Source organism: Halovivax ruber XH-70 (genome assembly GCF_000328525.1).
Lineage (GTDB): Archaea > Halobacteriota > Halobacteria > Halobacteriales > Natrialbaceae > Halovivax > Halovivax ruber.
In genome coordinates, this window is sequence record NC_019964.1 from 1,078,851 (window position 1) to 1,305,760 (window position 226,910).

A 226,910-nucleotide genomic window follows, 5' to 3' on the forward strand; every position below is an offset into this window, starting at 1 on the left:
TGGAGAATCAGCACGGGCCGATGAGCGGGAGCCCGGTTCCGTTCGCGACGCGTGAGCGCGCGGTCGCGTACGTCGATGACGCGGATCACCTGGGCGAGGACGCGATCATCACCATGGACGACGTGGATTTCGAACTCGCCGACTTCTATCGGGGCAATCGGATGCCCGACACCCCGACCGCTACGGACGACTGAACTTGCTCACGAAGCGACTGCCGCGGTCGAAAGGAATTGGGTCCTGGCCCGGCTGGGAACGAACGTGCTCTCGTCGACGGACCGTTGCGTCACGCCGCTGGCTGCCCTCGCGGTCGCCGTGTTCGCGGCGAGTACGAGCGCGATTCTCGTTCGCTGGAGTGGCGCTCCGTCGACGGTCGCCGCGTTCTACCGCGTGCTCTTTACGACACTGCTAGTGGCGCCGATCGCCGTCTGGTTCCATCGCGAAGAGTTCGCCCTCCTCTCACGGCGCGACCTCGGCTTCGCCACGCTTGCCGGTGTCGCGCTTGCGATTCACTTCGGAACGTGGTTCGAGAGTCTGAATCACACGAGTGTGGCGGCGAGCGTGACGCTCGTTCAGTTGCAACCGGTCTTCGTGGCCATCGGCGCGGGGCTCGTCCTCGGCGAGCGGATCACCCGGCGGACGGTCGGGGCTATCGGCGTGGCGATCGCCGGGGCCGCGGTCATGTCGTTCGGCGACGCCGGGCGGGCGCCGCTCGCTGATTCGTCAGCGTTCGGTAACGCCCTCGCACTCGTCGGGGCGATGACGCTGGCCGGGTACGTCCTCGCCGGGCGGTCGATCCGTCAGCGCGTCTCGCTCTTTCCGTACGTCACCGTGGTCTACGCCGCGTGTGCGATCACCCTGTTCGCCGTCGTCGGCGTCCAGGGCCACGACTACGTGGCCTATTCACCCACCGAGTGGCTGCTCTTTCTCGCGATGGCGCTCGTCCCGGGTATTCTGGGTCACACGCTGATCAACTGGACGCTCGAACACGTCGAATCGGTCGTCGTCAGCGTCGCCTGGCTGGGCGAACCGCTCGGCGCGACGCTGCTCGCCCTCGGTCTCCTTGGCGAGGTACCGGACGCGATCACGCTCGTCGGCGGGGTGATCGTCCTCGGGGGTATTTTCGCCACTACTCGGACTCGGGGACGCGGTTCGTAACGTGTTCGCTTTTGTGGACGTGTCCAGACCGTTGCTGTATCTTACCCCTGAACTGGTCGACAACTCCGTTGCGTAGTCCGAGTCGGTAGCACTCGAACCGTCGTCTGGATAGGAAACCCGTCTCCGTTTCCCGAATTGCGTTTAATCCGCCAGGGAAGGCAATACCAATCACGAAAGCAGTCCATGGAAACAACTATATTATACAAAATTGAAGTGACCACATATGATGGCTCTAAGCGATCGTCGTCGATCGAGAAGCCCCCAGAGGCGGACGGAGGACGGCTAAATGGGACGGAAGAGAAAACGTCGAAGACAGCACAAGGACGGCGAGCGGCGGTCACGTGAGCGGGACGATCGCCGCAAAGAAAGTGGTGAGGACGACCAGCAAGTGTTCACTCCCATGGGAATGCCCGATGCGCCGATTCCCGACGCGCCCATTCCGGACGCGACGCCGCCCGATGCCACGCCGTCGGTCGGCTTGCCGGCGATGGAGAACGTGAATCCGATCCCGCAGACAGACCGGGTGTCGATGGCCAGTCGCGGCTACGGCCACGAGGCACAGGAGCACATCATGCGCGCGACGGAGGGGACGGAGACGAATCCGCACGACGTCCCCGATCCGGTGCTGGACGTGCTCGCAATTGGCACTGGGAAGTCGCTCGACGCTTCGCTCCAGCGGGCGCTCGAAGCGCGGATGGATGCCGACTTCTCGAACGTCCAGGTTCACACCGGGCCGGAGGCGGCGAAAGCTACAGATGCGATTGACGCGCGGGCGTTCACTTGCGGCAACGCGATCGTGTTCAACGATGGCGAGTACGATCCCGAGAGCGCGGAGGGACAGTATCTCTTAGCGCACGAGTTGGCTCACGTCAAACAGCAGACGGGCGCGGCGATCTCGATGATGCCGCAGTCGGACGCCGATCTTGAGATCGATCCGGATCCGCAGCTAGAGCGTGAAGCGGATCGGGCGGCCGAAGAAGCGCTGTCCGGAGAGGAACCGCTGATCGTGAACCGGCTGGGAACCGACGTCCATATCCAGCGGAAGGACTGGAACGCCGGTCTCGCGAACGCCGAGCGACTCTCGACGGCCGAGGGCCCTGGCCCCGTCGGCGGGACAGTCGACGATCTGACCACCAAGACCTACCGGCTGACGCAGGACGAGCTCGTCGACCTCGTCGAATCGGTCGACGCACCTGACGAACTCCCGGCCTACGTCGAGGCGAACGATATCGACGTCTCCAGCCGCCTGCAGGACACGATGGGCGGCGGCTTCAAGGGCGCGACGTCGGGTTGGAAGGCCGGTTCGATGGCGGGCTCGCTCGCCGGTCCCGCCGGGGCACTGGCGGGTGGCCTCGCGGCGATGCCGGTCGGCTACTTCATCGCCCAGCAGTACGGGAACGGAACGGCCGACACAATACAGAAGCGCCTTCGGTCACTACTCGGACTCACTACCGAACAGGAGTTCGAGAACGAGCAGGAGAAACAGGACAAGAGTGTTTGGTTCAGCAGCCTGAGGGGATAATGAACGCGAATATCATTGGTCAGGACGATACTGGAGTAGGACTTGTTCTCTCCGATAATGAGAACAGAGAGCATGAACTAGGGATCGATGGTGAAGGAGACATCATTCACCATCAGGTGGATGGGATACCTAATGACCCGTCTACTAGAACACAAACTGAAAAGGAGCAGTTCTCCCAAGCCCGTCGCTACGCGAAATACTACGTGGCTCAGGAGACCGAGTACGACACGATCCCGTGGAACCTGAACCCCAAGCGGTTCGAGACCGTCCGCGAGGCACTGGCCGACCTCACCGTCGACGAACTTGACGACTCCTTCGGCGACCTGTTCGCCCAGAGTCTGAGTCACTACGCGGACGATCCCGACGTCGACACGGGTGGCATCGAGCGCCCCTACGAGCTTCCAGCGGACAAGATCGGTCCCGAGGGCGCCGTACTGTACGAACAGGAGCTCTACCTCGACGATGAAGGTGCAATCGAAGGGGTCTCGGGCGTCATCGTCGAGTACTACGTCGCGAAGGGCGAGCGGACGACCGTTCGTCACGACGAAGCGCCGGTTCCTGATCGCGACCCGGACGCCCGCGTCGAGATTTCCCCCGCCCCGTTCGTCGACCTGAAACCCTTCCGGGACTATCTCGTCTACAATCTGCGCTGTCAGATCCGCGATTGCTACGTCGGGATGGGCCTCGAACCGCCGGCCGAGTACAAAGTCCTCGGTCCTGGTCAGTATCGCTTCACGGGCAAGTACCAGCACTTCGAGTGCTACCTGGCGTACTTCGACGTCGACGCGGACATTCCCGGCTACAGCCACGAGTTCGCGCCGGAGCTGCCGATTTCGGACGCCGAACTCGGTGGGTTGGTGGACCCGGGAAGCGAGCGTTCGCTGTACAGTCAGCTCAAAGGCGCGCTGTTCAGCCGGTAGGGCTCGAACGGGGTTCAGCTGGCGAATTGCGGTGTTGATCGAGGGATCGGTCGCCGTTTCCGTCTCCGCATCTGATTCCGTCGGCGACTCACTCCAGCCGCTGGTCCTGGAGCCGATTCTTCGCTTCCGTGCGTCGTTTCTCCGTAAATCTGGGGGAGTCGTCGCTGAAGTCGATCTCGACTTCGTCGATCGTCCGGCGGTAGATGTTCGTCCGCCGGCCCTCCTCGGAGAGCTGACGGCCCTCGCGTTCTAACAGCCCGGCCTCGACGAGGTCCTCGATGCGTCGATAACAGGTCGCGATCGGTATCTCGATGTCGTCGCTGAGTGTCTGTGCAGATTTCGGTGTTCCCGCCGCACACAAGATTTCCGCGCTATATTTGCTCCCGAGGGCGCCGAGAACCGTCCCGGGGTCCGGCTTCCCTGCCTGGGGACTCTGTGACATCCTACTGCACGATAGCAAATTATCAGAGTTGAATCTTGTGGTTGTCGATACTATCACCGATTACTGATAGTCTGGATTGGGTGAAATGGGAGGAGTACCTCAGTTTCTGAACAGGGGGAGGCGGATTCGTCGGTACGTCTCGAAGCGATCGGCGCCCGGGTGCGGATTCGCTGTCCCGACTATCTGGAGGATTCACCAATCCCCGTCCGCACGACACATCACCCAACGCGCCTACGGGGACAGCCCGCCGTCCACGGGTCCCGTCGTCGCCCGTCACCAGTTCGTCCTGTTGGTGTCGCTCACCGGTAGACGTAGGCGAGCCAGATCCCTGTCACGACCAGACTGAGTGCGAGGACGCCCCAGCCCACGGCGTCGATCGGGAGGTCGGATCCGGTCTCGAGGACGATCTGCGAGTGTTCGAACATACCCGGTACTGTTGGTGCCGGCCCCTTAACCGTTCAGATCTTCGCGACGGTCGGTCTTCGTCGCGCCGATGTGGCGTCCCGTCTCCGCTGATCGCCGCCGGAGCCGCGTGTCTTTTGCCGATGCCGGTCCAACCCAGTTGCATGACAACACTGGGGTTCGTCGCGAACCCGATCGCGGGGATGGGTGGGCGAGTCGGGTTGAAGGGGACCGACGGGATGCTCGCGGAGGCTCGCGACCGAGGAGCCGAGCCGCGGGCACCCGAGCGGGCCCGCGAGGCCATCGAGGCGTACGTTCAGCGCGACCCGGACGCGGCGATTTTCACTGCGGGGTCACCGATGGGTGCGGACGCCGTTCGTGACGCCGGTGTCGAACCGACCGTCGTGTACGAACCGCCGGAGACACTGTCCGAGACGAGTGCCAGCGATACCCGCGAGACGGTCAGTGCACTTCTCGACCACGACGTGGACCTCGTTCTGTTCGTCGGCGGCGACGGGACTGCCGTCGACGTCGCTTCCGTCCTCGAAGAGCGAGACGCCGAAACCCCGATGCTGGGTGTCCCAGCCGGCGTGAAGATCTACTCCGCGGTGTTCGGGGTCACGCCGGCGGACGCTGGCCGCGTCGCCGCGACGTACGACGACGTCGCGGCTCGCGAGGTGAACGACATCGACGAAGCCGCCTATCGGGAGGGAACGGTCCAGACCGAACTCAAGGCCGTCGTTCCCGTGCCCGTGACGCGAGGGGTCCAGTCTGGCAAACAACTCGCGAGCGGGAGCACCGAGACGCTCGCCGCCGGATTCGCCCGCGAGATCGATCCGGAGCGGACGTACGTCTTCGGCCCTGGCGGTACCGTCGGCGCGATTCAGGAGGAGCTGGGTGCTGACGCCTCTCCACTCGGGGTCGACGTCTGGCGCGACGGGGAGATCCTCGCACGCGACGCCGCCGAAGCGGACATCCTCGAGACGATGACCGATCCGACGACCGTCGTCGTCTCGCCGATCGGCGGTCAAGGCTTCGTCTTCGGGCGCGGCAATCACCAGCTCTCGCCCGCCGTCCTGCGGCGGGCCGACGACATCGAGGTGGTCGCGTCGGGGGCGAAACTCGACGGGATCGACGTCCTCCGGGTCGACACGGACGATGCGACGCTCGACGAGTCGCTCCGCGGCTGGATGGACGTTCGAACCGGACGGTTCACCACGCGAATGGTCAAAGTGGTCTGAGCGGTCGGTTTCCTGGATCGATCGATAGCTGTCTCTCGCCGATTCCGCGGTACGCTGGGGAGCGCGTCGGGTCCGATGGAACACCCCTAGGGATGCAGTACTTTTCGCTCGTGTTTGACATCCTCCTCCGGCTTCAGCCGGAGGAATCCCGAGCGTTGGGATATTAGGGTTTACAGTCTCCCTATTCTCTCGGTGTGAACCGTCCGCTCTCGCGGTCGAACAGGAAGCCTCCGGGCTGTGCCAACCAGCCGTTACTCATATCTCCCGTCGGGGGACTCTGAGTTATCCTTCTGCGAATGTTCACCGCACCGTTCACATCTGCGTTCATCGTCGTTTCGCACGAAGAACAGACGTACAGACCACGCTCCACACGGTTGCTATCACGAACCTGTCCACAACACGAACACGTCTTGCTCGTGTTCTCTTCGTCCATACGGTAAACAAGGATACCGTGTTCTTCGGCCTTGTATTCGAGCAAATTTGTGAAGCGGTTAAACTCCCACCCGTGGAGTTTCTTGTTCCCCGACGCACCCCAGTTCCGAGGCTCGCCGTCTTTGTCTTCACGGATGTCGCTGAGGTCGCCAACCGCTATCTTTCCCACACCTTCCTTGACACACCGTTGCACGATGTGATTGCTGAGGGTATGGAGGAAATGGTTTTTACGTCGGGAAAGTTTCTGTCGAGCCTTCAACGCACGCTTGGACGGCCCGTTTTCACCTTCGGTCTGGTACTCGTCGCGGGTGAAGTAGTGCTTGTCCTCTTTCAACACGTTTCCCGGATACAGCTCACTCGCACCATCTTCGTAGTCGATGGCGAGATAGTTACTGATCCCGAGATCGATACCCGCCGTCTTATCGCCGGGTGCGTCTTCGACTGGAATTCCTTTCTTGCAGACGATGTGGAGTTCCCACTCGTCGCCATTCCAGACGGCACGCACCTGCTGGATGTTCTCGACGTCTACGTCGGGGCGGGTTTCGTACTCCGCGAGGATGAAGTCTGACCGACCTTCTTTCAGGTTGAAGCCTTTCGAGAGGCGGAGTTGGCCGTGTTTGTCGTCGTGTTTGATGCCTTTCTGTTTCCACGTGACGGTGGAGCGCGGGTGTCGGTCGCCACGTTTCCTGTAGCCCGGTGGGTTGTTGCCGTCGTCGGAGTTGTACCAACCAGTGAACGCTTCAGCAAGTTCTTCGAGAACTCGCTGACTTGACTGAGAATGTAAGTCATTGTAGCATTCGTGGTCTTTCAACGCTGATTTCAGCTCGGCTTCATCGGGTATCTCACCGTCTTCATCCCACCGGTCTTGGATGTAGTAGCGTCCGACGTTCCACAGTTTCGAGGCGGAGAACCCACACTGGTCGAGGTCGTCACGAACCTGTCCGTGGTTCGTGATGCAGGCGACGTAGGTGCGGGTTGTATCCAGCATTAACTGTGTTAATAACTCGTAATGGAATTTTGAGTATTAAAGGCTATGTTTGGCGTGAAATATCTGGGCCAGTCGGTATCGGTTGAACGGGTCACTGAGTGGTGGCGCGTATTCACGGCCTAAAGGCCGTGGTATTGCGCCCGTCCAGTGTATAAGGCACTATAGATAGGATTAAACACACCCTCGTGCAACCCCCTCCTATGAAGACGCGAAAGGTCCAGCGACTCGGACCGTCCACGCTCGCGATGACGCTGCCCGCGGAGTGGGCGAGCGCACAGGACGTCGAGAAGGGTGACGAGGTGTCGCTGCGGATGGGGTCGAATGGAACGCTGACGGTACTACCGGAGTCGGCCCACGCCGAGGAGACGGAAGCGGTAGTTCACTCCGACGAACTCGATGCCAACGCCGTCGAGCGGGCCATCGTCGCACAGTACGCCCTCGGTCGGCGTGTGATCCACGTCGAACGCGAGGACGGGGCGCTCGACTCGGACATCATCAACGCGGTCTATCGCGCGGAGACGCAACTGATGGGGCTCGGGGTCATCGAAGAGACGCCCGAGAGCATCGCCATCCGGTGTTCCGTCGATCCGGCGGATTTCACGCTCGATAACTTGCTCACCCGGCTCGAACGCACCGGCCGGACGATGCGTGGCGAGGCGATCAAAGCACTCGCCCACGGGAACCCGGATCTCGCAGAGCGTGCGCTCAACCGCGAACGCCAGGCGAACAAGATCTTCGTGCTCATTCTCCGGCTCATCTTCAGCGCACACGGCAACCCGGCGGTCGCACAGGCCGTCGGCCTCGACGGCGGCGTCTCGTTGATCGGCTACCGATCCATCGCGAAGAACCTCGAACTCACGGCCGACAACGCAGAAGACATCGCCGACATCGTCATGGAAACCGACGGCCACACGTTGGACGTCGAAAACGCCGTCATGGCCGACGTCCGAGCGTTGAACGACGAGGTCGACGAGATCACGACCCTGGCCGTGGAAGCTGCCGTGAATCGCGAGTACGATCTCGCGATCGACGCCCGGACGAGTTTTGGCGAGATCTCCGCCCACGAACGCGAGATCCTGACGTCGTTACCCGAGATGCCGAACGAGGACCTCCTCCAGATCAGGGAAGTCCTCGTCAGTCTGGAGCAGACGGCCCAGTACGCCGTCAGAAATGCAGAAATCGCGGCGAACCTGTCCCTGAACGAGGAATCGGCCCATACGACGATCTCCTGAGGCCTTCCGGCGATCGACGCCGCTCTTTCGGTCGGCCCGTCGGCGGTCGACTCGGATGCGATGACCACAGTTAAGACCGTGCCGTCACGAGGGCGTAACATGGCTACGTCAACGAATTCGACGGATCGCGGCATCGGACTTTCGGTGCTCTTCGGCGCGCTGGCCGTGCTGGGTGCGATCGTGATGGCAGTCGGTGCGCCGGAGCAGCTGGCGGCCTGGGGATTCGCCGCAGCCGTCATCTTCGGCTGTCTGGCAGTCGTCGCCGCCCACAAGCTCTGGTGAGCGCCCTCCCTCCTGCCAACAGTTAAGGCCCGCGAGTGCGTACTTTCGGTGAACGAATGAGCGACTACTCCGACGAAGACCGGCGGATTCTCTCGTATCTTCGTGAGAGTGCAGCCCGGGGTGAACAGTACTTCCGGGCGAAGAACATCGCCAGTGCGATCGGCCTCTCTTCGAAGCAGGTCGGTGCCCGACTTCCGGAACTCTCCGAGAAGTCAGAGGATGTCGACATCGAGAAGTGGGGACGTGCGCGCTCGACCACCTGGCGCGTCACGATCAGTTGATCGACCTGACTGCCCTGCAGTTGCCGGTCGCCGACTTTTTAGCTACCGCGTGCCCAGTGAGGCCATGACCGTACGGGTCGAACGGACCGACGAGTTCGACGTCGAACCCGCACAGCTCTGGGCGTTCATCGCCGATCCGGCGAACCGGGCTCGGGCGATCAGCGTCGTCGAATCGTTTTCGGTCGATTCCGCGGACGGCCGGCGCTGTACCTGGGAGGTCGCACTGCCGATTCCGTTTCTCGATCGGACGACCACCGTGGAGACGTACGATCGGGTTCGTGACCCGCCGACGAACGTGGAGTTTGTCGGCCAGTCCTCGGTCCTAGACGTCACCGGCCGCCACGAAATTGGCGACCGAAACGGTGGATCACAGCTTCGAAGCGAGTTCGTCGTCGAGGGGCGGCTCCCCGGCGTCGAACGCTACTTCACTCGAAAGCTAGACGACGAACTCGAGAACCTTCGCCAGGCGGCCGACCGGGCGTTCGAACGGGAGTCGACGGAGGGATCGGCGTGACCGACGGCTCGTTCCGGCTCGCGCTGGCACAGACACACCCCGACGCGGGGGCCGTCGCCGACAATCGAGCGCAAGCGATCGAACTGATCGAGCAGGCAGCGGCTCGCGGTGCCGACCTCGTCGCGCTCCCCGAACTGTTCTCGGTCGGCTACTTCGCCTTCGACGCCTACGAGCGGGCGAGCGAGCCGGTGGAGGGCGAAACGGCCCGACTCGTCGCCGACGCTGCAGCCACCAACGACGTCGCCGTCCTGGCAGGAACGATCGTCGAGGATCTCGCGGCGACAGAGAGCGTGCAGACGCCTGCACCGTCGGGTCTGGCAAACACGGCGATGCTGTTCGATGCCGACGGCCAGCGTCGTCTCGTCTACCGAAAGCACCACCTCTTCGGATACGAGTCGGCGGAGAGCGACCTGCTCGTTCCCGGCGATGCCGTCGATGTCGCCGAGATCGGCCCGTTTACCATCGGCGTGACCACGTGCTACGACCTCAGATTTCCCGAACTCTACCGCCAACTGGTCGATCAGGGGGCGACGCTCGTCCTCGTTCCCAGTGCCTGGCCGTATCCCCGCGTCGAACACTGGCAGACGCTCACTCGATCACGTGCCATCGAGAACCAGCTGTACCTCGGTGCGGTCAACGGCGCCGGGTCGATCGAGGGATCGACGTTACTCGGCCGGTCGACGGTCTACGACCCCTGGGGGACACCGATCGCGTCGACCGGGGACGATTCCGGACTCGTCGTCGCCGACCTCGATCCGACTGCGGTTTCTACCGTTCGTGAGAACTTCCCGGCGCTCGCTGATCGACGGGACACGGTGTGAATCGACGACTACGAATCGGTGAGGCGCGTAGTGGTCCGCGCCCAAGGCGAGACCTCTTCTCTGGTCGTTTGTCAGATTCCCTGTGTACCGTCATCCAACGACACAGGCGGTGATATCGCCGAACGGGTACCGACCGGGACACTTTTGGTGATAGCTAACGTTGGGTTACCTGCCGGTATCCGGCGCTTTTCACGTCGATATCGGTACATCCGCTCGGTCGCCACCGCCAGGACCCACGCCTGCCCCACGACCCGGCCACGCCGGCAGCCGGGTCGTCTCTCCGGCGTGGCGTGGTTCGTGAGGTCGGGTACACCCGCTCGTTCGTCGACGTAATTCTCGATTATCTAGTGACGTCCAGGGTTGCTTGTGCCGCACTCTTCTTGGACACCGGCGCTCACCGAGGCGAGAAAACGCACGACGAGTCGAAAAAACGCGTGAAAACGGCGTGTTCGTGAGTTAGTCGTCTTCGGTCTTGATGTCCGCGGAGAGACCTTGGGCCATCTCGATCTCCTTCGAGTTGTTCAGCGTCCAGGCGGTGCGCTCCGTGACGGCCTCGATGGCCTCGCGGGCGCTCGGGTAGCCGTTTCCGGACTTCTTGACGCCGCCGAAAGGCAACTGGATCTCGGCACCGATACACGGCAGGTTGGCGTAGGCGAGGCCGAGGTCGGCGTGGTCGCGGAAGTAGTTGATTTGGCGGTAGTCCTCGGAGATGATGGCGCCGGCCAGGCCGTAGGGCGTGTCGTTGTGGATCTCGAGGGCACGCTCGATATCACCCGAGTACTTCATCAGGGCGACGTGCGGGCCGAAACACTCCTCTTTGATGCAGCGAAGGTCGGGATCGTAGTCGATCTCGTAGACGAACGGGCCGACCCAGTTGCCGTCCTCGTGACCCTCGGGAATCTCGTCGTCCTCGAGTTCGAAGCGGTCGACGAGCACTTCGGCGCCTTCCTCGACGGCGAGTTCGTTGTGGCGCTGAATCTTCTCGACGTGTCCCGGCTCGATCGCCGGGCCCATGAAGGTGTTCTCGTCGAGCGGGTCGTCGACGGAGACCTGCTTCGCCGTCTCGACGTAGCGTTCCTTGAACTCGTCGTAGACGTCCTCGTGGACGATGAGGCGCTCGGATGAGACACAGCGCTGGCCGGTCGTCTTGAACGAGGACATGATCGCGGCGTGAACGGCGATGTCGAGATCGGCCTCTTCGGTGATCACGATGCCGTTCTTTCCGCCCATCTCACAGGCAGCGAGCTTGCCGGGTTCGCCGCCGACCTTGCCGGCGATCTCGTGGCCGACCTCGGCGGAGCCGGTGAAGAGCACGGTGTCGACGCGCTCGTCGTCGGTGATCGCCGCGCCGGCGTCGCCGTAGCCCTGGACCATGTTGAAGACGCCCTCGGGGAGGCCGGCGTCTTCCATCATCTCGGCGATGACCTGGCCGCACCACGGGGTCTGCTCGGCGGGCTTCCAGACGACGGTGTTACCCTCGACCAGCGCGAGGGCCATGTGCCAGAACGGGATGGCGACCGGGAAGTTCCACGGGGTGATGCAGCCGATCACGCCGCGGGGCTTGCGGCGCATGTAGGCGTCCTTCGCGCCGACCTCCGAGGGGACGACGTCGCCGTGTGGGTGGCGGGCGTTCGCGGCGGCCCACTCGACCATGTGGTAGGCCTCGACGACGTCGGCTTTGCCCTCGCTGATCTCCTTGCCACACTCTTTGGTGACGATCTCTCCGAGTTCGTCGGTTCGATCGCGCATCTCGTGGTAGATGTCCCAGAGGTACTCGGCGCGGTCGATGTAGGAGAGTTCGCGCCACTCGTCGAACGCGTCGTCGGCCGCGGCGAGCGCGGCGTCGACGTCGTCCTCGGTCCCGCGGTGGAACGTGGCGATCGATTCGCCTGTCGCCGGGTTCTGACTGTCGAACGTTTCACTGCCTGTGCCTTCGGTCCACTCGCCACCGATGTAGTGGCCGTAGGCGTCTGTATCGGCCTGTTGACTCATGTTCAGGCAAAATTTCGCCAAGCGGCATGAAAAACCCTGCTATCCGGCCGGCGGACCGAGGCCGAGGTCGAAGTCGGCTCGCCCGTCGACACGGGCCGTCACGTTCCGTCCAGGTCGGCGACTTTCTCGAGTTCACCGCGAAGGACCGTGCTGTCGAATTCGTGGTCGGGACGCAGCCGGACGAAATCGAGGAACTCACGTGCGGCAAGCAGGTCTTCGCCACCGTAGTGACTGGCCGCGATTGCCACGGCGTCACGGGCCCCGAGTCGAGGTTCGAGGACGGCGAGGGCACAGGCGAGATCGTAGCCGCGGGTCACCCGCTCGCGCCCCTCCCTGACGCGCGTCGCATCGATGACGTAGAGGTCGCCGTCGGCCACGAGGAGGTTCTCCGCGCGGAGGTCGCCGTGGGCGAGTCCGTGCTGGTGCATCGTCGCGAGCGTCTCGAACAGGTCGGGAGCGATATCGCGAACGGACTCGTCCGTGAGCTCGTCGAGTGATTCGAACGACGGGAGATACTCGAGGACGAGCACGCCGAGCCCGTTCACCTCGAACGCGTCCATCGGTTCCGGCGCGTGACAGCCGATCTCTCGGATACGATTTGTCGCCTCGTACTCGTGTTCGACCATCTCGAGCGGCGAGTCGAACCGGTCGAAGAAGCCGCTGGTTCCGGTGGTGATCGCCCCGGCGTTTCGCCCGGCCGTCAGTAGCGAGTGGACCCGCGTGTTCTGGGTGGAGACGATCTTCACGAACCACTCGTCGTCGATCACGCACGGGGTCGAGAGCCAGTTGTCGGCCGCCAGAAACTCGACGCGAACTTCCTCGCGGCCGTATCGCTCGGCGATGGAACTGGCGACGCGCTCCAGTCGATCCCAGGCGACAGTGCCACGAGCCAGCTGGCGGATGTCCATCCGCTGGCACGTTGGCGCTCCGATGGTATAATCGTCCCGGCGCGACGCTGCTGCATAGGTGAGTGGCCATCCGAAGGCATGCAATGGTCCTCATGCCGACAAAATATACTCGCTACGCGTTTCGGTCGATCCACGAACAGAACGCGTCGAACTCATTGGCGCCGGCACTGTCCGCGATCTCTCTGAGTGTCCCGGTGCGAAGTTCGTCGTGTAGCGGAACCGTTACCCACCGTCGGTCAGCGTCGTTGGTCGGATGCTCGTAGTACAATTGCGCATGGTCGCCCGTCGTCCGGCGCCACTCGAATCCACCGGTATTGACCAGGACTGTCACAACTTCTCGACCGGAAAACGTGCGACGGCCCATCCTACTCGAGGACGTCTGGCGGTGTCTGGTTGCCAGTTTCGTTCGCTGTGGGATCGATTCCGAGTTCCCGCAGCTCGTCATCGGTCGGTTTTCGGCCGCGATCCCCGTCGTGGAGTGCAACCGCATCGTCTAAGTTATCGAGTGCAATCCGGCGGGACGAACCCTGTGTCGTGACGCCCGTTTCGACGTCCTTTGCTATCCACCACTCCTCTTCGGGCCACAACCTGATTTCTGCCTCGTGGACGGGTCCATTACTCGAGGAACTCGCCATTTCACCTGCTACTATGGGCACTGTTCGTATAAGGATTCGGCCGCGATCGAATCGGGTACGAGTGGTTGCAGTTGCGACGACTCAACGTTGTCGCGTGATCGCCCGGGTGTGGGGCCCAAAGCAGCGTCTTATCATGCAAATATTCGGACTGTGTTCGAACGTATTTACAAAGGTGACGTGACAACCGCCGCGATGGTTTTCGACCATCTCACACTTCCTGGGAGGTCGGTGGCTCAACTTTCGCGGCCACGTTCGAGACTGGTTTGACTTGTACCCGAACGGGAGACCAGATGCTGACGCATGGGTTACCGTTGCGAGTCTTTTAGGTCTCCGGGATGAAACGATCGGGTACATGCACGCTGTATCGGCTCTCGGCGACGCGATCGCCGTGACGCGAGACTATCTCACACCTGTCGACGCCAGACAGTGGCTCAAACTCGCCGTCGTGGTCGTGTTCGTCTCGGGTCTGATGGTGACGCCGCCGACGACGCCGGCCGCCGAACCGTCACCGGCGCCAGTCGTGGACGGGTCGACCGAGCCGATGCCGTTCGAGAACCCGTTTTCCGACGGTGAACTGGTTACGCTCGCCATCGCTGTGGCGGCGCTGCTCCTCGGTGTGTGGCTGGTCTTCACGCTGATCGGGTCGTTGCTGGAATTCGTGTTGATCGAGGCACTCCGATCGGGCCCCGTCGAGATCCGGGCTGGCGTTCGGGCACACGGGAGGAAAGGCCTCTCGCTGTTCGCGTTCAGGATCGCGCTGACTGTACTGGCGCTTGCGATTGTTGCGATCCCTGCTGCCCTCCAGTTGCGTCCCATCGACCCGAGTCAGCCGATCGACCCGATCCAGCGAGCGTCGCTTTCGACGCTCGGTGGCCTGATCGTACTGGCGCTCGTCGTCGGGCTCGTCTACTGGATCGTGATGCGGCTGACGACGGAGTTCGTCGTCCCGGTCATGCTGCGGACTGACAGCGGTGTTCGGGCCGGGTGGGGCCGGTTCTTGCAACCGCTTCGTTCGAACGTCGGCGAGTACGTCGTCTACCTCGTCCTGGTGACGCTGGTGGACTTCGTCGGCGCGATCGCCGTGGGGATCGTCACTGCCGCCGTCGGGTTCGTCGTCGCGATCCCGTTCGTGGTTCTCGTCGTCGTCGCGTTCTTCCTCGGCCCGCTCGCGATCCCGTCGTTGATCGTCCTCGCTATCGTGGGCCTCGTCACGTTTTTACTCCTCACTGCCGCGATTCGGATGCCGCTCGTCGTCTACGTCCGCTACTACGCCCTCCTCGTACTGGGGGCGACGGACTCGACGCTGGATCTGATCCCGGACCGGCGCGACACCACTCGATCAGACTCCGGATGGGAGGAGTGGGACGACGGCGAGGACTGGGCTGGGCCGTCGTCCCGCGACTCGTCCGACTCGTGGTCGGCTACAAGCGACGAAACCGAGCCGGATCGAACTGACGAGTCCGACGAGAGCTGGGACACGTCCGACGACTGGGGGTATCGCGGCGACGAATCGGGCCGCACCGACGAACGGGATCGCGACGACGGATGGGGCTATCGTGACGACGACCGAGAGCGGGACGACGGTTAGTGATCTGTGCCCGAACCGGACTGCGACGACGAGTGTTGATTTCGTAACGACGGACCGCACTCGGCTCGTCCCAATCACAGTTAGTGAGTCACGAACCTGGTCCGTCGTCGATACAACGCCCAGCCGCGTTCGGAGCGTTTATCTCAGGGGTCGGCAATTGTTGCAATATGAACTTCGAGCTGCCCGAGGAGCACCGGATGATCCGCAAGACGGTGCGGGACTTCTGTGAGGCCGAACTCGAACCGATCGCCCAGGAGATCGAGGACGAACACCGTTTCCCCGCCGAAATCTTCGACCAGCTGGCAGACCTGGACGTGATGGGCGTGCCGATCACCGACGAGTACGGCGGACTCGGCGGCGATACGCTCATGTACGCCGTCGTCGCGGAGGAACTCGGCCGCGTCTCGGGCTCGGTGGGACTCTCATACGTCGCACACACCTCGCTGGCCTCCAAGCCGCTCGAACTCTTCGGTACCGCCGAACAGAAAGAACGCTGGCTCCGTCCGCTCGCGGAGGGCGAGTACCTCGGGGGCTGGGCACTGACCGAACCCGGCAGCGGCTCCGACGCCTCCGACATGAACACGACCGCCGAGAAGGACGGTGACGAGTGGGTCATCGACGGCACGAAGCAGTTCATCACGAACGCCTCCGAGGCGGGCTCCGTCCTCGTGAAAGCAGTCACTGACCCTGGCGCCGGCTACGACGGCATCTCGACGTTCATCGTCGACCCTGAGGCGGACGACGGTTTCGAAGTGACCACCGTCTGGGACAAGATGGGCCTGAACGCCTCGCCGACGTGTGAACTTTCACTGGACTCGGTCCGCGTCCCGGAGGACCGCCTGCTCGGGGAGGAAGGCGACGGCTGGGACCAGACGAAGAAGACCTTAGACGGCGGCCGGATCTCCATCGCCGCCCTCTCGACCGGCCTCGCACAGGGCGCGTACGGACACGCGAAGGAGTACGCCGGCCAGCGCGAGCAGTTCGGGCAGCCGATCAGCGATTTCGACGCGATTCGCGACAAGTTAGTCGATATGTACCGAAAGACCGAGCGAGCCCGCTTGCTGACCCACAAGGCGGCTCACCGCTACGACGAGGGCAAACCGGTCACCAAAGCGTCCGCACTCGCGAAGCTCGACGCCTCGGAGGCGGCCCGCGAGGTCGCCGAGGAGGCCGTCCAGGTGCTCGGCGGCTACGGCTACACCACCGACTTCGCCCCACAGCGGTTCTACCGCGACGCCAAGCTCATGGAGATCGGCGAGGGAACGAGCGAGATCCAGCATCTGGTCATCGGCCGCGAACTCGGCCTGTAAGCAGTCCATCTCCGTCGGCTGTCGACCGACGATCGCAGTTCTGTATTGGGGCGGTATGGCGCGACACTCGTCGTGATCGGTGTGGCGACCTCTGTATTTTCGGCCGGGTAGCTCGCCGGCAAGGTATCACCACCCGCGCTGTTCGGCCGCGGTGGCGACGCGTTCGAGCGCGACGACGTACGCGGCCGTCCGCGGATCGTCGAGCTCGTGTTCCGCCATCGTCGCGGTGAGTTCGTCGAAGGCGTCGACGATATGCGTTTCGAGCGATTCGTTCACCCGCGACTCGCTCCAGGAAGTGCGCTGTCGGTTCTGGACCCACTCGTAGTACGAGACGACGACCCCGCCCGCGTTGGCGAGGATGTCCGGCACGACAAAGACGTCGTTTTCGACCAGCACGTCGTTGGCCGCCGGCGTGATCGGCCCGTTCGCTGCCTCGGAAATGACGTCGGCCGCGACGTCGCCGGCCAGGTCCGCGTCGATGGCGTTTTCGAGCCCGGCGGGGATCAGGAGATCGACGTCGAGGGTGAGCAGCTCGTCGTTCGTTCGCGTATCTGCACCGGGGTAGTGACAGACGCTACCGGTCTCGTCTTTGTGCCGTTTTACGTCGATTGGATCGAGGCCGTCACGGTCGACGACCGCCCCGTCGGAGTCGCTCACGGCCACGACGGTTGCGCCGCGTTCGTCGAGTAGCCGGGCCGCGATCCAGCCAGCGTTGCCGTAGCCCTGCACTGCGACGGTCGCGTCGGCGAGCGATCGCCCGAGGTGAGAAAATGCCTCGCGCGCGGCCAGCACCGTCGAGCGGCCGGTCGCCGCAACCCGGCCGGCGCTGCCGCCGCTCTCGATCGATTTGCCAGTGACGACGCCGGGTGCGGTCGTGCCCTCGAGCGTCTCGTAAGTGTCTTTGAACCAGTTCATCTCGCGCGGGCCGGTGTTGACGTCCGGTGCCGGGACGTCTCGATCTTCACCGACGAGCGGGCGCAGTTCCGTCGCATACGCTCGGGTCAGGCGTTCGCGTTCGGCCGTCGAGTAGTCGGCCGGGTCGAGCTCGATCCCACCTTTACCGCCGCCGAACGGAATGTCGACGATCGCGCACTTGTAGGTCATCCAGCCCGAGAGCGCGATCACCTCGTCGCGATCCACGTCCGGGTGGTATCTGATCCCGCCCTTGTACGGGCCGCGGTCGCCGTTGAACTGCGAGCGATACGCCCGGAATCGATCGAGCGTCCCGTCGTCGCGTTCGATCGTCAGGTTCGTCTCGAGGACGCGCTCCGGGTGTGACAGCCGATCGAACAACCCGTCGTCGACCTCGACGTGGGCCACAGCGCTCCGAAGCTGGGATCGGAAGTTCTCGTACGGCGTGGTCGGGCTCATACTGGCACTACTGTGCCAACGAGTATCAAACGAAGCAACGGCGTAATTCTTGCACAGTCACGGAACACGGCTCGACCGATCAGGAGCGGATGTAGGTGGCTGTCGTCGAACTGCCCATCGTCGGCGTCTGCCTGCGAACTCAGTCCCAGACTCCGGCTGCGTTCGACTGGTCGGCGATGCGCTCTGCCTTCGCGATCAGCGGCGCGTCGATCATTTCGCCGTCGACCTCGAACACCCCGCGTCCCGCCGCCTCGGCCTCGACTTTCGCGTCGAGAACGGCTCGCGCCCACTCCCGCTGGGCCTCGTCCGGGGTGAACGCCTCGTTGATGGGGTCGACCTGCGACGGGTGTATGGCCAGTTTTCCGTCGAAGCCGTACTGGACGGCCGTTTCCGCCGACGCGATCAGTTGCTCCTCGTCGGAAAAGTCGGTCACCATCGTGTCGATGGCGTCTGTCTGGTGGGCTGCAGCGGCGAGGACCACACGCTGGCGGGCGTACGTGAGTTCCGAGAGCGACGGGGTCGTCGTCGCGCCCAGGTCGGCCGCGAGGTCTTCCGACCCGAATACCAGTGCGTCGACGGTCTCGACGCCGGCAATCTCGGCCGCGTTGAGGATGCCCCGTGCGCTTTCGAGCAGCGCGAGTAGCGGGAGTGACTCGCCGTACTCCGAGATCGCTCCCGCGATCGAGCGAAGCGTTGCCGGCGAGTCGGCCTTGGGAACCATGATGGAATCCGGTGTGTCGGCGTCCCCGTCGAGGAGGGCCTCCAGATCGGCCTGCCACGCCGTCTGTGTGCTGTTTACCCGGACGCACACTTCGGCGTCGGGGTCGAACGACGGGTCGTCGAGGACGGCTGCGATCGCGTCGCGCGCCTCGGCTTTCCGGGCCGGGGCGACCGCGTCCTCGAGATCGAAGACGATCACGTCGGCGCCCGCGTCGGGCGCCTTGCGCAGCATTTCAGGGCGGTCTCCCGGGGTGAACATGATCGAACGTCGAACCATGTCCGGTCGTTGTCCGACCGTGGTGTTGAACGTGTGGATTCGTCCAGTGGATCACCCGCCGACATCCGTGGCGAGTCGGTCACCAATCGATCGAGGCGACAAGTCGTTTTCGTGTGATCGCGCTTTAGCTCCCGGTCGTCGGCGGTCGTGATGCGTTCCGCGAGGCGAACGGGAACTGACGCGACGGCGCTTCGGTTCGTTTTTGCCCCGGCGGAAACGATCGATCACGTATGACAGGTCTGTACTACGAGGAGTTCGAGGAGGGTGAGACCATCGAACACGAGCGTCGTCGGACGATCTCGGAAAGTGACAACCAGCGCTTTTGCGATATGACGATGAATCAGCAACCGTTGCACCTGGACGCCGAGTTTGCCGCCGAGACGGATTTCGGCGAGCGACTCGTCAACGGACTCTACACGATGGCGCTCGCCGTCGGCATCACGATTCCGGAGACCACCGACGGGACGATCGTCGCGAACCTCTCCTACGACAACGTCGAACATCCGAAGCCGGTGTTCCACGGCGATACGATCTCCGTCTCGTCGACGGTGACCGACAAACGAGAGACGTCCGATGGTGAGCGCGGCGTCGTTACGATGCACGTCACCGTCTCCAATCAGGACGACGAGGTCGTCTGCGAGTTCGATCGGACGGTCCTCTCTCGCAAGCGACCGACCGAGTGATCCGTGAGTGAGACGCATTCGCCGGATCGACTGACCGCCTTCCCGTCGAATCTGCGTCTCTCCGGTGGATCACCGATCTTTTTGCGTCTCCCCTCGCATGGGCTGGTATGGTCGACGTCCTCGACAACAAACGGGTCGCCACCCGCCTTCGTATCCTCGTCGAGATCGCCGAGCGCCAGCCGGCCGTGAGCCAGAGCGAGATCGCCGACGAGGTGGGTGTGACGAGCCAGGCCGTCAGCGAGTACATCCGTGAACTCGTCGACGAGGGCTTCGTCGAGAAGGAAGCGCGATCGCGCTATCGCGTGACGAACGAAGGCGTCGACTGGCTCTTCCGGACGGCAGAAGGCGTCCGCCGATTCGCCGACCACGTCACCGAGGATCTTCTTGGGGCGATGAACGAAGCGGCGGCGATCGCGACTGACGACGTCACGGAAGGCGAGACCGTCTCACTCACGATGCGTGAGGGCTACATTCACGCAACTCCGACCGACGATGGCGACGCGACTGCCGTCGCGACGACCGACGCCGCTGCCGGTGGCGATGTCGGCGTCGCCGAGTGGGAGGGCGTCATCGATCTCGAACCCGGCACGGTGACAGTCATCCAGATCCCGCCTGTCCGTGCTGGCGGCGCTGACGCGGCCGATCTCTCGTCGAGGGAGGCCGCCATCGAAGCCGCAGATCTCGTCGTCGCCAGCGGTGTCGAGGCAGTGGTCGCACTGGAATCGAACGGGGTCGAACCTGCCGTCTCCGTCGGTGCCGGCTCGGTCGCGAGTGCGGGGGCAGAGCGCGGCCTCGACGTGATCGTGGCGGCGACGACGGACGTGGTCGGGCGCGTCACCGACGAACTTCGTGATGGCGACGTCCCGTACGAAGTGAAAGAAGCGTAGGTGGCGAGCGAATCGGTGCGCCGGAGTATAGTGGTTCTTTGCTCGACTAGCCGATGTATCGCAGGTCGTCGTCGCTCGGGACGTCCATCGACGCCTGTGACTCCATCTCCCGAATCTTGCCCATGACGGCTTCCATCTCCTCGGCACGCTCGTCGAGCGAGTCGTACTCGACGTCGAATCCGAGGCGGGTTTCGAGCACCGATAGGACGGCTCTTGCACTCTTCGGATCGACGAGGTAGCCACTCGTCTCTCCCATCAGACACGCTGCATCGACCCCGCGTCGGACACCCAACCCGAGAAGCAGGCCGGACACGCCGACGATGCCGCCGGCGGGCTCGTCCTCGCGGAACTCGACGCCGGCGTCTTCGAGGTCGTCGATCATCGACTCGTCCGTGACTGCACCGATGACGTCGTACGATTCGATGAGTTCGCCGGTCGGAACGCCGCCGAGGGCGTAGCACTGGCTCACGTCGAACGACTCAGCGACGTCGAGGAACGCTTCGGCGAGCGCGTAGTGACCGTCACCGTGTTGCGCCTGGTGGTCGCCGGTGAACACGAGCAGATCTTCGCCGCCGGTTCCCGTGACGGCGTAGACTTCCGTGCAGGTAAGCGAGGCGACACCGTCCTCGACGGCAACCTGCGGTGGAAACGCCGTGGAGTAGATGCGACGGACGAGTGTCGATTCGGCCTCGAACTCTTCGAGCAGATGTTCGGCAACGAGGGATCCGACGTGGCCGACGCCGGGAAGCCCTTCGATCAGTACCGGGTCGTCGAGTTCGACGTCTGCGACGACGTCGATATCGAGTTCGTCCATACCCTACGACCGGTGGCGCCGCTTAAGTGCGCGTCGGTACTTGCCGGATGGATCGTCGGGGGAGAAGGGTGCTGGGGCGGAGTTGACGGTGTCGGCACCACAACTGGGACACGTCTCTGTCAGTGAGTAGACTGGCCGATCGTGCGTCGAGCGATGACAGATACGGATGTCGGATTTCACGGGTAAAAGGGGGCGATTTCGGGGGTTATTCGTCGTCGGTGTGACGCTCTCGGTGGAACGATCCGGTGCCGCCTTCGTTCTCGATGGCGGTGATCGCTCGCTGGGCGCTCGCTTCGAGCTCTGCTTCGGCGGTCTTGTAGTTCGGCGCCTGCACCTGAATCCGGTACTCGGGCGCACCGACGTAGGTGACGTCGAGGTCGACTTCGTCCGGTACCTCGCCGTTTCCTTCGCCGGCGGAAAGCGCCGACCTGACGCCGTCGACGCCGGAGGCGGTTGGGTTCTCGAGGTCGACGTAGCCGGTGACGTTGACGTAGGGGACGGAGACGTTCTCGCGTGCGGTGTCGACGATCGCTTCGATATCGTCGTCGTTCAGCCCGCTGCCGTCGATCGCCTCGGCGCCGTGGATCGCCGACTCCTTGAACGCCTCGTAGAGCGTCGGGTGGACCGACAGGAGGTCGTTCGCGATGGCGGTGTAGGCGTCGCCGTCGATGTCCTCACCGAAGGCGAGTTCCATCCAGTTGTCCGCCTTCTGTTCGTTCTTCCACTCTTGGATCTTCTCGGAGCGCTGGTGGTCGTTGACGTCCTTGATCGAGAGGTCGATCTGCTGGGCGTCTTCGTCGACGTCGAGTACCTTACAGACGGCGATCTGGCCTTCGCTGACGTGGTCGCGGACGTTCTTGATCCAGCCGCTCGCGACCTCGGAGATGTGAGCGAGGCCACGTTTGTCCTCGTACTCCTGCAGGTCGACGAACACGCCGAAGTCTTCGATCTCGTCGATCTTCCCGACGACGAGCTCTCCCGATTCGGGCCAGCCGCTGTACTTCATCGTGACTCGACTGGTTCGACGATCTCGTGGTCGATCGAGGCCTTGCCCCCGGTCGGCCGAGCGAGCGTCGTTCCGCAGACGGCGCAGGCGACGTCGGTCGAGGCCTTGCCGAAGACGATCTGTTCGTTCTCACAATCCTCACATCGGACACGGTAGAATGTTCCTGCCATGGAAATCACTCCTGGAATTCGAGTCGGCCGGCGCGCCATCCCTCTCGGAGGTGGGCCTTGCCGCACTCGCCACAGCGGTATTTGAGGTCGGTCTTCTTCGTGGGCTTGTTCCCACTGGGGACCTTCGAGAACTTCCCGGAGTTCCCGATCGTGGAGGTCTGGCGACGACGCTGTCGGTCGGCGACCTTCTTCATTCCCGTCGAGCGGCCGGTCCGGACCTTCTCGACTTCGTGTTCGTGGTGTTCGTTGCAGTGCGGACAATAGGTGTTGAATCTGCGTGGCATCTGCATAGCGGTCTCACTTACCGGCAGTTGGACACCCCCGCTTAAAACCCGTTTGGTTCGCCGTGCGACTCGCGACGCCATCGGGGGACCGGTGCTCCCTCACTCCGAAGCGCTTACGGTTTGTCACTGTGACGGATCGACTATGAAGCAACTCATCATCCACGGCGACCCCGAGATCAGGAAGGACGCCGTGCTCTCGATCGACGGCGAGGAGGTGGTCTGTTTCGGGATCAACCGCATGGGTGAGTGGCACGGCCCCGACCGCGTCCAGCTCTGGTGTACTGTCGGGACCGAAGACGAGCGCGAGGCGTACGAACTGAGATCGTACATTCCGCACTTTCTGGACGTCGAACACTACGACGCCGACGAGATTGCGGTCGTCGAAGCTGCTGCCTGACCCGCCGTTCTCTTCAGCCAACGATCGAGTCGTTTTCCTTGCTGGGTGTGAGCAGTCGTCGAGGCTCTGTGCAATTCACCGTGAGTATCTGTTAGTACTTTCTCAAACAGCCCTGCTCCACTTTTATTGACGGCCCGTCCGTACACGCGGAGCGATCGAGACACAAACCCACATACGGCACCCGAATCACAACCCTTAACTGTCGTACTCGGGTACCATGAGTCAGCGGGATGGGATAGCCAGGAGATTCCGGCGGGCTCATAACCCGCAGATCGGTAGTTCAAATCTACCTCCCGCTACTTCTTGACTGCGAGCAAACTCGCGAGCAGTCAGATTCAGCCGTGGTAGTTTGAACGATATCGAGGTTCTGCGAGCGAAGCGAGCGGGCTTTTGGGGGTGTTCAATTCGATCGTGACATTCCGGCGAGATACTGCTGAAAGTCGAACGGTGGCGCAGTTTTACCCACGAGATGGTGTTGCATAGCGACGACCGAACGCAATGGGGAAAAGTGATTGCCAGACTGGTATGGTGACGTATTTTGTCGTAACCCTTAGTTAGCAGGCTCGACACGATCCATTACTGGTCGTTCGGCTGTTACATTTGTGCCGTCCTCGACAGCTATAGGAATGTTGATGAATTCGCCGATAATCGACGAGTGAGGGTTTAAACGGGTGATTCGGCCGGGGGTTGTGCAATGTGGCTATGTATCGTGTCTTCGTCCCACAAGGTTTAAGACGTGTCATTGAATCTGGTAGGCCATGCCACGAGGAAGTATGGCAAGCAATGGTGCTAATCCACGAATTAATCGACGGCAATGGCTCGCTGCACTCGGCGTTGGTGGCGCCGCAGCGTTGGCCGGCTGTTCGATGGGTGGTGGAGGGGACGGTGATGGCGACAAAAGTTCGAACCTGGGTGACCTCGAGGAACCGCCCGAGGTTTCGGGGACGTACTCGGCCATCAACGCCTCATCGTTTACGACGCTAAACCCGATCTACAACACTGAGTCAAACGCCGGGACGGCGATCGGCTACGCGCTCGATCAGGGATACACGTTCGATCACAACAACGAACTGGTTCCACTGCTGTACGACATGTCGTCGGAAGACGGTGAGGTGTGGACCTTCGACGTCCGTGAGGACCTCGAATTCAGTGATCCGTACGGATCGGTTACGGCCGAAGATTTCGTCTACCTCATTCAGGAGATTCACCAGAGTAGCTGGGCGAACTCGGCCGCCGCGACGTCCTGGACTGGCGTCGAGGTCGAACAGACCGGCGAGTACCAGTTCCAGGCGACGCTCGAAACCTCCCAGATCCTTTGGCCAGAGTCCTACGACCCGCTGCTGTATCCGATTCCCAAGGATCTCCTCCAGCCGTACGTCGAGGAGGAGGACACGGAGGGACTCCAGCAGGACGAGGAACTCATCGAGTTGCAATTTACGGGTAACCTCGGTGCGTTCACCATGGACGAGTGGGAACGCAGCGCGGGGACGCGGTACAGTCGCAACGAGGACTACTATCTCCAGAACGTCGAGTTCGAAAACAGGTTGATGGAAAACGCGCCGTACTTCGAGGGCGCCGAAATCGACATCATCGAGGAGGAGTCGTCGCGCCTCAATGCACTCGAGACCGGAGAGTCGGACGTCGCCGCGATTCCCCCGACCCGCGTACAGAAGTTCCGGAGTGAGGTGGACAACGTTACCGTCTACGAAGTGCCGACCCCGTACAACAGTATCATCTCGGTGAACATGCGGGACAACGGCTGGCAGACCGGCCCTGGCAATCTCTTCCGGTACAAAGAGTTCCGCCAGGCGCTCACCACCGCACTCAACAAGAACGAACTCATCGAGGGCGTCTACCGCGGCTTCGCCGAACCCCACTACACCTGGCAGCCAGAATGGTCGAACTTCTACCCGGGTGAGGAGGGCATCACGAAGCTTGGAACCGAGGACACATCGACGGCGGAGTACGCGCGTGGTCTCATCGAGGAGGCGCTCCCGCAGTCGGAGTACGACTACGCCTATCAGGACGACAGACTCGTCGACCCGGACGGTAATCAGGTCGTCATCGAACTCTGTATCAACGCCTCCAGTGAGACCCAACAGGTCCTGGGCGAGTACATGCAGGGCGAATACGACGAGAAACTCGGGATCGACCTCGAACTGAACCCGATGGACGCGATGCGGTTCGACACGGACCTCTGGAGCGCCGAACCGCCGGCGGACCCGAGCGAGGAGGAGATGACCGACACCGTCAACGGCGAGGAGGTTACGTGGGAGAACCAGTTCCCGACTAACCCCGGGCCGCGTTCGTTCACGAGTTCGGAGAGCTGGGACATGTCGTCGATCTACGGCCTCAACACCTATCCGATGAACCCGCTCACCAACCAGGTCTTCTTCGATGGGGCTGACACCATGTACAACCCGGTTGGGTACTACCCCGAGTTCGACGTCGAGTCGATCTTCGAGCAGGCCCGGCAGGCTACGAGCACTGAAGAGATTCAGGAGGCGATGAACGAACTGTTCGTCAACCTCGCCGAGGAACAGCCCTACCTAATGCTGACGTTCGGGGACGACACGATGGGGTACAACGCCTCGCTCGAGGGGCCGGCCGAGAACTTCATGAATGGGTGGGACTTCCCCGCCTGGTACTTCGACGAGTAACGGTCACGGAGACACACAGCATATTTGAGTAATTTATGGGACTTGGGTCATACATAACCGCGCGTGTGTTCTGGGCGGGCATCGTTTCGTGGATCATCGTGACGATTACGTTTCTGTTGCTATCCGCATCGCCGGACCCGACGGTTCAACAGGCTGCCACGCAAGCAGCGCTCGAGGGTGGCAATCCGGCGGAAGCGGCGGAACGAGCACGGGAACTACGAGGACTCGATCAGCCGTTGCACGTCCGGTACATGGACTTCGTGGAGAACGTCTTTACGCTGGATTGGGGTTGGTCCGACTCGCGGAGCCAGCCAGTGACGGAGGCCGTCATGGATTCGCTGTACTACACAGCGCAGTACTCGATTCCGTGGACGATCCTGACGCTGGTGCTGGGGCCGCTCGTCGGCGTCTACTCGGCGGCGAACATGTACAGCTGGAAGGACCACTTAGCAACCGGCTTCGCCTTCTTCGGGTACGCGATCCCGAACTTCTTCTTCGGGATCGTGCTGCTCCTGATCTTCGGGGTGTGGTTCCGGGTCGTCCCCGTCACCTACGACACGACGGTGGCTGTCTTCAGCTTAGAGAACGCAAGACAGCTCATCTTACCTGTGTTCGTGCTCGTGACGGGCTCCATCGGGGGAATCATGCGCGTCTCGAGAAACGAATCCGCAGAGTTCCAGAATTCGGACTTCATGAAGACCGCGAAGGCGAAGGGCGTCTCGCCGTTTCGGGCGTACGCCTATCACGTCATGCGGCCGACGCTCGTGCCGCTCTCGACGACGGTCGTCGGGCAGTTGCTGGCACTGTTCCTGGGCGCGTCGCTACTCGTCGAGGTCGTGTTCTCCATCCCAGGGCTCGGGAGGCTGACCTGGCAGGCGCTCATCGCCCAGGACACGAACCTCCTGCTCGGGACCACGTTGATCTTCACGTTCATCGCCGTGGTTGGGAACCTGCTCGAGGACCTCGTCTTCACCATCGTCGATCCGCGAATCAGCTTCGATGACAGATAACAAGACAATATTACAGAGATACTATGGAACTAGAACGTAACGAACGATTCGATCAGGTCGACTGGGATGCCGTCTCCGACTCGGAGAGCATCGTTCCGTCGATCAATACGATCGGGATGGTCATCTCGTCGATTGTGTTGACCATGCTCTACGTGTACGATATGGAGATCCAGCCCGAACGAACGCCAACGTTCGATGCGATTGGATGGGACGTGACGTTCGAGATGATCGATTACTTCTTCATCTTCACGATCCTCCTCTTTCTGTTCTACATCGTCCTGCCGCTGTTTCAGAACCTGCGCATGACGATGTACTACTGGCGCGAATTCAGGCGAAACCGGCCGGCCGTGGTCAGCCTGATCTGGCTCGGGATCGTCTTCCTCGGGGGGATATTTGGTCCGCTCCTCATGAAAGCACCCGAGGCCAGTATTATGCACGGCCACCAGCCGCCGGTCTTCGCCACGATGGCCGAGGGAAACGTCCCGAGCTGTGTCGGCGAGGTCTCCGGGGGGATGTGTCACGGTACCTGGGAGTATCCGCTCGGAACGACTCGCAGCGGCAAGGGCGTGTTCACCATGATCGTCTACGGGATGACGATCAGTATGAAGATCGCGTTCATCACGACGACGATCGTCGCCGCGATCGGTATCTCGGTCGGCACCGTCAGCGCCTACGCGGGTGGCTGGGTCGACGAGATCCTCATGCGTGTCGTCGATATCGTCCTGTCGTTCCCGACGCTGTTATTCTTCTTGTTGATCTTGTACGCGTTCGGCGCAAACCTGACGACATTCATCATCGTCTTCTCGATCTTCGCCTGGGGCGGAACGGCCCGGTACGTGCGGAGTAAGGCGTTGTCGATCTCCGAAGAGGAGTACATCGACGCTGTCAGGATCAGCGGGGCGAACACGTTTCAGGTGGTCAGGCGACACGTCGTCCCGAATACGGCGAGCAGCATCATCACCAACCTGACGCTGCTCATCCCCGGTTTCCTCCTCGCGGAAGCCCAGTTGTCGTACCTGGGTCTCGGCGATCCGAGTATTGCCTCCTGGGGGCAACTCATCGCGTCCGGCCGATCGGAACTGGACTTCGCGCCGTGGATCGTCCTCGCGCCAGGTATCGTCCTCTTCCTGACGATATTGGCGTTCAACTTCCTCGGTGACGCACTGCTAGACGCACTCAATCCGCAGGCGGAGGCCGAGTCAGAATAATGACGGCAGAGACGCCACTTCTCGAGGTCGAAGGCCTCGAAACGACGTTCAGCACAGAACAAGGCGAAGTCGTCGCCGTCGACGGAATCGACTTCAGCGTCGACGCGGGTGAAACCGTCTGTATCGTCGGCGAGTCGGGGTCCGGAAAGACGGTCGCCACCGAATCGGTCACCCGCCTCATCAGTACGCCGCCCGGCCACGTCGACGGCTCGGTGCGGTTCCAGGGTGAGGAACTGCTCGAAATGACCGAAGAGCAGCTGCGCTCGATCAGAGGAAACAACATCTCGCACATCTTCCAGAACCCGCAGGATGCGATGAACCATTGTTACACGGTGGGCTGGCAGATCGTCGAGGCGTTGCAGGTTCACACGGACCTTTCGAAGGCAGACGCTCGATCGAAGGCTGTCGACCTCCTCGATCGCGTCGGGATCGCGAACGCCAGTTCGCGGTTCGACGACTATCCCCACGAGTTCTCGGGCGGACAGAAACAGCGCGTCATGATCGCCATGGCACTGGTCGCGGATCCGGATCTCTTGATCGCTGACGAGCCGACGACGGCATTAGACGTCACCGTCCAGAGTGAGATCCTCAACCTGCTGGACGAACTCCAGGACGAGTTCGGCATGGGGATTCTGTTCGTGACGCACGACCTCGGCGTCGTCGCCCAGATCGCCGATCGGGTCGTCGTGATGTACGCGGGAAAGGTAATGGAGCGCGGCGATGTTTACGACATCTTCGACAATCCATCACACCCGTACACGCAGAAACTACTCGATTGTCTCCCGGGACGAAACGCGACTGGGGGTGGGATTCCCGGCTCACTCCCGTCGGTCATCGACCCACCGAACGGCTGTCGGTTCGCCGACCGGTGCGAGCACGCCATGGACGCCTGTCGCGTTGGTGAGCAGCCGAGAGAGGTCGACATCGGTTCCGGTCACGCCGTCTCGTGTCTTTACTATCAGGAGGGGTACGATCGAGCGGTGGTCGAGTACGACATACCGGAGACTGGTACTTCTTCAGGCGAGGTGAGTCCAAGCGATGACTGAGCAACCACTGCTGTCCGTCAAGAATCTCAAAAAGCACTACCCGATCCGAAAGGGTTTCTTCAACCGGCAAGTCGGTGCCGCGCGGGCTGTCGACGGGATTAGCTTCGATATCCGACGTGGGGAGACCGTCGGTCTCGTCGGAGAATCGGGCTGTGGGAAGTCGACTGCTGCACGGTCGATTATCCGGCTCGAAGAGCCGACCGACGGTGAGGTCATTTACAACGGCTCACTCGGGGCGGGCCACGATGGGTCTGCCTCTAGAACGACCGACGTCACCGAGTTCGATCGTGGCGAACTGAAGTCGTTCCGGCGGAAGGCCCAGATGATCTTCCAGGACCCGTCGTCGAGTTTCGATCCGCGGATGCCAGTCGGCGACGCCATCGGTGAGATGTTGCAGGTTCACGGGATGGCTGATCGCGAACGTCGTCGTCGCATCGTCGAGAACTTGATCGATCGAGTCGGCCTCGAACGAGACGATTACGATCGCTATCCGCACGAGTTTTCGGGCGGCCAGAAGCAGCGTTTGGGGCTCGCTCGCGCGCTCGTGTTGAATCCGGACCTGATCATCGCAGACGAACCTGTCTCGGCGCTCGACGTGTCGATCAAAGCGGAGATTCTGTCGTTGCTCGACGAACTGCAGACGGAGTTCGACCTTTCGCTCCTGTTCATCAGCCACGACATGTCTGTCATCCAGGAGGTGAGTGACCGCGTCGCGGTCATGTACCTCGGCGAGATCGTCGAGCTGGGACCGACCGAGACGGTGTTCGAGAATCCGCAACATCCCTACACCGAGGCGTTGCTCTCGTCGATTCCGCAGCCGGATCCCCGAGCGGCGATGGACAAGATCGAGCTACACGGGACGGTCCCGGATCCGTCGAATCCCCCATCCGGCTGTCGATTCCACACGCGGTGTCATCGCGTGCTACAGCCGGCGGACCTCGACCTGGAGCAATCGAGCTGGCGGAACCTAATTACCTTCCGTGAGCAGGTGCTGTCGGACGCGATCGATATAGAGACGGTTCGAAAACAACTCGCTGCCGAGGGTGAGACGGAGGCAGTGGCAGACGCCGACCTGAAGGCTCGTCTCCGAACCGAGTTCGATCTCGATGCACCGCTGGCATCCGAACGGGCCGAAGAACAGTTCGAGACGGTCCTCTCACACCTCGTCTCGGAAGAGCCGGAGGCGGCGCGCGAGTTGCTCGAGACGACGTTTATCTCGCCGTGTGCAAAGAAGCAACCGGCAACGACCGAGCATGCTGGGGACCATCAGTCCGCGTGCCATCTCCACGAAGAACGTGACGCCGCGACCGAGTCGACCGAACTGCTGCAGTGACTCCTTCCCGCCGTAACTGGCGGGATAGTCCCCTCGCGGAACAGGGTGTCAGTCGTCGCCGTTCGCGTCGACGATGACGACTTCGCCGTCGACCACGTCGACGTTGACGAGCGTCTTGACGTGGTGGCCGCTGTCTTCGACCTCGTTCGCTCCGCCGACTTTCTTGATGACGGCGACGGAGTCGACGACCTCGGCGCCGATTTCGTTCAGCGCGTCGATGACGGACGCCAGCGTCCCGCCGGTCGAAAGGACGTCGTCCAGAACGAGGACTCGCTCGCCTTCGTGGACGTCGTTGATGTACATCTCGTTCTCGGAGTACCCAGTCTGTTGGGCGATGGCGACCTCTCCTTCGAGGCCGTACTCACGCTTTCTGATGACCGTGAGTGGTATGTCCGTCATGAGTGAGACGGCGGTCGAGATGTGGATTCCCATCGCAGCGGGGGTGACGATGCGGTCGACTTCTTCGAGATGTGCTTTCCGGATGATCCTGATGACGATCTCTCGAAGGAGTCCGGGGTCGAGTTTTGGGACGCCGTCACTGATCGGGTGGACGAAGTACTGGTAGCCGTCGTCTTTCTCGACGATCGGCGCCTCACGAAGCGACCGTTCCAGTTGATCCATGTCGCTGGTGGGGCCGACGCGGAGTAAAACCTGACGAATGTCGAATGCCTCGGATAGAGTGAATATACATCAAAATATTGTTGGGAATTCTCTCGGCTCAAAGGATTGGCTTCCCGGTCGACCGTCCGTCGGATCGCTTATCGGCTCGCGCTCACGTCTCGTCCCGATAGGAGAGCTCGGGCGGGTGGTTCCCGTAGCCCAGGCGCATCGTCCGTTCGTGGTAGATGTGGACGGCTGCAGTCGCCGTAAAGACGAGCGCGAGTAATGCTGTCCAGCCCAGTGTCGGGACGATCGTGAAGGGGTAGACGCCACCCCACAGCGCCGCGACCAGTGCGCAACTGATGGCTCCGAGTGAGAGGTACAGTTCTCGCCAGGCGAACTCGTGTCCCGGGACGATTTCCAGATAGACGCTGATATCTCGGGTTCGATCGGTGGCCTCGATCACCCCCGCGTCGGAGTCGAATAGGAGAATTCCCGACTCGTCCATCTTCGGCAAGTGCGTCTGCTGGAGCGTGGTGTAGACGCGCTTTCGTTGTTCGGGCGTGACGCCGTCGAGCGTCGTTTCGTACTCCCAGGCGGCAACCTGCTGAGCCAGGTCTCCGAGTTCGACCGGTCGGTCGTCCTGTTTTAAATACTGGAGGACGAATCGCCGTCGCTGGTTACGCAACACCTCGAATACCTCGCCTTTCGATAGATGGTCTGTGGGTGCGTGATCGGGCAGCATACTGGAATTGGTAGGCGTACTGGATCCCTGTCGGCCATGGATCCGGTCACTCGTTGGCACGAACGCGTTCTATTTAACCTTCCTGACTGATCGCTGGCGCCGGCGCAGTTTAGACGACTTGCCCGAGTGAGCGTGCAATCTCCTCGGCCAGATCGGCCTTCGTTCCGGTAAACGAGGCGACGTCGCCTGCGTGAACGAGCAACGCGCTGGTTTCGTCTTCGCCCATCACGCTGGCGTCGTTCGCGACGACGAAGGCGAGGCCGACCCGGTCGAGCACGTCTCGCGCGGCGTCGATCATGGCTTGCTCGTCGCCACTCGTCTCGGTCTTGAAGCCGACGATGGGCAGATCCGGCCGATCTGCCCTGACTGTATCGATGAGTTTGGCCGTCGGTTCGAGCGTCAGTTCGCGCTCGGTGCCCGATCGGATCTTCCCGTCCCGTTCGTCGGTCGTGTAATCTGCCAGCGCCGCTGCGGAGACGAGGACGCTCGCCGTCTCGCAGGCCGATCGGGTTGCCTCGATCATCTCGGCAGTCGTTTCGACACTGATCACGTCGGCGTCGGGTAGCGTCTCGTCGTGCGAGTTCGCTGGCTTTTCGACCGAGTGGGGGCCGATCGGTCCGTGGATCAGCGTGACGTCCGCGCCGCGAACGTAACAGGCGCGAGCGACAGCCCGCCCCATCCGTCCGGACGAGCGGTTCGTGAGAACTCTGACGGGGTCGATCGCCTCGGCAGTCGCCCCGGCCGTGACGACGACGTGCTCCCCTGCGAGCGGTGTCTCGCCCGTCGCCCGTGCGACGGCCGTACAGATCGCGTCCTCGGTCGCGATCTTCGCTTTCTCCTCCTCGATCCGGGGATCGACGAGATCGACGCCCCACGATTCGATCCGCTCTAAGGACGCGAGCACGCCCGGGTGGTCGTACATCGGTTCGTGCATCGCCGGTGCGACGACGACCGGAACGTCGGCGCCGAGCGCCGTCGTCGCCGTCGTCGTGACGGGTGTGTCGTCGATGGCGGCGGCAAGCTTCCCGACGGTGTTGGCCGTCGCCGGGGCAATCAGGAGGACGTCGGCCCACCCGTCGCGACCGCACAGTTCGACGTGCTCGACCCGCCAGGAAAGCTCGGTGACAGCCTCGTTTCCGGTTGCGTAGCCGACAGCGTTGGGATGGACGATCCCACTCGCACTCTCGCTCATCACTGCCTTGACAGAAGCGCCACGGCGGCGTAGCTCGTGGGCCAGTTCGACCGTCTTCACGGCCGCGATCGACCCAGTCACCCCGAGTACGACGTTCACGTCTTCGAGCTGCGGCATGTGGTATCCGACGAATGCGGCCGTGGCGGGTTAAACGTTGACCACTGACTCCCGTGTCGTGGCCTCCTGGGATCTACTCCTGTTCAGTCGATGTCCCACTGTCGAGAACCTGCCTTGCATTGTCCCGCGGTCGATAGCCGAGCTCCGTCTGGGCCTCGACGATCGAGAAGTATCGTTCGTCGTTCGCGGAGACGACGTGACAGGTCAGCGGCGACTCCTCGATGCTGTGAGTGACGGATTTACGAAGGGCATCGCGGCAGTCTCGCGGACTGAGGTACATCGCGCGGGCGAACCTGGCGTGGTCGTCGTCCTCGGACTGGGTCTCACGAAGCGACTCGTCGTTCAGCAACCAGCCGATGCGCAGGTTGACGACCGTCAGGCCGTGGCGATCCGCGAAGTACGTCCCGATGGCTTCGCCCGCGACCTTGCTGATGCCGTACGGTGAGTCGGGGCGTGGGGGGTCGTCGGGAAACACGGGGCGAGGCTGTTCGACGAGCGACTCGGGCTCGGCCGTGTCGGCGGCGTTGTACATGTGCATCGTGTGGTTCGTACTCGCGAAGACGACGCGGTCGAGGTCGTTCTCGACGGCGGCGTGATAGGCGTTGTACGTTCCGTCGACGTTCGCGTCGAGCACCTCGTCCCACGAGGCCCACGGTGACGGGTTCGCCGCCAGATGTACGAGCGTGTCGTGCCCGTCGAGGACGTCGACGAACCGGTCCCGATCGGTTACGTCGAGGGTGACGACGTCGATGTCGTCGGCATCGCTGCGGGCCAGTATCGTCGTCTCGTGCTCGTCGAGTGCACCGAGTGCCTGTCGCCCGACGTTGCCGGTGCCACCGGTGATCGCAACGATTGCCATGCACCGTAGACGGCGCCCGGCAGGAAGAAACGCCACCCGTCGTGTGCGCTTCGCGACTGGCAACGAAACGGTGACCATCACACGTCGACGGAGCGTGAGTGATTGGCCAGGTATTCGCCCACGACGCGTGCGGGTTTTACTCAGTTATTCGTCGGCGACGCGTGGATGTTGTGTCGGTTCGTCGTCGAACGGTTCCTCGAGATCCTGGGCTAACCGTGTCCGCGCTCGCTCGTCGTGAGCCAGCCGTTCGTCGGCCTCGATCTCGTCACAGGCGGGCGGCACGTTGCGGTCCCGTCCGGTAAAGTATCCCTGTGGTGCGACCCAGTCGTGATAGAACGGTGTGTCGCTGTCCTGGACCACCGCCAGGCCGACTGTGGCGCCGTGGCCGGCGGCGACGATCGCCTGATGGGGCGTGTCGGCGATTCGGCCCGCCGCGTAGATTCCGTCGACGGCCGTCCGCCCGGCTCGACCGACCGACACGACGTACTTGCTCCCGCGCTGGATTCGCTCGACCTCGGTCCCGACGAGGTACTCGCTGTCTGGCCAGGAAGCCGCGACGACCCGACGGGCTTCGTAGTCGTCGTCGACCCCCGCGAGCCGAACGACTCGATCCTGGTCGCCGGCGGTTTCGCCTGTGAGGCCCACACTCTCGATCCGATCGTCGACGACTGTACAGCCCGTCGCTTCTGCCTGGTCGCGAACGATCGACAGGTAGCGTCGCGCGTCGAACCCGGCCGGCAGTCCGGGGTAGTTCTCCAGACTCGCGTTCCGGGCGAGGATCGACTCTCCGGCCGAGACGACGAGCGTATCGAGCTCGGCGCGGGCGGTGAACAGGCCGGCCGACAACCCGGCGACGCCGCCACCGACGACGATGCAATCGTACATGGGTGTCACTCCGTCGGTGACCCCACAACGGTTCCGATTCGACTCGAGGCGGATCCGCGTCCGCGCGGACGAGTAACGCTTACCCTCCCCGCCCGCGATGAGCGAGTGTGGATCGGATCGTCCTCAGCACGCTCGTTCACCGGGAGCCGGAAACCGTCTTCGAGACGGTCAGGGACTTTCGGACGTACCCGAACTACGCCTCCGTCCTCGATGCGGTCTCGGCCGACGGCGACGGCGGGGTCGGGACGCGCTACGATCTCGACTTCTCGTGGTGGAAACTCACCTACACCGCTCGCTCCGAAGTGACCGCGATCGACGCACCCGAACGGCTCGCGTGGCGCCTCCGCGAAGACGTCGACGCTGCCGGCGAGTGGCGGATCGAACCGGCCCCCGACGCTGCCCCACCCGACGTGGAGACGGCGAGTCGCCTGTTCTTCGACGTCGCGTACGACCCGCACACGGCCGATTCGAACGCGATCAGCCTGCCCCGATTCGTCTCGCTCGACCGGGTCATCGGACTCGTCCGGCCGCGGCTGTACGACGAGGCCGAGAAGGTCGTCCGTCGACTGGTCGCGGATATCGAGGGTGAGACTCGCGACGTCGAACTCACGGTTCACGAACAGCCCGGGTCGTCGGTGTTGTGAGGCGCCCGTGGGGGGAGACGGTTCGTGACTACGAAGTGAAGGACGGCACTACAGTTCGTCGACGACCTCGATCTCGCCTTCCATCCCCGAGTGGGGCACGCACCGGTAGGTAGCCAGTTCGTCTGTCGCGGTGACGGTGAGAATCTGGCTCTCGTCTGGTTCCATCGTCACCTCGGTCGCGTAGTCGTCGACGACCTCGTCGTCGGCGTTTCGCAGTTCCAGATTGTGCCCCGCCCCATTCCCCTCGTCCCAGCCGATGCGATACTCGCGGCCCCGTTCGAGGATCAAGGTCGGATTGTCCACGCCTGCGATGTGGGCAGGTTGTTTGCCAACCCACGACGTCGTCATCGCCCGGAAGACGATTTCCTCGACGTCGGCCCAACTTTCCCGCCTTCCGAGCGAGAACTGGGAGACGACTTCCGTCTGGCCGTTCCATCCCTCCCCAACCACGTCGAATCGCCCTGCTCCAACTTCGTCGGTAGAGAGGGTCAGCGACTCTTCCTCGCGTATCAACTGGTAATCGGTCGGTGATTCGATCGACTCTCCCTGGACGTAGATTCGCTTGGCAGCGCCTCGGTCGGCAAACGTGATCGTCACAGCGTTGGTTCCGTTACCCTCGGTGCGGACGTCGGGATTCACCTGCGTCACCAGCCCATCGGAAATCCAGGTGTACCACTCGCCGTCGATTTCGATGGCCGTTACCTCGACGGTGAGGTCGACGGATTCGTCGGCAATCGATGTCGTGAGCGCGTACTCGACGGAGGCAGCGTCTGCTACGTCGGCATCGAGCTCCCGATCGTACTCTCTGATTGTCTCGTCTGTCGTCCCCGCGCACTCGATCTGCTCGATCGATGGCAACTCCGCCCGCTTGTACAGTTCTCCAATGGCCGACAGCCGTTGGGAGGAATCGAACTCGATCGGTGCGTATTCTGCTGCCTGCTCGTACTCCTCGTCCGCGATCGCTTCGATGAGCTTCCGTCCGCTCTCGCACGGGTCCGATTCCGTCGAACCGTCCGTCTCGGGCTCTGTGTCGTCGCCAATGTCGGTCAGACAGCCTGCCAGACCGACGCCGATGGCACCGGTGACGCCAGTGAGGGCCGTTCTCCGTTTCATACTAACACGTCTCCAAAGGAAGTTAATATGGGTTGTGGTTCCGAAAAATAGCGTTTCGTCCAGACCGTCACCCGAGCGCGTCTGGGTGGCTGTTGGCGCCTACAACGTGTAGTCGACCGTTCCGTCCTCGCGTTCGAGGAAGGCCGTCAGCAGGTCGACCGTCGCTGCCACGTCGTCGCGGTGGACGGCTTCGGTGACGGTGTGCATGTACCGGTTCGGAATCGAGAGCGCGCCAACCGGTTTTGCGCCGTGGGTGTGCTGGAAGCCGGCCGTGTCCGTCCCGCCGGCGGGAAGCACTTCGAGCTGGTAGTCGATCTCCTCGTCCTCGGCGATGGATTTGAATCGCCGGTGTACTTTCGGGCTGGTGATGACGCTGCCGTCCTTGAGCTTGATCGCGGTTCCGTCGCCGAGTCGGGTGACGTGCTCGCCCTCGTCGAACTCCGGAACGTCGTTCGCGACCGTCACGTCCATCGCGATCGCCAGGTCCGGATCGACGTCGACACCGAGTGCCCGTGCGCCGCGGAGGCCGACCTCCTCCTGGACGGTCGCACAGAAGTGGATCGTGGCGTCGGGGTCTTCGATCGCTGCGGCCGTCTGAAGCATGGCGTAGAGACAGATCCGGTCGTCCATCGCCTTCCCGGTGAGCAACTCGCCGACGGTCTCCGTCGATTGATCCATCGTGACGAGGTCGCCGACTGCGACGCGATCTTCGACGTCTTCGGCGGGGAGTCCGAGATCGATGTAGACGTCGTCGACGTCCGGGGTGGCCTCGCGCTCCTCGGCGTCCATCGTGTGCGGTGGTGGTGAGCCGATGACGCCCGGAAGGTCGCCGTCTTCGGTGTGGACCGTCACGCGCTGGGCTTTGAGAACACGAGGGTCCCAGCCGCCCAGGGGATCGAGTTCGAGAAATCCACTGCCATCCTCGTCACTCTCGATGTGGCTGACCATGAACCCGATCTCGTCCATGTGGGCCGCGACGGCGACCTCGTGGTCGCCCGAACCGTCGATCGTGCCGACGACGTTTCCCATCGCGTCCGTTCGGACCCGGTCGACCGACTCGTCGAACGCATCCTGGACGAGTGTCCGTACGCGATCTTCGTAGCCAGGGACGCCGCTGGTCTCGGTGAGCTCGGTGATCATCGCCTCGTCGAGAGAATGCGTTGGCATGTACTCGCTAGTCGGCTGCCCGGGTAAAAAGACGCGGTGTACCGGCAGTTCGGGCGGTCCGGGAGCCGATTACTCGGCTACGCCGGGCTCTTCCGGCTCGCCGATCAGGGGGCCGTACGTCTCGTGCTCGAAGCTTCCAACGACAGTTCCGTTAATCTTCTGCACGTGTGTGTAGAGGACACCTTCTTCGTTGGCATCGCTAATCATCCCGTCTGCGTACATTCTGTTGTATCGGCCAGCGATGAGGACTGCGCGCTCGTTCACTGGATCGATCAACTCGGTAACGAGGTACAGGTACGCTTCGATCGGACGCCCGTACACGAGATACTCGGTGAACGATTCCTCGTCGTAAAACTCCGCAAACGCGTCGGCATCACTATCTGGGACGATATGACAAATGCCGAATTGCTCGTCCGCGTCACCGTCTCGGCTGACTGTATTCGTATGCCCTGCGCTCATAGTCAGGACCTCCCAGCCGTCGTCTCGGCGCTCTTGGGCGATTTGTTCCATCTCTTCGAGTTCCTGTTTCCAGGCTTCGGTCTCTGCAGCGGTTGCATCTTTCACCCGCTCGCTGTGTGGGTCTGCAGGTTGATTCTCGCTCATGAAACCCACTGGGAAGAGCATCCGGATAACTCTTTTCGAGAGAGCCCACGTCGACCTGTCCTGTTGAACGGAGTTTCCCGGTAATTAGGCCACTCCGAGTGCCGTTTCTATGAAGAAGGAGACAGCCAGGGTTGCGACGGCGGCGAGAAACTGCTTTCCAGCCATCGAGACGCGCTCCGGTGGCGGTGGTCGTCTGACCCACCGTGCTGGCGGGATGGCGTTGGCGATTCGTTGCATTCGACCATCTGGCGCCACCGTTTCGACCGCTTCGTCGTACGAGTCAACCGGTTCGTCCTCCGATCCCCGCTGTGGCCAGAGTTGGGCCGTGGCAATGGCCAGCAAAATCCATCCTCCGAAAAAGAGGAAGAGTTTGGCTCTGACCAGGTCACCGCCGGTCAGGAGGGTGAACAAGAGCGCCACACAGGTGAGTGCCACTACGACGACGAACGCGTACGTACACGCGTAAATCCAGGCAGGGACGTGCTGGCGCAGCCATTCTGCAACTGTATCCCGGGCTCCCATATCAGACGTCGCGGGCCTTGATCACTGCCTCGGGATCGTCGAACTCGGCTTTGTGTCTGTGACAGTAGCTCTGATGGTTCGGGCCGGATATCTCGGAGCCGGCCGTTCTTTCTCCCTGCGTCCCCTCGTCAGCGGCATCTTCCTCCTCGACGAAGTGCGGATCCTGCTGATCACAGATGCTGCCGAAGACGGTCCCGTATCGCTCTAGTGCAGCGGCCTCTCCATCGGACTGGGCGAGATGCGCGATCTGATGGATCTCGGTCTCGACATCTGTTGGAAGGTCGAACTCGCCAAACAGCTCGTTCACCGTCTCTTCCATCGTTCCGAATCGCGTCTCCTTGCCGAGTCGCTCACGAATTCGCTCACGGACGGATCGGTCAGCCCGCAGTCTCTCGCCGAGTACCTCTCGGAGTTGGACGATGCGGGTCCACAGGTTGGGGTCGAGATCGCTGAACTCCTCTGGTTTGATGGCCACCGGACAGCGGGTGCTGAATGGACAGCCAGACGGGGGATATCGCGGGTTCGGCGGGGTCCCGTGGAGCGTGATCCGGTCTCTCTCTGCGGTCGGATCGGGTTCAGGGATTGCCGACAACAGCGAGTGTGTGTATGGATTCGCCGGATCGGTGAACAACTCCTCCGTCGGCCCGATCTCCATGATGTTCCCGAGGTACATCACCGCGACGCGGTCGCAGATGTGGCGGACGACGGAGAGGTCGTGAGCGATGAAGAGATAGGTGAGTCCAAACTCCTCCTGGAGATCTTCGAGGAGGTTGATAATCTCGGCCTGGACGGAGACGTCGAGTGCCGAGACGGGTTCGTCGAGGACGATGAAGTCCGGTTCGAGTGCGAGTGTTCGCGCGATCCCGATCCGCTGGCGCTGCCCGCCCGAGAACTGGTGCGGGTATCGGAAGTAGTGCTCGCGCTGGAGCCCGACGGTGTCGAGCAACTCTTTCACCTTCTGTCGACGTTCACGCGGTGTCCCGATCTCGTGAACGTCGAGTGGCTCCCGGACGATCTCTCCGATCGTCATCCGATCGTTGAGGCTGGAGTCCGGGTCCTGAAACACCATCTGGGCGTTCTTCCGCCACTGGTGGAGTTCGTCGCGGCTGAGCGTCGTGATGTCCTTTCCATCGAAGCGGATCTCTCCACCGGTTGCCTCTTCGAGCTGGATCAGTGTCCGACCGAGTGTCGTCTTTCCACACCCGGACTCACCGACCAGGCCGAGCGTCTCACCTTGCTGGATGTCGAACGTGACACCGTCGACGGCTTTGACGGGCGTCCCACCGAACAGACTGTTGCCCTCGTAGTAGGTCTTCAGCTCGTCGACTTCGATCATCGTCTCTGCTGTCTGGGGCGTCCGAGTGGAATCAGACGATACGACGTTTTGACTCATTCGTCACCACCTGTTGACTGTGATTTTGGAACCTGTGTGGCATATCCTTGCTCTTGATGCTGCTCAACGGCGGCCACCGTCGACTTGTCTTCGGGATACAGCAGGCACGCGGCTTTGTGGTCGTCCGCGTTCGCGTTCACCGGGACTGGCTCCGGGTGGACTGCCGAGCACTCGTCGAACGATTTGGGGCAACGTGGTTCGAACCGGCAGTACGTCGCCTTCTCGTTCGGTGTCGGAACAGTGCCATCGATCGTCGCCAGTCGATCTCCTTGCTGTTGGCCAGGGATCGACCGAAGGAGCCCATTCGTGTATGGATGCTTCGGGTTCTTGAAGAGTTCTGTGACAGTAGCCGATTCGACAACTTCACCGGCGTACATGACGTTGACTCGATCCGTGATCTCCGCGATCACGCCCATGTCGTGGGTGATGAACATGATCCCGACGTCCCGTTCGTTCTGAATCTCTTCCAGTAACTCGAGAATCTGCGCCTGGATCGTGACGTCGAGCGCCGTCGTTGGCTCGTCACAGATGAGCATGTCGGGCTCGCAGGCCAGCGCCATGGCGATCACCGCACGCTGGCGCATCCCACCGGAGAACTGGTGTGGGTACTCGGTTACGCGTCGGCGCGCGTCGGGAATTCCGACAGCCTCGAGCAGATCGGCTGCCTCCTGAGTCGCTTCTTCGCCTTTCAGGCCCTGGTGGAGTGCCAGTGCTTCCTTGATCTGGTTGCCGACCGTGTAAACAGGGTTGAGGCTGGTCAGGGGGTCCTGGAATATCATGGCGATACGCCCACCGCGAATGAGGCGCTGGGACTCCCCCGAGAGGTTGGTGAGTTCGATGAAGCCGTCGGTGATCTGTTCGGGGACGGCTGGATCACCGCCGGTCACGAACACGAAGTCGTCGTCGGATACTCGGTCGAACGGCTCCGTAAAGCCGGCTGCAACGATCACTTCGATGGGAACGTCTTCGGCCTGATCGTACCCCAGCTCTGCCGGTCCGACATCGACCGAGGGGTGATCGAGAATCTCTCCCGAATCGTACTGTGACTCGTATGCCCCGATGTCGACGGTATGTTCGGGGAACCGTTCTGCATACTCCTGAACGGCATCCAGGTGATTGAATCTGATCGAACTCCCCGGGAGGACACGACCCGGTGAGTCGACGAGCCCCATGATCGAGCGTGCCGTCACACTTTTTCCTGAGCCCGACTCGCCGACGATACCAACCGTTTCCCCCGGGTGGATGTCGAACGAGATGCCGTCGACCGCGCGAATCGTCTCTTTCTCGGTGAAAAACGCCGTCTGCAGGTTACTCACCGAGATGATCGGTTCCGCCCTGGTTTTCGATTTGCCGACTGTAGATTGCATAGACATTATCCACCACCTCCTGCAGCCGCACCACCATCACCGCCAACGTCTGCTTCGGGATCGATTGCATCCCGAATCCCGTCGCCCAGTGCGTTGAACGCGGTGACGACGAGGACGATCATGATCCCCGAAACCGTCGCGATGTGCCACGACGGTCCCGAGACGTACTGACGTCCGTCTGCGATGAGTCGCCCCCACTCGGGGGTCGGTGGATTGATCCCGAGACCGAGGAACGAGAGAGCCGACGTGGCGATGATGACGCCACCGACGATCAGCGACGCGTAGATCATGATATAGCCGGCGATGTAGGGTGCCATGTGCTTTCGCATGGTTTTCAACGGCGTCTGGCCGTAACTCTTCGCGGCGTCGACCCACTCCTCTTCGGACACCTGTAGCGACGGGCCACGAATCGAGCGCCAGAGTCCTGGCCAGTACGCGAAGGCGAAGATGAGGGCCAGTAACAGCCCACCGTCCATCGGTTCCGCCAACCAGTGATCACCCTCGTTGAAGATCACCGAGAGCATCATCACGAGCAGGAACAACGGGATGGAGATGATCGTGTCGCTGGCGATCACCGTGATGACGTCGGCGACTCCCTTGTAGTAGGCCGTTACGAGGGAGAGTAGCACCGCGATCAAGCCACCGAGGCCAATCGCGAGGACCCCGATGATGAGGGAGGTTTGCGCGCCATACGCGAGGTGTGTCATGAGATTCTGGCCGTGTGGTGTCGTTCCGAATGGTTGCCAGCGACCGTAATCGTCGTAACTCCAGATTCCGACGTTCTCGTTCCCGCGGGACTGACTGTCCAGATTTGCCACCCCATGGGTAACCGTCTCGAGTGTCCCGTCGTCTCCCAAGTAGGTTACCTCGTGTTCGTACGTCGAGTAGATGTTCGCCTCGGCGGTGACGGGACTGATTGTGGGTGCCCAGACCGCGAGCACCAGGAACATGATGACGACCACGAGTCCGAAGAGTCCCCACGTGTGGTTACGGAATCGTCGGAGGGTGTCGTCACGGGGGGTCCAATCTGCCGCACGGTAGTGGTCGCGGAAGACGTTGTACCCCTTCCAGAGCCACCCCAAGAAGGCAAACGCATAGGCGTATACGACGCCGACCCGAATCATCCAGGCCAGCTTGGGTTCGAGTCCGAGGAATGTCCCTTCCCATCCGCTCCCATCGGGTGATCGATAGCCCTGATTGGAGATGAGTTCTCGGTCCGTGAGTGAGGGGAGTTCCGTAAGCGAATCAAGAATGGAGCTCCAGAGGCTGAGTTCGTTCGAGAGGAGCGCGCCGATCGGGGTGAACGCGAGAATGCCCGCGATGGCGGCGAGGATGCCGGTGGCGACGGCCCGATCGAGATAGATGCTTCCACGTCGTGTGACGTCGAGGTCGAATCGCTCTGCGACGTGCCAGGGGAGAATGTACCCACTGACGAATATCGAGGCGACGAACAACAACCCGATAGCCACCAGGTCGTGGACCACAAACGAGATAGCGCCGCCGCCAACGTTCCCCCCGATCCAGTCGGGGACCATCAGGGCGATATCCAGAACGAATGCGAAGACGCCGCCGATCGCAGAAATCCCCGCGATAACCTTCGGGAACTCGAGCAGGATCAGGAGCGCCAGCCCGGCGAACCAGATGGTCGCGGGTCGTGGGTTTTGGCGTATCCGCTCTCGAAGCGTCGTATCCTCTTCCCTCGTCGATGCGTTTGCGGCCGTATTGTCAGTTTGTACACTCATCGTTCGTACCCCACGCGCGGATCAATGATCGTGTAGAGGAAGTCCTGGAACACGTTTAGTCCGATGATGATCACCGTGTAGAAGAACAACAGCCCGCCCGCAAGCGGGAGGTCTCCCTGTGTCATCGCACGGAAGAAGATGTTACCCAGTCCGTTGATGTTGAAGATATACTCGATGATGACTGATCCACCGATCAACACGTATGCTTCGCTCGTGATGACTGGGACGAGTGGAATCAGTGCGTTTCTGAAGATGTGTTTCCAGACGATTGTCCGTTCCTTGAGCCCCTTGGCGCGGGCTGTTTCGACGTAGTTCGAGTTGATGTTCTCGAGGACGGCCGTCCGGCCAATTCGTGCCTCAGCCGCCATCGAAGCGGACCCGAGGACGAGCGCGGCCGGAAGGATGAACTTGATATCGACCATTATCGCCCCCCAGTTGATTGCCATTGGAGAGGGGAGCACGCCGAATATCTGTGCCCCACCTTCCGCGATGAAATTGAGGTCGGGCGTTCCCGTCATACTCTGCAGTTCTGGGCCGAACGTATACCAGTCGAAGCCCAGCCACCCACCACCGTGTGTCTGCCGGAGGACCGCGACGATCATGATTGCGAGCCAGAAGTTTGGCATCGACTGCCAGAGGATCGCGCTGATCGTCGCGAAGTAGTCACCTTTCGTGTTCGGGTTGAGTCCGGAATAGAGTCCGAGCGGAATCCCGATGAAGAGCGGCAGGAGGACCGCCCAGAATCCGAGCCAGAGCGTCGGTGGGCCCGACACGACGATAATGTCCGTGACGGTTTGCCCTGGCCTGACGACCCACGATTGGCCGAGGTCCATCGACAGGAAGCTACCGATGAATTCGGTATATTGCTCCCAGAGTGGGTCAGTGAGCCCGAGATTTTCTCGCATTCGTTGGGCGTCTGCGCCGGTTGCTTCCGGTCCGAGTCGAGCGGCAACGGGGTCGATCGGTCCCATTCGAAGCATGACGAAGATGAACGTCAACACGAGGAATACGACCGGAACTGACAACAGTAACCGCTTGAGGAAGTAGCTCCAGCGGCTCATCGTTGCTCACCTGGTAATCGGAGAGGCGTGCCCTGTCCTTTGTACATTCGTCTCACTTCGCTACTTCGATGCAATCGTTGTAAACGTTCTGTTATCGCTTCCCACAACCCGCGGTTGGCTGGTGATATGACGCCGAACTCCTGATCTCTTTTAGAGATTACTGTATGCTATTTCATTTTCGTCGCTTGGTCAGTTCGCGGTGACGAGGTCGGAGAAGTAGACGATTGTAGTAGCTACCGCTCAGCGCAGTTCGCCACAAATACTGCAAAAAACGGGTCGTCGACGATGCGACTGTCGTTACGCTTCGTCCTCGAGGTTGGTCTGCCAGTCGAGGTAGTATCCGTTGTTGTCACCGGGCATGCCGGAGGTGTCGGTGTTCTTCGGCTCGAATCCGAAGTGACCGTACGACGCGGACGGCCAACTCCAGGCCCAGCCGAGCGAGTACATCTGCAGGTCGCCGTCCTCACCCCGCGACTGAAGCGTACTGAACTGGGTCTCTTCGAGGGTCATCTCGACGCCCAGTCCAGAGAGCTTCTCGTTGATGTTCTGTGCCATGTCCTGGAAGAGCTGGCTCTCGTAGGTCGTGCAGGTGACCTGGAACGGATCGTCTTCGGTGAAGCCTGCCGCTTCGAGTACCGAACCCGCACTGTCTCGGTCGGTCTCGTTGGGACCAAAGGCCCAACCAGAGACGTAGTCTTCGTAGCCGTCCGCTCCCGTCGGCCAGATGCTGGGTGGTGTAAAGCTGAAGGCTTCGAAGCCACGCCCGTCGAGGAAGTTGTTGACGAGTTCTTCGTGATCCGTCACGTAGGCGATCGCCTGTCGGACTTCCACAGGGACGTTCTGGGCGTTGTACGCGAAGTAGTATACGCCCAGTCCGGCGAAACTGAGGTAATTAACTTCTTCGCCGTTTTCGACCGGGCCGTACGTACCGACTTCACGACCTCTGTCGTCCGTCCCCTCGACGTCGATGAGTGACGGATCGTACTGCGCCTGTGGGACGCCGATAATGTCGGCGTTCTGCTCCATCGAGTACGTCCAGATCGCCGTATCGTCTTCGATGATCTCCCAGTGGACGGAATCGAGTGCCGGGGCACCGTCGTGATAGTTGTCGAACGCCGTCAGACGGACGTCCTCCCCAACGGTGAAGTAATCGAGCTCGAAGGGGCCGGTCCCGTTCGCGTACGATTGGGTGAATTCTTCGTGACTGACTTCGCCGTCGTAGCCCTCGATGTCACCAACGGTCCCTTCGGGAACGATCCCGAAGCCACCGTACGAGAGGATGTCGAGGACGGCCGGGTTCGGTTCGCGGATGGTGAACTCGAACGTGTAGTCGTCGACGACTTCCATCTCGAGTCCGTCGGGAACCGGATCGTACGCTCCCTCTTCCTCTTCGTCGGAGGCTTCGTATGCCATCCCGAGGCCGGCTGGAGCGTCGAGCACGAAGCTCGCCCGGACGCTGTTACCGGACTCGGCAAGCCGACGCATCGAGTAGTAGACGTCGTCCGCTGTCAGTTCCGTTCCGTCGTGGAACTGAACCCCCTGTTTGAGGGTGAACGTCCAGGTCAGGTCGTCCTCGGAGGTTTCGTAGCCCTCGACGAGTTTGTCTTCGAGTTCTGGGACGCCGTCTGGGAAGTGCGTCAGTGTCTCGTAAATATTGACCTGAACCTCACTCGAGGCCGTATCGTCCGACATCACTGGGTCGAGCGTGTCGAACGTCGCATTGATCAGGGAGAGTTCGGTATCGCCTTCGACGTTCGTATTGTGGTGTTGCTGGAAGTGGCCACCGAGGGGACCGATCTTTGGCACGTCGACGTAGTCGTACCAGAACCGCTCTTCCTTGGGGTGGAAGAGCGGGATCATGATCTGCGAATCCCGCACGGCCTCTTCGATCTCGACGTAGGATTCGTTCCGGATGTCGGCTCCCTCAGGTCCGGCGTTGTCGACGACCGTGTTCCATGCGGCCTGTGCTTTGTCTGCGTGGGTGGCGTAATCGTCCGGCGCGCCGACGAAGGCGTCACTGTCGCCGTCGTTGCCATCGTTACCGCCGTCTTCGTCGTCCTCTTCGTCGTCTCCCAACAGCGCAGAACAGCCGGCCAGGCCGACTGTTGCACTCCCTCCCATGAGGGCGAGCATCTTCCGTCGCTTGCTATCCACGTTCTGCCGATCAGCAGTATCGGGCATGAGAGTGGCATTGTCACACGGTTCGTATATATCTACCGAACACTTTTGGACAGGGGTTATAGTCATTTGTAATGGAAATCGATGTAGTTAGCCTCGATGGGCCCGGTTGCAGGCAGCGGTAGTGAGACTCTTTCATGCCTGAAAGCGCGTCACGGTAAGTACCCAACGTGGGTCGCTGGCACCCTGTGGCAGGGTGTCGACGGATACATGCGGTGCATAAACCACGAGGTATTAACCGGACCGTCTCGTAGATGGCTACATATGAGTGAGGTGCGCGTCGCGGGTGTCGGACTGACGTCGTTCGGAGCCAGCCCGAACCGAACGGGTCGCGACCTGTTCGCGGAGGCTGCCGATATTGCGTTCGACGACGCCGACGTTTCGCGATCGGACGTCGAGATGGTGAGGTACGGAAATTTCATGGGCGAACTCGCCGAGCACCAGGGCCACCAGGGACCGCTGATGGCCGAAGCGGCGGGGGTCTCTGCTCCGGCAACCCGGTACGAGTCCGCCTGTGCCTCGAGTGCAACGGCGATTCGAGACGCCGTCGTCAGCATCCGGAACGGTGAATCGGACGTCTGTCTGGTCGGTGGGGCCGAACGGATGACGCACCTCGGGACGGCAGGAGCGACAGAGGCTCTCGCGATCGCTGCAGACGACCTCTGGGAGGTCCGTGCCGGCGTGACGTTCCCCGGTGCGTACGGCCTGATGGCCACGGCTTACTTCGATCAGTACGGGGGTGGGAAGGAGGACCTCGCCCACGTCGCCGTGAAGAACCACGAGAACGCCCTCGATAACGAGAAGGCCCAGTACCAACGGGAGATTTCGGTCGAGGAGGTCCTCGAGGCACCCGCCGTCTCCGAACCGCTCGGGCTCTACGACTCCTGTCCGATCTCCGACGGCGCCGCGGCCCTCGTCCTCGTCAGCGACGAGTACGCCGAGACACACGACCTCGCTGCCCCCGTCGCCATCACTGGTTCCGGGCAGGGAGGCGATCGGATGGCACTTCACGACCGTGAGCACCTCGCACGTTCGCCCGCTGCCGACGAGGCCGCGGTCCAGGCGTACGAAGACGCCGGTGTCACGGCCGACGACGTCGCTGCGGCCGAAGTCCACGACTGCTTCACTATCGCCGAAGTGCTGGCGATCGAGTCGCTCGGCATCGTCGACCGTGGTGAGGGAATCACCGCGGCTCGGGACGGGTACACGACCGTCGACGGCCCCGTTCCGGTGAACCTCTCCGGCGGACTGAAGGCCAAGGGCCATCCGGTCGGCGCGACTGGCGCGTCCCAGCTCGTCGAACTGACTCACCTGCTCGAGGGTCATCACCCACATAGTGACGCGATCGACGGCGACACCGTCGTCGCCCACAACGCCGGTGGCACGGTGGCCTCCTGTGTGGTCCACGTTCTGGAGGTGGTCGCATGAACGAGCGCAGTGAGTTCCTGCGAGGACGCCAGCGCGACGCGCTGGAGGTGGTCGCATGAGCGACGACGTTCGCCACGACGGCTACGACGACTGGCTCGACCCCCTGGAGACCGACCAGGCGTTCTATCTCGAGTGTTCGGCGGGACACGGCTCACTTCCACCGCGACGGGTCTGTCCCGAGTGTGGGTCCGGGGACCTTTCGAAGACGGCGCTCCCCACGGCCGGGGAACTCGACACGTTCACGGTCACTCACGTTCCGACCCCGGCGTTCGCGGACGACGCACCCTACGCCACCGGGATCGTCGACTTCGGCCCCATCCGAGTAACCGGTCGCGTCCTCGAACTCGATCCGGACGAGATCGAACCCGGACTCACCGTCGAGGCGACGGTCATCGAGACGGACACGACTGGCGAACGGCTCGTTGGGTTTCGGCCGCGGTAGAAATGGAAACGCAGCGGTTGGAACCTCGGTTGCTACCCGCTCGGTGCTATCCTCACTCGACGTCGAGCTCCTCGAGACAGCCTTCGACGGGATCGAGTACGTCGCTGGCGATGGTGTACGGATCGGTCTCGCCGCGCTGGACGGCCTCGGCGAGTCCGTCGACACCGCCGTGGCGCTCCAGTTCGGTTTCGAGCATCTCGTGGACATCCTCGCGGAGGAGCGTCCGAATCTCTTCGGCGTGGCGACGGTGGCTCCGAGCGGCGAGTTCGCCCGACTCGGTCAGGTACTGTCGGTGATCGGCGAAGGCGTCGAGCAGCGCGTCGATTCCGTCTCCGTCGGTCGCGATCGTTTCGACGATCGGTGGCTGCCAGGAGGCGCCGACGTCGCCTCCGTCGGTCTCCTCGTGGTCGCCCTGTGTTTCGTTCTCGGCATCCCCGTCGTGGGTGGCCCCCGGACCGTGGTGGCCGGCGCTTGCCCCGAAACGCGGGCCGTCGCCGAGTTCGATCATCTCCATGAGTTCCTGGACGGTGCGGTCGGCGCCGTCGCGGTCGGCCTTGTTGACGACGAAGACGTCGGCGATTTCGAGAATCCCGGCTTTGAGCGTCTGCACGGAGTCGCCCGATCCCGGTGGGACGAGGACGGCGACGGTGTCCGCGGTGCGGACGATGTCGATCTCGTTCTGGCCGGCACCGACGGTCTCGATGATGATCTTGTCCTTGCCGAAGGCGTCCATGGCGGTGACGGCGTCCGTCGTCGCCGTCGAGAGGCCGCCGAGGGTGCCACGGGCGCTCATCGAGCGGACGAAGACGTCCATGTCGCCGATCGTCGAGGCCATTCGGATACGGTCGCCGAGGACGGCCCCGCCGGTAAAGGGCGAGGAGGGATCGATCGCGATGATGCCGACTGTCTCGCCGCGCTCGCGGTAGGTCTCGGCCAATTTGTCGACGAGCGTCGACTTACCGGCACCGGGAGAGCCGGTCACCCCGATGACGTCTGCGGTTCCGGTGTGATCGTAGAGGTCCGAGACCAGTTCGCGGTAGCCGGGCTGGCGGTTCTCGATCGTCGAGATGGTGCGAGCCAGCGCCCGGTGGTCGCCCGCGAGCAATCGGTCGACGAGCGACGGTTCGTGAGCGGCCTCACCGCCATCGGGGAGCCTGTCTTCGGGAGCGGCGTTCCCGCCTGCGTGCTCGTCGCTCATCGCTCGGGGGCGTTCTCGCGGACGAACTCGATCGTCTCCTCGATCGAGGTGCCGGGGCCGAAGATCGCGGAGACGCCTTCGTCGGCGAGTCCCTCGCGGTCTTCTTCGGGAATGACGCCCCCGACGAGTACGAGCGTATCCTCGGCGGCCCCGTACTCTTCGAGGCCGTCCATGACCTTGGGGACGAGCGTGTTGTGTGCGCCGGAGAGGATCGAGATCCCGAGCACGTCGACGTCCTCCTGGACGGCCGCCTGAACGATTTCTTCGGGCGCCTTGTGCAGACCCGAGTAGATGACTTCGAAGCCAGCGTCGCGGAAGGCCCGGGCGATGACGTGGGCCCCACGATCGTGTCCGTCGAGGCCGACCTTCGCGACGAGACAGCGAATCGATCGACCCGCCTGTTCGGTACTCATGGGCGGGGATTCGACCCCGGCGCGTTTGACTCTAACGGACTTTCGCCGCTGACGGTCGGAACGACACCGTCTGCGGCCACATGCGGACACCGATTCGTCAGCCGATTACAGATTTGCACCCGAACCAAAGGCTAAAGACCCAATCTGCCCAATATCCACGTAATGAACGACGGACGTGTCTACTATCGGAGGGATCTATCGTGGGCGTCGAAATAACCGAACCGGACGTCAGCGACGCGGAGTACGAGGCTATGAAGCGATTCGTCTTCGAGTACCTCGCCGCGAGCGTCGAGAAAGAGGACGATGGCGGCCGTATGCGCTGGTATCCGTGGCACTCCGCGGAGTACCGCCACAATCACATTCTGAACGTGACCGATCTCGCCGCCGACATCGCCGAGGCGGAGGGGGCAGCGGTCGACGTGACGAAGACTGCGGCGGTCTTTCACGACGTTGCGAAGCTGGAGACTGCCCAGGATCGCCACGCCGAAGCGGGTGCCCGGATCGCACGCGAGTACCTGCAGTCACAGGGAGAATACCCCGAGTCGTTCGTCGATCAGGTCGCTCGTGCCGTGGAGAACCACTCCTATCAGGGATCGGTGAGCGATCTGCCACTCGAGACGCAGTGTCTCATCGAGGCCGACCTGCTCGATAAGGTCGGTGCGAACGGGACGGCACTGATGCTCCTCAGGATGGGATACGAGTCTCGCGTGCACATGGACGCCGACGAGATGGTCGAACGCGTCCTCGAACGAGGCGTCGATGCCGTCAGCCGGGTCGAGAGCGAGACGGCCCAGAGTCTGGCACACCAGCGACTCAAACGAGTCAAGTGGTTCCGGGAGTGGCTCGAAGACGAGATTGCCGGGATGGGCGAGTAACTCCGGAGCGGGATCACGTACTACGCTCAGGTGTTTTCCGGTGCGATGACTCCCGCCTGCTGAGAGCCGTTCTTCGGCGGTGGGAACGGCCGTCCTCTTATAGGTGATGTTGGCACCTTGGTGTATCTGTAGAGGTGACCGACGATGTCAACGACCAACGCAAACCGGCTCGAGGCCCAGTACGGAGGAATTTCCCTTTCGGGATCACCCCACGCACTCAGCGCGTGGACGGTAGTCGCGTTACGAATCGTGATGGGTGGTGTGATGCTGTTCGCCGGCCTCGGTAAGGTGAGCGAGTGGCCGTTCGACGCGAGCGGCTTCCTCGTCCACGGTGTCGATGCCGCGAGTCCCGTGAGTGGACTCTACGCGGCGATGGCCGAGACGCCGATCGTCCTGGAGACGATCAACGTGGTCGTCCCGGCGACCCAACTCCTGATCGGGATCGCCCTGATTACGGGTGCGTTCGTTCGACTGGCGGCGCTCGGCGGGGCGATGCAGATGACCCTGTTCTACCTCGGCGGCTGGGCGGGGGACTGGCTGGCCCTGTTCGACTCGACGCTGGTCTACGCGTTCGTCTTCCTCGCGATCGGGGCGTTCGCGGCGGGACGGATGGCCGGCCTCGACAGCCGCATCGAACGGCTCCGCGTGGGCGGTCGACCACTCCTCGAGCGCTACCCACGGCTCAGGTACGTCCTGGGCTAAAATGGTGAGCGCCGAACGCCCTCGTTTTTCGACGCCGTTCTTCTAGAGCAGTCCCGTCGCGCCCATCGTCAGGAAGAGCACGCCGAATCCGGCGAGGACGAGGCCACTCGCACTGGCGATGACGGGCGCGAGTTCGTCGACCCGGTTTTCCGCCTCGACGAGCGTCGCCGGGAACGTGACGACCCAGAGTCCGATCCCGGCGAAGAAGCCGAGCAAGAGCGTCGGTGACCCGGTCTCGACGACGAGCGACCCGGCGAGGTCGGCGCCGACGTACGGGACGTGCGAGAAGACGTCGAGCGTCCCCTCCTCGAGGAGGCCGACGCCTACCGTGAGCCAGAACCCGATCTGGTAGGGGTTCGTGGCGGCCAGGACGAACGTCTTCCGGAATCCGGCGGCCGGATCGTCGCTATCGACGCGCGAGGCGAAGGCGTCTTTCGCACTTCGGAACGCGTCGACGGCGAAGTAACACATCAGGACACCGCCGAACAGGTAGAGGAGGGGTCGAATCGCCGGCTGGGCGTCGATCACCGCGACGACGCCGACCAGCGTGAGGACGAAGAAGAGTGCGTCTGCCGTGAACGCGCCGAGCCCTGCTTTGACTCCCGGATACCAGCCCCGGAGCACACTCTCTTCGGCGATGATGGCGTTCATGGGGCCGGGCGGCGCGGCGAGAGCCAGGCCGAAGACGGCGCCAACAGCGAGCGTTCCGACGGATTCGAACACGCTCACACATCGGCGCGAATCTCACAAAAGCTTCCCGGTGGCGGCTATCGCAACAGAACGTGTTCCAGCCGGATCATCTCGGAGTGGATCCGCCGTTCAGGCCTTTGCTTGCCAGCTTCGGACTCGGTCCGCACTGACGCCGTCGACGTCGCTGGCGATCGCGTCGGGATCGGCGTCCGAGAGATCGTCGACGCTCTCGATGCCGGCCGCCGCGAGTTTCTCCGCGGTCTTCGCCCCGATGCCGTCGAGGGCCTCTAGGTCGGAGCCGCTCTCGGCCTCGCGTGCCTGGTACTCCCGATAGTTGCAGATGGGACAGCCGAGTTCCCAGGGTTCGTCGTCATCGTCGCCGTGCACCCGTAACTCGGGCAGGTCGTGTTCGTCACAGCGCTCGTCGGTCACCTCGATCTCGCCGCGACGTGGCAGCGGGAGCGAGTACTCGCAGTCGGGGTAGCGCGTACACCCGACGAGCCGTGAGCCGCTCTGGAGGGTCTTGATCGCGAGCTCGCCGCCGTGCTCAGCACCGCATTCCGGACAGTCGCCGATCACCGGCCCCTCGCCCGCGTCGTCGGCCGCACACTGTGGACAGCCGTGGACGAACGTCTGGCGCCCGGCGAGCATCTTGATCTCTTTCAGGTCGTGTTCGTCACAGGTGTCGTCCAGAATGTGTGGTTTCCCCGTCGAGGGGAGCTGGAGGGTGTACTCGCAGTCTGGATAGCCGTCACAGCCGACGAAGTACGAGCCGTAGCGGCTGCGTCGAACGAGGAGGTCCTCGCCGCACTCGGGGCAGGGGCCGAGGCGCTTGTCGTCCTTGAGCGACTTGCGGAGGTGGTCGCCGATCTCGTCGCGCGAGTCGGCGAGTTCGTCGAAGATCTCGTCTAACATCTCGCGGGACTCCGCCGTGACGTCGTCGAGACTGGCTTCGCCGGAGGCGATGGCGTCCATGTCGGCCTCTAACTGGGCGGTCATCTCTTCGCTGACCACTTCGTCGGCGAACTGCTCGGCGGCATCGACGACGGCCATCGCGAGCCGCGTCGGCCGTGGCGGATCGTCTTCGACGTAACCCCGGTCGTAGAGCTTCTCGATGATGTTGTGTCGGGTCGACTTCGTCCCGACACCCATCTCCTCCATGGTCTCGATCAGGCGGGACTGGCCGTACCGCCGTGGCGGCTGGGTCTGCTTTTCCTCGATCTCGGCATCGGACAGCGCGAGCGTCTCGCCCTCGGTGACGTCGGGGACGAAGTTCTCGCTCGTGTTGAAGTACGGATAGACGGCGTGGTAGCCCGGTTCGACGAGTCGTTTACCGTTCGCCTTGAGCGAGTGGTCGGCGACGTCGGCGACGACCTTGAGGTGTTCCCAGCGAGCGGCATCGGCGAGCGTCGCGTAGAATCGGCGGACGACGAGCTCGAAGATCTCCCACTCGTCGTCGCTCACCTCGCCGCGGGCGGGGATCTCGCCCGTCGGGTGGATCGGCGGGTGGTCGGTCGTCTCCTCGTCGCCCTCGGTGGCGACAAGGTCGTCGTCGGTCTCGAGTAAGTCCTCAGCGCTCTCGCCGAGCGTCGGATGGCCGACGAAGTCGTCGAGCAGCGCCTCCGGATCCAGATCGTCCGGGTAGACCGTGTTGTCCGTTCGCGGGTAGGTCATGTACCCCGCAGTGTAGAGATCCTCGGCGATCGACATCGCGCGCTTGGCCGAGTAACCGATCGCGCTGGCCGCCCGAATGAATTGCGTGGTGTTGAACGGGGCGGGCGGCGTGTCCGTGCGCGTTCGTCGGTTGACGTCGACGACCGTCGCCTCGCTCGCCGACGAGAGCGTCTCGAAGACCGACTCGGCAATCGACTCGTCCCAGACCCGCTCGGCCTCGTTGTCGTCCTCGTCGCGATAGAAGTACTGGGCTTCGAACGCGTCTCCCTCGTCTTCGTCTTTTGCGAGCTCTGCGAACAGCTCCCAGTAGTCGTCCGGATCGAACGCTTCGATCTCGCGTTCGCGATCGACCAGGAGTTTCAGCGTGGGGCTCTGGACTCTCCCGACCGAAATGAAGTCGTTGCCGAGCTGGCCGGCCGACAGCGAGAGGAATCGGGTCAGCGACGCGCCCCAGACGAGGTCGATGATCTGGCGGGCCTCGCCCGCGGCCGCCAGGTCGAAGTCGAGCGATTCGGGCTGGTCGAACGCCCGCGTGACCTCGTTCTCCGTGATCGAGGAGAATCGCACGCGGCGGATTGGCACGTCTTCGTCGACGTCGCGGACGATCTCGTAGGCCTCCTTCCCGATGAGTTCCCCTTCGCGATCGTAGTCGGTCGCGATCGTGACCTGTTCGGCTCGCCGGGAGAGGAGTCGGAGCGTGGCGACGATATTCTCCTTCGTCGGCCGTTTCTCGACGCTAGCGTCGATCAACTCGACCGGTTCGACGTCGCGCCAGTCGCCGTACTCCGGCGGGAAGTCGACGCCGACGACGTGACCGGAGAGCCCGACGCAGCGTGTGCCGCCCCACTCGTAGACGTTGACGCCGTTCTCGCGCGTCGACTGCATGGACTCGCCGCTCAGGATGTCGGCGATCCGTCTCGCCGCGTTGTCCTTCTCCGTAATTATCAGTTCCACGCTGGCGCACCTCCCACGGGGTTCGTGCCGGTCGTCATTGGGGGCGGCTACGCCGGTTGCCCCCATAACCGTTTCGGCGCTAATCGCAAGACAGCGCGGGTGTGCGCGTCGTACGCGGGCGTTGCGCGCACGTGAGGTCCACGCGGATAGGCTGACGTCGCGGAGAGAGTCTGACGTGACGGTGTTCGGCTCCGTCGGCTGTCAAACCGAGGTCGGTGCGACGGTATCGAATCGATCGCGACTCGCCTCGCCTCAGCACTGGTGGAGACGCCAGCGATCGATGAAGCAACTCAGGTCTCCGCCTTTGCGAACGAACCGGACGGGTATCCGGTCACCGGCTGCCGAGACCGCGTCGAACCGGCCGGCCTCGACGTCGGTCGGAACGAGCGGTTGCCACTCCCCATCGCCGTCGATCGGCCCACCGATCCTGAGTCGGAGGGTTCCACCCGCCGGTTCCACTGCGGCTCGCTTGATTCCGCGGTAGGACTCGTACTCGCCACTGAGCTCCTCGAATCGGGCTCGTCGGCTGAAGAACGGTAGCGTCTCCGGGTCAGTTCCGGTCAGAGCCGCGAAGACCCCTTTCCCGAGCTCGGCGAGGCCGTAGCCTGGCGACGTGTTGGCCAGGAGGGCAATCGCGACGTCGTGGTCTGGACTGAATCCCGCGTAGGCCGTAGAGATGGCTATCGAGCCGCCGTGACCGATCAGCGACTCGCCGCCGACGTCGCGGGTTCGCCAGCCGTAGCCGTACGGCCCGGCCGGTGTTTCGGCGTGCGCCTCGTACGCTCGTTGCAGCGTCTCCTCGTCGCAGAGTCGTGTGCCGTCGAGCTCCCCGCCTCGCAGGTGCATCCGAAGGTATCGGACGAGGTCCGTCACCGGTGCGAGCAGTCCGCCCGCGGCCGCGCTGTGTTCGCGGATGGGAAGCGGATACGGCGTTAGCTCGTCGTCCTCGGCGAAGTAGGGCGTCATCCGATCCTCGAACGAGTCGAACCGGTCGCCGTCGAACGTGGAGCGGTCCATCGCTAACGGGCCGAGAATTTTCCGACTGACGTGGTCGGTGTAGGCGGTTCCGGTGACTGTTTCGATGACTTCGCCGACGAGTGTGTACCCCGAATTGTAGTACTGCCAGTGTTCGCCGGGGTCGTCCGTGATTTCGTCCGTTGCGCTCTCGACGTGTGCGAGGACGTCTTCACGCGATCCGAGTGGGACGCCGGCTTCGCCGATTCCCAGTTGCCTGCCAAGGAGCGCTTCGCTCACGGCGAGCGAGGGAAAGCCAGACGTGTGCGAGAGGAGGTGGTGGAGCGTGATTTCGTCCGGAATATCGACGTCGAGGTAGTGGGTGACCGGATCGTCGAGCGCCAGCTCGTCCGACGCGACGAGCTGGAGCGTCGCGAGCGAGGCGAACGACTTCGAGACGGAGCCGATGCCGTAGACGGTCTCGGACGTCGCCGGGTCGTTGGACTCTATGTCTCGCGACCCGTATCCCGTCGCGTACAGGACGCCGTCCCGGTCGGAGATCGCGAGGCTCAGGCCGGGGATGTCGTCCTCGGCCAGTCGGTTCCGGAGCAGTTCGTCGATCGTATCGACGGTTTCTGGGTCGAGCGATGCGTGCTCCCGCGCTCGAGACCGTTCCCGATCGTGTGACATACCCACACCGTCTCGGTCGGCCGCCATCAACGTTCAGATGCCGGCACGGCCGTCGTCTACGCCGCTGATTGCAACTCTTGACGCCGAGCGCGGATCCGTACCGGCAACGGCACCGTGGAGTGCCACCATTTAACTACCGACTCCACGAGTCCCCACGCGAGAGTTACTCGTGTCACAGCCAGACCGCAAGGGGATCGACATGACGACGGGCGCGATCACGCCCAAACTCTTTCACCTCTCCTGGCCGCTCGTCCTCGGAAACCTGCTGCAGACGGTCTACAACCTCGCGGATATGTTCTGGGTCGGGCAGATTCCGGGCGATCAGGACGTCGGCGTCGCCGCGGTCTCGCTCATGTTTCCGCTCTCGTGGATGTTCGTCTCGACGGCGATGGGGCTGACCGCGGCGACGATCTCGCTGGTCTCCCAGTACGTCGGCGCCGATCGGCGACGGACGGCCGATCACGCTGTCGCGCAGTCGATCCTACTGGCGATCGCCGCGTCGAGCGTGCTCGCGGCGGTCGGCCTGTACTTCAGACGACCGATCCTTCGGTTGATGGGCGCACAGGGGCCGGTGTTTGCCGATTCGCTCGCCTACATCGAGGTGATCTTCCTCACGCTCCCGCTCACGTTCTGTTTCTTCGTGTTTCGATCGGCCCTCCAGGGCGCTGGCGACACCCGAACCGCGATGTGGCTGGTGCTCATCTCGGCCGGGATCAACGTCGTCATCGACCCGTTCTTCATTCTTGGGTGGGGTCCGTTCCCCGCGCTGGGGACGCGCGGGGCCGGGATCGCCACGTTCATCTCACGCGGCGTGGCGACGGCGGCCGGCATCTACATTTTACTCCAGGGGACGTACGGCGTCGAACTCCATCTCGGGGATCTCCGACCCGATCCGGCCATGCTCTACCGGTTGCTCGACGTCGGATACCCGGCGACGCTCGATGGCTGGGTTCGCAGTTTTGCGTCGGTGGCCATGGCGGGCTTCGTCGCCCGGTTCGGTGGCGCGGCGATCGCGGCGTACGGCATCGGTGTTCGACTGATGTCGGTGACGTGGTCGGTCTCGGGGGCGGTCGGCCAGGCGACCGCGTCCGGAGTCGGGCAGAACCTGGGTGCCGGCTTGCCCGAGCGAGCGCGGACAGTGGCCCGAACCGCGACGCTGGGAACGATGGGATTCATCGCCGTCTGTGCGGCGCTGGCGTTCGGCTTCCCCCACGAGGCAATGGGCGTGTTCGTCGACAGACGGGCGACGATCCGAGAGGGGGTTGTCTTCCTCCGGATCGTCGCCCCCTTCTGGGCGCTCTTCTCGGCCGTGATGGTCATCCAGGGCGCGTTCCGCGGGGCGGGCAACACTCGCGAAGCGATGGTCCTCTCCCTCCTGTCACGCTGGGTGTTTCGCGTGCCTGTCGCGCTCGTCCTCGCGTTCACGGCCGTGACGGTTCCATACACGTCGATTACGATCCCAACCGTCCCCTCGATCGACTACGGCGTTGCGGGTATCTGGATCGCCTACGCCGTCGGCATGGCCGCCACGTTCGTCGTCGCCGTCGTCTGGTTCCGCGTCGGGAACTGGACGGAGGCTGTCATCGAAGACGAGGGCCCACCCGGTCACGCGGCCCCCGGTGAGCCGATCGAGGAGGGCGACGAAGCGCCCGAGTATACTGACGACTGACCGAACGATCCTCGGCCGGGATGCCAACCGACGCCGGTTGGGACCGGTGCGGCCCTCTCTCGACTGCAGTTGAACCCGTGTCGATACGACCATGCTATCGGCATCCGGTGCTGGGCGACCCGGAGGTACCCGATACAGACGCCGGAACAAGTGTAACCTGTGTTACTGCAATCGAGTGTGGTCGCCGACGCTACAATAATCAATTTTCGGACACGTTTACGGGTCTTGCGGCCGGTTCACTCGATACGATGAGCGAGACGACGAACGAGACGAATGCAACGGTGTGGCGATTCTACGCCTACCGGATCACCGTCTCGAACGGCTTCTATCTCCCGGTGAGCGTCGTGTATTTACAGCAGGTTCGCGGCTTCGGACTCGACGAAATCGGCCTCGTTCTGGGGGCGTTCTCCGTCGCGATGGTCCTCGCGGAGATTCCGACGGGGTACGTCGGTGATCGGCTCAGTCGACCGAATAGCCTCCTGCTCGGAAACGTGATTATCGCGACGTTCATGGTCGGCTACACCGTCGTCGAGACGCCGCTCGGCTACGTCGCGCTCCACGCGTTCTGGGCGATCGGCTGGGCGTTTCGTTCGGGCACGGCGGACGCCTGGCTCTACGAACTCCTCGCGAGAGAGGGCGAGGCGGACGAGTTCACTCGCGTTCGCGGTCGAGCGACGACGGTCAAACTGGGATTCGAGGCGGTGATGGCCGCGTCGGCGGGTTTCCTCGTCGGATACGGCTGGGAGGTTCCCTTTCTCGCTAATGCACTCGTCGCGGTGGTCGGGATTCCGCTATTGATCACCGCGCCGCGGTCGCGACCGACGTCGCCTGCGGCGGCGGACCGGGATGCGCCCGACGCGGAGCCGTTCACCGTTCACGAGGCTATCCGTTCACTGCGAGTGTCGTTCGCCCGGACGGATATCAGATGGTTCGTCGCGTACGTGACGCTGATTTCGATGCTGTATCAGGTCATCAGGGTGTTCGAGCAACCCGGACTCGAATCGGTCGGGCTCCCGGTCGCCGGTTTCGGATTGCTCTACGCCGCGTTCAAACTCGTCTCCGGGGGTGCGGCGGCGACCGCCGGCTGGGTTCGAGACCGGCTTGGCGTTCGCCTGACCTACACGCTGGTTCTTCCGGTTTACGGCGTCGCCTCGATCGCCATCGCGCTGGTTCCGTTCGCACTCGTCCCACTGTTCTTCACCAACCGGGGGATCAGAACCATCCTCAACCCGATTCGGAATCAGTACCTGAACGATCGGATCGACGACGTCGGCCGGGCGACGGTTCTCTCGGGGGTCTCGATGAGCAGTATGCTGGCCGGTGCCGGTGGGAAATTCGTCGTCGGCGCGCTGGCCGACGTGATGGGGCTGGTCACCGTGCTCTCTGCGACCGGCCTGATCATCGTCGTCGCGGCCGCCGGACTGGTCTTCGTCACCACGCCATTCGGCGACCGTGAACCGAACCGTGCAGGGACTGCGGTCGATGTCGATCCGGGCGACTGACCCGGCTTCGGTCCGGGTTGATCGAACCGAATAGGCGGTTCCGTTCCAGCGCCCGAATCGATGCCGCAACGATTAGGGTGCCGTCCGACGACGTCTCTGGCGTGACTCGCGAGGATTCGTCCAACCCGGGCCCGGCGCCCTCGGATCCGTTCGCGCTCGTCGGCAACGAAATCAGAGCCGCTATCGTTCGAGCCCTCGGCGATCCCGACGTCCGCGGCGGGCCGCCAGTCGCGTTCTCCGCCCTCCGGGATCGAGTCGATGTCGACGTCCGGAGTAGCCAGTTCAACTATCACCTCGGCCAGCTCGTCGGCCACTTCGTCGAGCGAACCGACGACGGCTATCGTATCCGTCCCGAGGGACGCGTCCTCTACCAGGCGCTCTCTGCCGGCTCGTTCGACCGCCGGGTCACCGAATCGACGACGCCCGCCGGCTTCGCCTGCCACTACTGCGAGGCGCCCGTCGATGCCGTCGTTCACGAGGGTGAACTCCGGATCCAGTGTCCCGACTGCGACTATCGGTACGACGTCACGACCGTTCCACCGGGAATCGACGCGGCGGCGGACCTCGATCTCGACGGAATCGCCCGCTTCACCCACCAGAACCACCTCGCGTTCGCCCGCCGCGTCTGTCCCACCTGCGGACAGGAGCCGACCGCGACGGTGCTCGAACCCGACGAGACGCCGTTTCCCACCGACGATCGCCGGGTCGTCTCCGCGTTCGTTCACTGTCGAAACTGCAACGACGCGCGCTACCTGTCGATCGGTGAGGCCGTCCTTGCCGACCCGGCGCTACGCGCGTTCTGTCACGACCACGGCCTCGACCTCCTGACGACACCGCTGTGGGAACTGGAGTTCGCCGCGACCGACCGAACCGTCACGGTCGAATCACGCGACCCGTGGCGGATTTCACTCGTGGTCTCACTGGAGGGGGAGCGCCTCGAACTGATCGTCGACGGTGACCTGACGGTGCTGGACCGTCACTGCGAAGGGATCGAGGACGCGTAATTACGTCTCCACCCGGGACCGTTTTGGGCATCCGATCCGATTTACGGACGTGAAACGCGCCTCGTTGGCGGACGAATTCGAATCGACAAACGACCCTGGCTCTCCTGCGGACTCGTTGACGGGAAGCCCGTCGTTCGTGCGGCGTTCGCTCTCGTCCTCGCTCGAGACGTCGGCCCTCGCGATAAACCACTACCGGATAGCTCCCGGTGAACGCTTCCCCGCCGGGTTACACGCCCACCGCGATCAGGCGGAGGTCTTCGTCGTCCTGTCCGGAGAAGCGGCCTTCGCGACGCTCGATGGCCAGGTCGCTGTCGGCTCGCACGAAGCGATACGCTTCGCTCCGGGCGAGTACCAGGCCGGCCGGAACGACGGCGAAGACTCGCTGTCAGTACTGGCGCTCGGCGCCCCGCGGGATAGCGACGACGTGCGCATCCCGATCGCGTGTCCGCCCTGTCGCGGCGACGACCTCCGTCTGGATTTGGCTGGTAATTCGCTCACGTTCGCGTGTACCGAGTGCGACGATCACTGGGAACCTGCAGCGTGTCCCGCCTGTGGAGGCGAGGATCTGCGAGTCGTTCTCGGACAGTCGGACGAACCGGTCGTCGCCTGTCAGACCTGCACCGCGACGTTCGAGCGGCCGCCGATCGAGGGCGAGTGGGAGGCGCGTGGACGGGGAGGAAAGCGGATCGACTGAGTCTCGAGTTCGTTGGCGTCCGAGCGCGTCTGAATGGGTGTGGTGCGTTGGCGGATGGCGTGAAAAACGAAGGAACGCCGTGGTGTCCGAGTGGACGTCTCGGTCCGGTCCTACTCTTCGAGTTCGGCACGCAGGAGCTGGTTGACGGTCCCCGGATCGGCGCTGCCGCCGGTGGCCTGCATGACCTGGCCGACGAGGAAGTTGATCGCGCCGTCGTCACCCTCGGCGTAGTCGGCGACTGCATCGGGGTTGTCGGCGATCGCGGCTTCGACGGCGGCCTCGACTTCACCCTCGTCGGTCTTGCCGAGCCCTTCGGCTTCGACGATCGCGTCCGGAGCTGCTCCCTCGTCGAGCATCGTCCGCAGGACGATCTCCTTCGCGTTCTTGGCGGTGATCTCGTCGGTGGCGACGAGTTCGACCAGCCGGGCGACCTCGTCGAGGCGATCCTCGAGTTCCGTGATCGCCATGTCGCGGTAGTTGAGTTCACCGAGCAGTTCGTCGGCGACCCAGGTCGCGGCGAGGTCGGGATCGAACTCGCTCGCCAGATCCTCGTAGAAGTCGGCGACCTGCTTGGTCGAGGTGAGTTTCGAGGCGGCTTCCTCGCCGAGGGCGTACTCCTCGCGGAAGCGCTCGCGGCGGGCCCGTGGGAGCTCCGGAATCTCGATCTCCTCGCGCCAGTGGGCGACCTGCAGCGGCGGAATGTCGGCTTCTTCGAAGTAGCGGTAGTCCTTCTCCTCGGCTTTCGATCGCATCGAGACCGTAATGCCGCGACTCTCGTCCCAGTGGCGCGTCTCCTGTTCGACGACGCGCCCGCGCTGGATGGCGTTTTTCTGCCGCGTCTCCTCGTAGGCCAGCGCCTTTTCTGCACCCTTGTGACTCGAGATGTTCTTGACTTCGGTCCGGTTCGCCGATTCGAGCGCCTCCGTCGAGAGTTCGCCGTTCTCGTCGGCTTCCGCGGCCTCGACGATCGAGAGGTTTGCGTCGACGCGGAGACTCCCGTCGCGTTCGGCGTCGAAGACACCCAGGTACTCGAGTACCTCCTCGAGTTCGGCCAGGAAGGCCCGGACTTCGGCTGGGCTGCGGAAGTCGGGCGCCGTCACGATCTCCATCAGCGGCGTCCCGGCGCGATTGTAGTCGATCAGGGTGTACTCCGCGGAGTCGATGCCTCCGCCGCCTCCGACGTGCTGGAGGCTGCCCGGATCCTCTTCAAGGTGGGCGCGTTCGATCTCGATGGGGCGTCGCTCGCCCTCGACGCGCACCTCGAGTTCGCCCGACTGGCAGATCGGCTCGTCGTACTGGGTGATCTGGAAGTTCTTCGGCAGGTCGGGGTAGTAGTAGTTCTTCCGGTGAAAACGGGTCTCCTGGGGGATCTCCGCGTCGATCGCCTTCCCGATCTTCACTGCAGCTTCGACGGCGGCCTCGTTGACGACCGGCAACGCTCCCGGCAGGCCGAGGCAGACGGGACAGACGTGTTCGTTCGGTTCGTCCGCGTCGCCCGTCGAACACCCACAGAAGATCTTCGTCTCGGTCTCCAGCTGGACGTGGACCTCGAGCCCGATGACGGTCACGAGCTCACCCTGCTGGACGGTCTGGGCGGTCATTGGACGCGTTTCGGACCCTGTGGCTTAAAGGATAACGGAGCGACGCTCGCGGGCCGGTGAAGCGACTGCCGGTCTCCCGCCCAGCACCATCGTCTCGGTGTCTCTGGACGCTTTCGAGGTAGTGTCAAAATCAAAGACTGTGTCTGACACACGTTTATGTGGCCCGAGCAACCCCTAGCTGGTATGCCGAGAAATCGCGTCGAGGAACTCGAGTCGACGGTTCGTGAACTCGAGTCGACGGTCGAGGGCCTCACCGAAGAACTGGTCGAATCGAAGGAGCGAATTCGCGTCCTCGAGGATCTGCTCGATGCCGAACAGCAGACGCGAGTGCCGGAGCGACGGGCGACCGAGGCTCGCGAAGCCGGCCCCGACGACGTCGCGGCCGCGACCGCCGAAGCCGACGCCGACCCGGCCGACCTCGGACTCGAGGCGGACCCCGAAGCCGAGGCGGTCGAGGAACAGGACGAACCACAAGAGTCAGGTACCGACGAAATCATCGTCGCGTAAAGGATCCGCGCTTGCGGGTGCGCGGAGGTTCGTACGGAAATGCACATCAAAGCCCTCGTCCTCGACAACTTCAAGAGCTTCGGACGCAAGACTCGAATCCCCTTCTACGAGGACTTCACCGTCATCACGGGGCCGAACGGCTCCGGCAAGTCGAACATCATCGACGCCGTCCTGTTCGCCCTGGGGCTCGCCCGGACGCGGGGCATTCGCGCGGAGAAACTCACCGATCTCATCTACAACCCCGGGTACGACGACGGTGAGCGCCCCGCGAGCACACGCGAGGCCGAGGTCGAAGTCATCCTCGACAACGCCGACCGCACGCTGGAGCGCTCCCAGGTGGCCACAGCCGCTGGCTCCGACGACGTCGGCGACTGCGACGAGATACGCATTCGCCGCCGGGTCAAACAGACCGAGGACAACTACTACTCCTACTACTACCTGAACGGTCGCTCGGTCAACCTCACGGACATCAAGGACCTGCTCGCTCAGGCCGGCGTTACGCCGGAGGGGTACAACGTCGTCATGCAGGGCGACGTCACCGAGATCATCAACACGACGCCCCACAGTCGTCGTGAGATCATCGACGAGATCGCCGGCGTCGCGGAGTTCGACGCGAAAAAGGAAGATGCGTTCGAGGAACTAGAGGTCGTCGAAGAGCGGATCGACGAAGCCCAACTGCGCATCGAGGAGAAACAGACCCGGCTCGACCAGTTAGAAGACGAGCGCCAGACGGCGCTTCGCTATCGCCGCCTCCGTCGCGAAAAGGCCGAGTACGAGGGGTATCTCAAGGCCAGTGAACTCGAGGACAAGCGCGAAGAACGCGACGACGTCGAAGCTCGCGTGGACGATCTCGAGGACGAACTCGAATCGTTACAGCGAAGCCTCGACGAGAAGCAGGGCGCCGTCGTTCGTCTTCAGGAAGATCTCGAGGACTTAAACGACGAGATCGAGCAGAAAGGCGAAGACGAGCAGTTGAAGATCAAAGGCGAGATCGAGGAGGTCAAAGGCGAGATCGCTCGGCTCGAAGACAAGATCGAGACCGCCGAGGAGCGTATCGAGGCAGCCGAAGCCGATCGGCGGGATGCGTTCGTCCAGATCGACCGCAAACAGGAGCGCGTCGACGACCTCGCCGACGAGATGCGCGAGTGCAAACTCGAGAAGGCCTCCGTCACCTCGGAGATCCAAGAGCGCGAAGCCGAGATCGAGTCGCTGGAGACGGAACTCGAGAACGTCGACACCGAGTACGACGAGGTGAAAGCCGAACTCGCCGAGTGCAAGGACGCCGTCGAAGAGGCAAAGACCGAGAAGAACGACCTCCAGCGCGAGCAGGACCGATTGCTCGACGAGGCCAGGCGACGCTCGAACCAGATCGCCGAACTCGAATCCTCGATCGAGGAGACCGAGGAACTGCTCCCCGAACTCGAAGACGAACGATCGGAACTCGAACGCGAACTCGACAAGGCCGAGACCAACCGCGAGAACATCGACTCGGTCGTCACCGACCTCAAACGCGAACGCTTCTCGCTGCAGGACGACGTCGACGAACTCGAGGACGAACTCCAGGCCAAACAGCAGGAGTACGCAGAGCTCGAGGCGAAGGCCGGCGAGAGTGGGGACTCCTCGTTCGGTCGTGCGGTGACGACGATTCTCAATACCGGGTTCGACGGCGTCCACGGCGCGGTCGCCCAGCTCGGGAGCGTCGACGGTGCGTACGCCACGGCGTGTGAAACTGCGGCGGGTGGGCGACTCGCGAACGTCGTCGTCGACGACGACGGTGTCGGCCAGCGCTGTATCGATCACCTCAAATCGAAGAACGCCGGGCGGGCCACGTTCCTCCCGATGACGGAGATGTACTCCCGGAGTCTCCCCTCCGCGCCGTCGGATCCGGGTGTCGTCGACTTCGCGTACAACCTCGTCGACTTCGACGACCAATACGACGGGATCTTCTCGTACGTCCTCGGGGATACCCTCGTCGTCGAGGATATCGAGACGGCCCGGTCGTACATGGGCGACTACCGGATGGTGACGCTGGACGGCGACCTCGTCGAGAAGAGCGGTGCGATGACCGGTGGGTCGCGAAAGGGCTCGCGCTATTCGTTCTCGACGGACGGCCGCGGCAAACTCGAACGCGTCGCGACCCAGATCACCGAGTTGCAAGACCAGCGCGACGACCTGCGTGACGAACTCCGCGACGTCGAATCCAGGCTCGACGACGCGCGTGATCGCCAGACCGATGCAGCCGACGAGGTCCGTTCGATCGAGAACGAGATCGAGAAGCTAGACGAACAGCGCGATCGACTCGAGGCGGAGATCGAATCCGACGAGGCCGAACTGGAAGACCTCGAAGCCGAACGTGAAGAGGTCGACGAGGAGATGACGGACATCTCCGCCCAGATCGAGGCCAAACAGGACGAGATCGACGAGATCGAGGGGACGATCGCCGATCTCGAGGCGGAACTGGCCGACTCGAAGATCCCCGAACTCACGGGCCAGATCGAAGACTTAGAAGCCGAGATCGACGAGCGAACCGAGCGGATCGACGAACTCGACTCGAAACTCAACGAACTCGAACTCGAGAAATCCTACGCCGAGGAGGCGATCGACGACCTCCACGACGAGATCGAAGCGGCCCAGAATCAAAAGGCCGACTACGAGGAACGAATCGAGACCTTCGAGGACGAGATCGAGTCCCAGGAAGCGGTTCTAGAAGAAAAGCGGGCCGCGGTCGCCCAACTCGAAGACGAACTCGCGGAACTCAAAGAGGAACGGACTGGTCTCAGGGACGACCTCGACGAGGCCCGTCAGGAACGCGACGAGGTCCAGGACGAGGTCAACGACGTCGAAGCGGACCTCTCGAACGCTCGGGAGCGCCTCGACGCGCTGGAGTGGGAGATCGACTCCTTAGAGGAGGAAGTCGGCGAGTACGATCCCGAGGAGGTGCCGGACCACGACACCGTCGTGGAGATGGTCGACCTCCTCGAAACGGACATGCAAGCCCTCGAACCGGTCAACATGCTCGCCATCGACGAGTACGCCGAGGTTCGAGACGAACTCGACGAACTCGAAGCGAACCGCGAGACGCTCGTCGAGGAGGCCGAGGGCATTCGTGAGCGCATCGAACGCTACGAGAGCCTGAAGAAAGAGACGTTCATGGAGGCCTACGAGGCCATCAACGAACAATTCACGGAGATCTTCGAACAGCTCTCGGAGGGAACCGGGTCGCTCCACCTGGAGAACGAGGAGGACCCGTTCGATGGCGGCCTCACGATGAAGGCCCAGCCGGGCGACAAGCCCATCCAGCGTCTCGACGCGATGTCGGGCGGCGAGAAGTCCCTGACTGCACTCGCCTTTATTTTCGCTATCCAGCGGCACAACCCCGCACCGTTCTACGCACTCGACGAGGTCGACGCCTTCCTCGACGCGGTCAACGCCGAACGCGTCGGTCGGATGGTCGACCAACTGGCGGGCGACGCGCAGTTCGTCGTCGTCTCGCACCGCCAGGCCATGCTCGACCGGTCCGAGCGGGCGATCGGTGTGACGATGCAACAGGACAACGTGAGTGCGGTGACCGGCATCGACCTGAGTGAAGAGGGGGTTGTGGCTGATGACTAGCGATGCTCCCGAGGAACCGCAGGTGACGACGGAACCCTCGGAAGATGCGAACGGGGAGCGTGAGCGACCCGTGAGTGAGGATGGCGAGGAGCCGCAGGCGACGAATGCAGCCGATGGGACGGCCGCAGGAACGGACACCGAGACAGAAACGGACGAAGCGGCCGACGACGAGATCCCGCTGTCGATCGCTGGGCACGAAGACCGCGACCCGCCGGACGGCGCGTCGTCGATGCTCGACTTCGGTGACGAGTCGGCAGTTTCGGACGATCCGTTTCCGGCGGAGGTTCCCGAGGCGGCGGACGATGACGACGAGGACGTTCAGCCGGTCGAGTTGCTGGTACAACTCGCGAAGGACGGCGAGATCGATCCCTGGGACATCGACATCGTCCACGTGACGGATACGTTTCTCGACGCCCTCGACGAGGCGGATCTGCGGACCTCCGGCCGGGCATTGTTCTACGCGAGTGTCCTCTTGCGGATGAAGAGTGACGTGCTCTTCAGCCCCGACGAGCCTGACGAGGAGGAGTTACCGCCCTGGGAAGCGGCGTTCGTCGACGACGAGGGGCCGGTCGACGATGGCGGTGACGCACCCGGGTTCGATCCCGTCGAGCGGCTCGAAGCCGAGATGGATCGGCGGCTCGAACGCCAGCACGCCCGCGGCAAACCCGAGACGCTCGACGAACTCGTTCGCGAACTTCGCGACGCCGAACGCGGGTCCTGGTGGAAGCGCTCCAGAGAGTACGACACCTCGAACTCGCCGTCGGGGTTCAATCGTGGTGTCCAGGAACTCAGCTACCACTCCGAGGACGCCTATCGTGGCGTGGACGAACCGACGGCGGACGACGTCACCCACACCCAGCACGACGAAGAGATCGACGCCGTCATCGCCGACGTCGAGGCGGCACTCGCGCCACACTACGAAGGTGGTCGTGAGGAGGTACTCTTCGCCGAGATCGAGGACGCCGGTGGGTCACGCGTGATGACCTATCTCGCCTTGCTGTTTCTGGCACACCGAGGGCAACTCCGCCTCGAACAGGACGAGCTGTTCGGCGATCTCTGGATACAGCAGGTGCCAGTCGAAGTCGAAGCGAGCGAAGCGGTGGCGGATTGACGGCGGAGGAGACGCGCGATTACGGCCGTGGCGCGGTCGGACTTCGGTAGTTATTGCTTGTTAGTCCGTGAGGCGCCACTCGTCGCCGCGGACGGTTTCGATGACGTCGCGTCGTTCCATCTCGGAGAGGACCTCTTGCAGTCGATCGGGCTGGGCGATCTCCATCTCGATGCGCTGGATGTCGTGCGTATTCGCGAGGAAGTGACGGATCTCCTCTTCGGTAAACGTCTCCTGGTCGGTCGACTCCATGACGCCCGAGATCAGGTCGATCATATCCTCGATGAAGTTCCACGGATAGACGATCCAGGCCCACTCTTCTAGGCGTTCGCCGACGTACTCGGGTTCGAACTCGCTGGTTCCGAGCAACTGGAGGGTGGCGGTGCGGACGGTTCCCGCGCCGCGGTCGGTGACGTACTCGTGGGCGTGTTCGATCGACCCGCCGGTGTCGGCGATGTCGTCGATGATCAGGACGTCCTTGCCCTCGACGCTTCCTTCGGGCATCGGGTACCTGACCGTGGGCTCGTCGGCCTTCTCGGCGGCGCCGACGTAGTGTTCCATCTTCAGGCTCGTCAGGTCGTCGAGGCCGAGGAAGTCACAGAGACATCGGCCGGCGAACCAGCCGCCGCGCGCGAGCGCGACGATCACGTCCGGTTCGAACGTGTCTCGTCTAACTTGCTCGCTCACGTCCCGACAGAGGCTGTAGATGTACTCCCAGTTGGTGATCGTACAGCTGAAGTCCTCCGGTAGCTCGGACATCGTGTGCTCTGCCGGGAGATGGGCGTACCACCGGTTAAGTCATCCGTTGTCGGTTCGCGTGACCGACGGTACAACTGGCCTACTCATAAACGGCTGTGCCTCGAACGACCCGTATGCTCGACGAACTCGCCTGGCTCGGTCTGGAGGTGAAGTACCTCGACGCGGCGCGATCGTTCTACGAGGAGACGTTTTCCCTGTCGATCGTGACTGCAACCGAGACGGAGATCCGGTTCGAGACCGGTCCGTCGGAACTCGTGATTCGACGGCCGATCGATCTCCCGCGTGGCGGTCTCCACACGCACTTCGCCTGTTCGATCCCAGCAGCGGAGTTCGACGCGTGGTGGGACCACCTCGAACCGGCGTTCGACCTCGAGGAGGTCCAGTTCGGTGACGCCAGATCGCTCTACTGTTACGATCCCGACGGCAACTGCGTCGAACTCGGGCAGCGCGATGTCGACGGTCCGGGTATCGACGGCATCTTCGAGGTGGCACTCGAGGTGGCGTCGATCGATCGGTCGCGATCGTTCTACGAACGGCTCGGTTTCGAGACGGTCGATACCGGGGCCGACCGCCGACGAATCAGGATGGACGGCCCCGTCGCACTGGAGCTCTGGGAGCCCCAACTCGGTATCGCCGACGCCCGGGGCGGCGTCCACGTCGACCTCGGATTTTCCTGTGCCGATCCAGGGACAGTGGTGGAGCTGGTCGAAGACGATGCGTGCGAGACGACGGCGCGTGGCTCCGACCGGGTAGTCATCGATCCAGACGGCCACGTGCTGACGTTCACCGACTCGGCTGCCTAACGGCTTGTGGACCGGGCGGCGCTCGTCGGTTCCTTACAGTCGGCTGTTGTCGACGGAGACGCCGGGCGGTGTGACGACGAGGAACCCGCGGAAGTGAACCAGGTTGCCACCGGCTTCCGAAACCTCACGAGCGAATCCGGACGCGAGTTCGTTGACGTCACCGTCGACGTCGAGCAAGAGGACGCTGCCGTCGCTCACGGTTTCGATCCGTTCTTCGTCCGGTGTCGTCCCGTCGAGCACGTCGAGAACCACGTCGGCATCGACGACGTCGGTGTCACCGTCCTCGATGTGTTCTTCCATCGCCCGCAGGTCGAGGTCGAAGTCGCTCATGTACCCGCAGTTCGCGTGTGACGGCAAAAGCGTTCCCCACCCGTGGGCACAGACCGGTGCGATCAGCCGTCGTACACGAGAAGTTGATCGGCCTTGTCGGCGAGCGAGACGGCGTCGGAGCCGAAGGATTCGGCGTGGCTGACGACCAGAAGCAGCACGGTTTCTGGTCGGACGAGCGAGTAGCCGTCCTCGCGCGAAAGTAATCCGTGGGTCTCGAGTTCGCCAGCATACTTGCTGATCGTCGGTGGGGAGACGTCCAGTGCGGTTGCGAGGTCGTTCGCACCCGCATCCGGCGATCGGAGCAGTTCGAGTATCATGCCACGAGGGGTCTCCCGACGGAGGTACCCGAGCGCTCGTTTCTCGAACTCGTCGAAGCGCCCTGTCTGGACGTACCGGCGGTAGTCCCCGTCGCGGAACTGCTCGATCGATCCGGCCGATTCGAGCGTTCGCAGGTGGTGCTGGGTCTCGCCGGTGCCGAGTTTGAGGTCGTCCCGGATCTTCGAAAAGTGTGCGCCCGGTGTCGTCGACAGGTAGCCGGTGATCGCGTCACGTGGCTCGCTGTCGCCGGTCGCGGTCGCGGTGCTCGCCGATCCGACGAGCGATGCGCTGGCGCCAACGGTGGCGAACCGGCGTAACGTGGCCCGTTTGTCTTCGTCGACGCGATCGTCACCGGTCATGCGACTCTACTGTCTCCTCGGTCTCCTCCGTAAAACCGGTTTCGTTCGATTTTCGTTTCGCGAACAGAACGTTCACGGCAACTGACCGGTCCGATTACTGCCCGGAGCCGCCGTCGATCTCCTGGTCCATCTCCTCGATGACCTCGTCTGGGTCCGTAATCGTCGCCGGGTCTTTGCCCTCTTTGATCGCCTGGGCCTCTTGCTCCATGGCTTCGACGTCCATGTCGGCTTCCTTGTCGATCTCGCCGATGATCTCGGCGATGTCGTCGAGGCCGATCAGTTCACGGGTCTCCTCGTCGAACTCGAGACTCTCCAGGGATTCCTCTCCCTCGGAGACGTCGCTCCCGCTTAGGTGCTTGCCGTAGCGACCGACGAGCGAGGACAGTTCCTGCGGGAGGACGAACGTCGTGGACTCGCCCTGGCCGATCTCCGAGAGCGTCTCCATCCCCTTGTCGATGACCGCGCGTTCGCCCATCGATTCGGCGGACTTGGCCCGAAGGACCGTCGAAATCGAGTCACCCTGTGCCTCCAGGATCTGGCTCTGTTTTTCACCCTGTGCGCGGATGATGTCGCTTTGCTTGTCACCTTCGGCCTTTTCGACGGCGCTGCGGCGTTCACCCTGGGCCTCCAGGATCATGGCACGGCGTTTTCGCTCGGCGGAGGTCTGCTGTTCCATCGCCTGCTGGACGTCCTTCGAGGGGTTGACCTCGCGGACCTCGACGCTCTCGACGCGGATCCCCCACTCGTCGGTGGGTTCGTCGAGTTCTTCGCGAATGTGGGCGTTGATCTGCTGGCGTTTGTTGAGCGTATCGTCGAGCTCCATGTCGCCGAGCACCGCCCGCAGTGTCGTCTGGGCGAGGTTCGAGACGGCCTTCTTGTAGTTGTCGACCTCGAGGAAGGCCTTCTTCGCGTCCATGACCTTGATGTAGACGACCGCGTCGGCGGTCACGGGCGAGTTGTCCCGGGTGATCGCTTCCTGCCGCGGGACGTCGAGCGTCTGTGTTCGCATGTCGAACGTGTACGTCTTCGAGACGAACGGCGGAACGATGTTGATGCCCGGCTCCAGGAGTTTGCGGTACTCACCGAAGACGGTCAGCGCACGCTTTTCGTACGCGTTGACGATCTCGATGGCACTGAGTAGCGACGCGACGACGACGACCAGTGCGAGTGCACCGATGATCAATAGCGAGGTAGTTGCCATACCGGATTGTACAAGCGGCCGTCTCAAAAGTGTTGCCGTTCGTGAATGTGACTGATCGGAATAATGGGATGTGCGGTTCGGGGAGAACTGCTGCCCCCTGACCTGGGTGAACGCGGCCGATTACCCGGAACGTTCGGTTTCGACGTCTGTATCCACCGAGTCCGCTGCGTCGTCGTCTGCTTCCAGCTCTCCCGTGTCGACTGTCTCCCCATTCGATTCGGCCTCGCGGCCCCGTTCGAGCGCACGATCGATCTCGTCACGCTCCACCGACTCGAGCGGCTCGACGGTGAGGACGTTGCCGCCGCCGGGATCCAGGACGATGACCTCGGTCCCCTCCTCGATGTCGCCGGTTCTCGACCGGGCGCTGTAGAAGGGGGCAAACCCACCGCTCTCGAGTTTCACCTCGCCCTGACGTGACGTGACGGTGTCGGTGACGTAGCCGGTCGCCCCCGCGAGACTGCTCGAACTACTCGTCTGGGCGCGTCCCTTGCCACCGTAGAAGTCGAACTCGCGGTAGACCCACGTCGCCGCGACGCCCACCACGAGCGTCAGCGCGGCGAGTGCGAAGATACCCAGGCCGCCGAATACGACGCCGATCAACCCGGCGCCGGCGAGCGCGACGCCGATGACGATCAGGTACGCCCCTGGAGACATCGCCTCCAGCACCATCAGTACGAGGCCAGTGGCGAGCAACACGAGCGCAGTGTTCGACGCCAGCGTCTCGAGCATACGAGGTCCTAGGGCGTCACCGTAATTAACTGTTTACGAGGTGATTTTTCGTCAGCGCCTCGCCTAGAGGGCGACGCCGGCCAGGCGGACGAAGAGCGCGACGGTCGCCAACGCACCGAGAACGACGAACGCGGCGTTTTCGGCGTCGATCGACCCGGACCGGACGGGCGTCGAGAGCGGTTCGGGAACGCCCGGCTTCGACCGGGCGGCTTCGTCGTCCGAATCCGTCTCTTCGAACTCGCTCGTCGATCCGCCGGGTGTCGTCGGCCGCAACTCGTCCCGGGCATTCGCGGATTCGTCTTCCGGCTCCTCGGTTCCTGGGGCGTCTGGTTCGTTTGCTTCGTCGACGGCTCCTGAGTCCGTCCGTCGCTCGGTCATTGCTCCGTATACGGGAGCCCGCTTCAAAAGTGCGCGGGCGGCTTATCGCTCCGATCCGTCGGTGCCCACGTCACCGTCGTAGACGACGCCCCGATCGCCGTCGATGGTGACGATCCGGCCAGCCTCGACGGTGGTACAGTCCGCGTCGCTGAGCATCGGGATCCCCAGTTCGCGAGCGACGAGTGCGGCGTATCCGGTCATCCCGGGCCGAGTGTCGACGATTCCAGCCAGTTTGGAGACGTCGCCGGTAAACTCGTCGATGGCGTCGATCGCGACGATGGCGCCGTCCGGAACGTCGGTCAGGTCGCCTTCGGGTGCGTGGGCGATCGGCCCGGATGCGCGCCCTTCGACGACGACGCGGCCGGTCTCGATCGTGTCGGCGGCGACGTGTACCTTCAGCATGTTCGTCGTGTTCGCCCCTTCCAGTTCGGTCATCATGCCACAGAGGACGACGACGGTGTCCCCGGATTCGGCGACCCCGGCGTCGAGCGCCGACTGGACGGCCCGCTCGATGACGGCGTCGACACCCTGGTTGCCGACCGGTGCGTATACCGGCGTGACGCCCCAGCTGAGGGCGAGCTCACGCCGGACGTCCTCGTGCGGGGTCGAGGCGACGATGGGGATCGCGGGACGATACTTGGCCGCTTTCCGGGCGGTGTAGCCCGACTCGGTCGCGGCCACGATGGCGTCTGCGTCGACGTCGCGGGCCAGATACCGGGCCGCCCTCGCGAGCGCGTCGGTCCGCGTCGAGCCGGATTTCGGCACGCGTCCCTCGAGGACGGTGTCGTACTCGCCGGAGCGCTCGACCTCGCGGACGATCCGGTCCATCGTCTCGACGACGCGCACCGGGTGGTCGCCGACGGCCGTCTCCGCCGAGAGCATGACGGCGTCGGTCCCGTCGAGGACGGCGTTCGCCACGTCCGAGGCCTCCGCGCGGGTTGGTCGCCGCGAATGGACCATCGAGTCGAGCATCTCGGTGGCCGTGATCACCGGCACGCCGCCCTCGTGTCCGCGGCGGATGATCCGTTTCTGAATCATCGGGACGTCTTCCATGGGGAGCTCGACGCCCAGATCCCCGCGGGCGACCATGATGCCCGCAGACGCGTCGACCAGTTCGTCCAGATTGTCCACCGCGTCGGCGCGCTCGATCTTCGAGATGATCGGCACGTCGGCGTCCAGTCCCTCGAGGACCTCGTTGACCGCGTAGACGTCGTCGGCGTCGCGAACGAAGCTCGCGGCCACGAAGTCGACGTCGTACTCGGCGGCCAGCTCAAGTTCGGCGCGGTCGCCGGCCGTGATCGTCTCGAGGTCGAGGTCGACGCCCGGGACGTTTACGCCCTTTCGACTCCCGAGTTCGCCGCCACTCTCGACTCGCGTCTCGACGCCCTCGCCTGCGACGTCGATCACGTCGAGCTCGATCAACCCGTCGTCGAGCAGGATCCGGTCGCCGGCCGAGACGCCGTCGAGCGGTTCCGAAACCCCGATCCGATCCGTCGTCACGGCGGTTCCTTCCGCCAGCTGAACCGTCTGTCCCGTCTCGAGGGTGATCGTCTCGCCCTCGTCGAGCGGCGCCGTCCGAATCTCCGGTCCTTGCAGGTCGAGCATGATCGCGATCGGGCGGTCGCGTTCCTCGTCGACCGTCCGGAGTCGCTCGATCAGTGCGGCCCGATCCTCGGTGTCGCCGTGACTCGCGTTCAATCGGGCGACGGACATCCCCGCCTCGGCGAGCCGATGGATCGTCTCGCGGTCGCTCGAGGCCGGTCCGAGCGTACAGACGATTTTGGCGTTTCTCATGTGCCCCGCTACGCGTGAGTCAGGGAAAAATCTGCGCAGTTACGACGGGTGCGATCGAGATGGCTGATAGAATTGGTGTGTGTGTGTGTGTGTGTGTGTGTGTGTGTGACTTCGCCGACTACCGAGGGGCGACGGTCACTTGATCTTCTCGCCCAGCGCGGCGTCACCGTGCGTGGTGAGCAGGTCCGCTTCCTCGCCCGCGGCCAGGATCATGCCGTTGGATTCGACACCGAAGAGTTCGGCGGGTTCCATGTTCGCCAGCAGGATACACCGCGTGCCGGGAAGCTCGTCGAGGTCGTGGAGCTGTTTGATCCCGGCGACGACCTGACGCGTCTCGAAGCCGATATCGACTTCGAGTCGGGCGAGGTCGTCGGCACCGTCGATGCCCTCGGCCGTTTCGATCCGGCCGACGCGGATGTCCACGTCCTGGAAGTCTTCGAAGCCGATGCGATCCTCCGTCAACGGTTCGAGGTCGTCTGTGTCGGTCATGCTCGTGGATTGCTCGCCGGCAGTGTCGTCGCTTTCGGTTTCGCCGTCTGCTGGCGCTCCGTCGCCGTCTTCCGTCTCGTCGTCGCTCGCCGCTTCCTCGATTCGTGCTTCGAGTTTCTCGTTCAGTTCGGCGACGCGGTCGTCTTCGATTTTGGCGAATAGTTCGCCGGGTTCGTCGAACGTGTCTTGCGGAGCCGCCAGTGCGTCCTCGAGGTGTGCGTCCGCGATCTCGCCGTCTTCACCGATCTGCTCCCAGAGCGCCTGAGCCTTGCCGGGGGCGATCGGGGAGAGCAGGACGGCGGTGGCCTTCGCGAGCTGGACGCAGTCGCGGATGACCTGTGCCGCCCGGTCGGGCTCCTCGTCGGTGAGCTTCCAGGGTTCGTTGCGCTGGATGTACTCGTTGCCGAACTGGGCGAGTCGCGTCGCGGCGTGGCCGACGTCGCGCAGCGAGTAGTCGTTCACACCGTCGGTGAACGCGTCGATCGCCTCCTCGATGCGCGCTTCGACCTCGTCGGAGACGGCCGAATCGGGCGTTCCGTCGTAGTTCCGGTAGGCAAAGAGCAGGCTGCGGTACCAGAAGTTACCGACGGTACCGACGAGCTCGCCGTTTACCTTCTCCTGGAAGGCGTCCCAGGAGAAGTCGACGTCCTGCTGGAAGCCGCCGGTCGTCGTCAGGTAGTACCGCAGGAGGTCCGGGTGGAACCCTTCGTCGAGGTACTCCCTGGCCCAGATGGCCCGGTTGCGACTGGTCGAGAGCCCCTTGCCGTTGATGGTGATGAAGCCGGTGGCAGCCACTGCACGCGGCGCGTTGTACGCCGCGGCCTCGAGCATCGCCGGCCAGAAGATCGTGTGGTGCTGGATGATGTCCCGGCCGATCACGTGGACGATCTCGCCTTCGTCCGTCCAGACCTGTTCCCAGTCGTATTCGTCGGGGCCGACCCGCTCGGTGTACTGTTTGGTACTCGAGATGTACTCGATCGGTGCGTCGACCCAGACGTAGAGGACGACGTCTTCGGCGGCGCCGTCGTCCCCGGGGTAGTCGATCCCCCAGTCCATATCGCGGGTGAGACACCAGTCCTGGAGTCCCTCTTCGATCCACTGCCGTGGCTGGTTCCGGGCGTTCGACGTGCCTTCGAGGCCGTCCAGGAACTCCGTCAGGTAGTCGGCGAACTCGGAGACGCGGAAGAACTTGTGTGTCCGTTCTCGGTACTCCGCCGGGTTGCCGGTCCGGACGCTCCGTGGGTCCTCGATCTCGCCGGGCTCCAGGTGGCGCTGACAGCCCTCGTCGCACTCGTCGCCGCGGGCCTTCGCACCGCAGTACGGACAGGTCCCCTCGACGTATCGGTCGGGCAGGTAGTCGTCGGCCTTCGGGTCGTAGGCGACGAGGATCTCGTCCTCGTAGACGTAGCCTTCCTCGTCTAACGTCCGGACGATCTCCTGGGTCAGTTCGGTGTTCGTCTCGTCGTGCGTGTGCCCGTAGTTGTCGAAATCGACGTCGAACTTCGGGAACGTTTCCTGATACTGTTCGTGCCAGCGCAGTGCGAATTCCTCGGGGTCGATACCTTCCTGCTCGGCGTTGACGGCGACGGGCGTCCCGTGCATGTCCGAACCCGAGACGTACGCCGTTTCCTGGCCGAGCGTTTCGAGCGCGCGGGCGAACGCGTCCGCGCCGATGTAGCCGCGGAGGTGGCCGATGTGGAGGTCTCCGTTTGCGTACGGGAGCCCACAGGTCACCACCGCCGGTCGGTCCGTCGGAAAGTCTTCGGTACTCATTGTATTTTCTTAGCGTGTCGTTGTCGCGGCGGGCGTAAAACCCGCCGGTTTTCGGTCGTGCGTCGCGCTACTCGTCCACAGGTGGGGTAGAAATCGGGTTTCCCCGCCGCGGGTGCGTGCCGTATGACCGGCGCCGCGACGATCCACCCGTTCGCTATCGTCGCTGACGCATCGTCGCGATCGCCGTGCGTCCAGCGCCCATGATGGCCTCACGTTACCTACCCTCGTACAAAACGTTTCTGAACGGAGTCGTCCGATTTCTGCGCTCCTCGTCGAATCTCCCTCTCCCGGTCGCGAACTCCACCCCGTCGTGATCTCTCCGGTCAATCGTCGGTCGTCGCCGCCGTCGGTGTACACTCGTCGATCGCGGCGAGGTCGTCGACGAACGATTCGAGCATCGATCGGCTCACGTGGGGCATACAGACGACTCGAAGTTCGCCCGTCCCGGTTCGCGAGATTCGCCAGCCGTCTGCACGCAGCGCCTCGAACGTGGGCGTCGGGACGTCCGCGGCAACCAGCGGGAGCGTCGGCCTGACGACGTCGTAGCCGAGTTCGGCGAGCTGCGTCGCCAGCCAGTCGGCGTTTGCCTGTGAGCGATCTGCCTGTGCGGCGTAGCCCTCCGGCCACAGTTCTTCCATCGCGGCGACGGCACTCGCCACGCCGGCACCGGAGCGCGTCCCCGTCAGTGTCGCCTGCGAGGTCGTCTCCAGGTAGGGCGTATCGACGGCCAGTTCGTCGAGTAACGCCTCGTCCCGAACGAGCAAGCCACCGGCGGGGATCGCGGCTTGCCCCATCTTGTGTGGGTCGATGGTCATCGTGTCGACCGGGACGTCGGCGAAGGTCCACTCGGTGTCGGTGAACGGGAGGACGAACCCACCCCAGGCGGCGTCGACGTGGAACAGCGCGCCGACGTCGTGCGCGATCTCACCGAGTGGCCCGAGCGGATCGACTCGGCCGTACTCGGTACTTCCAGCGACGCCGACGATCAGCGCCGTCTCCTCGTTCGCCCGGTCGCGAACCGCGTCGAGACGCACCCGGTGGTCGTCGTCCGTTGGAACGATCGTGAGGTCGACGTCGAGAACGTCCGCGGCCTTCCTGAAACTGAAGTGGCCCGATTCGGGCATGATGACGGACGGTGACTCGATGTCGTTCTTCCGTGCGCGCTCGCGTGCGATTCGAACTGCCTGAATGTTCGCCTCCGTGCCACCGCTGGCGACGTACCCTGCTGGGTCGTCCAGGGCGGCGATGTCGCCGAGCATCGAGATCGCCCGACCCTCGAGATCGGCGACGGTCGGATACGTCCCCGGATCGCCGGGGTTCGTCGCGAGAAACCGTTCGGCGGCCTCCCGGGCGACCGGATGCGGCTCCGTACACATCGAGGAGAGAACCCGGTCGAACCCTTGTGGCTCGGCCTGCATGCGTCAGAACAGGAGAGTGACGGCTTTATCTGTTGTGTTCTCGGGCAGGGTATAACTGCCTTCAGGGGACGAACGCACAAACGTTGGCATCATTGACAGCTGGATACATCGGTTACATAGGTTACGTCGGAAACGCTTACGACAGTCGCTCCCGTATAGCCATCATGGTCATCGATATCGATACGTTCGAAGAAACTCCGGAGCCGGAACTGGGGGACCTGAGCAATCCGGAAAAAGTCCTCCAGTTTCTCCTCTCGAACGACGACAAAGCGTTCAAAGCCGCCGAAATTGCAGACGAAACTGGCATCCCGCAGAACTCGATTGCGACCGTTCTCGGCCGCCTCGAAGACCGAGGGCTCGTTCGCCACAAGGCGGCGTACTGGGCGATCGGAGAACCGGAGCGCATCGCGTCGTTCGGTCGATACCGCCGCGTCACCGAGCGTTTGAACGAGCGATTCGGGACAGAGGATCGAGAGGCCTGGCAAGAACATGCAGCCGGGACACCATCGACCGACGAAGACGAATGACGCGGGAACGAACTGACGTCGTGTACGGTGCGGACCCGTTCAAAGGTGACCAGTATTCGAGACCGTGGTGTATTCTGAACGACGAACAGTATCCGTTCCACGGCGACCAGTTTCTCGTCGTGCCATTGACGACGAAGAACTGGTACGACGGGCTCGTCCCGATCCCTGAACGCGCGTGGATCAACGGTGGGACGCCAGAACCGAGCAATCTCGTTCCGTGGACCGTCCACACGCTCGACGAGGCCGATATCGAGTTCTGGCAGGGAACGCTCGAAGCGTCACTCGTCGACCAGGTAACGTCGACGCTCACGTCGTATCTCGCCGGTCGGTCGGACTGAGAGCAACGATCCGACGAGCGCGGAAATAGGACGAACCCGAGCGCTCTCTCTTACCGAACCGAATCGAGCAGCAACTTCTGTTCGACGCGCTTGACCTCGTGCTGGACGTCGCGGACGGCGTCGATGTTCGCCGAGATGGAGCTGATTCCCTCGTTGACGAGGAAGCGGACCATTTCGGGTTTCGAGCCGGCCTGCCCGCAGATTGAGGTGTCGACGCCGTGTTCGCGACAGCGCTCGATGACGTCGCCGATCAGTCTGAGGACCGCTGGGTGGAGCTCGTCGAAGCGGTCGGCGACGTGCTCGTTGTTCCGGTCGACGGCGAGGGTGTACTGGGTGAGGTCGTTCGTCCCGAAGGAGGCGAAGTCGATGCCCGCGTCGGCCATCTCCTCGACGCCGAGCGCCGAGGCCGGCGTCTCGATCATCACGCCCCAGGTTCGTTTCTCGGGATCGATCCCGGCCTCTTCCATGAGCCGCTTCGATCGGTAGACGTCCTCGGCGTCGTTGACCAGCGGCAGCATGATCTCGACGTTGTCGTAGCCGAGGTCGTAGAGTCGCCGGAACGCCTCGAGTTCGTGGGCGAAGACGTCGGGCCGGTCGAGGCTCCGACGAATCCCGCGGTAGCCGAGCATCGGATTGTGCTCGCTCGGCTCGTCCTCGCCGCCCTCGAGCTGGCGGAACTCGTCGGTCGGCGCGTCGAGCGTTCGGACGCGGACCGGGCGCGGGTAGAACTCGTCCGCGACGCCGCGGATGCCCTGGACGAGTTCGTCGACGTAGGCGTCGACGCCCTCGTCTTCGATGAACTTCGCCGGTGTCCGGTTCAGCGAGAGGATCATGTGCTCGGTGCGCAGGAGGCCGACGCCGTCGGCCCCAGTCGCGGCGGCGCGCTCGGCCGCCTCCGGGATGGAGACGTTGACTTTGACCTCCGTGGCCGTCATCGGCTTGACCGGCGACTGCGGCCGGACGTCTTCGACCGGCTCGGTCTCCTCTTCCGTCTCGACCGTCTTCCCGGCGAGTACCTGCCCTCTGTCGCCGTCCAAAGTGATCTGCTGGTCGTCATCGAGGACAGTCGTCGCGTTCGTCGTGCCGACGATCGCCGGGACGCCGAGTTCACGTGAGACGATCGCGGCGTGACTGGTCATGCCGCCTTCGTCGGTGACGATGCCAGCGGCCCGCTTCATCGCGGGGACCATGTCCGGCGTGGTCATCTCGGTGACGATGATATCGCCCTGGCGGACCTTGTCGAGGTCGTCGAGTTTCGTCACGAGTCGGGCCGGGCCGGCGACGCGGCCCGGGCTCGACCCGAGCCCGTCGACGAGCAACTCTCCTTCGGGGGCGACGGTTTCGCCTGAGAGTTCGCCACCGGCGGACTCCACCCCGCCGCTGCCGTCGGTGACACTCGTGACGCCCTCGGATCCGGTGGCGTCGGTGATATCGTCCGGACCCGAGATCGTGGTGATCGGTCGGGACTGGAGCATGTAGTCCTCCCCGTCGGCCATCGCCCACTCGACGTCCTGTGGGGTGTCGTAGTGGGATTCGACCCGTTCGCCGAGTTCGACGAGTCGTTCGACGTCGGCGTCCGACAGGACGCGCTTTTCGCGGTCCTCGGGATCGACGTCGACTTCGACGGTTTCGCCTGTCTCGGGGTCTTTGACGTGTTTGACCTTCTTGTCGGCGATCGTCACGTCGATCTCGCCGTCAGCACGATCGACGACGTAGTTGTCCGGTGAGACCGCACCCGAGACGACGGCTTCGCCCAGGCCCCAGGCTGCCTCGACGATCATGGTCGGGTCGCCGGTCGAGGGGTGGCTGGTGAACATGACGCCGGACTTCTCGGCGTCGACCATCTGCTGGACGACCACGGCGATGTTGACTGCCGAGTGATCGAAGCCCTGTTCCTGTCGATAGTAGATCGCCCGCTGGGTAAATAGCGAGGCCCAGCACCGGCGGACGCGGTCGAGCAAATCGTCCTCTGTGACGTTCAGGAACGTCTCCTGCTGACCGGCGAACGAGGCGTCGGGCAGGTCCTCCGCGGTGGCCGACGAGCGGACCGCGACGAACGCCTCCTCGTCGGCCGTCCCGACGTCGTGGTAGGCGGCGAGTATCTCTTCGCGCAACTCCTCGGGGAACGGCGTCTCCTCGATGAGTTCCTGTGCGTGGTCGGCAGCGTCGGCGAGGGCGGCCGAATCCTCGACGTCGACCTCGACGGCATCGAACAACTCCTCGTCGATGCCGGCGTTCTCGATGAACTCCCGGTAGGTGCCAGCGGTGACGACGAAGCCAGGCGGGACCGGCAGCCCTGCTCCCGTAAGCTCGCCCAGGGACGCGCCTTTGCCCCCGACGGACTCCAGGTCGTCGGCGCCGATCTCGTCCAGCCAGAGTACAGCCATCTGTGTCTGTGTGCTTGACGGACTGGATAAAGAAGCTTCCGAAGCCATCACCCCGGTGAGTCATTCACGCGCCTGAGTCTCCCGAATAGCGCAATATTTGCGCCAGTGGCTGGTGAATTATTCTGCGGATACCGGGTCGTACCGAGGCGGTCGTTTGCCTTCGTTCGTCCACGTTGAGCGGCCCACCTCGTGATGTGATCGTTTCCACATTCCCACTCGGATGTACGCGACCGCCCTCGTCAGCTGTGAAGCACCCACCGCCGTCCTCCTCCTATCGTCCAACCCTCCTCCTATCGTCCAGTCCAACCCCTCCTATCTTCCGAGGTCTTCGTGCGCGCTTGCGAGGTGCCGCGAGGAGAGGGCGGCGAGCAGGGAGAGTTCGCCCGCCAGCGCGCCGACGGCGATGACCTCGGCCAGCGCGTTCGCATTCTCACCGGCGGGCTCTCCACTGCCACGCAGGTCGAGGACGTCGAGCGCTTCGGCCTGGGTCGGCAGTTTCGTGCCGCCGCCGACGGTGCCGACCTGGAGGGAGGCCAGCGAGATGCTGGCGTAGAGGTCTTCGGACCCGTCTTCGTCACGCTCACGGGTCTCCATCGTCGTGATCGCGTTCGAGCCCTCGACCACGTGAGCCTCGTCCTGGCCCGTCGCGAGGAAGGCCGCGGCGACGACGTTCGCCGCGTGTGCGTTGAACCCGAGGCTGCCGGCCTTCGCGCTACCGATCAGGTTCTTGCGAGTGTTGGCCTCGACGATCCCCTCGGCCGTGGTTCCCAGCCGATCCTCGACGAGTTCTCCGGGGATGACGACGTCTGCGGTGACCGACCGGCCGCGTCCTTCCACCGCGTTGATCGCTGCAGGCTTCTTGTCCGAACAGAGGTTGCCCGACACCGCGACGAGCGAGGCTGGCGTCTCGGCCTCCACGACGTCGCAGGCTTCGCGGGTCGCGATCGTGACCATGTTCATCCCCATCGCGTCTTTCGTGTCGTAGGCGAAGCGGAGGTAGACGGAGTCGCCGACGACGTAGGGCTCGACGCCGAGCAGTTCGCCGTGGCTGGTCGTCGACTCGGCCGCCTCGCGGAGGTCGGCTTCGTGCGACTCGACCCACTCGACGGTCTCGGCCGCTTCGGCGACGCCGTCGACCCGGAAAACCGGCGCGCGCGTCATTCCGTTCTTCGTCACGCGGGCGGTCGAGCCACCTGCGTCGTCGATGACGGAGAGGCCGCGGTTGACGGAGGCGACTAGCGCGCCCTCGGTCGTCGCGAGCGGGAGATAGTACTCGCCGCTGGCCGCCCCACCGTCGACGGCGACCGGACCGGCGACGCCCATGGGGATCTGGGCAGCACCGATCATGTTCTCGATGGCCGTGTCGGCTGCCTCGGCGGCCGGGAACGAGTAGTCGCCGATCGTCTCGAGGGTCGTGTCGGTTTCGGCCTCCAGCAATCGGCGACGGGCCTCGGCTGCGGTGTCTGAGTCCGCGTGGTCGTCCAGTTCGTACAGTCGAAGCTCGCCGTCGCGGACGCGGTCGGCCAGGGTCTCGGCGTCGCTCATGCGTCAGTCGAGACGGGGCCCGGTCCTAACAGTTGCTGATTCCGTTCGATCCTGTGCTCCCCGCGACGCCACGGATAACCATCGGCGATCGTGACGCGGTGGCGATCCCCGCCGCGATTCGCCGGAGGCGCAATCGTTTTGGGACTGCCACGCACCGGTCAGGTCATGACCGAGGCTGCAGATCTCGTCTTGCTCGACGGGGACGTCCACACCCTGGCGGGGGCGACCGACGGCACTGGCACAGTCACGATAGCCGACGAAGGGGAGTCAGCGGACGTTCAGGAGGCGATCGCGATTCGCGACGGCGAGATCGTCCGCGTCGGACGAACCGTCGAGATCGAACACCTCAAGGGCGTCGAGACGACCGTGATCGATTGTGCGGGACGAACGGTCGTACCGGGATTTATCGACGCACACACGCACATGGAAACGCAGGGCCTGTACCTTGTCCACGCGGATCTCTCCGACGCCGCGAGTCTCGACGACGCGCTCGACGAACTAGACCGTCAGGCCGAGACCGGCCGTGAGTGGATCCTCGGATTCGGCTACGACGAGAGCGAGTGGCCCGAATCGCGCTACCCGACACGGGAGGATCTGGACGCGATCAGCGAGGAACGGCCCGTCGTCGCGATGCGCGTCGATATGCACACCGCGTCGCTCAACTCCGTCGCGCTCGACCGATTGCTCCCCGACCTCCCGGCCGACGACGTCCGGACGGCAGACGGTGAGCCGACCGGTGTGGTCGTCGAGGACGCCGCAACTCAGGTCTGGGGTGGCTCGGACGACTCTGACGCGGAGACGCGTGAACTCGTGACGGCGGCGATCGACCACGCCACCTCGCTCGGGGTCACCGGCGTCCACGAGAAAGTTCGCCACTCCCGCGCGCCGCGAATCTACCGCGAACTGGATCGCGACGGCGACCTCGACTGTCGGGTCCGGCTCGATTACTGGAGCGATCATCTGGAGACGGCGATCGACGTCGGCCTCGCGACGAACGCGGGGAGTGACTTCGTCCGAACCGGCGGGATCAAGTCCTTCACCGACGGGAGTATCGGCGCCCGGACGGCGAAGCTCTTCGAACCGTACGAGGACCTCGACGGCACGGGATCCGACGCCAGCGAGGAGGGCCCCGACGACGGCCGCGGCCAGTGGGTCGTCGAGCCCGACGAACTCCGCGAGGTCGCTACCCGGGCCGTCGACTACGACTTCCAGCTGACCGTCCACGCGATCGGCGACGAGGCGATCGGGGCGGCGGTCGACGTCCTCGCCGACACGGAGACCGCACCGACCGCTCGTCACCGCATCGAACACGTCGAACTCGCGACCGACGAACAACTCGCCTCGATGGCCGACGCGGGGATCGTCGCGTCGATGCAGCCGAACTTCCACCAGTGGGCCCAGCCGGGCGGGCTGTACGACCAGCGCCTCGGCGAAGGGCGGCGAAAACGATCCAATCGGCTCCGAGCAGTCCTCGACGCGGGTGCCCCGCTCGCGTTCGGCTCCGATAGCATGCCGCTCGACCCGCTGCTCGGGATCCACCACGCCGTCAACGCACCGACGGCGTCCCAGCGACTCTCGGTGACTGAAGCCATTCGCGCGTACACCATCGGTGCGGCGTATGCCGGATTCGACGAGGACCGACTCGGGACGATCGAGGTGGGGAAGCGAGCCGATCTCGCCGTGCTCTCGGAGTCGCCCTGGGACGAACCGGATGGGATCGACGAGATCGATGTCGTGGCGACGCTCGTCGACGGCTCACTCGTCTTCGACGATCGCTGAATCGGGTGCCGGCTCGACTCGCCTGTGGCGATCGCACGGACTGGGACGAATCCTTCGCTTTTAACTGCTCGCCCGGACGAATTCGTCTCGATGAGTACTCGTTCCTCTGGCCACGTCGGTCTCAGTCTGTTACTCGCCGGCTTCGGTCTCTATCTCCCGCTCAGCTACGGCTACTCGCTGTGGGTGGCGCCGACCGGGAAAGCGGGGGCCGCCGGTCGCCTGTGGCTGGGTGCGTTCGTCGTTCTCGTGGTGCTCGCTTCTGTGCTCGGGATCGTTTCGGGTCTGCTTGTGTGGGCTCGCTCGCAGCGGGGGCGCACGCTCGGCTATCTGTTCGTTCTCACCTGGGTCCTTCTCGAAGCGCTCGCACTCTGGGGTTGGATCGAGGGCCCGCTGATCGCACCCGTCGTCGTCCGTGACCCGATGGCTCCCGCGGTTCGACTCTGGGTCGCCCTCTCGATCGGCCTCTTCATCTGGGGGTGGGCTAGCGAGTACCTTACCAGCCCCTCCACGCAGGACCCGGCGTAGTCGTCGTGTCGCGTCGGCCCGATTTCAGCCGGTTCCGACTCCGGCATCGTTATTGTCCGCAGGGGTGATCCGATTCGTATGGACCATGCGCTCGTTATCGGCGGCACGCGCTTTATCGGTCGCCACCTGGTCGAGGAGTTGCTCGAACACGACTACGACGTGACGCTGTTCAACCGTGGGAATCACGAGAACCCGTTCGCCGACACCGACGGCGTCGACCACGTGCAGGGGGACCGGACCGACGACGGCGACCTCGTCGAGGCCGCTGCGGTCGAGCCGGACGCCGTCTTCGATTGCGTCGCGTACTTCCCGCGGGACGTCCGCCAGGCGACGACGGTGTTCGACGACGTCGACGCCTACGTCTACATCTCGAGCGGCGCTGCCTACGGCCGGGAGGACCTTCCGAAGCGCGAGGGGTTCACGCCACTTTGTGAGTGCACCGACGAGCAGGCCATCGCTGACGAGTCGGACACCTACGGACCGCGAAAGGCCGAGGGTGATCGCGCGGTCTTCGAGGCGGCCGCCGACGGCGTCAACGCGATGAGCGTTCGCCCGCCGATCGTCTACGGCCCCCACGACTACACCGAACGCCTCGACTACTGGATCGACCGCATTCACCGCTTCGACCGCGTGGTCCTCCCCGGCGACGGGACGAACCTCTGGCACCGCGTCTACGTCGAAGACGTCGCGAGCGGGATGCGGATCGTCGCCGAGGAGGGCGAACCCGGCGAGTCGTACAACGTCGGCGACCAGCGCGCCGTAACCCTACGTGGCATGCTCGAACTGATCGACGAGTCGCTCGCCGCCGTCGACCCCGACCACGAAGCGGGGGTCGAACTCGTCACCGCGGGCGCCCGCGAACTCGCTGCAGCCGACCTCGCGCTCGAGGACTTCGTCCTCTACCGAGACCCGCCCCACATGCTCACCACGGAGAAGGTCGCCCAGCTCGGCTGGGAGTCGACACCACTGTCTGAGGCGATGGAGCGAACGGTCGACGACCACCTCGCGTCGGATCGAACCGGCCGGGAAAACGGTCCCGACCGAGCTGACGAAGAGCGAATTCTCGGCGTCCTCGATACGCTGACGGAGTAAGCCGACACCCGTCCGCGTCCGTCAGCGTCGCCGGACGATCCCTCTTGCCAGATCCTCTAGCACCCACAGTAACACGATAGCCGTGAGTGGGAATATCCACCAGTATACGTAGATCGCGTCCAACCGAATCGTCAACAGGGGTTCCACTCCCGAATCGAGGGCGCTTTGAATGTCTCTCCAGCTCGTATACGTCGCACCGACGTAGAACGTCACAGCCGCGAGCAACGGTGTGTATCGCCGGTGGGCGACGGCTACGTGAACCATCACGTAACCGATCGTGAACAGTCCGATCGCGACGTATACACTTTCCGCGACGGTGCCGACGGAAATCGGGGTAAGCAGATCGGTGACTGGCTGTCGGCGGATGGCATGATAGAGGTAGAGAACGGCCGCAGCGTGGCACACGCCACCGATTGTAGGCAAGTGTTTGGCCTCCGGAACCTTACCCACTGGCCGAGCCATGTGTTTGTCGTAGCTACGATCGGCATTGTTTTTACCGATTTCACTGTCCTTCCCAGGTGCTGCGTCTGTCCGGTGGACCGTACCGCGTCGTCGGGTGAGAACGCCTTTAGTCCGTCCTGCGCGTGTACCGACTATGTGCACGTTCATCCTCGCGTGGCAGGTGTTCGCGGAGGCACCCGTCGTCGCGGCTGCCACGCGCGACGAAGCGCTCGATCGACCCGCCGAGCCGCCGGGTCGGTATCGTGGGGATCCGGTCGTCGTCGCGCCGCGCGACGCCGAGGCCGGTGGCACCTGGATCGGCGTCAACGAACACGGGGTACTCGTCGCGCTCACGAACCGCTGGACCGACGCTGAACTGGCAGGTGAGCGATCACGCGGGAAGCTGGTCGCGGATGCACTCGCGAGCGAGTCGGCGACGGCGGCCGGCCGCCTCGTCGAGGAATCCGTCGCAGACGCCGAGTACGATGGGTTCTACCTGGCGATTGCGGACGCCGAGACGGCGACGATACACGCCTGGGACGGGACGCTCGATCGAGTCGAGCTCGACCCTGGTGTACACGTGCTGGTCAACGTCGGACGGTCGGTCGAGCCCCAGATCCCGTCGGCCCGTGAGGAACTGGGGCGGGAACAGGCGGAGAGCGCCGTCGCCGTCCGGACCGCACTCGCGCCAGCCACCGACGAGACTGCCGAAGCGTGGCTCGATCGTGCCAGCGGCGTGATGGCCGATCACGACTACGGCGTCTGCAAACACGGCGACTCCTACGGCACGCGTTCGGCCTCACTCGTCTCGATCGGGCGGTCCATTACGTACGAATACGCCGATGGCCCGCCCTGCGAGACGCCATTCGAGTCGATCGACGTCGAAAGCCACATTTAAGCGGATTGGAACCCGTTGTTGGGGTATGGAGACAGGGTTCCGGGTACGACGTCACTGCGCCGAGGTGGTATCGTGAGTCTCGCCGAGGTCGAAGCCGACCTGTCGGAGGACGAACGGGCCGGCCTCGAACTCGTCCGCCAGTCCGGCGGCATCCACCAGAGCGACTTCTGGAAAGAACTCGGCGTCTCCTCGCGCAAGGGGAGTCGGATCGTCGAGAACCTCGTCGAGAAGGAACTCGTCGACCGTGAGGACGCGGTCTACGATGGACACAACACCTACTACATCACGCCGACCGCGCGGGACCTCGACTTCCGCCTGCTGATGGCCGGCGACATGCTCTCGCCGTTCATCGGCGAGGAGGAAGTCGACGCTAACAGCGACGCCTTCTCGCAGTGGATCATGAACCTCGCGTACGAGGATTGAGGCGCCGATCGGTGGTCCGGTGACGATCGCTTTCTTTCGTCGAACGCTCGACGGCCTCCTCGTCGCACTCGACTGGGAACCGTTCGGTACACCCGTGGATGATCTACACGTTCGTGCCGGAGATTCTCGCACGTTGAGGACTACTGGGACCGGTCAGGACGTGAACGAGACGATAGCAACTCTGTCTCAGGCCCGGGACAGTTGCCGTTCGATGAGGACGTACGGGTCACGTTCGCGGTTGTAGTAGGGGACGTCGCCCGCGATCGCTTCGACGATCCGTCGGTGGACTTCCCGTGCCGCGCGAGATTCGTCGGGGGTGAGGTTGTGGCGGCCGCGAATGTCGTCCCAGAAGCCGTCGTCGAGCCAGTAGACGCCCTCGTCGTTCGACTGGTGAACCGCCCGCTCGACGGTGAGCGGTTCGGTGCCGGCGAGCTCGCGTCCGACGAGCTGTGCCCGCGCGAGGATGGCCACGAGCTGTCGGCGGGAGACGGGAGCGTGCAGGGCGACGTCGTCGATCGTCGTTCCGAAGTACTCCTCGACGATATCGCAGGCTCGGGAGAACTCGTCGAACGCGACGTCGGTAGTAGCGTCGTGAATCATCGGCGACTGGTTCGTCTTGGTGACAGTGTACATGGACGGCCGATAAAAACTTATCCCTCGACTGTCCCGGTTCGGTACTCCCCCTCGTCTCGACGCGCTTATTCGAGGGCGCTGGCGACCGAGATGATCGTTCGTTCGCCGAACGCGGGGCCGACGAACTGGATGCCGACGGGGAGGCCGTCCGTCTCACCGGCGGGGACAGAGATGGCCGGCAGGTCGGCCAGATTGACCGGGACCGTGTTCGCGTCGGCGAGGTAGAGCGCGAGCGGATCGTCGAGGCTCTCGCCGAGTTCGAACGGCGGGACCGGCATCGTCGGCGAGGCGAGGACGTCGACGTCGTCTAGCACGCGATCGAAATCCTGTTTGATCCAGTCACGTGCCTGCTGGGCTTTCGCGTAGTACTTGTCGTGGTAGCCTGCCGAGAGGGCGTACGTACCCAGCAGGATTCGTCGTTTCACCTCTTCGCCGAAGCCTTCCGATCGCGTCTGGGCGAACGACTCGTTCCAGTTGCCGTCGGTGTCGCTCTTGTGGCCGTATCTGACGCCGTCGTATCGAGCCAGGTTCGACGAGGCTTCGGACATGGCGATCACGTAGTAGGCCTCGACGGCCTGTTCGACCGAGGGGAGGTCGACTTCGGTCGTCGTCGCCCCCTGTGCTTCGAGGGATTCGAGGGCGCTCTCGAACGTCTCCCGGACCCCCTCGTCGGCCCCTTCGACGAGCTGCGTCGGGACGCCGATCGTCATCCCGTCGACCGACCCGTCAGCCGCGTCGGCGTAGGAACCCTCACCCGGATCCGATCGCGTGGTCGCGTCGCAGTCGTCGGGACCGGCGATCACGTCGAGCAGCGACGCCGCCTCGGAGACGGTCGGTGCCAGCGGCCCGATCTGTTCTAAGCTGTTCGCGTACGCGATCAACCCGTAGCGAGAGACGAGGCCGTAGGTCGGCTTGATGCCGACGACGCCGCAGAACGCCGCCGGACACCGGATCGATCCGCCGGTGTCACTCCCGAGTGCGAGATCGGCGTCGCCGGCCGCGACGGCGGCCGCGGAGCCACCGGAGGAGCCGCCGGGGACGTGTCCCGGTGCGGCCGGGTTGTCGGTCGGTCCGACGAACGAGGTCTCGGTCGTCGTCCCCATCCCGAACTCGTCCATGTTGGCTTTCCCGACGATCGTCGCCCCCGCATCGTGGACGCGTTCGACCACGGTCGCGTCGTACGGTGGCACGTAGTCTTCGAGCATGGCCGACCCGCAGGTCGTTCTGACGCCCTCCGTGGAGATGTTGTCCTTGATTGCGATCGTCTTCCCTGCGAGCACACCGTCTTCGGCGCCGCCGAGTTCGGTTTCGGTGATGAATGCGTCGGACATGATCAGGAGACGTTCGGCCCTTTGAAGCGGCCATCTTCGGTTTCCGGGGCGTTCTCGAGTGCTTGTGCCGACGAGAGCGAGTCACGTCTCTCGTCCGGCCGCAGGACGTTCGTTAGTTCGGCCGACCGTTCGACCGAGGGGACGTCTTCGAGCGTCTCGAAGGCGTCGAGGATCTCCTCGAACTGCGTGGTGAACCGATCGACTTCGTCGTCCGCGAGTGCGACCCGTGCCAGGGACGCGACGTGGCGGACGTCCTTTTCGGTGACGGCGTCCTCGCTCATGCGCGATGTGACTCCCCTGCCGGGAGTAAGGGTTTCGATACGTGGGTACAGACCGCGGGTACAGACACCTGGTATTGGTGGGAGAGTGCCACAAGTACACGCCTCGCGATTCGTCGGTCAGTGTCGATGGCCAGCTGCGCCACGCCCCCGGGCCGAGCGAATACGATACGGCTGCAAACCGAAACTCGTGACAGATCCGACAGTGGTCTGAGCCGGATTGTGTGCGTTGCCATTCCCAGCCGGTGGGAATGGGGGAAGGATTAACCGAGACGGAGTGGGGTCGTCTGAACCAATGTGCGGGAATAGAGACGACGGACTGTGGCGGAATGGACCGATTTCGGACCGGGGGACTGGGGACAAGGGGGCCAGCGGCGGACGCCGAAGCCGAGTCAGTTCGGCCCGATCTAGTGCCGCCCGGAAGTCGACACCTTTTCAATGGCACCACGACGAGCCTAGTCCAGTGAGGCCGGCACAATGAGCACGAATACAGAGGACGAATCGTTCCATCCACTCGGTGCTGAGTGGGAGTCAGAGCTCACGTCGATGCTCGACGATACCGAGCACGACACGGAGCTCGGACTCGCCATGGCCGAAGATGCCCAGCGACTCGTCGCTGGTGAACTGACGGAAGCCGAGTTTCAGGAAAAGTACCACGAACAGGTACTCGACGAGTTCGGCGAAGACGAGCGTCCGACGGCGGACGCGATCGAGGAGCTCGAAGACGAGGACGGCGGGCTCGTCGACGCTCTCACGTCGCTCGCTGATGGCGACCAGAGCCGACGTGACGTGATGAAGAAGATGGGCGTCGGCGGTGCCGCACTCGGCGTGGGTGCACTCGCTGACGGCCGAGACCGAGACGCCAACGCTCCCTCCTCCGGCGGTGACACCTCCGGAACGCAGTGGGGCATGACGATCGACCTCGAGGTCTGTGACGGCTGTCTCTCCTGCATGCAGGCGTGCGGCGAGGAGAACAACCTCGACGAGGGCGTCAACTGGATGTACGTCATGGCCTACGAGGACGACACCGTCGGGGCGCCGGAGAATCCCGACGAGGCCAGCGTCAAGGACTGGCCGTATCTCGTCCGGCCGTGTCAGCACTGTACTGACGCACCGTGTGAGAAGGTCTGCCCGACGACGGCTCGCCACACTCGAAGTAAGGACGGCATCGTCCTGACCGACTACGACGTCTGTATCGGCTGTCGCTACTGTCAGGTCGCCTGCCCGTACGGGGTCAATTACTTCCAGTGGGACGAACCCGACGTTAGTCAGGATGCGATCGCGGAACAGCACTCAGACATGACGGGCGATCACATCCACGACTACCGCGACCGACCGGTCGACAGCCGGTCCCCACGTGGCGTCATGAGCAAGTGTACGTTCTGCCCGAGTCGCCAGGACGGCTACGGTGGCGAAGACAAGGTCGGGACGACAGCCTGTATGGACGCCTGTCCGCCAGGCGCGATCCAGTTCGGTGACGTCAACGAGGACGGAAGCGATCCGAGCGTCTACGCCGACTACCCCGCGTTCGGTCGTGCCGTCGAGAACTTCTTCAACGGTCCGGGCGGCGCTGCACCAGCATCGCCCCTCCCGTCGATCGACGAGATCGAGTCGGAACTTGGAACGACCGGGGAGGCGACGCTCGACGAGGCGTTCGATCTCTTCCAGATCGACTTCGTCCAGTCGTCGTACTTCTCGGTGAACGGCTACGAACTGATCGGGACGATTCGAGCGATCACCATCATCGCCGACGACATCGAACTCTCCAACGATCTCGACCGGAATCGGTCGATGGCGGCTGCAGTCGAGGAAGCCCGCGCCTACAACGATGCGCTCGTCGCGGCCGGCATCGACTTCGAGTCGACCGAGGTCAGGCGTACGCTCAACCTCGGCGAGGAGACGTTCGGCGACGCTCGTAGCACCCTCAAATCCGTCTTTGGCGACGAGGCCTCGGCGTTCAACCTCCTGGAGGAGGTCGGAACGAGTCCGAACGTCACATACATCGGTAACGAACCGGGTCCACACGCCCAGCAGATCCCGGCGGAAGAGATCCCCGAGGGCAAAAACGTGACACAGTACTCGGACATTACGTACTCCCGGGCCGACGGCTCGGATGCTTCGGTCGTCGACAATCGTATGGACGTGATCGAAGAAGAAACCGTCCGGGGGCTCTAAATGAGCGCCGAAACCCCATCCGAGGCGGACATCCTCCGCCCGGTCAACACGCTGACGAAGAAGTGGGTCGCTCTCGTTGCCATCGCTGGGCTGGCGTTCGCTCTCTTCCTGGTTGGCTGGGCCTACCAGCTGCAGAAGGGGCTCGTCGTCACCGGTCTCGGCGACTGGGGCAGCGGTGGCGGTGTCACCTGGGGCGTCTACATCGGCGCCTTCATCTGGTGGGTCGGGATCGCCCACGGCGGGATCATCCTCTCCGCAGCCGTCCGACTGCTCGGCATGGAGCGATACATGCCGGTCGCGCGGATGGCCGAACTCCTGACCCTCGGTGGCCTCTCCGCAGCCGGATTCTACATCCTCGTGCACATGGGACGTCCGGACCGCATGGTCACGAGTGTCATCAGCCACTATCACATCACGGTCCACAACTCACCGCTTGTGTGGGACGTGACGGTCATCACGGCGTACTTCGTCCTGACGGCGACGTACCTCGGGCTGACGATTCGCTACGACATCGTCCGTCTCCGTGATGACCTCCCGGACATCCTAGAACCCGTCTACAAGATTCTGACCTTCGGCTACTCGGAAGCCGAGGACGAGATCATCGAGCGGATGGTCTGGTGGATCGCCGCGGCGATCATCATCATGGCTCCGCTCTTGCTCCACGGCGGCGTTATCCCGTGGCTGTTCTCGCTCCTCGCGACCTACCCGATCTGGGACGGCGGCATTCAGGGGCCGATGTTCCTCGCGATCGCCCTCACGTCGGCGATCAGCGGTGTGACCATCGCCGCTGCCGCGTTCACGCGCGCGTACGATTGGCATCACATCATCACCCGTGACATCTTCCGCGGGCTCTTGCTCTGGCTCGGGTTCTTCAGCCTGATGCTGCTGTGGTTCCAGCTCCAGACGATCATCAACGGCGTCTACTTCCCTGGCGTGGCGGCACTCGAAGCCGCCCACGGCAAACTTCACGCGCCGCTGTACATGGTCTCGATGGGGCTGGTGGCCGGCAGTCTGATGTACATCTTCGCCCAGGCGCTTCGACCCGAACTCTTCACCAAGACGCGAGCGATCATCACCGCGTTCGCCGTGCTGTCGGCGACGCTGATCGAGAAGGTCCTGTTCGTCGTCGAGGGATTCCTCTACGTGCAGTTCAGTATGTACAGCGGGGTCCCCGGGACGTACGTGCCGAGCCTGATCGAGATCGCGTCGATCCTCGGCACGATCGGGATGGTCGCACTGATCTTCCTGTTCGTCTCGAAGATGATTCCGATCGTCGAACTCCACTCGATCGAGCACCTTCGTGGCGATCACGATGAGCACGGCTCGACGGAGGTGGAAGCATGAGCCTCCTCGCTGGTGCACTCGATGTGACGGCGTCCGCGGTCGCGAACCTGCCGCTGTACCACGGCTACGAGCCCACGAGCGGGACGACCGGGTTCTCCGGACCGGGGACGTGGATCATCTTCGGACTGATCCTGATGCCGGTCTACGTAATGACCATCTCGTGGTTCGTCGGGAACCCGAGCGACGAGAAGACGGGCCTGCTCGGCGTCGTCTACCTCGTCGGGATCACCGCGAACATGTGGGTCGGGATGTTGATCCTCACCGTCCTGATCGGCCTGGTCTTCTACGGCGGCGCACCGTCGCCGCTCGGCTGAACCCACTCGCCGAATTCGCCACCGGCGGCGTCCGTTTCGACACGCCGGCCGTTCGATCGGTCTCGCGAATCGTTGATTCTCCGCTCTGTGCGTTCGTACACACTGCCTTCTCGCGGTTCGGATCACCCGATTAGCAAACATACAAGAGTCGTGACGGCCTAGTTCGGTCACGACGACTTTATGAGTTCACCAACCACCGAAGACGTCTACGACGCGTTAGCTACCGTCGAGGATCCCACGCTCGGCGACGACGTCGTCTCACTCGGCCTCATCAACGATATCGAGATCGACGACGAGACGGTGACCGTCTCACTCGCGCTCAACACGCCGTACGACGAGGCGGAAGCGCACGTCGGTACCGCCATCCGCGACGCGATCGAGGAGCTTGGTGCCGAACCGGATATCAGGGCGCGCGTCGGGGCGGACATCGGATTCGACGCCGAAGTGCTCCCCCGCGTGAAGAACGTCATCGCCGTCTCCTCGGGCAAAGGCGGCGTCGGCAAGACCACCGTCGCGGCCAACCTCGCTGCCGGCCTCGAAAAGCGTGGCGCGATGGTCGGACTGCTCGACGCAGACATCCACGGCCCCAACGTCCCGCGAATCCTCCCGGTCGAGAGCGAACCTGGAGTCACTCCGGACGACGAACTCGTCCCGCCTCGGTCCGACGGCGTTCGTGTCATCAGTACCGGCTTCTTGCTCGAGAACGACGACGATCCGGCCATGCTCCGTGGCCCGATGGTCAACAAGTTCATGATGAAATTCTTCGAGGGTGTCGAGTGGGGTCGCCTCGACTACCTCGTCGTCGACCTGCCGCCAGGCACCGGTGACGCCACGCTCAACCTCCTGCAGGCGATGCCCGTCACGGGGACGGTTATCGTCACGACGCCCCAGGACATGGCACTCGACGACACCCGAAAGGGGATCGAGATGTACAACGAACACGACACGCCGGTCATCGGCGTCGTCGAGAACATGAGTTCGTTCGTCTGTCCGAGTTGTGGTGACGAACACCGGTTGCTCGGTGACCGACAGGGTGTCGAACAGACGCTCTCTGATTACGAGATCCCACTCGTCGGGTCCTTCCCAATGCATCCGGACTTCGGAAAGACCGATGGTCACGGGCCGATCGTCAAAAACGACGACAGCGAGGTCCAATCGCGTGTCGACGAGACGGTCGAGTCGATCCTCGGCCGGATCGGCGAGATCAACCGACAGCGGGTGGCCGACCATCGCGGCGAGGGCGAAAACGCCGACGAAGACGCCGAGTCCAGCCCGGTAAAGAGCGAGTACGACGTGTTCGACTGATCGACGGGCCCTCACTCACCTACTCTCTTCGGCGTTCTCACTTCCTGGATTCGTTGTGCAACCTGTCTGGCCGCCTGGGTCATCGCTGAGAACGTTCTCACAGCTATAGTGGCGTGGCTGAACGTCAAAATCGCTCTCAAACAGTCTAGTTCTCACTGGTACCGTCGATCCGCGAGTCGATGTACTGTCCGACGTGGTCGTCCATCCGTCGCTTGAACCCGGCCTGCCGGGCGAGGCGGTCGAGTTCCCGTGAGACGAGGCTGCCGTACTGGAATGCCTTCTTCTCACGGGTGGCGATCGACTCGGGAAGGGACTCGTGAGCGAGCCGTCTGAGTGCCTGCTTTCTGGCGGATTCCGTGCCGTACAGGTCCGTCGGCATGGAGAGTGCTGGGCCGACGACCTCGTCTGAGAGGTACGGGACGACCGGATCGACGCCGGCGGCAGTTACCGCGAGGACGTCACGGGCCAGCTGGTCGGGGAGCGACGAGAGCAGTTCTCGGACGGCCCCGGCCACCGTGTTCGCCTCGACGCGATGGTCGAGTCGGTGTACCTTCTCGTAGCCGCCGAACAGTTCGTCTGCGCCCTGACCGAGCACGAGCGACTGGACGCCCTCGGCCGCGGCGGCGCTGGCGACGAGGTAGACGGCCGTCGCGATCGAGACGTCCATCGCGTTCGTGCGCCCGATCGCGGCTGCGACCGTGGGGACCGCCCGTTCGACGTCGTCGAGCGTGAGCTCGGTCACGTGGAGGTCGTCGGTGCGGCCGAGTGCCTCGGCCGCGGCTTCGGCCGCCTCGATGTCGTGGCTGTCGGGGAAGCCGACGACGTACAGTGGCGCGTCGACGTGTGCGGCCAGCAGTGCGGAGTCGACGCCGCCAGAGAACGCCACGCCCACGTTGTCGCCACTGTGTTGGCGCGTTCGCTGACGGATGGCGCAGTCGAGCTCCGTCAGGACCTGATCGGCGTCGGCAACAGGGTCGGGATCGGGAAGCGACCAGGTCGGTCGCCCGTCCACGGTGCCGGCCGGGACGGGGACCGGTTCCGAGAGCGAGGCTGGACGGTGACTCCAATCGGACTGTTCGACGGGGTGCTCGGACAGGTGCCACGAGCGCTCGCCCGCGTCGCTCGTGTCGTCGGACTCGACTGCACTCGACTCGACGAAGAGAGGTACCCGACCGAGCACGTCGCGGACGAGTCGCCCGTCGACGACGCCGGCAAAGCCGCCGGTTCCCGGGAGCGCCTCGCCGGTTTCGATGGCCCGTCGGACGACCTGTGACGTCCCGTGGTCGGAGCCGAACGTGAGGTCGGTCGGGCCCGTCATGGACCGAGCTGCGTGAGCATCGCGATGATTCGGCGTTTGACTGCCCCCGCAGCCTGTTGAAAGCTGATCCGCCAGGGGGTGCGCTTGCCCTCGACGGCGGTTCGGCCGTCGGCGATCGCCTGGACGATTGCCTCGGCCGAGTGTTCGTCGGCGTCGACGTGCGTGACCGCCTGGCCGACCATCTCGCTGATGTGGGCGTCGCTCCCGGCTGTCATCGGGAGGCCGCGTTCGATAGCGAAGCGCTCGGCCTGTCGGTTCGCCCGACCGGTGAGCAGTCGCGAGTTGTACACTTCGATCGCGTCGGCCGCGGCGAGTTCGTCGCGCGTGATCCTGGCCATGACGCCGTGGCGCGACTCCTGATAGGGGTGCGGAACGATGGCGATCCCGCCGCGGTCGTGGATGCGGTCGAGCGTCTCGCCGAACGAGAGTCCGGGTGGCACGGCGCGCTCGATGCCGATGCCGAGGACGTGGCCCGCTTTGCTCGAAATCTCGATGCCGGGGATGGCGACGAGCCCGTACTCCGGCGCGAGCTCGACGGCTTCGAGGCTGGCGTCGATCTCGTCGTGGTCCGTGATCGCAATGGCGTCGAGGCCGATCGCTGCGGCCTGCTCGAGAATGAGTTCCACCGGATCGCGACCGTCGTACGAGCGCGACGAGTGGGTGTGAAGCTCGACCGTCTGCACACCAGCCCTTTCGAGCGGGTGAAGAAAAGTACCCCGATCCACCCGCCACGCCGTCGGCGAGGGAGAGTCCACTGTGCCGGCAGCTCTCGCCGAATATCGGGCGCCCGAGGCCGCAGTTCGTGACTCTCAGTACGCCTGTGGTCTCTCGAGAACGGTGCCCCGTACGCCCGTGATCTGTGAACGGTTCCCCGTACGCCGGTGATCTGAGAACGGTGCCAGTTTCGAGCGTCGCGGTGATTTGATTGTCGACCGGCGTTTAGAAACCCCTTTACTCCGTCACTCGCACCACTCGGGTAATGAGTCTTCCCGAGTCCGATCGCGAACTCATCGTCGACGCGCTTGGGCGCGAGCCCACGGCGGCGGAGTCCGCGCTGTTCGAAAACCTCTGGAGCGAACACTGTGCGTACCGCTCGTCCCGGCCACTGTTGTCCGCGTTCGAGAGCGAGGGCGAGTCGGTCGTGGTCGGCCCGGGAGACGACGCGGCGGTCGTCGAGGTGCCGACGGCCGACGAGAGTGACGATCTGTACCTCACGCTGGGGATCGAGAGCCACAATCACCCCTCGTACGTCGACCCGTTCGACGGTGCGGCGACCGGGGTCGGTGGCATCGTTCGGGACACGCTCTCGATGGGCGCCTATCCCATCGCACTCGCCGACAGCCTCTACTTCGGCTCGTTCGAGGACGAACACTCGAAGTACCTCATGGATGGCGTCGTCGAGGGCATCAGTCACTACGGCAACTGCATCGGCGTCCCGACGGTCACCGGCAGCGCCGACTTCCACGCCGACTACGAGGGTAACCCGCTCGTCAACGTCGCCTGTGTCGGCCGCCTCCCGCCGGAAAACCTGATCACGGCTGTGGCACAGGAGCCGGGTAACAAGCTCGTGCTCGTCGGCAACGCGACCGGGCGCGACGGACTCGGGGGCGCCAGTTTCGCGAGCGAGGATCTGGACGAGGACGCAGAGACCGAAGATCGCCCGGCCGTCCAGGTCGGCGACCCCTACGCCGAAAAGCTCCTCATCGAGGCGAACGAGGTCCTCGTCGACGAGGACCTCGTCGAATCCGCCCGCGACCTGGGTGCGGCGGGCCTCGGCGGCGCCTCCAGTGAACTCGTCGCGAAGGGTGGACTCGGTGCAGCGATCGACCTGGATCGCGTCCACCAGCGCGAACCCAACATGTCGCCGCTCGAGATCCTCCTGGCCGAATCTCAGGAGCGGATGTGCTACGAGGTCCGCCCCGAACACGTCGACCGGGTAGCCGAGGTCGCCGACCGGTTCGATCTGGGCTGTTCGGTCATCGGCGAGGTGACCGAGGGGAACTACGTCTGTACGTACACCGACGACGCAGGCGAGCGAGAGATCGTCGTGGACGTCGACGCGGAGTTCCTGGGCGAGGGCGCCCCGATGAACGATCTCGAGTCGGTCACGCCGGAGACGCCATCCACCACGTTGCCAGATCCAGCTCCGGCCCTCTCCGAGGCGTTCGAGGCCGTCGTCGCGAGCCCCAACACCGCGTCGAAGCGGTGGATCTATCGCCAGTACGATCACGAAGTCGGCGTTCGAACGAGTCTGGGTCCCGGCGACGACGCGGCGGTCCTCGCGCTCCCCGAGGTCAGCCCGCCCGGGGTGGACGCGGCGGGCGACGTCGCTGACGAGCCGGTGGGCCTCGCCATCTCCGCCGGTGCCGCGCCACACTGGACGGCGTCGGACCCGGTGGCCGGCGCGAAAGCCGTCGCCCTGGAGAACGCGACGAACCTCGCAGCGAAGGGGGCGACCCCGATCGCGGCTGTCGACTGTCTGAACGGTGGAAACCCGGAGAAACCCGACGTCTACGGCGGCTTCTCCGGTATCGTCGACGGGCTGGCCTCGATGTGTGAGACGCTCTCGGTGCCGGTCGTCGGCGGGAACGTCTCCCTCTACAACGATTCGGTGAGTGGTCCGATCCCGCCGACGCCGACGCTCGCGATGATCGGCTCACGCCCGGGCGTCGACGTGCCGACGGCGTCGGTCGACACCGAGGGCGAACTCCTGTTGATCGATGCGGACGACTCCGGGCCAGCCGAGTCACTCGGCGGCTCCGAATACCTGGCGCAGTTCGGTGGAACGGCTCCCGGCCCGGATCTGCCCACGGATCCGAGCGCGCGCCTCGACGCCATTACGGCGGTCGCCCGAGAGCCGACCACGCGTGCCGTTCACGATATCAGTCAGGGTGGCCTGGCGGTGGCGCTTGCAGAACTGTGTACGCCTCATGTGGGACTGTCAGTCTCGCTGCCGGAGCCAACGACGGACGCGGGTGCCGCCGGCGTCCTGTTCGCCGAGGGGCCGGGTCGCGTTCTGGTACAGACGACAGATCCGACCGCGGTCCGCAAGATCGTCGGTGACGCCGGACGTGTCCGGTCGCTCGGACACCCGACCGACGACGGGACCCTCTCGATCACGGTCGACGACACGTCGTTCGAGTACACGATGGCCGAGATTCGGTCGCTACGGTCCACGATTGTCGACGCACTCGAGTAGCACTCGCGCCAGTTCCTCCGGTGGGCCGACAGTCGTCCGGAGGACCTCCAGTGGGCCAACAGTCGTCCGGCGGACCTCTCGTCTGTTACGGCGTGTCACGATCGAACGCCCCACAGCCGGCTGTTGCCCGATATCTTCTTGGTGGTTCGACGTGACGTCTCTGCTATCTGTGGGGAACACGGACATGCCACGTAATCCGCACGTACTGGTCGTCGAAGACGAGCCGGACCTCGCGGATCTGTACGGCGCCTGGCTCGACGACGACTACTCCGTCGAGACGGTCTACGACGGCGCCGACGGACTCGAGGCGATCGACGAATCGGTCGACGTCGTCTTGCTCGACCGACGGATGCCAGGGCTCTCCGGTGATACGGTTCTCGACACGATCAGAGAGCGCTCGCTCGATTGCCGGGTTGCGATGGTCACCGCCGTCGAACCCGACTTCGACATCATCGAGATGGGGTTCGACGATTACCTCGTCAAACCAGTCTCAAGCGGCGATCTGACGTCGGTCGTCGACCAACTCCTGCTTCGGTCGACCTACGACGATCAGTTACAGGAGTACTTCTCGCTCGCGGCGAAGAAAGCGTTACTCGACGCTCAGAAGACCGAGGCCGAACGGTCGGCGAGTCAGGAGTACGACCAGTTGACCGACGAACTCGCAGTCGTTCGGACGAAAGTCGACGATACGATGGAAGCGCTGTTCGATCAGGACGTCTACCACCGCCTCTGCCAGGATATTTCACGAAACGCGACCTGAAGGTCGCCCCTGACCACCGCTGTCGGCTTTCTTCTCACACCCAGTTGCTGGGGTATCAGTCTGTTCGGGCTCGGCTCCACTCCTCCCGAGGTCCGGCGAACGCTGCGTCGAGAGGTCGGTGTCGGAAGCTCAGTTTACGTGTCTAGGCCGGATCGAGCGTCGTCACGTCGCGGACCTCGAACCGGGTGCCGCCGTTCTCCCCAACGCCGATCGAGACCGACCAGTCGTGGGCCTCGGCGATGGCCTGTGCGACCGCCAGTCCGAGTCCGTCGCTGGTCTCGTCGCCGTCGATCGAGAAGTCCGGGAGTCCGTCGGTGGCCGTCGGTGGGTTCTTCGAGGCGTCGTCGAGAATGTAGAATCCGCGGGGCCCGTCGGTTCGCGTCTCGACGCCGACCGTGCCGATCTGTATCGTGACGTCCCCGCTCGACCGGGCGGCGGCGTCGTCGAACACCGTTTCTAGCAGGTACCTGAACCGGTCCGGATCCGCACGGAGCGTCGCACCGTCGTCGATGACGATCGCCGCACTCTCGAGTCGTGACTGCTCGACGGCGTCCTCGATCGCCGATTCCAGGTCGACCGGGGCGCGCCGGCCCACGGACGTCGTGTTTCGGGCGTACTCGCGGATGTCGTCGACGAGGCGCTCGGTCCGATCGAGGGTGACGGCGACGTCGTCCTCGGCGAAGGGAAACTCCCAGTCCGACTGGGTGGCCCCGCCCGAGTCCAGTGCGTCGCCTACGGCCGTGAGTTGCTCCTTCAGGTCCTCCGAGAGCACCGTGGCGACGGCTTCGAGCCGTTCGGACTGTCGCTCGAGGCGCTCGGTTCGGTCGCGGAGCGTCCGTTCGCGATCGGATCGGTCGAGGGCCGCGCTCGTGTTCTCGGTGAGCGTCGAGAGCAACTGGAGGTCGGTTTCGTCGAATCGATTCGCTTCGAGCGAGCCCGTCATCAACACGCCGTGGGTCCCGATCGGTGCGATAATCTCGCTTTCGAGCGGCGTGTCCGGGTTGTAGAGTCCCGATACCTGTTGTAGATCGTCGAAGAGGGCCGGTTCACCCGATTCGAAGATGTCCCAGACGAGTCCCTCGCCGGGGTAGAACGTCGGCAACCCGCCGAACTGCTCGTGCGCACCAGCCGTGCCCGCGATCGGATCCAGATACCCCTGCTCGTCGTCGAGCAACCAGACGCCGCTGATCGGCAAGTCGAGCAGGTCGCTCCCCGCGTGAACGGCGATCGCACAGATCTCTTCCGGATCGGTCGCCTCTAACAGCCACCGGGTGAGCTCGTGCAGCGAGTGGACGAGTTGTTCGTAGTCGTGCTGATCCGTGACGTCGCGAAAGACGAGCGCGAGGCTCGCAGCTGCCGTGTCGACGGTCGCGATCCTGACCTCACAGCGGCGATCGAGACCGGCTCCCGATCGATACGGGATCTCGAGCGTTCGCCGGCCGGCAATGCCGGTCGAAACTTCGTCTATCGCGCGTCCGATGCGGACGACGTGGTCGTCGGGAATCGACGCCAGGTCGGTTAGTCGTTCGAGATGGTTGTCGACGATGACGTCGGTGTCGACGTCGAGCGTGTTCGTCACCGCGTCGTTGACGGAGACAGCACGGTAGTTCTCGTCGAGCAGGACGACGCCGTCGTCCATCGCCTCGACGGCGGCGGCCTTCTGGGCGAGCTCGTTCGTTCGACGCTTCCTCGCGGTCACGTCGATCATGTAAACCGAGAGCCCATCCGGCGTGGGGTACGCGCGTGTCTCGAACCAGACGTCGCTCCCGTCGTGGTACCACTCGGAGACGGCCCGACTCTCCGTCTGTCGGGCTTCGTACAGCGTTTCAGCGACGGACTCGTCGATCGACTGGGGGAAGACGTCCCAGCACACTCTGCCGACGAGTTCGTCCCGCGATCCCTCGAACAGCCACTCGGTCGATCGGTTGAGATAGGTCAGACACCAGTCGCTGTCGACGGCGAAGAAGAGGTCCGTTACTCGATCCAGGATCGGGCCGGTTCGGTCACCCACTGTCTGCCCCCTCCGCCCGATTTCGACGCCGGATCGGGCCCCACGTCCCACGACGGAAACTCTGGCTCATCGGCTCGGTATCGTGATATTCGCCCGGAGCTATTTGAGTGTCGTGGCCAGTCGATCCGACGCGCGTCGACGGGGCAAGTCGTGTCACGCCCGATGGGTTCGCCCGCTCACCGATACTGCTTGAAGAGAATCGCCCGGACGTCGTCTTTCGTCTGCGCACTCTTCGTCCCGCCGTCCGGGAGGTCGACCTGGTATCGGTAATCTCCCGAGGAGGATTCGTCCCACTTGTCGTCGTGGGTATCGAGCAGGTTCATCATCTCGTTTAACATGTCGTCATCGTCGGCCGCGTCGGTTCCACTGGTGTCGTCCGATTCACTGGAGCTGTTGTCACCCTCGTCGTCGCTGTCGTCGTCTGTTGCAGCGCGGTCCGTATCCGCGTCGTCGGATGGCGAATCGGCATCGTCCGTGTCGGCTTCGTCAGCCAGGTCCTCGTCGTAGTGTAGTTCGTCACCGCCGGGGAGTGCGTCGGTGTCGAACGTATCCGAGAGGTCGAGATCGTCGTCGATGTTGTCGATGAGAAACTGCACTGCATCACAGTCTCGACAGGTCCCGTAGCGCCCGACCACCTGTTCCTGTAACTCCGACCGGAGTTGCTCGATGTAGGCGTACTGACTGTCCGTCACTTCGATCGTGTGCATAGCCGACCGAAGACACGGGAGCTACATAATAGTTCGATTCAGCGATGGCTCGACGCGAGCGATTCGGAGCAGTTTGCGGGCGAACGTCTGTTCGGGGTCGGTGGTTCTCCGACCGTCGGTTCTATAGAACGCGAGGCGAATGGAGTACCATGGTCGAGATGGAATCGTCGCCCGAACTCGAGGCGGGCGATACGATCCCCTGGTTCGAACTGCCCGGAACGGACGGCGAGACGTACACGCCGGATTCGTTCGCGGATGCACGAGCGCTCGTCGTCGTCTTCACGTGTAACCACTGCCCGTACGCGAAAGCGAAGTTCGAGCTGTTGAACGAGCTTTCGGCGGAGTACGACGACGCGGCGATCGTCGGTATCAATCCGAACGACGCGGCTGCCTATCCGGACGACTCTCACGAACGCATGGTCGAACTCGTCGAGGCGGGAACGATCGACTGGGACGCGTACCTGAGAGACGAGCCCCAGTCGGTGGCCGCGTCGTTCGGTGCGGTCTGTACGCCCGACCCGTTCCTGTTCGCGCGTCGCGACGACGAGTGGCGGCTAGTGTACCAGGGTCGACTCGACGACGCCCTCGACCCCGACGCGACGCCAGAGCGGTACCACAGTCGCGAGGCGATCGAAGCGATTCTCGCAGACGACCCGATCGATCTCGAGTGGCGCCCCTCTCGCGGGTGTTCGATAAAGTGGAAAGACGAGGCCTAACGCCGGTCAGTCTACAGGTCTCCCTCGACGACAGACTCCGTCCCGAGCGTGTGATGGGCGGCCCCGTACTCCCGGAATCCGAGATACAGCGACGTCACCGCAGCGAGTAGTGAGACCGTCCACAGAACGGTCCGTTCGCCGCCAACGAATCGAGCCACGTCTGCGCCCGCGGGAACGAATACGAGTCCTGCGACGACGAGGACGAGGCCCCACAGCCCGAGTCCGGTTCCGGCGTGTGTCCGACGCCCGACGCGCCGTGCCCACAGTCCGGTGAGGCCTCCGCCAAGCACGGCCAGTCCCGTCCCAGCGACGAGGTGGCCGAGTGACGCTGGGTCGGTCGAGACGAGGCTGCCCGCGTGAAAGCAGATCGCTGCGCCGCCCAGCGCGATCCAGGGCCGCTGCGTCGCGTGTCGCGGATCGATTCGCACGATTGTGCGGTGAGGGGGTCCGGCCGGTGAAAAACCTGTTGGCTTCTTCGGGTGTGCCTGTTCACCGGACGGGCTGTCCGTGTCTGTGTCTGTATCGGTCTCTGTATGTCTGTCTGTAAGTGTCTGTATGCGTACGAGCGTATCCGCGGAGACGGAGTCGGCGCCGTCGGTCGCGCTAGCGGAGTGTCTCCACGGCGTCGGCGAGCGACGTGCGCGTATCGACGAGTTTTGCTGGCTCGCCCGCTCGTTCGAGCGTGACAGTCGTCGGCAGGTCGAGTTCTCGCCGATCGGTTCCATCCGCGATCACGAGTGCCGTCTCGGGGCCGTCTATGCTGACGGTGATCGTGGCCTCGTCCCTGACGACGATGGCCGGGGTACGGCGTCGGTCGCTCATCGGCGTGAGGCAGATTGCATCGACGACCGGGTCGACGATCGGCCCGCCGTCGCTCAGGTTGTAGGCGGTCGATCCGGTCGGTGTCGCGACGATGACTCCCTCGGCGGTCGTCTCCGTACACGTGGCCCCGTCGACGTCGACGGCCAGTTCGACCCCTCCCGCTGGGCCGCGTCGCGGACCCTGCAGGAGGACCTCGTTCAGTGCCGGGCCGAGCGCCCAGCCCTCGCCACGCGCGACGAGTCGACTTCGGGTCGTCGGTTCGAGTGTGCCGCGCCGACACTGGCGAACCAGGCGCTGGATCGTCGATCGCGCGTCGATCGGTTCGACGGCTGCGAGGTGACCGACGGCTCCGAAGTCGACGCCGACGACGGGCGTCGAGCCCACGGCGCCGACGACGTGGAGGACCGTGCCGTCACCGCCGAGGCAGACCACGAGGTCGCACTCGTCGAGTTGCTCGATCGGTCGACCCGATCGGTCGATCGCCGCCGCCGTCCGCTCGTCGAACGAGACGACCGCCTCCCCGTCGATGTCGCTCGCGAGATCGACAGCGAGGGCGTGGGCACGCTCCGAATCTGGTCTGGCGACGATGCCGACGGCGACCGGCGGTGTCATACCCGTCGACTCTCCCGGAACGGCCAAAAAGCCGGGTGCCTCGAGGCAGCGGCAACAACGTATAACTTCGTCGGCCCCTTCGGATGGCGTGAACGACCCCCGATCGCCCCTGGCCTCGATTCGTTCGAGTGCCGGTGACGCACTGCCGATCGCCCTGCTAGCACGATGACCGAGGAGGAACTCGACGACGACTGGTTCGAACGCGCGCTCGAAGAGCGGGATGCGTCGGCAGCATCGGACGCTGCGGACGCACCGAGTGACGAGTCGGCGGGCACCGACCCGACAGTTGACGAGGCGAAAGCGGAGGGCGGTGTCGATGAATCGGCCGACTCCGCGGTCTCCCAGTCCGACTCCGCAGTCTCCCAGCCCGACTCCGCTGGGTCCTCGTCCGACTCGCTCTTCGATCAGGGGTTCGGAGATGCGCTCGAAGACGTTCCCACTCCCGACGTCGGGGCCGGCGACGGCGGCCCCGCCGGTTTTACGGACGTCGACTTCGACCTCGGTCCAGAGGAACCGGATTTCGACGAGGAGGTCGACTCGGCGCTCCCACGGCTCGAACTCGGAATCGACGGCCTCGATCGGATGATTCAGGGCGGGATTCCCGAGCGGTCGCTGATGGTCGCGATCGGCAGCGCCGGGACGGGGAAAACGACGCTCGGGTTACAGTTCCTGAATCATGGGCTCGAAAACGGCGAACGTGCCGTCTACATCACGCTCGAAGAGACCCGTGAGCGCGTCATAAACAGCGCGACCGAGAAGGGCTGGCGATTCGACGAGTTCGCCGATCGCGGCGACCTCGCCGTCGTCGACGTCGATCCGATCGAGATGGCAACCCACCTCGAAGCGATTCAGGACGAACTCCCGTCGCTGATCGAGGACTTTGGCGCGAGTCGCCTCGTACTCGACTCGGTCTCGTTGCTCGAGATGATGTACGACGAAAAGGCGAAGCGCCGCAACGAAATCTACGAGTTCACCGCCAGCCTCAAAGACGCAGGCGTGACGGCGTTGCTCACCAGTGAAGCGGCACAGAACACGGCGTACGCCTCCCGACACGGCATCGTCGAGTACCTCACCGACGCGGTCTTCGTCCTCCAGTACGTCCGCCCGGACGACTTCAGGGAGACGCGGCTGGCCGTCGAAATACAGAAGATTCGTGACGCCAATCACTCACGGGAGAAAAAGCCCTACGAGATTACGAACGCCGGCATCTCCGTCCACCAGCAGGCGAACCTCTTCTGAGTCCTCGGCCTGCTGCTGACCGATCTGTGAGCGCTGGCGGTGGTGTGTTCGCCGTCGCTCACCGATAGCGCGCAGCGTGTTCCGAACAGAATTGCGTTCCCTGTAGCTGTGCGGTGACGAGTTCCTCGTGTTGGTGGGCGTTGTAGAGTCGACAGCCATCGTCGTCACAGAACGCCGACCCAGTTTCGAGGTAGTGGAGCGCTTGCAGGACGTACCCTTTGAGAGCGTCCGTCGTCCGCGGGTCGTTTTCGACCAGAAAGTCACCCTCAACCTGATTCTCGAGGACTTCTCGGGGTGGCGCGTCGCCGGCGAGCATAGCGTGTTTTTGCTTGGCTTTGTAGTAGGCTTCGGGCTTGGCCGGCGCTTCGTACAGTCCCGGCACCGAAATTAGGGCGGGCTGGCCGAGTACGTTCACGCGTTTGTGCCAGCGACCGTCGTGGCGTCCCCACGTCCCCAGCGCGCGATCGAGCACGATTACGTGCGCCGTCGAGAGGTCGGTCTCCTCGGTGGGGAGTGCAGCGTTCAGGGCTCGCTGGATCTTCTCGCCGTCGTAGAGCACGCCGCCTTCGCGTTCGGGTTCCTCGAGTGCCCGCTCCTCGTATCTGACGGTCCCCACCATCGTATTGCCTGTCTCTCTGTCGTACGGTGAACGGACGCGAGCAGCGGCGAATCGTTCGGCGAGGGCTGGCGTTCGGTGGGTCTCGAGAAACCGCGTTTCGACGGTGACCTCCGGTGTCCGGTCGTCGCTCGTGCTGGCGAGTCGTTCTGTGACCCAGTCGGCAATCTCGTCGACGTCGGCGACGGTCGACGGAGCCCGGTAGAGCCGGACGCGTTCGAGCATACCGACCGTTCGTGAACTGTCATCGAAACCGTTGCGATTTATAGACAGGATATGGTCGGTGCCATCCCGGCGTTGGTGGGTCGTCCACCGTGATCACCGCTGGTGCCTTCACGAGAGTCTGATTCTCGGCTCGGTCGTTCTGCCCCGTCGAAACCCTTCACGCATTCGAGACCGCAAGACGCAGCCACCGATGTCTCTATTGGAACTCTCTATTGGTTACTATATTTGTATATTTGTGTTTAAAATAGATTAATGACTGTCTATGAAATAACGTGGGATGCATGTCTTATGAAGGCTGTTCACCGAACAGACGAACCGTGCTACGAACCGCTGGGAGCCTGGCTGGCGCCGGGGTGATCGGATCGACGGGCACACTCGCCGACCGTGGTGGCGCAACTACAACCGACGCCGACGCGGCGGCCGACCCGATCGGGTACGTCGACATCCCCGGGACGGTCGCCGAAGGTGTCGTCGGCGATAGCGGTGACGTTGCGTACGTCGCTATCGATCAGGGATTCGTCAGCGTGGACATCTCGGATCCACAAAACCCGACAGAGATCGCACGCCGGACAGATACCGGTATGAGCGAAATTCTCGACGTCAAGGAGGCGGGTGACCGCCTTATCGCCGTCGGGCCTGGCAACGTGGGCAGTCCGAGCGGGATGGGCTACTACGACGTGTCTGACCCCGCGAACCCCGAACTGATCGAGTGGTACGAGACCAGCTATACGATCCACAACTCCTTCCTGACCGAGGATATCGCGTTCCTCATCAACAACGGAACGGCAGATATCCACCTCATCGACGTCTCGACGGATAGCCCGTCGGAGATCACCAGCTGGGGAATTCAGGCGTCGATCCTCCACGACATCTGGTATCAGGACGATATCCTCTACATGTCGTACTGGGACGACGGGACGGTGATGCTAGACGTCTCGTCTCCCTCGAGCCCGTCGATGATCGGGAAGGTACGTGACGGCAGCTCCCGCTCACCGAACAACGACCACTACGTCACGCTCAACGACGACGCGACGATTCTCGCGATCGGTAAAGAACAGTTGAACTACAACCCACTCGGTGTCGAACTCTGGGACGTCTCCGACAAGACTGACACGCAGTTCCTGGCGGAGATCGAACCGCCATCGGTCGGAAACGAGCGAACATCGCACAACCTCGACATCCAGAACGGACACATGTACACGTCGTTCTACGACGCGGGCGTGTACGTCCACGACATCAGCGACCCGTCGTCGCCGGAGGAGGTCTACTCCTGGCGCGGTGACGGTGCTTCCTTCTGGACCGCGGAAGTCGCCGTTCCCGGCGAGTTCTTCATCGGTACCGACGAGGCTGTCTCGGGCGGGAACGGCCGACTGTACACGTTCCCCGATCCAGCGGACGGCGGTGGAAACGAATCGCCGAGTGCCGATTTCGACGTCTCACCCTCGGCGCCCGCCGTCGGCGAAACCGTCTCGTTCGACGGGAGCGCGTCGACCGATCCGGACGGGTCGATCACCGGATACGAGTGGAACCTCGGCGATGGCACGACGATGTCCGGTGAAACTGTCGAACACAGCTACGACACCGCAGGCGAGTATACGGTCGAACTCACGGTCACCGACGACAGTGGCAGTTCGGACTCGACGGCTGACACTGTCACCGTCGGCGATGCCGGTGGCGGTGAGTGTGTCGACGCCTCGAACTGGCCGGCCGGCAGCGGCTACAGTGGCTACGAGTACATCGAGGAAATCGACGTCGACGGTCAGGTCGTCGAATCCTCCGACACCGACGGCTACTACGATTTCACCTGTCCGGACGTGGTGACCGTCCAGTCGGGCGGCTCGTTCGAACTCACCCTGGCGTGGAACGACAACGGCTACGACGGCCACTACGCCAACGTCTACGTCGACTGGGAGCAGAACCAGGACTTCTCGAGTGCCGAGGAGACGGTCATCTTCGAGAACGTCGACGACGACAGTAGCGCCGCGACGGCGACGGTGTCCGTTCCCGACGATGCACCGACGGGCTCGACGCTCGCTCGGATCCGTTTGAGTTTCAATGGCTTCAACGGACCGACCGCGACCGGCGAGTACGGCGAAGTCAACGACGTCACGATCGTCGTCGAGTGATCCCGTCGACGCCGGGGTGAGTACTGACTCGCAGACATCCGTTTTTGGGTCGATTCGGACGTGGGACGACGGCGACCCTCGTCGGTTCGCTTCGCTTCGATAGCTCTCGAAAAACCAGTCGTTTGCGTCTCGCTCCGTCAGTCGTCGGCGGGCGTCGCGCGGCTAGTGATGTCGACGGGGTCGGCGTCGACGCCGAGTTCGTCGAGGGCTTCCTGGGCGGCGCGTTTGCCGGAGACGAGCATGGCGCCGAACGTCGGCCCCATCCGTGGGAGGCCGTAGGTCGTCGCGACGGCCATGCCGGTGGCGATCAGGCCGTCGTGGACGAGGCCGGTGTGTTCGACGACGGCGTCCTCGCTCTTGCCGACCCACATCGAGTCGTGTCCGGGCGAGTCGTGACCGGGGGCACCGTAGGACTCGGAGCCAGTCTGGTCCATGACCTGGCCGCGGTCTCGTGCATCTTGCACGCCAGGGGCGTCGAGGACACCACGTTCGTCGAGTTTCGTGATGGCCATCGCGTCGTGGCCCGTCGCGTCGATGACCAGATCGGCTTCGACGGCGATTGGGTCGACGCAGGTGATCTCGCGCGGGAGTGCGTGGACGGGCGTCCAGTTCATGACGATCCCGCCGACGCGGTGGTCCTCGCGGATGACGATGTCGGTGAACTCCGTCATGTTCTGCATCTTCGCGCCCGCGTCACAGGCGGCCTTGATGAGGCCGGAACACGCCTCGGGCCCGTTGGCGACGTAGAGGTCCTTGCTGTCCTGGGACTCCTTGTGGTCGACGTCGAGCTCGGTGAGGATTCGCTGGGCGGGGTCACGAACGGTGACCTTGTTCATGAGGAAGCCGCCGAGCCAGAAGCCACCGCCGAGGTAGTTGTTCTTCTCGACGACCATCGTCTTCACGCCACGTTCCGACAGCTCCTTCGCGGCCATCAGTCCCGACGGCCCGCCGCCGATGATGATCACGTCCGAGTCCGAGAAGTCCATGAACTCCTCGGTCCACTCCTGCCCGATTGCGCGTGTTACGTCCGCCTCGCCAACGTCACTGAACTGTTCGAAGTCGCTCATACAACTCGGTGTTATTCGTTGGTGGTGAAAAAGGTGTCGTGACGACGATTCCTCGCTTTCCGGGACCGATCGGCCAATACAGGGCCTCTACGTGGAATCGACCCACCATCGTCTCGGCCAGTCAAACCGGCCTCTGCCGCAGTCACTCCTCCGCGGTGGCAGCGATCGCCTCGGCGCGAGCGAGCGCTTTCGCGATCACCGATGGTCGCCCGTCGACCGTTATCACGACCGTCTTGCCCGTGTACTCGACGGAGTCGACTGTCACGTGGTCGTACAGCCACGACAGCAGGCTCATCGCTTCGTCCCCGTTCGGCAGGGTGATCGTCTCGCGACGGGACGGGAGCCGGGCAGCAATCGCGTCCACCAGTCGATCGAAATTCGTCCCCTCGCTGGCGCTCATCGTGACGACGGAATCGGCGCGTTCGGCGGCGATCCGGCGACGGCGCTCCACGTCGGCCGACGATTGGCAGTCGATCTTGTTCACGGTCACCACGACGTCGTCACGGGCCACGTCCTGTTCGTCGAGGACCGACAGCGAGACGTCGAGTTTCGCTTCGAACTCCCCGACTGGATCGGCCCCATCTGCGACGAGCACGACGACGTCGGCGCTCGCCGCCTCGGAGAGCGTCTCACTGAACGACTGGACGAGCCAGTGTGGCAGGTCCTGGACGAACCCGACCGTATCGGTGACCAGCGTCGGTCTCTCGTCGAGCGTCGCGCGGCGAGTCGTCGTTTCGAGGGTCTTGAACAGCCGATCCTCGATCTCGGCGACGCCCGTCTCGTCAGGGTGCGCCGGCGATGCGTCCGTCACCGACAGGTCGTCAGCCAGTCGGTGCAGCAGCGTCGATTTCCCCGCGTTCGTATAGCCTGCGAGCGTCACGAGGTCGAATCCCTCCTGCCGTCGACGCTCGCGAAACTGTTCGGCCGGGGTGGGCAACTCCTCGAGTTTCCGTTCGAGCCGATCGATGCGGTCTCGAACGTCGTAGTACGGCGTTCCCCGCTCGGTTCGGCGATTCAGGAGTCCCTCGTCGGCCGCCTCCTTGATCCGCGGCAGGTCGTAGCGCAGCCGAGCGAGTTCGACCTGCAGTTGAGCTCGCCGGTGTCGTGCCTGTTCGGCGAAGATGGCGAGGATCAATCGGTATCGGTCGAACACGCGGGTTTCGTCCGGCATGCGTGCTGCCAGTGTCGTCGTCTGTGTGGGCGTCAACTCGCCGTCGACGACGAGGGCCATGGCCTCAGTCACCTCCGCGCGACGAGCGATCTCGGCTACCTTCCCGTCGCCGAGGTTCGTCCCGGGATCGCGCGGCCGGACCTGCGTGAATTCGTCGACGACCCTGTATCCGGCTGCCTCGGTCAACTGGCGGATTTCCGTCGTCTCGACGGGCGCCTGGTTGCCCCTGGCGGCCACGATCGCCGTCCCCTTCTTGGCGATTGAGCCAGAGTCGTCCCTGTTCGTCGTCTCTTCTCCCGTGGCGCTGCCCGAGGTGGCCGCTTCGTCCGTCTGGCTCCCCGTCGTGGGTTCTTCACTCGTCGATGCCGTCTGCCGATCTGCGTTCCGTTGCATGTGTCTGTCGGAGTCTCGTCGTTCGTCGTCCGGTACGGGCCGCGAGCGAGTGCTGCGGCTCGGGGGTTCGGTGAGAGAATCGAGCCTCCTCACCCGTCGGCGTTGGTGTCGAGTACCGGTCTCGCTGCGTGGACTATCGGCTAGCTGACGCGAGCGTCACGATATCGACTCCTAGGCCGACCGGAGGCGTCGATTCCGACTCAGGGAAGAAGTGAGGTCTCCATCGTCCTCTCTCGAAACTGTCGAGTACCAGTGATAAAAGGGTTCGGGTGAGGGGTGTAGGTATCGGCCGATTCTGGCCGGCTTACGTGATCAGTTCACTCGCCGGCGAGGTCGCCAGAGCGAATCCGATCTTCCGCCGCTGCCAGCGCCTCCGCTCGATCGAACGAGTCGACGATCTCGCGCAGCGTCGCGTCGTCCGCATCGGCGAGCGCCCGGGCGTGCTCGGTCGTGTTCGGAAATGCTCGAATGATGTTGTCCACGATCGGGATCGCCGCGACCTGTGGGGAGCGAGACAGCGGGTTGAGGTCGACGACGATTTCCGTTTTCCCCATCTCCGAGAGCGCTTCTGCGCGATCGCCGTCCTCTAGTGGGACGACGACGACGTCTGCCTCGTAGATTCCCTCGGCGTCGACCTTGCTCCGTTCGTGGTCGAGCTCCGGAATGCGCGCGTCGGCGTCGAGACCCAGGACGTCCTCGGCACCGTGGTCGCGGAGGTGATCGGCGATGCGCTCCATTCGTTCGGGTGTCCGATTGAACAGGTTGATCTCGATCGCCGCGTTCACGGTCGACGCCAGGTCGACGACCTCGCCAGGGACGAGCGCGGCGACGTTGCCGTTGACGGAGATGACGGGGTGGTCGGCCAGCAGTAACTGCGCCGCCGCGGCTCGTTCGGCGTCGTCGGCACTCGGAATCGTCTCCTCGCCGAGGAGGTAATCGAACGCGCTGCCACGACCCTCGGCGTGCATTCCCTGCAGGTGTGTGATACCCTTCTCGACGCCCGCTTCGATCCGATGGCGGGTGAGCAGGTCCTGATACCGGGGGTGGTCCGTCGGTATTTCGGTCTCGTCGTCGACGGCCGACGGGACGCTCTCGTACTCGGTCACGGCTACACTGAGCGACCGGACAGCAAAAAATACCCCGTTTGTTAGTTGGCGGTTCTCGTCGCGCTGCTGGGTCGAGCGGTGCGGTGTGACCCTACTCGGTGAACTCGATCCAGCCGTCCGGGGCGTGGACCTTGACGTTGGTCATCGCATCTCGGGCTTCGGTCCGGCTCTCGTAGGTCTTCGTGCTCTCGGACATCGGTTCGCCGTGCTCGTCGACCAGTTGCCAGATCCAGCCGTCGTCGTCGTAGTGCAACTCGAACGAGACGCCGTCGATCTCCAGGATACTCGCCTTGGGGATCACGTCCCGGATCTGTTCCACCGACGTCTCGGCCCCGTCCATCGTCTCGAAGGACTCGATGCACTTCGCGACGACCTGGCCGTCTTCGTCGATGAGTCGCCAGCTCCAGCCCTCCTCGTCGGAGATGAATTCGTAGGAGGCGACGTCGAAGTCGACCTGGCCTGCGGCCGGTGCGAGCCGACGGATCTCGTCGACCACGTCCCTCGCGTCCGACTCGTCGTCGACCGTCGTTCCGGAAGTCGCGAGCACGTCTCGATCCTGGTCGACGAGGTCCCACGTCCAGCCGTCGCCGTTGGTGAGCCTGATGAGGGCGGTTTCGACGTGGAAGATCGGCGCGTCGGGGGCCTTCGAAACCAGTTCGTGGATCGCCGTCTCGACTGCCTGGCGCGAATCGTAGGTGACCTGGGAGGACGCGATGAGCTCTCGATCCCGGTCGAGGAGACGCCAGTGCCAGGAGCCAGACCCGGCGAGCTGGACGAACAGTTCACCGATTCGGGAGCGGTCGGCGTTCGAGGCGACGTCGCGAATCCGGTCGATCCCTTCGACGATCTCGTCCTGTGTCGGGGCCGACTCTTCGCTCTCGGCCACCACGGTTCCGTCCGGCATGACGAAGCGCCAGAACCACTCGTCCTCGTCGACGTAGGTCTGGAACGCGGCGTGTTCCATCGTCTGGCTCGCCGTGTCGATGTTCTCGACGAGCTGATCCATCGCCTGCTTCGCTGCCTGCCGGTTGGGGTGGGAGTTCGGATCCTCGGCGATGAGTTTCCCACCGTCGTCGATGAGCCGCCAGCCCCACTCGCCGTCGTCGACGAACAGCTCGAACGCTGCCCTCTCGATCTCGAGCAGTTCCGCGTCGGGGGCCTGCTCTTTGAGCGTCATCATCGCTTCTGCGGCCTCGCCCTTCGAGCCGTGCTCGGCGCCGCTGTCGGCGAGGACGTTGCCGTCCTCGTCGATGAGTCGCCAGCGCCACTCCCCCGTGTCGGCTTCGTAGACCTGGAACGCGGAGTTCTCGAACTCGATGAGCTCCGCTTCGCTCGCCTGATTCTGCATCCGCTCGATGGCGTCGGCGGCGTCCTCCGCGCTGTCGTGAGGCTCGGTGCTCGCGGCGACGATGTTTCGGTCCTCGTCGACCAGCCGCCAGCGCCAGTGCCCGTCGGTCTTGTAGCGTTCGTAGAGCGCGCCGTCGATCTCGAAGACGTCCGCATCTTCGACGTTGTTCGCGAACAGGTCGGTCGTGCGCGCCATCTCGTCGTAGCCTGGCGCACTGTTCGGGTTCCGGGCGACGATCTGTTCGTCGTACCCGACCAGCCGCCAGCGCCACTCCTCACCGGAGCTGTAGAGTTCGTAGGTCGGCTCGCCGGAGACCGTGACGGCCATCTCGCCAAACGATTCGAGGAGGGCCTCGACGGCTTCCTCGGCGTCGCGTCGCGTCTCGTAGGCGCGCTCCGACCGGCCGATCTCTTCGTCGTCGGTACCGACGAAGCGCCAGTACCAGCCACCGTCCTCGTCGATGAGTTCGATGGCGACGTGCTCCATCGCGAGCAGGCGCGCGTTCTCGAAGTGGTCGACGAACGCAGACGATCCGGCCTTCGCGTCGGCCTTGCTCGTGTAACCCGTCGGGGAGACGGCCAGCGGTTCACGGTTCCCGTCGAGCAGTTGCCAGTGCCACCGATCGCGACTCTCGTAGTAGTTGAACGCGGCGTCGTCGATCTCGATGACGCCGGCGACCGGGCCGCGGTCCTTGAGGAAGCTGACCGATTCCTCGGCCCCGTCGCGCGTCTCGAACTGATCGCCACACCGGGCGACGACGCTGCCGTCGTCGCGCACGAGTGTCCACTCCCACTGCCCATCACGTGTTTCGTAGAGCCTGAACGCGGATGTCGTCAGTTCCATCAGGCCCGCGGAGCCGATCTGGGACTTGACCTCCTCGATGTCCGCTTGCGCATCAGGTCGTGTCAGTGCACTCTCCTGACTCGCGGCGAGTGCCTCCAGGTGGAGGACGTGCCAGGACCAGTCGTCGTTCTCGTCACGGAAGACGGCGAACTGCGCACCCTCCATCGCATCGCCCGTCAGTACCGGTGGGTCTTCCGTGGCACCCTCCTCAGAGACGTATTTCCCCTTTCGGCCAGTGATGACGGGGACGAGTGCGGTCACACCGGCGATGATTCCAAGCCCGACGGCGTACAGCCCGAGTACCTGCAGCGTGTAGTCGGGTCCGTCGCCGAGTCCACGCCAGTGGTCGGGATAGGCGATGCCGAACGTCGCGGTCCCGACGAGCGCGATGACGAGTCCAACGGCGCTCGCCTGGATCGCCCGCTTTCGGACCGGCAGCATGAGTACGAGTCCGAACAGGCCCAGAATGGCCCCGAACGAACCGACGATTCCGACGACCCTGTTGACCAGGAACTCCGCGTCCGAGCGCGGTTCGGTCGCGCCGAAGTTCACGATGTAGAGGACAACGGCGATGCCACCCAGAATGAAGCCTGCAACGAATAGCCAGTAGCCGTACGCGTCTTTTACTGATTCCGGTTCCCCCACGTAATGTTCGTACAATCGAAGTAATTTATCGCTGAAATTCCGTATCGAAGACATGGGATTCGAACGGATAACTCAAACGGAGCATAATAAAGCATCGGCTAGGTGTAGAATGGTGGACAGAATGTCCCGGTGGGTGACACCCGTTCAAGCAAAGCTATCCGTGTTGTTCGGCCCGGTCCGCGCAATGATCTGAAGATATCCGACGAATTGATCTACTTCGCTAAATCATCTCTCGCTGATCCGACACCAGCTGGGTGCTGCCCTGGTCGGCGGCGGTCCCACAATTCGTGATCGATCTGTCGGCCTTGTGGGTATTCTCGGTTAGCGTGGGCCGATCACTCGAGCGTCGCGCCGGCTGGGTGGGTGACGCACCACTCCGGATCGTATCCCGCGTCGCTGAGTCCAGTACCGAGTGCGAAGACCGTCTCGCCGAGCATCGCCATCGACGCCTGCCCACCCGCTTCGCTGACTGCCCTGATCGCTTCGGTTACCGTCGGCGTCAACAGGTCGGTCTCCCGGGCGAACTCCCGGGAGGCGTAGATGAAGGATCCGAGTGTCGGTTCCGAGACGACGCGTGACAGGGCGGTCTGGCCGGCCTGCGTGATGTGATCTGTCTCTCCGGTGAGCACGTCCGCCGTCGACAGTTCGCCGAACGAGACGTATTCGACTCGGGCGCGATCGGGAATCCCATCGAGGGTGCCGTGTGGGGGGCTGCCAGGTTCGAGGCGGATCGGGATCCCCCCGCGGGCCTGTGCGACGACGTCCCCGAGGCCGGTTCCAGACTGCACTTCGGCCCCGTGTGCGATCGTCACGAGTTCGTTCGTCGAGAGGCCGCGCTCGAAGACTCGGTTCGCAGCGAGCGCTGCACCGAGTGAAAGCCCGCCGGACACCCCGAACCCTGCTCCGAGTGGGACTGCCGCGGTCGCTTCGACTGTGGCGGTGACCTCGAGTGCATCGAGCACTCGCTCGACGGGTGCCATTTCGACCGCCTCATCGTTCAGTACGATCGAGGTCGCATCGTCCGGCCGGACGGTTACCGAAACGCCGTCCGACAGTGTGAGTCCGGCGCCGCGAGACCCGGCTTTGGTCGGGTCGGGATCCGGCTGTGTCGTGAAAAATCCCGTAATGTGTCCCGGAACGAATGCGGATACCGCTTCACCCATTGGCGAACCCTTCGCGTGAACGGGGATAAGGGTGAAGATTCTCATTTTGAACCCGGTCTGGCTAGTCGACCACTCGCTGCGTCGGCACGTTGGGTGCGCTTCGGCCACTCTTGCGCCCCATCCCTCCGTGTCCGTCGTCTCGTCGTGCGGAATCTGGTCGGCCCGACTGTCCGCGATCGGTATTGGGGCTGCTCGATGCCTTATCTCTCGCAATTCTGAGGGTTCTAACCGGGGCGGAAATCACCGCTTGTCAGCGTGGTGGCTGTTATTTCGATTACTATATCTGTGATGCGATGAATAACAGGATAGCATAGGTATGGCGGGATTCAATCCGATAACAGGGGTACGTCGACGATACGCGGTGAAGCTGGTGCTGTTACTGCTGGCGGTGGCAGTCCTCGTGGGTGGATTTGGGGGATTGATTTACGCACAGACGGGCGCGACGCTACAGGACGACACCGAGGCAGATCTGGAACACGTCACCGAACTACAGGCGTCGTCGATCGAAGAGCGTCTCGCGGCGAACCAGCGCCAGACGGTGATGCTATCCCAGACCTCGGTCCTGCAGAGCGGTGAGCAGGCCCAGATCCAGCAGTTCATCGACGGCCAGGTCCGCACGATGGATGAGGCCGTTCTGGGAATCCACTACGTCGATGCGAGTGCTGGAACCATCGAAGCCAGCACGATCGATGGAGCGACCGGCTCGGCCGGGGACGTGTCGTGGATCACGGACGGCTACGGCGACGGCGAACCCGTGCTGGCAGGGCCGTACGAGGACCCGGACACGAACACCCACACCGGCGTCATCGTGATGGACGTCGACGAATCGCATCGGGTCGCCGTTCTCTTCGACATGGCGGCGATCTCGGCGGATATCTCGACCGGCAGCGATGTCGGTGCCTCCACGCTCGTCATCACCGAAAGCGAGAACAAGGTCGTCATTAGCGATACCGAGGACTCCCTCGGCAAGATCGATCCCCGATTCGAAGAGGTCTCGTTCGACGACGGCTCCGGGTACGCGGAACTCGACCTGAACGATGCCGACTCGACGGATGCGGCCGGCCAGGAGACCGTCGAATTCGATCAGACGGAGGGGACCATGGCGATCGGCTACTCGGTCATTCCGGGCACGGACTGGGTCGTCATGACGCACGAACCCAAATCACAGGCATTCGCACTCCGGTCTGATATCACGCAGTCGCTCGCAGGCCTCGTCGCGGTCGCCGTCCTCGGACTCGGGCTGATCGGCCTCGTCGTCGGCCGCAACACCAGCGGATCGCTTCGGACGCTCGCCTCGAAAGCCCGGGAGCTCGAATCGGGCAATCTGGAGACGGAACTCGAGTCCGATCGGATCGACGAGATCGGTCAGCTCTACGACGCGTTCGACAGCATGCGCCACTCGCTCGTCGACTCGATCGAACAGGCCGAGTCGGCACGCGAGCGAGCCGAGAATCGCGGTGAGGAACTCGCAGAACTGGCGACACACCTCCAGACGAAGGCCGAGTCGTTCCACGACGTCATGGAAGACGCGGCCGACGGCGACATGACGGCGCGGATGGACACGGCGAGCCAGCACGAAGCGATGGAGGCCATCGCCAGCGAGTACAACCAGATGATGGACGAGATCGCCGCGACGACGGACGAACTCAAACACTTCGCCGAGGAGGTGGCCGCCCACAGCCAGCAGGTCACGGCGAGTGCTCAGGAGGTCCAGACGGCCAGCAGCAAGGTGACTGACTCCGTCCAGGAGATCTCGACCAGCACGGACGAGCAGTACGAGACGTTCCAGACCGTCGCCACCGAGATGGACGACCTCGCGGCGACGACCGAGGAGATCGCGTCTCTCTCCGACGACGTGAGTCGGATCGCCGAGCAGACGGCCGAGGCCGGCGACCACGGTCAGTCCGCAGCCGAGTCGGCGATCGAGGCGATCGACGACATCGACGACGACGCGGCGAACGCGGTCGCGGAGATCGAACACCTCCAGGACCAGATCGACGAGATCGAGGAGATCACGGAGTTCATCCAGGAAGTGGCCAAGCAGACCAACATGCTGGCGCTGAACGCGAACATCGAGGCCTCGCGGAGCGGAGACGAGACCGACGAAGGGTTCTCCGCAGTCGCCGAGGAGGTCAAGGATCTGGCGCTCGACGTGCAGGACTCCGCCGAGGAGATCGACAGCCTCGTCCAGAAGATCCAGACGCAGGGATCGCGAACCGCATCGGAGGTCCGAGAGACGCGGGACGCGGTCGCTCGCAATGCCGATGCGGTCTCCGAGGCCGTGGAGGCGCTGGACGACATCGCCGAGTACGCGGCGGAGACCCACGACGGGACCGAGGAGATCAGCGCTGCCAGCCAGCAACAGGCCAGCTCGATCCAGGACGTCGTCTCACTGGTGGCCGAAGCCGAGGCGGAGAGCGAACGGGTCAGTGCCGAGGCGAGTACGGCCGCCGCGGCTGCGGAGGAACAGACGACGGCCCTCTCCGAAGTGACCGAGAGCGCGTCCGACCTCGCACAGCGCTCCGGCACGCTCCAGGAGCGTCTCGACGAGTTCGACACGCCAGGGGACACTGCCACCCCGCAGCAGGTCGACGCCGACGACTGATCCCCGCAACTGCTGATCCCGCCTATTTTCGCGGCCGTCTCGACACGTAGAGTGACTATCGAACCCGCACTCTCCCAAACGACGCTGATCGTATCTCGACCGCGCTGCTCGTTGTGACGTGGATTGAACAGATTGTCGGGCGACGGGACACGGAGGCCAACTGCCAGACGCGTTCGACTCTCCCCCTCGTGGCGATGGCCCATCCCTCTACTCGACGTACGTTTGGGATCGAACGTCCCGCCGGACTGGACACTGACCCTGCTGGCCAAGAAAACGCGGGTCGACGACGGGCGGGCGTTCACCGCCTGCTCGCTCACTAATTGCTGACCGCACGGTTCGCATATCGAGGTCGCCTAGCGAACTCGCACCTTACGGACTCAGCCGTTGACGATCTCGCGGGAACAACGCGGGATCAAAGATCCCGCGAGCTCCCCCTCGACGGGCCGCGACCAGTCCTACGGACTGAGTCGCTGCCGGTCCTGCAAGTCCCTCACTTCGTTCGCGCCTTGCCGGCTCCCAGGTTTGTCGCCTAGGGCGACAAACGCTGGCGATCTCGCGGGAAGAGAACAGCTTCGCGAATGTTATCGAGGCCGAGCAGCGTCATGATGAGGCGCTCACCGCCGAGGCCGAAGCCGGCGTGGGGTGGCATGCCGTACTTGAACATCTTGGTGTAGTACTCGAACTGGTCGGGGTCGAGTCCCTGCTGTTCGAAGCCGGCGACGAGTTCGTCGTGGCGGTGTTCGCGCTGGCCACCGGAGACGAGTTCCATGCGCGGGTGCATGAGGTCGAAGCCGGTCGAGAGCTGTTCGTCCTCGTCGTGGTCCATGATGTAGAACGGCTTGATCTCGCTTGGCCAGTCGGTGATGAAGTAGTGGCCGCCGACGTCGTCGCCGAGGGCCTTCTCGCCCTCGGTGGGGAGGTCGTCGCCCCAGACGAGTTGCTCGTCGAGTTCGCCCGTCGCGTTGATGCGCTCGATGGCTTCTTCGTAGGACAGTCGCGGGAAGCCCTCGTCGGGTGCCTCGAACTCCTCGGCGAGGCCGAGCGTCTCGAGTTCGTCGGCGCAGTTTTCGGCGACGGCTTCGTAGGCGGCGACGACGACCTCTTCGGCGACGTCCATCGCGTCGGACTGGTCGCAGAAGGCGCCCTCGAAGTCGATCGAGGTCGCCTCGTTAAGATGCCGCGGCGTGTTGTGCTCTTCCGCGCGGAAGATCGGCCCAATCTCGAAGACGCGCTCGACGTTCGAGCCTGCGATCAGCTGCTTGAACAGCTGGGGCGACTGGTTCATGAACGCCTCCTCGCCGAAGTAGGTGATCGGGAACAGCTCCGTGCCACCCTCGGTGCCGGTGGCGACGATCTTCGGCGTCGTGATCTCCGTAGCGCGCAGGTCGCGGAAGCGCTCACGGACGGCCCGGAGAATCTCCGCGCGGATGGTGAAGACCGCCTGTACCTCGGGTTTCCGGAGATCGAGCGTCCGGTTGTCGAGTCGTGTCGAAAGCTCGGCGTCGACCTTTCCGGACGGATCGAGCGGGAGCTCCGGATCGGCGTCGGAGATGATCTCGACCGATTCGGGTGTCACTTCGACGCCCGTGGGAGCGCGTGGCTCCTCTTCGACGTCGCCGGTGACCGAGATGACGCTCTCGCGAGACACGCCGAGACCGGTCTCGACGAGGTCGTCGTCCATCTCGTCCTTCTCGAACTTGATCTGAATCTTCCCCGAGACGTCTCGGAGGATGATGAAGGCGATACCGCCGAGGTCACGAATCTCGTGCACCCAGCCGGCGACGGTCGCCGACTCGCCGGGCTCGGCGTCTGCCGTGTACGTTCGGTCCTGCATACCAGCCGATTACCCAAGCGGCGACTTAAACGCCGTTATTTGCACCGGCCACCGCTCCCGCAGTGACACTGTTCGCACGCATTCGAGGCGTTTCACCCGTCCGGCTCGCCGACGATCCCGCCCGTCAGGCGGACGAGCCCCATCGCGTGTCGCGAATCGACCGTGGCCCGCGATTCGTCGTGAAGCCGTTCGTGTGCGGCCGCGACGCGCGTTTCGAGCTGGGCGACGAGATCCACGTCGTACCTGAGCTGCGTCGTCGGTGGCGTGGAGCCGACGACGAACCCTCGAAAAGCGCGGTTGAGAACAGGACCGCTCCAGTGATCGGTCGTCGTCGCGTTTGCCAGCACGACGCGTCCGCCCGGCCCGACGAGGTCACACCACGTCGAGACGGCAGCGGCGGGGTCCGGAAGCATGCCGACGAGAAACGTCGCGACCACTGCGTCGATGTCTGGCCCCGCCGCATCGAGGGGCGGCTGGGCCGCATCCCCGTGTACGACGGAGACGTTTTCCAGATCCCTCGTTCGGTCCGCAGCCAGCGCGAGCACCTCGGGCGTGATGTCCACCCCGATCACTCTGCCCTCGTCGCCGACGCGTTCGCTGAGGTAGTCGAGGTTCGACCCGGTTCCACAGCCGAGTTCCACGACGGTATCGCCTGCCGAGAGGCCGCAGGCTGCGGCGACGGAACGCCGGACGTCTCGAACGCCGGGCAGCCAGGTCGCGAGCAGGTCGTACAGCCGTGCCCACCGACCGTAAAATTTCGTCGTGGCGTGTGATCCTGTGGTGGTCGGTCGGCTTCGCGCGGATGGATCTACCGCTGGAACACGCTCGGTCTGCCTATCGTGACCCTCGGAACCGGACCGGACCATCGACTCCCTCTACACTGGCTGGCTCCTTGAAATGCCCAGTCCGAACCGACTCGAGTTAGAGTCCGGTCGAGACGACCTGCCGGACGTCGTCCGCGACCGTCTCGGCGTCTGGACCGAGGACGTACGTGATTGGCTCGATCCCGTCACCGCCGGTCTGGTAGAGGACGGTCGCCTCCGGCGCACTCGCGATGGCAGCACCGACGCTCGATTGCAGTTCCTCGGTTTCGTCGAATTCGACGGCCGTGTGGCCGTCGGCCGTCAACGCGTCCAGAATGTCGGGGTCGTATCTGACGTTCAGGGCTGCGCTGGCGTCGCTTCCACGCTCCCTGGCGGCGAGCAGGATCGACGCGACGTGTTCGGAGACGCCGAACGCCGGATCGGCAGGTATCGTCGCTTGTCCTTTCACGTCGACGATTCGACCGGGAACGCCCGCGACGTCGTCGATCGTGCTCGCGTCCGGAGTACAGGCGACGAGGTTCGTACCGACCGCGGGGATGAGCGAGGCGAATCCGCTCGTGTTCTCGATGATGCGCAGCCCACGCCTGAGCGAGGACCGGACTCGTTCGGCGGTCCGCAGTTCGCTCGTCGGATCGTGGACGCGGAACGACGGGTGATCGGCGAGTTCGGGTTCCTCGTACTCGTGGAGCCGTGCGAGGACGTCGCCGCCGGCTTCGAGTTCACGGATGAGTACTTCGAGATCCACCAGCGCCTGGACGGACGTCACGGACCCGTCGGCGAGCCCGGTCGCGAGGTCGTCGACGTGCTCGCGGACGCGCTCGTCGTCGGCGATCTCGTCGTTGATCGTCACCTCGCCGTGGGCGTACTTCGAGACCGCGCTCTGACTGATGCCGAGGACCGACGCGACCTCGCGCTGGGTGAACCCCCGCTCGCGCAACTCGGCGGCGAGCATCGACCTGACGGTCGGCAGAAACTCTTCGACGACGAGTTCCTCGACGAATTTCATCCCGTGTCAGTAGACGGCCCCGGGAAATAACTCTGGGGTTTACGCCGTTCAGTTCTCGGACCGCTGGTCGCCACCGAATTCGTGGTCGCCGCCGATCTTCGAGGCCTGCGGACCGGACTGATCCTGATACTTCGAACCACGGTCTGCGCCGTACGGCCGGTCGGCGGGCGAGGATAGTTCGGTGAATGTCAGCTGTGAGACGCGCATCCCCGGCGTCAGCGAGACGGGGGCGCTCCCGAGGTTCGAGAGTTCGAGGGTGATCTGACCACGATAGCCCGGATCGCATAGGCCTGCCGTGGCGTGGACGACGACGGCGAGCCGACCGAGCGAGGACCGGCCCTCGACGTGAGCGATCAGGTCCGCGGGGATCTCGACGCGCTCGTGAGTCGTCCCGAGGACGAAGTCGCCAGGATGGAGGATGAAATCGTCGCCTTCGTCGACGACCGTCTCGGTCACGTACTCGCCGACTTCCTGCTCGGAGTTGGGGTGGATGCAGGGGATGTTCGTCCGGCGAAACTCGAGGAACTCGTTGCCGAGCCGGAGATCGACGCTGGCCGGCTGAATTTGCAACTCGAGGTCGTCGAGCGGCTCGATAACGAGGTCGCCAGCTTCGAGCCGGTCGAGGATGTCCGTATCCGAGAGGATCATGCTCGGAGACTGGCGCGGTCGCTGTTAAATGGTGCGGATCGACGTGACCGTGGGAGCCAAACTGGCGTGGCCGGCAGGGGCGGTCGCGTTGCTCCCGTCGACGGATCGTGGCGCCTATACTGGCGGGCAGCGAGACTGAGCTATGAAGCAGGCGATCGTCGCTCGGACGGACATCGGAATGGGGACCGGAAAGCTGGCTGCACAGGTGGCGCACGCCTCGCTCTCGGCCTACGAGAAGGCCGGCTCGAGCCGGCGCCGGGAGTGGAAGTCGGGCGGCCAGAAGAAGGTCGTTCTGAAGGCCGCGAGCGAACGCGAACTCCACGAACTGTCCGAGATCGCCGATCGCGAGGGACTCCCCAACGCCATCGTCCGCGACGCCGGCCACACGCAACTGGAGCCCGGCACCGTCACGACGCTGGCCGTCGGCCCCGCGGCGGACGATGCGGTCGATCGGGTGACGGGAGAGCTGTCGCTCTTTTGAGTCGATCTGTCCGTCTCGCCGGGGTTGACAGCCTGGAACGTTCCGCCCGCTGGCATCGATCTACGGGATCGCCGCCACGCGAAGGGATTTGAGGCCAGCACTCGTTTGACGCCTATGACCGAGGATCCGCACGCAGAGACGGCCGTCGAGCGACGAGGGCCACCACTTTCGGATGCGGCGGCGGCAGTCCTGCTCGTCCACGGGCGGGGAGCGCGCGCCCGTGGAATGCTCGACTTCGCGTCCGAGATCGACCAGGAGGGCGTGGCGTACCTGGCGCCGCAGGCGGCACGTGGCACCTGGTATCCCCAGTCGTTCATGGCGCCGATCGACGCGAACGAACCGCACCTGACCTCGGCGCTCGACAAGCTCGACACCGTTCGATCGACCATCGAAGACGCCGGAATCGACGCCGAACGGACGATTCTGCTCGGGTTCTCCCAGGGTGCCTGTCTGGCGACGGAGTTCGGCGCGCGGACCGCCCGGTCCTACGGCGGCGTCGTGGCACTGAGCGGCGGGCTGATCGGCCCGGAGGGAACCACGTTCGAGTACGACGGCGACCTGTCCAGCACGCGAGCGTTCTTCGGCTGCGGCGATCAGGACCCACACATCCCCGTCGAACGGGTTCACGACACCACCGCTGCGTACGAGGACCTCGGTGCGACCGTGGACGAACGAATCTACGAGGGGATGGGCCACGGCGTCATCGAAGACGAGATGGACGCAGTCCGTGACCTCGTCGATGAGGTCGTCTCCCCCCGCTCGTGACTGACAGATCTGCCTTCGGGAACAGACGGCCTGCTTGGGACTGACCATCGGCCCGAGTCGAACGGGTTTAGCACCTCCACAGCGAACCGGAAGTCGTCAATGCGTCCCGCCCACCCGACCGAACGATCCGTCGGCATCGAGTACTACGTGAGCGACGGCGACGGCACCGGCGGTCGGCTCCGCGCACAGGACGACCACTTCCGCGTGCGTGAGCGCGAACAGTTCGCGACGGAACCGGTCGATGCCTCGCCGGACGCGTACCCGGAACTCGTCGTTCGGGTGACGCTCACCGGCTGGGACACGAACGACTTCGCCGCCGCCCTCTCGGATTCCGTGGGAATCAGCCGGGAGCGGGTCTCGTGGGCCGGGACGAAGGACAAACGGGCCGTCACAACGCAACTGTTCTCGATCCGTGACGTCGAGCCGGCCGACCTCCCGACCCTCTCGAACGCCGACATCGAGGTCGTCGGGCGGGCTGGCCGGTCGCTGACGTTCGGCGATCTCGCGGGAAACGAGTTCGAGATTGTCGTCTCCGATCCGGACGATCCCACCGCGGCGAACTCCGTTCGAGACGCGCTCGTCGACTTCGGAGGCGCCCAGTCGACGCCGGCTGACGCCGACTCCGTGCCGTCCGACTCGACGACCGTCGGCGTTCCGAACTTCTTCGGCCAGCAGCGATTCGGGAGTTATCGCCCGATAACGCACGAAGTCGGGCTCGCGATCCTCCGTGGCGACTGGGAGGGCGCCGTGATGGCCTATCTCGGCAATCCCCACGAGGCGGAACCGGCGTCGACGCGCGAGGCGCGGGAGTTCTTGCTCGAGACGCGCGACTGGGACGAAGCGCTCGATCGGTACCCTGGCCACCTTCGATACGAACGCTCGCTGCTGCACGTCCTCACCGAGTCCGACGGTGACCCGGACGAGACGACGTTCCGTGAGGCACTCGGTCGATTCCCGTCGAACCTCCAGCGACTGTTTGTCCACGCGGCCCAGTCCTACGCATTCAACCTGATGCTCAGCGAACGGCTGGATCGAGGACTGCCGTTCGACCGACCCGTGGCGGGCGACGTCGTCTGTTTCACCGATACCGACGCACCGGATGGACTCGTCGTCCCGGATCCCGATCGCACGCAGCGCGTCACCGATCGCCGGGTCGATTCGGTGACCAGACACTGCGACCGCGGCCGCGCGTTCGTCACGGCCCCACTCGTCGGGACCGACACCGACTTGGCCGACGGGGAACAGGGCGAGATCGAACGCGCCGTCCTCCAGGAATTATCCCTGGAACCCGACGATTTCGACCTGCCCGATCCGTACCGGTCGTCGGGGACGCGTCGTGCGATCCTCGTCCGGACCGACCTCTCGATTCGATCGGAGCCGCTCACGCTCTCCTTTGCTCTCCCCAGCGGGGCGTACGCCACCGTCGTGCTTCGGGAATTCCTGAAGACCGACCCGGTCTCGCTCGGCTGAGGGAGCGATCGAGCGGCGATGGTGACTCGACCAGGCGTGATGACTGAGCTGCGGTGATGGGTCCTCACCTCCCGCGACCGGAAGCGCGGGCGTTTTGGGCGCCGAGTTGGTAGCCGAGGTATGCAGTGCCGTCAGTGTGGCTCGGCGCTCGAGAAACCGGGCGACTACTGTCTGGTCTGTCGCGAGGAGAACACCGACGCGGTGGTCCTCGAGTGCGACCGCGACCGGGCGACGCTGACGCTTCTCCGTGGGGAGACCGTCCTCGGCGAGACGACCGTCACCACGACACCCGAGGACGGCGAGCACGAGCGCGCCGAACTGCGAAACTACGCCGGCCGCCTGGCGGACGAGATCCGGCGCAAACGCCCGGAAGCCGTCTACGCGACGGGTGATCGAACCGTGATTCGGTCGGTCCGGAGTCACCTCCACCACGACTTCTATCGGATCGACGATCCGGATCCAGTCGAGTACGTCAGAACCCACCGCGGCGAGCAGACGCTCGCGGTCGTCGAGACGCCGCCGTCCGAGAAACTCGGCGGCAGTCACTCGACGCTCATCGGTGGACGAACGGGACGGGCGGTGATCCAGACCGTCGCCCGCCATCCACACGTCAAGAAACTCATTCCGGGACCGATCGACGCCGGCGGGACAGGGTCCCGATCGGGACTCCGAGCGAAGGTCACCCGCGCCGGCGACGACGGCAACGTCCGCCTGCTCCTGCGCGATGGATCGAGCGTCCAGGAAAACCGGGTGGTGACGACCGCCTGGAATCGCGAGACGGGCGAACGCGTCCGTGACGATCTGAACGACGTGCTGGTCGAAGAGGGATACGACGACGGCTGAGGTCGTCTTTCGTCGGTGTGTGTGTGTGTGTGTGTGTGTGTGTGTGTTGCTACCGGCTCCGTTTGGTGGGTGGGTGCACCGATACGGTGCTAACCGAGTGGACGACTGTGAGGCGGAGCGGGGGACGGGTCGGACTCAACAGGTTTATTGCTGGGCTAGGGCTAGAGTCGGGCACTATGGCCGAGAACACCAAAGGGACTGTCGGCAGTGCTGGCCGCTTCGGCGCTCGATACGGCCGCGTCGCCCGCCGACGCATCGCAGACATCGAGTCGGACATGGAGCACGCGACGGTCGACGGCGACGACGTCAAGCGCGTCGGGACCGGCATCTGGAAGAACGAAGAGACCGGCGAGACGTTCACCGGCGGTGCCTACCGCCCGGAGACGCCGGCCGGCAAGACCGTCACCCGATCGATCCGCGCGGCACTCGCAACCGACGGCGACGACGAGGAGTAACACGATGGCGTACAAGTGCTCTCGTTGCAAGCGCGACGTCACGCTCGACGAGTACGGCGGCGTCCGCTGTCCGTACTGCGGCCACCGCGTGCTGCTGAAAGAGCGCAGCCGCGACGTCAAAGAAGTCTCCGTCGAGTGACCGAGCGCGTTCACGAGACGACGCTCTCGTTTTCCTATTCGTCGGCGAGTCGCGCTCGACTCGTCGCCCGGAGTGTCGAGCAGGAAGTCGGTGCAATCGACGACGAGCGTTCAGCAACGCGGCTCACCAGGGACGGACCTACGGTCGAACTCACGATCGATGCCGCGGATCTCACGGCCCTGCGTGCGGCCGCGAACACCTGGCTCACGCTCGTCGACGTCGCCGAACAGACCCAGTCGATCGCAGCGGCCGACTGATGGGCCGCTCAGCGTTTTGCTTTCGTATTGCTCGCCGCTCCACTCGCCAGTTCTGATCGGCGGCAAAGCTTGGGTTTATCAGTCCGGGTGGCGTCACGGCGAGTATGCAGGGTAACTTGCCGCCGGAAGCACAGGAGAAAATCGAAGAGCTGCAGGGCCTGCAGGAGACGGCCCAGACCGTCGCCGTCCAGAAGCAGGAAGCCGAGTCGGGTCTGCAGGAGGCCGAGACTGCCCTCGACGAACTCGACGAGATCGACGAGGACACGACGATGTACCGCCAGATCGGTGACCTCTTCGTCGAGACCGAGTTCGACGAGGCCGAATCCGAGCTCGAAGAGAAGGTTTCCAACCTCGAGATTCGACTGGAGACACTCGAGAAACAGGAAGACCGCGTCCAGCAGCAGTTCGAGAGCCTGCAGGAGGAACTCGAAGGACTGCTCGGCGGCGGCATGGGCGGCCCGGCCGGTCCGGGCGGCCCGGGCGCTGGCGGCGCGTAAATGCCCACCGCAGATCCGGACGCGGCCGGCGAACCGACCGACGAAACCGTCGTCGAGACAGCAGCCGACGCCGCAGAGGGGATCATCTTCGACCGGTACAAGCAGTCTTCGGTCAGTGATATGGACGTGACGGTCACCTTCGAGGAGGGCGTCCTCGAGGTTGACGTCTATCTGAATGCACCCGACGACGAAGCCGATCCGGACGTCGTCGCCGACGAGGCGGCGCGCACGGCGCAGTCGGCCGTCGACGATCTGTTCGCGGACGCGTCGTAGGCAGTCCGACTGCCCTCCGGTACGTTTATCTGGCAGTCGACGAACGCACAGGTATGACCGACGCGCTTCAGCAGTTCGACCATCCTGCCTGGCTGACCGGCCTCGGAACCGTCGTCGGCTATGGCATCATCCTCGCGCTCATGACCATCGTCATGTTCGGCCTGCCGTACCTCGTCTTTCTGGCAGTGTGATCGATCGGACAGTGACGGTCGGTCCTCTGGATTCGCTACCGATCCGACGACTGGCCACCTCGAATCGCGCCTTCTACCGACCTCCTGTCGAACCGAGTACTCCCGTTAGAACTGTGTTTGTACTGTCTCGAAGCGAGTCCCGTTACTGCGATTCGCAGACGTCGACGAAGTTCTCGAAGACGACGTCTCCCGCTTCGGTGTGAGCGACTTCGGGGTGCCACTGGACGCCGAAGAGTTCTCGATCGGGATCGCTCATCGCCTCGATGGCGCATACGTCGCTGGTCGCCGTTCGGACGAAGCCGTCCGGGAGGCCCGTCACCTCGTCGGCGTGGCTCGCCCAGACGCGGGTTTCCGGGGCGAGCGAGCCGACGAGCGGATCCTCGTCGTCGACGATGTCGACCGTGACGTCGGCGTAGCCGCCGTACTCGCCGCTGCCGACGGTACCGCCGAGCTCGGTGGCCATGAGCTGCATGCCGAGGCAGATACCGAGGACCGGAACGTCGCCGTCGAGATAGGCCGGACTCTGTCCGATGCGGTCCATGTCGGGGCCGCCGGAGAGGACGACGCCGTCGGCGTCGATCTCGCCCGGTGGGGTGTCGTTGTCGATCAACTCGGATTCGACGCCGAGATCTCGTAGTGCGCGTTGCTCGAGATGTGTGAACTGGCCGTGGTTGTCGACGACCACGATCTTCGTCATTGGAGTCCGGTAGCGACGCAGGAGGTAAAAACGGTCCGAAACGGCGGTCGAATAGGAAATGACGTCGGTGGACGGGCCCCCAGGTGCGTTGACCCGATTCCTCAGGCGAAGGTCTTCGAGACGTCGGCCACGCCGTCGGATTCTGCGTTGACCTTCTCCCAGGCGCTGCGGAAGTCTTCCATCCGAATCTCGGTGCGGTCGTCCCGGATGGCGAACATCCCGGCCTCGGTACAGATGGCCTTGACGTCGGCCCCGGAGGCTTCCTCGGCGAGTGTGGCCAGCTCCGCGAAGTCGACGTCGTCGGCGACGTTCATGTCGCGCGTGTGGATCTCGAAGATCAGTTCGCGTCCCTCGGCGTCGGGCTTTGGCACCTCGATGAGACGATCGAAGCGCCCGGGGCGCAGGATCGCGCGATCGAGCATGTCGAAGCGATTCGTCGCGGCGATGATGCGGATGTCGCCACGATCTTCGAAGCCGTCCATCTCCGAGAGCAGTTGCATCATCGTCCGCTGGACCTCGGCGTCGCCCGAGGTCTTCGACTCCGTTCGTTTGGCGGCGATGGCGTCGATCTCGTCGATGAAGAGGACGGCGGGTTCGTGTTCGCGGGCCACTTCGAAGAGGTCGCGGACGAGTTTGGCTCCTTCGCCGATGAACTTGTGGACGAGTTCGGAGCCGGCCATCTTGATGAACGTCGCGTCGGTCTTGTTCGCGACGGCTTTGGCGAGCATCGTCTTGCCGGTACCCGGCGGGCCGTACAGCAGTACGCCTGACGGTGGCTGGATGCCGACGTCGTCGAACATCTCTGGTCGGTCGAGGGGCATCTCGACCGTCTCGCGGACCTCCTGGAGCTGGTCTTCGAGGCCGCCGATATCCTCGTAGCCGACCTCCGGACTCTCGGTCACTTCCATCACGCGGGCGCGGACGTCGGTCTCGCTCGAGAGCGATTTGACGATCGAGAGCGAGTTGTTGACCGCGACCCGGTCGTCCGGCGTGAGTTCCTCACGCATCTCTTCCGTGACTTCTGTGAGCGCCTCTTGATTGTTGCCGTGCTGTTTGATGACGACGCCTTCGTCGGTGATCTCCTGGACGGTCGCGACGAACAGCGGCGACTGTTTGAGCTTCTTGTTCTCGTGGCTGAGTCGCTCCAGTTTCTGCTGGTACTTGTTGTTCTCTGCGTTCGCGTCGAGGAGTTTGTCCCGCATCTCCTCGTTCTGGGATTCGAGAATCTCCAGGCGTTCCTCGAGTGTTTGTATCTTCTCTTGTTTGGACGTCTCGTCTTCGTATGGAAGATCGACGTCGTCCACCGTGTCGGTCATCACACCTGCGTAGGGTATTCCTTCTTAAGAGGTTTCGGGTGGGTGCTACCGAAGTCGTGATCTCTCTCAGTTCCTCTCTCCTGCGGAATCGGTGGTCCGCTCTCGTGTTCTTCGTTGTCTGTCTCGACGCGCTCAGCACCGATGCGAACCGGTATGCATTCCTCAATTCACTCTCAATTGGATTACTATGGTGCATATATTGAAACAGGAAATATTATTACGCAGAATCCCCAAGCGGTAGCTGATGAGTGCATCAGAGGCTGTCCAGGCCGACACTGACCCGCATGGAAGCTGGGACGACGTCCGAGAGTTACCACCGAGCGCGAAGCTCGTCGCGAAGGTGCTCGAGTACAACGACACGATGTCCCAGCAGCAACTCGCTGAGGAAACCCTCCTGCCCGCACGGACCGTTCGATACGCGATCAGCCGACTCGAAGAGGCGAACGTGGTCGACTCGCGGTTCTCGTTCACTGACGCCCGAAAACGTCTCTACACGCTGGCTATCGACGCCTGAGTGCGGACTGTTCGCAGTTCGACGCCACGGCGAGTCACTTTCACCCCGGTCGCGCAACGTCTTTAGGGCCACTTCCCGAAGCCCCGGCAATGACACGGGTGATTCACACGGGCGACACCCACATCGGGTATCAACAGTACAATTCGCCCGAGCGCCGGACGGACTTTCTCTCCGCGTTCAGGGCCGTCACCGAGGATGCGAGCGACGACGATGTCGACGCCGTGATTCACGCCGGGGACCTCTTTCACGACCGCCGTCCCGGCCTCGTCGATCTGCAGGGAACCATCGATGTGCTCAGGTCACTCGACCAGTCGGGGATTCCATTTCTCGCTATCGTCGGCAACCACGAGACCAAGCGTGACGCCCAGTGGCTCGACCTCTTCGCCGATCTCGGCCTGGCGACGCGCCTCGGACGGGACCCGGTCGTCGTCGACGACGTCGCGTTCTACGGACTCGATTACGTCCCGGAATCCCGCCGAGACGCCCTCACGTACGATTTTGCTCCCGTTCCGGACGAGGCGTCTTCGACCGCCCTCGTCGCACACGGCCTCTTCGAACCGTTCGCGCACGCGACGTGGGACACCGAAGCCGTCCTCGACGAATCGTCCGTCGACTTCGATGCGGTTTTGCTCGGCGACAATCACGCCCCCGGAACCGAGACGGTCACGGACACCTGGGTGACCTACTGTGGCTCGACCGAACGGGCGAGCGCCGCCGAGCGAGACGCCCGTGGCTACAACCTCGTCTCGTTCGAGGACGACGTCTCAATCCGTCGACGAGCGATCTCCGGCACCCGTGAGTTCGTCTTCGTCGACGTCGAACTGGCCGCCGACGAGGGGGCCGACCGCGTCCGCGAACGCCTCTCCCAGCACGACGTCGACGGCGCCGTCGTCATCGTGACGATCGAGGGCGACGGCGAACCGATCTCGCCGGCACCGATCGAGGAGTACGCCCTGGACCGGGGCGCGCTCGTGGCCAGGGCGAACGATCGTCGTGATTTGCCGGACGAGGCGGACGAACTCCAGGTGTCGTTCGCCGACCCGGACGCCGCCGTCACGGACCGCCTCCGCGACCTCGACCTCTCCCCGGGCGCACTCACGATCGATGCGACCGTCCGCGACGACACCGTCGCCGACTCCACCGTTCGGGAGACCGTCGAACGACGCGTTCGGGACGCCCTGCACGCAGATGGCCTCGACTTCACCGAGCACCCGTCGATCGGTGGCGCCGACGTCGAAGACAGTTCCTCCCCGACGGAGGGCGACGACACCGAAGGCGATTCACCGCAAGAACCGACGCCAGCTGCGACGTCTGAGCACGCTGACTCACCGAACGAGCGTGACCACGACGGAGATAACCCGTCGACGTCGGCCGAGACACCAGCGGCTGCCGAGAGCGATGATGGGGTGGAAACTGCAGATGATTCCGTTGATGGCGAGAGGGCTGACGAGACTGCTGTGAGCAGCGACATCGAACCTGCCGGTGGCATCTCCGAGGATCGTGACGCCGCTCCCGAGAGGGAGCCGGATAGCGACGTCGATACCGACGGGGAACCGGATCGCGTGGCCGCTGCCGAGGAAGAGGTGGATAGCGACGACGGTGGCTCCGGAGACGACAGCCAGGTCTCGATCGGTGATTTCGCATGAGGGTGACCGACGTTCGGCTCGAGAACTTCAAGTGTTACGAGGAGGCCGATCTGGACCTCTCGTCCGGCATCACCGTCGTCCACGGTGTCAACGGCAGCGGCAAGTCGACGTTGCTGGAGGCCATCTTCTTCGCCCTCTACGGGTCGAAGGCCCTCGACGACCGGACGCTGGACGACGTGGTGACGACCGGTGCCGAGACGACTGCGGTCGAACTCGGATTCACACACGAAGGGGAGGCGTATCGAATCGAACGCCGGCTCAAACGCCGGGACGAACGGACGAGCACCACGAAGTGTGTCCTCGACGGGCCCGACGGAACTGTCGACGGTGCTCGTGACGTTCGAGGTTACGTCACGTCGCTCCTCCGGATGGACGCGACGGCGTTCGTCAACTGCGCGTACGTCCGCCAGGGTGAGGTGAACAAGCTCATCCACGCGTCGCCGGCCGAGCGCCAGGACATGATCGACGACCTCCTCCAGCTCGGGGCGCTCGAAGCCTATCGCGAACGGGCGAACGAGGCTCGACTCGGTGTCTCGGACGTTCTGGACGAGGTCCGCGGCGAGGCGGCGACGCTCGACGAGCAGATCGAGGACAAGCGCGATGCGGACCTCCACGACCGCCTCAACGAACTCGAGACGAAGCGAGGCGACGTCGAGGAAGACATCGAGCACTTCGAGGCCCAGCGCGAGCGCGCCGTCGAGACCAGAGACGACGCACGCGAGGTCCTCGAAACGCACGAAGAACGCCGAGCGGAGATCGAGTCACTCGACGAGGAGATCGAATCGCTGCAGGCGAAGATCGAGGCGACCGAATCCGACCGGACGGACGCCTCGGAGCGAATCGCCGATCTCGACTCGACTCGATCGGACCTCGAAACGCGTCGCACATCGATCCTCTCCGACCTGTCGATCGAGGACGTGACGGCGATCGAGGACCGCCTGGACGAACTCGACGAACGGGACGATGACCTCGGCGACGAACTGGCGGACGTTCGCGTCTCCATCTCCGAGACGAGTGGCGCGGTCGACCAGCACGAGGAGAAAGCGGAGGCACTCGCGGACGACGCGACCGAGGCTCGCGAGCAGGCCGCTGAACTGGAGGCGGACATCGAGGCGGCACGGGAGACGATCGAGGAACGTGAGTCGGCACTTGCGGATCTGGACGACGAGATCGAGGACGAACGGGCCGCGTTCGAGGACGTCCCGATCGAGTTCGGCGACGCGGCGACGCACCGTGATGAGCTTCGAGAGTGTGCGGACGAACTCGCCGCGGAGATCGCGGACCTCGTCGCCGAGCGAACGGCTCTCGAAAGCGCAATCGAGGATGCCGAGGCGCTCCTCGAAGCGTGCAAGTGTCCCGAGTGTGGCCAGCCCGTGGAGGGCGCGCCACACGTCTCAGATCTCTCGGATCGACGGGCGAAATTGGAGTCACTGGAGTCGGAACTCGCCGAGTTGCGCGAGGAACAGTCCGATCTCGAGGAACGGATCGAGCGTGCGGAATCGTTACGCGAGTCGGAGCAGGCGGTCGAACGCCTTCGGGACAACCGCGAGACGACCGAACAGCTGCTGTCCGAGAAACGCGAGTCGGTCGCGGAGAAAGTTGATCAGTGTGAGCAACTTCGGGCGGACGCCGAGGAGGCCGAACGCGAGGCCGAACGCCATCGTGAGCAGGCGACCGAACGAGCGGCCGACGTCGAGGAACACCGGAGTCGACTCGGCGAGATCAATGCGAAGCGAGCCGACCTCCGCTCCGAGCGCGAGTCGCTCGAGACGGCACAGGAACTATCGGCGCAGATCGAGGACTGCGAGGAGACGATCGAGCGACTTCGGGAACGGCGCGCCGACTGGGAGACGATGAACGACGAGCGTCGCGAGCAGCTGTCGACCGCACGCGATCGTCGCGCGGAACTCGAGGCCGCCCTCGACGAGGAGCGACTGGAGACGGCGACCGAGGACCTAGAACGGGCCGAGGAGTACATCGAGCAGGTCGACGAGAAACTCGAGACGCTACGCGAGCGCCGCTCCGAGCTGCAGAGTGCGATCGGGGCGGTCGAGAACGAACTCGAGGAACTCGAATCACTCGTCGATCGCCGGGAAGCGGTCGAGCAGCGGCTCGAATCGCTGGCGGAAGTGTACGACGAGGCCGAAACCCTCCAGGAGACCTACGCGACGCTGCGGAGCGAGCTGCGCCAGCGCAACGTCGAGACGCTCGACCGGCTCCTGAACGAGACGTTCGATCTCGTCTACCAGAACGATACGTACGCGGGAATCGATCTCGACGGCTCCTACCAGTTGACCGTCTACCAGAAAGACGGCGCTGCGCTCGATCCCGAGCAACTCTCCGGTGGCGAACGAGCCCTCTTCAACCTCAGTCTGCGATGTGCGATCTACCGGCTCCTCGCGGAAGGTGTCGAGGGAGCTGGCCCGTTGCCGCCACTCATCCTCGACGAACCGACCGTCTTCCTGGACGCCGGGCACGTCGGCCAACTCATCACGCTCGTCGAGACGATGCGCGATCTCGGTGTCGAACAGATTCTCCTCGTCAGCCACGACGAAGAACTCGTCGGCGCGGCCGACGAACTCGTCCACGTGGAGACGGACCCGACGACGAACCGGTCGTCACTGTCGAAGCGCGCTCACCTCGATCAACTACCGATGGGCGCAGATTGACCCTCGACGGTGAGTGGGTCGCGATCGGCGAGGGCGAGCGTACTGTTAGGGTAATTTCGTTCAGGTCGTGGAGGAAGCCGTCTGGGACTCACTTCCCGACGGCCGTCAGTAATCGGTGTCTGGACTATCGACCCTCGCTCTTAGAGTATTGGCCGTCGGACCTGGACTATCGGCCGTCGGTATCGGGATCGACTGCCGTTCGAAGCGTCGAGAGGGCGTCCGCCGTTTCGGTTGGGACGTCGTAGGCAGGTTCGCCAGCGACGTCGGTGTCGGTGATGACGTCGGCTGCCGTGAGCGACGCCAGCACGCCGGCGAGGTCGCTCTCGCAGTACGTCGTCTCGTCGACGAGGGTCCGGACGGAGAGTGGGCCGCGATCGGCGAGGGTGACGACCAGTCCGAGGGACCGATCGTCGTGCACTGCCCGGACGAGTCGCCGGAGTGGCGCTGGAACTGCGCGGGCGGCCGTCTCGAGCGCACTCGTCTCGTCGGCTGCCTCCAGCCGATCGTTTCTGACGTAACACTCGTTGCCAGTGACGGGATCACGAACGAGACTCGCCTCGTCGGAGCGTTTTACGAGGAGATAGTGGGTGCCGTCGTCGGATCGAACGGGTTTCATGGTCGTTCTGTGTCCGTGGTCGTCGGTGTCTCGTCGTCTGCCCGTTCGTCGGCCGGTCCGTCACCGCTTGCCGATGTCCTGTCAGGGTCAACTGCTCCCGACTCGTCGCTTGCCCGTGTTTCGGACGAATGCTGTTTTACTGTATTGTCTCCGTCTGTGTCATCGTTCTGGTCCGGTGCGTTCGCCATGAACCGACGGTAGCGATAGTAGGCGAGTCCGAAGAGCGCTACCCCGCCGACGACGAGTGTGATACCCTCCTGTACCCAGCCCAGGAAGAACCACAGCATCGGGCCGAGCGAGACGAACAGGAGCGCGGCGTTGACGACGAGGACGATGGTCCAGAACGCCCGAGAGATTTCGGGATCGACTTCGGAGGGGTCGGTCGAAACCTGTGGGATGGTGATCCCGTCGGCGTCTGGGTCGTAGAGGTCCGCCTCCGGGTCCCACTCCTCGGGTTCGGCCGAACTCGGCTCGAAGTTGAAGTCGTCCAGACCCACGGGTGTTAGTCGACGCGACGCGCGAAAAAGGGTATCGGTGCGGTGCCCGACCCACCGCACAATCTGGTGGCCAAGTGACCGAAGACGGACGCAGGTTTTCCTAGACGAGCTCGTCGAGGTACAGTGTCCGGTCCGTCTCTACCCAGGCGAGAGGATTCTCCGCGTCGTAGAAGACGATCCCGTCTTCGGTCTCGTAGGACTCGATGCTGGGCGCGGTCGATCGCAGTTCGAGCGACGTCTCGTCGTCCGTCGTGTCGTCGTTCGCACGGGTGGACACAGTTGATTCCTCGTTCTATGCTATGTGTTATCACGTTAAAGCTCTTGTTGCCGGTCACTGTGCGTGTCGACGGGGCACGTTCTTCGAGTAACTGGGTTTATACCGCAGGCACGCAAAGCGCCGGCAATGAGTGACGAGGCCCAGCAGGTCCTCGGTGCGTTCTCCGAGACCGAGGAGACGCGGCCGGATGCGGAAGCAGCTCACGTCGCTGGCACGAGCGGATCGGGCGAGACGACGATCGTCGATCCCCGGCGGGAGACGCTTCCAGAACCGCAGGGCGAACTCGACATCGCCGTCATGCAGGTCGATTACACGATCGTCGGCGCCGGTGACGACGAACAGCCGATCGTTCACGTGTTCGGCCGGACCGCCGAATCGACGCTCGAACACGTTCAGATCGTCGGCTTCCGGCCGTACTTCTACGCACCGGTCGACAGCGTCGACGAGGAACGCCTCGCCAGCTACGGCCGTCTCACCGGCTGGGAAGAATTCGACGAGGACGGCGACCCTTACGAGAGTATCCGCGGCGAACGACTGGTGAAGATCTTCGGTCAGACGCCACGGGACGTCGGGCAGATTCGTGACGAGTTCGACCACTACGAGGCCGACATTCTCTTCCCGAATCGGTTCCTGATCGACAAGGACGTTCGCAGCGGCATTCGCGTCCCCGAACGGCGAACCGACGACGGGACCCTCGTCGTGCCCCACGACGAGGTCGAACCGGTCGACGCCGATGCGACCCCCCGCGTTCAGACGTTCGACATCGAGGTCGACGACAGGTCTGGCTTCCCGGAGGACGGCGAAGAGCCGATCATCTGTCTGGCGAGCCACGACTCCTACCGCGACGAGTACGTCCTCTGGATCTGGGAGGCCGACGAGGGCGATGGCACCCCGCCGTCGACCCTGGCGGAGTACGACCCCATCGAGGGTGAGATCGACCACGACGTCCGCTCGTTCGACTCCGAGGAGGCGATGCTCGAGGCGTTCCTCGCGTACATCGACGAGACCGACCCCGACGTCCTGACGGGCTGGAACTTCGACGACTTCGACGCACCGTACCTCCTGGATCGCCTCGAAGATCGAAACGGCCCACAGCACGACTTTGACCTCGATCCCGATCGGCTCTCCCGACTGGGTGAGGTCTGGCGGAGTAACTGGGGTGGTCCAGACGTCAAGGGCCGCGTCGTCTTCGACCTGCTCTATGGCTACCAGCGCCGCATCTTCACGGAACTCGACTCCTACCGACTGGACGCCGTCGGTGAGAGCGAACTCGGCGTCGGGAAGGAGCGATATCCGGGGAAGATCGGCGACCTCTGGGAGGACGATCCGACGCGGCTGCTCGAGTACAACCTCCGCGACGTGGAGATCTGTGTCGAACTGGATCGCCAGCAGGAACTCATCGCGTTCTGGCGCGAGATGGCCACGTTCGTCGGGTGTAAACTCGAAGACGCGCCGACGCCCGGCGACGCCGTCGACATGTACGTCCTGCACAAGGCCAACGACCGCTGGGCCCTGCCGTCGAAGGGCCAGCAGGAAGCGGGCGACGAGTACGAGGGTGGCGCCGTCTTCGACCCCATCACGGGCGTGCGCGAGAACGTGACGGTCCTCGACCTGAAGAGCCTGTACCCGATGTGCATGGTGACGATCAACGCCTCCCCCGAGACGCGGGTCGATCCCGACGAGTACGACGGGGACACGTACGTCGCCCCCTCGGGCACACACTTCAGAACCGAGCCGGACGGCGTCATGCGCGAGATGATCACCGAACTGCTCGCCGAGCGTGAGGAGAAGAAATCGCTGCGGAACGATCACGACCCCGGGACGCGGGCGTACGAACAGTACGACCGCCAACAGGGGGCGGTGAAGGTCATCATGAACTCGCTGTACGGCGTCTCCGGGTGGGAACAGTTCCGCCTCTACGACAAGGACGCCGCCTCGGCGATCACGGCGACCGGCCGGGAGGTCATCGAGTTCACCGAGACGGCCGCGACCGAACTCGACTACACCGTCGCCTACGGGGATACGGACTCGGTCATGCTGGAACTGGGTCCCGACGTTGGCGACGAGGAGGCGCTCGAACAGTCCTTCGAGATCGAGGAGTACATCAACGGTCGCTACGACGATTTCGCCGCCGAGGAACTGAACGCCGACGAGCACCGCTTCCAGATCGAGTTCGAGAAACTCTACCGCCGCTTCTTCCAGGCGGGCAAGAAGAAGCGCTACGCGGGTCACATCGTCTGGAAGGAGGGGAAGGACGTCGACAACATCGACATCACCGGTTTCGAGTACCAGCGCTCGGACATCGCCCCGATCACCAAGGAGGTCCAGCACCAGGTCATCGAGATGATCGTCCGTGACGGTGATGTCGAGGCGGTCAAGACCTACGTCAACGAGATCATCGAGAACTTCCTCGCCGGCGACGTCTCGCTCGACGACATCTCGATCCCCGGCGGGATCGGAAAGCGCCTCACCGAGTACGAGACCGACACCGCCCACGTCCGCGGCGCCAAGTACGCGAATCTCCTGCTCGGGACCAACTTCCAGCGCGGAAGCAAGCCCAAACGCGTCTATCTGGATCGCGTCCACGACGATTTCTTCCAGCGGATCGAATCCGAGAACGGTCTCGACCCGGCCGAAGACGCCGTCTACGAGGAGTTCAAGCGCAACCAGGACGTCATCTGCTTCGAGTACGACGACCAGATTCCGGCGGAGTTCGAGGTCGACTACGAGAAGATGCTCGACAAGACGCTCAAGGGGCCGATCGAACGCATTCTGGAAGCGCTGGATATTTCTTGGGAGGAGGTCAAGGCCGGCCAGGAACAGACGGGGCTCGATAGCTTCGTGTGAAGTGAGCGCCTGTTCCGATTGTCAAGGCCAGGCGCTTGATTGTGGTATCTGCGACTTCGAATTTGGTTGGTCTGGAAATCTTTCTCGGAAACGAAGTTCCTCTTTTGGTTCTCTGAAAAAGATCTCCTTTCTCCGGGTGTGCAACCACCCAAAGACGAAACCGTTATGGGTGCGTCGACCCTTCGATTAGCCGACAGAGTCCTATGGCACGTCTCGAACTACGTAACTTGCACGCAGAGGTAGCAGAGGGCGGTGAGACAATCCTCGAGGGTGTCGATCTCGAGGTCGAGTCGGGCGAGATCCACGCCCTGATGGGTCCGAACGGCAGTGGGAAATCGACGACGGCGAAGGTCATCGCCGGCCACCCCGCCTACGAGGTCACCGACGGTGAGGTGCTGATCCACCTCTCCGAAGACGAGTTCGGTGACGCGATCGACATCGACGAGGACCAGCGGACCTGGAACCTTCTCGAGCTCGAACCCAACGAGCGCGCCGCGCTCGGCATTTTCCTCGGCTTCCAGTACCCCGCCGAGATCGAGGGCGTGACGATGACGAACTTCCTCCGGACCGCGCTCAATGCGAAAATCGAGGAACGCGAGGAACTCTTCGCGGACGAGGACGATGCCGACGCTGACGAAGATGACGACGCCGGCTTCGAGACCTCGCCGATGGAGGGGCCTGCAGACGAGGGCGATATCGGCGTCGCCGAGTTCCAGGAGATCCTCTCGGCAAAGATGGACGAGTTGGACATGGACGAGACGTTCGCCCACCGCTACCTCAACGCCGGCTTCTCCGGCGGTGAGAAGAAGCAGAACGAAGTCCTGCAGGCCGCGATCCTCGAGCCGTCGGTCGCCGTCCTCGACGAGATCGACTCCGGACTCGACATCGATCGCCTCCAGGATGTCGCCAACGGGATCAACGCACTTCGGGACGAGCAGGGAACAGGCATCCTCCAGATCACCCACTACCAGCGCATCCTCGACTACGTCGAACCCGACCACGTCCACGTGATGCTCGACGGCCAGATCGCAAAGAGTGGCGGCCCGGAACTCGCCGAGAAACTCGAAGACGAGGGCTACGACTGGGTCCGCGAGGACGTCTACGAGACGGCATAATCGATCTCGACTAGACGAAGGGTCTTACCGCTACAGACACAATCACTACCCAACAACATGAGTTCAGATCAAGACCACCTACAGACGACGAACACCGAGGATCGCTTCGCGTTCAAGAACGAACACGAGGCGGCCCTCGTCTCCGAACAGGGCCTGAACGAAGAGACGATCAGGCTCATGTCGGAAGACAAGGACGAACCGGAGTGGATGCTCGAGCGCCGCCTGCGCGCGCTCAAGCTGTTTCAGGAGATGCCGATGCCGACCGATTGGCCCGGGCAGCCGGACCTCTCGGAGGTCGACATCGACAAGATCGTGCCGTACATTCGACCGGACGTCGAGATCCGTGAGGGGACCGACGACTGGGAGAACCTCCCGGACGAGATCAAGGATACCTTCGACCAGCTCGGGATTCCCGACGCCGAACGCGAGTCGCTCTCGGGCGTCGGCGCCCAGTACGAGTCGGAGGTCGTCTACCAGAACATGCGCGACCAGTGGGAGGACAAGGGTGTCATCTTCATGAATATGGACCGCGCGGTCCAGGAACACCCCGAGATCGTCAAGGAGCACTTCATGACCTCCTGCGTGCCGCCGAGCGACAACAAGTTCGCCGCGTTGCACGGTGCGGTCTGGTCTGGCGGCTCGTTCGTCTACGTTCCGGAGGGTGTCGAGGTCGAGATGCCGGTACAGGCGTACTTCCGCATGAACACCGAAGGCATGGGCCAGTTCGAGCACACGCTCATCGTCGCCGAGGAGGGCGCCGAAGTTCACTACATCGAGGGCTGTTCCGCCCCGAAGTACTCCGCGTTCAACCTGCACTCCGGCGGCGTCGAGGTCTTCGTCGGCGAGGACGCTCACGTGCAGTACTCCACGGTGCAGAACTGGTCGCGTAACACCTACAACCTGAACACCAAGCGCGCCATCGTCGAGGAAAACGGCACGATGGAGTGGGTCTCGGGCTCGATGGGTTCGAAGGCCACGATGCTCTACCCGTGTACGATCCTCAAGGGTCGCGGCGCGACGGACACACACATCACGATCGCGTTCGCTGGCGAGGGTCAGGACATCGACACCGGCGCGAAGGTCTACCACAACGCACCGGACACGAAGTCGACGATCGAGTCGAAGTCGATCTCGAAGGACGGCGGCCGCACCAACTACCGTGGCCTCGTCCACATCGCCGACGGCGCCGAGAACTCGAGCACCGCGGTCGAGTGTGACGCACTGATGTTCGACAACGAGTCCACCTCGGACACCATGCCGTACATGGAGATCGAGGAGTCGAAGGTCGACGTCGCTCACGAGGCGACCGTCGGCAAGATCGGCGACGAGGACATCTTCTACCTCCAGTCGCGCGGACTGGACGACGACGACGCCAAGAAGATGATCGTCGCCGGCTTCATCGAGCCGATCACGGAGGAACTGCCGATCGAGTACGCCGTCGAGCTCAACCGACTCATCGAGCTCGAGATGGAGGGGAGCCTCGGGTAATCATGAGCACGCAGGTACACGCAACGATCTCGGAGGAGACGGTTCGGGAGATCAGCGACGCAAACGACGAGCCCGAGTGGCTCACGGAGACGCGTCTCGACGCGCTCACGAGCCTCTCGGAACTCGACATGCCGCCGGTCATCCGCACGCCCGGCCGCGACTGGACGAACCTCGACGCGCTCGACTTCGACTCCCTCGTCGACCCGCTGAACGCCGCCGAGGAGAAAGACCTCGTCGGGGAGGGTGACGTCGTCGTGACGACACTCGCCGAAGCCGCTGGTAACGACGAGTACGCGGACGTCGTCCGCGAGCACTTCGGGAGCGTCATCGACCCGCAGGAGAACTACCTCACTGCGCTCTCGACCGCGCTGTTCACGTCGGGCACGTTCGTCTACGTCCCCGAGGGCGTCGACGCCGAGGACGTCACGATCCGGACCGAGATGAACTCCCGGTCGCTGTTCAATTACACGCTCGTCGTCGCCGAGGATTCCTCGTCGGCGACGATTCTGGAGCGACAGTTTACCGGTGAGGACGCCGCTGCGAGCGAGGACCGCTACTACAGCGCCGTCGTCGAGGTCGTCGCCAACGAGAACAGTCACGTTCAGTACGGCTGGCTGCAGAATCTCGACGAGGACACGTACAACTACTCGCTCAAACGCGGCTCGGCCGACACGTACGCCACGATCAACTGGATCGAGGGCAACCTCGGCTCGCGCCTGACGAAGTCCGCCGTCGAGACGACTCTCGACGGCAGCGGCGCCGAGAGCCAGATCGTCGGCGCGTTCTTCGGTCACGAGGAACAGCACTTCGACGTCAACGCCCGCGTCTGGCACAAGAACGAGCACACGACGGCCGACCTCGTCACGCGCGGTGTCCTCGACGACGAGGCCCGCTCGGTCTACGAGGGTGTCCAGGACGTCGGCACCGAGGCCTGGGACACGAGTTCCTACCAGCGCGAAAACACGCTGATGCTCTCGGACGACTCCGAGGCCGACGCGAGCCCGAAGCTGATCATCAACAACCACGACACCGAGGCCAGCCACTCCGCGACCGTCGGCCAGGTCGACGCCGAGGAGCTGCTGTACATGACCTCGCGTGGCATCCCGGAGGACGAGGCCACCGACATGCTCGTCGAGGGCTTCTTCGTCCCGGTCTTCGAGGAGATCGAGATCGACGAGTTCCGTGACGACCTCGAAGCGCTCGTCCAAGCACGACTCGACGAGTAACGTTCGATCCGATCGCCGGACGGCTTTCCGTTGGCTCGCTCGTTTTTCCGAATCCATCGTCGAACAGGTCACCGAACTGGACTACACAGATCGCATATCGTTACGACCCGTCTGACGGGTATTTTAATAGGGACCGGACCAAGTGGCGAACGATGCAGACACTCTCGGTCGAACTCGACGAGGAGACCCTCCAGGCGCTCGAAGTGGAGCGCTCACTCATCGGCTTCGAGAGTCGCGACGCGTACGTTCGCTGGATCATCGCCCACCGCGCGGCGATCGAACACGAGACCGAGATGGGAGATGTCCTGGACGCCTACAGCGACCGGATCGCGAACCTGGAGTCACGGCTCGAATCGATCGAGTCGGGGACGTCGAGTTCCGAGGGGGCGGCGACCGCCGAGTCGGGATCGGCTGGATCCCCCGAGACGACCCAACGCCGGCCAGCGTCGTCCGACGGTGGGTGGACCGAGACAGCAACCGATGACACGACCGCGACGGTCAGCCCCGACGAACCGGAGACGGGAGACACCGCAACGGAAACGGCGGGAGCCGAACCGGGGACGCAGGCCACCGTCTCCCGTCCCGACGAATCAGGCCAGATCGATTCTGGCAATCGGTCTGACGAGTCGGAATCGAGTGGCACGACGACCTCGTCCGACGCGGCTATCGATTCGATGAACCTCCGGCCGGAACGGGTCGAGCGTATTCGGGACGACGAACTCTCGGACGACGCGGGCGTACTCGGATCGGTCGAGGTCGACCGCCTCGACGAACTCTCTCGACGGGCGGTCGCGAAGACCCGAAAGCAACTGGATCGTGACGTCGAAACCGGACTGGAGTACGATTCTGCGACTTCGCTCGCGGAGACGAGCGACGACGTGCGACCCGGCGAGGACATCACTGGCCTGACGTCGATCGACGTTCCCGGTCGATCGCACGACCTCGTCGAGCAACGCCAGGAGTTGATCGGTGTCGCCCTCGCCCACCTGCGTGACGCCGGTGCGGCGAAGAAGGGTGACTTCGTCGATTCGTTGTACGACGAGTACCCCGCGGGCTACGGCTCCCCGGGTGGCTGGTGGCGATGTCTCAAGAAGGGGCTCAAGCAGGTCGAGTGCGTGTCGGGCGGTGACGGCAGTCGTATCTGGCGGCTCGACGATTGAACTCGTCGAGTCGGTCGGTCCCCGTTCGACTTACTCGATGGCGTCGTGTGACCGCTGGACGACCAGGACCGGCCCCAGAAAGCGTTCGGCCACCTGTTTCGACGGCATGCCGAAGACGAACGTCACGACCGACGGGTCACTCTCCCCCATCACGACGGCGTCGTACTCCTCTGCGACCGTCGCGATTCGGTCGACGCCGCCGTCCGCCTCGTCGACCAACTGTTCGATCGAGTCCAGCGCGACGCCACGGTCGACCAGCCGATCGGCGATGCCGTCGAGGAACGTTTCGGCGTCCTCGATCGTCTCGGTCGATTCAAGTCCGTGATAGAGTGTCACCGTGACGCCGGTACCGGCGAAGAGGCCGGCGACCAGTCTCCCGATACGATCCACGCCGACGGTTCCGCGAACGGCGACGAGAACGTCCTCGGGCGGTTCGCACGCGTTCGGCACCAGGACGGCGTGACAATCGTGTTCGGCGAGGATTCGATTCAGGGTCTGCTGTTCCGAGTGGGTGAACACGAGTCGTCGTTCGACGGTTGCGCCGACATCCGTGAGCGTTTTCTCGAACTCCCGGAGCTTTCGCTGGGCGCGATCTTCGAACTGCAGTCGGGCCTGCTCCGGCGGCGTCTGGTCGGGGAGCACGTGATATCCCAGCAGGATCACGTGGGCGTTCTCGAGCAGTTCTCCCACGCCGTCGGGCAGGGTCTCTCCTTCGAGTACCTCGAGCGGGACGAGGACGGACGGTCTGTCGTCGGTTACATTCGGTGTGTCGGTCATCGGTCGTCAGTGGCTCCTTCGGTGGTGTTTCACGGTCAAAACGCCCCTCGCAGGTCGATGTCCGCGGCGTAGTATCGGTACCAGCTGTAGGCGACGATCATGATCGCGGTTCCGACCGCGATCGATTCCGGTTGCATGAATCCGATCAGTACGAAGCTCGCGACCGCCCCAGCGATGGGGACCACCGGATACCCCGGTGTGACGAACGAGGGATCGTACCACGCCGGTGATCGTCGGCGCAGCGCGACCAGCGCGACGCACATCAGCCCGTACATGACGAGGTGGAGAAACGAGGCGACCTCGGCGAGCAGTCTGACCTGCCCGGTCGCCGTGAGCACGAGGATCGGCCCGCCGGCCAGTGCCAGCGCGACGTGGGGCGTTCCGTACTTCAAGTTGATGGTGCCAGCCCGTCGGGGGAGCAACGCGTCGCGGCTCAGCGCGAAGACGGTGCGTGAGGAACTAAGAATCGACGCGTTCGCGCTCGAAAACGTCGCCAGCAACCCGCCGACGAGGATCAGGACCGCACCCGGCAGCCCGGCGAGTTCCCGTGCGACCTCGACGACGGCTGTTTCACCCGCTGCCTCGAGTGTCTCGGTGGTGACGACGCTGGTCGCGACGAATATCGTCAGGACGTAGAAGAGCCCGACCAGGAGCACCGAGCCGACCATCGCTCGCGACAGGTTTCGACTCGGTTCTTTGATCTCGCCGGCGACGGTCGCGACCTGGGCGAATCCGAGGTACGACGTAAAGACCAGCGCGGCCGTGCTCAGCACCGGAGCGTATCCCCGGGCGAAGAACGTCTCCGGTGGGCTTTGCTGGCCGACGACACCGACCGCGTCGAGCGAACCCAGGGTCAGAAACCCCGTCAGGATCACCAGTAGGACGATCACGACTGCGTTCTGGATCTTGGCCGTGTTTTCCGTGCCGGTAACACTGATCGCCGTCAGCCCGATGCCGAACAGCAATCCAATCACGCCGGGGTCGACGCCCAGCCCGAGCCCGAGCTCCGCCAGCACGGCCGCGACGTACTCGCCCAATCCGACGAGGTAGAACGCGGAGGCGAAGACGAGCCCGAGCCAGAGTCCGAGGCCGACGATAGCCCCAAACCCCGTATCCAGACATCGGGAGATGAAGAAGTACCCGCCGCCGGATCGGGGCATCGCCGTCGCCAGTTCCGACGTCGGGAGCGCGACGAGCATGGCGATGGCGGCGCCGATCCCGAACGACAGCGCCGCAGCGGGCCCGGCTTCCGCCACGGCGAGCCCCGGAAAGACGAAGATCCCGGCGCCGATCATGGTGCCGATACCGATCGCCAGGCCGCCGGTCAGGCCGATCGTCCGCTCTAATTGCGTCCCCTCGTCGTGGACGGTGACCTCTGCCTTGGTATCAGCGTCCTCTCGGACCGGTTGCTCGCCGGCGACGTTCGTCGACGGGGCCGAGTCGTCTGGGCCATCCGCCATACGGGTCCCATTGATAGACAGGGTGAAATGTGTACCGCCGCCGGTGTGTGTGTGTGTGTGTGTGTGTTGGTTACGGTTACCCTCGTCCAGCTGTCGATCGAGCCCTGCGGAAGCCGTGGACGGGGGAAGTTAAGTAGACCGCACACTGAGCCACGTGCATGAGTCTGGGACAGCGCGTCGCGACCGATCACCAGCTCGCCCGGCTCCTTCAGATCGGGGTCGTGCTGGAGGAGGTCGTCGAGTCGCGCGCCGCCCACCACCTGGAGAGTCTCCCGGAGGCAGAACGGGAGGCGATCGACCCCGACGTCGAGGCGCTGCTCGACGAGGCCGCCGACGAATCCGCCGAGCACCGCGATCGGCTGGCGGCGCTGGTCGACGAACTCGAGGCCGAGACGGTTCCCTACGAGGAGATCAACGCGCTCGTCGACGCGCGCTACGGCCCGCCTGAGGGGACCGACGGCGTGCTCTACGACCAGTTGTGTAACGAGGAGACGGCATACAAGTTCTACGACGATCTCATCGGTGCCATCGAATCTTCCGACGCCGAGTACGCGATCGACCGCGAGGAGGTTCTCGAAACCTTACGCGCCATTCGTGAGGAAGAACGCGAGGGGGTCGAAGACGTGACCGAGATCATGGAGCGACGAGCATGACAGGACCGACACCACGTTCGCAGACGGCACGGACGGAGGGGAAGCGATGAACACGGCCGACCAGTATCTGAAGGCGGTCTACCTCGCCCAGCGGATGGAAGACGGGCCCGCCGCGACGGGGACGCTCGCGGATATGCTGGACGTCAGCCCCGCCAGCGTCAACGAGATGGTCGGCAAACTGGAGGAGCGCGGCCTGCTCGAACACGAGAAGTACAAGGGTGCGACGCTGACCGACGAGGGGATCGAGCGCGCCCACGACGCACTGACGACCTACTGCATCATCGAGCGCTTCCTCACGAACGTCCTCGAAGTCGAGGAGTTCCGCGACGAGGCCCGCGCCCTGGAGGCCGTCATCGACGATACGGTCGCCGAGCGCCTGGACACCATCATCGATCGCCCGGCGGAGTGCCCGGAGTGTTTCGACCCCGAAGCCGACTGCTGTTCCTATCTCGAACCGAGTCTGGACTAAGGCGGTTAGTCGCACGGACGGTCCGGTTGCAGTGTACCCTTTTATCGGAACTTCCCGGGTCACGGAAACCGATCGCGGGTCGCTCCCGCGGTCGGCGGCCGACACGGCTGGAAGTGTTCGCACACGAGATCCGGTCTGGCCGTGCCATGCCACCCCGATCGGCATCGCGTCGCGCTCCGGCTGGCCGCCCTCGACGGTCGACACCCAGCGGTGACGGATTCCCCAATCCAACGGTCGACGGTGATTGCCCCGCCGAGAACGGCGTCGAAACGCGAGGCTACCGAGAGCGAGCGCGTGAGGGCTCGTGCGAGAGGTTTATATCTCGCGGGGGATATCGAATCATGGCTTCGGCCTTCGCGGGTTGGAAGCCACCGTCTCGGGTGTTATGGCACCTGGGACATTTTTAAGCGGGAACGAAGTTCCCGCGATGCTCGAAAGAGTCTGAGACTCTTTCGTTGTCGCGCACGTCCCCCAGCGGCAATCGATGGAGACGACAGTTTCCGGATTGGGATACGCCGGATAGTGACTCATATCCAACTGTAGTGGGGCGGATTTTGCATGGTTGGGTGTGTTAGCGCTACCTTCTAGGATAGAAGCGAGAGGACGGGATATGAATCGGATTTTCGATCGTGATCTGCCTTCATCGTAGATGATCGCTTCGGTGGCTGAAGACGATCGTTGCTGCAGGCCGAAAATTCCCGGCCGAAAAGTAACACTATTAGTCCGTCGGAGGATATCCAAGTGATGCGTACGGAGTCCCGTGGTGTAGTGGCCAATCATAGCGGCCTTTGGAGCCGCTGACGGCGGTTCGAATCCGCCCGGGACTACTAAAAATTATTACATATCTCTGACGGGCGAGCGAGTGGGTTCTATCGCCCGTTTATATATCCTTCACAACGGCTTCGTGAACTGCGGGTCCGTCGAACGAGATTCGGTTGGTTCTAGTGCCTGTTCGATACGAGTTCGGAGGAAGCGACGCCATCATTGTACAGCGACATATCAAGGTATATTTTCTAACATATGACCGCTGACGACAGTCAAATTATCGAGAATATCTGCTCTATCGCCTCGGAGACGCCTTTCGGGAGATGATTAGTTCAACCCTGACCTATCCAGAAGACTTAATTATAATTATTACCGAATTGACTGTGATGCTGTCACACAGCGGTCGCTCGATGATGAGTACAGGAGGAATACCAGGTGCACATCGGTCCGAACTGGGAGGGGGGCGGTGATGTTGGACCTTTCGAGACGCCGATTGCTGAAGGCCGGTGCCGCACTCGGATTGGTCGGGTCAGTTCCCGCTAGTTCGACTGCGATGGAAGGGGACGACGAGGGGCCGTCGTACTTCACCTCGCCCGACGTCGTTCACGAGAACAAGTACGTCCAGCCGCTTCCGATTCCGGACGAGCGCGAGCCCGACGGGACCCGCAAGGGCAAGGAGTATCACGAACTCGAGATGCTGGAGGCCGAACATAGCTTCCACCCTGACCTCCCTGACACGACGATCTGGGGCTTCGACGGGCAGTTCCCCGGCCCCATCATCGCTGGACGGCGCAACGACAAACTCGCGATCGACTTCGACAACAGCAACCTGCCTGACGAGCACCTGTTCACGGTCGACGAGAACGTGGAGGGAACGACCACGGAGAACTACCACGGCTACGACGGCTCCGTCCCCGAGGTGCGCAATTCGACGCACGTCCACGGGCTCAACATCGATCCGGAAAACGACGGACAGGCCGATATGTGGAAATCGCCGGGCGGTGTGACGGGCCCGCGATTCTCGAACGACGTCCAGCAGCTTCCGAACCGCCAGCCTCGGCTCACGTCCATGTACCACGACCACACCCGGGGGCTCACGCGGCTCAACAACTACGCCGGACTGGTCGGTCCGTACTACATCCGGAGCAACAAGGAGGACAAACTCGACCTCCCCGAGGGCGACTACGACATCCCGCTGGTTCTGGCGGACCGCTCGTTCACCGAAGACGGCGAGCTCCACTACCCGAAGATGTTCATGGCGAACGTCGCCGGCGACGTCGCGACGGTCAACGGTGCCGCGTTCCCGTCCCTCGAAGTCGAGCCGCGCCGGTACCGGTTCCGCCTCGTCAACGTCTCGAACGGTCGGACCTACGATCTCGGGCTGGACAACGACGATCCACACGGCCACGGCGCGCCGGCGCTCCACCAGATCTCGTCCGGCCACGGCTTCTTAGAGGAGGTCGTCGAGATCGGCCACCACGGCGACATGGACTCGCTGGTCGTGGCGCCGTTCGAGCGCGCCGAGATCATCGTGGACTTCTCCGAGTACGCCGGCGAGACGTTCACCGTGACCAACGACGCCACGTTCCCCTACGAGGGACCGATGGACCACGGCGGTGGCGGTCACGATGACGGTGGTCACGGCGGCATGAGCAGCATGGACATGGACGATGGCATGGACCACGGTGGCGATCAGCCGCCGCTTCCGGAGATCATGCAGATCCAGGTGGCCGACGAGGTGACGGAGACCGATACGAGCACACCACCGACCCAACTCGACCTTCCGAGCCCGAAACGGGTGAACCCGAACGCAGCGAAGAAGACGCGGCAGGTAACCATGCAGATGGGGATGGACGACGAGGGCCTGATGATCCACACGCTCAACAACAAGCGGTGGAGCGACCCGATCGAGTTCACGCCCCAGCTCGGGTCGACGGAGATCTGGGAGCTGAAGAACGACGACGACCACACGCACCCGATCCACCTACACCTCGTCGCGTTCGACGTCATCGAACGCGAATGGCACAACACCGACGAGGGACCGCGCCCGCCGCTGCCAAACGAACGCGGCGGCAAGGACGTCGTCAAGGTAAACCCCGGCGAGACCGTCCGCATCGCCGTCGAGTTCAAGAACTTCGCCGGCAAGTACCCGTTCCACTGTCACATCTTAGAACACGAGGAACACGACATGATGCGGATGTTCGAGGTCGTCAAGGGAAATAGCGGCGATAACGGCCACGGTTCCGGTTCCGACGGAGAAGGGAAGCAGGGCCGAGGTCACGGTCGTGGTAATGGACGAGGTCACGGCCGACTCCGGTAACTTCGTACGTCGCTTCGTCACCGGTTCGACCGTCTAGACGAAACCTCGTCTGACTATCGATCACGTCAGCTCGATCGAAAAACCGTCTGTATCGGGAAATTCGATCTGTAATCAGCTGTGCCGACGTATCGTTCTCTCTCTCTCTCTGCGCTCGATCCGATTCAACCTCAGAATCGACCGGTTTGAACGTACTGAAAAGGATGCGAACCGATCGCCGTCGGTCGATGAGTTACCGTTCCCGGTCGTTCACGTCGGCGGTCCGCGGTTCTTCATCTTCGTCGTCAGACTCGGACGACGTCTCGCCGTGTTCGGCGAACGAAAATTCGTCCGCATCGTCCGATTTCGATCCCTGGTCGGCATGGTGTCCGGTCTCGAATTCGTCGAGCTTCGACGAGAGTTCGGCGGCCTGTTGTGAGAGGTCGCTCGCGGAACGGGAGACCTCCGTGATCGCCGTCGTCTGTTCTTCGGCTGCCGCAGCGACGGTTTCGGCCTCCGTCGTCGTCTCTTCGGAGATCGTCGCTGCCTGATCGACCATGGAGACGACTTCCTGTGTCGTCGCTGCTTGCTGTTCGGTAGCCGCGGAAATCTCCTGGATTCCATCGCTCGTTTCACTCGCGTACTCGGCGATTTCTTCCAGCGCATCGACAGTATCCTCGACCGCCTGGCGGTGACGGGCAATTCGCTCACTGGTCTGCCTGACCTCCCCTGCCGCGTAATTGGTTTCCTCTTCGATCTCCTCGATTCGTTCCTCGATGTCTCTGGCCGCTTTTTGCGTGTCCTCTGAGAGTTCCTTGACCTGATCGGCGACCGCCGAGAATCCATCGTTGGATTGCGTCGCTCGACTGGCCTCGATGTTGGCGTTCAGGGCCAACATGTTCGTCTGTTCGGCGACTTCGGTGATGAATTCGACCAGTTCGTCGATCTGGGCGACCTCCTCCTCGAGGGATTCGATCGCGTCGACGGCCCCTTCAGATTCGGTCTCGATCTCGTTCATTCCGTCGATAGCGCTGCGTGCGACGTCACGACCCTCGTTGCCGGTTTTTGCGGTCCGCTCGGCGAGATCGGCGACGGTGTGGGACGACGAAGCGATCTCTTCGGTCGTCGTCGAGAGCTCGTTCATCTCTCCGTTGACGGCCTGCAGACTCTCGTTCTGGCGTTCCGCGCCGTCGGAGATCTCCTGGACCGACTCCGTGACCTGGGTGCTCGCCGTGTGAACTTCCTCCGTGCTCGCGGTCACTTCCTCACTCGCCGCCGCGACCTCGTCAGCGAACTGGGAGACCCGTTCGACGGTCTCTTCGAGGTTAGAGAGCATCTGATTGAACTCGAGTGCGATTTCTGTCATCGCATCGTTCTGGCTCTCGGGATCCATTCGCCGACTGAGATCGCCCTCTCCACACGCTCGCATCACACTCGAATACTCGTCGGCTTTCGCCTCGAGATGGGTGTTGATGCGATCGGTTCGGCTGCGTTCTTCCTCTGCTTCCTGGCGTGCCTCCTCCGCTTCCTGGATTTGACCGCGTAGCGAGGCGCGCATACTGTCGAACGCGTTGTACAGTTGACCGATCTCGTCGGGCCGGTTCGACGATAGTTCCGCTTCGAGGTTTCCAGCTTCGAGTTCCGATGCCCGATCGGCCAGCCGCGTGATCGGACGGGACGTGTTTCGCACGATTACGACTCCGACAGCACCGAGACTGAGCATCGAGAGTACTACAAGCGCCAGCACGGATCGGGTGATGTCGTCTTGCAGTGCGAACGCCGTGTCGACCGGCGTGTGAGTCATGATAACCCAGTCGGTCCCGGGAATCGGCGCGTAGCCCATTGCCATCTCGGCGTGGTCTCCGTGCGCCATCTCCATTTCGGTGTATCCCGATTTGCCGTCGATTCCGCGTTTGACGGCCTCCGATTCGGCTACATACTCGTTTTCGGGCCCCATGTTCTGCGTGTTGATGTCCATCGCGTGGTGACTCATCACGACCGTCCCGCGGGAATCGACGATGTGCGTGAAGGACTCGTCGGTGGCGGTCGGTCGTTCGAGCTGTTGAACCTGCGATTCGAGATCGACGATCACGACGATCGCCCGATCGGGATTTTCCGGGACCTGACTGACGAAGGCGACCGCGTTTGTCTCCGTCGTCGGATCGAGATACGGATGTGTTACCCGTGTCTGATCTGGGGTTTCGAGGGCGAGTCCCTCGAGTGCCCATTCGATGTCGGCGTCTCGGTAATTCACGCCGTCCGCGCTCGCTTCCGTACTGGTAAGGACCTCTTGTTCGCCCGTATCGTAGTAGTGAATACCCGCGATGGATGCGGAGCTATCTTGTTGTTCGCTTCTCAGATAGTCAGCTATCTCTGCGCTATCGCCGCCAGCGACTTGACCTGATGCCGAGAGATATTGCGTTTTTTCTCGCGTACGGTCTACCCATTCACTGATGGTATTCGCCTGCAGCGTCGTCGATTGCGTCATCTCCTGCTCGGTACTGTCCTGGAGTGAAGATTCCGTCTGGAGGTAGATGGCTCCCCCGACCGCTGCAACGAGCAGCAGGACGAGCAAAAACAGCAACGAAAGTTTTCGCAAAAAGCTACTCCGGAGTGCTCTGATCGGTGATGCTGAAAGGCGCTTACTCATGTTTAGTAGGCAGAAACGTTAGTGGGTCAAATAATTACTGCTTTGATGACAACTCATCGTGATCTGTAGGCGCGACCCCCGACGCAGAGGGTATTTTATCCATCTTCTATATGACTAGATTGTTACTATTACGGTCGGTTCCGACCGATCCAATACGGGATCGTCGAGGTCCATTCGGCGTCGTTAAGAGATGTGTTCGAGTTCCGCTGTGGATCGGTTAGCCGCTTCTTCCGGTACTCCCCAGTCATCGACGATCGCTCGAGCAGCATTTCGAAGTCCTGGCGATCGACGCAAATAGACTGATCGATCAGATCACCATCAGCGGCAACATCGCGAGCGTGCCAATCCCGAACCCGGCGGCGAGTTCCTTGTATCCGTTGCCCGGCAGCTCCTCACCGGTTTCGAGCGCTTCGGGGATGAACTCTGTCGCGACGAGGTAGACCATCGCGCCGGCGGCGAAGCCGAAGCCGAAGGGGAGGAAGTCCCGAGCCCAGGAGACGAACCCGTAGGCGATGACCGCGCCGATGGGTTGGGGGAGGCTGGAAAAGACTGCGGCGCCGACCATCCGCCACTTCGAGAGGCCCATCGCGCGCATCGGGATCGCGATGGCGGTTCCCTCCGGGATGTTGTGGATCGAGATCGCGACGGTCATGAAGACGGCGAGTAGGGGAATCGAGAAGCCGAGGACGGAGAGCCCGCCGTCGAACCCGAGTTCGGCGAACGAGACCCCGACGGCGACACCCTCGGGGAAGCTGTGGATCGTGAGAATGCCGAGGATGAGCAAGAGCGTCTTGGGGTTGCCCTCGGCGATGGCCTTCGCTTCGACGGCGTGGTCGTCGTGGCCGTGGCCAGCACCGTCGGTCTGGATGTCTTCCGTCTCCGGAACGTCGGCGTCGTGCTCGTGATCGTGTGAGCTCCCGGTGCCGTCGTCGATGTCGACCCAGTTGAGTACCAGATCACCGATTTCGACGAGGGCGACGCCGGCCAGCAGCCCGAGGATGAGCATCGTCGGGATGCCACTCGAGGCGTAGGCGAGCCCCTCGTCCGCGAGCCCGAAGACGGAGACCGTGACCATGATCCCCGACGCGGTTCCCCACAGGCCGACGTTCCATCGATCGCTGAAATCCTCGACGAAGAAGAACGGAATCGCACCGAGCCCTGTCGCGAGCGCGGTGATGAGGCCGGCGACGAAGACGAGGACGAGGTTCTCGATCGCTACCATGCCCGTCTCTATGGACAGCTGTGCAAAAACACTTTCCAATTCGGAAACCAGATTTTGGCAATCCTAAAACGTAGTCGGGGGTTTGGCGGTAGCGTGTCCACTGGTGGGAAGGAACGAGGAGGGTATCTACCCGTGCGCGAGTCCCACGTGCGTTCTGTGGCCGACCCGAGTCTATCGAGGTGCGTTCCGACCGGCACGGTGAGCAAACGCCTTGAAGGCCCCGTTCGAAGCGTGACCAATGACCGCGTCCCAGCCGACGTTCGACTACGAAGCACGAACGCGAGCGTGCCAGGAGGCGCTCGCAGACCGCGCCATCGAGTGTGTCGTCCTCTCTCCGGGGCCGAACATGACCTATCTCTCCGGGTTCGTCGACGAACCGATGGAACGCCATCTCCTACTGTTCGTCCCGCAGTCCGGCGAGCCGATCTTCCTCGCACCGACGATGTACGACGAACAGCTTCAGGCGGACTCGTGGGTTTCACGGCGTCGGCTCTGGGACGACGGTGACGATCCGACGGACGCGCTGGCCGAGATCGTCGCCGACCTCGATCTCGCTGGCGGGCGTGTCCTCGTCGACGATCGAATGTGGGCGCTCTTCACGCAGGACCTCCGCGACGCCATGCCTGACGCCACGTTCGGCCTCGCGAGCGAGGTTCTGACCGAGCTCCGTCTGACCAAGAGCGAGGCGGAACTCGAAGTGATGGCACGAGCGGCCACTGTCGCGGACGACGTGAGCGTCGAAATTCGCGAACTCGGCTCGTCGGCGGTGGGGATGACCGAGGCCGAACTGGCTCGGGAGATCGAGACGCGACTCGCCGATCACGGTGGCGACGGTCCCTCGTTCGAGACCATCGTCGGTGCCGGGCCGAACGGAGCGAAGCCCCACCACCGGCATGGCGATCGAGCGATCCGAGCCGGCGACCCGGTCGTCCTCGATTTCGGAACGCGCGTCGACGGCTATCCGAGCGACCAGACGCGAACGGTCGTCTTCGGTGAGGACGATTCGACGGCAACGGGGGACAGCACTGGGCCGGAGACGGTCCCCGACGAATTCAGCCGAGTCTTCGAGACCGTCCGCGAGGCCCAGGAAACGGCTGTCGCCGCTGTCGAACCCGGGATCCCAGCGGAAGCCGTCGACCGGGCCGCCAGAGACGTCATCGAGGCGGCCGGCTACGGCGAGCAGTTCGTCCACCGAACGGGTCACGGCGTCGGCCTCGAAGTTCACGAACCACCGTACATCGTCGCCGGGAACGAGCGCACGCTCGAACCGGGCATGGTCTTCAGCATCGAGCCGGGTATTTACGTACAGGATTCGTTCGGCGTTCGGATCGAGGATCTCGTCGTGGTCACCGAGGACGGCTGCCGGCGTCTGAACGACTCGCCGCACGGATACACGGTGCGCTAACTCACCCGCCTGTCATCGGCTCTGTTCGTCGCTGGACAGCGTTCGTTCCGCGTTCGACGTTGCTCGTTCCGAAAGGCCTAATCGCGCATCGTCCCTGGGTACACCTAATGAGCCAGCAACTGCCGGACGTCCAGGCGAGTGCTCCCGACGTGACTGTCGGCTTGAGTCAGGTGGGCGTCACCGGCGTGGAGAAACTCGTCAAGATCGCACGACCCGGCAAGCGACCGATCGTGTTGATGGCCGAATTCGAAGTCTTCGTCGACCTACCGTCCTGGCGAAAGGGCGCCGACATGAGCCGGAACATGGAGGTCGTCGACGAAATTTTAGAGGAGGCGACCCGCGAGGAGGCCTACCGCGCAGAAGAGGTCTGTGGGGACGCTGCCGAACGGCTCCTCGAGAAACACGACTACACCTCGCGCGCCGAGGTTTCCATGGAAGCTGCGTTCATGAAACGCGAGCAAACCCCCGAGAGCGACCGTGAAACCCAACACACGGTCGATATCATTGCCGCCGCCACGGCGACGGACGAGGGGACCCGCGAGGAGATCGGCGCTCGCGTCGACGGCATGACCGTCTGTCCGTGTTCGCAGGGCATGTCCGAGGCCCGCGCGCGAACTGCCATGGAGGACCTCGGTGTCGACGACGAGACGATCGACGCGTTCCTCGAGGAGGTCCCACAGCCGGGTCACTCACAGCGCGGGCACGCGACGCTCACGGTGGAAGCAGACGGCGATCCGCAGGTCGATCTCGACGACGTCATCGACATCGCTCGCGACGCCATGAGTGCGCGTATCTACAATCTGGCGAAACGCCCGGACGAAGACCACATGACCTACGAGTCCCACGCCGACGCCAAGTTCGTCGAGGACTGCGTCCGCTCGATGGCCGAGGGCGTCGTCGACGAGTTCCACCACCTTCCGGACGACGCCGTCGTCACGATGAAACAGTCGAACGACGAGTCGATTCACCAGCACAACGCTCACGCCGAACGCGTCGTCGACGTCGGCACGCTTCGCTCCGAGGTTCGGACTGACCAGTAATCGTTACGATCGGTTTTGGGTCCTTGCTCTTCTCTCTCTCTCTCTCTCTCTCTCTCTCGATGCGCTCACAGTTCGAGCGGCGTCGCCTGTCGCCACTGCGGGAGGAACTCGTCGTACACTTCGGAGACGAAGTCCGGGTCCTTCAGGTCGATCATGCCGAAGATTTCGCCCGTCGAGAGCGGGTTCGGGACCTGAATACACACCTCTGTCCCGTCGATGACGTTGAACGAACCGGTCACCAGCTCCGAGGTTCTGACGTCGAACGCATCTCGATTCTGGAGCGTTCGCCGATACCGCTTCCCGACGTTGGGTGAGAGTTCGTCGACGAGCGTTCGACTCATGAGGACGTCGACGGAGACATCGCGGTCGAGTGCCGCCTCGAGTTCGTCGAGGACCGACTCGCCCACCGTCCGGATGTCGATCTGTGGTGACGGATCGGCTGCGACCATGACGATCGTGTCGTCCGCGGCGGTCAACCGTTCGAGCAGGAGGTCGAAGGTGTCTGACGGCCCGATCGCGGCCGTCCAGAACTGCTCCTCGACGGGTTCGCTCGCCACGAGTTCGTTCGAGAGCTCGTCGACGATCGACTGGTACTGGTCGGCCTTCTCTGCCAGTTCTCGTTTCTTGTCCTCCAGCAATCGATCGAGGGCTGTCGATGGCTCGACAGCGACGTACTTCTTCGGTCGACTCGCCGTCTGCGTTCTGACCAGATTGTACTGTTCGATCGAGTTGAGAACGTCGTAGATGCGGCCCATCGGGACGTCGCTCGCCCGTGACAACTCTTTTGCCGTTGTTGGCCCGGTCTTGAGCAGAGACCTGTATGCGCGTGCCTCGTACTCTGACAGCCCGAGGTCCCTGAGGTTCGCCATACCGCTGTCAACCCGCCCGCCCGACTTAAACAATTCGGTAGTTTGATGGCGTTTCGAGTTGTTCGTCTCAGTGATCGGTTCTACAGCCGCCACCCGGTTCGAGAGCCTCGATTCGACGATTCGATTTCGTTGTCCGTCGGCATACGCAAGAAGCAGTATCGAACCGTCTCGGATCGTCAGCTCAGTCGCTCCCGTCCCCTTCCAGCACCGCTGTGACACGAGTCCCGAGCGATTCGGGATCGGTGGCCGGCTCCGCCGTGGTGGTCCCTCTGCTGACGACGGCTGTGCCGGGTTCGGCGTCGGTCGCGTTCGGGACGACGAGTTTTTCGTGATCGGCGATTCGCATCGCCGCCCGGTGCAGATCCGAACCTGGATCGGTCCCGACACGGATGGCGAGGGGTCCATCGAGATATCTCGCGACGGCGGTCCCGTACGCTGCAGCACCGACGCCGAGGCGATCGCTTGCCCCGGCGAAGGCTTCGAGCGCTGATCGGCCAATCGTTCGATAGCGATCCTCCCCGGTGAGGATAGCGAGGTCGAGCAGTGCGTCGGCGAACTCCGCCGTCACGGAGAGCGGCCGGAGCGGCCGCGAGAGCAAGCCGGGTCCCTCCGTCGGTCCATCGACGAACGAGTCGCCGTCTCGCAAGCGGGCGATCGTTTCGTCGGCGACAGCCTGTGCGTCGGCGACTGTGTCGGTGCCGACGACGCTGCGAGCAGTCACGAGCGCCCGGAGCACGCGCGTCTGATCGACGAGCGTGCACGTCGGGCCGGTGCCAGCCGTGTCGTCGATGACGTGGTCGACGACACCGTCGGTAATCCCCCTGGATCGGATCGTTTGCAGGGCCCGATCGGCGTATCGCGTGGCTCGCTCGTCGTCCGTGTAGGCCGCGTACGTGAGCAGGGCGTCGATTGCGAGGGCGTTCTTTCCGGTGTAGATGGTCGGGTCGACCGGCGGATCGTCGGCCCGTTCGCGACCGGTGGCGTCCTGCACGTACTGTGCCGGATCGCCAGGTGCTTGACTTCCGGCGAACGCGCCGGCCGCGTCGCTCGTCCCGTCGGCTGGGGCGGCGCTCGTATCGGCTTGTGGCCGCCACAGGGTCGTCGTCAGATACTCGATGCCTCGCTCGGCGATCGTTCGATAGGAGTCTTCGCCCGTGTGGAGGTAGGCGTTGGCGAACGCCCGGACGAGCGCGGCGTTTTCGTCGAGCAGTTTCTCGTGCTGGAGCCCGGACCAGTCGCGTTCGGTCGCGAAACGGTAGAAGCCACCGTCGTAGTCGTCGAGGAGGTTCGTTCCGACGGCGTCGAAGGCTCGTCGTGCCTGGTCGATGTCGCGTTTGAGCGCGAACTCGAGCGCGGCCGGGTAGGGAAACTTCGGCGCGTCACCCCAGCCGCCCGCCCGATCGTCGGCCGCAGTCTGGAGGGCACCCGTCATTTGCGAGACGATCGTCGAATCGAGCGCTCCCGCCGGTGTGTCGGTCGTTTCGAGCGCTCGGGGGATCCGGCCGGCGTCGCGTCCGTCCGCGTCCCACCGCTCGCGGACCCGTGTCAGGACCTGGCGCATTCCGTCCGAATCGAGGTACCCAGCGCCGGCGATCACCTCCCCGTCGGGCGTGAGGACGACCGTCGATGGGAACCCACCGGAGTTGTATCGGTCGCGCACGCGTGGGTGGCGGTCGGCGTCGACCCGGATCGGGACGAAGTCGTCACGGATCGCGGCGGCGATCCGGGGATCGGCGTAGGTCTCCGAGTCCATCTCGTCGCACGGACGACACCAGCTGGCGGTGATCGAGAGCAAGATCGGTGCGTCGTTCGCTCGTGCAGTGGTGAAGGCGTCGGCCCCCCAGTCGTTCCACTCGACGAGCATCTCGTCGGCCATGTCGGTTTCGAGGCCGGTGAGGCGGGTAAGTCCATCGTTCGCCAGCAGTGCGGCTCCCTGTTCGTCCGCCGTCGACGTCGGAACCCGGTGAAACAAAGGGTTTTGAGCGTGCAGGTTCAAGTACGCCCAATGCTTCGGTGGATACTCGCGTTGCTCTCGATTCCGTTTCTCGACGCCATCCTGCTCGGTGCGGTCGTCGTCTACGTCGACGCCATCGGCTTTCTCGAGATGGTGGCGCTCGTCGTTCTCACGGGCTTCGTGGGGCTCTTGCTCGTCCGCGCGGAGGGCAGGCGGACCCTGCGAAAGATGCAGCGGCGACTCGCCGCTGGTGAACCCCCGACCGACGAACTGCTGGACGGCGGGCTCCTTATCGCCGCAGGGGCGTTCTTGCTTACGCCCGGGCTCGTGACCGACGCCATCGGCTTCCTGATCGCCATTCCGGTCACTCGGATTCCCATTCGGCTGTTCGTCAAGCGAGTGGTCGTCACGCCCTACCTCGATCGGAAGACGGGCGGCTTCGCCACTGGCCAGGTCTGGACGGCCGGCTTCCCCGACGGATCGACCCGGCAGGACGCCAGCTCTTCCGATTCGGGCACCGTCAATCTGGGCGCGGATTCGTACCGGATCGACCCCGACGACGTGACCCAGAACGAGGACGGCTCCTACACGATCGACGAGTCGGGTGACACGGATTCGCGCCCCGATGACGGCGATGACCGCGACGCCGTAGGGCGATGATCGCTCGGACAGAAAGAAACGTTTAAAGGTCCCTCCCCGCTACCATGGAATGCGGAGCGGGCCAATAGCTCAATTAGGTTGAGCGCCACTCTGATAAGGTGGAGGCTCTCGGTTCAAATCCGAGTTGGCCCATTTCTTGCTGACGAACAATCTCGTGAGTCAGCACGACGTGACGGTGATCGGATTTGAGCCCTATCAGTCGCGCACAGCGAACGAAGTGAGCGAGCACGTCTGATTTCGGTTCAAATCCGAGTTGGCCCATCTTCCTGCGGCGAGCAAAGACGCGAGCGACGGCTTTTCATTCAGGGTTTGTGTGCGTTCCATGGGGACGTAATGGGGGGAATCCGCAATAATTGGAATTCTAGTAGGCCTCCGTCGACGTCCCGGTGTCGAGCCGCCCGATTATCGGTCGCCAGTCGGGAGTCGGTGGCTGTCGGTCGTGAGATCGATTCGGCCGGTCCAGACAAGTGCGCCGACGAGGGCGCCCGTGAGACAGACGGGGATCCAGTTACCGTAGAGCGCGTTGATGCCTCCCCAGAGCACGACGAAGCTGACGAGGTCGTCGAGGGCGAACTCGCACGATCGCAGACGCGTCCGGAGGTGGTCGGTCCGGAGTCCGTATTCGAGGGCGACGACGGCGATCGTTCCGCTCAGGAGCCAGCCGAGATAGTTCGAGAGTGGCACGCCGTAGTACGGGCCGGCACCATCGTAGGCCCAGAAGCCGATCGAAACGGCGGCCGGATCGAGGACGAGGTCGATGGTGAGGACGGCGAGGACGGCTCCGCCGAGCCGGACCGGCCAGTTGGTCGATTTCGAGTCCGTCAGGAGCGTCGAGAGCAACGTGGCGTTCAGGACGAGCGGGAGGAAGAACAGCGGGAGCGCCACCGGTACCCCGCCAAGCATCGGTCCGAGAGCCACGGCGTACTGAAACTCCCCGTAGGGCCAGCCGGTGGTCAGCCCGATGTACTCGATGGCGTAGGTGTAGCCGGTCAGTCCGAGGAGGACGCCGACGAGGCGCCTATCTACGACCGGGAGAAGCCCTGCGATGAGCGGCAATCGCATGACGGCGGTCCCGACGAGGACGAGGAGGGGGTTGAACGCGAGCGGTTCCCACAGCAGCCCCTCCGCGCTGGCGACGAGCAGGGCCGCTCCGACGAGGGGGAAGACGACGGCGATCGTCATCCGGTTGTCGCGGACGAACCGATCCAGGCGCTCGGTGCGCGTCCGGCGGTTACGATCCATAGATCACCCGCCAGAGACCGCCCAGGGTCAGCACCATCCCGACGGTCGAGTTGACCGCTGGGAACCACCAGTACGCGCGCGAGATGGTCACGTTCGCCGTGGCGATGGCGCCGACGATGAGCGGGTAGACGAGCAGGAGCGCCCCGATACGGAGGTCCAGGATTCCGAACGTTACCGCGGCGAGCGCCCAGCACACGACGCAGTAGCCGAGGGCTGCGGGCTGGCCGAGGACGGTCGCCGTCGTCCGGATCTCGGCCCGGCGGTCTGGATCGATATCCGGGATCGCCGAGAACGTGTGCATACCCATCGCCCAGAACCAGCCACCGAGGACCGCGAGTGCTGGCGGGTGCGTACCAGCGATAGTGGCGTAGGTGACACCTGCCGGAAGCACGTAGAGTCCGTTCGAGACCGAGTCGAGCAGCGGTCTGGTCTTGAATCGGACCGGCGGAACGCTGTAGGCCGCACCGAGGAGCAGGAAGCCGATCAGATAGTACGTCGCCGGCGGTGAGAGGACGGGAATCAGTGCGAGCCCGACGACGGCACTCGCGACGACCGCGATGATCGTGAGTCGTTCGCCCTCGTAGCGCGCTTCGATGCCCTCCTTCTTGGGGTTCTCGGCATCGACGTCGGCATCGAAGACGTCGTTGACGCCGTAGAGGAAGAGGTTCGCCGGCAACAGGAAGTAGCCGACGATCCCGATCACGACTGGCGACGTGAGCGTCGATGGTGAGTCTGCCGCGTACACAGCCCCGACGAGCGCTGGCCCCGCCAGGTAGAGCCAGAACAGCGGTCGGGATCGGGTGAGCAATCGGCGGACGTGACTCATACGACGTGGGGTTTTCGAGCGCGCTCGTCTTCAATGACCGCGGCAGCCGTGTGTTCGCCGCTGATGAGACACATCGGTACCCCGATCCCTGGCGTCGTGTACGACCCGGTGAAGTAGAGACCGTCGAGCGCGCTGGAGCGATGCCCAGGACGGAGCGGTCCCGTCTGCCGGAGCGTGTGAGCGAGGCCGAGTGCCGTCCCTTCCCGGCTGTTGTACCGGGCGGCGAAGTCCGAGACGGAAAACGTCTCTTCGACGACGATCCGGTCCCGGAGATCTTCGCCCGTGTTGGCCGCGACGTCCGCGAGAATCTGGTCGCGATAGCTGTCGCGAACGGCCGGTCCATCGGGGAGCCCGGGTGCGATGGGAACGAGGAGGAAGCAGCTGCTGTGGCCGTCCGGGGCGACGGTATCGTCGGTCTTCGAGGGTGCACACAGGTAGTAGGCGGGATCGTCCGGCCACGCCGGCTGGTCGAAAATCTGCTGGAAGTGGCCGTCCCATGCCGTCGGGAGGACGAGCGTGTGGTGGGCTAACTCGTCGAGGTCACCTTCGACGCCCAGATAACAGAGAAACGCCGACGGGGCGTACGTTCGTTCGTGCCAGTACTCGGCGTCGTACTGGCGGTCGTCGACCGCGAGAAGTTGCTGTTCCGTGTGTGCGTAATCGGCGTCGCTCACCACGAGCTCGGCCTCGATGGAGTCGGCGTGGTCGTGGACGGTGAACGAACCGCGGCCGCCGTCGATCGCACTCACTTCGAAGCCAGTCCGGTAGTCGACCCCCAGCTCCGTGCCGAGTTCGACGAGCGCGTCGACGACGGTGCCCATGCCGCCGTCCGGATAGTGAACGCCGAGGCCGAAGTCGACGTGGCTCATGAGGTTGTACAGCGCCGGTGTGTTCGTCGGACTGCCACCGAGGAAGACCAGCGAGTACTGGACGACCTGCCTGAGCTTCGGGTGTTCGAAGTACTCGGCGACGTGGTCCTCCATGGACCCGAGGAAGGAGAGCCCGTTCGCGTTCCGGAGGACGTCCACGTCGACGTAGTCCCGGAACCGCGGCCGATCCGTGTAGACGAAGTGTTCCATCCCGATCTCGTACGTCTCGGCCGCCTTCGCGAGGTATCGTTCGAGCGCGTCCCCGGCACCCGTCTCGTACCGTTCGAACGTGCGTTTCGTCGCTTCGACGTCTTCGGTGACGTCCATCCGCTCGCCATCCTTCCAGAAGATGCGGTAGTGTGGGTCCAGGTGCGTCAGGTCGTAGTAGTCCGTCGGCGTCCGGTCGAACGCCGCGAAGAATCGCTCGAACACGTCGGGCATGAGGTACCACGACGGTCCCATGTCGAACGTGAAGCCGTCTCGTTCGAGCGTGCTCGCACGACCTCCGAGCTGGTCGGTCTTCTCGACGACCGTCACGTCGAAACCGGCGTCGGCCAGGTAACACGCCGTCGCCAGCCCACCGAATCCGCCACCGACCACGCAGACCGACCGATTCTGCACGCTGGTCGGTGCGGTCATTCGGACTCCCCCGGGAAAATTGCTGCGCGCACACGCGAAACGACCCGTCGCATTGTCGGTCGACCCACGGAATCGTCGCCGGTGGACCGGGGTGGGTGGTCGGTTTCGTTCGGACCAGCAGCCGCGGAGCGGTGTTCGGATGCTATCGGCCGGTCTCCCCCGTCACGGGTTGGTATCGAACTCGCCGCGTCGAACGCGGTGCGAGGGTCGTCGGTTCGTCGCCAGTGCCACCAGGTCTTCGCGGCGAGGAACAGCCGTCGCGGCATGCTGAGTGAGGGCCGTTCGGAGAGGACGTCACACCCCTGCGCACGGATCGCTCGATGGTGATCCGCGTAGAGCACGGCTGCCAGTAACACGGCGAACTGGCACCCCTCCGGGAGGTAGGCGATCCCGTCGACGCCGGTCTCGTATCGCCGTTCCGTTCGCGCCAGTTCGTCCCGTATCAACGCCTCGAACTCTGGAGAACACTCCAGGTTGGCAATCTGTGTCTCGCTGACCCCGAATCCCTCGCGGCGCGCACGCGGGAGGTAGATCCGATCGTACTCGTAGACGTCCTCGCGAACGTCCCGGAGAAAGTTGGTCAACTGCAGGGCCTCGGCGAGTGCTTTCGCGTGTGGGCGGGCCGCCTCGCTGTCGTCCGGATCCATCACGCACAGCATCATGTTCGCCACGGCGACGGACGACCCCCTGAGGTAGCCCGACAGTTCGTCGTGAGTCTCGTACCGGTCCGTCGAGACGTCACGCGCCATCGCGTCGACGAACTCGTCGATCTCCTGGTCGGGAATGTCGTACCGGTCACGGACCGTCAGGAACGCTTCCAGGACGGGATCGTTCGTCTGGCGCGTACCGAGTGCACTCTCGCGAATTCGCTCGAGTTCGGCGAGCTGTCGCTCGGCTGGCGGTGGATCCGGATCGTCCACCACGTCGTCCGCGATGCGGAAGAACGCGTACAGGACGTACGTCGCGTGCCTGATCCGCTGGGGGAGCAGGCGCGTCGCGAGGTGGAACGTCCGTCCGGTCCGTTGCTGGATGGCCTTGCTTCGCTCTAGGTTGTCGGCGTCGATCATGCGGATACGCGGGGTACTGCCCCACTACGTACCACGGCCCGCGGGATAAACAGGGGTGTACCTAACTAGTCCGTGAGTGTCTTATTGCGAAGACTGTTGGAACGCTCGATCCGGTCCGCCGGTCCGGACTGCCGTCGTAAGTCGCGTCGACGTTGGGTTCGACGTGATGCTACCGATCGAGGAACGCCGAAACCAGTTTGCGCTCGGCGGCCCGTCGGTGTTGGTGGTACGTCGACCGGGCGACACCCATCGCGCTCGCGAGTTCGTCGCCCGAGACCGATCGGTTCCACTCGTAGTACCCGCTCGCGTGGGCGATTCGGAGCGCGAGGTGTTGTCTGTCGGTCAGCGCGTTCTCGAGCTCGGCGAGGTACTCCTGGCGAGTCGTGGGTGGCCGGTCGCGATCTCGTCGGCCACGCAGTTCGACGCCGTCGTACTGCGCTCGTATGTCGTCGACGAGTTCGCGTACGTCGCGATCGCTCGAGATTTCGACCGTTAGACGGGTTGCCCCGTCTGCAGCGGAAATCGATCGCGTCGTCGCTCCCCGGGCCGCGAGCGCGGAAACGATCGAGGTTTCGGTCATCACCAGTTCGTAGAGGTTACCCTCGTCGTATTCGTGAATCAGCGTCGCCTCGGCGACGGCCGACAGGTCGTCCACGGCGGCCGAGACGGCGGCGGGTTCGGCGTCGATAGTGAGAAACAACCGGACACGGCCGTCGTCCGAACTGACGGCTCCGTCGTAGGACACCGTCGGTCCGGCGCGCTCGGCGAGCGTGACGAACGGGAACGAGGGATCGGTGATCTCGATGTCGAGTTCGACGATTTCGTCGGCGAGCAGGAGTCGTCCGCGCTCGATCGCGTCTATCGTCGTCGCCGTGGCTCTCGCCAGCGCTTCGAGGACGACCGCTTCTCGTTTGGTGACCGCTCCCCCCTCGCCGGCGTACACACAGAGGACGCCGTGCGCCGTCTCGCCATTCGACAGGGGGAGGGCCGCAATCCCTTCGAGCCCGCCACCGTCGTACCAGTCGGCCGTCTCGATTCGGTCGAGCGCTGCCGGCTCGGTCACGAGTTGCGTTCGGCCCGTTTCCTCGGCCCGTGTCACGGCCGCGACGATCGGGTCGTCGTCGCCCGCTACGGGAGCACTTTCGTCCGATGGACTCCCCCAGTCGGTCGAGACGGTGGCAGCCGTAATTTCGCCGGTCGCGAGGTCCGGGTGCCCGATCCAGGCTGCCTGATAGGTGTCGATCTCGACGAGTCGGTCGCAGACGGCTCGTTCGGCGGCGTCGCGGTCAGCAGCTTCGACGAGGTCGCTCGTCACGTCGTTGAGGAGGCCGTTGATCCGGTCGAGAACGGTTTCGAGTGTTTCGCGTTCGCGCGCGAGTCGAATTTCTGTTTCCTTCCGTGCCGTCACGTCCGTCTGATAGCCGACGAAGTGCGTGACCTGTCCGTGCTCGGTGACGGGCGCAATCTCGACACGGTTCCAGAACACTTCGCCGTCCGCCCGATAGTTCTGCAACTCGACGGCGACCGGCTCTGCCGCGTCGATTGCGGCCCGGAGCTTCGCTACTGCGTCGGGATCCGTCTCCGGTCCCTGGAGGAAGCGACAGTTCCGTCCGATCGTCTCCGACGGGCCGTAGCCGGTCAGCGCTTCGAACGAGTCGTTGACGTATACCAGTGGATTATCGGGCCGATCCGGATCGGTGATCGCGATCCCAACCGGGGCCTCGTCCATCGCCCGTTCTTTGACGCGTCGTTCTTCTCGATCGTCGAGCTGTTCGAGTGGCATTCGTGGCGTCTGCTGGCCGACCGCCGAGCGATTCGGGGCGGAAACTCGTTCGATCTCGGCGTGGACCCTGGCTGGTGCGTCGTCGGCGGATCGGGCGACGTACCCGGCGATGTCGGCCGCAATTGCGCGGCTGAGACTGTCCCCGTCGGGGTCGTCCGTGAGGAGGACGATCGGCAGTGCTGGTAGCGTTTCTCGGAGCTGTTCGAGGTGATCGATCCAGTTCGAGCAGGAGTCGGGTGCATATACCACACAGTCGAGCCGATCGCACTGATCCGGCGGCATTTCTTCTCCGACGGAGGTAGTCGTGAGGGATATGTCGGGCGTATTCTCCAGGTGGTCTCGAACCGGATCAGAATCCCGAGCGCTGTCCGTCCAGAACGTGACGTAAGTCGGTCGCGCTCCGTCCTCCATGGCGGGTGCTGGTACTCGACCCGTAAATAGCGCCCGTCCGGACCGTTGGATCGAGCCCGCGGGCGAATCCACATGTAGGAGAACGCGAACACGTTCGTGACGTTCTCGGCGAGAAGGAATCGGTTGGACCCGCTATACGTGGGGTCTTCGTAGGACGAGATGTAACAATGGCTGATCTTATCGGTGCACCCGGAACGGGCCTGTCTCGACGCGAGTTTCTCGCAGCAACCGGCGGTGCTGGGACCGTCGCCGCTGCAGGGTGTATGTCGCAGTCTACCACGCCGGCGGCCCAGCCGTCCGCGGGCGACTCGTCGAGTGACTTGCCCCTGACGAGTCCACCCGAGGTCGTCCAGGTCGACGAACAGGGCGGTCGCGTGACGATCGGCTCTGAGACGGCTCGTCACGCGGTCCACCCGCTCGACTCGATGGGCGGCCCCGTCGAACTCCCGCGCGTGTGGGCCTTCAAAGCCGACGACGGTGAGCCGAGCGTGCCCGGCCCGATCCTGCGGACGACCGAGGGCAACGACATGGAGGTAACGCTCGACAACACGAACGCCGACATGCCCCACACGCTGCACTTCCACGGCGTGCGAAAGACCTGGGCGAACGACGGCGTGCCGACGACCACCGGGATCACGGTCCAGCCGGGCGAGAAACACACCTACACCATCCCGGCGAACGTCCCCGGGACGCACTTCTATCACTGTCACTTCCAAACTCATCGCCACATCGACATGGGGATGTACGGTATCTTCCGCGTCGATCCGAAGGGGTACGAACCAGCCGACAAGGAGTACTTCTTCACCATCAAGGACTGGGACTCCCGTCTGAACCGCCAGATAGCTGGCGAAGACGTCAGCTACAGCCCTCGAAACCGCAATCCCGATGTCTTCACCATCAACGGGAAGAGTCTCCCGCGTACGCTTCACCCCGAAGACGGCTCGCCGATCATCGTCGATCAGGGTGATACCGTTCGCCTCCACATGGTCAACGCCGGCTACATGTCTCACCCGATGCACACGCACAACCACCGGTTCCGGGTCGTCGAGCGCGACGGTGGGGTGGTTCCCGAGGCGGCCCGGTACGAACAGGACGTGACGAACGTCGCCCCGGCACAGCGACACACGGTGGAGTTCGAGGCGGACGCCGATCCGGGCATCTACCTGATGCACTGTCACAAGGTCGATCACGCGATGAACGGGAACGTCTACCCTGGCGGGATGGTCTCCGGCATCGTCTACCGTGAGGCGATGGACACCGACATCTTCGCCGAGATCATGGGATACGCCGGCTACGAAGGGTAACTCGAACTGTCCTTGATCGACGAACGGGCCCATTCGACCGATTGACCGCGACGGTCGCTCGTCACTTCAGTTCCTATTGTACGGATTGTCCCGATACTGTCGATTGTATCGATACTGTCTGGGTAGATCATAATACCCCACCACGCCTGGGTTCGGGTATGTCACAAAGTGGGCTCTCCACGGATGACGACGAGGGGTCGATCGACCAGGTGGCAGCGGCGCTCGACGCGACCTGGTTGCTCGAGCCCGCCCGTGCCGTCCGAGCGTGCTGTGGGTCGATACCCGCGCGCCGCTACGGAAACGAGACGGCGGCAGTCGCGGCGGTGATCGTGGCGAGTCGCCGGTCCGACCGTCGATCGATCGACCGTCGGTCAGCCTGCGACACCCTTGGCCTCGATCCGAGCGAGGTTGCCCACGCAGTCGAGCTGCTCGAGGCGAAGCTCGCCGAGCCAGCACCGGCAGCCGAACGGCGACGCCTCCGGCAAACGCTCGTGGCGATCGACGAGTTACTCGCCGCGATCGAAGCGGGTCGGACGAACCCGCCGCGGCTCGCCGGTCCGGGATTCGCGGCGATCGATCCCCGAATTCGGGCACTGGCTGCACAGCCCCTGTCGGCCGTCGACGAGGAGGCCCTTCGACGGGACCGTCGCCGGTTCGCGGCTGACCTGTCGCTCGCCAGGTTGGGGGCCGACATCTACGTCCATTTACACGTCGACCCCGCGGACTGAGCGATTGCGGAACAGTTGTATCGGCGATACGGGAAGGCAGTGAGACTCGCCGATCTATGCACGTCGAACTGGATCACCGTTCGTCGAGCTCGATCATCGGCCGTCGAACCGGATCATTGTTTGTCGAGCTCGATCCCCGGCCGCCGAACTGAATCTTCGTTCGTCGAATTGAATCAGCGTACGTCGAACTTGTGGTGGAACGCGCGGTAGGCGTTCTCGCCGCGCTCGGTCAGCTCGACCAGCCGGCGTCGACCGACCTGTTCGACGGTGACGTAGCCGTCTTCGAGGAGGGGCTCGACGATGTGCGTATCCAGCAACCTGAACGCGCCCTTATCCGTCGACGGATTTCTGTCGGCGATGAACGAGAGGCCGAGCTCTCTCGCGTACTCGATCAGGTCGCTCTTGTTCGGCCGCGTCGTCTCGAATCGGTCGTCGATGGCGGCCGGATCGGCCAGCAGTTCCATGATCGCGATCTGGTCGGGCGTCGGCGAGTCGATCGGGTACGTCGGAACGGGCGTCGTCGATTCCATGCCGGACGTGATCGGGTGATCGTCCGCGTCGTGGGCGTAGGACTCCGGCGTGACGTAGTACGCCGTCGCGTCGGTGGAGACGTCCATACAGGCGATGGTTGCACCGATCGCCGGGATCGTTCCCGCACCGGAGACGTTGACGTAGACGTCGTCACCGTCGTGGCGGGCTGCGAGCGTCGTGACGTCGCCGAGCACGCTGTATACGTCCGCAAAGTCGGTTTCTGTGACCGTCAGTTCCTGTACGAACTCAGCAATCTCGTCGCAGAGGTCCTCGACGTAGGCTGGCACCTCGGCTGGATTCTCGTGGACGAGGATGTGGGCGACGTCGGCCCGCTGCTCTTCGATCGGGTGGAGTACCCGATCGTACTCCGAACTCACTGGAGCGATGTGAACGCGCTGCGTGACGTCCATACTGATCCAGTGGTCGGTTTCCTGTTAACTCTGCTGAAAGACGACGCCCGGATCGTCGATGGGTACCCGTCTTCGTTCGACTGGTCGCTCATTTTCACTTTCACTCTGGTCTGGTCGACTTCATGTGCTCGGAGTGCCTTTGATTGAGTAACCAATGATGGACGACGAGGGTGATCGACTTGCAGCGCGTCGATCGGTCGGTGACTGTCCGCGATGTGGGGCGTCGATCGACGAGACAGCCGTCATCATCGAATACGAAGTGAGTGACCGTGAAACGGCGTACGCGGAGTGCCCGACGTGTGAGGACGTAGTCAGTCCACGATAGCGCTGGTTCCGATCGGTTCGGGCTACACTGTTCGATCCGACTCGCTTACACTCAGTCTGAACGCTAGCCGAGTGAATCGGATAGTGCTCGCTTCACAAAACTGCGTTGTCGCCGTTATTCCTCGGCCATCGACCCGAAGACCGCTTCGGCGTCGGCTGGCACGTCGAAGTCGTGGTAGTGTTCGCCCCGTTCGCCGGAGAGGATGTTCAGGGCAGCGGCGGCGCCGTCGCCGGCGGAGATCACTGCCTGCCACTCCTCGGCGCGGACCATCGCGCCGGTCGCGTAGACGCCGTCGATCGACGTCTCCATTGTGACGTCGACGTCGACGATGTCCCCATCGAAGTCACAGCCGAGCGCTTCGGCGAGATCGCGGTTCGCGCCGGTCGCGAGCACGACGTAGTCGGCCGTCTCCTGGCCGTCGTCCGTCTCGATCGTAAAGCCGTCGTCGGTCCCCTCGATGCGCTCGACGTGTGCTCCCTGGCGACGGTCGACGCCGAGGTGGTCGACCTGATTCCGCATCGTCTCCAGCAGGCCCGACCCGTCGACGGAGCCGATACCGGGGTAGTTGAACAGGTGTGCCTTGTGCATCCAGGTCTCGTCCGAGTCGTAGACGGTCGTTTCGAGTCCGTTCTTCTCGGTGAACAGTGCGGCCGACAGGCCGGCTGGCCCGCCGCCGACGACGTGTACTGTGGACATACGGTGATTACTGTCCGGTCGCTCGGCAAAAACCTGTTGCGGATACCCCCCTCGATGCCCGGAACCGTCTTGCTAGGGGACCTGTCTGGGACCGTCTCGGTGGCTGACCACGGTGGCACGACGAAAGCAGGTTCGGATCCGAACCCATATATCGGATCGGAGACAATGGTGGGTACGCGACCAATGTCCCAGCACGCCCAGCAGTCCGATGCGACCGTCGAACAGGTGAACGAAGCGGCCTGTCCGACGGTGGAGGCGATCGATCAGATCGGATCGAAGTGGCGATTGCTCGTCCTCTACGACCTCCGTGAGGCAGACGAGAAGCGATTCAACGAGATCAAGCGATCCACGCAGGCGAACTCGCGGACCCTCTCGCGCGTGCTCGACGATCTCGCCGATGCCTCGCTCGTCACCCGTCGCGTCGAGGATCAGCCGATCGCGACCTACTACAGTCTCACACAGAAAGGCGAGGCACTGTGCCCCGTTCTCTCCGATCTCGAAGACTGGGCGACCGAGTGGATCAACGGCTGATGCTCTCACCCGTCGGACCCTGACGTCGGTAGCACACAGCGTGTGTCGCCGTCGTCGAGGACGACGATGACACGCTCTCCTTCGGCGAGCGGTGGCAGTTTCTCGCGTCGCTCGACGATCTCGTCGACGACTCGACCGTCCGACTCGAGGAGAATAACGACCCACGTGTCGTCGACGATTCGATCGACGACGCCCGGATAGACCGCGAATCGCTCTTCTGGATCGGTTGGCTTCGTTTGGTCGTCGGAGGCGCTCGGTCGGTTCTGGTCGTTGTGGTCTCCGTGGCGGTTTGCTGCGCCACGTACGACCGTCGTTGGAACGAGTGTTCCCGCGGCGATGGCGAGTCCCTGGCAGACGGTCCGGCGGGTCCACGTTGGCTCGGTGGCCATGACCCGGGCTGGCCGCGCCTTCGGATATAAACCGTCGGGCGTGCCTCGTCGCTGGTGACACTCGGATTGACGCTGATCCGCGTCAGGGCTGTTAAGTGACCGCACGGCCAGTCGTCGGACATGGCGACCGAGCGCGGGCCGGCGGCCGACTGGCGGGCGACCTACGACTATCGGAGCGAGACGGTCGAGCGTCCGGCGCTCGCCGACGCGATCGCGAGACGGATCGACGGCGAGGTGCGAATGGACAACTACTCGCGTTCGCTGTACGCGACCGACGCGAGCGCCTACGAGGTGACGCCGATCGGGGTCGTCTTCCCGCGATCGACTGCGGACGTCGCCGCCGTGATGGACTACTGTGCCGAGCAGACGATTCCCGTCCTCCCCCGCGGCGGGGGGACGAGTCTGGCAGGCCAGACGGTCAATCGAGCGGTCGTTCTGGATTTCACGCGGTATATGGACGAGATCGTTGCTATCGACGCTGACCGGCAACTGGCCACCGTTCAGCCTGGTGCGATCCTCGGACGGCTGAACGAGGCCGTCGAACCCGACGGACTCACGTTCGCACCGGATCCGGCCTGGGGCGACAAGAGCGCGATCGGCGGCGCGATCGGCAACAACTCGACCGGCTCGCACTCCCTCCTGTACGGCAAGACGGACGCCTACGTCGAATCGTGTGAGGTCGTGCTCGCCGATGGGACGGTGACCGAGTTCGGCGAGGTGACGATCGAGACGCTCGAACACCGGGGCGATCTTGACGGCACGCTCGAAGAACGGATCTACGCCACGGTCGCCCGGATCGTCGACGAGGAAGCCGACGCGATCGACGACGCCTACCCCGCCCTCAAACGGAACGTCTCCGGATACAACCTCGACAGGCTGGTAGCAGAAGCGCGTGGTTCGACGCTGCCCGGCAGTGAGGAGACCGGCGATCCGGGTACCGTCAACCTCGCTCGACTTCTGGCTGGCAGCGAAGGGACGCTCGCGATCGTCACCGAAGCGACCGTCTCGCTCGAACCGCTCCCGGAGACGAAGTCGGTCGCGATGCTGTGCTACCGCGATCTTCACCACGCGATGGCCGACGTCTCGGCGATCCTGGAACACGATCCCGCCGCCGTCGAAGTGCTCGACGACGTGCTCATCGATCTCGCCCGCGAGACGGCGGAGTTCGGCCCCGTCGCCGACCGGCTCCCCGACGGGACGAACGCGACGCTACTCGTCGAGTTTTACGCAGACTCGGGCGTCGACGGCGAGAACGCGGTCGCGACCCTCCTCGCCGATCGCTGTCCCGGCGTCGAACCGATCGGTACAGTCTCGGACGCAGTCATTTCGTCGGCCGGCGAGGGGGCAACGACAGGGGAACCTGCCCGTGCGTTCGACGCCCTCGAAGCACACGAGCCGGATGAGCGCGCGACGCTGTGGGACCTGCGAAAGTCGGGCCTCCCGATCTTGCTCTCGCGGACGACCGACGCGAAACACATCTCGTTCATCGAGGACACGGCGGTGCCACCGGCCCGTCTCCCCGAGTTCGTCGACGGCTTCGAGGCGATTCTCGAATCGCACGATACGTACGCGTCGTTCTACGCCCACGCCGGTCCCGGCGTGTTACACGTCAGGCCGCTCGTCAACACCAAGACCGAGATGGGCGTCGACCAGTTCCACGATATCGCCGACGACGTGACGGAACTGGTGGTCGAACTGGGTGGGTCGGTCTCAGGCGAACACGGTGACGGCCGGGCCCGAACCCAGTGGAACCGCCGCCTCTACGGCGACCGCGTCTGGGACACGTTCCGCGAGCTGAAGGCGGCGTTCGATCCCGACTGGCTGCTCAACCCCGGGACCGTCTGTGGCTACGCCGAGGGAGAGATTGAGAGCGATGGCGACGGCTTATCGGCATCTTCCGGGGCCGAATCGGCCCCGCCGTCTCGCGCGAGGACCGCGGACATGCGTGAGCACCTTCGATTCGACCCCGACTACGAGTTCGAAGCGGGCTTCGAACCCACACTCGAGTGGGACGACGACAACGGATTCCAGGGGATGGTCGAACTCTGTCACGGCTGCGGCGGCTGTCGGGGCGACCAGTCGACGACCGGCGGGGTGATGTGTCCGACCTATCGTGCGAGTCAGGAGGAGATCACCAGTACGCGCGGGCGGGCGAACGCGCTCCGACAGGCCATGAGCGGCGAACTGCCCGACGGTGAGCAGTTCGAAGACGAGTTCGTCGAGGAGGTGCTGGACCTCTGTATCGGCTGCAAGGGCTGTGCCGTCGACTGCCCGAGCGGGGTCGACATGGCCAAGCTCAAAGCCGAGGTGACCAACGAGTACCACGAGCGACACGGTGTCTCCCTTCGCGACCGGCTCTTCGCGAACGTCCACACCCTGTCGGCGGTGGGGAGTCGGCTCGCGCCCCTGTCGAACTGGGCGTCGGCCGTTCCCGGGGCTCGCTGGCTCCTCGAGCGAACGCTGGGCATCGACGCCGACCGGGAACTCCCCACGTTCCGTCGGGAGACGTTCACCGATCGGTTCGAGCGACGACCGACGGTCGAGTCGACATCTTCCTCGGAAGGCGGGCGGAAAGCCCTCGTTTTCCCGGATACGTACACGAACTTCACGAACCCTGAGCCGGGTGTCGCAACCGTGTCCGTTCTCGAAGCTGCCGGTGTCGAAGTCGCCCTCGCGCCGGTGTCGGGCGACAGCGGCCGACCGGCCTACTCGAAGGGATTCCTCGAACAGGCCCGGTCGCGTGCAGCCGACACCGTCGACGCGCTGGCGCCGTTCGTCGACGATGGGTGGGACGTGGTCGTGATCGAACCGTCGGACGCCGTCATGTTGCAGTCGGATTACCTGGACCTCCACCCGGGTGAGCGGACCAGGGCCGTCGCGGCCGCCACCTACGGTGTCTGTGAGTACATAGATCGATTCGACCTCGTCGACGAGCTTTCCGTCGATCCGGCAGCCACCTCCTCGATCACGTACCACGGCCACTGCCACCAAAAAGCGACGAAAACGGCCGCCCACGCCAGCGCCGTCCTCGATCGGGCTGGCTTCGACGTCGATCACCTTGACTCGGGATGCTGTGGTATGGCCGGAAGCTTCGGGTACGAGGCCGAACACGCCTCGATGAGTGACGCGATCGGCTCGATCCTCTTCGAGCAGGTGGCCGATAGCGACGGCGATCGGGTCGTGGCACCGGGCGCTTCCTGTCGGACTCAGCTGGCGTCGCGCGAACCCAATGGCGAGGAACCACCGACACCGATCGAAGTACTGGCGGACGCCCTCACCGTCGAATCATCGGGGGCGTGACGTGGTGCCACCGGTTGTTATACTTTCACACGCTAAGGGCGGCTACGCCGACGGATCTCAAGGGTAACTGTCTTATCAGGCCCCGCTGAATCGGGAGGTATGAAGGCCGTCGTCCTTGCCGGTGGCTACGCGACACGACTGTGGCCGATCACGAAGAATCGACCCAAGATGTTTCTCCCGATCGGCGAGACGACCGTCGTCGACAGAATCTTCGACGATCTCGAGGCGGACGACCGGATCGACACCGTCTACGTCAGTACGAACGAGCGGTTCGCAGCGGAGTTCGAGACGCACTTGGCCGAGGCCGACTACGAGAAACCGCAGCTCTCCGTCGAGGAGACGACCGAGGAAGACGAGAAGTTCGGCGTGATGGGGGCGCTGGCTCAGCTCATCGATCGAGAGAACGTCGACGACGACCTGCTCGTTATCGCAGGGGACAATCTCCTCTCGTTCTCGGTCGGCGACTTCCTCGATTACTTCGAAGCACGCGAGGCGCCGACGATCGCGGCCTACGACGTTGGGTCGCTCGACCGGGCCAGCGAGTACGGCCTCGTCGAACTGGAGGACGACCGGGTCGTCGATTTTCAGGAGAAACCGGAGGATCCGAACAGCACGCTGGTCTCGATCGCCTGCTACGGCTTCCCGCGTGAAGCCGTCGGACTGATCTCGACGTATCTCGAAGACGGCAACAACCCCGACGAACCGGGCTGGTTCATCCAGTGGCTCCAGGCGCGCCGGCCGACCTACGCCTACACCTTCGAGGAAGCCTGGTTCGATATCGGCACCCCGGAGAGTTACCTCGACGCCGTCGCGTGGTATCTGGACGGCGACTCGCTCATTTCCGAGACGGCGACGCTCGACGACGCGACCATCGGAAACGACGTTCACGTCATGGCCGACGCCGAGATCGTCGATACGCACCTAGAAAATACCGTCGTCTTCCCGAACGTCACGCTGAAGAACGCGGACATCCGCGGGTCGATCATCGACGAGGACACGCTCCTCGAAGACGTCGATCTGGCGACTGCGCTCATCGGCGCCCACACGCAGATTTCGAACGATCGGTAGCTCCTGCCTGGTCGGTCTCGCCTTCTGTTCTTCCTATTCTACCCGCGTCGTCACTCCAGCGACGCGTCAGTGACAGTTATCGAACCGCGCGTGCCGTCCCACGTCGTCTCGTACTCGATGTCGAGCCGGCGGTCCATGTGGGGCGCGTCGAGTACCATCGTCTCGAACTCGCCGCCCTCGCCGAGGAGGTGGACACCGTGGGAGTCGGCGAGTGTTTCCAGTTCGTCGATCGCTGCGTGGTCGAGGGGTCTGCCGAGCCAGGATTCGTCGAGACCGTGGGCTGCCACCTGAACGATCACGATCTCGAAGTCGGCCGCGAGCATGTCCGTGGCAAGCGCGCGGGGATCGGCCTGCCAGAGCGGTGCGAAGAGTTCACAGTCGAACTCCGTACAGAGGCGTTCCACCCGTTCGCGTTGATACTCGCTTTCGACGGCGCCGACGACGAGGCCGGCGATGCCGCCGGCTGTGTCGGCTGCGAGCGAGCGGAGTGCCGTCTCGAGTGGCTCGACTTCCCGATCGCCCTGCGTGCCCGAATCCGTCGCCTCCTCGGTCTCGAACGAGTCGGGATGGACGTCGAGTGATCGGATTCCGATGCTGTCGGCCGCGAGTGTCGCCAGCTCGGTCGCCGGGACGTGGTACATGTACGAGTCACCCTCGGGGTGAATCGTGAGCAACCGATCGACGTCGATGCCGCGTTCGAGCGCCAGATAGAGTGCGTACGAGGAATCCTTCCCGCCGGAGAAGAGTGACACCCAGGCGCCGGAGGCCTCCGTCATACGAGCACCTGGCGACGCCCGGCTAAATTGGTGACGATTTTCACTATCACGCTGTCGAACCCACGAGTCAGCCGTGCCAATCACTTGCTGGTTCACCAGTCCGTCGCTCGATGTGACCCGATCGCCGGAACGATACCAGTCGCTCGCGACACGTCACTGTCGTTCCGCTCAATCTGAGTCCGTGTGCTCGGTGAACTCGGAATCATCGATCGCAGCCGTCGCGAGCCGTGAGGTCAGTCGGACCCCGACGATGCTCAGGGCGAACGCGACGGAGACGTAGAGGGCGAGACGCTGGCTGGCGGAGAGTGAGATGGCCTCGATGGTCGTCGTCCCGATCGAGATCGGTGGGACAATGATCGGATCGATGAGATCCTGCTGTTCGAGAAAGTACGCGGAGAAGCCTCGCACTACGAGACCGACCGAGACGACGACAAAGGGCAAGTTGAGGTACGACCGGCGGAGCGGTTCGTCCTCGATGGTCTCGTCTAACAGCCGTCCCGCGCTGGCGACGAGGGCGGCCATCGCGATCCAGGGGACGCTGTCGTTGACGAACTGCATCGTGGGGAGCAACACCCCGGCGGTGTCGTCCAGTCCCGAGACACCGAGCCCGCCGACGAAGAGCCCGATCAGCGTCAAGCCGGCCGCGACGACGTACGTGACGACCGACACCTGGCCCGAGTAGATCGACTCGCGTGCTTTGATCGCCAGCGCCGTGACGATCTCGTCGATGTTGAACCCCTTGTAGAGCAAGAAGAGGCCGATGACGGTGGTGATGGCCGCGGCTCCCTGTGCGAGCGTGGTGACCGACGCGAGGATCGGGAAGACCAGCAGCGTCAACCCGACGGGGACCAGGATCGTCTGTCGAAGCTCCTCGTCGCCGAGAAACTGCTTCAGCAGGTAGTACGTGGACTCGATGTCCCTGGCCTGCCTGACGACGACCCGATCGACCGAGTCGACGCGGAGTCGACTCTCGACGACGGGAACGAGTTGCTCGTCTTCGGTGCTGTCGAGGACGACGACGGCCGAGTCGAGGTCGTACTCGGCGGCGAGGTCGTCGAGTTGCCGAGCGACCGCACGATCGGCGCTCACCATGGATTCGCGTTCGCCAGAGACGACGGCGACGACGACGTCCTCGTTGTCGTCTCGGAGTTGCTGGGCGACGGAAAGCGTCTCGAGGAGGGCGTTGACTCCGGAGTCCTCTGGGTCGGCGAGTCCGACGTCGGTGACGAGCGCTCTGACTGCTTCCCAGCCGACGATCGGCGTGGAGAGCCCGGTCTTCCGACCGACGTCGTCGTTCCGGTCCAGGCAGACGACCAGCGAAGTCACAGTGTCTGGTCCTCCTCGCTCCCGGGTAAAATCCTTTGTCCTCTTTCGGCCGAGTTTCGTCCGGTGGACGCCGTCCTCGTCGTCAGTTTCGGGGGTGGTCTGCGCCACGGCGACGTCACTGGTGCCAGGTGACGTATCGGTCAACTGGTGTATGACAGCGACCGAGCGAAACCGAGTGCCGGGTGTCACCCGTCTTCGTTTTGTACGACAAATCGCTGAATATTGTCTGACAGGGTTTTATCCTCTCCCCTGGCATACCCCGTTATTCCCTGGGTCCGCCGCCCGCTCGGCGGACGGGGAGGTAACAATGAACGCAATCGACGACGCCACCATCGCCCCTGATCTCGACCCGACGACGTCGACCACCGTCCAGCACGACTGGGCGTCCGACGAGTCGATCACCGTTTCGATCGTCACCGCAATCGCCCAGCGCGCCGGTGTCGACCCCGAAGACGTCTCGCACCTGTACGAGCGCCTCGATCCCGACTCGCTGGAGTCGCTCTTTTCCCCGACGACGCAGTCGGGTGCTCGAAACAGCGGCCACCTCTGGATCCCCGTCGACGACTACGGCGTGACCGTCTACGCGGACGGGCGGATCGTCGTTCAGTCGTTGACGTGAGCTGTCGTTTGTGTCGTGACTGTCTGTGCGTTGCAGTATCGCTCACCGACGACTCCGTGGCATCGTTCGTTCTCGGCGGCGCCGCTCGTTCGTCGGTGAGCGCGCGGAGAAACCGTCGCTTCGACGCCGATTACAGCAGGCCGGTCTTCTGGAGCTTCATCAGGTCCTCGGTCTCTAGGGTCTCGCCTTCCTTGAACTTCTGATAAATCTCCTCGGCTTCCTCTTTGGCCTCCTCTTTCTTCTTGTCGCGAGCGGACTTGCGCTCTTCTTCTTCCTCCTTGTCCATCTCGCGCAGGCGCTTCTGGACGCGGACGAAGTCCTCGTGGTGGCGGTCGGCCGCCTCCTGGGCCTCCACGAAGGAGTCGTGCATGTCGTCGGCCTCGTCACGGATGTCGTCGGCCTCTCGGTAGGCCTCGATCATCTGGTTGTGGTGCTCCTGGGCCTTGTCGGCGAGCTCCGTCACCTTCTGGTGGTGCTGGGAGGCTTCCGATCGGACCTCTTCGGCCTCTGCTCGGAGGCCTTCGAGCTCCTCACTGCCGTCGAGTTTGTCCTTGCGCTCGGCGTACTCCTCGCGCTTGCCTTCGATCTTCTCGATGAGCTCGCGCTCTTCGTCCGTCGAGAGCACTTCCGTCTGCTGTTTGAACTCGAGATCTTCGATCTCCGATTCGAGTTCCTCCAGGTCCTTGCCTTCGTCGAGTTCGAGGTCGGACTTCAGCTCGTCGACCTTGTCGAAGAGCTCGTTCGCCTCGGCGTTGAGCTCGTTTCGGCTCTCTTTGTGTTCCTGGACCTGTTCGTTCAACTCGTCTCGTTTTTCGCGATGCTCCTGGGCCTCGTCGACCTTCTCACGCGTCTTTGCGTTGAGATCGTCACGCTTCGACGCGCGTTCAGAAGCCATCTGGTTCAGCTCGTTTCGCCGGTCGCGGAGTTGACCGGCCTTCTTGATGAGCTGTCCCTTCGATTTGTTTGCGAGATCGTCCTCTGTCAGTTCGATGTTCTTCGATTCGTCTACCATGTGTTCAAACCTCTGTGCCATACCCGCACCGGCTGGCGCAACCGCTCAAAAGCAGCGAAATCTCGGTCAGTAAGATTCCCTGTCATCGGTTATCGAGCGATACGCGCCACGCCGGTGGCGCTCTGGTACCTCCAACTACCGTCGCCCAGTAGTTAAAGGTACCGGAAAATCGCCCTGTGGAAATCGTTAACACGGGCCGTCTGGAGCGTATACGTGGCCAGCAACCGTATTAAGCTGATGGTCATAACCGATACACATTCTCACTCGATCCCCCGTCCGTCTCGACGACGAGGGAGAGGGTCGAAGCGCCCGATGGAATGGTGAACGGCCCGAGTTCGGCCACGGAGGTTGCGTCGAGCGTTGACGACAGCTGCTCAGCGGCATCGGCTGCACGGCAGGTGACCGTCGCGTCCACGCGGTCGCTCGTCTCGTTTACGAGCCAGATCGTCGTCGTTTCACCGGCTGACGGACTCCCCTCGACGACAGCCCGTACCGGTTCGAAGATACCGGCGATATCGTCACCTTCGAGCCACGCTTCGACGCGGTGGGCTTCTTCTGCAATGGCACTGTTCGAGACTCCTTCCCGCCCGGGTTCGACGAGGACGAGTCCCGACCCACGGCGGCGAAGCGCCTCGACGGTGGTCCGGAGCGCCGTCGATCGCTGCTCGTCGAGTGCCGTCGAAGCGCCGCCGTCCGTCGAGACGGCTGCACTAGACTCGTTCGGCTCGACCGAATCGGACTGGACAGCGTTCGAGGTGGGGCGGCCGGATGTGGATGCGGGCAGCGGTGAACTGACGATGGCACCCATCGTGTCGTCGCCGTCGTAGCGATCGAGCAGCCACTCGACGGACGCCTCGTCTACGTATCGCCAGCCCGGGGCGAGTCGGACGACGTCCGAATCGGTCCCCGGCGGTCCGACGAGCGGAATCGGGACCAGGTCGGCTGGGAGCGCCGCCGCGATGTCGTCGACCGTCCCTCGATCGTCGTCGGCGCGCCAGGCACGCCAGCGGACGCGCGCTCTCGCGAGCAGTCCGGTCCCGAGGGCGTCGTCGAACGGCGCGGATCCGCCGTCCCTGATCCCGACCATCGACAGACTCGGATTGCCGTACCGGTGGCCGTAGAGCCGATCGGCCACGGTCGTCGCCTGGTCGGTATCGGTAGACGGGGCGATCGGGAGGTCCTGCCAGACCAGCAGTCCCGCCTCGTCGCAGGCCTCGTAGAGCGACCGGGAGGGGACGTGACCGCTGAACCGAATCAGCGTCGCGTCCGCCGCGGCTGCTGCCTCGATCGTGGCTGCGGATGCCGTACCGGGCGGAAGGCTAACGCCGCGGGCGGGGACTGGCCGACCGTTGACCCGCAGCCCCGACTCGTCGCGGTCGATCGTTCGTAGTCCGATAGACCGCTCCAGCGATCGGTCGCCCACCTTGGCTCTGAGCGTATACCGATGCTGGGGACCGAGGCCACGTGGCCACCACAGGACTGGATCGCGAACGTCGATGACGGTTTCGACGGTCACTCGCTCTCCAGGGCCGGCCTCGATGGGCGTTCTGTCCATCGAGCCGCCGCCCCGGAAGCCGTTCGGGCGCAGGGAGAACGTGACCACGTCGTCGACCGGCTCGACGGTCTGGACGGTCGCCGTCACCGCGAGCGACGCTCGATCGTCGTCGACCGTCGGTTGCACCTGCAACGACCGAACGCCGGTGGTGGGAATCCGATGGACCGAGACCCCATCACGGATGCCAGGCACGGCAAACTCGGCTGGAACGTCGTCTCGCTCGGCAACGGCGGCCGTACTCGCGGATGGTTCGCACGCGATCAACAATTCGTTCGTCGACTCCGGCTCGAACGAGAACCGTCCCGGTTCGATCGGTCCGTCGTGGGTTCCGTGGAATCGATCGTTGATCCACACGTGCGCACGCCCGTAGACGCCCGTCAGTTCGAGTTCGGCCCGTTCGTCGCCCCCAGTTCTGGGGTCGGGGAACGTTCGCCTGTAGGCGATCGGGCCCGACTCGTCGGTAAACACCGTCGAGACGCCCGGAACCGACACGTCCTGCCACGATCGTACCGTCGGTGGCGACTCGCCGTTCATCGACGCGACCACGCCACCGCTCCACGTATCGGCCATCACCACAGCAACTGAACGCCGGCGTCAAAGCTGTTGCGACGATCGTGTCAACGCTGTCGGGTTCGTCGGGACCACCCACGACTGACAGTTGTGGACACTCTCGGTCAGATTGCAGCCCGTCCCGCCGGGTCCGAACGGCGATCGTCCGTCGGCCACGAACGGGAGCCGTCGATGCGGATAACAACGGCTTTCCGGGGCCGTCACCTGCCACCACGTATGTTTGCCGAACTCCGTACGGAGGTCCCAGCGTCGCCGGCGGCGCTCCGGGCCGAGTACGACAGAGAGCTCGCGGCCATCGTCGAATCCGTCGGTCTCGATCAGGCCGTCGCGGAGACGGATGTGAACCGAGACGATTTGCAGACGCTGCTCGATGGGGATTCACCTCCGATTTCGCTCACGGACGCCACCGCCATCGCTGCCCTCGATCCCGACCAGCCGGATGCGGAGTCGATCGAGATCGAAGCCTGTGAACACCTTCTGCTCGGCATGACGACTGCGGTGCTCGACGTTGAGCGACTCGCAATCGAACTCGACCTCGATCTCGATCCGACGGAGATTCAACAGAAGATCGAACGTCGTGCGCCCATGTCGTTCGCGGAGTTCGTCCACATCCAGCACACGATCGCGGAACAGTCTCCATAGGGCTCTCCCCGTCGCAGCCTCCACAGGGCGCCATCGCGTCGTAGTCGGCGTACCCGTTGTGATTCCGGTCTGACCGGTTTCGATCGTATTTGTCACTCTCTCACTCCCGTGCTATCGAAGATCCCGCAATATTTGGGGTGCTGGTCGGTCCTACGGCCGGTCTCGGAGGATTGAAATGTGTTCGCCTTCTAGCTGACCCAATGTCATTCGACGACGTTTCGGACGCGATACGAACGTTCGAACACGACGGCTCGTCATACAAGATGGCCGACCTCACGGTTTTAGAGGAGGAAGGCCTCGTTGATCTCGACTCGCTCCCAGTGAGCATCCGCGTCATGCTCGAATCGGTGCTGCGCAACGCCGATGGCGACACCATCGACGTCCAGGACGTGAAAAACGCCGCGAGCTGGCGTCCCGACGTCCCGAACGTAGAGGTTCCGTTCACGGTGTCGCGTGTGGTCCTGCAGGACCTGACCGGCGTCCCGGCGGTCGTGGACCTCGCGGCACTGCGGTCGTCGGCCGACCGCAAAGGCGTCGACCCGTCGGTCGTGGAACCGGAGGTTCCCTGTGACCTCGTCATCGACCACAGCGTCCAGGTCGACCACTTCGGCAGCGACGAGGCCTACGAGAAGAACGTCGAACTCGAGTACGAACGAAACGAAGAGCGCTACCGCGCGATCAAGTGGGCCGAGCAGGCGTTCGACGAGTTCAACGTCGTCCCGCCGGGGACGGGCATCGTTCACCAGGTCAACTTAGAGCACCTGGGCCGCGTCGTCCACGAACGAGAACAGGACGGCGAACAGTGGCTCTACCCAGACACGCTCGTCGGCACCGACAGCCACACGCCGATGATCGGTGGAATCGGCGTCGTCGGCTGGGGCGTCGGCGGGATCGAGGCCGAGGCCGCGCTGCTCGGCCAGCCCATCACGATGCAACTGCCCGAGGTCGTCGGCGTTCGCCTCTCGGGCGAACTCCCCGAGGGCGCGACCGCGACCGACCTCGTGCTCCACATCACGGAGAAGCTCCGACAGGTCGGCGTCGTCGACCGGTTCGTCGAGTTCTACGGTCCCGGCGTCTCCCAGCTGTCGGTCGCCGACCGCGCGACCATCTCGAACATGGCGCCCGAGCAGGGCTCGACGATCAGCATGTTCCCGGTCGACGAGAAGACCCTGGAGTACCTCGAACTCACCGGTCGCGATCCCGAACACATCGACCTCGTCGAATCCTACCTCGAAGAGCAGGGCCTCTTCGGCGAGCAGAACCCCGAGTACACCGAAACCGTCGAGTTCAATCTCGGCGACGTGGAACCGAGCCTCGCCGGCCACAAGAAGCCCCACGCCCGGATCCCGATGGGTGACCTGGACGAGCACTTCCCGACGCTGCTCGAAGAGGAGGGTGTGATCGACTCAGGTACGGCCGAGAGCGACGGCGGACTCGTCTCGAAGAACCCGCCCGAACTCGACGAGAACGTCCCCGTCACGCTGGACGATGGCACCGAGATCGAGATCGGTCACGGCGACGTCCTCGTCAGCGCGATCACGAGCTGTACGAACACCTCGAACCCGTCGGTGATGGTCGCCGCTGGGCTCCTCGCGCGCAACGCGGCCGAAGCCGGACTCGAAGTCCCCGACTACGTCAAGACGAGCCTTGCACCCGGCAGCCGCGTCGTCACGGAGTATCTCGAACAGGCCGACCTGCTCGACGATCTCGAAGAACTGGGCTACCACGTCGTCGGCTACGGCTGTACGACCTGCATCGGCAACGCGGGTCCCCTCGCGGAGCCGATCGAGGCGGCGATCGACGAACACGACCTCTGGACGACGAGCGTCCTCTCGGGTAACCGCAACTTCGAGGCGCGCATCCACCCGAAGATCCGCGCGAACTACCTGGCCAGCCCGCCGCTGGTCGTCGCCTACGGCCTCGCCGGGAAGATGGACATCGACCTGGAGGAAGAGCCGATCGGCACGAACGACGCGGGCGAAGAGATCTATCTGGAGGACGTCTGGCCGGACCCGGAAGAGGTTCGCCAGACCATCCACGAGAGCGTCTCGCCGGAGCTCTTCGAGGAGAAGTACGCGAGCGTGTTCGAGGGTGACGACCGCTGGGAGTCGCTCGACGCGCCGACCGGCGACGTCTACGACTGGGATCCCGAGTCGACGTACATCCGCGAGCCGCCGTTCTTCAAGGACTTCCCGCTCGAGAAACCCGGCGTCTCGAACGTCGAGGACGCCCGCACGCTGCTCACGCTCGGTGACACCGTCACGACCGACCACATCAGCCCCGCCGGGCCGTTCGGCGAGGACCTGCCCGCTGGCCAGTGGCTGAAAGAGCGCGGCGTCGAACCCTACGAGTTCAACACCTACGGCTCCCGACGCGGGAACCACGAGGTTATGATGCGTGGGACGTTCGCGAACGTCCGCATCGAGAACCAGCTGCTGGACGGCAAAGAGGGCGGCTACACCGTGCATCACCCGACGGGTGAGGAGACGACCGTCTTCGAGGCCTCCGAGCGCTATCGCGAGGACGACACCCCGTTGGTCGTCACCGCCGGCATCGAGTTCGGGACCGGCTCCAGCCGCGACTGGGCGGCGAAGGGGACGGACCTGCTCGGCGTCCGCGCCACCATCGCGAAGAGCTACGAGCGCATCTACCGCGACAACCTCATCGGCATGGGCGTCCTGCCGCTGCAGTTCGACGACGGCGAGGGCTGGGAGGAACTCGGCCTCGATGGCACGGAGTCCTTCACGATCGAAGGACTCGAAGACGGCCTCGAACCGAGCGAACGACTCACCGTCACCGCCGAATCCGAAGACGGCGACACCACGACCTTCGACGTCACGGCTCAGGTCGCGACGCCGTCCGCCGTCGACTACGTCGAACACGGCGGCGTCCTCCACATGGTGCTTCGCCAGCTCCTGACCGAGGAACTCGACGCCTGAACGGGACCGTCCCATCCCGACCGTCTAGCGCGACTCCCCGATCTCGTTTTTCGACGGTTCGCCGTCGCTGTCGACGGATCTACACCGGCAGTAGTGAGCGATGATCGCCGGTAGCCTCGTCGCACGTCGTGGCGATTTCGCACCTCCCTGTTTCGCCGCGGGGTTGGAGCCGATTCGTCTAGCTGAGACGCGCGTCGATGTGGAACGGGGAGCGCTGCCATTTTCCCGCCTGACGCCCAAGCCGACTGTATGCGCGTGGCGATCCTCGGCTGTGGGTACGTTGGACTCGAACTCGGGCGACAGCTGACCGAGGCGGGGCACGATGTCGTCGGCGTTCGACGGAGCGAGGCCGGCATCGCGGCGATCGAGGACGCCGGATTCGACGCCGTGCGGGCCGATGTGACCGACGCCAGTTCGCTGTCCGCAGTCCCGGACGTCGACGCGGTCGTCTTCGCCGCGAGCAGCGGTGGCGGAGACGCCGAGCAGGCACGGGCCGTGTACGTCGACGGGCTCCGGACCGTAATCGATCACTTCGGCGGGCGAGCGTCGGTTCCCGATCGACTGGTCTACACCTCTTCGACCGGCGTCCACGGCGACCACGACGGTGACTGGGTCGACTCGACGACGCCTGTCGAGCCAGCGACGCCCAAGGCGGCCGTACTGGCCGAGGCCGAACGGGTCGCACTCGACGCGCCGCGAACGTACGGTATGGATGGGACCGTCGCCAGACTGGCCGGCCTGTACGGCCCCGATCGCTACCGACTGTCGCGATATCTGGACGGGCCGGTGACCGAGGGGTACCTGAACCTGCTTCACCGCGACGACGCGGCGGGAGCGATTCGGTGGCTCCTGACTGCCGACGCGTGTCGCGAGCAGGTGGTCCAGCTCGTCGACGACGAGCCCGTCTCAAAGTGGGCATTCGCCGACTGGCTCGCCGACCAGTGCGGTCGGGACCCGCCGCCCAAGCGCACGACTGCGGAACGCCTCGCCGACGACGACCTGTCCGAGCGGGCTCGCCGGCGGCTCCTGACGAGCAAACGGTGTGCCAACGACCGACTCGTCACCACGGGGTACGAATTCACCTATCCGACGTATCGCGACGGCTACCGAGCGGCGATCGAATCGCGGCTGGCGTGAGCGGGCCAGCTGTCGGCTGTGTCCCCATCCCGACCCGCTACATTGCGGTGAAACCGTCTTGTAGGGCATCTGTGGGCCAATTTCTCCTCTCCGCCCATGAGGGGAACTTTCATGGTGGCCGACTTGGAGACTGACGTATGATCGATCGGTTCACCGCGGGACCCGTCGGTGATCCGTCTGGTGGGGTGGCCACGGTGGGTGGCCTGGAGGTGGAGACGATAACCGCCACGGATCCGCTCGTCGTCTCGGCGGTCGTCCTCGTGATCGTCCTCCTCGCTGCGGGGCTCTGGGTTCTCTACCGGTGGCTCAACAGACCGCCCGGTGACAGACTTCGCCGACTGCTCGCCACGGAGGACGAGGTCGCCATCCTGATGCATCCGAACCCGGATCCGGACGCGATGGCCTGTGCGATGGGTGTCGCGCGGCTGGCGGAGACGGTCGGCACGGAGTATTCCATGCAGTATCCGGGTCAGATTCGCCATCAGGAGAACCGGGCGTTCAGGACGCTGCTGGAACTCGAACTGGAACAGATCGAAGCGGCGTCCGAACTCGCGTCCGATGCCATCGTCCTCGTCGACCACAACACGGCCCGCGGCTTTACCGGTGCACAGAAGATCGAACCCATCGCCGTCGTCGACCACCATCCCGGAAACGGTGCTGGGACGCAGTTTACCGACGTTCGGCCCGGATACGGCGCCGCCTCGACGATCATCGTCGAGTACCTGACCGAGATCGGCGCGACGCTCGAAGCCGAAGCCGAGGACGAGTCGTCGGGGCCGCTCATCTCCGAATCGCTCGCGACCGGCCTGCTCTACGGCATCCAGTCCGACACGAACCACCTGACGAAAGGCTGTACGAAAGCGGAGTTCGACGCCAGCGCGACGCTCTTTCCGGGCATCGACGAGGACCTGCTCGATCGGATCGCCAACCCGCAGGTCGCCGACGAGGTCCTCGAGATCAAGGCGGACGCGATCAGAAATCGTCACGTCGAGGGCTCGTTCGCGATCTGTGACGTCGGCGAGATCGACATCGTCGACGCGATTCCGCAGGCCGCAGACGAGCTCATGCACCTCGAAGGGGTGACAGCCGTGGTCGTCTTTGGCGAACACGACGGGACATTGCATCTCTCCGGCCGGTCGCGCGACGATCGCGTTCACATGGGTGAGACGCTCAGACACGTCGTCAGCGACATCCCCATGGCCTCGGCGGGTGGACACGCACGTATGGGCGGCGGCGAAATATCGATCGACCACATGGCCGGTCTCGGCCCGTCAGACGGCGTCAGTAAAGCGGAGTTCGGCGAACGGCTCTTTACGGCCCTCTCCGGCGAACGGTGAGAAGTGGCGCTGTGGACCTAGCGAATCTCCTTCCACTCGGATCCACACTCCGGACACGTTCTGATGGTGGTGATCGTGTCCGGGTCGTTCTCCGTCTTCAGCGTCTTCTCACAGGTCGCACACGTGACCCGTTCGTAGGTGTCCTTGACGAGTTCCCCCTCCCGGAGTGCCTTTCGGATGGATTTCATGTCTCGGTCATACGAACGTGGGGGAGAAAAAGACCCGGGTCGGTGGACAGACATTTCGGTTCGAAATCTTTGAATCGGAGCCGTCCCTCGATTCGACCGTGTTCTCAGCCAACGGCCGGTCGATCGGGGCCAGAACGGGCGTCTTCGGGTCGCTCTGCGTACTGGTTTTCCTCGTCAATTTCGCCCGGGTGGTGTACGCGCCCCTGCTCGAACCGTTCCGGGCGGCCTTCGGCGTCAGCGAGGCGGCCGTCGGGTTACTCGCGACGCTGGTCTGGATCGGGAGCGCGGCACCGCGATTCCCGACCGGGTATCTGCTGACCAGGTACCCACGCCACCGGATCGTCCTCGGCTCGGGACTCGTCCTCGCGGGCGCGTCCGCAATCGCTGCGGCGGCCCCATCGTTTGCGACCCTCGCGGCAGCCACAGTGCTGGTCGGGGTCGGCAGCGGGGTCTACTTCGTCGCCGCGAGCCCACTCATCGGCCAGCTCTACCCGGGGCAGGTCGGCCGGGCGATCGGCATCCACGGGACCGCGAGCCAGGTGGCCGCCGTCGTGGCGCCCGGCTTCGTCGGCGTCGCCCTCGCCGTTCGGTTCTGGCCCTTCGCCGCCTGGCGGGGGATATTCGTCCTCCTTTCGCTCGCCGCGCTGGGGTCGGCCATCCTGTTCTGGCTCGCCGCCCGTCGCTCGACGATTACGGGCCCGCAGGAACTGGACCTCGACATGCGCGTGGCGCTCGTCGCACACTGGCGACTCATCCTCTCTGGGATCGCGGTCGTCGGACTCGCCGGCCTCGTCTGGAACGGCGTCTTCAACTTCTACGTCACGTACCTGATCGAGGCGAAGGGGCTCTCCAGCGGGAACGCACGAACCGCGTTGACCGTGGTCTTCGCGGCCGGTGTCCCCGCGTTCTGGGCCGCAGGTGTCCTGGCTGATCGGCTTCGGTTCGTGCCGCTCATGCTCGCTATCCTGGCAGTCTTCGTCGGATCGATGCTCTCGCTCGTCGCCGTCCAGTCGTTCGTCCCGGTGCTGTTGGTCTCTGCGATCCTCGGGTTCGTCATCCACTCACTGTTTCCGGCCACCGACACGTACATCCTGGCGTCACTCCCCGACGAGCACAGCGGCAGCGGCTACGCCGTCTTCAGCGGCGCGATGATGCCGATCCAGGCGATCGGCAGTGTCGTCGTCGGCGTTCTCGTCGACAGCGGCCTCTCGTACGACGCCGTCTTCACAGCGCTCTCACTGGGCGTTGCCGTTCTCACGGCTGGTCTCTTCGGTCTGGCACTGCTCGGGCGCGTCCCGTCAGGAACGAACGTGTGAGACTGGGGATGGGTCGGGGGATGGCTCGAGTCTGGAGTACCTGGCGAGTCGTGAACTCATCGTCGAATCGACCCTGAGCCGTGGCTGTTTTCACGGACGGCGCCAAGACACGAGCGATGGAGTACGTCCAGGAACGGATTACGACCCTGCACGATTTCGGTCGGGGCGGGCTCCCCGACGTCGACAGGGCCCTCGAAGAAACCGCCGTCGTCGTTCCGATGACGGCTCGCGAACACGCGAGCCTGGCCGCAGAACGCGTCCTCTCGGAACTCGAACGGCTCGACCCGGCAGCCGTGTTCGTTCCCGTCAGGGCGCCGGCCCAGCGAATCGAGGCGGTCCGGACCTGGCTCGAATCGTTCGACCTCTCGCTGTCCGTCATGTGGTGTAACGCGCCGGCCGTCGAACGAACGCTCGAATCGGCCGGCCTCGACGGCGGCTCCGGCAAGGGCCACGACGTCTGGCTCGCTCTCGGGCCGGCCGCCGCCCGTGGCGAAACCGTGGTGGTGCACGACGCCGACGCCAGTAGTTTCGACGGCGACCACGTGGCGCGGCTGCTCGCCCCCATTATGCTGGAACACTCCTTCGTCAAGGGGTACTACGCGCGCGTCGAGAACGATCGACTGTACGGCCGACTCGTTCGGCTGTTCTACGAACCGCTCGTGCGCTCGCTCGCGGATCGCCACGACGCGCCGATCGTCTCGTACCTCTCCTCGTTTCGGTACGCGCTCGCTGGCGAGTTCGCGATGACCGCCGACCTGGCGACGCAAGTCCGCGCGCCTCGATCGTGGGGGCTCGAAGTCGGGGTCCTCGGTGACGCGTTCGAACAGGCCGGGTTCGAGGGTTCGGCACAGGTCGACCTCGGCCACCACGAGCACGACCATCGGGCGGTCGCCGGCGAGACCGGCCTCGAGGGGATGAGCCGACGCGTCGGGGAGACCCTGTTTCACGTCCTCGCCGACCACGGTGTCCGGCCGACCTACGACGAACTGACGGATGCGTACAGGGCGGTCGGTCGGACGCTCGTCTCGCAGTACCGCGCGGACGCCCTGTTCAATGGCCTCGAGTACGACGCCGCCGACGAGAGTGCGCAAGTGGACCGGTACGCGACGGCGATCGAAGCCCCCGGTCCGGACCGTCGCCTCCCATCCTGGTCGAGCGTCGATCTCTCCCCCGACGACGTTCTGCGGGCGGCGACCGAGTGGGAGCAGTGATCGATTGGAACCAGTGAGCGTGGGGTGATGACGGCTCGGTTACCGGTCACATTCACGGCTCGGTCATCGATCTCCCTCGCAGGTCGGTCACCGGTCCTGGCGCGCGAACGAGTCAGAAAGCGCTAACTGTCCGCCGTGACTCCCACCGGTATGGACCCGACGGCGGACGAGCTAGCAGGGATCGTCGATCTCTTCGGCGCGGTCACCGACGACGAACTCGGGCGGGCGCTCGACGAACTCGCCGCCCGAACCGGCGAGTCGGCGCTCGCCGACGACGCGGCGGCCGCGGCGATCGAGACTGCGCTCGAGTCGTTCACGTTGCTCGCGTACGAGGTCGACGGCGCACCTGGGTACGCGGTCGGCCCGACGGCCTTTCCGGAACTGCCGGCCCACGCGGAGGACCTCCCACACATCCTCGACGTGACACACCGTTCGCCCGACGCAGCCGAACTCGGTCGCGTGGCCGGCGAGCGATTCGCCGACGAGGTCGCCGACGCGATCGCGGCGGACGATACCGAGCGGGCGCGCGAGCTCCTCGACCTGAGTTACGACGTCGAGGCGTGGGCACCGGTCGAGCTGGCGGACGAACGAGCCCGGCTCGACGAGCTCACGTCCTGAGCGATGGACGGGTTCGACATCGAACCGATCGCTCGCCACTCGCCCACGTCGATCGACGACCAGCCGAGCGACGCCGCCGTCCTCGTTCCGATCATCGATCGACCCGACGGGCCAGCCCTGTTGTTCACCAAGCGCGCGGAGCACCTCGGCGAGCACCCCGGACAGATGAGCTTCCCCGGCGGTGGCGTGGAACCGGAAGACGACACGCTCCGGGACACCGCGCTCCGGGAAGCCCACGAGGAGATCGGCCTCGATCCGGCGGCGCCGACGGTGATCGGCCGCCTCGACGACATCAGCACCATCACCGGCTACGCGGTGACGCCGTTCGTCGCACGCGTTCCGGACAGGGAATACGAGCCGGACGACGGCGAGGTCGCCGAGATCGTCGTCATCTCGCTGTCCGAACTGCTCGACCCGGCCACGTACACGACCGAGGTACACGACCACCCGATCGAGGGACCGACGATCATCCACTACTTCCACGTCGGCGAGTACACGGTCTGGGGCGCAACCGCGCGCATCCTCGTCCAGTTTCTGGATCTCGGGACCGACTTTCAGCCCACCACCGACGTCGATCGCGTCGATGAGTAGCTCGTCGTTCGAGCGCACTCGTACTGGGCTGGTAGCGGCCATACCGGAACCCAACTGCAGCCGCGGCCGGGACCGAGGCGCCTCCCTGTGTGGACGGTCCCCACGAGAGGGGGTCGAACGTCACCCTTTTGTACGGCGGCGGACTTGCCTGTACTACATGGTCTCACAGACGATGGATCGAGTTCCGCGCCGATTCTAGTACTGCCGTCGTCTCGACCGGTGATCGACGATGTTGACCGAAAATACCACACACGGTACCGACAGGTGCGTCGAACGAATCGGACTCGACGGGCTCGCACTCAAGCCCACGGAGACGGCGATCGAAGCGCTCGAGTCCGTCCCGGTGGAGACGCTGACGATCGATTACGAAGGCACCGAGTCGCTCCCGTCGGCCGAGGTCCTGGCTCGACTCGGATCGAACACTGACGTTCGCGTGACGACGCCGGTGCGAGCCGACGGGTTCGACCCGCTGGGTGACGATTCGCTGGCGACGGCGCTCCCGGACGAGGTCGGCCGCGTGCTGGTCGCCGGTCATCCGGCGTACCTCTCGGCCGAGGAGCGCCGACGGGCCGTCGCACCGCGCCTCGGGGCGGCACTCGAGACCGATCCCGACGCCTGGGTCGGCTCCGAGAGCATCGAACGGATCGCCATGGCGACCGGTGCCGGGCAGTTCGACCTCCTCACGGCCACCACCGAACGCGAAGTGCGGGCGCTTCGGGCGGCCGGATTCGACGGCGACGTCGCCGTCTACGCGCCGACGGTCCTCTCCGACGACGAGGATATCCTGCTGGACGCCGTCGGCGACTACGTCTCGCGCCGGCCGGCGGTCGCGAACGCGCTGCCGGCGGACGCGCCGACCGACGCGGCTGCGACCGGCCAGGCCAGGGAAACGCTGCTCGCCGGTATCGACGATTTCGCCCTGGCGGGCACCGTGACAGCCGTCAGTGAGCGCATCGACCGACTGCGGTCGATCGGCGTCACGACGGTCGTGGCCTACCCGGCTCGCGGTCTCGACACCCTTCTCGAATCCTGAATCGCGTTCGGTCCGCGTTTCGACGCTGATCGAGCTCCATCGAGACGCGAATCGAACCGGTTCGGCCGGCGCGGGGTCCCGGATTCTCGCTGGCAACCACCCACACGTAAGTGGGTGCCGAACTCACTCCGAGGCATGCCAACACTCGCGACGAAGTCGAGTCCCGATTCGGCCGAGGCGATCGAACGGGCGGAGGTGGCAGTCCTCCCGACCGGGAGTACGGAACAGCACGGTCCGGCGCTCCCGCTGGGGATGGATCACTACGCAGCCCGGGCGTTCGCTCAGGAAGCGGCGACGGACGACGCCGTTCTCGCACTGCCGACGATTCCGGTCGGCGTCAGCCCACATCACATGCAGTTCGACGGTTCGCTCACCGTCTCCCCGGAGACGTTCGCGGCGTACGTTCGTGAGACGATCGAGAGTCTGGCGACGCACGGGCTCCGGAAGGTGATCGTGGTCAACGGGCACGGCGGCAACATCGACGCGCTCTCGCAGGTCGCCCGCGAGTTGCGAGCGAGCGAAACCGCCTACGCGCCGACGTGGAACTGGTGGGACGCGGTCGAGGACCTCGCCGACGACCTCTTCGACGAAGCCGGCGGGCACGCGGACGCGGCCGAATCGAGTCTCGTCTGGCACCTTCACGAGGAGTACGTGGATCCTGATGCACTCGAAGCGGCCGAGGCAGACGGCGCGGACGCCTGGGGCGAGCGGGTTCACGGCGCCAACGTCGGGTTCGACACCATCGACTTCACCGAGAGCGGCGCCGTGGGGAAGCCGACACAGGCCTCGCCCGAGAAGGGCGAACAGCTGTTCGACGAGGCCGCGACGGCGCTGTCGGCGCTGGCAGACTGGCTGGCCGAACGACCGATCGACGACTGCTGGCAGCGAGCGCACAAATGACGGCCGACACTCCTCCCGCCGAGGCGGAACTCGCCGTGGGTGCGGACGCGTTCGTCGACGAGGGCGCCGGCTGGACGATCGCCGTCGTCGGCGCGGGCGCGATCGGGGCGACCTGCGCCTACGACCTCGCCCGACGCGGCGCCGACGTGACGCTGTACGACCGTGGCTCGATAGCGAGCGGTTCGAGTGGCCGTGCGGCCGGGATCTGCTACGCCGCCTTCGCCGACGGGCTCGATGCGGAGATCGGTCGCGAGTCGATCGAACGATTCCGTCACCTGTCGGGCGACGAGACGTTCCCGTTCGTCGAGTGTCCGTACGTCTGGCTCGCCAGAGAGGGAGACGATCGGCGAGCCGCGGTGATCCGCGAGGACGTCGAACGCATGCAGGCACAGGACGTCGTTGCGGTCGCGATGGACGGCGACGCGCTGGGCGAGCGCTTCGAGACGCTTCGGACGGACGACGTCGCCGTCGCCGGCGTCGCGGGGGCAGCGGGTTACACGGATCCCGGCCGATACACGGCCTGTCTCGCGGCGGCCGCCGACGGGGCCGGGGCGACGCTTCGTCCCGAGACGCCCGTCTCGGTGTCGACGGACCCGGCGGTCGTCACGGAGTCGGCGTCGGGCACGACGACCGAGTACGACGCCGTCGTCGTCACGGCCGGCGCGCACTCGAAGGCGGTCCTCGCCGACGCCGGGATCGATATCGCGATGAAGCCCTATCGGGTGAAAGCGCTCGTCGCGGACGCCGCCTACCCGGAACCGATGTGTTTCGACGCGACCGAGGACTTCTACGTCAGGCCCCATCCCGAGGGGCTCCTGGCCGGGAACGGGACGGAACTCGTCGAAGCGGACCCGGACGACTGGGAACGGTCGGCGCCCGCCGACTTCGCGTCGTCGCTCGCCGACCGCGTCACTCACCGATTTCCGTCGCTCGAACCGGCGGTCGAACGTGCCTGGTCGGGGCTCTGTACGGCCACACCGGACCACGACCCGCTCGTCGGCGCGGTTGCCGACGGTCTGTACGTCGCGACCGGCTTCCAGGGCCACGGATTCATGCGCGCGCCCGAGATCGGGGACAGGCTGGCCGCACAGGTACTCGGGGAGGAGACGCTGGATGCATTCGACCCAACCCGATTCGACGGCACCGAGTCGTTCGAGATCAGTGCCGGTATGACGATCCCAGAATAGCAGGATTGCGGGCTGACGACTCGACACGTGGACTGGTGCCCGATCGCCGAATCGAAGTCAGTCGTCGATCGGAATCTCTTCGCCCGCGGCCTCGGCTGGTTCCGTCTCCGTCGCTTTGGGGAGTTCGATCTTCACCGTTCCAACGGGGCTGAGCCGTGCCGTTCCGGCCTCCGGATCCACGACGGCGTCGTCGGGAAGGGTGATCTCGGTCGAGAGTTCGACCGCCCGGCCGCGGTAGCTGGCCCCGGTCGACTCCTCGGTCGGACGCTCTCGCTCGACGGTGACCTGGACGTGTCCGTCGTAGTAGCGGATGTCGAGTCCGCCCGCGTCGGCGCCAGGTGTGTCGACGAGGAGGAGGTAACTTCGATCGTTCTCGAGGAGATCGGCGTCGAGCGATCGAACGTGCTGGACGGCGCTGGCGAGGCGACCAGTTCCTCGATATAGCTGGGTGGTGACCGAGGCGGGGAGCGTCCGCAGGTTCACGGGCACGCACCTCGTGGAGGGGCGGGGCGAGCAGGGACCGTGGTGGGTGGCGGAAAACGTGCCATCGTCTGTCACGAACGGCTACGCCGCCCCCAATTATATCTCTTGTGTTCGGACAAAATAATCGTCAGACGTTCGGGCCGTTGATCCCATCGACTGGGCCCGTGTAACGGCTCGGTGTCTTCGGATTCTGCGTAACGGAATGCACAAACGAGCGCGTGGTGGGTCCCCGACAACTGCGGGTTCGACTCACTCTAGAGTTCGATCTGTTCGAGCGACTCGGTTTCGCCACAGACTGGACAGGAGACCGTGGCTGGGTCGTGATCGTCCGGTCGATCGTAGGTGTAGTGGAGTTCGAACATGTCCAGAAAACACTCGTCGTTCGGACAGCGGACTTCGGCGGTTGATGGCATGTCACTCCCTTGGGACCGGTCGCCCTTAGCCACTGGGATGACGTCCACGGCTGTCCGGTTTCGGTGATCGTGGAGGGCAGCGTGGTTGCGGTCGGTGAGATGTGAACGTGATGGGTACGTAACGGTGCCCGTACTGGACATCAGTACCACGCCAGGGCCCGGCGACGGTGCTGGTCAGACAGCGTTTTCCCGCTCGGGTCAGTACGAAGTGGCATGACCGACCCCGAGACGCTCTCCGTGACGCTCGTCGATGGCTACGTCGACGAACCGGCTCACTTCGGGGTACCGCCGTATATTTCGACGTATCCGCGATACACGGCCGGTGCGCTCGTCGACGCCGGTGTGCCGGCCGAGGGGATCACGTATCACACGATCGACGGGCTTCGAGACGAGCCGTCTCGCTGGCGTGACGTCGACGAAGCGGATCTGCTGATCTACCTGGGTGGGATCACCGTCCCCGGCAAGTACGTCGGGGGGACGCCAGCCGAACCCGACGAAGTGAAAGAACTCGCCTGGACGGCGAACGGAACGACGCTGATGGGCGGCCCCGTCAAGTTCGGCGTCGGCGACGCCAACGAGGGAGCGATCGAGACCGAACGGCAGGACCTCGACTTCGACTTCGTCGCGAAAGGCGACGTCGAGGCGGCCGCGTACGACCTCGTCGAGAACGAACTGGAGGGATTCGGCGATCGGATGCGCGACGTCTCGGAAGTGACGCGCTGGGCGCGCCAGGGTGCCTTCGTCGTCGAACAGCACCCGAACCATCCCGAGTACCTGATCTGCGAACTCGAGACCTCGCGCGGCTGTGCCTACCGCTGTTCGTTTTGCACGGAACCGCTGTACGGCGACCCGACGTTCCGGCCGCCGGAGACCGTCGTCGACGAAGTCGACGCGCTCTCGGCGTACGGCGTCTCCCACTTCCGCCTCGGACGACAGGCGGATATGCTCGCATACGGCGGCGACGGTGAGGCACCCAACCCCGACGCGCTGGAGGCCCTGTACGGCGGTATCCGTGAGGTCGCTCCCGACTTAGAGACGCTCCACCTCGATAACATCAATCCGGTGACGATCGCCCGCTGGCCCGAGGCCGCCCGCCGCAGCCTCGAGATCATCGCCCGGTACAACACGCCGGGGGATACGGCTGCGTTCGGTCTGGAATCGGCCGATCCGGTCGTTCAGGAGGCGAACAATCTGGCGGTTTCGACCGAGGAGTGTCTCGAGGCGGTTCGCATCGTCAACGAGGCCGGCGGCTGGCGACCCGGCGAGGATCCGGCGGAGGCCCCGACGTTCGGGGACGATGCGGCCAATCGCTTGCCGAAGTTGCTCCCCGGAATCAACCTCGTCCACGGGTTGCAGGGCGAACGCCCGGAGACCTACGAGCACAATCTCGACTTTCTCCACCGTGTCTACGACGAGGGACTGCTCCTGCGACGCGTGAACATCCGCCAGGTGATGGCGTTCGCCGGGACGGAGATGTCGGAGACGGGCGCGGACATCGCGATCGAGCACAAACAGCAGTTCAAACCGTACAAACGCCAGGTCCGCGAGGAGATCGACAACCCGATGCTACAGCGGCTGGCGCCCCCGGGAACCGTGCTCCCCGACGTCCATCTCGAGTACCACCAGGACGGCAAGACGTTCGGCCGCCAGCTCGGCACGTACCCGCTCCTGGTCGCGATCCCGGGCGAGCGATCGCTCGGACAGACGCTGGACGTCGCTATCGTCGACCACGGGTATCGCTCTGTGACCGGCGTCCCACATCCGCTCGATCTCAACGAGGCGTCGCTCGACGAACTCGAAGTGATCCCCGGAATCGGCCGTTCTCGGGCCGGTGACATCGTGGTCAACCGTCCGTACTCGTCGGTCGCCGACTTAGACGTCGGCGACGATCTCGACCTCTCCCCGTTCACTGTCGCCTCGCAGTGAGGCCGTTGGCGCCGGAGACTCCTCGGTTCACGGCCTGGGTTGCCGGTAGAACTATTAGGGTCGATCTGTACTGGCCACGTGAGGGTTTACCTGTGGAAATCTCTGAAAAGTTACTGTGTCTGTTCAGCACGGATATTTCCGAAGAGGACGACCGGTACGTCATCGAGGTACCGAAACACGAGATCGAGACCGGCGACGTCGATCCGGACTCGATCTATCGCGTCGCCCTGATCGCTCGCGAGTCGGCCGAGTCGACCGACTCGGTGAGTACGACACCGACGTCGAATCCCGGCGAACCCCGACCCCCGGTCGAGATCGGCGAGACGCGATACGTCGAAATCGAGGATATCGGCAAACAGGGCGACGGCATCGCTCGTGTCGAGCGCGGCTACGTCATCATCGTCCCCGGTGCCGACGTCGGCGAACGCGTCAAGGTCGAGGTGAGTGAGGTCAAGTCGAACTTCGCTGTCGGCGAGATCATCGAAGAGACGTTCTAATCTGTCGGTCCACACCGGTCGTTGCCACCAGATCGACGCCGCCGGGCGTGCTCCGGACGAGGGGGTGGATCGGGTGGCCGCGACGACAGCGCAGCAGTAGCTAGTCGAGATCTCTCTGTACTGGCCGTCCATCGGGCCGTTTTGCCCCTTCGGAGTCGTGGACGACAACCCCGTCGACCTTCTCTCGAGGTTCGTAGGTGTCCGTGACGGCGATGGCCTCTTCCAGTTCGGTGATCGCACGTTCTCGTAACGCTCGAGCCATCGATTCGGCCGCGTCCCGATCCATCGATCGACCGAGCCCCTCACACTCGTGGGCCCGGACGAGTCCTGCCTCGTCGACCGCGTCGCCGAGCGGTTGCGTCGTGCCGTCGAGCGCGATGCTGAACGGGTAGGTCTGACAGATGAGCGGGCGATCCTCGTGGATGGTACAGCCACCCTCGCCGCTTCCCCCGTCGTAAAACGCGCAGTCGCCGCAGGCGTCGGTCTGTAGTGCCCACTCGAACGTCTCGCCGCTCGTCGTTCCGTCGTCGTTCGTCTCGAGACCGAACGGCATCGGCCGGGCGACGTCACGCCAGTCGACAGGTCGGTCGCCACCGTCTGCATCCGCGAGGCTCTCGCGTATCGTTCTGACCTCGTCGGGGAAGACGGTGGCCGTGTGGGGCGACGTGTCGGCGTCCCCGCCTGCCGTGTCTCCACCGCAGTCGGTCTCCGAACGGCAGCAGGCGCCGCAGTGGGTGCACTCGAACCCGATCGACTGGACAGCGTCCGCGATCTCTGCGACGGAGAGTGACCGTGCGCGTTCGAGTGCATCTTCGAGCGAGGTTGATGCGGGCTCACCGTCGCTCGTGTCGTCCGGGTCGCTCACGACTGTACGTACGCCGCGATGGGCAAAAGTCCGCCGTTCACCGGTCCGTCAGCATCGCCGTCGATCCGTCCCACGACAGCTCGCCGTCCGCTGTGAGTTTCTCGAGGTGGGCGACGACGGTGGCACGTGCGAGGTCGCTGACGCCGGTCAGGTCCTTCTCGTAGGCGTTTTCGAGAATCTCCTCCGGTTTCCTCGCACCCTGCTCGACGGCGTCTTTGATCCGTCGTTCTCGCCGTTCCCGGTGGGTGACGAGCCGATCGATCGTCCCCTCTGGATCCTCGATCGGCGGCCCGTGGCCCGGCAGCAAGGTCGGTGGGTCGAGTGCGCGAAGCCGCTGTAGCGAGGCGAGATACGCTCGCATGTCCGCACCCTCGCCACCGACGACCACGCTGCCGTCACGAACGGCACAGTCGCCACAGCAGACCGGCCCGTCGTCGCCGACGACCAGCCCGACGTGATCCGGGGCGTGCCCTGGCAGCGCCACGATGCGTACGGTCCCGTCGCCCACCGTGAGACGATCGCCGTCGGTGAACGTGTCGTCGGGCGGGCGACCGGTGGCTCGCTCGAAGCGAGATTCGGCTCTATCGAGGGCCCAGCAGGTCACGGGTCGATCGATGTGTGTCGCGTAGTGGTCGACTGCGCCGACGTGGTCTGGGTGTGCGTGTGTCACGACGATGTGTTCGACCCCGCGTTCGCGAACCAGTTCGTCGAGCGTCTCACTGCTGTCGGCGGGATCGACCAGTATCGCCGGCTCCCGACCGAGAACGTACGCGTTCGTTCGACCGTCCGGAGCCCGTGTGTCCGTCGGGATCGCGCTGCGGACGACGTCCATATCTCGCCGTAGTCTCAGGGCGAGGAAGTGTCTATCGGCCCGGCGCGATGGTCCGGAAGTAGACGAGTTTTCTGGCGTCGTCGAAACTGTGTCGAGAGCCGACCAGTCCGACGTCCTCGAGGCGGTTCAGCGCGTACCGAACCGTCCGGTCGGGAAGCAACGTTTCCTCGACGAGTTCTCCCTGGGCGAGGGGTTCGTCGGTTTCGAGCACTTTCGCGACGAGCTTCGCACTCGGTGGAAGGTCACGCAATCGGTCGCGGTATTCGGTCGGGGTCAGTCCCTCGGTGGCCTGCGGGCGTTCACTCGGGGTACGAGTGCTCATGTCTGACAGCGCGCCGTCGGTGTTGGTAAAGGTTCTCCCTATTGAGGTCCATATTATTTATGCTGTTTAATGTATATTAGGTCGGTTAATCCAGGTGGTGAAATCCGGGGCAGTGCGACTGGTGGGTGCGGTGGTTGGCCGTGATAGGTGGAGGCGTGGAAGAGGAACGGATTCTCCGTGACAGGTGGTAGAGGGGGAGGCGGATCCCTGTGGAGTGTCGGATCAATTCACGTCGCCCGCCGGTCACTCGGGAGGGAGTCACCGACGGTGTCGGGCCGAGTCCAGTATTGTTTTATCCCCCGGGGAAGCTATCAGCCACTAGCGTGAAGGGACAGGAGTGGTACCAGGCCGACGACGTCGCCGCTGAGTACGACGATAAACGGTTCTCGAGAGGTGGACAGCTCATCGACTTCAGGGAAAAGGCCGCCGTGTTGGACGCGCTCTCCCCGCTCGAGGACAAACGTGTGCTGGAAATCGCCTGTGGGACCGGTCGGTTTACCGTGATGCTCGCCGATCGCGGCGCCGACGTCGTGGGACTCGATATTTCCGCCGCGATGCTCCAGCAAGGTCGGAAGAAGGCTCAGGCTGCGGGCGTCGCGGACAATCTGGAGTTCCTCCGTGGCGACGCCGGGCGACTGCCGTTCCCGGACGACCACTTCGATACCGTCGTCGCGATGCGGTTTTTCCACCTCGCGGACGATCCGCACGCGTTCTTACAGGAGATGCGACGGGTGAGTCGCGGCCAGATCGTCTTCGATACGTTCAACCGCTATTCGACCCGCAGCATCTACAACTGGGCGCTGCCGATGGGATCGCGCCTCTACTCCGCGCGGGAGGTACACGCGCTCCTCGAGGCGAACGACCTGTCGTTGTCCAACGTCTCGGACGATTTCCTCCTGCCGTACGGGCTGTATCGAATTACGCCGAACGTGCTCGCGTCGCCGCTACGGTCGCTGGATCGCCTCCTCGGCAACGCTCCCTTCGTCGATCGACTCTCGTCAGTCTCGTACTGGGATGCGACAGTGGACGAGCCTGTCGAGTAACCACCAGATTGGGGCCCTGACTGCGATCCGAGGCGGCGAATTTATACACCCCCGCCGTCAGATTGTTCGCTATGAAGCTCTCGGTCGTCCTCTCGACACTCAACAACCGGGAGCGACTCTGTGCGGCGCTCGACGAACTGGCGACCGTCCTTGGGGCTGACGACGAAGTGATCGTCGTCAACGGCCCCTCGACGGACGGGACGACCGGGACGATCCGGGCCCGCGACGACGTGGACGTGCTCGTCGAGATCTCGGAACGGAGCCAGAGTGTCTCTCGAAACGCCGGGCTCGATCACGTCCGTGGCGATGCAGTCGCCTTCCTCGACGATGCGTGTCTCGTGGAATCTGGCTGGCGCGACGGCATCGAGACGGCCCTCTCGGCAGGTGCCGACGTCGTCACTGGCCCCGTCACCGGAAACCCCGACCGGTCGGAGGTCATGGAGGTGTTCGTCGTCGCCGGTCGGGCCGTGACGCCGATTCCTGGCAACAACGTCGCGTTTTCTGGGCCCGTCCTCGACTGTCTCGACGGATTCGACGAGTATCTCGATCCCGGGAGTACGGTCGACTGTGCACACCGGCTTGCAGACGGTGACTTCGACGTCGTCTCGTCGGGGGACATGACGGTCCGGTGGGCCGGCGAATCGCCCGAAGGGGAAGCGGCGGAGTGGGGGAAACGATACCGGTCGATCGGCTATCGGCTGGCGAAAAATTACGGGATCCACCCAGCTATTCTGGCCCGGACTCTCGGCAGGGCGTTACTCGACGGGTTCGACGACGCCCGTTGTGTCCTCCGTGGTGAGACAGCACTCACGGGGTGGGTTAGAAACGGCGTCGACGTAACGTCGAACGCCCTCGTTGGGCTTCGAGACGGCCTCAAAGCGCGATACAGGGGCGATTCACCCCGGCGGAATCCCCGCGGCGTCTCGAGTCGCCAGGACCGGGCAGTCCAGGTGTACGACCGGCGGTGACGTGGGCGGATACTGGCACGCCGGAGGAATGTTCAGTGGCGAGCGGCCGGCACTCACTTCGTCTCGATCGACTGGCGGTTCCTCGACCGGCGTCACTCGCCAGTGAACTCCGGGTCGCGATCCTCGATGTGGGCAGCGACCCCTTCGGTGACGTCTCGCGTGTCCCTGAGCGTCTCCCCGAGTGAGCGTTCGTACGCGAGCCCACGCTCTAGCGGCATTTCTAACGCGGCAGCGAGCGCCTTCTTGGCGTTCTGGATCGCCAGTGGTGCCTTCTCGGCGATGTCGTCCGCGAGCGCTCTCGCGCAGTCGTCGACGGTGCCCGGGTCGCAGACCTCGTGGACGAGCCCGATCCGTTCGGCTTCGTCGGGATCGATGTAGTCGCCGGTCAGGACAAGTTCCGTCGCCTTCGAGAGCCCGATCAATCTCGGGAGGCGTTGCGTCCCACCACCCTGGGGAAACAGCCCCATATTCGTCTCCACGAGTCCGTACGTCGCGTCGCTCCCCAGCACACGGAGGTCACAGGCGAGCGTGAGTTCGAACGCGGTCGCCGGGGCAGCGCCCTTGATGCCCGCGACGACGGGCTGGCGGACGGATTCGACGAGCGAGAGCAACTGTGGGAACGCGTCGTCGCTGATCGGGTCCGACTCCGCACGCTGGCTGACCAGTTCGAGATCCATTCCGGCCGAGAAGACCGGTCCTTCTCCGAGGAGGGTGATGGCTCGGATGTCGTCGTCGGCGTCGAGTCGACGAAAGGCCTCGGTGAGGTCCTTGACGAGGTCTGTCGTCATCGCGTTTCGTTTCCCCGGGCGGGACAGGTAGACGTCCGCCCGGTGTCCGGCACGCTGGATCGCTGCGAGGCCACTTCCCACTGATCGCATACTCGGACGGTCTAACCCACCACTCTTAAATCTCCCCGACGGTCCATCGATTCCATCGCGGGACTGCCAGACCGGGCGGCCTCTCAGGGCTCGGTGAGAAGAAGCGTGTGATGTCCGTTTCAGGCTGGTTTCGCACCATCACGGGGACGTAGCCCAGCGTGGGGAACTCATTCGAGGGCTGTGATGACACGGACGGCGTTTTTCGAGAACGCCCGGGTGAGTTTATCGGCGGAGACGTCGAGCGTCAACAGTTCCATGACGGCCACGTTCGGGTGACTCGCTGGTGTACCGCTGCCGAAGAGGACACGGTCGGGGTGTTCTCTGAGCGCCCGTTCGAGTTGATCACGATAGCGCACGAGGCTCGTATCGACGTAACAGCCGTCGTAGGTGTCGAGGAGCTCGATCATCTCGTCCATGAGTCCTCGTTGTAACGGGTGACCACCGAAGTGACCGACGATGATCGGGAACGATCGGTCCAGAAGCGTCGTCGCGAGTTCGCTGGGGGGTGCGTCGATACCACCCGAGACGACGACCGGGAGGCCGACGTCTTCGAGCGTCGAGAGGACGGTCTCGTCGGGCACCCCGTCGATCGCGGGATCCAGCGTAAAGCCGTGGAATCGGTCGTCGTAGGCGTATTGCTCGACGTCTTCGGGGTCGACGTGATACTCCTTGCGGCGACTGATCGCGTTCGTGAGTCGACTCCTGGGGTCGTCACCGATCGACCGGTGGCCGTTGATCCGGGCGAACGCGACGAACGGGCGATCGACGCTCAATCGGGCGACACCATTGTTTGCCTGCAGGTAGCTCGCCTCCGGTCGTGGGGTCGGACTCACGATGGCGCGGACGATTCCCGCCTGATGCATCTCCCGTTCGAGTCGGTCCGGGGAGACCGGTCTCCCTCGATCGCGATAGGCAGACTCTCGCTCCGGAGTCAGTCTCGCGTTGACGTCGACCACTCGGAACCCGTGCTCCAGCTCCAGCATTCACCAGACCGTTTGGTCCCCCCACATATCGGACTACCGGCTGTCGTGAGTCAGTGAGTGAGAGAGTGTCTATGTGTGTCTGTGTGCGGTCCGCTCACGACTGATCGAGTAGGAGGGGATCGACCTGTCTCGTCCCCACTGAACGACCCATGTCGATCCTCCTCTGTCACTGTCTACCAATCGCAAGAGGGAGACGATTCCGAGGGAAACGCTTATATAGAAGTGCTGATGATACATTTAGTGAGGCATACACCATGGCACAACAGCAACGCATGGGTGGACAACCGATGTTCATCCTCAACGAGGACAGTCAGCGAACGGAGGGTCGCGACGCCCAGTCGTCGAACATCATGGCCGGGAAGGCGGTCGCCGAATCGGTCCGGACGACACTCGGCCCCCGCGGCATGGACAAGATGCTCGTCGACTCGGGTGGCGAGGTCGTCATCACGAACGACGGTGCGACGATTCTGGAGGAGATGGACATCGAACATCCCGCAGCCCAGATGATCGTCGAAGTCTCCGAGACCCAGGAAGCCGAGGTCGGTGACGGGACCACGACCGCGGCCGTCATCGCTGGCAATCTCCTCGCCGAGGCCGAAGACCTCCTCGAACAGGACGTCCACGCGACGACCATCGTCGAAGGCTACCACGAGGCCGCGCGCATCGCCCTCGACGCCATCGAGGATCAGGTACTCGACGTCGAGGTCGACGACGAACTGCTCGCCCAGGTCGGCAAGTCGAGCATGACGGGCAAAGGAACCGGCGGCCTCACCCCGGCCGAGCTCGCCGAGACCGTCGTCACCGCGATCGGTCACGTCGCCGACGACGATCGCGTTCGCCGCGACGACGTCTCCGTCTACACGCAGGTCGGCGCCTCTTCGAGTGCAACCGAACTGGTCGAGGGCATCGTTCTCGACGAGGAGCCGGCTAACGACGCTATGCCATCGACCGTCGAGGACGCCGACATCGCGATCCTCGACGTCGCGCTGGAGATTCAGACCGGCGAGATCGACGCGGAGTACGCGATCGACTCCATCGATCAGCTCAACGCGGCACTCGACGCCGAGGAGAGCGAACTGCGCGGCTACGCCGAGGAGATCGTCGACTCCGGCGTGGACGTCGTCTTCAATACGGACGACGTCGACGACCGCGTCGCCTCGTTCCTGGCGAACGAAGGCGTCCTCGTCTTCGAAGGCCTCGGGAACTCGGACGCGCGCAAGATCGCGTCGGCCACCGGCGCTCGTCGCGTCGGCGCGCTCGAGGACCTGGACGCCGAGGACTTCGGCCACGCCGACCGGATCCGGACGGACTCCTACGGCGACGACGACCTCGCCTTCGTCGAGGGCGGTGCTGCGGCCGAGGCCGTCACCGTCTTCGTGCGCGGCGGCACCGACCACATCGTCGACGAACTCGAACGCGCGGTCGGTGACGCCCTGGACGTCGTCGCGACCGCCCGCGAGTCCGGGGAGGTCGTCCCCGGCGCCGGCGCCAGCGAGATCGCCATCGCCGACCGCATCCGTTCCAAGGCGGCCGGCATCGAAGGCCGCAGTCAGCTCGCCGTCAACGCCTTCGCCGACGCCATCGACGTGATCCCGCGCACGCTCGCCTCGAACACCGGTCGCGATCCGATCGACACACTGGTCGATCTCCGCGCCGAACACGAGTCCGAGGGCCGCGCCGGCCTCGTCACCGACGGCGAGACGGTCACGATCGCCGACCCCGTCGAACACGGCGTCGTCGATCCCGCCGACGTCAAGCGCGAGGCGATCGAGAGCGCGGCCGAGGCCGCGACGATGATCGCGCGCATCGACGACGTCATCGCCGCCGAATAACGACTCCGAACGCCGCTCGTCGCTGCTCCGTCTCCAATATTTTTCTCCTCGTCGCGTTTGGGGTCTCGAGCACGGGGTCAGTCCCAGGTGAGGGTGACCGAGTCTCCCGCGGTCACGTCGAACGCGTCCTCGCCGCGCCCTCGATTGACGGCGAGTTCGACGAGGCCGTGACTGCCGGAGAGTACGACGGGATCGCCTGGATCGACGGCGTCGAAGGTTCGGCCGACAACGACTGTCGAATCGCCGACGTGAACCGCCTCACGCCCATCGAGCACCTCGCCGGGAACGTTCGTCACGCAGTTGCCGAACTCGTCGACGATCAGGACCGCACCGCGGGCTCGGGTGGACTCGACCTGTGGCTCGGGGAGCTGGTACGCCACCGGATCGTCGATCGGCGTGAGTCCGTCGATCGCGGCGAGGTCGTTCCAGTCGTGGTCGTGTACCGTTGCAGCCATCGGCGCGAAGACGTCTCGACCGTGAAACGTGTGTTCCTCGGCGTCCGCGTCGTCGATCGCGAACCACTCGACGGACTCGCTTCCGGCGAGTCGACGGGCGATAGGATCGAGGATTCCGTTGTCGGGTCCGACGAGGACGTGTTCGCCGGCGGCACAGACGAGTGCCCGTCGATCCGTCCGTACCCCGGGATCGACGACGATGACGTGGACTGCAGGCGGAAAGGACGGGAGAATCTCCCGCAGCCAGAAGGCGCCGGCGCGAACGTCCTGCCTGGGAAGGTCGTGTGTGACGTCCACGACGCGTGCGTCGCTCTGACTGTAGATGACCCCGGCCATCGCGGCCGGGTACAGCGAGCCGCAGTCTGAAGCGAGTGTGATCATACGACGAGGAAGTATCCGTGTCCGCTTGAGACTGTGGTCGTGCTCGGGTCCTTCCGCAGTCGCCTCACTGGTGGCTCACTCGCGAAGCAGTTCGCGTGCGTTGTGGCGCCAGGTGCGTACGTGCAACACGTCGAGGTCGAGAACAGCGGCGACTTCGCCAGCGTGGATCGTTGCCAGCCGTTCGGCCGAGACGATCCCGGCTTCGGCGAGCTGCTCGGCGTTGGAGTCACCGACCCCAGTCACGGTGGTCACCGGTGTGGGCCGAGGATACGGCCGTTCGTCGGGCGTTTCGGTCGTGGTCGGGATCGATCGCTCGCCCGCGTGTTCGAACCCCTGCCAGTCCTCGTCCGCGCTGGCGGCGATCCAGGCTCGCTCTGCGTCGCCCAGTCCGGAGACGGCCTCCGATCGATCGTCGAGGTCTCCCTCGGTCTGAAACGACCAGGGCAGGGAGAAGGTGCGTCGCAGGGCCTCTGCCGCCGAATCCTCTAGTCCGCCATCGAGGAGCTGCCGGTAGGAGTACTCCTTCTCCGCGACACCCGCCGGATCGATCCCGACGGACTCGAGATCGGCTGGCTCGACGCCTGCGTCCTCGAGGCGGGCCCGCTCGTCGGCCTCGAGTGGTCGGACGCTCGGTGTCTCGACGACGTCGTTTTCGCTCGCCATACAGGTTGTCTGACCCTGACGGTCGGTCACCTAAAACGTTACTCTCCCGGCGCCCCTTGAACGAGCAGCTGATCGACAGCCACTGGTTCAGGCTGTCGTTGAACGGCGCAATCGGGTGCCGCATCGGCCACTCTCCGGTACGCGATCCAGCAGGTTCTACATCATCGCCAACCGACGACCACGTCGGATCGTCACCGTAATGAGATTGTCGCTGGAACGTCGAGGTATGATTCGAGACGAGCTCGACCGGATCGGCGTCGTCGGTGCAGGAACGATGGGCAGCGGCATCGCCCAGGTGGCGGCGACCGGCGGCTACGACGTCGTGATGCGAGATATCGAACGCGAGTACGTCGACAACGGGTTCGAGACGATCGAGGACAGTCTCGGTCGCCTCGCCGAGCGGGACGCGCTCCCGGACGATCCACAGACGATTCGCGACCGGATCGAGGGAACGACGGACCTGGCGGACCTGGCCGATTGTGACGTCGTCATCGAGGCCGCCCTCGAGAAACTCGACGTCAAGCGAGACATTTTCGCCGACCTCGAAGCGGCCTGTGACGACGACGTCGTGCTCGCGACGAACACGAGCACGCTGTCGATCACGTCGATCGCCGGCGACCTCGATCGTCCGGAGCGCGTCGTCGGCCTGCACTTCATGAACCCCGTCCCGATCATGGAGGGTGTGGAGGTCGTGGTCGGCGAGAAGACCGTCGACGACGCCGTCGAACTGGCACACGACCTGGCCGCGGACCTGGGAAAGACGACCTGGGAGTCCGACGACAAACCGGGCTTCGTCACGAACCGCATCCTCATGCCGTGGATCAACGAGGGCATCCGCGCCTTCGACGAGGGCGTCGCTTCGAAGGAGGACATCGACGCCGGCATGGAACTGGGCACGAACGTTCCGATGGGCCCGCTCACCCTCGCCGATCACATCGGTCTCGACATCTGTCTCCACGCGTCGGAGACGCTGCACGAGGAACTCGGCGACCGGTACAAGCCGGCGTACCTCCTGAAGCGCAAGGTCGAGGCCGGCGATCTCGGGAAGAAGACGGGCGAAGGGTTCTACGTGTACGACTGATACGTCTCACGAAGGGGCCGGCGCTTCGCGATCGGTGTCTTTCGTCCGTCGGTGCGTGTCGTCCCTCGTTACATTCTCACGCCGCGCGTGAACAGGTCGTCACGACTTACCGATGAAGGGGTTCCGACGCCATCGTCTGGCGCAGTTCGTCGAGTTCCCCTCGAGAAACGCCAGAATCGAACCGCTGGATCACGGCGTAGACTTCTTCGCGAGGTAGTTTGACGTCCCCCGTTCGAACGACGTCTTCCGACCGCTGGCGCAGTTCTCGGAGGGTCCCGACCGCGAGCAGATACGGAATCGCCCAGGCGGAGAGGGTGTTTCCGTGGTGCTCGGGGACGATCTCGAGGTAGCGGTGCGCGCCGTCGAGATAGTGCTCAGCCCGGTCGACGACGCGACGGACGACCGTGGTCACACCCTGGTGGTTGTCGGTGTCGGTGACGGCGTCGGACGCGACTGCCTCCTCGGCGAGCCATTCGGCCGGGAGATAGACGTTGTTTTCCTCGTGATAGTCCGACTGGACGTCTTTCGCGATATTGACGAGCTGTAGCAGCAGGGCGAACGATCGCGCGTTGTCCCTGAGTTCCGCGGCGCGTTCGGAGGGGATGTCACGGACGAGGAGTTCCGTGATGAGCGTCCCGACGGTGCCGGCGGCGTACCAGCAATATTCTTCGAGTTCGTCTATCGTCTGGAGACGAAGCCCACCCTCGTCGGCGTAGCGCTCGGTGAACATCGCCATGCCGCCGACGAGTTCCCGGATCGGGTCGCGCATGAGCTCGCGGGGTTCGTCGTCGAGGGTCTCGAACGCTCGAAGAACTCGCGAGGTCTCTGCGACGACCGTCCAGTCGGCGGATCGCTCGTCCGGCTCCGGGAGCCACGGGCTGACCGCGTCCACGAACTGGTCGACGGTGTACTCGTCGGTCGGATCCAGCAGTCTATCGTACTCGGTGAGGAGGTCGGACTGGGCGGCCGGGGGAACGTGGCCGGCATCTTCGATCGTATCGGCAATCCGACAGAGGAGGTAGCCGACGCAGATCTGGCGTGCCATCGGCTCCTCGAGGCGGTCGATAGTGATCGAGAAGGTCCTCGAGACGCCGTGGACCGCGTCGAAACACCAGTCGAGATCGGACGACAGTGCTGGTGAAGGGGAACCGGAACTCATCTGGTTGCTGGACGTACGGGCCTGGGTGGGAAAAACCTCCGGGGCGAGCCACGGCGTAGACGATCCGGTTACTGACAACGGTGCGGGTAAAGCGGTCCTCACCAGTGTCGAGCGCGGCCCGATTGATAACTGTAAAGGAGAGCGGCCCGCTACCGGGCGTATGGATTTCACGCTCTCACCGGAGCAACGCCAGATCCGTGACATGGTCGCGGAGTTCGTCGACGAGGAGGTCGTCCCGCGTGCAGCTGAGATCGACCACGAGGACGCGTTCCCCGACGATCTCGTCACCGAGATGGGCGAGCTCGGATTGATGGGGATGCCGTTCCCCGAGGAGTACGGTGGCGCCGGACTCGACTACCACTCCTACGCGATCGGGCTCGAGGAGATCTCTCGTGGCTCCGGTGGACTCGGGACCATCGTCGCCGCACACACCTCGCTCGCGGGGAACATGCTCTACGAGTTCGGGGACGAGTCCCAGAAAGAACAGTACCTGACGCCGCTTGCGGAGGGCCAGGACGTCGGTGCGTTCGCGCTGTCCGAACCCGGAGCGGGAAGCGACGTCCCCGCGATGGAGACCACCGCGGAGCCGGTCGGCGACGGTGCAGACGACGCCGATGCTGAGCCCGATGCGTACCGCTTGAACGGCGGCAAGCTCTGGATCTCGAACGGATCCGAGTCGGAGACGGTCACGGTCTTCGCGAAGACCGACCCGGACGCGGGCAACAAAGGCATCTCGTCGTTCGTCGTCCGCCCGTCTGAAGACGACGGCTTCTACGTGGAGGGAACGGAGGACAAACTCGGCGACAAGGGCTGTCCGACCGCCGAACTCAGGTTCGACGACCTGGAGATTCCCGCCGACCGACGCCTCGGCGACGAGGGTGACGGGTTCGTACAGGCACTCAAGACACTGAACGGCGGCCGCATCACGATCGCCGCTCGCGGGGTCGGCATCGCCCGGGCGGCGTTCGAGGAGGCTCGCGATTATGCATCCGACCGCGAACAGTTCGGCCAGCCGATCGGGGAGTTCCAGGCGATCAAGCACAAACTCGCCGACATGGACACGAAGATTCAGGCCGCGAAACTCCTGATGCACAAGGCGGCGGACAACAAGATCCGTGGTGAAGACTACATCAAGGAGGCCGCCCAGGCGAAACTCTACGCCAGCGAGGTCTCGCGAGAGGTGGCCAACGAGGGCATCCAGATCCACGGCGGCTACGGCTACACGAAGGACTTCCCCGCCGAACGCTTCTACCGCGACGCGAAACTCAACGAGATCTACGAAGGAACGAGCGAAGTCCTGCGGAACACGATCGGCGATCGACTGCTCGAGTGACCTGCTCGACAGGCCCAACTGGATCGACCGACAATTTGTGTGTGTGATCCCGCTTGATCTCAGTTCTCCGATCGAAGCTCGGAAACTGTCTGTGGTTATGGATGCTGTTCGTGTCAACGAACGGGGTTGAGTCTGGACTGGGACGGACCGTAACACTCGCCGAGACGCGTCCGTAGCGACTGACATTCTCGCTGCAGTGACGAACAGGGTCTCGGATCGATTCACCAAGACTCATTATACAGGCTGGATAAGTATTCGCTAATGAGCGAACAGTACGACGTAATCGTGGCGGGCGCTGGGCCCGCAGGCGCCCAGTGTGCCCGCGACCTGGCGACACGGGGGTACGACGTGGTCGTCCTCGAGACGGAGAGCGAGGACGCCTTCCCCACGACCAGTAACAAGTCGACGGCCGGGACGTTCCCGTCGATGATCACCTCGTTCGGCGTCCCCGACGACGTCGTGATGAACTTCACCGACAAGGTCGTTCTCGAGTCGCCGAACAATCACTACACGCGGCACCATCCGGGTGCGGTGCTCGAATTCGCCGACTTCAAGCAGTGGCTCGTCGAGGATGGACGCGAAGCGGGCGCCGAGTACCGATTCGACGCACGCGTTACCGGCCCCGTGATGGAGAACGGCCAGATCGCGGGCGTCGAGTACAACGGCTCCGAGGAAGTCCGCGCCGAGATCACGATCGACGCGACGGGACCCAGCGCGCCGCTCGCGAAAGCGCTGAACGTGAGCGAACTCGAACGCGAAAACCACGCCATCGGCATCGAGTACGAACTCACCGGCGTCGACCTGAATCACGCCGACTACGGTGACCTCACCGACGCGATGATGCTCCGGCTCGATCACGACCTCGCCCCCGGCGGTTACTCCTGGATCTTCCACACGGGCGAGGACGAGGCCAAGGTCGGTCTCTGCTACATCCAGAACGACAGTCACCGCCAGAACGCCCGCGAGAACTTCTCCGTCGACGACTATATGGAGTACTGGCTGGACCGAGATCCCCGGTTCGCGGACGCCGAGCGCAAGGAAGGCGTCCAGCACCGCGGTTCCGCGCACATCCAGATGCCCGGCGACCTCTCGACGGATCGCTTCATGGCGATCGGCGACACGGTCCCGTCCATCGATCCGATCTGGGGGGAGGGTATCCACAAGGGCATGAAGTCGGCACGCGCGGCCGCCATCACCGTCGAGGCCGCCCTCGACAAGGGGATGACCGACACGAGCGCCGAGCAGATGAGTATCTACGATCGGCTCTGGCATCGTGACGTCGCACCCAACCAGCGCCGACGCCTCCTGATGACCGAACTGCTCTATCTGGCCGACAACGACCGATACGATCGGTTCATGGAGGACCTCCACGGGATGGACGAGGCGACGATGCGCAAGTTGAACAACGGGAATCCGCTCGCGGTCGCGGACCTGCTTCACTTCGACGACAGAGCGCTGCTCACCGAATTCATCCGGGACAAAGTCGCCATCGACTTCGACGGCTTCCTTCCGAAACCGTTCAACAAGCGCCGGAGTAACGCGTCGGCGGCCTTCGAGTTCGACTGACGCGTCGATCTACCGACCCGCGTTCTTCGAGTGGTTCGTTCTGTCGCTCCCGGTGAGAAAGCACTATGCGTCGGTCACGCCGTCTGTTCCGTGAGCCACGAGACGTGTTCGTCGAGTCGCTCCTGGCCGGCGTCGGTGAGTGCGTACACGTCGTGGAGGCCGTCCGTCCGCTTTTCGACGAATCCGGCATCGACCAGCGCGGAGAGCGAACCGTAGAAGCCGCTGGGGTCGATCCGCTGCCCGTAGTGCGATTCGAGTGCGGATTTCACCTGTTGGCCGCGCCGTCCCTCGGAGCCGGCGAGCAGGTAACAGATGTCGCGCCGCCGGCCGCTCTGGAGCCACCTGGACATACTGGACTCTCACGCGAGCGTCGTGTCGGTTGTTTCGGTTTCGGCCGGTCGCAGCTACCCGCGCGATCGAGCGGCTGTTGGCTATCGACAGGTTCCCGTATCTCGGCGAGTGAAGAGAGCGTATGACCGATGACGCGGTCACGATACGGGAACACGGGATCGTCGCGACGTACCACGAGACCGACGCCGAGCGGATCCTCACGTTCGAGGCCGAATCGGGCGACGGGACGGCGGCCATCGCCCAGAACATCGACGGGTACGCGATGTTGAAGGTCCGCACGGCATCCGACGGTGACGAACTCGAACGCTATTACGGGTTCGACATGGCGCTCGATCACGTCGGAGAGCGCCTCGCTGTCGCGCCAACTGCGCTTCCGGTTCCGGAGCAAGCGAGCGATATGGGGATGTAGATACCCCGGAAGGCGCCTCCACCCGCGAGGCGTTCTCTCTCTCTCTCTCTCTCTCTCTCTCTCTCTCTCTCCGGTCGAGACCCCGCCACGAAAGCGGGACCCCTAAGTAACGCCGGCCGAAGTACTCCGTACGAACCGTGACTTCAGCCCGTTTCCCGTCGCCGATCGAGAGCACCTCGCGATTTACGGGGCTCCTCGCGGCGACGGCCCTTGGCGTCTATCTACTGATTCTCGTTGGGGCGACGACGTCAATCACCGAGGCCGCTGCCTCGTGTTCGACCTGGCCCGGGTGTGGCCAGCCAGTCGATCCGATTACCGAGACCGAACTGGCGATCGCCCTGGGACACCGGATCGCCGCACTTGTCGTCGCCGGCCTCGTTCTCGTCTCGACGGCGGTCGCCTGGCTCGGCGACAGCTCCCGACGTGTTCGCTACACACTCTCGTTCGGGCTCGTCCTCTACGGCGTTCAGATCGCCGTCGGAGCCGTGACGGCGACGATGGGGCCGGACGCGATCGTTCCCGGACTCCACCTCGGGCTCGGCGTGGTCGTCTTCGGTGCCGTCGTCCTCGCACTCGCCTGGGACCTGGAACTGACCACGGGAACGGCGGAGTCGATCGATCGGTCTGTCGCCACGACACCTGCCGAACCCGTCGTCGACGCCACGGAGACGGCCGGACGAACGCTCCCCGAGAGCCGCCTCGGACGCGTTCGCCTCCTCGCGAAAGCCTACCTCTCGATGACCAAACCACGATTGATGTGGCTCCTCTGTCTCGTCGCCGCGGCCGGGATGGCACTCGCTGCCGGCCCCGCCCTCGACGCGGGGACCGTCGTGGCGACACTCTCCGGCGGGGTGCTCGCGATCGGGGCGTCGGGCACGTTCAATCACGTCCTCGAACGAGACGTCGATCGGCGCATGAATCGGACGTCGGATCGACCCCTGGCGCTGGATCTCGTCCCTGTCAGAAACGCCATCCTGTTCGGCTTCCTCCTCGCGGGCGCCTCGCTCTCGATCTTTCTCACCGTCAACGTCCTGGCGGCCGCACTCGGACTGCTCGCGATCGCATTCTACAGCGTCGTTTACACGCTGGTGTTGAAACCCAACACGGTCCAGAATACGGTTATCGGTGGCTTCGCCGGTGCGCTCCCGGCGCTCATCGGCTGGGCGGCCGTCACGAACGAGATCGGTGTGCCCGCTCTCGCGCTCGCAGGACTCATCTTCCTCTGGACGCCGGCGCACTTCTACAACCTGGCGCTGGCCTACCGTGACGACTACGAGCGCGGCGGTTTCCCGATGCTGTCGGTCGTTCGCGGTGAAACTGTCACGCGAAAACACATCGTCTACTACCTCGGAGCGACCCTCGTCGGCGCCGCCGGCCTCGCCTGGGTCACCGACCTCGGTGCCATCTACGCGGGAGCCGTCGCCGTCTTCGGGGCGATCTTCCTCTGGGCGGCCGTGGAACTACACTTCACCCAGACCGAACGCGCGGCGATGCGCACCTTCCACGCCTCGAACGCCTTCCTCGGCGCCGTCCTCGTCTCGATTCTCGTCGACGCGATGCTCGTCCTGTGACCGGTGACGATCGACGTTCGAAGAGAGTGGCGAAGAAAACTTCTAGCGGCTGTTTACTGCCGAGTTTCGGCGATCCGGTCGAAGTCGTCGTCGGTGAGCTCGACGTCCACGGCACCGACGTTTTCCTCGAGTTGTTCGGGCGTCCGCGCGCCGACGATCGGCACGCAGGTGAATCGATCCTGGTCCATCAGCCAGCGCAGCGAGACCTGCGCGGGCGTCGCGTCGCGTTCGTCGGCGACGGCCTCGACCGCGTCGAGGACGTTCCAGGCGGTGTCGGTCGCGTAGTACTCGCCGAATCGATCCTCGAGCGTCGCGCGCGAGCCGTCCGGGGCTTCGACGGAGCCGTCGTCGGCGCGGTCGTACTTCCCGGTGAGGAAGCCGCCGGCCAGTGGCGAGTAGGGGCAGACGGCGAGGTCCTGATCGGCACAGAGATCGAGGTAGTCACCGACCTGGTCGTAGTGGGCGGCGTTGACCATCGGCTGAGTGACGTCGAAGCGCTCCAGTCCCTCGACGTCGCTGGTCCACAGCGCCTTGGTCAACTTCCAGGCGGCCATCGACGAGGCGCCGAGGTAGTTGACTTTCCCCTCCCGGACGAGTTCCGTCAGCGTCTGCATGGTCTCGCGGATGGGTGTCTCGTCGTCCCAGCGGTGGATGTAGTAGAGGTCGAGGTAGTCCGTTCCGAGGCGATCGAGCGTCCCCTCGATCTGACGGCGAATGTGCTTGCGTCCGAGCCCGGAGTCGTTCGGACCGGGTTCGCCCCAGCCGTCGAACGGGAAGTAGACCTTCGAGGCGAGGACGAAGTCCTCACGGTCTCTGCCCTCCAGCCACTCGCCGATCCACTCCTCGCTCGTCCCGTCGGGATCGCCATAGACGTTCGCCGTGTCGATGAAGTTGATGCCGTGATCGGCGACGGCGTCGAGGAGGTCGTGGGCTTCCTCCTTCGTGGTTTCGACCTCGTCACCGTGGCGTTTGCCGAAGCGCCAGGTGCCGAAGCAGAGTCGCGATACCGTCGTGCCGGTGTTGCCGAGCGTGACGTACTCCATAGGCGGATGGGTGTTTCACCGGCACCGAAAAAACCCCTCGGGTGGCGGAGAGCGCCTCGGATCGCCGCGTGCGTCTCGGGAGGTGATGCGACGCGTTCCCATGCGTCACTCTCCCCAGTCGAGTCGGGCGCCGGATTCGACGTCTCGTTCGGTCGTCCAGTCGAGGGGCACTTCCAGGACGTACTGGCCCCGGCCAGGATAGCGCTGTTTCTCCCCGTCTTCGCCGGGTCCGGGTGCCTGTGCGTGGTGAATTTGCGTGATCGTTCCCGACGCGTCGGCGTAGACGATGTCGATCCCGAAGTCCATCTCACGCATGACGAAGGTTCGGTCGGCGACGCGGTCGAAGATGAAGAGCATCCCGTGATCGTCGGGGAGGAACTCGGTGTCGCTCAGTCCCAGCTGCCGCAACTCGTCCGTGTCGGCGATCGCGGCCGTGACGGCTCCCAGTCGCTCCCCGTTCGGCGTCGAGACGGTCACCTCCGTCGTCTCGTACCCCGGGAAAATCGGTCGCTCGTCGGACGCTGGCGCGGTCTCGTTCGTCGATTCGTTCGGCGGCTGGGGCCCGCCGCCGGTACACCCGCTCAATCCGACGGCCGTAGCCGTCGTCCCGACGGTCGCGAGGTAGTTGCGTCGGGTTTGTACGGGTTCGTCACGCCCCATGCGGTTGGTCTACACCACTCCACGTAATAAACGCCGGCGACGCCCCACCCGCTGTGGCACGGTCGGTGCTTCGTCGCAGATACGGAGCTGGTCGCTTGCCGCCGTCCTGACTCTCGTCGGGTGTCGGCCTCAGGCCAGTTCCGGTGCCAGTTCGTCTTCGAAAAACTCGAAGAAGGAAGCCTGGTCGGGACCGATCTGGTGGAAGTAGACGTGGTCGAAGCCCGCGTCGACGGCGGTCTCGAACGAGTCGATCCAGGGTTTCGGATCGGGATCGGTGAGCGTCGACGACTCGGCGATGTCGTCGCGTTCCACCATGGTCGCGGCCTGTTCGAAGTGTTTCGGCGTGGGGAGTTCCTGGCCCAGCTCGCCCGGGAGCGAGCCGTTCGGCCAGGTCTCGTAGATCGTGTCGACGGCCGCGGACTCGTTCTCTGCGTAGCAGCCGTGGAGCTGGGTGATCGTCGGGCCGCTCCCGCCGGCGGCTTCGAACGCGTCGACGACGTCCCCCTTCGGGCCCGAGCACCAGAGCCCGTCGCCGTGGTCGGCCGCCCACTGGGCCGCTTTCGGGCCGAACGCACTCACGACGGTGGGTGGTTGCTCGTCCGGGCAGGTGAACAGTTTCGCGTTCTCGACCGTGTAGTGTTCGCCGCGATGACTCGTGTTCTCGCCGGTCCAGAGCGACCGCATTACGTCGAGCGCTTCCGCTAACTTCTCGAGTCGGACCTCATGCTCTGGCCAGCGTTCGCCGGTCACGTGTTCGTTCAGGTTCTCTCCCGTCCCGACGCCGAACGTGAACCGATCGCCAAGGAGGACGGCGACGGTCGCGACGGCGTGGGCGACGTTCACCGGGTGGATGCGCATCGTCGGGCAGGTGACGCCGACGCCGACGTCGATTTCGTCAGTTGCAGCGGCGATGCCACCGAGGGTCGTCCAGACGAACGGTGACTCGCCCTGGGCGGTCACCCACGGGTGGATGTGATCGGAGATCGAGACGAAGTCGAACCCAGCGTCCTCCGCGCGCCTGGCCTGTTCGATCAACGCGTCCGGTCCGTGCTCCTCGCTGGATAGGGTGTAACCGACGTTCGTCATGGTGACAGCGTCGACCACGGGCCGACGCATATCGGTTGGGCCTGCCATGGGGGATAGGTCCGATCAGGACTGGCCGTCACTCCCTCGATCGAGTCCCGGAATCGAACGCCTTACCCCGGCCGGTTGCGTACCCCGGCGCATGAATCCGGTCGTCGTGGCCGACGACGTGGCCAAGCGGTACGGCGAGACGGTCGCCCTGGACGGCGCGTCGCTCTCGATCGACGCGGGCGAGGTGTTCGCGCTTATCGGGCCGAACGGCGCCGGCAAGACGACACTCGTTCGAGCGCTCACCGGGACCGTCTCCCCGGACTCGGGCTCGGTCTCCGTACTCGGGGCGTCGCCTACCGACGTCGACGCAAGCCGCCTCGGCGTGCTCCCACAGTCCTTCTCACCGCCCGACCGCCTGAGCGCGCGCGAACTACTCGCCTACTACGCGTCGCTGTATCCGGAGTCGCGCGATCCCGACACCGTACTGGCCGAGGTCGGACTCGCGGACTCGGCGGAGACGTGGTACGAGAACCTCTCCGGCGGCCAGCAGCGCCGTGCGTGCGTCGGGAGCACGCTGCTCAACGACCCCGATGTGCTCGTGCTCGACGAACCGACGACGGGGATCGACCCCGCCGGTCGGCGGACGATTCACCGGTTGATCGAGGACCTCGCGGCGGCTGGCACGACCGTCCTCCTCACGACCCACGACATGGCCGAGGCCGAACGACTGGCCGATCGCGTCGGCCTGCTCGCCGACGGCAGCGTCCTCGACGTCGGTTCGCCAGCCGCGCTCGTCGACCGTCACGCCGGATCGGACCGGCTCGTCGTCGACCTGGCCGAGACGGGGGTCGATGCCCCTGCGATGTCGAGGGCCCGGGACGAGTCCGTCGACGGCGACGCACCGTCGTCGGGAGACGACCCCGTCGCCACAGCACGTGAGATACTTCCCAACCGGATCGAGCGCGACCGATCGCGCCTGGTCGTCCACGACGTCGACCCGACCGACATCGGGTCGGTGGCGGACGACCTGTCGGCGGCAGGAGTCGAGTACACCGGCCTCCGCTGGACGGAACCTGGCCTCGAGGCGGTTTACTACGCGCTCGCGGACGCGGAGACCGATGCCGAGCCGGGTGGTCCCAACACGGTCGCTGGTGAGGCGAGTGCGAAGTCGAATCCGCCGATCTCAGACACCGGAGGTGGCCGCCCATGACGGCCGTCGATTCGCCCGCCGCGCGCGTTCGCCGGATCCGCGGTGCGGTGAGTGCCGGTTGGCGGGCGTTCGTGCGGCGGCGGACGGCTGTCTTCTTCACGTTCTTCTTCCCGGCGATCCTCGTGATCATCTTCGGGGCCCTCGTTCGGACCAGTTCGGGTGGCGGCGGGCTGTTCGCGGAACCGGCGGGCTACTACGTCCCCGGCTACCTCGCCACCGTCGTGCTCTTTACGCCCCTCTCCCGGATGAGCAGCGAGGTGGCTCGCCACCGGGAGGGTAACCGGTTCGAGAAGCTCGCGACGACGCCGCTCGGGCGCACCGAGTGGCTCCTGGCACAGACGATCGTCAACGCGGTCATCATCACGATCGCGGCCGCGCTGATCCTCGTGCTGGTCGTCGCCCTCACCGGTGCGACCGTGACGCTCTCGGCGCTGTTACCCGTGTACGTCCTCGTCGGCGTCGTCGGCTTCTGTGGACTCGGTGCAGCCCTCGGGAGTTACACCGAATCGCAGGATGGCGCCGTGGCAGCGAGCAACGCGATCGGGTTGCCGGTGCTCTTTCTCTCTGCGACGTTCGTGAATCCGTCGCAGCTGCCTGCGTGGTTCCTCCCGCTGGTCGATCTCTCGCCGCTCTCGTACTTCGCTCGCGGGGTCCGGGCGGCGACGTATCCCGCCGCCGACTACGGCCCAGTCCTCGGCCTCGACCCGGTAATCGGGAACCTGCTCGTCCTCACGGGGGCGTCGCTCGTCCTGTTCTGGATCGGCGCCCGGTCGATTCCGCAGACGGAATCGTGAGTCGGCCGCGCTTCCATGATTTCGGAGGTCGGGAGCTCGTCGGTTAGAACGTGTATCCCCAGATGTGGTTGAGCATGAGGTACGTCACGATTCCGAGGACGAGACTCAGGATCCACGATCCGGCGGCGATTCGACCCACGCGAGCGTGGATGCTGTCACGCAACTCTGCCGGCGTCCGAGTCAGGCCGAGCAACAGGGCGTAGAGGACGACCGGCACCGCGACCATCGATAGCACGATGTGGACGGCGAGCATGAGGAGGTACGCGTAGTACGCGGGGTCGGGTCCTTCGAAGTACTTCGTCCCGCCACCGCCCACTTTGAGGAGGTAGACGACGAGAAACAGCAAAATCGTCCCGAAGGCGCCGGCCATGGCGCGTCGATGGGCGTTCACCCGACCGTTTCGGATCCAGTACCAGCCGGCGATCAGCAGGGCCGTCGTCGTCGCGTTGATGACGGCGATTGCGTGCGTGAGGAAGTTGGTCTGGCCCTGGGTGAGATCCGGGTAGATCGGTACGTCGAGGAGGAAGGTTCCGAGGACGAGTCCGTACCCGATTACGGTCAGGACGATCGTACTCGCCGCCGTCCGGGTGCGGATCCACTCGCGAAGTCGGACAGGACTCATTACGTGGTTCTTTCGAGTCGATCGCTTTCCGTCTTGCCTTCCGTGGTGGGGCTCACTCGGCTTCGAGTTCGAAGGGAAGGGGATCGAGGCGCTTGCGTGCCTCGCGAGTCAGCTCGAACCGATAGCGTTCGCTCGTCGGTTCTCCGCCGGTCGCCCCGTGCTGGGTATAGACCACGCGGTCGACGGTGACCGACGCTGGCAGCTGATTCGCAACGACGATCGCACGTACTCCCGTGCCCGGTTCGAGTACCGCTGGCCCTGGCCACCACGTCTCGGGAAGTGACGTTCGTCCTGGCGTGAGGAGGGTCGAGGCCTCGTACATGAAGCCGTCGGTGCCGATAAAGCGCGTCTGTGATGGGCCCCGCCACTGCCGGCTCTGGGAGGTCGTGTTTGTGACCTCGTAGGCCGCGACGGCTCGTTCGAGCGCCGGTCTGGCTCCTGGTGTCTCGAAGAGGCGAGAAACGTCGACCGCCTCGTCGAATCCCACGAGTGCGAGTGTGATGAGGTCGCCTGTCACGGACAGGGGTCGCGTCGGGGACGATTCCGCCTCGATATCGAAGGTCGGGGCGTCCTGTGACCCCGTGTCTACGGCCATCGTCTGCGGCGTCGAGTGATCGGGCGGCTGTTCGCCGGTGATCGATTCGTAAGCCGCTTTGAGTTCGAGAAACTGCTCGCGGCAGCCACCCTGATCGGGATGGTGATCGGTCAGGAGCGCCCGATATCGCTGTCGGACCGTCGCGAGCGACGCGTCCGATGAGAGACCGAGAACCTCGTAGGGGCGCTCCATTGTCGTTCGTACCGACTCGCGTCCGGAAAAAGAGTCTTTCTGCTCACGATCCGATTCCGGCTCCGTCTTCGGTCCATTACATCCGACACTTTCGTACGGCCACGACAGCCGGCGCCGTGATGAGCCCACTCCACTGGCCTGGCAATCACCCAGCGGGATCGCCTGTCTGTCCCAGTCTCACGTCGATCCCGTCTGCAGCGGATCGACGTCGTCGACCGGAAGGACCGAGTAATCGACGGTGAGAATGTCGCTGGTCGCACGAATCTTCCCGACGAACGTGGAGATCTCCTCTAGCTGACCCTCGAGGACGAACAGCTCCATACAGTAGTGATCACCGACGTGACTGTGGAAGTTCGACGTCACGAGCTGTTCGTACTCGTGGCGCAGTGATATCATCCGCTCTTCGACCGTGGTCGTCTCGTAATCGAAGAGGACGGTGACGACGCCCATGAGCGTCCGATCCTCGAGTCTGGTTTCTTCGAACTCTCCGAGGAGTGAGCGGGATGCTTCTCGAACGACCTCGCTTCGGCCGGTGTACCCGTGTTCGTCGGCGAACTGGTCCAGCCGTTCGAGGAGCTCGTCCGGCATCGAGACGCTAACAACTGTCATATACTAATACTCGGTGCCACTGTTATTAAAATGCACGGAGACGGTCGAGATAGGACGTATTGCCGTCGGGCTACAAGCGGTACGGAACGGAAACTGGATTGCGAACGACCGTCACCCACCGGCAATCTCTGGGGACGACCGAGACCGGCCTTGATCGAACGTGTCCGGTAACTGTTTGCACAATCTCACTCGAAACCCCCGATTGAAGATAAAATCTTTTCATGGATGCGCCCAGACCCTGTGGTATCACCTGGTGGCGCCATGGTTACGATGGATACAGCGGATATCGAGACGGATTTGAGCCTGTTCAAGTACGACACGTTAGAACAGCTCCCACCCGAGTATCGAACATTGTCGGAATCCGAGCGTCGACCGCGAATCGAGGCTGCGCTCTCCGAACTCGGCGACGACGTCGTCGTCCTGGGACACAACTACCAGCGTCGAGAGATCGTCGAACACGCCGACTTCGTCGGTGACTCCTACGAGTTGTCGAAACGAGCCGCCGAGGCCGACGCCGAGTACGTGATCTTTGGCGGCGTCACCTTCATGGCCGAGTCCGCGGACATCATCACGGACGACGACCAGACCGTGATCCTTCCGAGTATGGAAGCGTCGTGCCCGATGGCGGGGATGGCCGAGGCCTTACAGGTCGACGCCGCGTGGGCCGAGATCACGGCCGCGGCACCCGACGCGGAGATCATCCCGATCACGTACATGAACTCCTACGCCGATCTGAAGGCGTTCTGTGCGAGTCAGGGCGGCCTCGTCTGTACCTCTTCGAACGCCCACCGCGCGTTCGAGTGGGCGTTCGAACGCGGCGACAAGGTGCTCTTCCTGCCGGACAAACACCTCGGAGAGAACACGGCCCACCGACTCGGGATGGAAGACGAGGTGGCGACGTGGGACCCCTGGGACCCTGCGGGGAAGGATCCGGACGAGGTCGTCGAGTCCGACATCATCTGCTGGGACGGCTACTGCCAGGTCCACGAGCGTTTCACCACCGAGCACGTCGAACAGGTGCGCGAGGACAACCCAGAAGCCAGTGTCGTCGTCCATCCGGAGTGCCGTCGCGAGGTCGTCGAAGCTGCGGACGTCGTCGGTTCGACGAGCACCATCTGCGAGACGATCGAGACAGCAGATCCTGGCGAGACGTGGGCGATCGGCACCGAGATTCACCTGACCGAGCACCTCCAGCGCTGGCATCCCGACGTCGAGGTGCTCCCGCTGTGCGGCGACGCCTGCATGGACTGCAACGCCATGCGCCAGATCGATCCGAACTACCTCACCTGGGTCTTAGAGGAGCTGGTGGCGGGTCGGGAACGAAACGTCATCGAGGTCGCGGCCGACGAGAAGGAACTCGCCGGCGTCGCCCTCGAACGGATGCTGGAGGTCTGAGTCGATGGTGAACGACGACCCCGCGGCTGCACCGGCGGCGGATGGGGACGATCGAACGGACGTTCTGGTCGTTGGTTCCGGGATCGCCGGCTGTGCCGCTGCGCTCGGCGCGGCCCGGGACGGTGCCGCGGTCTGTCTGTTGACGAAGGCCAGTCGGCCGGACGAAGCGAGTACCGACTGGGCACAGGGAGGCATCTCGACCACACGAGGCGATCCGGAATCGCTCAAGCAGGACGTGCTCGCAGCGAGTGCCGGCACTGCCGACGACGCGGCGGTCGACGTCCTCGTGGAGAACGCCGACGAGGCCGTTCTAGACGTGCTCGTCGACACGCTCGACGTCGACTTCGACCGCGACGGGGAGGAGTTCGATTACACGCGCGAGGCGGCCCACTCCACCGAGCGGATCCTCCACGTCGACGCCTCGACGGGGACGCACATCCTCCGCCCGTTCTTGCAGTACGTCGACGACCACGACCGGATCGAGGTTCGCGACGACACCGCGGCGCTCGACTTGCTCACTCACGAGGGGGCGGTCCACGGCGTCCTGACCGACGAAACCCCGTCCGGCCAGCCGATCTACGCGACGGCGACGATCCTCGCGACCGGCGGCATCGGCTCGCTCTACGGTCGGTCGACGAATCCGGACGGCGCGACGGGTGACGGTATCGCCATGGCCGCACTGGCCGGCGCAGACATCGCGGACATGGAGTACGTCCAGTTTCATCCGACGGCCTACGCGGGTGACGATCCGTTCTTGCTCTCGGAAGCGCTCCGGGGCGAAGGCGCCCATCTGCTGAACGCCGACGGAGAGCGATTCATGCCGGACGTCCATCCGGACGCCGAA

The 226,910-nt window shown here is 64.1% G+C and carries 212 protein-coding genes and 3 tRNA genes (2 of these 215 cut by a window edge); 109 read left to right on the forward strand and 106 right to left on the reverse strand.

Annotation, left to right across the window (positions count from 1 at the left end; genetic code table 11):
* The 4 genes from HALRU_RS05055 to HALRU_RS05070 form a co-directional block, all read left to right on the forward strand.
* Nucleotides 1–194, forward strand: partial view of a nitrous oxide reductase accessory protein NosL gene (locus HALRU_RS05055; RefSeq protein ID WP_148680446.1) — the 3' portion only. It extends 484 nt beyond the left edge of the window; 194 of the gene's 678 nt are visible here — the last part of the coding sequence; its start codon lies off the left edge, out of view; its stop codon occupies nt 192–194.
* Between the two features lie 64 nt (nt 195–258).
* Complete coding sequence (locus HALRU_RS05060; protein ID WP_015300328.1) at nt 259–1,155, forward strand: DMT family transporter; 897 nt, start codon at nt 259–261, stop codon at nt 1,153–1,155.
* Between the two features lie 286 nt (nt 1,156–1,441).
* Nucleotides 1,442–2,677, forward strand: a complete 1,236-nt coding sequence (locus HALRU_RS05065; RefSeq protein ID WP_148680447.1) for an eCIS core domain-containing protein — start codon at nt 1,442–1,444, stop codon at nt 2,675–2,677.
* Nucleotides 2,677–3,597 carry a hypothetical protein gene (locus HALRU_RS05070; RefSeq protein WP_015300330.1) on the forward strand — a complete coding sequence of 307 codons (921 nt, stop codon included), beginning with the start codon at nt 2,677–2,679 and terminating at the stop codon, nt 3,595–3,597. The genes HALRU_RS05065 and HALRU_RS05070 overlap by 1 nt, the downstream gene beginning before the upstream one ends.
* Nucleotides 3,598–3,685: 88 nt before the next feature.
* On the opposite strand, the gene HALRU_RS05075 is transcribed toward HALRU_RS05070, so the two are convergent.
* Both HALRU_RS05075 and HALRU_RS16100 read right to left on the reverse strand, forming a co-directional pair.
* Nucleotides 3,686–4,039, reverse strand: coding sequence for a winged helix-turn-helix domain-containing protein (locus HALRU_RS05075; RefSeq protein WP_015300331.1), 354 nt, complete (start codon nt 4,037–4,039; stop codon nt 3,686–3,688).
* Nucleotides 4,040–4,338: 299 nt separating this feature from the next.
* A complete protein-coding gene (locus HALRU_RS16100; protein WP_015300332.1) occupies nt 4,339–4,464 on the reverse strand; it encodes a hypothetical protein in 126 nt (41 codons plus the stop codon).
* Nucleotides 4,465–4,605: 141 nt separating this feature from the next.
* Between HALRU_RS16100 and HALRU_RS05080 the strand changes: the two genes are divergently transcribed.
* Complete coding sequence (locus HALRU_RS05080) at nt 4,606–5,682, forward strand: ATP-NAD kinase family protein (RefSeq protein WP_015300333.1); 1,077 nt, start codon at nt 4,606–4,608, stop codon at nt 5,680–5,682.
* 181 nt (nt 5,683–5,863) lie between these two features.
* Here the strand turns inward: HALRU_RS05080 and HALRU_RS05085 are convergent, their stop codons facing one another.
* Nucleotides 5,864–7,102, reverse strand: a complete 1,239-nt coding sequence (locus HALRU_RS05085; RefSeq protein WP_015300334.1) for an RNA-guided endonuclease InsQ/TnpB family protein — start codon at nt 7,100–7,102, stop codon at nt 5,864–5,866.
* Nucleotides 7,103–7,302: 200 nt separating this feature from the next.
* Here HALRU_RS05085 and HALRU_RS05090 point away from each other — a divergent pair, with 200 nt between their 5' ends.
* The 5 genes from HALRU_RS05090 (at nt 7,303) to HALRU_RS05110 (ending at nt 10,232) form a co-directional block, all read left to right on the forward strand.
* A complete protein-coding gene (locus HALRU_RS05090; RefSeq protein WP_015300335.1) occupies nt 7,303–8,334 on the forward strand; it encodes a phosphate signaling complex PhoU family protein in 1,032 nt (343 codons plus the stop codon).
* A 99-nt stretch (nt 8,335–8,433) separates the two neighbouring features.
* Nucleotides 8,434–8,616, forward strand: a complete 183-nt coding sequence (locus tag HALRU_RS05095; RefSeq protein ID WP_015300336.1) for a DUF7525 family protein — start codon at nt 8,434–8,436, stop codon at nt 8,614–8,616.
* Nucleotides 8,617–8,672: 56 nt separating this feature from the next.
* On the forward strand, nt 8,673–8,897 hold the full coding sequence (locus HALRU_RS05100) for a DUF7123 family protein (protein ID WP_007697749.1): 225 nt from the start codon (nt 8,673–8,675) through the stop codon (nt 8,895–8,897).
* A 64-nt stretch (nt 8,898–8,961) separates the two neighbouring features.
* On the forward strand, nt 8,962–9,411 hold the full coding sequence (locus HALRU_RS05105) for an SRPBCC family protein (protein ID WP_015300337.1): 450 nt from the start codon (nt 8,962–8,964) through the stop codon (nt 9,409–9,411).
* Nucleotides 9,408–10,232, forward strand: coding sequence for a carbon-nitrogen family hydrolase (locus tag HALRU_RS05110; RefSeq protein WP_015300338.1), 825 nt, complete (start codon nt 9,408–9,410; stop codon nt 10,230–10,232). The genes HALRU_RS05105 and HALRU_RS05110 overlap by 4 nt, the downstream gene beginning before the upstream one ends.
* Before the next feature lie 456 nt (nt 10,233–10,688).
* Here HALRU_RS05110 and HALRU_RS05115 read toward each other — a convergent pair whose 3' ends face one another.
* From HALRU_RS05115 to HALRU_RS05130, 4 genes are all read right to left on the reverse strand, one after another.
* Nucleotides 10,689–12,224 carry an aldehyde dehydrogenase family protein gene (locus HALRU_RS05115; RefSeq protein ID WP_015300339.1) on the reverse strand — a complete coding sequence of 512 codons (1,536 nt, stop codon included), beginning with the start codon at nt 12,222–12,224 and terminating at the stop codon, nt 10,689–10,691.
* 98 nt (nt 12,225–12,322) lie between these two features.
* Nucleotides 12,323–13,132, reverse strand: a complete 810-nt coding sequence (locus HALRU_RS05120; protein ID WP_015300340.1) for an RIO1 family regulatory kinase/ATPase domain-containing protein — start codon at nt 13,130–13,132, stop codon at nt 12,323–12,325.
* A 112-nt stretch (nt 13,133–13,244) separates the two neighbouring features.
* Entirely contained in the window at nt 13,245–13,496 is a 252-nt protein-coding gene (locus HALRU_RS05125) for a type II toxin-antitoxin system HicA family toxin (protein ID WP_015300341.1), read from the reverse strand.
* Between the two features lies 1 nt (nt 13,497).
* Nucleotides 13,498–13,767, reverse strand: a complete 270-nt coding sequence (locus HALRU_RS05130; RefSeq protein WP_015300342.1) for a type II toxin-antitoxin system HicB family antitoxin — start codon at nt 13,765–13,767, stop codon at nt 13,498–13,500.
* Nucleotides 13,768–14,119: 352 nt separating this feature from the next.
* On the opposite strand from HALRU_RS05130, the gene HALRU_RS05135 reads away from it, so the two are divergent.
* A complete protein-coding gene (locus HALRU_RS05135) occupies nt 14,120–15,355 on the forward strand; it encodes a DUF7544 domain-containing protein (protein WP_015300343.1) in 1,236 nt (411 codons plus the stop codon).
* Nucleotides 15,356–15,522: 167 nt separating this feature from the next.
* Entirely contained in the window at nt 15,523–16,665 is a 1,143-nt protein-coding gene (locus HALRU_RS05140; RefSeq protein WP_015300344.1) for an acyl-CoA dehydrogenase family protein, read from the forward strand.
* A gap of 126 nt (nt 16,666–16,791) precedes the next feature.
* Here the strand turns inward: HALRU_RS05140 and HALRU_RS05145 are convergent, their stop codons facing one another.
* Nucleotides 16,792–18,036, reverse strand: coding sequence for a Glu/Leu/Phe/Val family dehydrogenase (locus tag HALRU_RS05145; protein WP_015300345.1), 1,245 nt, complete (start codon nt 18,034–18,036; stop codon nt 16,792–16,794).
* Nucleotides 18,037–18,175: 139 nt separating this feature from the next.
* On the reverse strand, nt 18,176–19,033 hold the full coding sequence (locus HALRU_RS05150; RefSeq protein ID WP_015300346.1) for an HpcH/HpaI aldolase/citrate lyase family protein: 858 nt from the start codon (nt 19,031–19,033) through the stop codon (nt 18,176–18,178).
* Nucleotides 19,034–19,263: 230 nt separating this feature from the next.
* On the opposite strand from HALRU_RS05150, the gene HALRU_RS05155 reads away from it, so the two are divergent.
* Nucleotides 19,264–19,716, forward strand: coding sequence for a MaoC family dehydratase (locus HALRU_RS05155; protein WP_015300347.1), 453 nt, complete (start codon nt 19,264–19,266; stop codon nt 19,714–19,716).
* Between the two features lie 107 nt (nt 19,717–19,823).
* Nucleotides 19,824–20,603, forward strand: coding sequence for a DUF7839 domain-containing protein (locus HALRU_RS05160; protein ID WP_015300348.1), 780 nt, complete (start codon nt 19,824–19,826; stop codon nt 20,601–20,603).
* A 46-nt stretch (nt 20,604–20,649) separates the two neighbouring features.
* Here HALRU_RS05160 and HALRU_RS05165 read toward each other — a convergent pair whose 3' ends face one another.
* The 5 genes from HALRU_RS05165 to HALRU_RS05185 are packed head-to-tail and all read right to left on the reverse strand — an operon-like array spanning nt 20,650 to nt 22,883.
* A complete protein-coding gene (locus HALRU_RS05165) occupies nt 20,650–21,417 on the reverse strand; it encodes a proteasome assembly chaperone family protein (RefSeq protein WP_015300349.1) in 768 nt (255 codons plus the stop codon).
* 3 nt (nt 21,418–21,420) lie between these two features.
* The gene (locus HALRU_RS05170; RefSeq protein ID WP_015300350.1) at nt 21,421–21,597 is read right to left on the reverse strand and encodes an RNA-protein complex protein Nop10; all 177 of its coding nucleotides are present in this window, start codon (nt 21,595–21,597) and stop codon (nt 21,421–21,423) included.
* A 25-nt stretch (nt 21,598–21,622) separates the two neighbouring features.
* Nucleotides 21,623–22,423, reverse strand: coding sequence for a translation initiation factor IF-2 subunit alpha (locus HALRU_RS05175; protein ID WP_015300351.1), 801 nt, complete (start codon nt 22,421–22,423; stop codon nt 21,623–21,625).
* On the reverse strand, nt 22,420–22,593 hold the full coding sequence (locus HALRU_RS05180; RefSeq protein WP_007697697.1) for a 30S ribosomal protein S27e: 174 nt from the start codon (nt 22,591–22,593) through the stop codon (nt 22,420–22,422). Before HALRU_RS05180 ends, HALRU_RS05175 begins: the two co-directional genes overlap by 4 nt.
* A 5-nt stretch (nt 22,594–22,598) precedes the next feature.
* Nucleotides 22,599–22,883 (reverse strand): 50S ribosomal protein L44e, encoded by a 285-nt coding sequence (locus HALRU_RS05185; RefSeq protein WP_007697694.1) that lies wholly within the window; start codon nt 22,881–22,883, stop codon nt 22,599–22,601.
* Between the two features lie 136 nt (nt 22,884–23,019).
* Between HALRU_RS05185 and HALRU_RS05190 the strand changes: the two genes are divergently transcribed.
* The 7 genes from HALRU_RS05190 to HALRU_RS05220 all read left to right on the forward strand — a co-directional run bounded on the left by HALRU_RS05190 (nt 23,020) and on the right by HALRU_RS05220 (nt 30,531).
* A complete protein-coding gene (locus tag HALRU_RS05190; protein WP_015300352.1) occupies nt 23,020–23,274 on the forward strand; it encodes an HAH_0734 family protein in 255 nt (84 codons plus the stop codon).
* A 224-nt stretch (nt 23,275–23,498) separates the two neighbouring features.
* Nucleotides 23,499–23,573, forward strand: a tRNA-Met gene (locus HALRU_RS05195).
* A 459-nt stretch (nt 23,574–24,032) separates the two neighbouring features.
* Complete coding sequence (locus tag HALRU_RS05200; protein ID WP_015300353.1) at nt 24,033–25,934, forward strand: ABC transporter substrate-binding protein; 1,902 nt, start codon at nt 24,033–24,035, stop codon at nt 25,932–25,934.
* A gap of 35 nt (nt 25,935–25,969) precedes the next feature.
* Nucleotides 25,970–26,944, forward strand: coding sequence for an ABC transporter permease (locus HALRU_RS05205; RefSeq protein ID WP_015300354.1), 975 nt, complete (start codon nt 25,970–25,972; stop codon nt 26,942–26,944).
* Between the two features lie 23 nt (nt 26,945–26,967).
* A complete protein-coding gene (locus HALRU_RS05210) occupies nt 26,968–28,152 on the forward strand; it encodes an ABC transporter permease (RefSeq protein WP_015300355.1) in 1,185 nt (394 codons plus the stop codon).
* Nucleotides 28,152–29,198 carry an ABC transporter ATP-binding protein gene (locus tag HALRU_RS05215; protein WP_015300356.1) on the forward strand — a complete coding sequence of 349 codons (1,047 nt, stop codon included), beginning with the start codon at nt 28,152–28,154 and terminating at the stop codon, nt 29,196–29,198. Before HALRU_RS05210 ends, HALRU_RS05215 begins: the two co-directional genes overlap by 1 nt.
* The gene (locus HALRU_RS05220) at nt 29,191–30,531 is read left to right on the forward strand and encodes an ABC transporter ATP-binding protein (protein WP_015300357.1); all 1,341 of its coding nucleotides are present in this window, start codon (nt 29,191–29,193) and stop codon (nt 30,529–30,531) included. The genes HALRU_RS05215 and HALRU_RS05220 overlap by 8 nt, the downstream gene beginning before the upstream one ends.
* Nucleotides 30,532–30,579: 48 nt before the next feature.
* On the opposite strand, the gene hpt is transcribed toward HALRU_RS05220, so the two are convergent.
* The 5 genes from hpt to HALRU_RS05245 form a co-directional block, all read right to left on the reverse strand.
* Nucleotides 30,580–31,152, reverse strand: coding sequence for a hypoxanthine/guanine phosphoribosyltransferase (gene hpt / locus HALRU_RS05225; RefSeq protein ID WP_015300358.1), 573 nt, complete (start codon nt 31,150–31,152; stop codon nt 30,580–30,582).
* A gap of 151 nt (nt 31,153–31,303) precedes the next feature.
* Nucleotides 31,304–31,876, reverse strand: a complete 573-nt coding sequence (locus HALRU_RS05230) for a DUF7344 domain-containing protein (RefSeq protein WP_015300359.1) — start codon at nt 31,874–31,876, stop codon at nt 31,304–31,306.
* Between the two features lie 109 nt (nt 31,877–31,985).
* Nucleotides 31,986–33,185 (reverse strand): bifunctional phosphopantothenoylcysteine decarboxylase/phosphopantothenate--cysteine ligase CoaBC, encoded by a 1,200-nt coding sequence (gene coaBC / locus HALRU_RS05235; RefSeq protein WP_015300360.1) that lies wholly within the window; start codon nt 33,183–33,185, stop codon nt 31,986–31,988.
* Between the two features lie 73 nt (nt 33,186–33,258).
* Entirely contained in the window at nt 33,259–34,044 is a 786-nt protein-coding gene (locus HALRU_RS05240) for an NAD-dependent epimerase/dehydratase family protein (RefSeq protein WP_015300361.1), read from the reverse strand.
* Nucleotides 34,045–34,188: 144 nt separating this feature from the next.
* The gene (locus HALRU_RS05245; protein WP_015300362.1) at nt 34,189–34,929 is read right to left on the reverse strand and encodes an FAD-binding protein; all 741 of its coding nucleotides are present in this window, start codon (nt 34,927–34,929) and stop codon (nt 34,189–34,191) included.
* Between the two features lie 107 nt (nt 34,930–35,036).
* Here HALRU_RS05245 and HALRU_RS05250 point away from each other — a divergent pair, with 107 nt between their 5' ends.
* Complete coding sequence (locus tag HALRU_RS05250) at nt 35,037–35,573, forward strand: type II toxin-antitoxin system RatA family toxin (RefSeq protein ID WP_015300363.1); 537 nt, start codon at nt 35,037–35,039, stop codon at nt 35,571–35,573.
* Nucleotides 35,574–35,621: 48 nt separating this feature from the next.
* Here the strand turns inward: HALRU_RS05250 and HALRU_RS05255 are convergent, their stop codons facing one another.
* The 9 genes from HALRU_RS05255 to HALRU_RS05295 all read right to left on the reverse strand — a co-directional run bounded on the left by HALRU_RS05255 (nt 35,622) and on the right by HALRU_RS05295 (nt 46,722).
* Complete coding sequence (locus tag HALRU_RS05255) at nt 35,622–36,686, reverse strand: cupredoxin domain-containing protein (RefSeq protein WP_015300364.1); 1,065 nt, start codon at nt 36,684–36,686, stop codon at nt 35,622–35,624.
* 99 nt (nt 36,687–36,785) lie between these two features.
* Complete coding sequence (locus tag HALRU_RS05260; RefSeq protein WP_015300365.1) at nt 36,786–37,853, reverse strand: M42 family metallopeptidase; 1,068 nt, start codon at nt 37,851–37,853, stop codon at nt 36,786–36,788.
* Between the two features lie 69 nt (nt 37,854–37,922).
* A complete protein-coding gene (locus tag HALRU_RS05265) occupies nt 37,923–38,456 on the reverse strand; it encodes a DUF7529 family protein (RefSeq protein ID WP_015300366.1) in 534 nt (177 codons plus the stop codon).
* Between the two features lie 84 nt (nt 38,457–38,540).
* A complete protein-coding gene (locus HALRU_RS05270; RefSeq protein WP_015300367.1) occupies nt 38,541–38,978 on the reverse strand; it encodes a DUF7555 family protein in 438 nt (145 codons plus the stop codon).
* 1 nt (nt 38,979) lies between these two features.
* Nucleotides 38,980–40,371, reverse strand: a complete 1,392-nt coding sequence (locus tag HALRU_RS05275; protein ID WP_015300368.1) for an ABC transporter ATP-binding protein — start codon at nt 40,369–40,371, stop codon at nt 38,980–38,982.
* Nucleotides 40,368–41,744: an ABC transporter ATP-binding protein gene (locus HALRU_RS05280; protein ID WP_015300369.1), complete on the reverse strand. Its 1,377-nt coding sequence runs from the start codon at nt 41,742–41,744 to the stop codon at nt 40,368–40,370. Before HALRU_RS05280 ends, HALRU_RS05275 begins: the two co-directional genes overlap by 4 nt.
* Nucleotides 41,744–43,480, reverse strand: a complete 1,737-nt coding sequence (locus tag HALRU_RS05285; protein WP_015300370.1) for an ABC transporter permease — start codon at nt 43,478–43,480, stop codon at nt 41,744–41,746. Before HALRU_RS05285 ends, HALRU_RS05280 begins: the two co-directional genes overlap by 1 nt.
* Nucleotides 43,477–44,541, reverse strand: coding sequence for an ABC transporter permease (locus tag HALRU_RS05290; RefSeq protein ID WP_015300371.1), 1,065 nt, complete (start codon nt 44,539–44,541; stop codon nt 43,477–43,479). Before HALRU_RS05290 ends, HALRU_RS05285 begins: the two co-directional genes overlap by 4 nt.
* Nucleotides 44,542–44,838: 297 nt before the next feature.
* Nucleotides 44,839–46,722, reverse strand: coding sequence for an ABC transporter substrate-binding protein (locus HALRU_RS05295; protein ID WP_015300372.1), 1,884 nt, complete (start codon nt 46,720–46,722; stop codon nt 44,839–44,841).
* A 261-nt stretch (nt 46,723–46,983) separates the two neighbouring features.
* Between HALRU_RS05295 and HALRU_RS05300 the strand changes: the two genes are divergently transcribed.
* Nucleotides 46,984–48,147 carry a thiolase C-terminal domain-containing protein gene (locus HALRU_RS05300; protein WP_015300373.1) on the forward strand — a complete coding sequence of 388 codons (1,164 nt, stop codon included), beginning with the start codon at nt 46,984–46,986 and terminating at the stop codon, nt 48,145–48,147.
* Between the two features lie 55 nt (nt 48,148–48,202).
* On the forward strand, nt 48,203–48,589 hold the full coding sequence (locus HALRU_RS05305; protein ID WP_015300374.1) for a Zn-ribbon domain-containing OB-fold protein: 387 nt from the start codon (nt 48,203–48,205) through the stop codon (nt 48,587–48,589).
* A gap of 52 nt (nt 48,590–48,641) precedes the next feature.
* On the opposite strand, the gene meaB is transcribed toward HALRU_RS05305, so the two are convergent.
* Nucleotides 48,642–49,787 (reverse strand): methylmalonyl Co-A mutase-associated GTPase MeaB, encoded by a 1,146-nt coding sequence (gene meaB, locus HALRU_RS05310; RefSeq protein ID WP_015300375.1) that lies wholly within the window; start codon nt 49,785–49,787, stop codon nt 48,642–48,644.
* Nucleotides 49,784–50,200, reverse strand: coding sequence for a cobalamin B12-binding domain-containing protein (locus tag HALRU_RS05315; RefSeq protein WP_007697638.1), 417 nt, complete (start codon nt 50,198–50,200; stop codon nt 49,784–49,786). The genes meaB and HALRU_RS05315 overlap by 4 nt, the downstream gene beginning before the upstream one ends.
* Before the next feature lie 200 nt (nt 50,201–50,400).
* On the opposite strand from HALRU_RS05315, the gene HALRU_RS05320 reads away from it, so the two are divergent.
* Both HALRU_RS05320 and HALRU_RS05325 read left to right on the forward strand, forming a co-directional pair.
* Entirely contained in the window at nt 50,401–51,075 is a 675-nt protein-coding gene (locus HALRU_RS05320) for an HD domain-containing protein (protein ID WP_015300376.1), read from the forward strand.
* A gap of 144 nt (nt 51,076–51,219) precedes the next feature.
* A complete protein-coding gene (locus HALRU_RS05325) occupies nt 51,220–51,777 on the forward strand; it encodes a DoxX family protein (protein ID WP_015300377.1) in 558 nt (185 codons plus the stop codon).
* Between the two features lie 42 nt (nt 51,778–51,819).
* Here HALRU_RS05325 and HALRU_RS05330 read toward each other — a convergent pair whose 3' ends face one another.
* From HALRU_RS05330 to HALRU_RS05340, 3 genes are all read right to left on the reverse strand, one after another.
* Nucleotides 51,820–52,500 carry a LysE family translocator gene (locus tag HALRU_RS05330; protein ID WP_015300378.1) on the reverse strand — a complete coding sequence of 227 codons (681 nt, stop codon included), beginning with the start codon at nt 52,498–52,500 and terminating at the stop codon, nt 51,820–51,822.
* Between the two features lie 96 nt (nt 52,501–52,596).
* Nucleotides 52,597–55,095 (reverse strand): DNA topoisomerase I, encoded by a 2,499-nt coding sequence (locus HALRU_RS05335; protein WP_148680449.1) that lies wholly within the window; start codon nt 55,093–55,095, stop codon nt 52,597–52,599.
* Nucleotides 55,096–55,347: 252 nt separating this feature from the next.
* The gene (locus HALRU_RS05340; RefSeq protein ID WP_015300380.1) at nt 55,348–56,739 is read right to left on the reverse strand and encodes a serine hydrolase; all 1,392 of its coding nucleotides are present in this window, start codon (nt 56,737–56,739) and stop codon (nt 55,348–55,350) included.
* A gap of 199 nt (nt 56,740–56,938) precedes the next feature.
* Between HALRU_RS05340 and HALRU_RS05345 the strand changes: the two genes are divergently transcribed.
* The 4 genes from HALRU_RS05345 (at nt 56,939) to HALRU_RS05360 (ending at nt 61,608) form a co-directional block, all read left to right on the forward strand.
* On the forward strand, nt 56,939–58,408 hold the full coding sequence (locus HALRU_RS05345) for an MATE family efflux transporter (RefSeq protein WP_245547803.1): 1,470 nt from the start codon (nt 56,939–56,941) through the stop codon (nt 58,406–58,408).
* Between the two features lie 248 nt (nt 58,409–58,656).
* Complete coding sequence (locus tag HALRU_RS05350) at nt 58,657–59,910, forward strand: MFS transporter (RefSeq protein ID WP_148680450.1); 1,254 nt, start codon at nt 58,657–58,659, stop codon at nt 59,908–59,910.
* 101 nt (nt 59,911–60,011) lie between these two features.
* A complete protein-coding gene (locus HALRU_RS05355; RefSeq protein WP_015300383.1) occupies nt 60,012–60,914 on the forward strand; it encodes a DUF7351 domain-containing protein in 903 nt (300 codons plus the stop codon).
* A 49-nt stretch (nt 60,915–60,963) separates the two neighbouring features.
* Nucleotides 60,964–61,608: a cupin domain-containing protein gene (locus HALRU_RS05360; RefSeq protein ID WP_015300384.1), complete on the forward strand. Its 645-nt coding sequence runs from the start codon at nt 60,964–60,966 to the stop codon at nt 61,606–61,608.
* Between the two features lie 110 nt (nt 61,609–61,718).
* Here HALRU_RS05360 and gatB read toward each other — a convergent pair whose 3' ends face one another.
* Entirely contained in the window at nt 61,719–63,209 is a 1,491-nt protein-coding gene (gene gatB / locus HALRU_RS05365) for an Asp-tRNA(Asn)/Glu-tRNA(Gln) amidotransferase subunit GatB (protein WP_015300385.1), read from the reverse strand.
* Nucleotides 63,210–63,392: 183 nt separating this feature from the next.
* Between gatB and HALRU_RS05370 the strand changes: the two genes are divergently transcribed.
* Genes HALRU_RS05370 through HALRU_RS05380 form a run of 3 tightly spaced genes read left to right on the forward strand, consistent with a single transcriptional unit; the run spans nt 63,393 to nt 68,439 of the window.
* Nucleotides 63,393–63,716: a DUF7518 family protein gene (locus HALRU_RS05370; RefSeq protein ID WP_015300386.1), complete on the forward strand. Its 324-nt coding sequence runs from the start codon at nt 63,393–63,395 to the stop codon at nt 63,714–63,716.
* Between the two features lie 39 nt (nt 63,717–63,755).
* A complete protein-coding gene (smc, locus tag HALRU_RS05375) occupies nt 63,756–67,328 on the forward strand; it encodes a chromosome segregation protein SMC (RefSeq protein ID WP_015300387.1) in 3,573 nt (1,190 codons plus the stop codon).
* Nucleotides 67,321–68,439, forward strand: coding sequence for a segregation and condensation protein A (locus HALRU_RS05380; protein ID WP_015300388.1), 1,119 nt, complete (start codon nt 67,321–67,323; stop codon nt 68,437–68,439). The genes smc and HALRU_RS05380 overlap by 8 nt, the downstream gene beginning before the upstream one ends.
* Nucleotides 68,440–68,499: 60 nt before the next feature.
* On the opposite strand, the gene HALRU_RS05385 is transcribed toward HALRU_RS05380, so the two are convergent.
* Nucleotides 68,500–69,195, reverse strand: coding sequence for a phosphoribosyltransferase (locus HALRU_RS05385; protein ID WP_015300389.1), 696 nt, complete (start codon nt 69,193–69,195; stop codon nt 68,500–68,502).
* Between the two features lie 113 nt (nt 69,196–69,308).
* Between HALRU_RS05385 and HALRU_RS05390 the strand changes: the two genes are divergently transcribed.
* A complete protein-coding gene (locus HALRU_RS05390) occupies nt 69,309–69,998 on the forward strand; it encodes a VOC family protein (protein ID WP_015300390.1) in 690 nt (229 codons plus the stop codon).
* A 33-nt stretch (nt 69,999–70,031) separates the two neighbouring features.
* On the opposite strand, the gene HALRU_RS05395 is transcribed toward HALRU_RS05390, so the two are convergent.
* The 8 genes from HALRU_RS05395 to mfnA form a co-directional block, all read right to left on the reverse strand.
* Nucleotides 70,032–70,328, reverse strand: coding sequence for a DUF5779 family protein (locus HALRU_RS05395; protein WP_007697621.1), 297 nt, complete (start codon nt 70,326–70,328; stop codon nt 70,032–70,034).
* Nucleotides 70,329–70,390: 62 nt separating this feature from the next.
* Nucleotides 70,391–71,005, reverse strand: coding sequence for a winged helix-turn-helix transcriptional regulator (locus HALRU_RS05400; protein WP_015300391.1), 615 nt, complete (start codon nt 71,003–71,005; stop codon nt 70,391–70,393).
* Nucleotides 71,006–71,099: 94 nt separating this feature from the next.
* On the reverse strand, nt 71,100–72,206 hold the full coding sequence (locus HALRU_RS05405) for an SPFH domain-containing protein (protein WP_007697618.1): 1,107 nt from the start codon (nt 72,204–72,206) through the stop codon (nt 71,100–71,102).
* Between the two features lie 120 nt (nt 72,207–72,326).
* Complete coding sequence (locus HALRU_RS05410; protein ID WP_015300392.1) at nt 72,327–72,935, reverse strand: NfeD family protein; 609 nt, start codon at nt 72,933–72,935, stop codon at nt 72,327–72,329.
* Between the two features lie 63 nt (nt 72,936–72,998).
* Entirely contained in the window at nt 72,999–73,313 is a 315-nt protein-coding gene (locus HALRU_RS05415) for a DUF7312 domain-containing protein (protein ID WP_015300393.1), read from the reverse strand.
* Between the two features lie 42 nt (nt 73,314–73,355).
* Nucleotides 73,356–75,107, reverse strand: coding sequence for a pyruvate kinase (gene pyk, locus HALRU_RS05420; protein WP_015300394.1), 1,752 nt, complete (start codon nt 75,105–75,107; stop codon nt 73,356–73,358).
* A 135-nt stretch (nt 75,108–75,242) separates the two neighbouring features.
* Nucleotides 75,243–77,369, reverse strand: coding sequence for a methionine--tRNA ligase (gene metG / locus HALRU_RS05425; protein ID WP_015300395.1), 2,127 nt, complete (start codon nt 77,367–77,369; stop codon nt 75,243–75,245).
* Between the two features lie 323 nt (nt 77,370–77,692).
* Nucleotides 77,693–78,787 carry a tyrosine decarboxylase MfnA gene (gene mfnA / locus HALRU_RS05430; RefSeq protein WP_015300396.1) on the reverse strand — a complete coding sequence of 365 codons (1,095 nt, stop codon included), beginning with the start codon at nt 78,785–78,787 and terminating at the stop codon, nt 77,693–77,695.
* A 164-nt stretch (nt 78,788–78,951) separates the two neighbouring features.
* Here mfnA and HALRU_RS05435 point away from each other — a divergent pair, with 164 nt between their 5' ends.
* Together HALRU_RS05435 and HALRU_RS15965 are read left to right on the forward strand one after the other, a co-directional pair.
* Nucleotides 78,952–79,314, forward strand: coding sequence for a MarR family transcriptional regulator (locus HALRU_RS05435; protein WP_015300397.1), 363 nt, complete (start codon nt 78,952–78,954; stop codon nt 79,312–79,314).
* Nucleotides 79,311–79,652, forward strand: a complete 342-nt coding sequence (locus HALRU_RS15965; protein WP_015300398.1) for a type II toxin-antitoxin system PemK/MazF family toxin — start codon at nt 79,311–79,313, stop codon at nt 79,650–79,652. Before HALRU_RS05435 ends, HALRU_RS15965 begins: the two co-directional genes overlap by 4 nt.
* Before the next feature lie 50 nt (nt 79,653–79,702).
* Here HALRU_RS15965 and ppsA read toward each other — a convergent pair whose 3' ends face one another.
* A complete protein-coding gene (gene ppsA / locus HALRU_RS05445) occupies nt 79,703–82,039 on the reverse strand; it encodes a phosphoenolpyruvate synthase (protein WP_015300399.1) in 2,337 nt (778 codons plus the stop codon).
* A gap of 312 nt (nt 82,040–82,351) precedes the next feature.
* Nucleotides 82,352–83,584, reverse strand: coding sequence for a hydroxymethylglutaryl-CoA reductase (NADPH) (gene hmgA / locus HALRU_RS05450; protein WP_015300400.1), 1,233 nt, complete (start codon nt 83,582–83,584; stop codon nt 82,352–82,354).
* A 165-nt stretch (nt 83,585–83,749) separates the two neighbouring features.
* Here hmgA and HALRU_RS05455 point away from each other — a divergent pair, with 165 nt between their 5' ends.
* The 3 genes from HALRU_RS05455 to HALRU_RS05465 all read left to right on the forward strand — a co-directional run bounded on the left by HALRU_RS05455 (nt 83,750) and on the right by HALRU_RS05465 (nt 86,980).
* A complete protein-coding gene (locus tag HALRU_RS05455) occupies nt 83,750–85,363 on the forward strand; it encodes an amidohydrolase (protein ID WP_015300401.1) in 1,614 nt (537 codons plus the stop codon).
* A 90-nt stretch (nt 85,364–85,453) separates the two neighbouring features.
* Nucleotides 85,454–85,888, forward strand: coding sequence for a hypothetical protein (locus HALRU_RS05460; RefSeq protein ID WP_015300402.1), 435 nt, complete (start codon nt 85,454–85,456; stop codon nt 85,886–85,888).
* A gap of 78 nt (nt 85,889–85,966) precedes the next feature.
* Nucleotides 85,967–86,980, forward strand: coding sequence for an NAD-dependent epimerase/dehydratase family protein (locus tag HALRU_RS05465; RefSeq protein ID WP_015300403.1), 1,014 nt, complete (start codon nt 85,967–85,969; stop codon nt 86,978–86,980).
* A gap of 21 nt (nt 86,981–87,001) precedes the next feature.
* On the opposite strand, the gene HALRU_RS05470 is transcribed toward HALRU_RS05465, so the two are convergent.
* Nucleotides 87,002–87,442: a hypothetical protein gene (locus HALRU_RS05470; protein WP_015300404.1), complete on the reverse strand. Its 441-nt coding sequence runs from the start codon at nt 87,440–87,442 to the stop codon at nt 87,002–87,004.
* 133 nt (nt 87,443–87,575) lie between these two features.
* Here HALRU_RS05470 and HALRU_RS05475 point away from each other — a divergent pair, with 133 nt between their 5' ends.
* Together HALRU_RS05475 and HALRU_RS05480 are read left to right on the forward strand one after the other, a co-directional pair.
* On the forward strand, nt 87,576–88,319 hold the full coding sequence (locus HALRU_RS05475; RefSeq protein ID WP_015300405.1) for an NRDE family protein: 744 nt from the start codon (nt 87,576–87,578) through the stop codon (nt 88,317–88,319).
* Between the two features lie 72 nt (nt 88,320–88,391).
* Complete coding sequence (locus tag HALRU_RS05480; RefSeq protein WP_015300406.1) at nt 88,392–88,742, forward strand: helix-turn-helix transcriptional regulator; 351 nt, start codon at nt 88,392–88,394, stop codon at nt 88,740–88,742.
* A gap of 186 nt (nt 88,743–88,928) precedes the next feature.
* Here HALRU_RS05480 and HALRU_RS05485 read toward each other — a convergent pair whose 3' ends face one another.
* The 3 genes from HALRU_RS05485 to gatC form a co-directional block, all read right to left on the reverse strand.
* Entirely contained in the window at nt 88,929–89,375 is a 447-nt protein-coding gene (locus HALRU_RS05485; RefSeq protein WP_015300407.1) for a hypothetical protein, read from the reverse strand.
* A gap of 65 nt (nt 89,376–89,440) precedes the next feature.
* Nucleotides 89,441–90,709, reverse strand: coding sequence for an Asp-tRNA(Asn)/Glu-tRNA(Gln) amidotransferase subunit GatA (gene gatA, locus HALRU_RS05490; protein ID WP_148680451.1), 1,269 nt, complete (start codon nt 90,707–90,709; stop codon nt 89,441–89,443).
* The gene (gene gatC / locus HALRU_RS05495) at nt 90,709–90,987 is read right to left on the reverse strand and encodes an Asp-tRNA(Asn)/Glu-tRNA(Gln) amidotransferase subunit GatC (protein WP_015300409.1); all 279 of its coding nucleotides are present in this window, start codon (nt 90,985–90,987) and stop codon (nt 90,709–90,711) included. Before gatC ends, gatA begins: the two co-directional genes overlap by 1 nt.
* A 474-nt stretch (nt 90,988–91,461) precedes the next feature.
* Here gatC and HALRU_RS05500 point away from each other — a divergent pair, with 474 nt between their 5' ends.
* From HALRU_RS05500 to HALRU_RS05515, 4 genes are all read left to right on the forward strand, one after another.
* Nucleotides 91,462–93,159: a 4Fe-4S ferredoxin N-terminal domain-containing protein gene (locus tag HALRU_RS05500; RefSeq protein ID WP_015300410.1), complete on the forward strand. Its 1,698-nt coding sequence runs from the start codon at nt 91,462–91,464 to the stop codon at nt 93,157–93,159.
* Entirely contained in the window at nt 93,160–94,503 is a 1,344-nt protein-coding gene (gene nrfD / locus HALRU_RS05505) for an NrfD/PsrC family molybdoenzyme membrane anchor subunit (RefSeq protein ID WP_015300411.1), read from the forward strand.
* Nucleotides 94,500–94,817 carry a hypothetical protein gene (locus HALRU_RS05510; RefSeq protein WP_015300412.1) on the forward strand — a complete coding sequence of 106 codons (318 nt, stop codon included), beginning with the start codon at nt 94,500–94,502 and terminating at the stop codon, nt 94,815–94,817. Before nrfD ends, HALRU_RS05510 begins: the two co-directional genes overlap by 4 nt.
* A gap of 180 nt (nt 94,818–94,997) precedes the next feature.
* Nucleotides 94,998–96,122 carry an Mrp/NBP35 family ATP-binding protein gene (locus HALRU_RS05515; RefSeq protein ID WP_015300413.1) on the forward strand — a complete coding sequence of 375 codons (1,125 nt, stop codon included), beginning with the start codon at nt 94,998–95,000 and terminating at the stop codon, nt 96,120–96,122.
* 145 nt (nt 96,123–96,267) lie between these two features.
* Here HALRU_RS05515 and HALRU_RS05520 read toward each other — a convergent pair whose 3' ends face one another.
* Nucleotides 96,268–97,440 carry an asparagine synthase C-terminal domain-containing protein gene (locus HALRU_RS05520; RefSeq protein ID WP_015300414.1) on the reverse strand — a complete coding sequence of 391 codons (1,173 nt, stop codon included), beginning with the start codon at nt 97,438–97,440 and terminating at the stop codon, nt 96,268–96,270.
* Nucleotides 97,437–98,123: a PHP domain-containing protein gene (locus HALRU_RS05525; protein ID WP_015300415.1), complete on the reverse strand. Its 687-nt coding sequence runs from the start codon at nt 98,121–98,123 to the stop codon at nt 97,437–97,439. Before HALRU_RS05525 ends, HALRU_RS05520 begins: the two co-directional genes overlap by 4 nt.
* 296 nt (nt 98,124–98,419) lie before the next feature.
* On the opposite strand from HALRU_RS05525, the gene purL reads away from it, so the two are divergent.
* Nucleotides 98,420–100,639: a phosphoribosylformylglycinamidine synthase subunit PurL gene (purL, locus tag HALRU_RS05530; RefSeq protein WP_015300416.1), complete on the forward strand. Its 2,220-nt coding sequence runs from the start codon at nt 98,420–98,422 to the stop codon at nt 100,637–100,639.
* Nucleotides 100,640–100,823: 184 nt separating this feature from the next.
* A complete protein-coding gene (locus HALRU_RS05535; protein ID WP_015300417.1) occupies nt 100,824–101,399 on the forward strand; it encodes a HalX domain-containing protein in 576 nt (191 codons plus the stop codon).
* Between the two features lie 142 nt (nt 101,400–101,541).
* Here HALRU_RS05535 and HALRU_RS05540 read toward each other — a convergent pair whose 3' ends face one another.
* Nucleotides 101,542–103,410 (reverse strand): PAS domain-containing sensor histidine kinase, encoded by a 1,869-nt coding sequence (locus HALRU_RS05540; RefSeq protein ID WP_015300418.1) that lies wholly within the window; start codon nt 103,408–103,410, stop codon nt 101,542–101,544.
* Nucleotides 103,411–103,586: 176 nt separating this feature from the next.
* Complete coding sequence (locus tag HALRU_RS05545; protein WP_015300419.1) at nt 103,587–104,117, reverse strand: hypothetical protein; 531 nt, start codon at nt 104,115–104,117, stop codon at nt 103,587–103,589.
* 149 nt (nt 104,118–104,266) lie between these two features.
* Here HALRU_RS05545 and HALRU_RS05550 point away from each other — a divergent pair, with 149 nt between their 5' ends.
* Nucleotides 104,267–104,833, forward strand: a complete 567-nt coding sequence (locus HALRU_RS05550) for a thioredoxin family protein (protein WP_015300420.1) — start codon at nt 104,267–104,269, stop codon at nt 104,831–104,833.
* Between the two features lie 11 nt (nt 104,834–104,844).
* Here HALRU_RS05550 and HALRU_RS05555 read toward each other — a convergent pair whose 3' ends face one another.
* Together HALRU_RS05555 and HALRU_RS05560 are read right to left on the reverse strand one after the other, a co-directional pair.
* Nucleotides 104,845–105,261 carry a hypothetical protein gene (locus HALRU_RS05555; RefSeq protein WP_015300421.1) on the reverse strand — a complete coding sequence of 139 codons (417 nt, stop codon included), beginning with the start codon at nt 105,259–105,261 and terminating at the stop codon, nt 104,845–104,847.
* A 175-nt stretch (nt 105,262–105,436) separates the two neighbouring features.
* Nucleotides 105,437–106,267 (reverse strand): NAD(+)/NADH kinase, encoded by an 831-nt coding sequence (locus tag HALRU_RS05560; RefSeq protein ID WP_015300422.1) that lies wholly within the window; start codon nt 106,265–106,267, stop codon nt 105,437–105,439.
* Between the two features lie 165 nt (nt 106,268–106,432).
* On the opposite strand from HALRU_RS05560, the gene HALRU_RS05565 reads away from it, so the two are divergent.
* Nucleotides 106,433–107,506, forward strand: a complete 1,074-nt coding sequence (locus tag HALRU_RS05565) for a KaiC domain-containing protein (RefSeq protein ID WP_015300423.1) — start codon at nt 106,433–106,435, stop codon at nt 107,504–107,506.
* Nucleotides 107,507–107,564: 58 nt separating this feature from the next.
* On the opposite strand, the gene HALRU_RS05570 is transcribed toward HALRU_RS05565, so the two are convergent.
* Nucleotides 107,565–108,347 (reverse strand): DUF7001 family protein, encoded by a 783-nt coding sequence (locus HALRU_RS05570; RefSeq protein WP_015300424.1) that lies wholly within the window; start codon nt 108,345–108,347, stop codon nt 107,565–107,567.
* Between the two features lie 317 nt (nt 108,348–108,664).
* Between HALRU_RS05570 and HALRU_RS05575 the strand changes: the two genes are divergently transcribed.
* Nucleotides 108,665–110,473: a PKD domain-containing protein gene (locus HALRU_RS05575; protein WP_148680452.1), complete on the forward strand. Its 1,809-nt coding sequence runs from the start codon at nt 108,665–108,667 to the stop codon at nt 110,471–110,473.
* A 137-nt stretch (nt 110,474–110,610) separates the two neighbouring features.
* On the opposite strand, the gene HALRU_RS05580 is transcribed toward HALRU_RS05575, so the two are convergent.
* The 5 genes from HALRU_RS05580 to HALRU_RS05600 form a co-directional block, all read right to left on the reverse strand.
* Nucleotides 110,611–111,540 (reverse strand): sulfide-dependent adenosine diphosphate thiazole synthase, encoded by a 930-nt coding sequence (locus tag HALRU_RS05580; protein WP_015300426.1) that lies wholly within the window; start codon nt 111,538–111,540, stop codon nt 110,611–110,613.
* 142 nt (nt 111,541–111,682) lie between these two features.
* Nucleotides 111,683–113,104 (reverse strand): GTPase HflX, encoded by a 1,422-nt coding sequence (gene hflX, locus HALRU_RS05585; protein WP_015300427.1) that lies wholly within the window; start codon nt 113,102–113,104, stop codon nt 111,683–111,685.
* 317 nt (nt 113,105–113,421) lie between these two features.
* Nucleotides 113,422–114,210 carry a 4-phosphopantoate--beta-alanine ligase gene (locus tag HALRU_RS05590; RefSeq protein WP_015300428.1) on the reverse strand — a complete coding sequence of 263 codons (789 nt, stop codon included), beginning with the start codon at nt 114,208–114,210 and terminating at the stop codon, nt 113,422–113,424.
* Between the two features lie 91 nt (nt 114,211–114,301).
* The gene (locus HALRU_RS05595; RefSeq protein WP_015300429.1) at nt 114,302–117,100 is read right to left on the reverse strand and encodes a YegP family protein; all 2,799 of its coding nucleotides are present in this window, start codon (nt 117,098–117,100) and stop codon (nt 114,302–114,304) included.
* Between the two features lie 281 nt (nt 117,101–117,381).
* On the reverse strand, nt 117,382–118,209 hold the full coding sequence (locus HALRU_RS05600; RefSeq protein WP_015300430.1) for a pantoate kinase: 828 nt from the start codon (nt 118,207–118,209) through the stop codon (nt 117,382–117,384).
* A 316-nt stretch (nt 118,210–118,525) separates the two neighbouring features.
* Between HALRU_RS05600 and HALRU_RS05605 the strand changes: the two genes are divergently transcribed.
* Nucleotides 118,526–120,814 carry a methyl-accepting chemotaxis protein gene (locus HALRU_RS05605; protein ID WP_015300431.1) on the forward strand — a complete coding sequence of 763 codons (2,289 nt, stop codon included), beginning with the start codon at nt 118,526–118,528 and terminating at the stop codon, nt 120,812–120,814.
* A gap of 529 nt (nt 120,815–121,343) precedes the next feature.
* Here the strand turns inward: HALRU_RS05605 and aspS are convergent.
* From aspS to dcd, 4 genes are all read right to left on the reverse strand, one after another.
* Nucleotides 121,344–122,648 carry an aspartate--tRNA(Asn) ligase gene (gene aspS / locus HALRU_RS05610; RefSeq protein ID WP_015300432.1) on the reverse strand — a complete coding sequence of 435 codons (1,305 nt, stop codon included), beginning with the start codon at nt 122,646–122,648 and terminating at the stop codon, nt 121,344–121,346.
* A gap of 92 nt (nt 122,649–122,740) precedes the next feature.
* Nucleotides 122,741–123,514 (reverse strand): class I SAM-dependent methyltransferase, encoded by a 774-nt coding sequence (locus HALRU_RS05615; protein ID WP_015300433.1) that lies wholly within the window; start codon nt 123,512–123,514, stop codon nt 122,741–122,743.
* A 55-nt stretch (nt 123,515–123,569) separates the two neighbouring features.
* Entirely contained in the window at nt 123,570–124,478 is a 909-nt protein-coding gene (locus HALRU_RS05620; protein WP_015300434.1) for a thiamine-phosphate synthase family protein, read from the reverse strand.
* A gap of 48 nt (nt 124,479–124,526) precedes the next feature.
* Entirely contained in the window at nt 124,527–125,126 is a 600-nt protein-coding gene (gene dcd / locus HALRU_RS05625) for a dCTP deaminase (protein WP_015300435.1), read from the reverse strand.
* A 142-nt stretch (nt 125,127–125,268) separates the two neighbouring features.
* On the opposite strand from dcd, the gene pth2 reads away from it, so the two are divergent.
* From pth2 to HALRU_RS15610, 10 genes are all read left to right on the forward strand, one after another.
* On the forward strand, nt 125,269–125,607 hold the full coding sequence (pth2, locus tag HALRU_RS05630; protein WP_015300436.1) for a peptidyl-tRNA hydrolase Pth2: 339 nt from the start codon (nt 125,269–125,271) through the stop codon (nt 125,605–125,607).
* 114 nt (nt 125,608–125,721) lie between these two features.
* On the forward strand, nt 125,722–126,372 hold the full coding sequence (locus HALRU_RS05635; RefSeq protein ID WP_015300437.1) for an alpha/beta hydrolase: 651 nt from the start codon (nt 125,722–125,724) through the stop codon (nt 126,370–126,372).
* Nucleotides 126,373–126,471: 99 nt separating this feature from the next.
* Nucleotides 126,472–127,842 (forward strand): tRNA pseudouridine(13) synthase TruD, encoded by a 1,371-nt coding sequence (gene truD, locus HALRU_RS05640; protein ID WP_015300438.1) that lies wholly within the window; start codon nt 126,472–126,474, stop codon nt 127,840–127,842.
* Nucleotides 127,843–127,962: 120 nt separating this feature from the next.
* Nucleotides 127,963–128,685 (forward strand): DUF2103 domain-containing protein, encoded by a 723-nt coding sequence (locus tag HALRU_RS05645; protein ID WP_015300439.1) that lies wholly within the window; start codon nt 127,963–127,965, stop codon nt 128,683–128,685.
* Between the two features lie 176 nt (nt 128,686–128,861).
* Entirely contained in the window at nt 128,862–129,140 is a 279-nt protein-coding gene (locus tag HALRU_RS05650) for a 50S ribosomal protein L37ae (RefSeq protein ID WP_015300440.1), read from the forward strand.
* Nucleotides 129,141–129,144: 4 nt separating this feature from the next.
* Nucleotides 129,145–129,279, forward strand: a complete 135-nt coding sequence (locus HALRU_RS05655; protein ID WP_007697490.1) for a DNA-directed RNA polymerase subunit P — start codon at nt 129,145–129,147, stop codon at nt 129,277–129,279.
* Nucleotides 129,276–129,536 carry a KEOPS complex subunit Pcc1 gene (locus tag HALRU_RS05660; RefSeq protein ID WP_015300441.1) on the forward strand — a complete coding sequence of 87 codons (261 nt, stop codon included), beginning with the start codon at nt 129,276–129,278 and terminating at the stop codon, nt 129,534–129,536. Before HALRU_RS05655 ends, HALRU_RS05660 begins: the two co-directional genes overlap by 4 nt.
* A gap of 104 nt (nt 129,537–129,640) precedes the next feature.
* Nucleotides 129,641–130,033, forward strand: coding sequence for a prefoldin subunit beta (locus HALRU_RS05665; protein WP_015300442.1), 393 nt, complete (start codon nt 129,641–129,643; stop codon nt 130,031–130,033).
* The gene (locus HALRU_RS05670; RefSeq protein ID WP_015300443.1) at nt 130,034–130,306 is read left to right on the forward strand and encodes a DUF3194 domain-containing protein; all 273 of its coding nucleotides are present in this window, start codon (nt 130,034–130,036) and stop codon (nt 130,304–130,306) included. It begins immediately after the preceding gene.
* 53 nt (nt 130,307–130,359) lie between these two features.
* Complete coding sequence (locus tag HALRU_RS15610; protein ID WP_015300444.1) at nt 130,360–130,497, forward strand: hypothetical protein; 138 nt, start codon at nt 130,360–130,362, stop codon at nt 130,495–130,497.
* Between the two features lie 142 nt (nt 130,498–130,639).
* On the opposite strand, the gene HALRU_RS05675 is transcribed toward HALRU_RS15610, so the two are convergent.
* Nucleotides 130,640–131,194, reverse strand: coding sequence for a GMP synthase subunit A (locus tag HALRU_RS05675; protein WP_015300445.1), 555 nt, complete (start codon nt 131,192–131,194; stop codon nt 130,640–130,642).
* Nucleotides 131,195–131,295: 101 nt separating this feature from the next.
* Nucleotides 131,296–132,510 carry a proteasome-activating nucleotidase Pan1 gene (gene pan1 / locus HALRU_RS05680; protein WP_015300446.1) on the reverse strand — a complete coding sequence of 405 codons (1,215 nt, stop codon included), beginning with the start codon at nt 132,508–132,510 and terminating at the stop codon, nt 131,296–131,298.
* A gap of 244 nt (nt 132,511–132,754) precedes the next feature.
* On the opposite strand from pan1, the gene HALRU_RS05685 reads away from it, so the two are divergent.
* The 3 genes from HALRU_RS05685 to rad50 all read left to right on the forward strand — a co-directional run bounded on the left by HALRU_RS05685 (nt 132,755) and on the right by rad50 (nt 137,339).
* On the forward strand, nt 132,755–133,024 hold the full coding sequence (locus HALRU_RS05685) for a MarR family transcriptional regulator (protein WP_007697483.1): 270 nt from the start codon (nt 132,755–132,757) through the stop codon (nt 133,022–133,024).
* An 89-nt stretch (nt 133,025–133,113) separates the two neighbouring features.
* Entirely contained in the window at nt 133,114–134,670 is a 1,557-nt protein-coding gene (gene mre11, locus HALRU_RS05690; protein WP_015300447.1) for a DNA double-strand break repair protein Mre11, read from the forward strand.
* Nucleotides 134,667–137,339 (forward strand): DNA double-strand break repair ATPase Rad50, encoded by a 2,673-nt coding sequence (gene rad50, locus HALRU_RS05695; RefSeq protein WP_015300448.1) that lies wholly within the window; start codon nt 134,667–134,669, stop codon nt 137,337–137,339. The genes mre11 and rad50 overlap by 4 nt, the downstream gene beginning before the upstream one ends.
* 166 nt (nt 137,340–137,505) lie before the next feature.
* On the opposite strand, the gene HALRU_RS05700 is transcribed toward rad50, so the two are convergent.
* The 3 genes from HALRU_RS05700 to HALRU_RS15615 all read right to left on the reverse strand — a co-directional run bounded on the left by HALRU_RS05700 (nt 137,506) and on the right by HALRU_RS15615 (nt 138,729).
* Nucleotides 137,506–137,955 carry a DUF7346 family protein gene (locus tag HALRU_RS05700; protein ID WP_015300449.1) on the reverse strand — a complete coding sequence of 150 codons (450 nt, stop codon included), beginning with the start codon at nt 137,953–137,955 and terminating at the stop codon, nt 137,506–137,508.
* A complete protein-coding gene (locus HALRU_RS05705) occupies nt 137,952–138,452 on the reverse strand; it encodes a DUF7322 domain-containing protein (RefSeq protein WP_015300450.1) in 501 nt (166 codons plus the stop codon). The genes HALRU_RS05700 and HALRU_RS05705 overlap by 4 nt, the downstream gene beginning before the upstream one ends.
* A 100-nt stretch (nt 138,453–138,552) precedes the next feature.
* Nucleotides 138,553–138,729, reverse strand: coding sequence for a DUF7331 family protein (locus tag HALRU_RS15615; protein ID WP_015300451.1), 177 nt, complete (start codon nt 138,727–138,729; stop codon nt 138,553–138,555).
* 126 nt (nt 138,730–138,855) lie between these two features.
* Between HALRU_RS15615 and HALRU_RS05710 the strand changes: the two genes are divergently transcribed.
* The 5 genes from HALRU_RS05710 to HALRU_RS05730 all read left to right on the forward strand — a co-directional run bounded on the left by HALRU_RS05710 (nt 138,856) and on the right by HALRU_RS05730 (nt 146,565).
* Nucleotides 138,856–141,576 carry a DNA-directed DNA polymerase gene (locus tag HALRU_RS05710; RefSeq protein ID WP_015300452.1) on the forward strand — a complete coding sequence of 907 codons (2,721 nt, stop codon included), beginning with the start codon at nt 138,856–138,858 and terminating at the stop codon, nt 141,574–141,576.
* 203 nt (nt 141,577–141,779) lie between these two features.
* Nucleotides 141,780–142,691, forward strand: a complete 912-nt coding sequence (locus HALRU_RS05715; RefSeq protein ID WP_015300453.1) for an ABC transporter ATP-binding protein — start codon at nt 141,780–141,782, stop codon at nt 142,689–142,691.
* Between the two features lie 57 nt (nt 142,692–142,748).
* A complete protein-coding gene (gene sufB / locus HALRU_RS05720) occupies nt 142,749–144,179 on the forward strand; it encodes a Fe-S cluster assembly protein SufB (protein WP_007697443.1) in 1,431 nt (476 codons plus the stop codon).
* Nucleotides 144,180–144,181: 2 nt separating this feature from the next.
* Nucleotides 144,182–145,405, forward strand: a complete 1,224-nt coding sequence (gene sufD, locus HALRU_RS05725) for a Fe-S cluster assembly protein SufD (protein WP_015300454.1) — start codon at nt 144,182–144,184, stop codon at nt 145,403–145,405.
* 152 nt (nt 145,406–145,557) lie between these two features.
* The gene (locus tag HALRU_RS05730) at nt 145,558–146,565 is read left to right on the forward strand and encodes a hypothetical protein (RefSeq protein WP_015300455.1); all 1,008 of its coding nucleotides are present in this window, start codon (nt 145,558–145,560) and stop codon (nt 146,563–146,565) included.
* 30 nt (nt 146,566–146,595) lie between these two features.
* Here the strand turns inward: HALRU_RS05730 and HALRU_RS05735 are convergent, their stop codons facing one another.
* Nucleotides 146,596–147,342: a universal stress protein gene (locus tag HALRU_RS05735; protein WP_015300456.1), complete on the reverse strand. Its 747-nt coding sequence runs from the start codon at nt 147,340–147,342 to the stop codon at nt 146,596–146,598.
* Between the two features lie 35 nt (nt 147,343–147,377).
* Nucleotides 147,378–148,802, reverse strand: coding sequence for an APC family permease (locus tag HALRU_RS05740; protein ID WP_015300457.1), 1,425 nt, complete (start codon nt 148,800–148,802; stop codon nt 147,378–147,380).
* Nucleotides 148,803–148,960: 158 nt separating this feature from the next.
* On the opposite strand from HALRU_RS05740, the gene HALRU_RS05745 reads away from it, so the two are divergent.
* The 4 genes from HALRU_RS05745 (at nt 148,961) to HALRU_RS05760 (ending at nt 153,009) form a co-directional block, all read left to right on the forward strand.
* Complete coding sequence (locus HALRU_RS05745) at nt 148,961–149,455, forward strand: hypothetical protein (RefSeq protein ID WP_015300458.1); 495 nt, start codon at nt 148,961–148,963, stop codon at nt 149,453–149,455.
* 46 nt (nt 149,456–149,501) lie between these two features.
* Nucleotides 149,502–149,924 carry a metal-dependent transcriptional regulator gene (locus HALRU_RS05750; RefSeq protein ID WP_015300459.1) on the forward strand — a complete coding sequence of 141 codons (423 nt, stop codon included), beginning with the start codon at nt 149,502–149,504 and terminating at the stop codon, nt 149,922–149,924.
* A 754-nt stretch (nt 149,925–150,678) separates the two neighbouring features.
* Nucleotides 150,679–150,751: transfer RNA gene (locus HALRU_RS05755), tRNA-Gln, on the forward strand.
* 407 nt (nt 150,752–151,158) lie between these two features.
* Nucleotides 151,159–153,009, forward strand: a complete 1,851-nt coding sequence (locus HALRU_RS05760; RefSeq protein ID WP_015300460.1) for a multicopper oxidase family protein — start codon at nt 151,159–151,161, stop codon at nt 153,007–153,009.
* Between the two features lie 229 nt (nt 153,010–153,238).
* Here the strand turns inward: HALRU_RS05760 and HALRU_RS05765 are convergent, their stop codons facing one another.
* Together HALRU_RS05765 and HALRU_RS05770 are read right to left on the reverse strand one after the other, a co-directional pair.
* On the reverse strand, nt 153,239–155,635 hold the full coding sequence (locus tag HALRU_RS05765; RefSeq protein WP_015300461.1) for a methyl-accepting chemotaxis protein: 2,397 nt from the start codon (nt 155,633–155,635) through the stop codon (nt 153,239–153,241).
* A gap of 307 nt (nt 155,636–155,942) precedes the next feature.
* Complete coding sequence (locus tag HALRU_RS05770; protein WP_015300462.1) at nt 155,943–156,857, reverse strand: ZIP family metal transporter; 915 nt, start codon at nt 156,855–156,857, stop codon at nt 155,943–155,945.
* A gap of 238 nt (nt 156,858–157,095) precedes the next feature.
* On the opposite strand from HALRU_RS05770, the gene HALRU_RS05775 reads away from it, so the two are divergent.
* Nucleotides 157,096–158,262 (forward strand): M24 family metallopeptidase, encoded by a 1,167-nt coding sequence (locus HALRU_RS05775; RefSeq protein WP_015300463.1) that lies wholly within the window; start codon nt 157,096–157,098, stop codon nt 158,260–158,262.
* 107 nt (nt 158,263–158,369) lie between these two features.
* Entirely contained in the window at nt 158,370–159,302 is a 933-nt protein-coding gene (gene mptA, locus HALRU_RS05780) for a GTP cyclohydrolase MptA (protein WP_015300464.1), read from the forward strand.
* A gap of 65 nt (nt 159,303–159,367) precedes the next feature.
* Here the strand turns inward: mptA and HALRU_RS05785 are convergent, their stop codons facing one another.
* Nucleotides 159,368–160,171 carry a TrmB family transcriptional regulator gene (locus HALRU_RS05785; protein WP_015300465.1) on the reverse strand — a complete coding sequence of 268 codons (804 nt, stop codon included), beginning with the start codon at nt 160,169–160,171 and terminating at the stop codon, nt 159,368–159,370.
* A 181-nt stretch (nt 160,172–160,352) separates the two neighbouring features.
* On the reverse strand, nt 160,353–162,047 hold the full coding sequence (locus HALRU_RS05790; protein ID WP_015300466.1) for a DUF255 domain-containing protein: 1,695 nt from the start codon (nt 162,045–162,047) through the stop codon (nt 160,353–160,355).
* Between the two features lie 129 nt (nt 162,048–162,176).
* Here HALRU_RS05790 and HALRU_RS05795 point away from each other — a divergent pair, with 129 nt between their 5' ends.
* Entirely contained in the window at nt 162,177–162,785 is a 609-nt protein-coding gene (locus HALRU_RS05795) for an FxsA family protein (protein ID WP_015300467.1), read from the forward strand.
* A 58-nt stretch (nt 162,786–162,843) separates the two neighbouring features.
* A tRNA-Ile gene (locus tag HALRU_RS05800) sits at nt 162,844–162,917 on the forward strand.
* 270 nt (nt 162,918–163,187) lie between these two features.
* Here HALRU_RS05800 and cruF read toward each other — a convergent pair.
* The 5 genes from cruF to HALRU_RS05825 all read right to left on the reverse strand — a co-directional run bounded on the left by cruF (nt 163,188) and on the right by HALRU_RS05825 (nt 169,460).
* Nucleotides 163,188–164,027: a bisanhydrobacterioruberin hydratase gene (gene cruF / locus HALRU_RS05805; RefSeq protein WP_015300468.1), complete on the reverse strand. Its 840-nt coding sequence runs from the start codon at nt 164,025–164,027 to the stop codon at nt 163,188–163,190.
* On the reverse strand, nt 164,017–164,853 hold the full coding sequence (locus HALRU_RS05810) for a prenyltransferase (RefSeq protein WP_015300469.1): 837 nt from the start codon (nt 164,851–164,853) through the stop codon (nt 164,017–164,019). The genes cruF and HALRU_RS05810 overlap by 11 nt, the downstream gene beginning before the upstream one ends.
* Complete coding sequence (locus HALRU_RS05815) at nt 164,850–166,361, reverse strand: phytoene desaturase family protein (protein WP_015300470.1); 1,512 nt, start codon at nt 166,359–166,361, stop codon at nt 164,850–164,852. Before HALRU_RS05815 ends, HALRU_RS05810 begins: the two co-directional genes overlap by 4 nt.
* Complete coding sequence (locus HALRU_RS05820) at nt 166,358–167,428, reverse strand: phytoene/squalene synthase family protein (protein WP_015300471.1); 1,071 nt, start codon at nt 167,426–167,428, stop codon at nt 166,358–166,360. The genes HALRU_RS05815 and HALRU_RS05820 overlap by 4 nt, the downstream gene beginning before the upstream one ends.
* Nucleotides 167,429–167,597: 169 nt before the next feature.
* Nucleotides 167,598–169,460 (reverse strand): bacterio-opsin activator domain-containing protein, encoded by a 1,863-nt coding sequence (locus tag HALRU_RS05825; RefSeq protein WP_245547793.1) that lies wholly within the window; start codon nt 169,458–169,460, stop codon nt 167,598–167,600.
* A 329-nt stretch (nt 169,461–169,789) separates the two neighbouring features.
* Between HALRU_RS05825 and HALRU_RS05830 the strand changes: the two genes are divergently transcribed.
* Together HALRU_RS05830 and HALRU_RS05835 are read left to right on the forward strand one after the other, a co-directional pair.
* Nucleotides 169,790–170,926: a multicopper oxidase domain-containing protein gene (locus HALRU_RS05830; RefSeq protein ID WP_015300473.1), complete on the forward strand. Its 1,137-nt coding sequence runs from the start codon at nt 169,790–169,792 to the stop codon at nt 170,924–170,926.
* 158 nt (nt 170,927–171,084) lie between these two features.
* The gene (locus tag HALRU_RS05835; RefSeq protein ID WP_015300474.1) at nt 171,085–171,654 is read left to right on the forward strand and encodes a hypothetical protein; all 570 of its coding nucleotides are present in this window, start codon (nt 171,085–171,087) and stop codon (nt 171,652–171,654) included.
* Nucleotides 171,655–171,827: 173 nt separating this feature from the next.
* On the opposite strand, the gene HALRU_RS05840 is transcribed toward HALRU_RS05835, so the two are convergent.
* A complete protein-coding gene (locus HALRU_RS05840; protein ID WP_015300475.1) occupies nt 171,828–172,595 on the reverse strand; it encodes an HFX_2341 family transcriptional regulator domain-containing protein in 768 nt (255 codons plus the stop codon).
* Nucleotides 172,596–172,749: 154 nt separating this feature from the next.
* On the opposite strand from HALRU_RS05840, the gene HALRU_RS15620 reads away from it, so the two are divergent.
* On the forward strand, nt 172,750–172,920 hold the full coding sequence (locus HALRU_RS15620; RefSeq protein ID WP_015300476.1) for a DUF7837 family putative zinc-binding protein: 171 nt from the start codon (nt 172,750–172,752) through the stop codon (nt 172,918–172,920).
* 114 nt (nt 172,921–173,034) lie between these two features.
* On the opposite strand, the gene HALRU_RS05845 is transcribed toward HALRU_RS15620, so the two are convergent.
* Nucleotides 173,035–173,616, reverse strand: a complete 582-nt coding sequence (locus HALRU_RS05845) for an FAD-dependent oxidoreductase (protein ID WP_015300477.1) — start codon at nt 173,614–173,616, stop codon at nt 173,035–173,037.
* A gap of 183 nt (nt 173,617–173,799) precedes the next feature.
* On the opposite strand from HALRU_RS05845, the gene HALRU_RS05850 reads away from it, so the two are divergent.
* Complete coding sequence (locus HALRU_RS05850; RefSeq protein ID WP_015300478.1) at nt 173,800–174,147, forward strand: winged helix-turn-helix transcriptional regulator; 348 nt, start codon at nt 173,800–173,802, stop codon at nt 174,145–174,147.
* Between the two features lie 5 nt (nt 174,148–174,152).
* Here HALRU_RS05850 and HALRU_RS05855 read toward each other — a convergent pair whose 3' ends face one another.
* Nucleotides 174,153–174,536: a hypothetical protein gene (locus HALRU_RS05855; RefSeq protein WP_015300479.1), complete on the reverse strand. Its 384-nt coding sequence runs from the start codon at nt 174,534–174,536 to the stop codon at nt 174,153–174,155.
* 120 nt (nt 174,537–174,656) lie between these two features.
* Here HALRU_RS05855 and HALRU_RS05860 point away from each other — a divergent pair, with 120 nt between their 5' ends.
* On the forward strand, nt 174,657–177,836 hold the full coding sequence (locus HALRU_RS05860; RefSeq protein WP_015300480.1) for an FAD-binding and (Fe-S)-binding domain-containing protein: 3,180 nt from the start codon (nt 174,657–174,659) through the stop codon (nt 177,834–177,836).
* Between the two features lie 99 nt (nt 177,837–177,935).
* A complete protein-coding gene (locus HALRU_RS05865; protein ID WP_015300481.1) occupies nt 177,936–178,904 on the forward strand; it encodes a sugar phosphate nucleotidyltransferase in 969 nt (322 codons plus the stop codon).
* A 50-nt stretch (nt 178,905–178,954) separates the two neighbouring features.
* Here HALRU_RS05865 and HALRU_RS05870 read toward each other — a convergent pair whose 3' ends face one another.
* The gene (locus tag HALRU_RS05870) at nt 178,955–179,680 is read right to left on the reverse strand and encodes a diphthine--ammonia ligase (protein WP_015300482.1); all 726 of its coding nucleotides are present in this window, start codon (nt 179,678–179,680) and stop codon (nt 178,955–178,957) included.
* Nucleotides 179,681–179,848: 168 nt separating this feature from the next.
* Entirely contained in the window at nt 179,849–181,006 is a 1,158-nt protein-coding gene (locus HALRU_RS05875) for a DUF373 family protein (RefSeq protein ID WP_015300483.1), read from the reverse strand.
* A 307-nt stretch (nt 181,007–181,313) separates the two neighbouring features.
* Here HALRU_RS05875 and HALRU_RS05880 point away from each other — a divergent pair, with 307 nt between their 5' ends.
* Nucleotides 181,314–181,625, forward strand: coding sequence for a HalOD1 output domain-containing protein (locus HALRU_RS05880; protein ID WP_007697348.1), 312 nt, complete (start codon nt 181,314–181,316; stop codon nt 181,623–181,625).
* Between the two features lie 130 nt (nt 181,626–181,755).
* On the opposite strand, the gene HALRU_RS05885 is transcribed toward HALRU_RS05880, so the two are convergent.
* Complete coding sequence (locus HALRU_RS05885; RefSeq protein ID WP_148680635.1) at nt 181,756–182,637, reverse strand: coiled-coil protein; 882 nt, start codon at nt 182,635–182,637, stop codon at nt 181,756–181,758.
* Between the two features lie 241 nt (nt 182,638–182,878).
* On the reverse strand, nt 182,879–184,762 hold the full coding sequence (locus HALRU_RS05890; protein WP_015300486.1) for a beta-galactosidase/beta-glucuronidase: 1,884 nt from the start codon (nt 184,760–184,762) through the stop codon (nt 182,879–182,881).
* A gap of 216 nt (nt 184,763–184,978) precedes the next feature.
* Between HALRU_RS05890 and HALRU_RS05895 the strand changes: the two genes are divergently transcribed.
* The 4 genes from HALRU_RS05895 to HALRU_RS05910 all read left to right on the forward strand — a co-directional run bounded on the left by HALRU_RS05895 (nt 184,979) and on the right by HALRU_RS05910 (nt 190,817).
* Nucleotides 184,979–185,404, forward strand: a complete 426-nt coding sequence (locus HALRU_RS05895; RefSeq protein ID WP_015300487.1) for a DUF5791 family protein — start codon at nt 184,979–184,981, stop codon at nt 185,402–185,404.
* Nucleotides 185,405–185,604: 200 nt separating this feature from the next.
* Nucleotides 185,605–188,343: an aconitate hydratase AcnA gene (gene acnA, locus HALRU_RS05900; RefSeq protein ID WP_015300488.1), complete on the forward strand. Its 2,739-nt coding sequence runs from the start codon at nt 185,605–185,607 to the stop codon at nt 188,341–188,343.
* Nucleotides 188,344–188,592: 249 nt separating this feature from the next.
* The gene (locus tag HALRU_RS05905; RefSeq protein ID WP_015300489.1) at nt 188,593–189,480 is read left to right on the forward strand and encodes an SDR family oxidoreductase; all 888 of its coding nucleotides are present in this window, start codon (nt 188,593–188,595) and stop codon (nt 189,478–189,480) included.
* Between the two features lie 137 nt (nt 189,481–189,617).
* The gene (locus tag HALRU_RS05910; protein ID WP_015300490.1) at nt 189,618–190,817 is read left to right on the forward strand and encodes a DHH family phosphoesterase; all 1,200 of its coding nucleotides are present in this window, start codon (nt 189,618–189,620) and stop codon (nt 190,815–190,817) included.
* A 17-nt stretch (nt 190,818–190,834) separates the two neighbouring features.
* Here the strand turns inward: HALRU_RS05910 and HALRU_RS15625 are convergent, their stop codons facing one another.
* Nucleotides 190,835–191,005 (reverse strand): HVO_0758 family zinc finger protein, encoded by a 171-nt coding sequence (locus HALRU_RS15625; RefSeq protein ID WP_007697330.1) that lies wholly within the window; start codon nt 191,003–191,005, stop codon nt 190,835–190,837.
* Between the two features lie 98 nt (nt 191,006–191,103).
* On the opposite strand from HALRU_RS15625, the gene HALRU_RS05915 reads away from it, so the two are divergent.
* From HALRU_RS05915 to HALRU_RS05945, 7 genes are all read left to right on the forward strand, one after another.
* Nucleotides 191,104–192,321, forward strand: a complete 1,218-nt coding sequence (locus HALRU_RS05915) for an MFS transporter (protein WP_015300491.1) — start codon at nt 191,104–191,106, stop codon at nt 192,319–192,321.
* A 116-nt stretch (nt 192,322–192,437) separates the two neighbouring features.
* Entirely contained in the window at nt 192,438–193,532 is a 1,095-nt protein-coding gene (locus HALRU_RS05920) for a hypothetical protein (RefSeq protein ID WP_015300492.1), read from the forward strand.
* Between the two features lie 150 nt (nt 193,533–193,682).
* On the forward strand, nt 193,683–194,150 hold the full coding sequence (locus tag HALRU_RS05925) for a DUF7109 family protein (protein WP_015300493.1): 468 nt from the start codon (nt 193,683–193,685) through the stop codon (nt 194,148–194,150).
* 3 nt (nt 194,151–194,153) lie between these two features.
* On the forward strand, nt 194,154–194,741 hold the full coding sequence (locus HALRU_RS05930) for an NUDIX hydrolase (RefSeq protein WP_015300494.1): 588 nt from the start codon (nt 194,154–194,156) through the stop codon (nt 194,739–194,741).
* A 229-nt stretch (nt 194,742–194,970) separates the two neighbouring features.
* Nucleotides 194,971–195,774 carry a DUF7388 family protein gene (locus tag HALRU_RS05935; RefSeq protein WP_015300495.1) on the forward strand — a complete coding sequence of 268 codons (804 nt, stop codon included), beginning with the start codon at nt 194,971–194,973 and terminating at the stop codon, nt 195,772–195,774.
* A gap of 135 nt (nt 195,775–195,909) precedes the next feature.
* The gene (locus HALRU_RS05940) at nt 195,910–196,674 is read left to right on the forward strand and encodes a creatininase family protein (RefSeq protein WP_015300496.1); all 765 of its coding nucleotides are present in this window, start codon (nt 195,910–195,912) and stop codon (nt 196,672–196,674) included.
* Nucleotides 196,671–197,861: an NAD(P)/FAD-dependent oxidoreductase gene (locus tag HALRU_RS05945; RefSeq protein WP_015300497.1), complete on the forward strand. Its 1,191-nt coding sequence runs from the start codon at nt 196,671–196,673 to the stop codon at nt 197,859–197,861. Before HALRU_RS05940 ends, HALRU_RS05945 begins: the two co-directional genes overlap by 4 nt.
* 57 nt (nt 197,862–197,918) lie before the next feature.
* On the opposite strand, the gene HALRU_RS05950 is transcribed toward HALRU_RS05945, so the two are convergent.
* Together HALRU_RS05950 and HALRU_RS15630 are read right to left on the reverse strand one after the other, a co-directional pair.
* Entirely contained in the window at nt 197,919–198,344 is a 426-nt protein-coding gene (locus tag HALRU_RS05950) for an Hsp20/alpha crystallin family protein (RefSeq protein ID WP_148680453.1), read from the reverse strand.
* 254 nt (nt 198,345–198,598) lie between these two features.
* Nucleotides 198,599–198,757: a DUF7559 family protein gene (locus tag HALRU_RS15630; RefSeq protein WP_007697305.1), complete on the reverse strand. Its 159-nt coding sequence runs from the start codon at nt 198,755–198,757 to the stop codon at nt 198,599–198,601.
* A 213-nt stretch (nt 198,758–198,970) separates the two neighbouring features.
* On the opposite strand from HALRU_RS15630, the gene HALRU_RS05955 reads away from it, so the two are divergent.
* Together HALRU_RS05955 and HALRU_RS05960 are read left to right on the forward strand one after the other, a co-directional pair.
* The gene (locus HALRU_RS05955; protein ID WP_015300500.1) at nt 198,971–200,683 is read left to right on the forward strand and encodes a radical SAM protein; all 1,713 of its coding nucleotides are present in this window, start codon (nt 198,971–198,973) and stop codon (nt 200,681–200,683) included.
* Nucleotides 200,684–200,775: 92 nt separating this feature from the next.
* Nucleotides 200,776–201,180: a TRAM domain-containing protein gene (locus HALRU_RS05960; RefSeq protein ID WP_015300501.1), complete on the forward strand. Its 405-nt coding sequence runs from the start codon at nt 200,776–200,778 to the stop codon at nt 201,178–201,180.
* Between the two features lie 100 nt (nt 201,181–201,280).
* On the opposite strand, the gene HALRU_RS05965 is transcribed toward HALRU_RS05960, so the two are convergent.
* Genes HALRU_RS05965 through HALRU_RS05975 form a run of 3 tightly spaced genes read right to left on the reverse strand, consistent with a single transcriptional unit; the run spans nt 201,281 to nt 203,199 of the window.
* Nucleotides 201,281–202,045, reverse strand: a complete 765-nt coding sequence (locus HALRU_RS05965) for a YkgJ family cysteine cluster protein (protein WP_015300502.1) — start codon at nt 202,043–202,045, stop codon at nt 201,281–201,283.
* A gap of 37 nt (nt 202,046–202,082) precedes the next feature.
* On the reverse strand, nt 202,083–202,877 hold the full coding sequence (locus HALRU_RS05970; protein WP_015300503.1) for an MBL fold metallo-hydrolase: 795 nt from the start codon (nt 202,875–202,877) through the stop codon (nt 202,083–202,085).
* Between the two features lie 31 nt (nt 202,878–202,908).
* Nucleotides 202,909–203,199 (reverse strand): MarR family transcriptional regulator, encoded by a 291-nt coding sequence (locus HALRU_RS05975; protein WP_015300504.1) that lies wholly within the window; start codon nt 203,197–203,199, stop codon nt 202,909–202,911.
* 323 nt (nt 203,200–203,522) lie between these two features.
* On the opposite strand from HALRU_RS05975, the gene HALRU_RS05980 reads away from it, so the two are divergent.
* Both HALRU_RS05980 and HALRU_RS05985 read left to right on the forward strand, forming a co-directional pair.
* A complete protein-coding gene (locus HALRU_RS05980) occupies nt 203,523–204,242 on the forward strand; it encodes a class I SAM-dependent methyltransferase (protein WP_015300505.1) in 720 nt (239 codons plus the stop codon).
* Nucleotides 204,243–204,313: 71 nt separating this feature from the next.
* Entirely contained in the window at nt 204,314–205,210 is an 897-nt protein-coding gene (locus HALRU_RS05985; protein WP_015300506.1) for a glycosyltransferase family 2 protein, read from the forward strand.
* A gap of 92 nt (nt 205,211–205,302) precedes the next feature.
* On the opposite strand, the gene HALRU_RS05990 is transcribed toward HALRU_RS05985, so the two are convergent.
* Both HALRU_RS05990 and HALRU_RS05995 read right to left on the reverse strand, forming a co-directional pair.
* Nucleotides 205,303–206,088 carry an enoyl-CoA hydratase/isomerase family protein gene (locus HALRU_RS05990; protein ID WP_015300507.1) on the reverse strand — a complete coding sequence of 262 codons (786 nt, stop codon included), beginning with the start codon at nt 206,086–206,088 and terminating at the stop codon, nt 205,303–205,305.
* Nucleotides 206,089–206,255: 167 nt separating this feature from the next.
* A complete protein-coding gene (locus HALRU_RS05995; RefSeq protein ID WP_015300508.1) occupies nt 206,256–207,071 on the reverse strand; it encodes an amidohydrolase family protein in 816 nt (271 codons plus the stop codon).
* 287 nt (nt 207,072–207,358) lie between these two features.
* Between HALRU_RS05995 and thsA the strand changes: the two genes are divergently transcribed.
* Entirely contained in the window at nt 207,359–208,903 is a 1,545-nt protein-coding gene (gene thsA / locus HALRU_RS06000; protein ID WP_148680637.1) for a thermosome subunit alpha, read from the forward strand.
* Nucleotides 208,904–208,980: 77 nt separating this feature from the next.
* Here the strand turns inward: thsA and HALRU_RS06005 are convergent, their stop codons facing one another.
* Nucleotides 208,981–209,739: an SAM hydrolase/SAM-dependent halogenase family protein gene (locus tag HALRU_RS06005; protein WP_015300510.1), complete on the reverse strand. Its 759-nt coding sequence runs from the start codon at nt 209,737–209,739 to the stop codon at nt 208,981–208,983.
* A 75-nt stretch (nt 209,740–209,814) separates the two neighbouring features.
* On the reverse strand, nt 209,815–210,402 hold the full coding sequence (locus tag HALRU_RS06010) for a hypothetical protein (RefSeq protein ID WP_148680454.1): 588 nt from the start codon (nt 210,400–210,402) through the stop codon (nt 209,815–209,817).
* A gap of 226 nt (nt 210,403–210,628) precedes the next feature.
* Between HALRU_RS06010 and HALRU_RS06015 the strand changes: the two genes are divergently transcribed.
* A complete protein-coding gene (locus tag HALRU_RS06015; protein ID WP_015300511.1) occupies nt 210,629–211,483 on the forward strand; it encodes a 3-hydroxyacyl-CoA dehydrogenase family protein in 855 nt (284 codons plus the stop codon).
* Between the two features lie 106 nt (nt 211,484–211,589).
* On the opposite strand, the gene HALRU_RS06020 is transcribed toward HALRU_RS06015, so the two are convergent.
* Nucleotides 211,590–212,642, reverse strand: a complete 1,053-nt coding sequence (locus HALRU_RS06020; protein WP_015300512.1) for a phytoene/squalene synthase family protein — start codon at nt 212,640–212,642, stop codon at nt 211,590–211,592.
* 160 nt (nt 212,643–212,802) lie between these two features.
* Between HALRU_RS06020 and HALRU_RS06025 the strand changes: the two genes are divergently transcribed.
* Both HALRU_RS06025 and HALRU_RS06030 read left to right on the forward strand, forming a co-directional pair.
* Nucleotides 212,803–213,975 carry an acyl-CoA dehydrogenase gene (locus HALRU_RS06025; RefSeq protein WP_015300513.1) on the forward strand — a complete coding sequence of 391 codons (1,173 nt, stop codon included), beginning with the start codon at nt 212,803–212,805 and terminating at the stop codon, nt 213,973–213,975.
* 261 nt (nt 213,976–214,236) lie between these two features.
* Nucleotides 214,237–215,541, forward strand: a complete 1,305-nt coding sequence (locus tag HALRU_RS06030) for a digeranylgeranylglycerophospholipid reductase (protein WP_015300514.1) — start codon at nt 214,237–214,239, stop codon at nt 215,539–215,541.
* Nucleotides 215,542–215,615: 74 nt separating this feature from the next.
* Here HALRU_RS06030 and HALRU_RS06035 read toward each other — a convergent pair whose 3' ends face one another.
* Nucleotides 215,616–215,891 carry a PadR family transcriptional regulator gene (locus HALRU_RS06035; RefSeq protein ID WP_015300515.1) on the reverse strand — a complete coding sequence of 92 codons (276 nt, stop codon included), beginning with the start codon at nt 215,889–215,891 and terminating at the stop codon, nt 215,616–215,618.
* A 122-nt stretch (nt 215,892–216,013) separates the two neighbouring features.
* Between HALRU_RS06035 and HALRU_RS06040 the strand changes: the two genes are divergently transcribed.
* Together HALRU_RS06040 and HALRU_RS06045 are read left to right on the forward strand one after the other, a co-directional pair.
* A complete protein-coding gene (locus HALRU_RS06040; RefSeq protein ID WP_015300516.1) occupies nt 216,014–216,301 on the forward strand; it encodes a DUF7111 family protein in 288 nt (95 codons plus the stop codon).
* 137 nt (nt 216,302–216,438) lie between these two features.
* The gene (locus HALRU_RS06045) at nt 216,439–217,872 is read left to right on the forward strand and encodes a heme o synthase (protein WP_015300517.1); all 1,434 of its coding nucleotides are present in this window, start codon (nt 216,439–216,441) and stop codon (nt 217,870–217,872) included.
* Nucleotides 217,873–217,925: 53 nt separating this feature from the next.
* On the opposite strand, the gene HALRU_RS06050 is transcribed toward HALRU_RS06045, so the two are convergent.
* From HALRU_RS06050 to HALRU_RS06060, 3 genes are all read right to left on the reverse strand, one after another.
* Nucleotides 217,926–218,915, reverse strand: a complete 990-nt coding sequence (locus HALRU_RS06050) for an aldo/keto reductase (protein WP_015300518.1) — start codon at nt 218,913–218,915, stop codon at nt 217,926–217,928.
* Between the two features lie 105 nt (nt 218,916–219,020).
* Nucleotides 219,021–219,575: a DUF192 domain-containing protein gene (locus HALRU_RS06055; protein ID WP_015300519.1), complete on the reverse strand. Its 555-nt coding sequence runs from the start codon at nt 219,573–219,575 to the stop codon at nt 219,021–219,023.
* 129 nt (nt 219,576–219,704) lie between these two features.
* Nucleotides 219,705–220,661, reverse strand: coding sequence for a TIGR03557 family F420-dependent LLM class oxidoreductase (locus HALRU_RS06060; RefSeq protein ID WP_148680455.1), 957 nt, complete (start codon nt 220,659–220,661; stop codon nt 219,705–219,707).
* A gap of 139 nt (nt 220,662–220,800) precedes the next feature.
* On the opposite strand from HALRU_RS06060, the gene HALRU_RS06065 reads away from it, so the two are divergent.
* Entirely contained in the window at nt 220,801–221,859 is a 1,059-nt protein-coding gene (locus HALRU_RS06065; protein WP_015300521.1) for an ABC transporter ATP-binding protein, read from the forward strand.
* On the forward strand, nt 221,856–222,653 hold the full coding sequence (locus HALRU_RS06070) for an ABC transporter permease (RefSeq protein ID WP_015300522.1): 798 nt from the start codon (nt 221,856–221,858) through the stop codon (nt 222,651–222,653). The genes HALRU_RS06065 and HALRU_RS06070 overlap by 4 nt, the downstream gene beginning before the upstream one ends.
* A 43-nt stretch (nt 222,654–222,696) precedes the next feature.
* Here HALRU_RS06070 and HALRU_RS06075 read toward each other — a convergent pair whose 3' ends face one another.
* The 3 genes from HALRU_RS06075 to nikR form a co-directional block, all read right to left on the reverse strand.
* Entirely contained in the window at nt 222,697–223,275 is a 579-nt protein-coding gene (locus HALRU_RS06075) for a DUF420 domain-containing protein (protein ID WP_015300523.1), read from the reverse strand.
* Nucleotides 223,276–223,327: 52 nt separating this feature from the next.
* Nucleotides 223,328–224,062 (reverse strand): J domain-containing protein, encoded by a 735-nt coding sequence (locus HALRU_RS06080; RefSeq protein WP_015300524.1) that lies wholly within the window; start codon nt 224,060–224,062, stop codon nt 223,328–223,330.
* Nucleotides 224,063–224,239: 177 nt separating this feature from the next.
* Nucleotides 224,240–224,671, reverse strand: coding sequence for a nickel-responsive transcriptional regulator NikR (nikR, locus tag HALRU_RS06085; RefSeq protein WP_015300525.1), 432 nt, complete (start codon nt 224,669–224,671; stop codon nt 224,240–224,242).
* Between the two features lie 261 nt (nt 224,672–224,932).
* Between nikR and nadA the strand changes: the two genes are divergently transcribed.
* Both nadA and HALRU_RS06095 read left to right on the forward strand, forming a co-directional pair.
* Nucleotides 224,933–226,066, forward strand: coding sequence for a quinolinate synthase NadA (nadA, locus tag HALRU_RS06090; RefSeq protein ID WP_148680456.1), 1,134 nt, complete (start codon nt 224,933–224,935; stop codon nt 226,064–226,066).
* Nucleotides 226,067–226,070: 4 nt separating this feature from the next.
* Nucleotides 226,071–226,910: the 5' portion of an L-aspartate oxidase gene (locus HALRU_RS06095; protein ID WP_015300527.1), read on the forward strand. The gene runs 714 nt beyond the window's last position; the window shows 840 of its 1,554 coding nt (coding positions 1–840); it begins with the start codon at nt 226,071–226,073; the stop codon falls past the right edge of the window.

What these genes read in the sequence shown, in the direction of transcription:
- HALRU_RS05065 (WP_148680447.1), top strand. Translation starts at nt 1,442, where the DNA reads ATGGGACGGAAGAGAAAACGTCGAAGACAGCACAAGGACGGCGAGCGG.
- HALRU_RS05070 (WP_015300330.1), top strand. Translation starts at nt 2,677, where the DNA reads ATGAACGCGAATATCATTGGTCAGGACGATACTGGAGTAGGACTTGTT.
- HALRU_RS05075 (WP_015300331.1), bottom strand. Translation starts at nt 4,039, where the DNA reads ATGTCACAGAGTCCCCAGGCAGGGAAGCCGGACCCCGGGACGGTTCTC.
- HALRU_RS16100 (WP_015300332.1), bottom strand. Translation starts at nt 4,464, where the DNA reads ATGTTCGAACACTCGCAGATCGTCCTCGAGACCGGATCCGACCTCCCG.
- HALRU_RS05080 (WP_015300333.1), top strand. Translation starts at nt 4,606, where the DNA reads ATGACAACACTGGGGTTCGTCGCGAACCCGATCGCGGGGATGGGTGGG.
- HALRU_RS05085 (WP_015300334.1), bottom strand. Translation starts at nt 7,102, where the DNA reads ATGCTGGATACAACCCGCACCTACGTCGCCTGCATCACGAACCACGGA.
- HALRU_RS05090 (WP_015300335.1), top strand. Translation starts at nt 7,303, where the DNA reads ATGAAGACGCGAAAGGTCCAGCGACTCGGACCGTCCACGCTCGCGATG.
- HALRU_RS05095 (WP_015300336.1), top strand. Translation starts at nt 8,434, where the DNA reads ATGGCTACGTCAACGAATTCGACGGATCGCGGCATCGGACTTTCGGTG.
- HALRU_RS05100 (WP_007697749.1), top strand. Translation starts at nt 8,673, where the DNA reads ATGAGCGACTACTCCGACGAAGACCGGCGGATTCTCTCGTATCTTCGT.
- HALRU_RS05105 (WP_015300337.1), top strand. Translation starts at nt 8,962, where the DNA reads ATGACCGTACGGGTCGAACGGACCGACGAGTTCGACGTCGAACCCGCA.
- HALRU_RS05115 (WP_015300339.1), bottom strand. Translation starts at nt 12,224, where the DNA reads ATGAGTCAACAGGCCGATACAGACGCCTACGGCCACTACATCGGTGGC.
- HALRU_RS05120 (WP_015300340.1), bottom strand. Translation starts at nt 13,132, where the DNA reads ATGGACATCCGCCAGCTGGCTCGTGGCACTGTCGCCTGGGATCGACTG.
- HALRU_RS05125 (WP_015300341.1), bottom strand. Translation starts at nt 13,496, where the DNA reads ATGGGCCGTCGCACGTTTTCCGGTCGAGAAGTTGTGACAGTCCTGGTC.
- HALRU_RS05130 (WP_015300342.1), bottom strand. Translation starts at nt 13,767, where the DNA reads ATGGCGAGTTCCTCGAGTAATGGACCCGTCCACGAGGCAGAAATCAGG.
- HALRU_RS05135 (WP_015300343.1), top strand. Translation starts at nt 14,120, where the DNA reads ATGCACGCTGTATCGGCTCTCGGCGACGCGATCGCCGTGACGCGAGAC.
- HALRU_RS05140 (WP_015300344.1), top strand. Translation starts at nt 15,523, where the DNA reads ATGAACTTCGAGCTGCCCGAGGAGCACCGGATGATCCGCAAGACGGTG.
- HALRU_RS05145 (WP_015300345.1), bottom strand. Translation starts at nt 18,036, where the DNA reads ATGAGCCCGACCACGCCGTACGAGAACTTCCGATCCCAGCTTCGGAGC.
- HALRU_RS05150 (WP_015300346.1), bottom strand. Translation starts at nt 19,033, where the DNA reads ATGGTTCGACGTTCGATCATGTTCACCCCGGGAGACCGCCCTGAAATG.
- HALRU_RS05155 (WP_015300347.1), top strand. Translation starts at nt 19,264, where the DNA reads ATGACAGGTCTGTACTACGAGGAGTTCGAGGAGGGTGAGACCATCGAA.
- HALRU_RS05160 (WP_015300348.1), top strand. Translation starts at nt 19,824, where the DNA reads ATGGTCGACGTCCTCGACAACAAACGGGTCGCCACCCGCCTTCGTATC.
- HALRU_RS05165 (WP_015300349.1), bottom strand. Translation starts at nt 21,417, where the DNA reads ATGGACGAACTCGATATCGACGTCGTCGCAGACGTCGAACTCGACGAC.
- HALRU_RS05175 (WP_015300351.1), bottom strand. Translation starts at nt 22,423, where the DNA reads ATGAAGTACAGCGGCTGGCCCGAATCGGGAGAGCTCGTCGTCGGGAAG.
- HALRU_RS05180 (WP_007697697.1), bottom strand. Translation starts at nt 22,593, where the DNA reads ATGGCAGGAACATTCTACCGTGTCCGATGTGAGGATTGTGAGAACGAA.
- HALRU_RS05185 (WP_007697694.1), bottom strand. Translation starts at nt 22,883, where the DNA reads ATGCAGATGCCACGCAGATTCAACACCTATTGTCCGCACTGCAACGAA.
- HALRU_RS05190 (WP_015300352.1), top strand. Translation starts at nt 23,020, where the DNA reads ATGAAGCAACTCATCATCCACGGCGACCCCGAGATCAGGAAGGACGCC.
- HALRU_RS05200 (WP_015300353.1), top strand. Translation starts at nt 24,033, where the DNA reads ATGCCACGAGGAAGTATGGCAAGCAATGGTGCTAATCCACGAATTAAT.
- HALRU_RS05205 (WP_015300354.1), top strand. Translation starts at nt 25,970, where the DNA reads ATGGGACTTGGGTCATACATAACCGCGCGTGTGTTCTGGGCGGGCATC.
- HALRU_RS05210 (WP_015300355.1), top strand. Translation starts at nt 26,968, where the DNA reads ATGGAACTAGAACGTAACGAACGATTCGATCAGGTCGACTGGGATGCC.
- HALRU_RS05215 (WP_015300356.1), top strand. Translation starts at nt 28,152, where the DNA reads ATGACGGCAGAGACGCCACTTCTCGAGGTCGAAGGCCTCGAAACGACG.
- HALRU_RS05220 (WP_015300357.1), top strand. Translation starts at nt 29,191, where the DNA reads ATGACTGAGCAACCACTGCTGTCCGTCAAGAATCTCAAAAAGCACTAC.
- hpt (WP_015300358.1), bottom strand. Translation starts at nt 31,152, where the DNA reads ATGGATCAACTGGAACGGTCGCTTCGTGAGGCGCCGATCGTCGAGAAA.
- HALRU_RS05230 (WP_015300359.1), bottom strand. Translation starts at nt 31,876, where the DNA reads ATGCTGCCCGATCACGCACCCACAGACCATCTATCGAAAGGCGAGGTA.
- coaBC (WP_015300360.1), bottom strand. Translation starts at nt 33,185, where the DNA reads ATGCCGCAGCTCGAAGACGTGAACGTCGTACTCGGGGTGACTGGGTCG.
- HALRU_RS05240 (WP_015300361.1), bottom strand. Translation starts at nt 34,044, where the DNA reads ATGGCAATCGTTGCGATCACCGGTGGCACCGGCAACGTCGGGCGACAG.
- HALRU_RS05245 (WP_015300362.1), bottom strand. Translation starts at nt 34,929, where the DNA reads ATGTACGATTGCATCGTCGTCGGTGGCGGCGTCGCCGGGTTGTCGGCC.
- HALRU_RS05255 (WP_015300364.1), bottom strand. Translation starts at nt 36,686, where the DNA reads ATGAAACGGAGAACGGCCCTCACTGGCGTCACCGGTGCCATCGGCGTC.
- HALRU_RS05260 (WP_015300365.1), bottom strand. Translation starts at nt 37,853, where the DNA reads ATGCCAACGCATTCTCTCGACGAGGCGATGATCACCGAGCTCACCGAG.
- HALRU_RS05265 (WP_015300366.1), bottom strand. Translation starts at nt 38,456, where the DNA reads ATGAGCGAGAATCAACCTGCAGACCCACACAGCGAGCGGGTGAAAGAT.
- HALRU_RS05270 (WP_015300367.1), bottom strand. Translation starts at nt 38,978, where the DNA reads ATGGGAGCCCGGGATACAGTTGCAGAATGGCTGCGCCAGCACGTCCCT.
- HALRU_RS05275 (WP_015300368.1), bottom strand. Translation starts at nt 40,371, where the DNA reads ATGAGTCAAAACGTCGTATCGTCTGATTCCACTCGGACGCCCCAGACA.
- HALRU_RS05280 (WP_015300369.1), bottom strand. Translation starts at nt 41,744, where the DNA reads ATGTCTATGCAATCTACAGTCGGCAAATCGAAAACCAGGGCGGAACCG.
- HALRU_RS05285 (WP_015300370.1), bottom strand. Translation starts at nt 43,480, where the DNA reads ATGAGTGTACAAACTGACAATACGGCCGCAAACGCATCGACGAGGGAA.
- HALRU_RS05290 (WP_015300371.1), bottom strand. Translation starts at nt 44,541, where the DNA reads ATGAGCCGCTGGAGCTACTTCCTCAAGCGGTTACTGTTGTCAGTTCCG.
- HALRU_RS05295 (WP_015300372.1), bottom strand. Translation starts at nt 46,722, where the DNA reads ATGCCCGATACTGCTGATCGGCAGAACGTGGATAGCAAGCGACGGAAG.
- HALRU_RS05300 (WP_015300373.1), top strand. Translation starts at nt 46,984, where the DNA reads ATGAGTGAGGTGCGCGTCGCGGGTGTCGGACTGACGTCGTTCGGAGCC.
- HALRU_RS05305 (WP_015300374.1), top strand. Translation starts at nt 48,203, where the DNA reads ATGAGCGACGACGTTCGCCACGACGGCTACGACGACTGGCTCGACCCC.
- meaB (WP_015300375.1), bottom strand. Translation starts at nt 49,787, where the DNA reads ATGAGCGACGAGCACGCAGGCGGGAACGCCGCTCCCGAAGACAGGCTC.
- HALRU_RS05315 (WP_007697638.1), bottom strand. Translation starts at nt 50,200, where the DNA reads ATGAGTACCGAACAGGCGGGTCGATCGATTCGCTGTCTCGTCGCGAAG.
- HALRU_RS05325 (WP_015300377.1), top strand. Translation starts at nt 51,220, where the DNA reads ATGTCAACGACCAACGCAAACCGGCTCGAGGCCCAGTACGGAGGAATT.
- HALRU_RS05340 (WP_015300380.1), bottom strand. Translation starts at nt 56,739, where the DNA reads ATGTCACACGATCGGGAACGGTCTCGAGCGCGGGAGCACGCATCGCTC.
- HALRU_RS05345 (WP_245547803.1), top strand. Translation starts at nt 56,939, where the DNA reads ATGACGACGGGCGCGATCACGCCCAAACTCTTTCACCTCTCCTGGCCG.
- HALRU_RS05350 (WP_148680450.1), top strand. Translation starts at nt 58,657, where the DNA reads ATGAGCGAGACGACGAACGAGACGAATGCAACGGTGTGGCGATTCTAC.
- gatB (WP_015300385.1), bottom strand. Translation starts at nt 63,209, where the DNA reads ATGACCGCCCAGACCGTCCAGCAGGGTGAGCTCGTGACCGTCATCGGG.
- HALRU_RS05370 (WP_015300386.1), top strand. Translation starts at nt 63,393, where the DNA reads ATGCCGAGAAATCGCGTCGAGGAACTCGAGTCGACGGTTCGTGAACTC.
- smc (WP_015300387.1), top strand. Translation starts at nt 63,756, where the DNA reads ATGCACATCAAAGCCCTCGTCCTCGACAACTTCAAGAGCTTCGGACGC.
- HALRU_RS05380 (WP_015300388.1), top strand. Translation starts at nt 67,321, where the DNA reads ATGACTAGCGATGCTCCCGAGGAACCGCAGGTGACGACGGAACCCTCG.
- HALRU_RS05385 (WP_015300389.1), bottom strand. Translation starts at nt 69,195, where the DNA reads ATGTCCGAGCTACCGGAGGACTTCAGCTGTACGATCACCAACTGGGAG.
- HALRU_RS05390 (WP_015300390.1), top strand. Translation starts at nt 69,309, where the DNA reads ATGCTCGACGAACTCGCCTGGCTCGGTCTGGAGGTGAAGTACCTCGAC.
- HALRU_RS05395 (WP_007697621.1), bottom strand. Translation starts at nt 70,328, where the DNA reads ATGAGCGACTTCGACCTCGACCTGCGGGCGATGGAAGAACACATCGAG.
- HALRU_RS05400 (WP_015300391.1), bottom strand. Translation starts at nt 71,005, where the DNA reads ATGACCGGTGACGATCGCGTCGACGAAGACAAACGGGCCACGTTACGC.
- HALRU_RS05405 (WP_007697618.1), bottom strand. Translation starts at nt 72,206, where the DNA reads ATGGCAACTACCTCGCTATTGATCATCGGTGCACTCGCACTGGTCGTC.
- HALRU_RS05410 (WP_015300392.1), bottom strand. Translation starts at nt 72,935, where the DNA reads ATGCTCGAGACGCTGGCGTCGAACACTGCGCTCGTGTTGCTCGCCACT.
- HALRU_RS05415 (WP_015300393.1), bottom strand. Translation starts at nt 73,313, where the DNA reads ATGACCGAGCGACGGACGGACTCAGGAGCCGTCGACGAAGCAAACGAA.
- pyk (WP_015300394.1), bottom strand. Translation starts at nt 75,107, where the DNA reads ATGAGAAACGCCAAAATCGTCTGTACGCTCGGACCGGCCTCGAGCGAC.
- metG (WP_015300395.1), bottom strand. Translation starts at nt 77,369, where the DNA reads ATGAGTACCGAAGACTTTCCGACGGACCGACCGGCGGTGGTGACCTGT.
- mfnA (WP_015300396.1), bottom strand. Translation starts at nt 78,787, where the DNA reads ATGCAGGCCGAGCCACAAGGGTTCGACCGGGTTCTCTCCTCGATGTGT.
- HALRU_RS05435 (WP_015300397.1), top strand. Translation starts at nt 78,952, where the DNA reads ATGGTCATCGATATCGATACGTTCGAAGAAACTCCGGAGCCGGAACTG.
- HALRU_RS15965 (WP_015300398.1), top strand. Translation starts at nt 79,311, where the DNA reads ATGACGCGGGAACGAACTGACGTCGTGTACGGTGCGGACCCGTTCAAA.
- ppsA (WP_015300399.1), bottom strand. Translation starts at nt 82,039, where the DNA reads ATGGCTGTACTCTGGCTGGACGAGATCGGCGCCGACGACCTGGAGTCC.
- hmgA (WP_015300400.1), bottom strand. Translation starts at nt 83,584, where the DNA reads ATGAGCGACGCCGAGACCCTGGCCGACCGCGTCCGCGACGGCGAGCTT.
- HALRU_RS05455 (WP_015300401.1), top strand. Translation starts at nt 83,750, where the DNA reads ATGACCGAGGCTGCAGATCTCGTCTTGCTCGACGGGGACGTCCACACC.
- HALRU_RS05460 (WP_015300402.1), top strand. Translation starts at nt 85,454, where the DNA reads ATGAGTACTCGTTCCTCTGGCCACGTCGGTCTCAGTCTGTTACTCGCC.
- HALRU_RS05465 (WP_015300403.1), top strand. Translation starts at nt 85,967, where the DNA reads ATGGACCATGCGCTCGTTATCGGCGGCACGCGCTTTATCGGTCGCCAC.
- HALRU_RS05470 (WP_015300404.1), bottom strand. Translation starts at nt 87,442, where the DNA reads ATGGCTCGGCCAGTGGGTAAGGTTCCGGAGGCCAAACACTTGCCTACA.
- HALRU_RS05475 (WP_015300405.1), top strand. Translation starts at nt 87,576, where the DNA reads ATGTGCACGTTCATCCTCGCGTGGCAGGTGTTCGCGGAGGCACCCGTC.
- HALRU_RS05485 (WP_015300407.1), bottom strand. Translation starts at nt 89,375, where the DNA reads ATGTACACTGTCACCAAGACGAACCAGTCGCCGATGATTCACGACGCT.
- gatC (WP_015300409.1), bottom strand. Translation starts at nt 90,987, where the DNA reads ATGAGCGAGGACGCCGTCACCGAAAAGGACGTCCGCCACGTCGCGTCC.
- HALRU_RS05500 (WP_015300410.1), top strand. Translation starts at nt 91,462, where the DNA reads ATGAGCACGAATACAGAGGACGAATCGTTCCATCCACTCGGTGCTGAG.
- nrfD (WP_015300411.1), top strand. Translation starts at nt 93,160, where the DNA reads ATGAGCGCCGAAACCCCATCCGAGGCGGACATCCTCCGCCCGGTCAAC.
- HALRU_RS05510 (WP_015300412.1), top strand. Translation starts at nt 94,500, where the DNA reads ATGAGCCTCCTCGCTGGTGCACTCGATGTGACGGCGTCCGCGGTCGCG.
- HALRU_RS05515 (WP_015300413.1), top strand. Translation starts at nt 94,998, where the DNA reads ATGAGTTCACCAACCACCGAAGACGTCTACGACGCGTTAGCTACCGTC.
- HALRU_RS05520 (WP_015300414.1), bottom strand. Translation starts at nt 97,440, where the DNA reads ATGACGGGCCCGACCGACCTCACGTTCGGCTCCGACCACGGGACGTCA.
- purL (WP_015300416.1), top strand. Translation starts at nt 98,420, where the DNA reads ATGAGTCTTCCCGAGTCCGATCGCGAACTCATCGTCGACGCGCTTGGG.
- HALRU_RS05535 (WP_015300417.1), top strand. Translation starts at nt 100,824, where the DNA reads ATGCCACGTAATCCGCACGTACTGGTCGTCGAAGACGAGCCGGACCTC.
- HALRU_RS05545 (WP_015300419.1), bottom strand. Translation starts at nt 104,117, where the DNA reads ATGCACACGATCGAAGTGACGGACAGTCAGTACGCCTACATCGAGCAA.
- HALRU_RS05550 (WP_015300420.1), top strand. Translation starts at nt 104,267, where the DNA reads ATGGTCGAGATGGAATCGTCGCCCGAACTCGAGGCGGGCGATACGATC.
- HALRU_RS05560 (WP_015300422.1), bottom strand. Translation starts at nt 106,267, where the DNA reads ATGACACCGCCGGTCGCCGTCGGCATCGTCGCCAGACCAGATTCGGAG.
- HALRU_RS05565 (WP_015300423.1), top strand. Translation starts at nt 106,433, where the DNA reads ATGACCGAGGAGGAACTCGACGACGACTGGTTCGAACGCGCGCTCGAA.
- HALRU_RS05570 (WP_015300424.1), bottom strand. Translation starts at nt 108,347, where the DNA reads ATGCTCGAACGCGTCCGGCTCTACCGGGCTCCGTCGACCGTCGCCGAC.
- HALRU_RS05580 (WP_015300426.1), bottom strand. Translation starts at nt 111,540, where the DNA reads ATGAGCGACTTCGAACAGTTCAGTGACGTTGGCGAGGCGGACGTAACA.
- hflX (WP_015300427.1), bottom strand. Translation starts at nt 113,104, where the DNA reads ATGCAACGGAACGCAGATCGGCAGACGGCATCGACGAGTGAAGAACCC.
- HALRU_RS05595 (WP_015300429.1), bottom strand. Translation starts at nt 117,100, where the DNA reads ATGTCTTCGATACGGAATTTCAGCGATAAATTACTTCGATTGTACGAA.
- HALRU_RS05600 (WP_015300430.1), bottom strand. Translation starts at nt 118,209, where the DNA reads ATGGGTGAAGCGGTATCCGCATTCGTTCCGGGACACATTACGGGATTT.
- HALRU_RS05605 (WP_015300431.1), top strand. Translation starts at nt 118,526, where the DNA reads ATGGCGGGATTCAATCCGATAACAGGGGTACGTCGACGATACGCGGTG.
- aspS (WP_015300432.1), bottom strand. Translation starts at nt 122,648, where the DNA reads ATGCAGGACCGAACGTACACGGCAGACGCCGAGCCCGGCGAGTCGGCG.
- HALRU_RS05615 (WP_015300433.1), bottom strand. Translation starts at nt 123,514, where the DNA reads ATGGTCCGGTCCGGTTCCGAGGGTCACGATAGGCAGACCGAGCGTGTT.
- HALRU_RS05620 (WP_015300434.1), bottom strand. Translation starts at nt 124,478, where the DNA reads ATGAAATTCGTCGAGGAACTCGTCGTCGAAGAGTTTCTGCCGACCGTC.
- dcd (WP_015300435.1), bottom strand. Translation starts at nt 125,126, where the DNA reads ATGATCCTCTCGGATACGGACATCCTCGACCGGCTCGAAGCTGGCGAC.
- pth2 (WP_015300436.1), top strand. Translation starts at nt 125,269, where the DNA reads ATGAAGCAGGCGATCGTCGCTCGGACGGACATCGGAATGGGGACCGGA.
- HALRU_RS05635 (WP_015300437.1), top strand. Translation starts at nt 125,722, where the DNA reads ATGACCGAGGATCCGCACGCAGAGACGGCCGTCGAGCGACGAGGGCCA.
- truD (WP_015300438.1), top strand. Translation starts at nt 126,472, where the DNA reads ATGCGTCCCGCCCACCCGACCGAACGATCCGTCGGCATCGAGTACTAC.
- HALRU_RS05645 (WP_015300439.1), top strand. Translation starts at nt 127,963, where the DNA reads ATGCAGTGCCGTCAGTGTGGCTCGGCGCTCGAGAAACCGGGCGACTAC.
- HALRU_RS05650 (WP_015300440.1), top strand. Translation starts at nt 128,862, where the DNA reads ATGGCCGAGAACACCAAAGGGACTGTCGGCAGTGCTGGCCGCTTCGGC.
- HALRU_RS05655 (WP_007697490.1), top strand. Translation starts at nt 129,145, where the DNA reads ATGGCGTACAAGTGCTCTCGTTGCAAGCGCGACGTCACGCTCGACGAG.
- HALRU_RS05665 (WP_015300442.1), top strand. Translation starts at nt 129,641, where the DNA reads ATGCAGGGTAACTTGCCGCCGGAAGCACAGGAGAAAATCGAAGAGCTG.
- HALRU_RS05670 (WP_015300443.1), top strand. Translation starts at nt 130,034, where the DNA reads ATGCCCACCGCAGATCCGGACGCGGCCGGCGAACCGACCGACGAAACC.
- HALRU_RS15610 (WP_015300444.1), top strand. Translation starts at nt 130,360, where the DNA reads ATGACCGACGCGCTTCAGCAGTTCGACCATCCTGCCTGGCTGACCGGC.
- HALRU_RS05675 (WP_015300445.1), bottom strand. Translation starts at nt 131,194, where the DNA reads ATGACGAAGATCGTGGTCGTCGACAACCACGGCCAGTTCACACATCTC.
- pan1 (WP_015300446.1), bottom strand. Translation starts at nt 132,510, where the DNA reads ATGACCGACACGGTGGACGACGTCGATCTTCCATACGAAGACGAGACG.
- HALRU_RS05685 (WP_007697483.1), top strand. Translation starts at nt 132,755, where the DNA reads ATGAGTGCATCAGAGGCTGTCCAGGCCGACACTGACCCGCATGGAAGC.
- mre11 (WP_015300447.1), top strand. Translation starts at nt 133,114, where the DNA reads ATGACACGGGTGATTCACACGGGCGACACCCACATCGGGTATCAACAG.
- rad50 (WP_015300448.1), top strand. Translation starts at nt 134,667, where the DNA reads ATGAGGGTGACCGACGTTCGGCTCGAGAACTTCAAGTGTTACGAGGAG.
- HALRU_RS05700 (WP_015300449.1), bottom strand. Translation starts at nt 137,955, where the DNA reads ATGAAACCCGTTCGATCCGACGACGGCACCCACTATCTCCTCGTAAAA.
- HALRU_RS05710 (WP_015300452.1), top strand. Translation starts at nt 138,856, where the DNA reads ATGAGTGACGAGGCCCAGCAGGTCCTCGGTGCGTTCTCCGAGACCGAG.
- HALRU_RS05715 (WP_015300453.1), top strand. Translation starts at nt 141,780, where the DNA reads ATGGCACGTCTCGAACTACGTAACTTGCACGCAGAGGTAGCAGAGGGC.
- sufB (WP_007697443.1), top strand. Translation starts at nt 142,749, where the DNA reads ATGAGTTCAGATCAAGACCACCTACAGACGACGAACACCGAGGATCGC.
- sufD (WP_015300454.1), top strand. Translation starts at nt 144,182, where the DNA reads ATGAGCACGCAGGTACACGCAACGATCTCGGAGGAGACGGTTCGGGAG.
- HALRU_RS05730 (WP_015300455.1), top strand. Translation starts at nt 145,558, where the DNA reads ATGCAGACACTCTCGGTCGAACTCGACGAGGAGACCCTCCAGGCGCTC.
- HALRU_RS05735 (WP_015300456.1), bottom strand. Translation starts at nt 147,342, where the DNA reads ATGACCGACACACCGAATGTAACCGACGACAGACCGTCCGTCCTCGTC.
- HALRU_RS05740 (WP_015300457.1), bottom strand. Translation starts at nt 148,802, where the DNA reads ATGGCGGATGGCCCAGACGACTCGGCCCCGTCGACGAACGTCGCCGGC.
- HALRU_RS05745 (WP_015300458.1), top strand. Translation starts at nt 148,961, where the DNA reads ATGAGTCTGGGACAGCGCGTCGCGACCGATCACCAGCTCGCCCGGCTC.
- HALRU_RS05750 (WP_015300459.1), top strand. Translation starts at nt 149,502, where the DNA reads ATGAACACGGCCGACCAGTATCTGAAGGCGGTCTACCTCGCCCAGCGG.
- HALRU_RS05760 (WP_015300460.1), top strand. Translation starts at nt 151,159, where the DNA reads ATGTTGGACCTTTCGAGACGCCGATTGCTGAAGGCCGGTGCCGCACTC.
- HALRU_RS05765 (WP_015300461.1), bottom strand. Translation starts at nt 155,635, where the DNA reads ATGAGTAAGCGCCTTTCAGCATCACCGATCAGAGCACTCCGGAGTAGC.
- HALRU_RS05770 (WP_015300462.1), bottom strand. Translation starts at nt 156,857, where the DNA reads ATGGTAGCGATCGAGAACCTCGTCCTCGTCTTCGTCGCCGGCCTCATC.
- HALRU_RS05775 (WP_015300463.1), top strand. Translation starts at nt 157,096, where the DNA reads ATGACCGCGTCCCAGCCGACGTTCGACTACGAAGCACGAACGCGAGCG.
- mptA (WP_015300464.1), top strand. Translation starts at nt 158,370, where the DNA reads ATGAGCCAGCAACTGCCGGACGTCCAGGCGAGTGCTCCCGACGTGACT.
- HALRU_RS05785 (WP_015300465.1), bottom strand. Translation starts at nt 160,171, where the DNA reads ATGGCGAACCTCAGGGACCTCGGGCTGTCAGAGTACGAGGCACGCGCA.
- HALRU_RS05790 (WP_015300466.1), bottom strand. Translation starts at nt 162,047, where the DNA reads ATGGCCGACGAGATGCTCGTCGAGTGGAACGACTGGGGGGCCGACGCC.
- HALRU_RS05795 (WP_015300467.1), top strand. Translation starts at nt 162,177, where the DNA reads ATGCTTCGGTGGATACTCGCGTTGCTCTCGATTCCGTTTCTCGACGCC.
- cruF (WP_015300468.1), bottom strand. Translation starts at nt 164,027, where the DNA reads ATGGATCGTAACCGCCGGACGCGCACCGAGCGCCTGGATCGGTTCGTC.
- HALRU_RS05810 (WP_015300469.1), bottom strand. Translation starts at nt 164,853, where the DNA reads ATGAGTCACGTCCGCCGATTGCTCACCCGATCCCGACCGCTGTTCTGG.
- HALRU_RS05815 (WP_015300470.1), bottom strand. Translation starts at nt 166,361, where the DNA reads ATGACCGCACCGACCAGCGTGCAGAATCGGTCGGTCTGCGTGGTCGGT.
- HALRU_RS05820 (WP_015300471.1), bottom strand. Translation starts at nt 167,428, where the DNA reads ATGATCGACGCCGACAACCTAGAGCGAAGCAAGGCCATCCAGCAACGG.
- HALRU_RS05830 (WP_015300473.1), top strand. Translation starts at nt 169,790, where the DNA reads ATGGCTGATCTTATCGGTGCACCCGGAACGGGCCTGTCTCGACGCGAG.
- HALRU_RS05835 (WP_015300474.1), top strand. Translation starts at nt 171,085, where the DNA reads ATGTCACAAAGTGGGCTCTCCACGGATGACGACGAGGGGTCGATCGAC.
- HALRU_RS05840 (WP_015300475.1), bottom strand. Translation starts at nt 172,595, where the DNA reads ATGGACGTCACGCAGCGCGTTCACATCGCTCCAGTGAGTTCGGAGTAC.
- HALRU_RS15620 (WP_015300476.1), top strand. Translation starts at nt 172,750, where the DNA reads ATGATGGACGACGAGGGTGATCGACTTGCAGCGCGTCGATCGGTCGGT.
- HALRU_RS05845 (WP_015300477.1), bottom strand. Translation starts at nt 173,616, where the DNA reads ATGTCCACAGTACACGTCGTCGGCGGCGGGCCAGCCGGCCTGTCGGCC.
- HALRU_RS05850 (WP_015300478.1), top strand. Translation starts at nt 173,800, where the DNA reads ATGTCCCAGCACGCCCAGCAGTCCGATGCGACCGTCGAACAGGTGAAC.
- HALRU_RS05855 (WP_015300479.1), bottom strand. Translation starts at nt 174,536, where the DNA reads ATGGCCACCGAGCCAACGTGGACCCGCCGGACCGTCTGCCAGGGACTC.
- HALRU_RS05860 (WP_015300480.1), top strand. Translation starts at nt 174,657, where the DNA reads ATGGCGACCGAGCGCGGGCCGGCGGCCGACTGGCGGGCGACCTACGAC.
- HALRU_RS05865 (WP_015300481.1), top strand. Translation starts at nt 177,936, where the DNA reads ATGAAGGCCGTCGTCCTTGCCGGTGGCTACGCGACACGACTGTGGCCG.
- HALRU_RS05870 (WP_015300482.1), bottom strand. Translation starts at nt 179,680, where the DNA reads ATGACGGAGGCCTCCGGCGCCTGGGTGTCACTCTTCTCCGGCGGGAAG.
- HALRU_RS05880 (WP_007697348.1), top strand. Translation starts at nt 181,314, where the DNA reads ATGAACGCAATCGACGACGCCACCATCGCCCCTGATCTCGACCCGACG.
- HALRU_RS05885 (WP_148680635.1), bottom strand. Translation starts at nt 182,637, where the DNA reads ATGGTAGACGAATCGAAGAACATCGAACTGACAGAGGACGATCTCGCA.
- HALRU_RS05890 (WP_015300486.1), bottom strand. Translation starts at nt 184,762, where the DNA reads ATGGCCGATACGTGGAGCGGTGGCGTGGTCGCGTCGATGAACGGCGAG.
- HALRU_RS05895 (WP_015300487.1), top strand. Translation starts at nt 184,979, where the DNA reads ATGTTTGCCGAACTCCGTACGGAGGTCCCAGCGTCGCCGGCGGCGCTC.
- acnA (WP_015300488.1), top strand. Translation starts at nt 185,605, where the DNA reads ATGTCATTCGACGACGTTTCGGACGCGATACGAACGTTCGAACACGAC.
- HALRU_RS05905 (WP_015300489.1), top strand. Translation starts at nt 188,593, where the DNA reads ATGCGCGTGGCGATCCTCGGCTGTGGGTACGTTGGACTCGAACTCGGG.
- HALRU_RS05910 (WP_015300490.1), top strand. Translation starts at nt 189,618, where the DNA reads ATGATCGATCGGTTCACCGCGGGACCCGTCGGTGATCCGTCTGGTGGG.
- HALRU_RS15625 (WP_007697330.1), bottom strand. Translation starts at nt 191,005, where the DNA reads ATGAAATCCATCCGAAAGGCACTCCGGGAGGGGGAACTCGTCAAGGAC.
- HALRU_RS05920 (WP_015300492.1), top strand. Translation starts at nt 192,438, where the DNA reads ATGGAGTACGTCCAGGAACGGATTACGACCCTGCACGATTTCGGTCGG.
- HALRU_RS05925 (WP_015300493.1), top strand. Translation starts at nt 193,683, where the DNA reads ATGGACCCGACGGCGGACGAGCTAGCAGGGATCGTCGATCTCTTCGGC.
- HALRU_RS05930 (WP_015300494.1), top strand. Translation starts at nt 194,154, where the DNA reads ATGGACGGGTTCGACATCGAACCGATCGCTCGCCACTCGCCCACGTCG.
- HALRU_RS05935 (WP_015300495.1), top strand. Translation starts at nt 194,971, where the DNA reads ATGTTGACCGAAAATACCACACACGGTACCGACAGGTGCGTCGAACGA.
- HALRU_RS05940 (WP_015300496.1), top strand. Translation starts at nt 195,910, where the DNA reads ATGCCAACACTCGCGACGAAGTCGAGTCCCGATTCGGCCGAGGCGATC.
- HALRU_RS05945 (WP_015300497.1), top strand. Translation starts at nt 196,671, where the DNA reads ATGACGGCCGACACTCCTCCCGCCGAGGCGGAACTCGCCGTGGGTGCG.
- HALRU_RS15630 (WP_007697305.1), bottom strand. Translation starts at nt 198,757, where the DNA reads ATGCCATCAACCGCCGAAGTCCGCTGTCCGAACGACGAGTGTTTTCTG.
- HALRU_RS05955 (WP_015300500.1), top strand. Translation starts at nt 198,971, where the DNA reads ATGACCGACCCCGAGACGCTCTCCGTGACGCTCGTCGATGGCTACGTC.
- HALRU_RS05970 (WP_015300503.1), bottom strand. Translation starts at nt 202,877, where the DNA reads ATGGACGTCGTCCGCAGCGCGATCCCGACGGACACACGGGCTCCGGAC.
- HALRU_RS05975 (WP_015300504.1), bottom strand. Translation starts at nt 203,199, where the DNA reads ATGAGCACTCGTACCCCGAGTGAACGCCCGCAGGCCACCGAGGGACTG.
- HALRU_RS05985 (WP_015300506.1), top strand. Translation starts at nt 204,314, where the DNA reads ATGAAGCTCTCGGTCGTCCTCTCGACACTCAACAACCGGGAGCGACTC.
- HALRU_RS05990 (WP_015300507.1), bottom strand. Translation starts at nt 206,088, where the DNA reads ATGCGATCAGTGGGAAGTGGCCTCGCAGCGATCCAGCGTGCCGGACAC.
- HALRU_RS05995 (WP_015300508.1), bottom strand. Translation starts at nt 207,071, where the DNA reads ATGCTGGAGCTGGAGCACGGGTTCCGAGTGGTCGACGTCAACGCGAGA.
- thsA (WP_148680637.1), top strand. Translation starts at nt 207,359, where the DNA reads ATGTTCATCCTCAACGAGGACAGTCAGCGAACGGAGGGTCGCGACGCC.
- HALRU_RS06005 (WP_015300510.1), bottom strand. Translation starts at nt 209,739, where the DNA reads ATGATCACACTCGCTTCAGACTGCGGCTCGCTGTACCCGGCCGCGATG.
- HALRU_RS06010 (WP_148680454.1), bottom strand. Translation starts at nt 210,402, where the DNA reads ATGGCGAGCGAAAACGACGTCGTCGAGACACCGAGCGTCCGACCACTC.
- HALRU_RS06015 (WP_015300511.1), top strand. Translation starts at nt 210,629, where the DNA reads ATGATTCGAGACGAGCTCGACCGGATCGGCGTCGTCGGTGCAGGAACG.
- HALRU_RS06020 (WP_015300512.1), bottom strand. Translation starts at nt 212,642, where the DNA reads ATGAGTTCCGGTTCCCCTTCACCAGCACTGTCGTCCGATCTCGACTGG.
- HALRU_RS06025 (WP_015300513.1), top strand. Translation starts at nt 212,803, where the DNA reads ATGGATTTCACGCTCTCACCGGAGCAACGCCAGATCCGTGACATGGTC.
- HALRU_RS06030 (WP_015300514.1), top strand. Translation starts at nt 214,237, where the DNA reads ATGAGCGAACAGTACGACGTAATCGTGGCGGGCGCTGGGCCCGCAGGC.
- HALRU_RS06035 (WP_015300515.1), bottom strand. Translation starts at nt 215,891, where the DNA reads ATGTCCAGGTGGCTCCAGAGCGGCCGGCGGCGCGACATCTGTTACCTG.
- HALRU_RS06040 (WP_015300516.1), top strand. Translation starts at nt 216,014, where the DNA reads ATGACCGATGACGCGGTCACGATACGGGAACACGGGATCGTCGCGACG.
- HALRU_RS06050 (WP_015300518.1), bottom strand. Translation starts at nt 218,915, where the DNA reads ATGGAGTACGTCACGCTCGGCAACACCGGCACGACGGTATCGCGACTC.
- HALRU_RS06055 (WP_015300519.1), bottom strand. Translation starts at nt 219,575, where the DNA reads ATGGGGCGTGACGAACCCGTACAAACCCGACGCAACTACCTCGCGACC.
- HALRU_RS06060 (WP_148680455.1), bottom strand. Translation starts at nt 220,661, where the DNA reads ATGACGAACGTCGGTTACACCCTATCCAGCGAGGAGCACGGACCGGAC.
- HALRU_RS06065 (WP_015300521.1), top strand. Translation starts at nt 220,801, where the DNA reads ATGAATCCGGTCGTCGTGGCCGACGACGTGGCCAAGCGGTACGGCGAG.
- HALRU_RS06070 (WP_015300522.1), top strand. Translation starts at nt 221,856, where the DNA reads ATGACGGCCGTCGATTCGCCCGCCGCGCGCGTTCGCCGGATCCGCGGT.
- HALRU_RS06075 (WP_015300523.1), bottom strand. Translation starts at nt 223,275, where the DNA reads ATGAGTCCTGTCCGACTTCGCGAGTGGATCCGCACCCGGACGGCGGCG.
- HALRU_RS06080 (WP_015300524.1), bottom strand. Translation starts at nt 224,062, where the DNA reads ATGGAGCGCCCCTACGAGGTTCTCGGTCTCTCATCGGACGCGTCGCTC.
- nikR (WP_015300525.1), bottom strand. Translation starts at nt 224,671, where the DNA reads ATGACAGTTGTTAGCGTCTCGATGCCGGACGAGCTCCTCGAACGGCTG.
- nadA (WP_148680456.1), top strand. Translation starts at nt 224,933, where the DNA reads ATGGTTACGATGGATACAGCGGATATCGAGACGGATTTGAGCCTGTTC.